We start from the raw sequence: 230686 nt of genomic DNA, 5'->3' as shown, positions 1-230686 counted from the left end.
GGTCCGTTGTCGGAGCAGTTTGACGTTGAGCAGGGCTTGTTGGCCGAGGCGCCGGGCGTGGAACCAGAATGCGCCCACGAGGGCGGCTCCCACACCCAGCATCACCGGTGCCGGTGCGGGTGCCGTCGTCTGCTCGGTGATCGCCGTGCACCCCCACAGGATGGCCACGGTGGCCGGGAACAGGAGTATCAGCCCGCCGCGGTCCAGCCGGGCCGGTGTGCGCGGGTCGTCATCGGTGAGGTGGCGGTGGGCGGCGACGAGAGCCAGCAGGCATATCGGGATGTTGACGAGGAAGATCCACCGCCACCCCGCGGTTGCCAGTAGCATCCCCCCGAGGACCGGCCCGAGGATCGGCGCCAGTTGGCCGGGGATTCCGACATAGCCCATGACGCGGCCAACCCGGTGGGGACCTGCCGCACGGGCGAGGATCGCCTGTACGAGCGGCAGAATCAGGCCTCCACCGAGCCCCTGCACGATCCGGAACGCGATGAGCGTCCCGATCGACCATGCCACCGAACACAGAACCGAGCCGAGTAGGAAGACCCCCACCGCGCCCAGCCAGACCCGTCGGCACCCCCATCGGTCGGTCAACCAGCCCATCGTCGTGATCACCGCGACCATCGCCAACACGTAACCGGTGGTGACCCATTGGGTCGTGGCTACCGAGGTGTCGAAGTCCTGGGAGAGACCGTCGATGGCGACGCCGATGATGGTGGTGTCCAGTAGCGCCACACTCGCGCCCACGAGGAGCACGCCCATGATCCGTCGCAGTTGCGGGTCGATCCCCTCCGAGTTCGGAGGGCCGGGCGCGAGCCGAAAAGTTGGCATGCCAACGATCGTAGTTAATTGCTGGCGTGCCAACAAACCCAATAGGCTGTCCCAGTGGTGCACTCCTCCCAGCAGCGGTCCGCTCCGGAAGCCGAACCTCGACGTCACGTCGGTACCAGCATCGACGGCGCGCCCGTTGGTTCACTGCTCCTTCAGGTCACCCGCGCACACGCCCGGGTCGGCACCGCGCTCCTTCAGGAAGCAGGCGTGGCCTCGCCGCACGAAATCGTCCTGCTGTACCTCGATGAGCATGGTCCGGTTCCACAGACAGAACTCGTCCACTACCTGGGGCGGGATCGCTCGACCGTCACGGCCACGTTGCAGGCGATGGAACGGGCCGACCTGGTGACCCGCACCTCCTCCCCAACCGACAAGCGGGCGACGACCGTCGTGCTGACGGACCACGGCCGTGAAACCGTTCCCAGGGCGCGCGCCGCCTGGGCCGAACTTGAACGACGCACCACCAGTCCACTGAGCGCCGACCAGAAGAACGCGCTGCTGGAGGCGATGACTCTGATTCGCGACGCCCTCAACCAGAGCTAGCGACAGGTGAACAGACCGGCGGTGCCTACTACGCCGCGACGCCTATCCGATCCTGGGTGAACAACAACTCGTCAGTAGCACGACGTGCATGCTGTGTCCGCCCCCCACTCGGCCGCGCCGGGCAATTCCAACAGTTGCGCCCTCTCTCGTTAGCGACGTACAATTTTTTGTACGTAAGGAGGTGGGTTATGAAGACCATGTCGTACTCGGAATCGCGGGCGCGCTATGCCGAGACGCTCGACAGCGTCACCGATGACCGGGAGGAGGTGGTCATCACTCGGGCCGGCCACGAACCGGTGGTCATGGTCGCTCTCGACGACTACGAATCGCTGCGCGAGACCGCGTACCTGCTCAAGAGCCCCGAGAACGCCCGCCGGCTGTTGGGGTCCATCGACCGGCTGGAAAGCGGTAACGGCATCGTGCGGGACTTGGACGAGTGAAGCTTGTCTGGGACGAGGCTGCCTGGGACGACTATGTCTGGTGGCAGACTCAGGACCGCAAGATCCTCAAACGCATCAACACACTGATCAAGGACATCCAGCGCAACGGGAACGAAGGCATCGGCAAGCCCGAACCCCTCAAGTACGGATTCCAGGGGTACTGGTCCCGGCGGATCACCGACGAGCATCGGCTCGTGTACAAAATCAGCGACGACGAGCTTCGCATCGCCGCCTGCCGATACCACTACGGCAGCTGAGACCTGTCCGTGACCCGTGAAGACGGAGCAAGAGGCGGTTTCTTCGTTTCCGACCGCGGTCGGGCCACTGTGCTCGATATTCGCCTACAGGGAAGGCGCCCGGAATTCATGCCATCGAACAGTTGGTGAACACGCGCCGGGCTCCCGCACGACCGGTGCTGGCGCGAGATCAGCCCGTTCGGGACGGTATCGTGGGTAGTTCCCGGTAGTGGTAGCTGGACCTAGTAACGAAACCCAACCGCTCGTAGAGCCCAAGCGCGGCGGTGTTGTCGGCAGTGACCTGCAGCCAGGTGTACTTCACCCCGCGCTCGGCGGCCCGTTCCAGCAGGCCGCGAAGGATCGCGCTCGCGTGGCCGCGACGTCGCGCGTCGGGCCGGGTGGCCAGGCAGTACACCCCTGCCCAGGAACCGACCAGGGCCAGTCGTCCCACCGCCGAGATACCGTCTCCGTCGTGGCTCGCCGCGTACAGTCCCGCGACGCCGGTCAGGATGTCGTGGGCGACCGCTCGCGACTCGGGACCACCCCGGCCGTCCACTTCCCACCACAGATCCATCCAGGCCGTGTCCGGCCAGTGCCGCACGCGGATGTCGGCCTCGGACTCGGGAAGTCGGTGCAGCACGTCCTCGATCGTCGCGACCTGAACGGCCGTGGGAGTTCGGAGCTCGTATCCCCGCCGAGCCAGCACCGAGTCCAGCTCGGATGGTCGTGCGGCGGGGCCGATCTGGAAGGCGACCGGGAGTCCGCGCGAGCGGTAGAACTCCTCGACTCGCGCGACCGCCCGCTCCGTATCGGATGGTGCCCGGAGCGGCAGGATCGAGTTGGCCCGCCGTGTCACTCCGCCGGAGAGCCGCGCGAGCCAACCGCCGACCGTTGCCTCCCAACTCGCGGGCCATCCCCGTCGCATGAGTTCGTCCAACTGGTCGGCTGAGATCACGGCTCAAGCATAGCGATGCAGCGTGGTGCATATCCACATGTTTCGCTGTGCTCAGTCCTGCATTCGGCGGATCGTTTCCCGAGGGTCCGAATCGGATGGTTCGTCGACTGCCCAGGGAGGTGGCTCCTGCTGGACGTCGCGCTCGTGGTCTCCCCACTCGTTGTCCCGTTTTTCCCACCCATCCGGCCGGCTTAGCCTGCCGGCGCGCGGAGCCCCACCGCCTTGCCGCGGAGTATCCCTCACCGAGGGGGCGTAACCGGGTTGCGCGTAGCCGGGCAGTGGTGGAGCTCCGGGGCCCTGCTGATGAGCCCACCTGGGAGGCGGTGGCGGAGCTCCCTGCGGCGGTTGCGGGTCCCACTGCGGCGGCCGCGGAGCCGACATTCCGTAGGTCTTCCCCTGCACCCGAGTGCCGCTGAACGAACGGCTTCCCCGGAACACGCCACCCGCCAGACTCAGCCACTCGTGGAACACCGCCCGGTCGAAGTCGGCCGCCGCGTGGAACTCCGTGCGATCCAGCCGCACGAACTGCCGGAATGTGGCATCGGCGAACCATGCCTCGTGCTGGAACACCGTCTCTCTGGCGCGAACCTGCCCGGTGAACTCGGCCCGGTCGAAGGTCGCGGGACCCAGAAACCGCGCGCGATCCAGCCGCACGTGGCGCACCCGGCAGTCCACCATGTTCCAGTCCTGCAGCGTCGCGGTCGTCAGATCGAGGTCGATCTCGGGCCAGAACTTCGGATCGCGCGGCTCCCGGTTCGCATCCGGATCCGGTCGGAGATGCGACCAGATCAGCCGCTGCGCGGTACGCCTGACCTGCTCCTCCTGCTGCTGCTGTTCCTGTTCGTCGACCGCCTCGAACCCGTCGATCGGCACGAGCAGTGAGGGCTGCGCGCTGCTCAGCCGCCTCGTGGGTGGGCGCAACCCCAGCCGTTGGGCCCGGTTCGTTCGCGATGTCCCGCCCGTCGTCCCGGCCTCCTCGGCCTCGACGGGTGTGAACGGCATCCGCAGGTAGGCGCAGAACAGGTCGACCACCGTCTGGCGGTGCGCGGGATTGTGCTGTCCCAGGCGTTCCAGTGCGTAGAGCGCCGCCAGCCGTACCGGTGCCTTGTCCGAGCCGAGCTGTTCCGCCGCCGTCGCGTACAGCTCGGTGACCCGCCGCTCGGTGGCGTCGTGTCTGGCGTCGGCCGCCGCCCGCTCCTTCTGATCGAGCGAGAGCTCCGTGGCCCGCTGCCTGCGTGCGGCCAGCAGCAGCGCCACGCCACCGCCGGTGCCCAGCACGATGCTGCCCGCGACCTTGACGGCCTCCAGCCTGGCCTTGTCCCGGTCGGTGCCGCCGCCGAACGACTCCAGCAGCAGCCACATCGACAGGCCCGCCACCAGCAGCAGCACGAGCGCGCCCACCCAGATCGTCCAGCCGGGCATGACCGGAGTGCGAGGTGCCCTCGTATCTGTCTCGCCGGACATTGTGATCGGGGACTCCCTTGCTGGTGTTTTCCGAAGCCCGGAACAGCCGGGTGGTGGGATCGGCCCGAGGTATCCGCAGACTAGCACCGGGCTTCCACGGCGGGTGCCGAATCGAAAGCGTCGCGTGAATACCATTCTCGGGGGCAGCGGAGCGGATCGGTTTCGTGGACGCCGTCACGAACCCGGTTGTAGCGTCACCGCATGCGTGTACTGAGCACGCCCGAAGAGCACTTCGAGGCGATACCCGGGTTCCGGCACTCCCCGCACCACGTCGAGCTGTCCGATCAGGACGGCGGGACGCTCCGCATGGCCTACGTCGCGGTCGGTCCGGAGGACGGTCCGACGGTGCTGCTGCTGCACGGGGAACCGAGCTGGTCCTTCCTCTACCGCGACGTCATGTCGGTACTGGCGGAGGCGGGCATCAGGGCCGTAGCACCCGACCTCGTCGGTTTCGGACGTTCGGACAAGCCGTCCGAGATCACTGATCACAGCTACGCGCGGCACGTCGAGTGGGTGCGCCAGTTCGCCTTCGACGCGCTCGACCTGCGAGAGATCACCCTGGTGGGGCAGGACTGGGGCGGTCTGCTGGGGCTGCGGCTGCTCGCGGAGCACCCGGAGAGGTTCTCGGGCGCCGTCGCGGCCAACACCGGCATGCCCACCGGCGATCACGACATGCCCGAGGTGTGGTGGCGGTTCCGCAGGACCGTGGAGCGGGCGGAAACCCTCGACGTCGGGCGACTGGTCGCGGGCGGATGTGCCCGGCCGATGTCGCCGGAAGTACGCGCCGCCTATGACGCGCCGTTCCCCGACGAGTCCTACAAGGCCGGACCGCGTGCCATGCCGGGCCTGGTGCCGACTTCCCCGGACGATCCGGCCACCGAGGCGAACCGTGCCGCGTGGCGAGCGCTGGCCGCGAACGAGACGCCCGTGCTGACCGCGTTCGGCGACAGTGATCCGATCACCGCGTCCATGGGGCCGGTGCTGCGTAAACTGCTGCCGGGTGCGGCCGGACAGCGGCACGCGACCATCGTCGAGGCCGGTCACTTCCTTCAGGAGGACGCGGGGGCCGAACTGGGCCGCGTGGTGGCTGAGTTCGTGCGCCGTCCGAACCGAACGTAGGCGGGGCCGAAAGACTCGGAACCGAGGGAACCGGAACCGAGAGAACCGGAACCGAACGCGAGCGCTGCGGTTGCGGCGCCTGTGCTCTCGTGCGGACGGCCCGGCGGGGGACGCGGATCGCTGTCCGATGTCGGGCCGTCCGGAAGCGGGAGCGGCCGGGAGGTTCCGCCGAGCGACCCCCGCGGAAACCGCGTCGACGAGATCCCGCCGACCACGACTCGTCAGTACACCACGTCCCGCGAACCGATACCGGTCAGCGACCGCACCTTCATCGCCTCGAAGTCCTCCGGATCGGCGGAACGCGGCCGTACGAGGGTGCCGATGACGCCGCACAGGAACGACATCGGGATGGAGACGAGCCCGGGGTTGTTCAGCGGGAAGAAACTGAAGTCCACCGAGGGGAAGATGGAGTCGGCGGATCCGGAGAACACGGGAGAGAACAGCATGAGCAGCAGGCAGGAGCCGAGCCCGCCGTACATCCCCCACAGGGTTCCGCTGGTGTTGAACCGTTTCCAGAACAGCGTGAACACCAGAGTGGACAGGTTCGCGGAGGCGGCGATCGCGAAGGCCAGTCCCACCAGGAAGGCGATGTTCTGCCCGTTGACGAGGATGCCACCCAGGATGGCCGCGAAGCCTATGACCATCGCGGTGATGCGAGCCACTCTGACCTCGGAGTCCGGATCGGCCTTACCGCCGCGCATCACGTTGGCGTAGAAGTCGTGCGCGAACGAGGCCGAGGCCGTCAGGGTCAGGCCCGCGACCACGGCGAGGATGGTCGCGAAGGCGACCGCGGAGATCACACCGAGCAGTACGGTCCCGCCGATCTCGTAGGCGAGTAACGGAGCGGCGGAGTTCTCGCCGCCCGGCGCGTTGTTGATGGTCTCGGTGCCCACCAGTGCCGCGGCGCCGAACCCGATCACCAGCGTGCAGAGGTAGAACAGCGACATCAACCAGGTGGCCCACACGACCGATCGACGTGCTTCCCGCGAGTTCGGCACCGTGTAGAACCGCATCAGCACGTGGGGTAGTCCGGCCACACCGAGCACCAGGGCCATCGACAGCGATACGAAGTCCAGCTTCGTCAGCGTGCTTTCACCGTACTGGGCACCCGGGGCGAACATGCCTTCACCGAGCGGGTTGTTCGCCGCGGCGCTCTGCATCAGGCTGCTGAAGTTGAAACCGAACTTACCCAGCAGGAAAAGTGTTATCAGTGAGACCGAGAGCAGCAGCATGACCGCTTTCAGTATCTGCACCCAGGTGGTGCCCTTCATGCCGCCGATGAGCACGTAGAAGACCATGACCATGCCGACCACGGCGATCACCAGGGCCTGGCCCGTACCGCTGCGTATGTCCAGCAGCAGGGCCACCAGATCGCCCGCGCCCGCCATCTGCGCGACCATGTAGGCGATCGTGATGAACAGGGTGGACACGGCGGCCGCGGCGCGTACCGGACGTCGGCGCATCCGGAAACTGAGCACGTCGCCCATGGTGAACCGACCGGTGTTGCGCAGTCGCTCGGCGACCAGCAGCAAATTCACCAGCCAGGCCACGAGAAAGCCGATCGAGTAGAGGAAGCCGTCGTAGCCGTGTACCGCGATGGCGCCCGCGATGCCGAGGAACGAGGCAGCGGACAGGAAGTCGCCGGAAAGCGCGATTCCGTTCTGCGCACCGGAGAAGGTGCCGCCCGCCGCGAAGTAGTCGCTGGTGTTCCTGCTGCTGCTGGCCCGGTAGGCGATCAGCAGCGTGAGCAGAATCAACCCGGCGAACACGCTGATGTTGACGACGGGACTGGTGTCATCGAGCGGGGACTGCTGTTGCGCCAGTGTGTTCACCGCTGACCACCACCGGCGGTCTCGCGCAGCTTGTCCACCTCGGGATCCACCCGCCGCTCCGCGAACTTGACGTAGAGCGTGGTGATCAGGAGCGTGGAAACGAACTGCCCGACTCCGAACAGCAGGCCGGCATTGATGTTGCCGAAGACCGGTTCGGCCATGAAGTCCGGTGCGTAGGCAGCCAGTAGTACGTACCCGAGATACAGGGCGAGAAACAACACGGTCATCGGCAGCACGAAGCGCTTCAGCCGTGCACGCAGTTCACCGAATTCCGCCGATCCCGCAATTCCGGCGAAATCGGGGCCGGTTTTTCCGCCGAGTGCCGCGCTTTTCTCGATACCGCCGAAGGAAGCGTGTGTTTTCTCGCTTCGCTCCCCGTACCGAGCGCGCAGTGGTGGTGGCGTCGTGTTGCTCATGCGCCCTTCTTCCGAAGTCGGTGAACTGTGTCGGTGGGGTTGTGCCGATTCGGTGTGTTCGGCGCGACCACGTCGACAGTCGACGCGAATCGCGACGCCTCCCGGCCGTGGTGTCGGCCCGCCGGAGCCTGTCCGGTCAGCGCAACATACTACGTCCTCGTTCCCGCTATCGGGGGAATCCTGTTGCTTCCCCGGTCGTAGTCGGACGCATGTACAGTCCGGACTTCGGGGCATGGCCGAGGGGATGTCGCTCTGGCGTGCCGCAGCTCATGGGCCATTACCGATGAGTACCACAGTGGCTCGTCCGCGTTGCGCCTGTCCCGGTTTTCACAGTCGCTCGAACAGGCTAGGGTATTAAGGTTCGACACCTTGTGCGAACTTTCTCCGTCCTTCGTGTGTCACGCTGTGGGGCAAGCCTAAAACATGATCTTGTATGTACCCGGATGGCCTGTTCAGGTGGGTGGGGTGGAAAACTCGCCCCGCGATCGGTACCTTGTCCGCTATCTTTACAATCCGAGATGGCCACAAGCCGCGCGTCACCCGTTCGAAAAGGCTGGTGAAGTGACCCTCGCGGTACGCGACTATTGGTGACGGAGCGTATTGTGGGATCGCGTCCGCCCAGAATGTCGCGTATCGAAGAGATCCGGGATGTGCTCGGAGTGACTCGGGGAACACGGGGATATGCCTTCACTCGGCCGGGTGGCACAGGCGCCGTTCTCCTACGATTTGTTCGTTCGGAAGGGACCGCACCGTGACAGAGCAGGACGAACGACAGCTTGACTTTCGGGAGCTTTCGTGAGTGCGGCGGCACGACGGGCGAACCGGGAACAGGTCCGAGACACCCGAGCCGCGCGGAACAGGCCCGGTGGTGCGCGGCGCGCCTCACTGCGCGACTGGCGGAACTGGCGGATTCCGGTCAAGCTCGGCGCGGTCGTACTCGTTCCCGTCGTTTTCGTGCTCGCGCTCGGTGTCTTCCAGATCAACGACGAGGTTTCCCAGGCGAATCGCTATCAGGAGATCAGCAGGCTGGCCGAGGCGCGGGACAGCGTCCAGCCGCTGCTGACCGGACTGCAGACCGAGCGCACCAAGGCCGCCGAGCTGCTCGGTGAGGCCCCCGGCGCGCGTCAGGAGTACCAGAAGCAGTACAAGAAGGTCACCAAATTCGTGAAGCAGGCGCCGCGGGTGCTGGACAACGTGCAGAAGTTCAGCCCGGTGACCTCGGCGCAGTTCGACCAGCTCCGGCAGCAACTCGCGAAACTGCGCGAACTCCGCAAAGGAGTGATGACCGGCTCGCTGCGGCCCGTCGAAGCGATCGGCACCTACAACGAGATCATCGGTTCGCTGCTGTCGCTGGAGCGCGCGGTCATCAACACCATCGATGACTCGAGGCTCTACAGCATGATCAGCGCGCTGCACGAGCTCTCCAGGGCCGAGGACGAGATCCGGACCCAGCGTGCCCTGGTGGACGCCGCGCTGCCCCGGAGCGATTTCACCCCCGCGTTGACCGACGCGCTCAACGACTCCAGAGCCCGGCTGGACTCGCGGATAACCAGTTTCGAGTCCGTTGCCAACGCTGAGCCGAGGCAGGCCAGGCAGGTTGTCAACAGCGACGTCATGCAGCGGTGGCTGGAGACCGAGGATCAGCTCATGCGGGCGATCCGGGTCGACGAAGTGCGCTCCTCCCTGACCTTGGAGCAGTGGAACCAGCTTTCCGACAAGCTGATCAACAGCACCACCCAGGTGCGTTACGAGCTGTCGGGGCAGTTCAACCAGCGCGCCTACTCGTTGTACGAGGAAGCCAGCGACCGGGCCGGAGTGGCCACCGTGATCATGGTCGCGGGGTTGATCGTGGCCGCGGCCATCATCATCGTGATGGGGCGCAATCTGCTCAGGTCACTTGACCAGCTTCGTCGCGGTGCGCTGCACGCCGCCGACGAACAGTTGCCACATGCCGTCGACCGCATCCGGCACGGTTCCTCCGAGTCCGATGTGGAGGTCGACGCGGTACCGGTGCAGACCACCGAGGAAGTCGGTCAGGTGGCCCGGGCCTTCGACGAGGTCAACCGCCAGGCCCTTTATCTGGCCTCGGAGCAGGCGAACCTGCGGCGCGGCTACAGCGACTCCTTCGTCAACGTCTCCCGGCGCAGTCAGAGTCTGCTGGAGCGGCAGCTGCGGCTGTTCGAGCAACTCGAGCACGACGAGGACGACCCGGACCAGCTGGCGACACTGTTCCGGCTCGACCACCTCGCCACCAGGATGCGGCGCAACAACGAGAACCTCATGGTGTTGTCCGGCAGCGACATGGCACGCCGGTTCACCCAGCCGGTGCAGCTGTCCGACGTGCTACGCGCCGGGATCTCCGAGATCGAGCACTATCCCCGTGTGGTGGTGCAGTCGCCCCCGGCGGCACGACTGGTCGGTTACGCGGGCAGCGACCTGGTGCGGCTGATGGCCGAGTTGCTCGACAACGCCGCGAACTTCTCCTCGCCCGAGACCTCGGTCACCGTCTCCAGCCATCAGTCCGAGGACTCCTCGTTGACCATCGACGTGCTCGACCACGGGATCGGCATGGGGGAGCAGGAACTCGCCGAGGCCAACGACCGGCTGGCCTCCTTCGACGAGTACGACCTGTCCACCTCCCGCAGAATGGGGCTGCTGGTCATCGCTCGGCTGGCAGGCAGGCACGGCATCACGGTGCGGTTGCACGGTGGGGACGACGTCGACGGAGTTCGCGCCACGGTCCGGATCCCGCCCGACCTGGTCATTCCCGACGGTTCCACGCAGTCCGCCGTGCGGTCCACCCCCGAGCCGAGCCCTTCCACCATCGAACAGCGACTGGCCGCTCCCGGCCAGGACAGTCCCGGCAGCACCGCCGCTGAACACTCGGGCCAGGCCAAACAATCGGGCCAGGCCAACGAACAGAGCCGCAACGGCAACGAACAGACTCCGGCTCCCCGTGCGAACGGGGCCAACCGGCATCAGATCCTGGAAGGTGGGCTGCCCCGCTTCGATCTGGGAGAACCTCCCTCGCTGCCGACCCAGCAGCGTGGTGGTTCCCAGTCAGCTCCCACCCAGCCCCCGTCTCACCCCGGTGACCGTTCCCGACCTTCGGAGCAGGGAAACTCACGGCCACAGGCGCCCACACCGCCTCCCGCACCGGTTTCCCAGCCGGAACCCCCGGCCGCTGCCGAACCCGCCCGTGTCGCGAGCCAGCAGCGGGATCCCCAACAACGGGATCCGGAGCCGTCGGACAGGTTCCGCGGTCTCTTCGAACCTCCGGAGGGACAGGAGTACGTGGAAAGCACCGAGGAGGACGAGTCGGTCGGGGAATCGCTGCACTTCGACGACTTCGCCTCCAAGGAAGGGCCGGAACAGCGTTACTCGGACAGCGCGCCGACCGTTGTGCACGCGATAGCCCCCCAAAACGATTCACCCGGGATGTTCACCGAATCCGCGCCACAGTGGTTCCACCCCTCTCCCGAGGACGCCTATCACCAGAGCTCCTCGGGGCAGTCCGGCACCGGTGAGTGGTCCTGGCCCACCGGTGAGGACACCCACGACCGGCGAGTCCCGCACGGGCGGGGGACCCCCGGCGCCCGGGGAGCCCCCGCGGGGCCACCGGCTCCGCCGGGCAGCACGGAGGAGACCACGCAACATCCCCGGGTGGAGGAACCCGTCTCCGAATCGCGCGCCGAGCCGAGTGGTTTCACCTCCTCCGGACTGCCGCGCCGCACGCCGCGTGGGCAGTCGAACGACTCCGGTGGTCGGTCCGGGGCCGCTCCCAGTGGTCCGCAGGCAGGTGGGAACGCCGGTTCCGCCACCGGCCGCAGCGGGCTCAGCTGGATGGAAGAGGCCGAGCTCGAAAAGTCCTCCAACAGTGCCGCCTCCGGGACCCCCGGCGGCGGTTCCCCCGGCCAGGGGCCGCGGCACGACCAGTCGCCCGCGACGGCACAGCAGGCCGGTGCCCCCGGATCCGAAGCCAACCATCAGCTCGACGGACGAGCTCGACAGCAGCGGAATTCGTCGAGTTGGATCACTCGATCGGAGCCTCCGGTGAACGAGCCCTCCGCGTGGAACTTCGAAACCGACCAGGCACAGCAGGAAGCGGACGCGGCCGCGGATCCACAGCCCTCGGACTACACCTCGGCGGGCTTACCCAGGCGAGTGCCCAAACAGCATCTCGCCCCGGGAAGCGCCCCACCACCGAGTGAGCAGAGTTCCGGGCCTCAGAACACACCGGCGCCGGACGAGACCCGTGGCCGGTTGTCGAGTTTCCAGCAGGGTGTGCGTCGGGGCAGGCACAGCGCTGGGGAATAGATAGGTGGGGCCGAGTTCCGCCCGCTCAGCCACCGCCGAACCAAGCAAAAGGAGGCGACATGTCATCTCAGCAGGCGAAGATCGACCAGTTCAATTGGTTGGTCACCGATTTCACGGAGCGCGTAAGCGGAGTAGCTCACGCGATCGTGGTCTCGGCGGACGGACTGCTGTTGACGTCTTCGGACAAGTTGCCGCGGGACCGGGCCGAACAGCTCGCCGCGGTGGCTTCGGGCTTGTTAAGCCTCACCCAGGGCGCCGCTCGATGCTTCGAAGCGGGGAAGGTCAAGGAGACCATAGTCGAGATGGATCGCGGCATGATGCTGCAGATGTCCATCAGTGACGGCTCCTGCCTGACCGTACTGGCGGCACCGCAGTGCGACATGGGCCTGATCGCCTACGAGATGGCGATGCTGGTCGAACGAGTCGGTCGAATTCTCACGCCCGAGCTGCGTTCGCAGTTGCAGGGTGCTGACAACTCCGTTTCAGAGCAATTGGTGTGAGGCCACCATGAGCAGGGATTCCGACTACAACGAGCGTCGTTCCGACGAGGTCGGGCGGTGGTACGGGCGGGATGAGGAGCAGGACGTCGAGGAGGCGACCTTCGCCGACGTCTACAACGGGCTCAATTTCGGAAGTGGGCGCGGCCGGAACAAACGGAAATCGGAGGGCCAGGAGGGCGCATCGCGTCCCCGGCGCTCCGAGCGCACGCGTTCCGACGGCGCCCGGCCCGAGGAGTCGGTCGGTCGGGAGAACGAACCGATGAACCGGGCCGAAGAGGGGGAGGACACTCCAGCGGCCAGCATCCGTTCCTACGCGTGGACGGGGGGACGTACCAAATCCAATGTGGAACTGGAGCTGGAGACACTTATTTCCACCAGCGCGCAGTACCGTCCGGGCACACCCTTGCGGCAGGAGTACCAGTCAGTGGTACAGCTGTGCGGTCAGCCCCGGTCGGTTGCCGAGATCGGGGCGCTGCTTGGTGTGCCGTTCGGTGTGGCCAAGGTCCTGCTGGCGGATATGGCCGAACAGGGTCTGGTCGATATCCACCAGACCGTGACCGACAGCGGCAGTGAACCGCACATGATGTTGATGGAAAGGGTGTTGAGTGGACTCCGCCGGCTTTAAGGCGCCCCAGCAGACCGAAAAATCCTCCACCAGCTCGGCCAAGATCGTGGTGGCCGGTGGTTTCGGCGTGGGTAAGACGACCTTCGTCGGTTCGGTCTCCGAAATCGTTCCGCTCACCACGGAAGCGGTCATGACGGAGGCCAGCCAAGGGATCGACGACCTGGCCGCCACCCCGGGCAAGAACTCCACGACCGTGGCGATGGACTTCGGCCGGTTGTCGCTGGATGCCGATCTGATTCTCTATCTGTTCGGCACGCCGGGACAGCAACGGTTCTGGTTCATGTGGGACGACCTGGTGCGCGGTGCTATCGGCGCCGTCGTGCTGGTGGACACCCGCAGGCTGGCCGACTGTTTCTCGGCGATCGACTTCTTCGAGGACCGAGGTACTCCTTATGTCATCGGAGTGAACTGTTTCGACGGCAAGCTGCAGCACAGCATCGAGGAAGTGCGTGAGGCACTGGCGGTCGGCTCGGACGTTCCGTTGCTGAGTTGCGACGCTCGCGATCAGGCCTCCACCAAGGAGGCCCTGATCGCGCTGGTCCAGTACGCGATGAGCAAGTGGGTGGCCTCGGGCCGCAGCGCTTGAGCGACTTCCGGCGCCGTGGCCGGTCCCGGAGGACCAGCCGCTGTGTCGCGGGCCGCCGACTCGTTCGGTGGCCCGCGACGTGACTACCCGATCTCGGGTCTCCCGCGGCGAGAGCCGTGCGGGAGGTTCCGCCGAGCGAGCGACCCGACAACCCCAGTCGGAAGACTCCGATCAGTCCTGCCCGGTGCTGTCGCCGTACACCAGGTCGTCGGCCTGGCGCAGCCCCGCGTCCAACAAGTGTCGCTGTTCCGGGGAAAGCCGCTCCCTGAAGTCCGAGCCCGCTGCCCGCACCAGCACCATGAGCTTCTTGCCCATTCCTCTCGCCTGGGTGAGTCGCACATCCGTGGCCGCCAGCATCTCTCGTGAGTCGTGGATCAGCTTGCGGTAGCGATGATTGATCTCGGCGTGCCGATCCACGACCTCGAACGCCTCGGCCAGCGGGGACAACCGTGCTGTCCGCACGCGGAGTTGATACGGATCCTGCTGCACACCGGAAACCCTATTGAAGTTCTTCGACCGAGGCGCGGGGTGCCTCCGCACTCGGAGCCGAACGGTGGTGTTCGTCACGCTCACTGTTTCCGGTGGCGCGACGGAGTACTGTGGCCCGTCTCTCACTGTTCCGGGCAAGCGCGGCACGCGCCGTTAGCGTGGCGGTGTGAGCATAGATCGGGTGCGTCGCGCCAGGCGGCGACAGGCGCGTCGCGACTCCTACGCGCGACGCTTCGACGGCTCGGGACAAACCGTCACCGGCGTGGACGGCTTGTTCGAGGCGGGCAGCAAGTACCGCCTGGAGCGAGCCGAGTGGGTGGCCGTGGCCAAGGAGGACGACCGGGAGAGCGGTGCGGGACCGTTGGATCTTCACTCCGGACGTGTCCGGATGCATCGCAGGTCCGAACCCGCGGGTTCGGAATCGGAAAAGTGAGTGACCCGCCCCATCGGTGGCTCGACAGCGGGCACGCCCGATCAGTAGTGTCGATTACGCGTCCCGCGCTCCCGGTGACCCCCAGGCCGGTTGAGCGCGGGACGCCTTCGAATCCGCGGCAGTGCTCGGCTTCGCAGGTGGTGCTGTCGCGGAACCTCTCGCACGGCTCTCGCCGCGGGTCCGGCGACATCGGGTAGCGACCTACACAACGTCTCCGGCGTCCTCGCGAGAGCCGCACGGGAGAACCCGCGGCGGTGCCGACTGCCAGGGTGGTCGGAGTGCGGCACCGTGCCACCCCAGCGGCGCGGCGATTTCGCTAGAAATTGACGGCAGCCCGGGCCGCACCGCCCAGAGGGGTGTCAATTTCGTGGGAAATTGACGCCGCCGTTGCTACTGTGCCGGCACGGCTGTTCGTGCTTCACCGCGAGCGCGGTTCTGCCGCTCACAGTGTTCGTGTGGTGCGATACTTCGCGCGATCGTGACTACACGGGACGTGAAGATCGGTGGGTGGCTCGCTCACCGGCTGTCGGTTTGGGGGAGAGCGGCCTTGCTCGATCTGGATTCGCTGGAGTTCGCCGTGCTCGCGGAAGGTGCGGGGATCGCGCGCGTTCCCACCGTCGCGGCTTACCGGAACTACGGAACCCTGGTCGATGACGTCGATGCCGAGTTCGACGCGGCGGAGCGAAGATGTCGTCAGCGTGGGTTGCTAGATCGTTCGGGCAGACCCGAGGACGGTGTCGCGGAACTGCTGGCACTGTACGAGCGGGCTTCGGTGGAGTACGACCTGCGCTTCTCCGCACAGCGGGAGACCGAACTGCGTGCGGCGGTGTGCGGGGCGGGGCGTGCCGCGCTGCGGACCGTCGTCTCCGGTGACCGGGTTCGACTGGACCGGATCTCGGTCGATCAACCGATTCCCGCGATCCTCGCGGTCTTGCCGGAGCACGAGCCGCTGCGGATGCGGCCGTTGAGCGTGGAGTTGTCCGCGCTGCGATCGGTGTACGCGGAGGCGGACGAGGGCTCCGAGCCGGATCAGCGTGAGGTGGAGCCCCGATTGCGTGCGCTGGGGGTGGACACGCGCGAGTTCCGGCGGATCACGGAGCTGCTGGCGGAGCCGAGGCTCGGTGTCGGTGAGCTCGGTGTGACTGTCTGGGAGAAGGGCGGAGCCGAGTCGCGCGGTGAGCAGACCGTGAAGTTGATCGACATCGGGCGGGGAAGGATGGCCGTTTACAACGGTGCCGGGCGTCGGATGCTCTGTGGTGCCGACCCGGCGACGATCGGCAGGGTGCTCGGGGAGGTGGCCGAGCTCGCCCGGCGGCGACTGCGTGAGTGAGCTTCGTCGCCGATTTCGTTGCCGTCGCGGGTGCCGTGCCGGTGCCGCTTCGGTGCTGTGACCGGACCGGTGTCCGGGGGCGGTTCGTGGGTTTTCGCGTATGGCCGCGTTCGGGTGCCGTGTTGTGCCATCGTGTGTCGTGGTGGTGATCGTGTTTTCGAGGAGGTCAGGATGACGCTGGGTGTAGGTGGTTGGCTCGCGGGGCAGGCGGCCGCTTTCCAGCAGCGAACGGGTAGGGCGTTGGTGGCGACCCACGTGAACTCCGGGGGGCGGGCGGAGTCGGCCGCGTATTCGGTGGACCTGGAACGGATTCCGGGGCTGATCGAGAAGTACGAGCAGGCGCGGGAGAAGCTGCGGGATATCGATGCGAAAGCTGATGATCTGGGGCGGCTCATGTACACGGGACATCCCGGCAACGACGAGGTGAGTCGGCGAGCGGCCAGGGATTTCGCGGCCAAGGCCGGTGATGATCCGGGGGCGTTGAAGTGGGCGGTCCGGGACGGGATCGAGCGGTTGACCGAGCAGATCGAACAGCTCAAGGCGGCCAAGCGCGGTTACGAGGTCAGCGAGGAGCAGGCGACACCACGGAGTGTGGAGATATGAGGTTCCGGGGGTTATACGTAGGCGGTGTGCTGGCTGTCGTGCTGTGCGTGGGTGTGTTGGCCGGGTGCGCGCCGGGCGGTTCGGGTGGTGGGGGAGGTGCTTCGACGAGTGGTGCTTCCCTGACCGAGAGCGTCACTCCTTCGGCGGATTCCGGTGTCGCGATCGAGGATCCCAGGGACCTGCGGGCGGTCTCCGATGCCTGCACGCTGCTGAGCGAGCGGCAGTTGGGCGAGCTCGGGATGAACGCCGAACCGACCTACAAGGAAGGGCTGCTCGGGATCAGGCCCTGCGACTGGAGTGGCGACGAGTTCGCGTTCTCCGTCAGGGTGGACACCAAGAGCGGTGGGATCGACGAGCTCTACGAAACCGACAACTACGGCAGGGGGCTTGAGCGAACGGAGGTCGCGGGCTATCCGGCGGCCTGGGTTCGTCGGACCGATCTGACTTGTCGTGCCGAGGTGGGGGTTTCGGCGGATGCCAGCGTCGGCGTCCATTACACGAGCTACCGGGAACCGCAGCGAAGCCGGCCGTGCCAGAGCGCGAGCGAGATCGCCGCGATGGTCCTCGAGAACATTCCCGACGCGTGACCGCGTCGGTGGTTGCCGCAGGGAGGTATTGCCATGGTGCTGGTGACGGGTGCGGTCGTCGTGGGTGGTTACCTGCTGACCCGTGAGTCGGACAGCCACGAAGCGGGGGAGACCGCTCGCCAGGTCGGCTTCCACCATCAACAGAAGTACCAGGAGATCCACGGTGGTTCCGGTACCGGGACGATGAGCGAGTCCGTGGACCTCTGGCGACGGAAAATCGCCGGTGATTTCGAGGAGGTCGAGGGGCTGCTCGATGACGCTGCCCGCCAGGCCGGGGTCGCCTGGGAGGGGAGAGCCGCCGATGCGCACGGGGACTCGCTGGGTCCGCTGACCCAGTTCGTGCGGGACGCCAACGAGGTTTCCCAGCGGGTCGGCGGGTCGACCGAGGACCAAGTGAGCAACTTCGCCAGGGTGCGCGACACGATGCCCGAGCCGAAGAAGGTGACGGCGACGGACAGTTGGTTGGAGAAGGGTGGGGCTGCTCTTTTCGGCACCGAGACCGATCTGCAGCGTCAGGAGCAGGAGGCGGCCGAACGCGCGCAGGAGGCCAAACGCGTCTACGACGGTTACCAGGCCGAGAGCAGGACCACCACCGCTTCGCTTCCGAAGTATCCCGACGCGCCGAAGTTGAACGTCAGCTCGGACAGCGGGAACGCACCCATGCGGGGTGGCACCACTGTGGACATGAGCGGTACCGATCCGGGCGGATCCGGCTCGGGTGGTCTCGCGGGTGGCGGGGAATCGGCTGGTTCGGGACATCCCGGTGTCCCCGCTGGGAGCATCTCCGGCGCCGGGAACTCGGTGGGAGATGGTGGCTCGCGTTCCGATCCGGGTGGTTCAGCTGCGGGTGATTACTACTCGCCCGGCGGCAGTGAATCGGCGTGGGTTCCGGGCTCGGGTGGTTCCGCTGCCGTTCCCGGCGTGGGCGGAAGCGGTGTTTCCGGCGGTGCTGGTGGTCCCGGTGCCGGATCGGGTGGCGGTGTCGGCGCGATTGGCGGTGTCGGATCCGGGGCGGGCTACGGCTCCGGTGGTCGAGGCGCGGGCGGCTATCGCGGTGGCTACGGCTCCGGCGGTTACGGGTCGGGAGGTTACGGCTCGGGCGGCTATGGATCAGGTGGTTCCGGCAGCGGATCCGGCAGCGGATCCGGCCAGGCACCCGGCGGACGTTCGGGAGTCGGAGCGGGTCCGGGATCGCGGAGTCCGGTTTCCACTGGTGGGACGGTTGGTGGTTCCGGTGCGGCCGGTGGTCGTGGCGCGATGCCGATGGGCGGCGCTCGTGGTGCCCAGAACGGCGAGGATGACGAGGAGCACGAGAACAAGTACACGGTTCCGACCGACGAGGCGTGGGAGGGGCTGGACCTGCCGCGTACCGCTCCCCCGGTGATCGGTGCGGACCTGGAACCGCCGCGTGAGTGAACGGACCGGTTGGAGGGGCGGCCGGACGGGAGGGAACCTCCGGCCGCCTGCCGGTCCCAGCGGGTCGGGGTCACCGCTCGGGACCGGGGTCGGGTGGTGGCGCTGGGCGTAGGTGGCGGTGTTCGTGCTGTTCGGACAGTGGTCTGCGGTAGGGGCTGGGGCCGTGCTGCTGGCGGTCGAGGAGCGTGTACCAGCAGTCGGTGCAGGTGGGTTGCCAGACCCAGTCGTAGTCCTCGGCTGTCACCTGGAGTTCGTCGGTGCTGATCTCGGCGCCGCACACGGCGTGGGCGAGTTCGCCCGGCTCGGTCCTGCGGGCGGGCGGGTCGAAGGCGTGCCGTCCACTGGAGACCGGTTGCCACAGGCCGATCTTCGAACCGTCGCTTTGCATGGCGTCTCCAAAAGTAATGTCGAATAGTTCGCATACATGCTTGCATCGCATTTATGCTCTGAACTAGATCTCGTTCAGGTGATATGCTGGATATAGGTCGTTCGAGTGATTGAAACTTGAGGACATGACGATCAGCCCCACCGTTCGAGGCCGAGTACTGGCAAGAAGGTTGCGTGAGCTGCGTGCGGATGCGGGACACACTCAATCGAGCGCGGCCGAAGGCTTGGAGTGGAGACAGTCCAAGGTCAGCAGGATCGAGGCTCGCCAGCAGTTCGTGAGTGTGACCGACGCGCATGCTTTGTCTTCGCTCTACGGGGTGGCTCCCGGAGAACGGGATTTGCTGGTTCAGCTCGCCAAGGACTCCAAGAAGCGGGGATGGTGGCAGTCCTATGGCGATCTCATACCTGAATGGTTTGACACTTTCGTCGGTATGGAAGCGGAATCGAACTCCGTGTTCACGTACGAGTCCGAGTTCGTCCCGGGGTTGTTGCAGACGGAAGAGTACGCGCGGGCAACTACGAGAGCGACTGTTCTCGACGCGACGAAGGAAGACGTAGAGCGGAGTGTGCAGCTGCGTATGCAGCGGCAAGTGCGACTGGATGATCCGAACGACCTGCGTCTGTGGGCTGTCATGAGTGAAGCGACGATGTTGCGACCGGTTGGTGGAGAGGATGTGCTGCGTGACCAACTCGAGCGGCTGACCGCTGTACTTCAGCGCCCGAACATCACTGTTCAAGTCATGCCGTTCCAAGCAGGAGGGCATCCCGCCATCGGGCCGTTCGTACAGCTGAACTATCCGGAGGAGTGGCACCCGAGTGTGATCTACCTGGAGACCCAGGCTGGTGCGCAGTGGGTGGAAGAAGTACAGCAAGTCCGTAAGTTCGGAACGGTCATCGAGCACCTTCGCGCGTACGCGCTCGACCCCGATGACTCAGAGACAGCTATCAGGAAGCGAATAAATGAGCTGGACGAACGGACCAGGTGACTGGCGAACATCGACTCGGAGCGCGGGACAGGGCAACTGTGTCGAGGTCGCTGTCGGGTCGTTGGTCGGTGTGCGTGACACGAAGGATCGGGGCGGCGGGATGCTGACCTTCACGGCGGAGCACTGGTCGGAGTTCCTGGACGAGCTCAAGCACGGCGGGTTCGGTCGAATGGGTGAGTGATCACCGTCGATCACTCATGTGCGGCCCAGCCGGTTATCCGTTGCATCTCGATGAGTATCAGGCTCGCGGCTGGCGGCCGCCGTCGGTACTGCTCGTACTTGTCACGCAGCGCTCGTACGGCCTCCGGAACGGTTTCGGCCGAGTGGACCGAAGCAGTGCCGTCCACGCGTACCCACCAGAGTTCGTCCCAGTTCTCCGAGTAGTGATCGGCCAGCACCGAGACCAACGGATTCCGCTCGATGTTGCGCAGCCTTCGCAGCGAAGTGGTCGTTTTGGGCTTGTGATCCACGGCCGTGGCGAGCCGCTCGCCGTCGCCGAGCAACGCGAATGTCACGGGAACCAGATGTGGCTGCTCGTCACGGCCCACGGTACCCAGCCGGGCGACGCGCGCCCGGTCGAACAGTCGGATTGCCTGCTCCCGGTCGATGCGCATGGGGCGATTCGCTCCGTATGTTCGTAATGTGTTCTCGGGTTCGCGAGCCAGGTCTCCCATCGGTTCGGCCGAAGCCGTCCCGGGCTATCTGGAACATACGCACTGGCTGCGCTACCAGGAATTCTTCCCCGGGGCGCTGCGCAGCACCACCACGGACTCGCCGACCGAACACTGGTGGTCCTGGCGCGGTGCTCCGCTGCATCTGGACGTCGTTCGGCGGGACGACGCGGCGGCCAAACTCCTGATGCTGCACGGTATCGGCGGTTACGGCAGGATGCTGGCGCCCTACGCCAGGTTGCCCTCGCTGAGTGGGTTGGAATACCTGGCACCGGATCTTCCGGGGCACGGGTTGAGTCCCGCCGTCGGTTCCCGCCTCACCTATCGGCACTGGGTGGACTGCGTGATCGACCTGATCGCGGCCGAGCGCGTCGCGGACCGTCGGCCGGTGGTGCTGTTCGGGGTAGGACTGGGCGGCTGGTTGGCCTATCAGGTCGCCGCCAGGGTGCCGGACCGGTTGGCGGCGTTGGTGGTCACCAGCCTGGCCGATCCGCGTAGCCCGGACGTGCGGGACGGGCTGGTTGCCAATCCCGGCGCGGGGCTGTTGTCCGAGGGGCTGGCACGCGCGCCGATGCTGCCCGTGTCGCACCGTGTTCCGTTGCACTGGTTGCTCGACATCACCGCGATTTCCGGCAACGCGCGGCTCGCCGCCGCCTACGCCGCGGACGAACTCGGCGGTGCCGCCACGATCCCGCTGCGGCTGTTCCGGAGTTACCTACGGCTGCCGCCCGCGGTTTCGCCCGCGAACTTCACCGCGCCACCGCTGCTGCTGGCCTCTCCCGAGGCCGACCGATGGACCCCGGACGTGCATTCCGAACGCTTCCTGGGTCGGTTGAACGCGCCGAAACGCTCGGCACCCCTGCCCGGATCCGGCCATATGCCCAGAGCCGAACCCGCACTGGCCGAACTGGACCGAGCGGTGCGGTACTTCTTCGAGGAATTCCGGATACCACACTGAGGAGCCCCGTCCGGAGCCGACAGCACACGGGAACGGGCCGGTGCGCTCCGGGGGCGCCGGACGGAGGCAACACCGGCTTCGAGTGCGGGGAGCGGCGATTGTTACCGAAAGTCTCGTCTCGACACGTACCGTGCCTGTTCCGCTGGGTTGCTGCGGCAAGGTTCACAGCGGTTTTCGGTTGCTGTGCGTGATCTCTTCCTGGTTCCGTTTCCCGGTGCGCCGTGTGTCCCTCGCTGATCTCTCCGTGCGCTTCGGAGGGTGAATCGGCCACATTCAGTGGTGGGATTTAGTAATCTGTTCGATGGTCCATCCACGATGGCACCAATCGAAGGCTGGTCAAGCAGGGTTGTCGTGCGTCACGATCGACGCTGAGTAACGCGACCACGAAACGGGTCGCTTGGCGGGAGGAGCGTGGATGATCGAGCATCACCGCTCTTCGGAGCCGGGGTTGACCGCCGATGTTCCCCGCCCTCCGGTTCGGTCCGAAGTGTCGCCGCGAAGGCGACGCATCTTCCTGGGATTCTCGCTTTCCGTACTGCTGAGCGGGATGCTCGTCTCGCTGCTGGTCGCACTGTGGTTGCCGTTCCCGCGGGACCCCGATCTGCTGTTCATCGGCCCGCTGCTGGCGGTCGGGTTCCTGCTGGCCGAGCAACTCACGATCGACGTGGATGCCAAGCGGGTCGGCTGGACCATCTCCTTCACCGAGATCCCGCTCATTCTCGGCCTGCTGACCGCCCCGTTCGAAGTGGTACTGGCGGCCAACCTCGTCGCGGGACTGGCGATACAGGTACGCAAACGCGCGGCCAGTCATGTGGCCTACAACGCAGGCGTGCTGTGCTGGGAGATCGCTGTCCCGTTCCTGATCGCGGGCGCGTGTCGCGGTGCGCTCGGTGGTGTGGTGCCGCTCTGGTTCTGCGCCGGGATCGGTGCCGTCAGCTCCTCGCTGATCAGTTGTGGTTGCGCCGTGGCCGCGCTGTACGCGCTGGGCAACGGAATGCGCGTCTCCGCGGGGCTGTTGCTCGGCGGTCGCACCCTCGTCGTCGGGCTGCTGAACACCTCCATCGGACTTGTGGGATACGAACTCGCGGTCAACACCCGGTGGGGTTGGGCGCTGGTGACGGTGCTCCTGGTCGGTGTGCTGGCGCTCTACCGTGCCTATTCCGGGCTGCTGCGCGAACAGCGTGACCTGGAGGCGCTCAGCGACGTGAGTCTGCGAGTCGCGCGTTCCGGACAGCACGCGTCGCGGGTTCTGTCCGATTCGGATGCTCCAGCCGTGAGTGCCATCGGTGAGCAGGTCTCGGTGGACGAGTGGGAACCGGTGGCCGAACGGATCAGGGAACAGCTCAACGCCACTCGTGTGGTGCTGCGCCTCGCGTTGGATCCCAGGGGAGAGGTCAGCACCCTGGTGGCGGGCAGCCCGCAGCCGGAGGAGATGAACACCGAGGGAGCGACGCTGCTGCGCGAGTGCTCGTTGCTGCAACTGCCGGGGACCCACGTTCGTTCCTTCCGCAGCGTCGACGCCCCGGAGGAGATCCGCGCGGCGCTGAACCGTAGGGCGGCGCACGAGGCTCTGGTCGTGCCGCTGCGCGGTACGAACCAGCTGCTGGGCGCCATCGAGGTACACGACAGGGTGAGTCGGTGGCGCGGATTCGGTCGCGCCGACATCAGGCTGCTGCACACCCTGGCGAGTCATCTGGCCACCGCGATGGACAACCGCAGGCTGTTGGCCCGGTTGCGCCACGATGCCTACCACGATCCGCTCACCGGGCTGCTCAACCGCACCGGTTTCCGCGAGATGTCCGCGGAGGCGTTGCAGGAGAACACCGCCGTGGTGCTGCGTGTCGATCTGGAACTGCTCACCACGGTCAGCGAGGCGCTCGGTTACGCCTGGGGCGACCGCATGATCGTCGCGGCGGGCAGGCGGATGCGCGAGTACCTCGGGGCGCACGTGCCGGTCGCACGCTTGGAGGCGAACTCCTTCGCGGTGCTGCTGCAGGGGCACACCGAGGCGCAGGCCGCGGAGATCGCCGGCGCGCTGCGCGAGTTGATCGCCGAGCCCTACCCACTCGACAAGCTGGTGGTGGAGGCAACGGCCGTGGCCGGGTACGTCTCCTCCGTCCCCGCGGAGGAGGACACCGAGGGCGATGTGGACGTGCTGCTGCAGCGTGCCGACGTGGCGGTGCGCGCCGCGCGCACCGGTGAGGACGGCGTGCGGGGCTACGTCCCGAGCATGGGACAGATCTTCCTGCGGCGCTTCCAGCTGGTGACGCAGTTCCGGCAGGCGTTGGAGAGCGGTCAGATCGAGGTGCACTACCAGCCCAAGGTCGCGCTGCCCGGTAAGCGCATCGTCGGCGCCGAGGCGCTGGTGCGTTGGTCACATCCGGAGTACGGGCGCCTCTCACCGGACGAGTTCGTGCCGGTCGTGGAGGCCACCGGGCTGGTGGACGCGCTCACCGAGTTCGTGCTGGAACGCGCGTTGATCCGCATCCGGGACTGGCTCGACCGGGGGCTGCGGCTTTCGGTGGCGGTCAACCTCTCGGTGCGCAACCTCGCCGACGAGACGTTTCCCGAGCGGGTGCGGGAGGCGTTCGACCGGCACGATGTGCCGCCGGAGTTGTTGACCTTCGAGTTGACCGAGTCCAGCGTGATGGCCGATCCGGACCGCTCGTTGCCGGTGCTGCGCAGACTGCGGGCGCTGGGCGTGGTGCTGGCGGTCGACGACTTCGGAACCGGCTACTCCTCGCTGGCGTACCTCCGGCAGCTTCCGGTCGACGAGGTCAAGATCGACAAGAGTTTCGTGCTCGGCATGGGGACCGATCTCAGCGATATGGCGGTGGTGCGTTCCATCGTCGAGCTGGGGCACTCGCTGGAGCTGAGTGTGGTAGCGGAGGGAGTCGAGGACGACGCCGCCCGGGACCAGCTCGTGCGGATGGGGTGCGACACCGCGCAGGGCTACCTCATATCCCGCCCGCTCTCCGAGGAGCGCTTCGAGTCGTGGCTGTGGGCCCGGACCACGCGGGAATACCCGAAGGGGGCTCCGGAGTTGGGTGAGACGGTGCTCCGGGTCAACTGATCGGGGTCCTCCGAAAGAGCTGTCCGAACGTTCGGCCGGTGTGTTCCCAGTCGTGGGAGGAACCCGTTCCGGGGTATCAAGAGCGTTGTTGACCTGCGGATATACCAAAAACTACCCCCGGTGCGGCGGCGGTGCGGATATTGTGTAGAGTAGTAATCGCTCCGCGAGGGCACGCCCCAATAGCTCAGTCGGCAGAGCGTCGCCATGGTAAGGCGAAGGTCTACGGTTCGAGTCCGTATTGGGGCTCTGTAGGACGGCCGCGGCACTCGGTAAACTGGGTGCTGCGGCTGTCTTGTGAAGGTACTGTGTACCAGCGGATGTCCGCGAGGCGGTGTAGCTCAGGGGCAGAGCAAACGGCTCATAATCGTTGTGTCGCCGGTTCGAATCCGGCCACCGCTACTCCTGCGGCTGAGATGCCGCCCGGCCCGGGGCGGTATACACGTGGAGTGAACCGGACGGCAGCCTCGTCCGGTTCCAGACACGAGAGAGAGGTCTCCCCGTGGCTAAGACGCCCACCGATATTCGTCCCAAGATCACTCTTGCGTGTGAAGAGTGCAAGGAACGCAACTACATCACCAAGAAGAACCGTCGCAACGACCCGGATCGCATGTCGATGAAGAAGCACTGCCCGCGTTGCAATGCTCACCGCGAGCACAAGGAGACCCGCTGAGTTCTCGCCGAACCCCTCGGGGTTCGAGTCGGGATCACTCGCGGAACGGTGTCCCCGGAACCACTCGGCCGCACAAGGACGAGCGGTACCAGGGTCGACAAACCTTTCGGGAAGTCTCCTGACCGCTTCGGTGATTGGGCGTCTCGACCAGGGTCGAGAGGACTTGAGGAACCCGCTCCGGCTCCGGCCGGGGCGGGTTCCTTTTCGTGCTGCGGTAACCTGCGGGTTGTGCCGCTCGACGAAGGATTCATCGGACGTGAGTACCCGCCCAGCGACCCCTACGAGGTCGGGCGGGAGAAGATTCGCGAATTCGCGGAGGCGATCAAGGACGAGTCGCCGCTCTACCGCGACACCGAGGCCGCCAAGGCCGCCGGTTACCCGGACGTGATCGCTCCGCCCACGTTCGCGATGCGGCTGTCCGTGCTGGCGCAGGAAGCCGTGGTCGAGGACGAACAGCTGGGGCTGGACTACAGCCGCGTCGTGCACGGGCACCAGGCGTTCCGGCACCACCGGCCGATTCGCGCCGGGGACGTGCTGGTGGCCGTGGCCCATGTGGACGACATCAAGGCGCGGGCAGGCAACGACTTCCTCACCGTGCGTGCCGAGATCGGTACGGCCGAGGGGGAGCCGGTGTGTACCGCCACATCCACGCTGGTGGCTCGTGGCACGGCCGAGGAGGGAGAGCAGGCGTGACGTCGACACTGTCGTCGGTCGCGAAGGGCGACCGGTTGCCCGAGTCCAGCGTTTCGATCACCAGGACGGATCTGGTGCGGTACGCGGGGGCCTCGGGGGACTTCAACCCGATTCACCACAGCGACTCGTTCGCCCGTGAAGTAGGGCTTCCGGAGGTGATCGCGCACGGCATGCTCACCATGGCGTTGGCCACGAAGCTGGTCACCGACTGGTTGGGCGACCCCGGGCGGATCATCGAACACGGGGTTCGATTCACTCGCCCGGTGGAGGTTCCCGACGACGGAAACGGCGCCACGGTGGAGCTCTCCGGCAAGGTCGCCGACGTCGGCGAGGACGGCACCGCGAAGATCAACATCACCGCCAAGTGCGCCAACCAGGGCGTACTCGGCGGCGCCTACGCCTTGGTCCGTATTTCCTGAGCCGCTCGGGCTGCACAGCGGTGTGGGTGGCGGAACCTCGCGCACGGCTCTCGCTGCGGGTGCCCCGACATCGGGTAGCGACCTACACAACGTCGGGGCCGTCCTCGCGAGAGCCGCACGGGAGAACCCGCGGCGGTGCCGACCGCGAGGGTGGTGGGGGTTCGGCCTGCGGGAGTGGTGGGAGCGCGGCTATTCCTCGGCGCTGGGGGACCGGCGATTTCGTGGGAATTTGACGCCCCAATACGCCGGTGTGGCCCCAGCTCCGTCAATTTCTCGCGAAATCTCCGCCTCGCTCCGCTCCTCGGGACACGACCATGCGGGTAAGCAGCGGGGGTGTCACCGGTGCGTGAGTCGGATGCATTGCGAGGCCGGGCCGCTCGCCGCGTAGGTCGCTACTCAAGAGCCGGCCCAACGCCGCAAGGCGCCGACTCACGTGCCGGCTAACCGACCACCGCGCCAGGGCACCCCGCCCTCCAATGTCACTTGGCTTCCGAGAGGAGCGCGGCCATCCGGCGCACACCTTCGGCGAGGTCCTCGTCGCCGAGCGCGTAGGACATCCGGAAGTAGCCGGGGGTTCCGAACGCCTCGCCAGGGACCACGGCCACCTCGGCCTGTTCCAGGACGAGCTCGGCGAGTTCGGTGCTGGTCCGCGGCCGTACTCCGCGAATCTCCTTGCCGAGCAGCTCCTTCACGGAGGGGTAGGCGTAGAACGCCCCCTTGGGCTCCGGGCAGCTCACACCGGGGATCGAGCCGAGCATCTCCACGATGGTGCGCCTGCGCCGGTCGAATGCCTGGCGCATCTCGGCCACCGCGTCCAGCGGTCCGCTAACGGCCTGCAGCGCCGCCCGCTGCGAGACGTTGGACACATTGGACGTCAGGTGGGATTGCAGGTTCGCCGCGGCCTTGATCACGTCGGTCGGGCCGATCATCCAGCCGACGCGCCAGCCGGTCATCGCGTAGGTCTTGGCCACCCCGTTGAGCACCACGCACCTGTCGGCCAGCTCCGGGACCTCCACCGGCATGGAGACGTGCCTGGCGTCGCCGTAGACCAGGTGCTCGTAGATCTCGTCGGTGACGACCCAGAGCTCGTGCTCCACCGCCCACCGGCCGATCTCGGCGACCCGCTCGGGCGGATAGACCGCCCCGGTCGGGTTGGAGGGCGAGTTGAACAGCAGCATTTTGGTGCGCGGGGTGCGGGCGGCTTCGAGCTGTTCCAGCGTCGCGAGATAACCGGTGGACTCGTCCGTGGGGACCTCGACGGGGATCCCGCCCGCCAGCCTGATGGCCTCCGGGTAGGTGGTCCAGTACGGCGCGGGGAGCAGCACCTCGTCGCCGGGATCGAGCAGGGTGGCGAAGGTCTGGTAGACGGCCTGCTTGCCGCCGTTGGTCACCAGCACCTGGTTCGGCTGGATCACGTGGTTCGAGTCGCGTGCGGTCTTGGTGACAATCGCCTCACGCAGTTCGGGCAGACCGGACGCCGGGCTGTAGCGGTGGTTGCGCGGATCGGAGCACGCCTCCGCCGCGGCACGCACGATCGGCTCCGGGGTGGGGAAGTCCGGTTCACCGGCGCCGAATCCGATGACCGGGCGTCCCTCGGCCTTGAGTGCTTTGGCTTTCGCATCCACGGCGAGGGTGGCCGATTCGGCGATCGCGCCGACTCGGGCCGAGACGCGGGATTCGGTGGTCGAGCTTGCCTGTGTTCCGGGTGCGGCCATGTCCGCATCGTCGCAGACGCGTGTCGTGTCGCACGAACCGTGCCCACCGAGGATGTCGGAATCGGGGGCGGGGTTGGAAATCCACTTCGGTGATGTCGTACACTCTCGTACTCGGGAAGCCCGCACGGCTCGATCGTGCCGGACCCGCTCGCGGTGCGGTGCCGGTCGGGACGTAGGGTGTACCGATGTGGTCGGGACGACCGATCGCGGAGGGGTGTAGCTCAAGTGGCAGAGCAGCGGTCTCCAAAACCGCAGGTTGCGGGTTCAAGTCCTGTCACCCCTGCGTCGATGTTGACGGTGAGCGGAGGAAGTGGACGGTGTCGGCCGTGCGAGTCTCGGTGACCACCACTGACGAGTTCACGCGTCCGACGAGCGCCATCTAGGAGGAGGCGTGAGCGAGGACCGCGAGCAGGACCAGGATGGTAACCGGGACGAGGAGTCCCGCCCTTCCAGTGCCGCCGCACGCCGTAGCCGCCGGGCCTCCGGGCGCTCCAGCGCCCGGAAGGGCACGGGTGGTGATTCGAAGGACGCGACCGCTCCCAAGGGCAGGCCGACTCCCGCCAGGGACGGCCGCGGAGAACGGGTTTCGCTGTTCCGCAGGATCGGCCGCTTCTTCCGAGAGGTGGTCGCGGAGCTCCGCAAGGTCATCTGGCCGACGCGCAAGCAGCTATTGACTTATACTGCGGTGGTGCTGGTGTTCGTCAGCATCATGGTCGCGTTCATAGCCGGTCTGGATCTGCTCTTCGCGCAGGGTGTGCTCCAGTTGTTCGGCAACTGAATGCCGACCGTGGGCAGCTAGACGCCCGCACGGACTTCGTGCGGTGGCGGATGCCATCCACCGGGCACGCAACGCACGAGAGGAAGCGAGACCCACTGTGACCTCCTACGACGGCCAGGAGTTGACCGGCCTGTCCGATGAGCAGGACGCCGTGACGGCGGAGGACTCCGCGACGGGGTCGTCGGACCCGGCCGAGGAGCGTCCCGAGGTGGACTCCGGCGGAGACGCCGATGCGGGCGACGCCGCGGCCACCGCCGACTCCGGGGACAGTGCATCGGCTTCCGAGGCCAGTGACGACGAGGAAGCCGAAGCGGACCCGGTCGAGGAGCTGCGCGCCATGCTCAAGCGCGCGCCGGGCGACTGGTACGTGGTGCACTCCTACGCCGGTTACGAGAACAAGGTCAAGAACAATCTCGAACACCGCGCGCAGACGCTGGATGTCGAAGACTACATCTTCCAGGTCGAGGTGCCCACCGAAGAGGTCACCGAGATCAAGAACAACCAGCGCAAGTTCGTACAGCGCAAGGTGCTTCCCAGCTACGTTCTCGTCCGGATGGAGCTCAACGACGCCTCGTGGTCGGCCGTCCGCAACACGCCGGGTGTCACCGGCTTCGTCGGGGCCACCTCGCAGCCTTCGCCGTTGAGTACCGAGGAAGTCCTCAAGTTCCTCGCGCCGCAGGCCGAGCGCGAGGCGAAGGAGACCGCCGCCAAGAAGGCCGCGGCCAAGCCGGAACAGGGCAAGAGCGCCGCGGTCGAGGTGGACTTCGAGGAGGGCGAGTCGGTTACCGTCATGGACGGGCCGTTCGCGACGCTGCCCGCCACCATCAGCGAGGTCAACGGCGAGGCCCAGAAACTGAAGGTACTGGTGTCGATCTTCGGCCGCGAGACGCCGGTCGAGTTGTCCTTCGACCAGGTATCCAAGATCTGACCCGCTCCCGGCTTTTCCGGGAGTGTGGTTGCCGCGGTGGCTGGCAGGGGCGCGCCGCGGCTCTTCGGCGGGCGGTTCGGTGTTCCCGACCGCCCGTGCGCGTGTCGGTGTGCGTCGCGCGCCCGGCACGGACCACAGTAACGAGGACAGGAAGAACGAAATGCCGCCCAAGAAGAAGCGACTCGCAGCGATCGTCAAGCTGCAGATCTCGGCCGGTCAGGCCAACCCCGCGCCGCCGGTCGGCCCGGCGCTGGGTCAGCACGGCGTCAACATCATGGAGTTCTGCAAGGCCTACAACGCCGCGACGGAGAACCAGCGCGGTGATGTGGTGCCGGTCGAGATCTCCGTGTACGAGGACCGGTCGTTCACCTTCCAGCTCAAGACTCCGCCCGCCGCGAAGCTGCTGATGAAGGCAGCCAACGTGCAGAAGGGCAGTGGCGAGCCGCACAAGACCAAGGTGGGTTCGGTCACCCGCGAGCAGGTCCGCGAGATCGCCCAGACCAAGTGGGTCGACCTCAACTCCAACTCGATGGACGAGGCCGAGAAGATCATCGCCGGTACCGCCCGCTCCATGGGCCTTCGCGTCCAGGACTGACAGCGGTCCGTGCGGCCCGGCCCCGCCGAGGTCGTACCCCTTGATCCACCGAAAGTGTGGGAGGGCTCGCAGCGCGGCCCCGACCACAACTGATCCGTTGAACAGGAACAGACATGGCAAAGCGCAGCAAGGCATACCAGCAGGCAGCCGAACTGGTTGACCGCAACCGGATCTACTCCCCGAAGGAAGCTGTCGAGCTGGCGAAGAAGACCGCCAAGACCAAGATGGACCCCACCGTCGAGGTGGCCCTGCGGCTCGGCGTCGATCCGCGCAAGGCGGACCAGATGGTCCGCGGGACCGTGAACCTGCCGCACGGTACCGGCAAGACGGCCCGCGTCGTCGTCTTCACCTCCGGCGACAAGGCCGCTGAGGCCGAGTCCGCCGGTGCCGACGCTGTCGGCTCCGACGACCTGATCGAGCGTATCCAGGGCGGCTGGCTCGATTTCGACGCGGCCGTGGCCACCCCGGACCAGATGGCCAAGGTCGGCAAGATCGCCCGCGTGCTGGGCCCGCGTGGCCTGATGCCCAACCCGAAGACCGGCACGGTGACGCCGAACATCGCCAAGGCCGTGCAGGACATCAAGGGCGGCAAGATCAGCTTCCGCGTTGACAAGCAGGCCAACCTGCACTTCGTCATCGGCAAGGCCTCGTTCTCCACGGAGGCGCTGTTGGAGAACTACGCCACCGCGCTGGACGAGGTGCTGCGTTCCAAGCCCGCCACCTCCAAGGGCCGCTACCTCAAGAAGGTCAGCTTCACCACCACGATGGGCCCGGGTATCGCGGTGGACGCGAACCGGACCCGCAACATGCTCGAGACAGCGGCGGCATGACCGCCCGTTCCCGCGGCTCTTCGGGCCGCGGGAACTCCCGCGTGTGCTCCGCGACCGGGCCATCCCTCGCCGAGGGGTGGCCCGGTTCTTTTTTCGGATGGGGCGGTTCGTTCTTCCGGAGAGCCGGGTTTTACTCGTGCCCGGGTTCCACTCGTGCGCCGTTCGGACCGGAATCGGGCCGGCCCCGCTCCGAACGGCCCCGCTCCGAACGGCCCCGCTCCGAACGGCCCTGCTGAACGGTTCTGCTCCGACCGGCCCCGAGTCCACCGGGCCCGAATTAGCGGGCTCGTGGTGTCACTGGCTGAACCAGTAGCCGTAGGACGTGTAGTCCGGATAGGGACCGAGGTAACCGGCGTGGGGACGGAACTCGATCCGCAGCGTCGAGTCGGTCACCAACTCCCCCGGAACGGTGAAAGTGGCCTCGCGCCAACCGTCGCCACCCGAGCGCAGGGTCCGGTCGCGCAACTTCCTGTCGTTCGCACGGACGGACATCTTCATCGGGTCGGGTGATTCTTCGTTGGCGGTGTAGCGGGTGGTGACCGTGACCGGTTCCCCGGGAGTCAGGTTCCGGGCGGTGAGTGCCTCCCCGCCGATCACGTGCCTGCCGCTGTCGACCACCTCGCCGCGCGGGGAGTTCACCGTGCGCAGGTCGGTGTAGGGCTGGAACTCCCGGTGTGCGGGCAGCACCCGGTAGTCGTGCCGCTGTTCGCTCCGTAGATCGGCCACGTTGAGGTGGTCGCGGATCCGCCCCGGCGCGTCGCTCTCCACCGGCCGGTCCCCGGAACCCAGCGAACCCCAGTCGGCCTTGTGGATGGCCACCTCGTCACAGAGCTTCGCGGCCTGGCACGCTCCCGCCGACCCCGCCGTTCGATACGAGAAGGTCGGCGACTTGGAGTGGAACGTGGCCAGCGGTTCCTCCGCGAACACGTCACCGTGGTCGAGGTCGTGCACCTTCCATTCGGTGAACACCGCGAAGTAGTCGGGACGCCGCTCGGCGGGCATGTCGCGCAGCACCTCGTAGATGCTTCCCGCCCCGTGGTTGTTGGCGCGAGTGAACCGGTTCGAGGTCAGTCCGACCAGGTCGACGATCCGGTGACTGCCGAGATAGGCGGGCGCCCCCACGTCGTTGACCGCGAGCACGGCGCCGGGTGGCAGCTCCCGCTCCAGGAAATCGGTGAACGAGACCTGCTGGTCGCGGATGCCCGCCGACTGCTGTCCCAGCCGGATGGCCCAGGACGGCATTTCCGCCACGGTGAACAGCAACGCGATGACCAGGCCGGTGTGCAGCACGATCCGTCGGCTGCGCCGGTGACGCAGCAGTCGGCTCACTCCGTGGATCCCGATCACGGCCAGCAGCAGCAGTATCGGCAGGAAGGGCTGGTGGTAACGCAGGTGGTGAATAGTGGCGGCGTGCAGCGTCGAGATCGCCAGCAGCACGAGCAGGTAACCGACCGCCAGCGCCCATGCCAGCGGTGTCCATCGCGTTTTCCGCACCAGCAGAGCGATCGTGCCCGCCACGGCCAGCAGCAGCGCACCGGGGAACACGAAGTCGAAGGTGTTGAGCCCGTTGAACACGCGCAGCAGCAGGTGGAACTGCTTCAGCACCTCGTCCAGGAAACCCATCGGGTAGAAGATCGGCTCGTACAGCAGCGATTTCGCCCGCATCCCGTTCGCCGAAGTGTGTCCGGTGGTGATCACGTAGAGCAGTACCTGGCCGAGATAGGCCACCAGCGGTAACAGCAGCGGAGCGAGGCGGGCGAGCAGTCCCACGCGGGAGACGCCGGAAGCACGCGCCCCGCGCACCGTCGTCCACGCCATCGCCACGCTGAGCACCAGCACGAACAGGAACGCCTCCGGACGGCTCAGCGCCGCGAGCGAGGCGATGATCGGTGTCCACACGAACCGGTTTCGCGGGGCCTCGACGGTGTAGGAGAGCACCGATCCCGAGACCAGCAGCGCCACGAGACCGATCTCCATCCCGCTGACCGAGCCCCACAGCAGCACCCCGTTGGTCGCCACGAGCAGACCCGCCCAGCCGCCGACCCGTCGGTCGACCAGCGTGCTGCCGATCCGGTACACGCACACCGCCGTCAGCGCCATGCACAGCGCGCCGAGGCCCATCGCGGCCGGTAGCAGCGCTCCACCCTGGAATCCGAGCGTGTACAGCCCGCCGAGAACCAGCATGTACAGCAGGCTGCTCGCCCCCGTGCTCACCGGGTCGCCGGTGTTGTAGCGCAGGAAGTGGCCTTCGGCGAACTGCTTCGCGTACTGCAGGTGGATGTAGGAGTCGTCCAGCGGCGGGATGAAGTGCCACTCGTTGTAGGACAGGTTGACGATCACGAACAGCGCCGACAGCAGCAGTGACAGTCCCCCGACCAACCAGGCGGGATCACGTCGTGCGAACCAACCGCGTAAGCGTCCGACCGGTGTGCGCCCTTCGTGGTCGGAAACGTGCCCGCCCCGCTCCGTGGCTTCCCCGGAATCGTGATTCGCGGGTTCGGGCTCGTCACCTTGCTCGGTTCGGTTCATCGGTCGGGGACTCCTGCGGCGGCTGCGCTGCTGATGGGGGAACGCTGTGGATGGGAACGCTGTTGATGGGAACGCTGTTGATGGGAACGCTGTTGATGGGAACGCTGGGCTGCTGACGGGGAAACCTCACGTCGCCAGGAAAGTCGCGACGTGTCGTTATCCTAAGGAGATCCCGGTGTCGCCCACGAGCAGGCCGACCGCGTCGCCCCTCGCAGCGTCCCGGATGTGCTCACTCCCCGCAGTTGGCGGCCTGGTAACCGTCGATCCGCCAGCCGCCGGAGGACTCCTGCCGCAGCCGGAACACGCCGAGCCGGGGTCCGCCACTCACACCGAGGTCGCAGGAGGAGATCCGAGCCCAGCTCCCACCCGATTCCGACTCGAACTCCCGCACCGCGTTCCGGTCGATGTCCGGGTTCTTGTATTCGATCCGCTCGCTCACCCGTTCGTTGAGCCGCTGCGCTACGGCCTCGCAGTTCGCGGCGTCGTGCACGTCCGCGAAGCTGCTCCTCGCGTCCTCGTCGAACAGCAGGCAGACGGTGTCGGGACGGTTGGCGAGCTCGTCGTAAACCGCTCGGACCGCGGCGGTCGGGGAGCGCTGCAGCATCGCCGATCTGCTCTCCTCACCCCCCGGCGCGGCGCCGTTCGATCCCTGCCCGCTGCCACCGCCGAACATGCTGTTGTACAGATACATCAGCACCAGCAGCAGCACCAACAGGTACAGCAGCCGCCGCACGAACTTGAACCGCAGCAGCCGAAGTGCGCGGCGGTACCAGGGGCGCTTGCCGCCACCCGTGGCCACGGGCTCCGAGCCCGGCGGTGTGTCGCCGTACTGCCGCCGCATCTCCCGGAATCGCTGGAACTCCAGGAACTGCTGGTACTCGCGGTGGGCGTCCTCCTCACCGGGCCGGGTGGTTCCGGCGGTACCCGCGTTACCGGCCGCTCCGGCCGTGTCGTTCGCCCCGCTCGTCCCGAAAGCCTCGGTCGCCCCGGAAGCCTCATCAGCTCGCGCCGGAGCGCGGTCGGACTGGTGCTCGTCGACCACCTCGGCGTCGATCGGCTCCTCGACGTTCGCCCCACCGGTTCGTTCCGGCGGGTACTGCTGGGAGTGTTCGGAGGGCTCACGGTGATCGACCACGACAATCATGATGCCCGGGGGCGCAAGTCTTCCCGCTCCGCCGGGGTGCGGCGGGGGTGGTTGGTCCGCCGAGGAATCCGTGGCGTACGCTGGAGCAGGTTCCACCAGAGACCGCTGGTCTTTTCCCTCGGTGTGGTTTCCGGCACCTCCCGGACCCCCGGTGGAGAACGAAGGTCCCGTAGAGACGGGCGACCCGCGCAGGAGGACGAGGCCCAGCAGCGCGAGATCACTGTCGCGCGGTGGATGATCTTCCACGCCCCGTGCCGAATGCGCCGGGGCGTTTTTGTCGTCTCAGGGCACTTGGCGACCGGCACACAGTCGCGAGGCACTAGAGAGGAGGCGACATGGCGAGGCCCGAAAAGGTTGACGCGGTCAATGAGCTCTCGGAGAACTTCAGCAACGCGACCGCGACCGTCGTGACCGAGTACCGCGGACTGACCACGGCCCAGCTCAAGGAGCTGCGCCGTAACCTCGGTGAGGACGCGACCTACCGCGTCGCGAAGAACACGCTGGTCCGGCGCGCCACCCAGGAGGCGGGCGTCGAGGGCATCGACGATCTCATCCAGGGTCCGACCGCGCTCACCTTCATCAGGGGTGAGCCGGTGGACGCGGCGAAGACGCTGCGCGACTTCGCCAAGGACCACAAGGCCCTGGAGATCAAGGGCGGCTACATGGACGGCCGCCCGATCTCGGCCGGTGAGGTCGAGCGCATCGCCGATCTGGATTCGCGCGAGGTCACGCTGAGCAAGCTGGCCGGTGCGATGAAGGCGAAGCTCAACGAGACGGCGGCCCTGTTCGCCGCGCCCGCTTCGCAGGTCGCGCGCATGACAGAGGCTCTGAAGGGCAAGAAGGAGGAATGAGCCGTTACCGCCGTTCTCGGCGGTCGGCCCGGTTCTCCCACGAACACCATCCGTGCGCCGCGCGCAGGCGCTGCTGATCCGAAAGGAACATCATCATGGCCAAGATGAGCAACGAAGAGCTGCTGGACGTCTTCAAGGAAATGACCCTGCTGGAGCTCTCCGAGTTCGTCAAGCAGTTCGAGGACACCTTCGACGTCACGGCCGCCGCCCCGGCCGCCGTCGCCGCCCCGGCCGCGGGTGCCGCCGCTGCCGAGGAGGAGGAAGAGCAGGACGAGTTCGACGTCATGCTCGACGACGCCGGTGACGAGAAGATCAAGGTCATCAAGGCGGTCCGCGAGATCGTCTCCGGCCTTGGCCTCAAGGAGGCCAAGGAGATGGTCGAGAACGCGCCGAAGCCGGTCGTCGAGAAGGTCGACAAGGAGCGTGCCAACGAGGTCAAGGGCAAGCTCGAGGAGGTCGGCGCCAAGATCACCCTCAAGTGATCCAGCCGGTGCTTCACGGGGCGGTCGCCTGCGGGCGGCCGCCCCGTTTTCGTCTTGGCCTCCTTCACCCGGCCCGCCCCCGGCGGTGGCTCGGGGGCCGTCAGGCGCGTGCGCTGATCGAACACGAACTCTTGTCGGGAATCCGGCGCGAGCATGCACGGTGTGTTCTCACCAGGGGCTTTAGTCCCCGATCGGGTGATTTATTTTTGGCCGGAAAGTAATAAGAATCCAAGTATTTCGCTGAGTCCCGTCTGAAGAATTCCTGAGAGATTAATACCGCCCGAGCACGTTCGGTGTTCGGTTCGTGGGGCGAGCTTCCCGTGGTCGGCCCGAACGATGATCAACACTCTGACCAGGTATGACGCTGTGTGTGCACGCCGGTTTTGTCCCATTGTGCTGTGAGCTGTTTCTCTTGGCGTCCCATACGGGGGCTGGCTACAGTCGGCGGTGACGTCGGGTCATGCGAAAGGGACTCTGACGGTCGTATTCGCCGAATGCGATACGTCGTGGCGCAATTTTCGGATCAAGAGCGAGACGTCGGCTCTGCGCCACCTTTGGAGACCAAAAGGTGGATCATATGACTGAATCATCGGTTCGGGGAACCTCCTCCGTCGCGGACTACGTACGTGCCGTCGAGGAGAGCTACGAGAACGTGGCGTTCCGGATGACTACGGAGCGACCGCGGCGCGGTGTGATGGTCGTCAACGTGTCCGGCGAGCTGGACATGGTGACGGTTCCCCGGTTCGCGGAACTGGTCCAGCAGCGGTTGGAGTCCTCGGCATCGGTGGTGGTGCTGGACCTGACCGGTGTGACCTTCCTCGGTGTCGAGGCGATCAAGGTACTGGCGCAGCTGGATCTGCGAGCGCATATCACCGGGAAACGCCTGTCCCTGGTCACCGGTGTCCGGGCGGTGGACCGCCCGCTGGAAGCACTGGGCCTGGCGGGCCGCTTCACCTACGGCAGCAGGCCGGTGTTCGAATCCGCCGAGCGTGACCCGGGCGCCGCTTCACGGCGTGCTCCGATGCCCCCTGAGCCGAGAACGGGCAGCCACGAGGCCGCGATGAGTCGTTGAGCGCGGTGTGGGCCCACTGTGTGAATGGCAGTGCGGTCGCGGGGGCGGGCTCCGTAGCGTGTGAGCCCGCCCCCGACTCGTGTTCGGGAGCGGATCGAAACGGGAAGCCGTGACCTGGATGGCGCCAGCGGAGCCCTGGAGCGGTCGAACGGGTGGACACGCGGTACTCGTCCGACCCGCGCGGGAACTGCTGCTCTTCGTGGGTCCACGTAACCGAGGAGCACCGGTTCGGGTGCCGCACGACGGCACCGCCGCGCTGGGGCATCTGGTGCAGTCCACTGGGGTGCCGCTGACCGAGGTCGGCGGGCTGTGGTTGGACGGCGTGCCCGCGGAAGCGGGGGACCGACCGTCCGACGGCGGCATCGTGGACGTCGCACCCGTGCGTTACCCGGAGCGAATCAGAGATCGCTTCGTGCTGGATGTGCACCTCGGCAAGTTGGCGCGCCGGATGCGGCTGCTGGGGATCGACACCGCCTATCGCAACGACGCCACCGACGACGAGCTGCTGGACCGGGCCACGCGGCAGCGAAGGGTGCTGCTGACCAGGGATCGTGGTCTGCTCCGGCGCCGCGCGCTGCCGGAAGGCGCTTACGTCTACGCCTCCGATCCTGCCCGGCAGCAGAACGAGGTGCTCGCGCGGTTCGAGCCGACGCCGCGGCCCTGGACCCGCTGCGTCTCCTGCAACGGGCGGCTGGTTGAAGTGCCGAAGGCCGAGATCGCGGCCAGGCTGGAGCCCGGCACCCGCAGGTGCTATGACGAGTTCGCCCGCTGTGTGGCATGCGGCAGGATCTACTGGCCCGGCGCGCACAGCCCTCGGCTGCGCGCCATCGTCGAATCGGCGCTGCCTCGGGCCGCGCGAGACGATCATCGTGCCAAGGGACGGCACTGAAGGCCGGGTCGGGGCGAGTCGCTCCGGAGCGCGGAGCCGGACCGGGCCCGCGCCGCTGTTTCGGGGAGGGCGCGCGGCAGTGGTCGGCGGTCGATGCCGACGATCGCCGCCGGAACCGGTCACGCATGGCATGTCGCTCGTCGACACTGGGTAACGAGCCCGGTTAATATGCCGAGTATGCCGATCTCGTCGAAGTTCCGGGAGCGTATTCAGCGGTTTCTGGAGACCGGTGAACGGATCCGCTACGTCTTCCCCGCCGAGATCCTGGGCAGCATCTCGCCCGGTGTGGTCGTGGTGGTCAGTCAGCAGTCGATCACCGTGCTGTCGACCGGCATCTTCAACCGGAACAAGCCGAAGGGCGTGCTCTCCAAGAGCCCGCGCGGTGTCCGACTCGGGCCGGTGGACACCAACGCGGCGGCCTGGTTCATGTTCAACGGGGTGCACTACGAAGTGGACGACGAGTACGTGCCGGTGGTCAACGCCGCCGACGCCGAGCTCGGCTCGCCCGACCAGGTCCCGCAGGACCCGCTGCCCGAGCTGTGAGGTGCGACCCGAATCGTGATCCCCTTTCCTGGGTGAGTCGCGCTGGGCTGTTCCCCGGGCACGCTGTCGCTCGGTTCGTGCTTCGTCAGTCCACAGTGCTGATACCGATGCCGTATCGACGGTAGACATCCTTCGCGAACTCGCGGGTGCCGTACCTCGGCACGTAACACTCCCACCACGGGTGTTTCGCCGGATCCTTCACCGGTTGGTCGTGCAGAATCGAGCGGAGTCCGGCGTCGATCTCGTGCACCCGTGCGCGGAGAGCTTCGATCTCCTCGTGCTCGTTGAGTACCGGGTCGTTCAGCGCGAGTTCGAGCGAGTCCCTGGCCTGCAGGTCGAAATCGTACTCGTCGGTGTTCCAGTCGTAGCCCTCCTCGCACGTTTCGACGTGGTCCCGCCACATTTTCAGGCAATTATCGGTACTGCTGGTTCTCCAGCTCCCCGCTTCGAGCTGCGCCGCACGAAACCGTGCCTCGAAGGCGTTCTCTTCGAGCATTGTTTCTCGTCTCTCCTTGTTCAGTGCGTCCGGTATTCGGTGGTATCCGTCGAACGGGTTTGTCCGCAAGCAAATTAACCACGGGCAACACTGCTTGTGGCGTAATTCGTTAGTTCTTTCAGGGTATCGATGGTCGGGCTCGACAGCAGATCGGGAGGTGTCAAATTTTTATGCGAAACACCACATCGGATTGCGTGTGCCTGTCAGTGATTTTATTGAATCGTGATAAAATCATTTTTCGTTCCGAAGTGTTGCCCGCGTGATCTTGACGTGCGAATGTTTACTGTCGCGTGTTTCGCGATGATCAGGGAGAACCCACGTGTCAGGACACGACAGGAACAGACGTGTCGCCAAGCGCGGCACCCGATACCGTGCGGGATTGTCAGTCGGTATCGCGGTCACCACGGTTACCGCCATAATGGGCAGTGCACCGCTCGCGTCGGCGGAAGCGAGCACCGTCTCGCCGAGTGAGCGCGCGCAAGTTGTGCAGCTGTGGCAGGACGGTGGGCCGGCCACGCGTGATGCCGCCGCCGAGGCGCTGGCGAACGGCGACGACGCGATGCTGGATTTCCTCAACGGTGGGCAGGAAACCGCCGCGCACCAGGATCTGCGGCTTCGCACGGTGCGAATCATGAACAAGGGCGGTCCCGCCACGAAGCAGGCCGCCAACCAGGCACTCGAAGCCGACACCGACGCGGCGTTGCGGGAATTCCTGGATACCGGTTGGAAGCAGCCCTACCACACCGATCTGCGGTTGTGGGTGGTGCGGACCAAGGCAGCCGGTGGTCCCAGCGTGTCCAGCGCGGCCGAAACAGCGCTGGACACCGATACCAATACCGCGCTGGAGGAGTTCCTTTCCACCGGTTGGAAGGAGCCTCACCACACCGACCTGCGAGTGCGTGTCGTACAGGCCCTAGCCGCGGGCGGACCGCATGTGAAGGAAGCAGCCGAGCGCGCGTTGGAGGCCGACACCGACGTCGCGCTGCGGAACTTCCTCGAGTACGAGCGGGAGGCGGCGCGAGCACGCGACGCGGAGAAGGCGACGGTCACCGAGTTGGTGGAGCGCGCCGAGAAGGCGGGCGAGAAAGCCCGTGACCGAGCTGACGCCGCGAAGCAGGCGGGCGAAAAGGCCGCGCAAGCGGCGGAGAAAGCCAAGCAGGGTGCCCAGCGGGCGAAGGAGGAAACCGAGGCGGCTCAGGGAAACACCGCGAGAGCCAGCGCTGCCGCACGGGAAGCGGCCAGGTTGGCGGACGAAGCGGCCCGGGCCGCGGGAACCGCGATTTCGGCGGCGGCAGCGGCGGATCGTGCTGCCGCGACGGTGGCCGATGCCACTTCGCGTTCGGCATCCGCGGCGAGTCTGGCGGGAAGGGCGGCTTCACGTGCGTATTCTGCGGCCTCGGTTGCCGCGCGTGATGCGAGTGGAGAACAGGCTGCTCGCGATGCCGCCGCGACGGCACGGGACGCGGCGGCGGGAGCCGAACGGGCCGCCGAGGCTGCTCGCGGTGCGGGCAACGTCGCCGACCAGGCGACCAGTGCGGCTCAGGCGGCGGCCAGTGCTTCCGACGAGGCGGCAGCGGCCGGTGTGGCGGCCGAAGAGGCGGCGCAACAGGCCGGGGTGTCCGAGGATGCGGCCGTGACCGCGGAACAGGCGGGTGCGGTGGCACGGGCTCGGGCGCAGCGTGCGCGACAGGCCGCCGAGGCCGCGACCTCTCTCGCCAACCGTTCGGGAGACGCCGCGGACGATGCGGCGGTCGTTGCGGACTCCGCTACGCAGCGGGCCACCAGCGCCGCCGACGCGGCGGAGCAAGCAGGCGAGGCCGACGATGCGGTGGCCGAGGCCACCCGGCACGCCAACGCAGCGATCGAAGCCGCGAACGCCTCCACAGCGGCGGCCGAACAGGCGCGCGAGGTCGTGAAACTGGCGCGTGAGGCCGATGCCGAGCGACTCGCGCAGCAGAAGCAGCGCACCATCGGGCGGGCCGAGGAAGCGGAGCAGGCGCGGCAGGAGAAACCGCAAGAAACACAGTGGGACGCTCTCGAAGAGGAGCGTATCGACTCGAAGACCCAGCAGCTCCTCGCTGCTGCGAGCGCGCCCGATGCCTCACCCGAGACGGTGCTGAGCAAGGGCAGGCAGGCAGCGGTCAACATCATGCGGACCGGAGGTCCTTGGAGCAAGCAGGCAGCGCAACACGCGTTGTCCGGCACCGAGGCCGATGTGCGGCAGTGGGTCGAGTCGGGACGCGAGGCGGCGATGAACTCGGACAACCGCTCTCGGGTCGCTCGCATCTCGGAGGTGGGCGACTCCCTCGACCTGCGGCAGGCAGCCGAGCAGGCATTGCAGGGGGCGGCTGCCGAGATCAATGAATTCCTGGCCAATCAGGATTACCCGAACCGTGCTACCGACGAGCGGGTTCGCGCGGTCCAGATCCTGTCCGGCGCTATCGGGCCAACCGTCGAGGAAGCGGCCCAGGCGGCGCTGAACGGTACCGAGGCCGATGTTCACCAGTTCCTCGTCGAGGGACAGTACAGTGCTCGTGCCACCGATCATCGTGTCAGAACGGCCCAGCTCAAGGATGGTGGTGGTCCGCACGTGCGGGCTGCCGCCGAAGCGGCTCTGCGGGGAACGGCTGCCTGGACCAGTTCGTTCGTGGGGTACGGGCAGTACGTCGCCGAGCAGCGTGATCACAGGGCTGCTGTCCACAACGCGGAGATGAACAGGCTCGTCGAGCGAGGCCTGCAGGCGACCGCGGACGCGCGGCGGCAGGCCTATGAGGTGGCCCAGGCGGCAGCCGAAGCACGTGGCGCGACCGCGGAGGCGGACGAGTACGCGCAGCAGGCGGCCGATTCCGCGAGCCAGGCGACCGAGTACTCCGGCCAGGCGCAGGCATCGGCCGACGAAGCGCAGGCGGCCGCACAGCGGGCGATTGCTTCGGCGAGTGCGGTCAGGGAAGCGGCCGATTCGGCGAAACAGTCCTCCGAAGAGGCTGCGAATTATGCCGTCAGTGCACAGCGTTCCGTATCCGACGCTCACGATTACGCCTCGGAAGTCTATTCCGCCGCGGACGAGGCACGTGAGGCCGCGCTGCAAGCGGATGAGGACGCCGCCGCTGCCGCGGCAGCGGCTGAGCAGGCCCGAGTGGACAAGAGGGAACAAGAACGAGCGAAGTACACGGAGAAACGGAAGAACCGGCCGGAGGTTACCGAGCGAGAGATCGAGTTGGCTTCGTCCGAGACCGACGAATGCGTGGCGATTCACCCCTCTGGTAGTCCGGAAATGGCGGGGTGTCTGCAGCGGATTCTTACCGGAGTGGAGGTTACGGAAAAACCGTCGGGTGAGGAATTCGACCGCGGAGAGTGCTTCGGCTCGGGTATGCTCGTTTCCGGGGAAGTGATGGAGCTCGCCGGAACGATGTCGACTGTTCCTGGGTCCTTCGGAAGTGGTTCGGAAACAGCAGTGGCCGAGGTGATATCCACAGCGTCCGGTATCTCCGCGCTGAAAGCTTGTTCCTGAATCGAAGAGCTGGAGTGACGGGTTCCGCGAGTAGGGCGGTTCGAGCATTCACGAATGCATTCCGACGCCGATTGTGCTGTTTCTGTGACTCCGCGGGCCGAGTGTGCGTAACCGTGGCCGGTGCTCCACCGTGGGGCACCGGCCACGGTGCGTTTTCGTCCCTCGATGAATACCCCTACCGCATCCCGACGACTGAAATCCGTTCGCGACTCCGGAGTAACCCAGCCGCGCCGGGCTCGTTGACCGCTGTGACGCGTTCAACGCTCGTTAAGCGTGTCACAACTGTCAGGTTTTCCGCCTGACCAGCGACCCGGGCCGCGTGCAGGCGTGGGTGTCGATGAGCGACGTGGAGGTGCGGATGGGTGTCGAAGTGGCCGTCGAGGGACTTTCCAAGTCCTTCGGGTCGCAGAACATCTGGTCCGACGTCACGCTGACGCTGCCCACCGGTGAGATCAGCGTGCTGCTCGGTCCTTCCGGGACCGGCAAGTCGGTGTTTCTGAAGGCCCTGGTCGGTCTGCTCAACCCGGAGCACGGCAAGGTCGTCATCAACGGAGTGGACGTCTGCGACTGCTCGGAGAGCCAGCTCTACGAGGTGCGCAAACTCTTCGGCGTGCTGTTCCAGGACGGCGCGCTGTTCGGCTCGATGAACCTCTACGACAACATCGCCTTCCCGCTGCGGGAGCACACGAGGAAGGGCGAGACCGAGGTCCGCGACATCGTGGGCGAGAAGATGGAGATGGTCGGGCTCGTCGGCTCCGAGGAAAAACTGCCGGGCGAGATCTCCGGCGGTATGAAGAAACGTGCCGGACTGGCCCGCGCCCTGGTGCTCGAACCGGAGATCGTCCTGTTCGACGAGCCGGACTCCGGGCTCGACCCGGTGCGCACGGCCTACCTCAACCAGCTGATCGTCGATCTCAACGCGCAGACCGACGCGACGTTCCTGATCGTCACCCACGACATCAACACCGCCCGCACGGTCCCGGACAACATCGGGATGCTCTACCGGCGTCACCTCGCCATGTTCGGGCCGAGGGAGCTGCTGCTGACCTCCACCGAACCCGCGGTGGAGCAGTTCCTCAACGGCCGCAGGGCTGGTCCAATCGGGATGAGTGAGGAGAAGGACTCCGGGCAGACCGCGGCGGAACTCGCCGAACTCGGCGACGACCAGGGCGTTCCCGAGATCATTCCGCAGCTGGGCATCTCGCCGGGAGTTCCCGAGCGGGTCGCGGTACGCCGCAGGCAGGACCGGGTCATGGCGGATCTCGACTCGCTCGAACCGGGAGCTCGCCAAGCCGTGGTCAACAGCCTGTCCGACTCCGAGCGCGCCCGCTACGGCCTGGTCGGGGACGCCGCCCCCACCGGGCCGATCGACCTCGGCGCCGAGCGGTGGAACGCCGACAGCGGTGACACCACGCGGATCGCCGGAGAACCGGGATTCGCCGAGGAACTCCCCGCCGAGCGGGTGGCGCAACTGCCACCGGAACAACACGCGGCGAACCGGGGCGGTGAGCTCGCACCGGACACCCCAGAGGGGACGGGCCCCGGACAGGACGCGCCGCGGCGGGACGCTCCCGGGCAGGAGGAACCGTTCGACGCCGACACGACCCAGCCGGTTTCCGGGTCCCCGAAGCCGCGTCCCACCCCGCACCCGCGCCGGGCTCCGGAACAGCCAGGTCCCGAACAGCCGGTACCCGAACAGCAAGCCACGCAGCAGCCGCAACCGGTCGGTTCCGGCGAACCCGCCGCCTCCGGTGGCCGCAAGCGCCGCCGGTTCTGGCGTAAGCGGGGTGAGCGGTGAGCGCTCCGACCCGAACCAACATTCCGGGCACCGGGGCACTGCGCGAGACCGGCAGGCTGTTCGCGCTCGGTCTCGACGTGCTCCGCCTGCTGCCCAAACGCCCGTTCCAGCTGCGCGAGTTCATCCAGCAGTGCTGGTTCATCGCCGGTGTCACGATCATGCCCACCGCGATGGTGGCGATCCCGTTCGGCGCCGTGATCGCGCTGCAGCTCGGATCGCTGACCCAGCAGCTCGGCGCGCAGGCCTTCACCGGCGCCGCGAGCGTGCTGGCCATCATCCAGCAGGCCAGCCCCATCGTCACCGCGCTGCTCATCTCGGGCGCGGGAGGCTCGGCGATCTGCGCCGACCTCGGTTCCCGCAAGATCCGCGATGAGATCGACGCGATGGAGGTGCTCGGCGTCTCGCCGGTGCAGCGGCTGGTGGTGCCGAGGGTGCTCTCGGCGATGCTGGTGGCCGTGCTGCTCAACGGCATGGTCAGCGTGGTCGGCGTGCTCGGGGGCTACTTCTTCAACGTGATCATGCAGGGCGGCACGCCCGGCGCCTACATGGCGAGCTTCGGCTCGCTGGCGCGGCTGTCCGACATCTGGGTGGGCGAGTTCAAGGCACTGATCTTCGGGTTCATCGCGGGCGTGGTCGCCGCCTACCGCGGTCTCAACCCGCCACCGGGACCGAAGGGGGTCGGCGAGGCCGTCAACCAGTCGGTGGTCGTGACGTTCCTGCTGCTGTTCGCGGTGAACTTCATCATCACGCTGCTCTACCTGCAGATCTTCCCGGCACAGAGGTTGTGAGGGAATGACCACTATCTCCCGACGCGCGCGCGAAGTGGCGCGGCGTCCACTCCGGACCCTGGACGGGCTGGGCGACCAGATGTCGTTCTACCTGCGGGTGCTGGTGTGGCTGCCCAAGGCGATCGTTCGCTACTCCAGGGAAGTCCTGCGGCTGCTGGCCGAGGTCAGCTTCGGCAGCGGTGCGCTCGCGGTGATCGGCGGCACGGTCGGCGTGATGATCGGCCTGACCATGTTCACCGGTGTCGTGGTCGGGCTGCAGGGCTACGCCGCGCTGAACCAGCTCGGCACCGCCGCGTTCTCCGGCTTCGTCTCGGCCTACTTCAACACCCGTGAGATCGCGCCGCTGGTCGCGGGGCTGGCGCTGTCGGCCACCGTCGGCTCCGGTTTCACCGCCCAGCTCGGTGCCATGCGCATCTCCGACGAGATCGACGCGCTGGAGGTCATGGGCATCCCCAGCCTGCCCTACCTGGTCAGCACGCGGGTGACCGCCGGTTTCGTGGCGGTGATCCCGCTCTACGTGCTGGGGCTGCTGACTTCCTATCTCGCGTCCCGCGCGGTCACGATCTTCGTCTACGGCCAACCGCCCGGTACCTACGACAAGTACTTCAACCTTTTCCTGCCGCCGCAGGACGTGCTGTGGTCCTTCGGCAAAGTGCTCGTATTCAGCGTGGTGGTGATCATGACGCACTGCTACTTCGGTTACCGCGCCAGCGGCGGCCCCGCCGGGGTGGGGATCGCCGTCGGCCGCGCCGTGCGCACCGCGATCGTGTCCACGGCGGTGCTCGACCTGCTGCTCAGCCTCGCCATCTGGGGCTCGACGACCACGGTTCGGATCGCCGGATGAGCAGGCGCGGACCCGGACCGGTCAAGCGGCGCCTGATGGGCCTGGCGCTGCTGATGAGCATGGTGCTGTTCGTCAGCCTGACCGTGGCGATCTACCAGAAGGCCTTCAAACCCGTGGTCGAGGTGCAGCTGCGCGCCGCGTCCGCGGGCAACCAGCTGCGTCCCCGCTCCGATGTGAAGGTGCGCGGCATGCTGGTCGGCAAGGTGCGCGAGGTGCGTGCGGCGGGTGACGGTGCGACGCTGCGGCTGGCCCTGGAGCCGGACAAGGTCGACAGCATCCCGTCCAACGTCACCGCCCGGCTGCTGCCGAAGTCGCTGTTCGGCTCTCGCTACGTCTCGTTGCGGATCCCCGACCGGCCCGCGGACACGCGGCTGTCCGAAGGGGACGTGATCACCCAGGACCGCACCGAGACCTCGGTCGAGCTGCAGAACGTGCTCTCCGACACGCTGGAGGTGCTGCGCGCGGTGCGGCCCTCCGAGCTGTCGGCCACCCTCAACGCGCTGAGTACCGCGTTGGAAGGCAGAGGTGAGGACATCGGCCGTACCCTCACCCGGCTGAACACCTACCTGGAGGGGCTCAACCCGTCGGTGCCCGATCTCAAGCGCAACCTCCGCGAGGTCGTCGGTTTCGCCCGAACCTACGAACAGGCGGCACCGGACGTGCTCAACGCGCTGGACAACCTGACCACCACATCGAGGACGTTGGTGGAGCAGCGGGAGCAGCTGCGCGTGCTGACGCGGCAGACCACCAGGACCTCCGACGACCTGCGGGGCTTTTTGGCGGAGAACCGCGACAACCTGATCCGGCTCAACTCCTCGGCGCGGCCCACCATGGACGTGCTGGCCAAGTACGCGCCGGAGTACCGATGCTTCCTCGACGACCTGGCCGAGTTCATCCCCCGCATCGACCGGGCATTCGGCAAGGGAACCGACGAGCCGGGGCTGCACATCACGCTGGAGATCACCTCCGATCGGGGCAAGTACGTCCCCGGCAGGGACGAGCCGGAATTCCGGGACAAGCGCGGTCCCCGCTGCTACAACTTCGAGAACGCGCCCACCCCCTTCCCGCAGTACCCGCCGGACGGCCCCGTCAAGGACGGCTCCCACAAACCACCGCCGGCCCGGAGCTCCAACGGCGGCCTCAACCCGCCCTCGGGTATCGAGGACTACCTGCCCACCAGCGGTGAGAGCGCCGATGCCACGACGAGTGATTCCTCGGCGAGTGGCTCCTCGGGCGGTCAGGGCACCGACTCGGCGGCGAGCACCTCGCCGCAGTCGGTCACCACCGGCAGCGAGCTGGTGAACTCCTCGGCCGAACGCGAGTTCGTCTCCACCGTGCTCGCCCCGACGATGAACGTGTCCCCCGAGCGGGTTCCCGGGTGGAGTTCGCTGCTCGTGGGTCCGCTGCTGCGCGGAAGCGAGGTGAGCTACGAATGAGCGGACGTTCCATCACCGGCCCGCTGGTCAAATTCACGATTTTCGTGCTGGTCACCGTGCTCGCCACCGGAGTGCTGATCCTGACCATCGCCAATCAGGGGCTGCGCGACTCGAAGTCCTACACCGCGCTGTTCACCGACGTCACCGGGCTGAAAGCGGGCGACGACGTGCGCATCTCCGGGGTGAAGGTCGGCCAGGTGGAAAGCATCGGGTTGGTCGACCACGGCACGGCCAAGGTGGACTTCACCGTCGCCGAACAGCGGCTGCCGAAGTCGACCCGTGCCGCGGTGAAGTGGCGCAACCTGATCGGGGAGCGCTACGTGTCGCTGCGGCAGGGAGCCGGCGAGGTGGACGACTACCTGTCCGCGGGCTCGACCATCCCGTTGGAACGCACCCAGCCACCGCTGGACCTCAACGCGCTGCTCGGCGGTTTCCAGCCGCTGTTCCAGGCGCTGTCACCGAAGCAGGTCAACAAGCTCTCCTTCGAGATCATCCAGGTGCTGCAGGGCGAGGCGGGCACCGTGCAGAGCCTGCTCACCCACACCGCCTCGTTGACCAAGACCATCGCCGAGAAGGACAAGGTCATCGGCCAGGTCATCGACAACCTCAACAAGGTGCTGACCACGGTCAACGACCGTCGTGACCAGCTTTCCGGGTTGGTTTCCCAATTGCAGGAGTTCGTCTCCGGTCTGGCCGCCGACCGCGGCTCCGTGGGCAGCGCCATCACGGCCATGGACGAACTGACCAACACCACCGCCGGGCTGGTCGAACAGGCCAGACCCCCGTTGCAGCAGGACATCGCCGGGCTCCGGGAACTCTCGGCCAACCTCAACGAGAACAAGACGGACGTGCGCGATTTCCTGCGCAAGATGCCCGACAAGCTCAACACCATCAGCAGGACCGCGAGCTACGGCTCCTGGTTCAACTTCTACGTCTGCGAGGTCTCCGGCACGGTCGGTGTGGGCGAGACCGACATCCCGCTGCCGTTGATGCCGGTTACCCAGCCGAGGTGTCGCCCATGAAGTCCTTCCGGAAACGCGACCCGGTCAAGATCGGCATCGCCGGACTGCTGGTGCTGGCACTGGGATTCCTGCTGGCGATGAACTACAAGAGCCTGCCGTTCGTCTCCGGCACCACCTACACCGCCAACTTCAGCGAGGCGGGCGGTCTCGCCGAGGGCGACACCGTGCGCGTGGCAGGGGTGAAGGTCGGCTCGGTCACCGGGGTCGAACTGGACAACGCCCACGTCAAGGTCACCTTCGACGTGCAGGACGCGTGGGTGGGCGACGGAACCGTGGCCGCCATCAAGGTCGGCACCCTGCTCGGCAAGAAGTACCTCGCCCTCGACACCAAGGGCGAGAACCGCCAGTCCACTTCCGAACCGATCCCGCTGCGGCGCACCATGTCGCCCTACGACGTCATCGAGACCTTCAGCCAGTTGTCCGAAACCGTCGACAAGGTCGACACCGCGCAGCTGGCCAAGAGCTTCCGCACCCTGTCGAACACCCTCTCCGGCACCTCGGAGGAGATGCGCGGCACGCTGCAGGGGCTGTCCCGGTTGTCCAACACGATCTCCGAACGGGACCGTCAGCTCAAGGAGCTGCTGGACAAGACGAACAAGGTGGCCACCACCGTCGCCGAGCGCAACACCGAGATCGAGAAGCTGCTGCGAGACGGCAACCGGCTGCTCGCGGAACTGCGGCAGCGCAGGGACGCGATCAAGTCACTGCTCGACGGGGTGACGAAACTGTCCCGCCAGCTCACCGGGCTGGTCGAGGACAACTCGGCGCAGCTGGGACCGGCGCTGCGGCAGCTGGACGAGGTGACCAAGCTGCTGCAACGCAACCAGGAGAACCTCGGCAAGAGCATCGAGCGCATGGCGCCGTTCACCCGGCTGTTCTCCAACGTGCTCGGCAACGGCCGCTGGTTCGACGTCTACCTCTGCGGGTTGTTGCCACCCGCGGTCGGCCCGATCAACCAGGAGGGCTGTCTGCCATGAACCGACTCGGCAAACCTCCCCTGACCAGGTCGTTGGCACTGGGAAGCGTGCTCGCGCTGTTGGTCACCGCGACCGTGTGGTGGGTGTTCTACGGGGTGGACCAGCGCCGCGTCGTCGCCTACTTCGACAACGCGGTCGGCCTCTACGAGGGCGGTGAGGTGCGTGTGCTCGGTGTCCAGGTGGGAAGCATCGACACCGTGACACCGCAACCGAACCGGGTCCGGGTGGAGCTGAGCGTGCGCCGCTCGTTGGAGATCCCCGCCGACGCGGGAGCCGCCGTGATCTCGCCCAGCGTGGTGAGCGGCAGGTTCGTGCAGCTGACCCCGGTGTACGACGGTGGTCCGAAGCTGGCAGCCGGGGCGACCATCCCCAACGAGCGCACCGTGACTCCGGTGGAGATCGACGAGGTCTACCGGAGTCTCGACGAACTCTCCACCGCGCTCGGCCCGGAGGGCGCCAACTCCAACGGTGAACTGAGCAGGCTGCTGCGCACCAGCGCGAAAACCCTGCGGGGCAACGGTGAGCTGATCTCCCGCACGCTGCGCGACCTCGGTGAAGCGGGCAGCACGCTGTCCGGCAGCAGCGAGGACCTGTTCTCCACCGTGGACCAGCTGCAGCGGATCACCTCCAACCTCGCTGAGAACGACGAGCAGGTGCGCAGGTTCAACAGCCAGATGAGCGACATCAACCAGCTGCTCGCGTCGCAGCGCGACGACCTCGACACGGCACTGTCCGAACTGGCCCTGGCACTGGACAGGATCGAGAAGTTCGTCCGGGAGCACCGCGGGAAGCTGCGCAGCAACGTCGAGCAGCTCAACTCGGTGGCCAAGGTGCTGGCGGACCAGAACAAGGCGCTGCGCGAGACGCTGACCGACGCGCCACTGGCGCTGGGCAACCTGCAGAACTCCTACAACGCAGCTTCCGGGACGCTGGACACCAGGGCCAACCTCAACGAGCTGCGACAGCCCCCGCTGGTGCTGCTGTGCAAGCTGTTCAAGCAGATCAGGCCGGAGAGCCAGCAGGGCTCGCTGGCGAACGTGCCGTCGGGACTGCGTGACGGCTGCGAGTCGGTGAGTTCCTTCCTGGGCAACGGCGGTGAGCTGCTCGACCCGACGGAGACCATCGCCAAGCTGCAGCAGGGCAGCAAGCCAGACCTGCCGTTGCCGCTGCGGCGCAGCAGCGACGAGCTCTTCCAGGGCTCGCAAGGGTCCGGACCGAAAGGACAGTGATGGCCACGCCGCACACACCGTCCGACCCCAGCACCACTCGAACCGCCGCGGTTCGAACCGCCACCACGCGGTTCCGGCCGCTGCGTCGCGTCTCGCTGGCGCTGCTGACCACCCTGCTGGTCACCAGCGGCTGCGGACTCGGCGACTTCAACGGGGTGCACAGCCTGCCGCTGCCCGGCGGGGCCGACGTGGGTGACGATCCCTACACCGTCAAGGCGCGGTTCGACGACGTCACCGACCTGGTGCCCAACGCCGGTGTCCGGGTCAACGACGTGCCGGTCGGCAGGGTCTCGGACGTCGAACTCGTCGCGGACTCCTGGCGAGCCGAGGTGACCATGACGGTCCACGACAAGGTCGACCTGCCGGGCAACGCGCTCGCCAAGATCGAACAGTCCAGCCTGCTGGGCGAGAAGTACGTGGAGCTGTACCCGCCGCCGGACTCCGAGCAACCGAAGGGCGAACTCGGTGAGGGGGACGTGATCCCCAACGGCCGGACCGGGCGCGGCCCCGAGGTGGAGGAAGTGCTCGGCGCGCTCGCCATGCTGCTCAACGGTGGCGGCATCGCCCAGATCCAGAACATCGCCGAGGAGCTCAACAAGGCCCTGGACGGTCGTGAGGCCCAGGTCCGCGACCTGCTGTCCAACATGGATCAACTTGTCGGCGAGCTGGACGAGAGCAAGGACGACATCACCGCCGCGTTGGACAGCGTCAACCGGCTCAGCGCCACGCTCCGCGAACAGCGCGGCAACATCGAATCAGCCCTGCGGGATCTCGAACCCGGCCTGAAGGTGCTGAACCGGCAGCGGCAGCAACTGGTGACCATGCTGGAGTCGCTGGACAAGCTCTCCGGAGTCGCCACCGATGTGATCGACAAAACCAGGCAGGACATCCTGCACAACCTGCGCAAGCTGCAACCGGTGTTGCGCAATCTCGCCGCCGCCGGTTCGGACCTGCCGAAATCGCTGCAGATCCTGTTCACCTACCCCTTCACCGACGCGGCCGTGCAGGGAATCAAGGGTGACTACACCAACCTGTACATGGACGTCGACCTCAACCTCTCGCGCATCACCGAGAACCTCGGACGCAGCAGACAGCCGTTGCTCGACCTGCCCGGTGAGTCGAGCGGTTCCCAACTGCCCGACATGCCGCTGCCGCTGTCCTCCGGCTCCCCGGGGCGGTCCTCCGGTTCCTCCGGCCAGTCCGCGGGCTCCGCCGAGCAGGGCAACGGGCAGGGCGGGCAGCCGAGCACGGCCGACTCGCCCGAACCGACGGAACCCTCCACCGAGCGGGACGACTCCTCGGGAGAGGACGGCGGCGGCTTCCTCGACTTCCTGTTCGGAGGTGACTGATGCTCACCCGCAAGGTACGTGTGCAGATCGCGGCCTTCCTCGTCGTGGCGCTGGTCGGGGTCAGCTACGCCGGAGCCAGATACGCGGGACTGGATCGGCTGTTCGGACCGCGGGGTTACGTGGTGACCGTCCAGCTGGCCGACTCCGGCGGCATCTTCCCCAACGCCGAGGTCACCTATCGGGGCGTGCAGGTGGGGCGAGTGGGCGAACTCGAACTCACCCCGGATGGAGTGCGGGTTCCCCTGGACATCGAGTCCGCCGCGCCGCGGATCCCCACCGACGTGCGGGCCATCGTGGCGAACCGCTCGGTGGTCGGTGAGCAGTACGTGGACCTGCGGCCGAAGAACTCCGACGGCCCCTACCTGCACGACGGCTCGGTGATCCGCGAACGGAACACCGAAACCCCGCTGCCGGTCGAGGACCTGCTCGCCAATCTGGACTCCTTCGTCGAGTCGGTGCCCGAGGAGTCGCTGCGCACCGTGGTCGACGAACTGGGAACCGCTTTCGAGGGCAACGGCGGGAACCTGCAACGCATCCTGGACACCACAGACGAGTTCACCGCCGAGGCCCAACGCCACCTGCCCCAGACCAAGAAGCTGCTCTCCGACTCGGCCACGGTGCTGGAGACGCAGAACGACCAGTCCTCGGCCATCAGGTCGTTCAGCGAGGACCTGCGGCTGGTGTCGCGGCAGCTGGAGAAGTCCGACGGTGACATCCGCGCGGTGCTGGATCGCGCACCGGAGGCCGCCCAGCAGGTCAGCGGAGTACTGCGCACCACCGGCCCCGCCCTCTCCGGGCTGCTCGCCAACGGTATCCCCACCGCCAGGGCACTCTCGGACAACAGCGCGGGGCTGGAGCAGCTATTCGTCACCTATCCGGCGGTCAGCGCCGGTGGCTTCACCGTCGCCCCCGGGGACGGGTCCGCGCACTTCGGGTTGGCGCTCAACGTCTTCGACCCGGTGCCGTGCGTGTACGAGAGCACCGAGCGCCGCGCGGGCAACGAGCTGGGCGCGGTGCCGCTGAACACCGACGCGCGTTGCGAGGTTCCCGAGGGAAGCCCCACCGCTGTACGCGGAGCTCACAACGCGCCTGGTAACTGACGACGACAGCCCTGGTAACTGACGACTACACCGGAGCGACAGCGCGAAACAGTGGACGGGCGCGGTGTCCCGGTCGCAGATCGGGACACCGCGCCGGTTCATCACTCGTTCGGGAAGGGACTCTTATGAAATCGGCGGTCTCGGCACTGCTGCGGCCCCGCCGCTGGCGGATGGTGCCGGTGGCGGTGGTGCTGCTCGTCGCGAGCGTGCTCTCGGCGGGTGGGTTCGGGGTTTCCTGGGCGCTCGCGGCCAACGACTCCGACGTGGAGCTGGCGGGCACCCGGGATCGTGTGTTGCGCGCCGGAAGACAGGCGGTGATCAATTTCAACTCGATCGACCACCGCAGGGTGAAGCAGGACATGCGGCGTGCGATCGACGGCACCACCGGGCCGCTGCGTGAGGTGCTCAAGGGCAGCCGGGAGCAGCGTGTCGAGCAGGTGACCAAGGCCAAGTCGGTCACCGAGGCCGAGATCCTGGCCTCGGCCCTGACCGAGTTGAACACGCGGCAGGGCAAGGCCCGGATGATCGCCAGCTACAAGATCACCAAGACCGAGGACGGTGGTAAGCCGACCACCAGCCGTTGGCGGGTCAGGGCCGAACTCACCAGGACCGACGGGCAGTGGAAGCTGAATCGGATGACCCCGAGCGCGGGGTGAGCGGTGCCGCCCGGCACCGCTCGGCATCGATCCGGCACGGCCGCCACCAGACCGGCCGGTAACGCAGTTTTCGTGCAAGGAGAACACCCGTGAGCAACTCTCGCCGTCCCGCAGGCCGAGGCCGAGGCGGTTCCGCCGCGCGCAAACCGCGCGTGGCCGGTGCGCGCAACCGTGCCGCGAGCAGTGGCGACACCCGAACGTCCGATGTCGTCGGTGACGCCGCTGCCGAAGCACCCGGTGAGGTGTCGACCGAGGAGCCCGTCACCGCCGGTGCGGTGGATGCGGCTCCCACCGAGACCGTGTCACCGGTGACTTCCTCCGGGGCGAGTGTGTCGGAGGCCACCACGGAGTTACCCGCAAAGGAGACGGAGTTACCCGCGGCGGCAGGGGGAGCGGACGCCGTGCCCGGATCGGCCCCGGATGACCTCACCACCCGGGACGAGCTCGCCACGCGGGACGAGCCCGCCACGCGGGACGCTCCCGCCACACCGGAGGGTTCCACGAGTCCGGAGGGCGCCACGAGCCCGGAGGACGAGGCCGCCGAACAGCATCACGATGCACTCTCCGCCCACGAGGGGGAGGCCCTCGACTCGGACGGCAGCGGTTCGGACGCTCCGGACACGGATGGCAGTGATCCGAAGGAGCCCGCCAGTGGTGCCGGGGCAGCCACCGGGAGCGGTTCGGTACGGAGCAGCCGGAAGGTGCTCACGGCCGTGCTGCTGGCGCTGACCGTGGGCTTCGCCGGGCTGGCCTGCTGGTTCCAGTACTCCGCTCACTCGTTGCGGCACGGTGGCGCGGCAGCCAATCGGGCCCTGGTGGACGAGTCGGCTACCAGCGAAGTGAAGGGCCAGGTCGGCAAGGCCGTGGAGAAGATCTTCTCCTTCGACTACTCCAACATGGACAAGACCGAGCAGGCGGCGGGCAATGTGCTGGTCGGCGATTCGGTCGAGCAGTACGACAAGATGTTCGAAACGGTGCGCGAGCAGGCGCCGAAACAGAAGATGGTGCTGACCACCACCGTCGCCGAGTCCGGGGTGACGATGTTGCAGGACGGGCGTGCCGAGGTCCTGCTTTTCGTCAACCAGAACGCCACCCGCACCGGGAGCGGGGAGGGCGGTGTCTACCCGGCGCAGCTCAGCGTGGTCGCGGTGAAACGCGATGGCCAGTGGAAGATCAGTAGCATGACCCAGCTCTGACAACCCGTTACGGGGGCGGTTGGTAGGGATACCGCGCCGAAGCCCGGCGGCAGCGGGTCCGCACTTCCGGTGATTACGTGCCCGGACCCGCACAGTAGCCGGTTACGCGTCGATTTCGCGCGAAATCGACGCCCACGCCAGCTCAGCCGAACCGGCGCTCAGACCCCCACGTGGGTGTAGCCGGCCCAGAGCGTCGGTGCTTCCGGATAACGCCGCCGCAGTCGCCGTGTGGTCGCGTGCAGCACTTCCGCCGAGAACTCGGCCCGGAACTCGCCGTCGCGCGCCAGCTCCGCGTACAGCGCCGCCAGCACGTCCTCCGCCGGACCCCGGTGCATCGCCCACAGCGTGCTGATCACGTGCGCGAATCCGATGAAGGCGAAGGCCCCCGCCATCGTCAGCGCGGCAGCCGACGGGGTGTCCTTCGTTCTGCACCTGGCCAGGCAGAGGAACTTCGCGCCCCCGAAGTCGCGCTGCCCGATGTCGAGCAGATTCAGCGACCTGGCGCGGTCCTCCCGGTCCAGCACCAGCCCGGCGGCGGGCTGGGCGGCGTGCTGCGTGCTCGGTTCGCAGACGTGGATCAGTTGGTGATGGCCGAACGCGGCGAATACGTCGTCGGCGCTGTGGTCGGGTTCCGACATCACGGTCGCCGACGACCAGTGCCGTGCCGGGATCCTGCCCGGCTGCTCGGGGGTCCGCTCGTCGGAGGGCCCCGCGATCAGCGCCGTGTCGGCACCCGTCCGCTCCCGCCGCCGTTTGGTCGTCAGCAACACGCGCAGTCCCGGCGCGTGCGAGGAGACCACGCGGTCCAACGCGCTGTCTCCGGCGGTCGATGTCGCCGCGTGCAGCGGGAGAAAAGCCGCCGCGCCCTGCGTGCTCCACCACAGCCTGGGCCACCGCGCTCCCTGGGGCGGCGTGCGGGTGTATCCCATCCGTTCCAGCACCGGGCGCGTGACGTGCTGCCACAGCCAGTCCAGCGTTATACCGAGGGTTCGTTCGGTGTCGGCCGTGCGCTGTGCCTGCTGCGCCGCGTGCAGCATGGAGGCCGCGTGCTCCTCGGCCAGCTCCGGTGTCACACCGGGCAGCCTCACCACCAGAGCACGACCGCCGAAGACGATCACCGCGTCCGAACGGAACTCGCTCAGGTTGATCAGCACCACCGCGCCCTCGTCGGCGGCCGAGGCCAGGGTGGCGAACGGCCACGGCCGCATCCGATCATCGCCGGACTCGTTCCGGATCTCGCCGAGCAGCTCGTCCCAGGTGTCCGCCAGCCAGCGCCTGCGCCGCACATCGTCGATGACGTCCACCCCGCCGAGGATCGGTTCCTCCGGGTGCCGGTCCATCAGCCTGCGCAGCCGCACCGCGTCGGTGGCCAGATCCGGATGGGTCAGGTTGAGTTGCCCGAGCTCGCTTCCGGCGGGCATCAGCTCGGACAGCAGCGCCGCACGCCCGTGCTCCAGCAGCTCCACGGCCCGCTCCGGTTTGCCCACCTCGATCGCGCAGGCCGCCGCGTCGGCGGTCACATGAGCCCAGCGGCGTTGCACCGTCGGGGTCGCCACCGCGCGTTTACCCTGAGTGACCAGCGGAAGCAGCTCCACGGCCAGCGTGAACGATTCGAGGGCCTCGGACCAGCGGTGCGCCTGTGCCGCGAGCCTGCCGCACAGGTTGGCGGCCTTGAGTCGTTGATCGGCCGGGCCGGTCGGTAGCGTCGCCGCCTCGGTCAGCGTCTTGCGAGCCCACCGGTACAGCTTCCGCCTGCCCGTGCGGCGGTGCAGGGTTTGCAGTGCGCGGCCCAGATGGGTGGCGACCGTGACGCGCTCCGGCGCCGAGTCCGGCATGGCGATCAGTGCCCTGTCGAACATCTCGATCGCCGTTTCCAGCTCCTCGTTGCGCGAGTTCAGTCGGTGCTGGTGCGTGGCCACCACGCCGAGTTGCGCGTAGGCGGTGTACTGCGGCGCGGTGCGCTGCTCGGAGTCCTGCAGCGCCTCGCTGGCGGCGGCGTGCGCGCGATCCAGGTCGGACTGCTGGCCCGCCCGTTCGAACCGCGTGATCAGTGTGGAGGCCAGCGAGTTGAGGACCGCACAGCGCTTGGGCGCCGTGGTCTCGGCATCCAGCGCCGCCTCGCCCGCCGCCACGGCGGTGTCCAGCGCCGCGGTGTTGCCCGCGTGCAGGTAGTGCCTGCGGGCCAGCGCCCCGTAGCTCGCCAGCGCCACGGCACGGTTCGGGTCGTCGGTGGCCAGGTTGCGCATCACCGGGCTGATCGTCTTCAGCGCGCGGTAGAGATTGCCGGACTCGCCGCTGCTGTCCAGGTGCTCCACCGTGGCCGAGGTGAGGTTCCAGATCAGTTTGCCCAGCACCGGGTTGCCGGACTCCAGGTCGTCGAGCACCCCGAACAGCTCGTTGATCGCCGATTGCAGGTCGGTCAGGTCGCCCCGCTGGCGGTAGCGCAACCGCAGCGCCTCCGCGAACCGCAGCAGCATCCAACGGCGGTGCTGGCCGTCCGGAAGCATTCCCACGCCGGTGCGCAGGTACTTGATCCCCTCGTCGAGGTCGTTCGGATCGGTGGTCCGCTCGTGTCTGCGCAGCAGGGCCGAGCCGAGGCTGATCATCAGGTCCGGTCCGTCGGGGCGCTGCGCCCCGTCCTGGCCGCTCGATTCCCGTAGCGCGGCTTGGAAGACCTCGATCGACTCGTCGTCCGACTCGTTGTCGGCCGCGAGTCTGGCGTGCAGTTTCAGCGCGTTGCCCAGCCGGATCAGCGCGGTGTCCCGATGGCGCGGCACATCCGCCGCGTCGGCGTCCGTGCCCCCCGCCCTGGCCGTCCCGGTGCGTTCGACTCCGAGCCGCGCGACGTCGACCGCTTCGGCGGCCTGCTCGATCGATCCCTTGCGGCTGGCGCAGTCGGTCAGTGCGAGTGCAAGGTTGCTCAGGTAGAGGACCACGTCCGGGTCCTCCCCGCTCGCCGCCTCCGCGGCGGAGCGGTAGTAGGTAACCGCGTCCTCCAGGTGCGCGAGGTCACCGGAGGCGAGGTGCGCGAGCTGGGCGGCGCTTCCCAGGTTGTTGAGCACCCCGGGACGAGAGGGATCCTGTTCCGGCAGCGCTCCGGCCGTGGCGCGCAGCACCTCGGTGACCCAGGACAGTTCCTTGAAGTCGAAGGTGCTCATCATCCTGTTGAGCGCGGCCAACGCGTCCGCGTATCGCTGTTCGGCGTCCTGCTCCGCCGAGCGGGGAGCGGCGGAACGGGCGGCCGCCGAACGAGCGGCGGCCGTGCCCTGTGCGGGGGCTTGCTGTTGCGGCTGCTGGTGCCGCCTGCCCGGCTGTTCCGCCGCGGGGGGGTCCTCCGTTTCGTTGGTGAACCAGCTGTTGCCGGTGCCGCTCGCCCCCCGTTCCGGTGTCGGACGTTCGGTCCGGTCGTCTCGGGGCGTTCGGTCCTGCTGGTTCACCTGGTGGTCCATCCTGTTCTCCCGTGTCACCGCCGGTGCGAAACCGGGGCCGGCTCCTGGGTGCCGGCAGCGTCCATAGAGTAGGATCACGATTCCGCACGGTCACGTGTCGATCGTGCCATGCCCGCTGCTCGGTGCAGACGATACGAGCGCCCCGTGCGGCTCCGTCGGGGTATCGGTCAAAAATTCGCATCGATCGTCCGCACTGTGGGAACAGGCCACGTTTTTCCGGGGTTCGATTGCGGCCGGGAGCTCGGCCCGGTAGGGCAGCGGGCCGTATGTCGGGTAGCGGGTCGTGGGTGGGGCAGCGGAGCTGGTGGCCCGGGCAACGGGTGTGGTCTTGTCGGTGGCGGCGAAGGACTCGGGTACGTCGGGTGTGGATCCCGCTGCTGCCGCTCGCCGGAGGAGTGGTGTGCGGATGTTGTGACCCTGATCGCGGCGTAGAGTGACAGTAGCAGCGCACGGCGTGGTTCCTAACCACATCGAGTGATCCTGTTTTCCGTCGGGAGAGTGATGCGGCGTGGAGCTCTTGACTCACGGGCGCCGGGAGGTCACGCTTGTTCCCGGCAGACGCCGGAGCGGATGAGTCAGGGGATGACCCAGCGGGTGATGTGTTGATCATCAGGGAGGTCAGTGTTGGCCCCCTCTCGACAGCGGGCGAGACGCGCGCTAGACTGCTACGTTGCGCTGCCCGCATTTTCCGTTCCCTGGCCTGAGGACCCGATGATGCACCCCTGAGCTGGGGTTTTCCGGATTGCGGGCGCCATTGCACCCTTGACAGCCGTGCTATCCGGACACTTACATCCAACGCTCCGGAAGCGGTTGCAGCCAGTTCAGAGTCCCGGAAGGACGCATCTTGGCAGTCTCCCGCGCGACCAAGGTCTCTGCAGCTTCCAACTTCACGAGGGGGATCCCTGGGGCCCCCAGGCGGGTCTCATTCGAGAAGATCCGTGAGCCGCTGGAAGTACCAGACCTGCTCGATCTGCAGGTCCAATCCTTCGAATGGCTCGTCGGTGACGAGGCCTGGTTCCAGCGCCGGGTCGATGCCGGCGAGGAAATGCCCGTTGGTGGTTTGGGAGAGGTCCTCAACGAGATCTCCCCGATCGAGGACTTCTCGGGCTCCATGTCGCTGTCCTTTTCCGACCCGCGGTTCGACGAGGTCAAGGCCTCCATCGAGGAGTGCAAGGACAAGGACATGACCTACGCGGCTCCGCTGTTCGTCACGGCGGAGTTCATAAACCAGACTACGGGCGAGATCAAGAGCCAGACGGTCTTCATGGGGGACTTCCCCGTGATGAGCGACAAGGGCACCTTCATCATCAACGGCACCGAGCGTGTCGTGGTTTCGCAGCTGGTCCGTTCGCCCGGCGTTTATTTCGACCAGACCGTCGACAAGTCGACGGACAAGGACGTCTACAGCGCGAAGATCATCCCGAGTAGGGGTGCCTGGCTGGAGTTCGACGTCGACAAGCGCGACACCGTCGGTGTGCGGATCGATCGCAAGCGCAGGCAGCCGGTCACCGTCCTGCTCAAGGCGCTGGGATGGACCGCCGAGGGTATCCGCGAGCGGTTCGGCTTCTCCGAGACGATGCTGTCGACCCTGGAGAAGGACCACACCTCCGGCCAGGACGAGGCCCTGCTGGACATCTACCGCAAGCTTCGCCCCGGCGAGCCGCCGACGAAGGAGAGCGCGCAGACGCTGCTGGAGAACCTCTTCTTCAAGGAGAAGCGTTACGACCTCGCCCGCGTCGGCCGCTACAAGGTCAATAAGAAGCTCGGCATCGACCTGCCGTTCACCTCGGGCGTGCTCACGCACGACGACATCGCCACCACCATCGAGTACCTGGTTCGGCTGCACGCGGGCGAGAACTCGATGGGCTCGGAGGACAACGACGTCCCGGTCGAGCTCGACGACATCGACCACTTCGGTAACCGCAGGCTCCGCACCGTGGGTGAGCTGATCCAGAACCAGGTGCGGGTCGGCCTCTCCCGGATGGAGCGCGTCGTCCGCGAGCGCATGACGACCCAGGACGTCGAGGCGATCACCCCGCAGACGCTGATCAACATTCGCCCGGTCGTCGCCGCGATCAAGGAGTTCTTCGGCACCTCGCAGCTCTCCCAGTTCATGGACCAGACCAACCCGCTGGCCGGTCTGACGCACAAGCGCAGGCTCTCGGCACTGGGTCCGGGAGGTCTCTCCAGGGAGCGTGCGGGTGTCGAGGTTCGTGACGTCCACCCCTCGCACTACGGCCGGATGTGCCCGATCGAGACACCGGAAGGACCGAACATCGGTCTGATCGGTTCGCTGGCCACCTTCGGCCGGGTCAACCCGTTCGGGTTCATCGAGACGCCGTACCGCAAGGTCGTCGACGGTGTGGCCACCGACCAGGTGGACTACCTCACCGCCGACGAGGAGGACCGCTACACCAAGGCGCAGGCCAACACGCCGATCGACGACGACGGCAACTTCCTCGAGGACCGCGTGCTCGGTAGGCGCAAGGGCGGCGAGGTCGAGCTGCTCGCCCCCACCGAGATCGAGTACATGGACGTCTCGCCGCGTCAGATGGTCTCGGCGGCCACCGCGATGCTGCCGTTCCTGGAGCACGACGACGCCAACCGCGCCCTGATGGGTGCCAACATGCAGCGGCAGGCGGTTCCGCTGCTGCGCAGCGAGTCCCCGCTCGTCGGTACCGGCATGGAGCTCCGTGCCGCCGTCGACGCGGGCAACGTCATCACCGCCGAGAAGGCGGGTGTCGTCGAGGACCTGTGCGCCGACTACCTCACGGTCATGGACGACGACGGCAACCGGCGTACCTACCGGTTGCAGAAGTTCGCCCGCTCCAACCACGGGACCTGCATCAACCAGAAGCCCATCGTCAACGAGGGCGACCGGGTCGAGGCGGGTCAGGTCGTCGCCGACGGTCCCTCGACCGAGGACGGCGAGATGGCGCTGGGCAAGAACCTGCTCGTCGGCATCATGCCGTGGGAGGGGCACAACTACGAGGACGCGATCATCCTCTCCCAGCGGCTGGTGCAGGACGACGTGCTCACCTCGATCCACATCGAGGAGCACGAGGTCGACGCCCGCGACACCAAGCTGGGCTCCGAGGAGATCACCAGGGACATCCCGAACGTCTCCGAGGACGTGCTCTCCGACCTCGACGAGCGCGGCATCGTCCGCATCGGCGCCGAGGTCCAGGGCGGCGACATCCTCGTCGGCAAGGTCACTCCCAAGGGCGAGACCGAGCTGACCCCGGAGGAGCGGCTGCTCCGCGCGATCTTCGGTGAGAAGGCCAGGGAGGTCAGGGACACCTCGCTGAAGGTGCCGCACGGTGAGACCGGCAAGGTCATCGGCGTCCGCGTGTTCAACCGCGAGGAGGACGACGAACTCCCGCCCGGGGTCAACGAGCTCGTCCGGGTCTACGTGGCCCAGAAGAGCAAGATCCAGGACGGTGACAAGCTCGCCGGTAGGCACGGCAACAAGGGTGTTATCGGCAAGATCCTGCCGATCGAGGACATGCCGTTCACCAAGGACGGCACCCCGATGGACATCATCCTCAACACCCACGGTGTGCCGCGGCGTATGAACATCGGGCAGGTCCTGGAGACCCATCTCGGCTGGATCGCCTCGCAGGGGTGGTCGATCGACGGGGATCCGGACTGGGCGAACAAGATTCCCGAGGAGCTCTACGACGTCGAGCCGGGTACCAAGACGGCCAGCCCGGTCTTCGACGGTGCTCGCGAGGAGGAGATCACCGGTCTGCTGTCGTCGACGAGGCCGAACCGCGACGGGGAGCGTGTCGTGGACGGCGACGGCAAGGCGATGCTGATCGACGGGCGCAGTGGGGAGCCGTACCCGCACCGCGTGGCGGTCGGCTACATGTACATCCTCAAGCTGCTGCACCTGGTGGATGACAAGATCCACGCACGGTCGACCGGGCCGTACTCGATGATCACCCAGCAGCCGCTGGGCGGTAAGGCCCAGTTCGGTGGCCAGCGCTTCGGTGAGATGGAGTGCTGGGCGATGCAGGCCTACGGTGCCGCCTACACGTTGCAGGAACTGCTGACGATCAAGTCCGACGACGTGCTCGGTCGCGTCAAGGTCTACGAAGCGGTCGTCAAGGGTGAGAACATCCCCGAACCGGGTATTCCGGAGTCGTTCAAGGTGCTGCTCAAGGAGTTGCAGTCGCTGTGCCTGAACGTCGAGGTGCTCTCCAGCGACGGTGCCGCCATCGAGATGCGGGACGGTGACGACGAGGATCTCGAACGCGCGGCGGCCAACCTCGGCATCAACCTGTCCAAGAACGAGGCCCCCTCGGTCGACGACGTCGTCAACTGACCTCGTCGCCGGTTCGCGGAAGCCCGTCGCGGCCTCCGCGAACCGGCCCCACGTCCACCCGGCTACACACCCAACAAAGGGAGAAGATCCGACGTGCTTGACGTCAACTTCTTCGACGAACTCCGTATCGGACTGGCGACCGCCGATGAGATCCGCCAGTGGTCGTACGGCGAGGTCAAAAAACCCGAGACCATCAACTACCGCACCCTCAAGCCGGAAAAAGACGGCCTGTTCTGCGAGAAGATCTTCGGTCCCACCCGGGACTGGGAGTGCTACTGCGGCAAGTACAAGCGAGTCCGGTTCAAGGGCATCATCTGTGAACGCTGCGGTGTCGAGGTAACTCGTGCCAAGGTGCGGCGTGAGCGCATGGGCCACATCGAGCTCGCCGCCTCGGTTACGCACATCTGGTACTTCAAGGGTGTGCCGAGCAGGCTCGGTTACCTGCTCGACCTGGCCCCCAAGGATCTCGAGAAGATCATCTACTTCGCGTCGTACGTGATCACCTCGGTCAACACCGAGATGCGGCACAACGACATGCCGACGCTGGAGAGCGAGATCGGCGTCGAGCGCAAGAACATCGCCGACCAGCGTGACTCCGATCTGGAGGCGCGGGCCCAGAAGCTCGAGTCGGATCTCGCCGAGCTCGAGACCGAGGGCGCCAAGAGCGACGTCCGCCGCAGGGTCAAGGAGAGCGGCGAGCGCGAGATGCGCCAGATTCGCGAGCGGGCGCAGAAGGAGATCGACCGGCTCGACGAGATCTGGGAAACCTTCACCAAGATGGAGCCTCGCCAGCTGATCTCGGACGAGTCGCTCTACCGCGAGCTCTACGACCGCTACGGCGAGTACTTCACCGGCGGCATGGGTGCCGAGTCGATCGAGGCCCTGCTCGCCAACTTCGACATCGACGCCGAGGCGGAGGGACTGCGCGAGGTCATCCGCAACGGCAAGGGACAGAAGAAGCTGCGTGCCCTCAAGCGGCTGAAGGTCGTCGCCGCGTTCCAGACGACCAAGAACAACCCGCAGGGCATGGTGCTGGGCGCGATCCCGGTGATTCCGCCGGACCTGCGCCCCATGGTGCAGCTCGACGGTGGGCGCTTCGCGACCTCCGATCTCAACGACCTCTACCGCAGGGTCATCAACCGCAACAACCGCCTCAAGCGTCTGATCGACCTCGGCGCTCCCGAGATCATCATCAACAACGAGAAGCGGATGCTGCAGGAGTCGGTGGACGCGCTGTTCGACAACGGCAGGCGCGGCCGTCCGGTCAGCGGCCCGGGCAACCGGCCGTTGAAGTCGCTGTCCGACCTGCTCAAGGGTAAGCAGGGCCGTTTCCGGCAGAACCTGCTCGGTAAGCGTGTGGACTACTCCGGCCGTTCGGTGATCATCGTCGGTCCGCAGCTGAAGCTGCACCAGTGTGGTCTGCCGAAGGAAATGGCGGTCGAGCTGTTCAAACCGTTCGTCATGAAACGGCTGGTCGACCTCAACCACGCGCAGAACATCAAGTCCGCCAAGCGGATGGTCGAGCGACAGCGACCGCAGGTCTGGGACGTGCTCGAGGAGGTCATTTCCGAGCACCCGGTGTTGCTCAACCGTGCGCCCACGCTGCACCGGCTGGGTATCCAGGCGTTCGAGCCGCAGCTGGTGGAGGGCAAGGCGGTGCAGCTGCACCCCTTGGTCTGCGAGGCGTTCAACGCCGACTTCGACGGTGACCAGATGGCGGTTCACCTGCCACTGTCCGCCGAGGCCCAGGCCGAGGCCAGGGTGCTGATGCTGTCCAGCAACAACATCCTCTCGCCCGCTTCGGGACGTCCGCTGGCCATGCCGCGACTGGACATGGTCACCGGGCTGTACTACCTGACCCGCCAGATCGACGGTGCCACCGGTGAGGGGCACGCCTTCTCCTCGTACGACGAGGCGTTGATGGCCCACGACCGGGGATCGCTCGATCTGCAGGCGATGGTCCGGATCCGGATGAACGACATCGTCCCGACCAAGGAGGACACGCCCGAGGACTGGGAGCCCGGCAGCTCGATGACGCTGCGGACCACCCTCGGCCGCGTGATGTTCAACGAGCTGCTGCCCGCGGACTATCCGTTCGTGAACCGGCTGCTACCGAAGAAGGCCCAGGGTGCGATCGTCAACGATCTCGCCGAGCGCTACCCGATGGTCTCGGTCGCCCAAACGCTGGACAAGCTCAAGGACGCGGGCTTCTACTGGGCCACCCGGTCCGGTGTCACCACCGCGATCTCCGACGTGATCGTTCCGCCGAACAAGAAGGAGATCCTCGACTCCTACGAGGAGAAGGCGGACCAGGTGGAGAAGCGCTACCGGCGCGGTGCGCTCTCCCACGAGGAGCGCAACGCCGAGCTGGTCAAGGTCTGGAACGCGGCCAAGGACGACGTCTCCGAGGCGATGGAGAACAACTTCCCGGACGACAACTCGATCAACATGATCGTGAAGTCCGGCGCCGCCGGGAACATGTCCCAGGTGGTACAGCTCGCCGGTATGCGTGGGCTGGTCTCCAACCCCAAGGGTGAGTACATCCCGCGCCCGATCAAGACCAACTTCCGGGAAGGCCTGTCGGTGCTGGAGTACTTCATCTCCAACCACGGTGCCCGCAAGGGTCTGGCCGACACCGCGCTGCGTACCGCCGACTCGGGGTACCTGACCCGTCGTCTGGTCGACGTCTCGCAGGACGTGATCGTGCGCGAGAACGACTGCGGCACCGACCGCGGTATCCGGATGCCGATCGGCGAGACCACGCCGGACGGCAAGCTGGTCCGCGAGCAGCACGTCGAGACCAGCGTGTACGCCCGGATGACCGCCGAGGACGTCACCGACTCCGACGGCAACATCCTGCTCACCAGGGGCTCGGACCTGGGTGATCCCGCCATCGAGACGCTGATCTCGGCCGGCGTGAGCACCGTGCGGGTCCGCAGCGTGCTGACCTGCGAATCCGGTTCGGGAGTCTGCTCCTACTGCTACGGCCGGTCCATGGCCACCGGCAAGCTCGTCGACGTCGGCGAGGCGGTCGGCATCGTGGCCGCCCAGTCCATCGGTGAGCCGGGTACGCAGCTGACCATGCGTACCTTCCACCAGGGCGGTGTCGGTGGCGACGACATCACGGCCGGTCTGCCGCGTGTGCAGGAGCTGTTCGAGGCCAGGCTGCCGAAGGGCAAGGCGCCGATCGCCGACGCCTCCGGACGGGTCCGGTTGGAGGACAACGACCGCTACTGGAAGATGACGCTCACCCCGGACGACGGCGGTGAGGACATCGTCTACGACAAGCTGTCCAAGCGGCAGCGGCTCGCGGTGCTCAACGTGGGCGGCACGGAACGCCAGCTTGAGGACGGTGACCACGTCGAGGTCGGGCAGCGGCTCATGGAGGGTGCGGTCGATCCGCACGAGATCCTGCGTGTGCTCGGCCCGCGGGAGGCACAGCTGCACCTGGTCCGCGAGGTGCAGGAGGTCTACCGCTCGCAGGGTGTGGGCATCCACGACAAGCACGTGGAGGTCATCGTCCGGCAGATGCTGCGTCGTGTGATCATCATCGACTCCGGCGCCACCGAGTTCCTGCCCGGTTCGCCGGTCGAGCGGGCGCAGTTCGAGTCGGAGAACCGTCGCGTGGTCTCCGAGGGCGGCGACCCCGCCTCCGGCCGTCCGGTGCTGATGGGTATCACCAAGGCATCGCTGGCCACCGAGTCGTGGCTGTCGGCGGCATCCTTCCAGGAGACCACCAGGATCCTGACCAACGCCGCGATCGAGGGCGCCAGCGACAAGCTGATCGGTCTGAAGGAGAACGTCATCATCGGTAAGTTGATCCCGGCCGGTACCGGTATCAACAAGTACCGCAACATCCAGGTGCAGCCGACCGAGGAGGCACGGGCCGCGGCCTACGCGATCCCGTCCTATGACGACGGCTACTACGCGCCGGACGTGTTCGGCCCGGGTACCGGTGCCGCGGTGCCGCTGGACGACTTCGACTTCGGTCGCGACTACCGCTGACGCGAAACGGTGCGTCGAGCCGGAAGTGTTCGGCGCACCGTCCGGTCAGGCTCCCTGCTCGTCTCCTCCGAGCAGGGAGCTTTTTTTCGAAAGGGTGGCGACTTGCGTGGCCGGCCGGTGCCGGTGGCGGAACCTCACGGGCCGTCTCGCTGCGGGATCCTCGACATCGAGTAGTTACTACGCCACGTCGAGGCTGTCCTCGCGAGACGACCCGTGAGAACCCGCGGCGGTGCAAGCCGTGTACTCGTAAGTGGTCGGCGTCGCTCGATCCGTCAATTTCTCGCGAAATCGCCGTGCCCTCGACGCAGTGCCGAACTCCCACCACTTCCGCGGGCCGCACTCCGACCACCCTCGCGGTCGGCGCCGCCGCGGGTTCTCCGGTGCGGCTCTCGCGAGGAAGGCCCGACGTTGTGTAGTCAACTACCCGATGTCGGGCCTCCCCGGAGCGAGAGCCGTGCCAGAGGTTCCGCCAGGCGAGCCCCTCCGCAACTGAGCCGGAAACGCTCGAACCGGAGGTCAGCCCTCCAGCTCCTCCAGGGTCTTGCGCACCCGCTGCAGCTCCGCCTCCAGCTCTGCCAGCCTGGCCTCGTGCTGCTGGCGGGCCTCGGAAAGCACCGACTCGATCGCTTCCGAGATGTCGTCGTGCAGTTCACCGGCCGCCTTGGAAACGGATGAGGCGGCGATCGGGAGTCCCTGCACGATCTTCTTGCCCGCGTGCGTCAGATCGGCCTGCCACTCGCCCTCGGCGGTTCCGCTGACCGTCAGGGTCAGTTCCACCTGACGTGTCTTGCGCGCACCGGTCTGCTTGCGCCCCTTGGTCTTTTTCTGGGTGCCCTGTTCCGCGTTGCCGTTGCTCGCCTCGGCGTTCTCGGCTCCCCGTTCAGTGTCACCTTGTTCAGTGTCACCCCGCTCCGTATCGCCCTGTTCAGCGGCGCCCTGGGTGGTGACGTTCGGTTCGCTGGTGGGCTGTTCCTGCTCCGGAGCGTCCTGCCCGGTGGTGGGCTGCTCGGCGGTCACGTCTTGCTGTTCGGTCACGTTTCCTCTCTCGGTCACACCGGCGAAAAAGATCAGGATAGAACGTCTGTTCGATACTGCTTCGTGCGGTACTGCCGCAGTCACGGCGGGAACCGGCTACCACAGCCAATGCCCCCGAGTCCCTCGTCGTGCCTCCGAACTTCCGGTTCAGCTCTCCGACAAGGCACGTAACAACGTTCGCAGCGCAGGCCCGAACGCGTGTCCCGGGGGAGCGGCGTAGCCGATCACCAGACCCTCCTGCTGCCGCCGCCCGTCCATCCAGTGTTCGGCCAGCCCCTCAACCGCCACGGAATGCCGACGCAGTCGTCGCAGCACCCGTTGTTCGGAAAGCCCTTCCGGATCCAGTCGCAGCGTCAGGTGCAGGCCTGCCGCGATCCCCGCGGGATACAGCTCGTGGCGCACCTTCGATTCGGTGAGCGCGGCCACGATCCGCCGTCGACGTCGTTCGTAACCGGCCCGGCAGCGCCGCACGTGTTGATCGTAGCTTCCGGAACGCAGCATCTCGGCCAGGGTGAGTTGTTCCGTCACCGGGGGCGTCCTGTCTCCGTCCGCCTTGCGTTCGCGCACCGGCTCCACCAGACGCTCCGGCAGTGCCAGCCAGGCGAGCCGAAGTCCCGGTGCCAGGGTTTTGCTCGCCGTTCCGGCGTAGATCACCTGACGTGGTGCCGATCGTTGCAGCGCCCCGACCGGTTCGCGGTCGAACCGGAACTCCCCGTCGTAATCGTCCTCGACGATCAGCCTGTCCTCGGCTCGCGCGAGCCTGCTCAGCTCGGCGCGCCGTGCCGCGGACATGGTCATGCCCAGGGGGTACTGGTGTGCCGGTGTGACCACCACGACCGGACTGTGCGAACCACGCGGATCGAAGCCGGCTCCGTCCAGCGGAATTCCGTTCACCCGCAGACCCGCCTCTCCCACGATCCCGCGCAGCTTCGGCAGCGACGGGTCCTCGAAATCCACCGAGGACGTTCCGTGTCGCAGCAGCACCTCCGCGAGTACCCGCAGCGCCTGGCCGTAACCGCCGAACACGGCGATCCGTTCCGGTGAGGTGCGGACTCCTCGAACCCTCCCCAGGTACTCGGCCAACGCCTCGCGCAGCAGCGGATGGCCCGCCGGGTGGCCGTAGTCGAGCTCGGCGGCGGGGACGTGGCGGAGCGCGCGTTGCTGGGCGGTCAGCCAGTCGGCACGCGGGAACATGCTCAGGTCCGGTTTCCCGGGGCGCAGGTCCCAGCGGAGTTCGGTGGGGCGTCGGACAGGTGACTCCCCGGTGTGCCTGCGTATCGGGGACTCGGTGGTGGCGACGACGGTCGAGGCCCCCTGTCGGGTGAGGAGCAGCCCTTCGGCCACGAGCAGTTCGTAGGCACGAGTGACGGTGCCCCGGGACACTCCGAGGTCGGTGGCCAGGTGCCGGGTGGAGGGAACTCTGCTTCCGGGAGGGAGTCTGTCCTCCCGGATAGCTGTTCGCAGCGATGCGGCCAGCTCGCTGCTGCCCACTCTCGCCTCCGGGGCCAGGTGTAGGTCGATGCTGCCCGGGCCGGAGCGCTCCGAACTGGACCTGTCGTCACGCATCGAACTGGACCATATCCGCGTCCCGCGAGTACATAGATTCGCACCATGACCGAACAACGCATGAACCTCGCCGAATCCACCCCCGAGGTCTACCGAGCGATGCGCGACCTGGAGCAGTCGATCCAGCAGGAGCTGAAGCGAGCGGGGGTGGAGAAGGAGATCTACGAACTGGTCAAGATTCGGGCGTCGCAGCTCAACGGCTGCGCGTTCTGTCTGGACATGCACCTGTCGGACTCGCGTGAGCTCGGCATCGCCCAACAGCGGCTCGACGTGCTGCCCGCTTGGCGGGAGGTGGGGCTGTATTCCGAGCGGGAACGCGCCGCGCTGGAGCTGGCCGAGGCGATCACCCTCGTGAGCGAGAGCCACGTCGACGACGAGGTGTGGCAGCGGGTGCGTGGCACATTCTCCGAGGCGGAGGCGGCCGTGTTGATATGGGCCGCCACGGGCATCAACGTCTGGAACCGGCTGGCGATAGCCTCGCGCGCGCAGCCGCCGCGACGGGGGTCGAAAACCGTTCGGGCGTCTGAGTAATTACGTGTCACTCTGCGCTAAACTGTTCCCATGAAGCTGAAGGAGTGGGCGCGGGAACAGGGTGTTTCCTACCGGACCGCGTTGAACTGGTTCCACGCGGGAACTCTGCCCGCGCCCGCTCGTCAGCTGTCCACCGGCACGATCCTGGTCGAACCGCCCACGGTTGAGACCGGGCGGACGGTGGCGTACTGCCGGGTTTCCAGCGCGGATTAGCGCGACGACCTGGACCGGCAAGCTGGACGAGTAGCCCAAGAGTGCGCTCGCCGTGGTCTCGCACTAGATTCCACGGTCACCGAGATCGGGTCCGGGTTGAACGGCAACCGGCAGAAACTGCGGAAGCTGCTCGCTACCCCCGAGGCAACCACCATCGTGGTGGAACACCGCGACCGGCTGGCCCGATTCGGTGTCGAACACATCGAAGCCGCCCTGTCCGCCCAGTCCCGCCGAATCGTCGTACTCAACGACGCCGACGTGGAAGACGACCTGGTGGGCGACATGACCGAAGTACTCACGTCGATGTGCGCCCGCTTGTACGGGCGCTGGTCGGCGGCCAAGCGGGCGAAAGCAGCACTGAAGGCGGCGGAGGTGCCGCCGCGATGACCACGGTGTTGCAGGTGTACCAATTCGCGCTCGACCCGACCGGGCAGCAGCAGGCCATGTTGTCGTCGCACTGCGGCGCGGCACGGTTCGCCCACAACTGGGGCCTGGCCCAGGTCAGGGCCGTGCTGAACCAGCGGGAAGCCGAACGCTCCTACGGCGTGCCCGAATCCGAGTTGACGCCGAGCCTGAACTGGTCGGCCTATTCCCTGCGCAAAGCCTGGAACGCCGCGAAGGACGAGGTGGCCCCGTGGTGGGGCGAGAACTCGAAAGAGACCTACGCCTCCGGGCTGGCGAACCTCGCGACCGCGCTGGACAACTGGAACAAGTCACGGACGGGCACGCGCGCCGGGGCCAAGATGGGGTTTCCCCGGTTCACGTCCAAACGTCACCGCTTGTCGTGCCGGTTCTCCACCGGTTCGTTCGGGCTGTCCGAGTCGGATCGGCGGCATGTGCAGCTGCCCCGCATTGGGCTCGTGCGCACGCACGAATCCACCCGCAAACTCGCCCGGCACGTCGAGCGCGGCACCGCCCACATCCGCTCGGCCAGGGTGAGCTTTCATCGGGGCCGGTGGCACGTGTCGTTCTCCGTCGAGATCACCAAGACCGAACCTGAGCCCGCGGTCAAGGGCGGGACGGTCGGCGTTGACCTCGGGGTGAAGTCCCTGGCGGTGCTGTCCACCGGGGAAATCATCGCCAACCCGAAGCACCTCGACGTAGCGCAGCGGGAGTTGCGCCGGTTGCAGCGTCGGGCCGCCCGCCAGCAGGGCCCGGACAAGCGCACCAAGCGCACACCGTCGAACCGGTGGCGCAAGACCCAAGCGCGCATCGCCAAGCTGCACACCGCCGTGGCGAACGCGCGCCGCGACGGGCTGCACAAGCTCTCCACCCGACTCGTGGCCGAGTTCGACACCGTCGTGGTGGAAGACCTCCACGTGGCCGGGATGGTGCGCAACCGCCGGTTGGCTCGCGCCCTCTCCGGTGTCGGCATGGGCGAGCTGCGTCGCCAGCTCGACTACAAAACCAGCTGGTCAGGCCGCGATCTGGTGGTGGCCGACCGGTGGTATCCCAGCTCGAAGACCTGCAACGACTGTGGTGCGGTGAAAGCCAAACTGCGCCTGTCCGAGCGGACATTCACCTGCGATCACTGCGGCTACACCGCTGATCGCGATCTCAACGCGGCCCGCAACCTCGCAGGCCTGGCCTCCTCCCCGAGTTGCGGGGCGACGAAAAACGAGCCCACTGGAAACCCACGTAAGACCAGCCCCGCCGGCCACGGGTACCGCCACGGGAAGACCCCGCCCCAACGGGCCGGGGCCAACGCCGCGTAGCAATACGACGGCTCAGGAACGTTTCCACACCTTTCCTGAACGGTGAGTAGAGGAGCCCGACCGATCGGTTCAGTGTGGGAGCGGGCTCCCGCTCGGTTGGTACTCTTTCGGTCGTGGCGGTGATCCGGATTTTCCGGTACTTCGGATCCCTCCGGCCACGACCCGATGGAGCTGAGGTATTCGTCCATCGGGTCGTTCGCGGTGGAACGCGAGAACGGGTGAACTTCCTGGAGCCGCTCGACGTGATCGTGCGACTGTCGGAACGGGACACCCGGTGAGTGTCCGGACGCCGTCGTTATCGGCCACGTCGAGCGTTTCCGGGTTCACGGCCCGGAAAGACCGAACCGAGCAGGAGCAGTCCCCCATGACCGACAGGCAGTCCGGACCCGCCCAGGCCGGCGGCCACCCCGGTGCGCTCCGGCAGTTGAGCTGGTCGGACCGACTGCGTGGCGCGTTGCTCGGCGGAGCGGTCGGCGACGCGTTGGGTGCCGGGGTGCGGGGTTGGAACTCGTCCGCCATCCGGCAGTGGCTCGGGCCGCGCGGCGTCGTGGACAACCTGCCCGTCTTCGGTAACCGCGGTGGTGTCACCGATCTGACCCAGCTGACGGTGTTCACCATGGACGCCCTGCTGCGTGCCCGGGCCACCGGGGAACAGGATCCGCTTCAGGTGATCCGTGCCAACCACCTGGCCTGGTTGTACACCCAGGGGGTTCCCTGGCCCTATGCCATGTCCGGCTACTGGCGCAGTCATCCCGAACCCACGGGTTGGCTGCTCGGCAGATCGGAGCTTTTCTCCACCCGCAACCCGGGTGGTCCCGCCCTTCGCACGCTGTCGGCGCTGACCGACCGAATACCGGCCGAGCAGCTCACCCCCGGCCAGCCCTCGGCCGTTCCGCCCGAGGAACAGCCCTTCGCCGACTGTCTGGTGTGGACCGCTCCGGTGATGGTCTGGAGCGGCGAGGCCCGGACCGTCAACGCGGTGGCCGCGCGCGTTCCGTGGCTGCTGACCTCGAACTACGAGACCCGTGCTGCCTGCGCGTTGCACTCGGACGTGCTCGGCGCGCTCATCAACGGCCTCCCGCTGTGGGACGCGGTGCGCTCCTGGGAACTCCACCGTTCGCAGCTGGAACAGGGTGTGCCGCCCGCGGGTGTGCTGCGGACGTTGCACGCGGCCGTGTTCACCGCTCGACAGGGCGGACCGGTCGATCCGCGTGTGTTGGACATCGAATTCTGTCCGTCCCACGGGCTGGGCGAGCTGGGGATCGCCTTCGCCTCGGTGGCCTCGGCGGCCACGTTCACCGACGCGGTCACCACCGCGGTCAACCATTCCGCGGACAGCAGCATCGCGGGGGCGCTGGCCGGACAGCTGGCCGGGGCGATACACGGTGCCGCGGCCGTACCCGAACGGTGGGCGGCGGAACTGGAGGTTCGCGAGGTCGTCGAGACGTTGTCCGCCGACGCGGCGGAGGCGTTCGCCCCGCCACCACCCACCCCGAAGTGGGCGCAACGCTACGTCGGTGCCAACGCCGAGCGGGCACGCGGGCTGGACTCCGCCGCCTGGACGGTGGACGCGGCCGCCCCTCCCACCCAGGTGCTGCCCGCGATCGGGAAGGAGGACCAGCCGCCCCCGGAGCCGCCCGCCGGGCCGGAACCCCCCGCCGGGCCGGAACCCCCCGCCGGGCCGGAACCGCCCGCCGGGCCGGAACCGCCCATCGATGCCGAGGACGAGGTGGGCGAGACCACCGCGGAGAGCACCGCGGCTCGGCCACCCACGCCGAGGAACGGTCCGGGAACCGACCGGATCGTGTTGCGCGAGACCTCCGAACATTCCCAGGAGTACGGGGCGACCGCGAGTTCCGAGCGGGGACCCGAGTCCCCGTGGCAGGAGCCGCCCGGGGTGAGCGCGGGCAGTGGTGGCCCCGGGCCGGTGGGGGACATCGCGGACATCGACCACCCGGAGAGCACACCCGTTCCCAGCGTGGACGAGGGGGTCGTCGATTCGGCCGATCCGCTGGCGCGGGGATATCTCGCTCCTTCGCGGGAAGAGGGCTCCGCCGCTCCGGAGACCTCGCACGACGAGACCGCTTCCCCCGGCGAACCCGGGGAGGGGGGCGGCGAGCGTGCGGATCCGCTTCTCCCGCCGGAGGAGGCCGAAACATCGAGCGCGCCGCGGATCCGGTTGCCCGGCGTCGACCAGCTGCCGCCGTTACCGGGCAGCAGAACCACCGGAGCCCCGCCCACCGAGACGGCTTCACCGGAGCTCTCCTCGGTGCTCGACTCCTCCCCCGATGTGCCGTGGCCCCCGGAAGCCGAACGATCGGTTCGGCGGTCCACGTCGGGATCGGTGGAGGAGGTGGCGACGACTCCGGAAGGCGCTTCGCGAGTCCCCGAATCCGGTGATGTGCCGTTCGCGACACCGCGCACCACCGCTCGGGACGGCTCCTTCACTGAGGAGAGTGTTCGGCAGTCTCCCCCCGAGCGGCAAATTCCCGGAGAGGCCGAACCGCTCGTCGAAGCGGAGCCCGAGCACTCGTGGCCCGAGCCGATCCAGGGGAGGGGCGACACACCAACAGCCGTTCGGGATCGGATGGTCGGGGATGGTTCCGGTGAGCAACCCGCCGTGCACCCTGCCGAACACCCTGCCGAGTCCCCCGCTGGAAACCCTGCCGGGCCTCCCGCTGAGCATGTCGAGCACACAGCCGAGCATTCGAGGGAGCGGGACGACTCGTCGATCGACTCCACCGACCGCGCATCCGGTGGTGACTCCGGCAGCGAGACGCCGCCCAGCGGCACGCATGTCGGAGGAGGGCACGCGATCGCCGAGGAGGCCGAGGCGGCTCCTCACTCACTGACCGAACGAATCCTGGGATGCCTGCTGGGTGGCGCGTTGGGGGATGCCCTGGGCGCGGGTCTCACCCCACTGAGCGCCGAGGAGATCGCCGAGCGTCACGGCGCGGCGGGTCCCGTCGAGCTTCCGGAGTACGCGGGGGCACCCGGCTCGGTGACCGCGGCCACGCAGACCGTGCTGTTCAGTACCGAGGGATTGATTCGTGCCTGTACCGGGCACTCGGACTCACCGGATGCCGTGGACCCGCTGCCGGAGCTGCGACTCGCGGCCCAGCGTTGGCTGTACAGCCAGGGTGTTTCCTGGCGGTGGGCACTCGGCGACCTGATCGGCGAGCATCCGGAGCCGGACGGTTGGCTGGTCGAGGTGTCCGAACTGTTCGCCGTGCGTTCACCGGGCTCATCCGTGTACAGCGAGTTGGAGGCGTTCGGGGAGCGTTCCGCGCACGGTGAGCAGACGGCACCCGTGGACAACTCCACCGGTTGTGGCGCACTCGTACGGGCCTCCCCGGCGGCGTTCTGGTCCGCCGAGCCCGTCGAGGTCTTCGAGGTCGGGGTGCGGCTGGCCTCGCTGACCCACGGCCACCCGAGCGGTTATCTGCCCGCCGGGGCGTTCGCGGTGATCGTGCAGCAGGCAGTGCTGGGCAAGGGACTCGACGAGGGGGTCTGGCTGGCGCTGCAGGTGCTGGAGACCTGGCAGGGACACGAGGACACCAGCGCGGCGCTCGCCACCGCGGTGGATGTCGCCGCCGAGGGCACGCCGGATCCCGAGCGGCTCGCGCGACGGTTGGGCGGTGGCCGAAGCGCGGCCGAGGTACTCGCCATAGCCGTGTGCGCGACGTTGGTCTCGGAGGACGTGCGTGGCGCGCTGCGGATCGCCGTCCGGCACTCGGGGAACAGCAGTGCGAGTGGAGCGGTCTGCGGCTCCGTCGTCGGGGCGTTGCTGGGTGTGGGATCGCTGCCGATGGACTGGTTGGCCGAGCTCGAACTCCGCGAGGTCGTGCAACGGATGGCGATGGACTGTGTCGCGGCCTTCGACGCTCGGCTATGGCCGGAGGAGAACTCCGATGCGAGCTCTCCTGCCTCGGACGGTGAATGGCGCCGCCGGTATCCCTCCCGGAACCTCGTGGCGGACGAGGTGGGCTCGGCTCGGCCCGGCCAACAACCGTCGATCGACGAGTCGCCGGAGCCGTTCGCCGCTTCGGAGGTCGTTGGGGAACCTGCTGTCCCGGAAGCGGGATGGCGCGACGGGAGTGACGAGCGCGTCGCCTTCGACACCTCGATTCCGACCGAGCCCTCGGACTCGTGGTTCGGCGCCGGGCGGGTGCCGAACGCCGGAATCGGTTCCGGCGGGGGCACCGGATGGACCGAACCCGGCGAGCCGGAAGTTGGGTTCGATGCCGCCGCGTTCGGTTCGAACGCTCCAGTAGGTGGGGAAGTCGTGGATTCCTTCCCCGAATCGGATGATGCTCGACGAACCCACGTGATACCAACCGTCTCCGAGGAAGCCGCTCGGCCCGATTCCTCCGGGCACTCTGATTCCCCCGGGCACACCGAGAATCCCGGACACACCGAGAATCCCGGACACTCCGAGGTTCCCGGATACTCCGGGCCCACCGGGTCTCCCGAGGTCACCGGTAACCCCACGGTCCCTGACCATCCTGCCGAGGCCGACCACTCGACCGAGATCGCTCACGAGAGCTACGAGAGCACGGCCCCGGACAACGGCGCCCCCGAATTCGCAGCGGCCCCCGAGGGAGGAGTGGCCCCCGAGGGAGGAAGCGCGGATGCGAGGGGTTGGCCCGATCGGGGCGTCGACTTCGGCTCCGAGCTCCGGCCGGAGGCCGGAGGGCGGTCCGACGGTTCCGGCGAGGCGGAACCGCGTCCGCAAGTGGGGCGCGGTGATCCGGGAACGGACAACGATCAGTCGCATCGCCCCAAACCGGCTCCTCGCCGCATCAACAGCGTCAGCTCCGGACAGCTCGATGTACTGGACGACTCGTGAGACAACCGTTCCCTCCCGGTATCCGGTGCGGAGCCGCCCGAGTATGAGCGGTTCGGAGAGGTGCTCGGGCATCCACAGTGCGGGAGCCGGGACGTCGGGTGCTCGCGCTCTCTTGTCTTCCGCAGTAGAGTCGGGTGCGGACGTTGGCGAGTCGGGCACGCACCCCCGTTTTGACCCTCTGCAAACGGGGCGGGTATCTTTATGACTTGGACCCGAAACCCCTCGGGTCACTCCGCATGTCCGTGCGCGAGAACCACCCGCGTGGTCGGCGGGGGAGCGCCCGTGGATGGTGCGGAACTCTCCTGACGGCCCACCGGGGCACTGCCCGCTGGGACGCCGCCCCGCCGAACGGCTGAGGAACGGGCGACACGCCCGACCTCGTGTCGCGGGTGAGGGCGCGGGAGAGACCCAAGTACAGAGAGACCTACGTACGCGGTGCTCGGCGCCAGGGGTGCGAACGGTGCTCGAACGAGCGCTGCTGTTAACGAGTACCACCAAGACGCGAACGCTCGAGAAGAAAGCCGGTCCATGCCCACCATCCAGCAGCTGGTCCGAAAGGGCCGCCACGACAAGGCCGCGAAGGTGACGACCGCGGCGCTCAAGGGAAGCCCTCAGCGCCGTGGTGTGTGCACCCGCGTGTACACCACGACTCCGAAGAAGCCGAACTCGTCACTGCGCAAGGTCGCTCGTGTCAAGCTCACCAGCGGCGTCGAGATCACGGCCTACATCCCCGGCGAGGGGCACAACCTGCAGGAGCACTCGATCGTGCTCGTCCGCGGTGGCCGTGTGAAGGACCTCCCAGGTGTCCGCTACAAGATCATTCGCGGTTCGCTCGACACGCAGGGCGTGAAGAATCGTAAGCAGGCTCGCAGCCGGTACGGAGCGAAGAAGGAGAAGAGCTGATGCCCCGGAAGGGTCCTGCCCCGAAGCGGCAGCTGAACGCCGATCCCGTGTACAGCTCGCCGCTGGTCACTCAGCTGGTGAACAAGGTCCTGGTGGACGGCAAGCGCTCGCTCGCCGAGCGCATCGTCTACTCCGCGCTCGAGGGGTGCCGCGAGAAGACCGGCACCGATCCGATCGTGACGCTCAAGCGCGCGCTGGACAACATCAAGCCCTCGCTGGAGGTACGCAGCCGCCGTGTCGGTGGCGCGACCTACCAGGTCCCGGTCGAGGTGCGCGCGGGCCGCTCCACCACGCTGGCCCTGCGCTGGGTCGTTCGTTTCTCCCGGCAGCGTCGTGAGAAGACGATGACCGAGCGCCTGACCAACGAGCTGCTCGATGCCAGCAACGGGCTCGGTGCGAGTGTCAAGAAGCGCGAGGACACGCACAAGATGGCGGAATCCAACAAGGCTTTCGCGCATTACCGGTGGTGAGGCCGGGCACGGCTGTATTGCCCGCCTCGGCTCACCGATTCGACGGCTCCAGGCTTGCTGTAGGAACGGGGACTAACTCGTGGCACGCGACGTGCTGACCGACCTGACCAAGGTCCGCAACATCGGCATCATGGCCCACATCGACGCGGGCAAGACCACCACGACCGAACGGGTTCTGTACTACACCGGGATCAACTACAAGCTCGGTGAGGTACACGACGGCGCCGCGACGATGGATTGGATGTCGGAGGAGCAGAAACGGGGTATCACGATTACCTCGGCTGCTACCACGACGTTCTGGCAGGAACATCAGATCAACCTCATCGACACCCCCGGGCACGTCGACTTCACCGCCGAGGTGGAGCGTTCGCTGCGCGTGCTCGACGGCGCCGTCGCCGTGTTCGACGGTAAGGAAGGGGTCGAGCCCCAGTCCGAGCAGGTCTGGCGCCAGGCGGACAAGTACGGCGTCCCGCGCATCTGTTTCGTCAACAAGATGGACAAGATGGGCGCCGACTTCTACTTCACCCTCGGCACCATCCGGGAACGACTCAACGCCAAGCCGCTGGTGCTGCAACTGCCCATCGGCAGCGAGTCCGACTTCGAGGGTGTTGTCGACCTGGTCAGCATGAAGGCGCTGACCTGGCGCGGTGACGTGGCCAAGGGCGCGCAGTACGAGCTGGAGGACATCCCGGCCGATCTGGTCGAGACCGCCAACGAGTACCGCAACGAGTTGCTCGAGTCGGTCGCCGAGTCCAGTGAAGAGCTCATGGAGGCCTACTTCGGCGGTGAGGAACTGACCGTCGAGCAGATCAAGCAGGGCATCCGTGCGCTCACGCTGAGCCAGGAGGCCTTCCCCGTGCTGTGCGGGACCGCCTTCAAGAACAAGGGCGTGCAGCCGATGCTGGACGCGGTCGTGGAGTACCTCCCCTCGCCGCTGGACATTCCCGCGGTGCAGGGTGTGCTGCCCGGCTCCGGCGACGCCGCCGAGCGGCAGGCCAGCACCGAGGAGCCCTTCTCGGCCCTGGCGTTCAAGGTCGCCGTGCACCCGTTCTACGGCAAGCTCACCTACGTCCGGGTCTACTCGGGCAAGATCGAGCAGGGTGCCCAGGTGATGAACTCCATCCGGGATCGCAAGGAGCGCATCGGCAAGCTGTTCCAGATGCACTCCAACAAGGAGAACCCGGTTGATGAGGGACAGGCCGGGCACATCTACGCGGTCGTCGGGCTGAAGGACACCAGCACCGGTGACACCCTCTGCGACCCGCAGAACCAGATCGTTCTGGAATCGATGAGCTTCCCGGACCCGGTTATCGAGGTCGCGATCGAGCCCAAGACCAAGGTCGATCAGGAGAAGCTGTCCACCTCGATCCAGAAACTCGCCGAAGAGGACCCGACCTTCCAGGTCAAGTTCGACGAGGAGACCGGGCAGACCATCGTCAAGGGCATGGGTGAGCTCCACCTCGAGGTCCTGGTCAACCGGATGAAGACCGACTTCAAGGTCGAGGCCAACATCGGCAAGCCGCAGGTCGCCTATCGCGAGACGATCCGCAAGTCGGTCCAGAAGCACGAGTTCACGCACAAGAAGCAGACCGGTGGTTCCGGTCAGTTCGCGCGTGTGGTCGTCAACCTGGATCCGATCGAGCAGAGCTCGGAGAGCGCGACCTACGAGTTCGACAACCAGATCACCGGTGGGCGTATCCCCCGCGAGTACATTCCGTCGGTGGACGAGGGTGCGCAGGACGCCATGCAGGTCGGTGTGCTGGCGGGCTATCCGATGGTCGGTGTCAAGATGACCTTGGTGGACGGCCAGTACCACGAGGTGGACTCGTCGGAAATGGCGTTCAAGGTCGCCGGTTCGATGGCGATGAAGGAGGCCTGCTCCAAGGCCAGTCCCGCGCTGCTCGAACCGTTGATGGCGGTCGAGACGACGACACCCGAGGAATACATGGGTGAAGTCATCGGCGACCTCAACTCCCGCCGTGGTCACGTTCAGGCCATGGAGGAGCGTGGCGGTTCCCGCGTTGTCAAGGCGCTGGTTCCGCTGTCCGAAATGTTCGGGTACGTGGGCGATCTGCGTTCCAAGACGCAGGGTCGCGCGAACTACTCGATGGTGTTCGACTCCTACGGCGAAGTTCCGGCGAACGTGGCCAAGGAGATCATCGCGAAGGCCACGGGGGAGTAACTCCGCTGTGGCCCGGCATCGGCCCGTTTCCGCGCTCGGGACAACGGGCCGATGGCATAACCCGACAGGACTCCGCCCGGAGCTGGCTCCCACGCGAGAGGGCGCGTGACCCGAGCCCGTGGCGGGGCGGAAATCATGACGAGTCCAGGAGGACATTCCAGTGGCGAAGGCGAAGTTCGAGAGGGACAAGCCGCACGTCAACATCGGGACCATCGGTCACGTTGACCACGGCAAGACCACGCTGACCGCGGCTATCACCAAGGTCCTGCACGACAACCACCCGGACCTGAACCCCTACACGCCTTTCGAGGACATCGACAAGGCGCCGGAGGAGAAGGACCGCGGGATCACGATTCAGATCGCGCACGTCGAGTACCAGACCGAGGCGCGGCACTACGCCCACGTGGACGCTCCGGGCCACGCGGACTACGTGAAGAACATGATCACCGGTGCCGCCCAGATGGACGGTGCGATCCTGGTCGTGGCCGCCACCGACGGCCCGATGCCGCAGACCCGCGAGCACGTGCTGCTGGCGAAGCAGGTCGGCGTCCCCTACATCCTCGTCGCGCTGAACAAGGCCGACATGGTCGACGACGAGGAGATCATGGATCTGGTCGAGATGGAGGTCCGTGAGCTGCTCAGCGAGCAGGACTTCCCGGGCGACGACGTCCCGATCGTCCGTGTCTCGGCGCTGAAGGCCCTGGAGGGCGACGCCGAGTGGGGTCAGAAGATCATGGAGCTGCTCAACGCGGTGGACTCCAGCGTTCCGGACCCGCAGCGTGCCACCGACCAGCCGTTCCTGATGCCGGTGGAGGACGTCTTCTCCATCACCGGTCGCGGGACCGTGGTCACCGGCCGTGTCGAGCGCGGTGTCATCAAGGTGAACGAGAACGTCGAGATGGTCGGCATCAAGGAGAAGCCGATCAACACGACCGTCACCGGTGTCGAGATGTTCCGCAAGCTGCTCGACAGCGGTGAGGCCGGCGACAACGTCGGTCTGCTGCTGCGTGGTGTCAAGCGTGAGGACGTCGAGCGGGGCATGGTCGTCATCAAGCCCGGCTCCACCACTCCGCACACCGAGTTCGAGGCGCAGGTCTACATCCTGTCCAAGGACGAGGGCGGCAGGCACACGCCGTTCTTCAACAACTACCGCCCGCAGTTCTACTTCCGTACCACCGACGTGACCGGTGTGGTGACCCTTCCCGAGGGCACCGAGATGGTCATGCCCGGTGACAACACGGAAATGTCTGTGCAGCTCATCCAGCCCATCGCCATGGAGGAAGGGCTGCGCTTCGCGATCCGTGAGGGTGGCCGTACGGTCGGCGCGGGTCGCGTCATCAAGGTCAACAAGTGATGGCAGGGTTCCGGACCCGGTGGTGACCGGACCCGGAACCCACCCCGATTCAGGGTCGACGCACTCGGTGTGTCACCCTGGACGGGTTGCCTGTTGAGGCGGCCGAACTTCCTGACCCGTGTGAATCACGGTTCGTGATCGGTTCGGCCGCTTCGACATGGGCACGCCGTTGCCGTGAATTTCCTTCGCGGGACGGCGTTCCGGTTGCGCGGGTGCCGCCGGACAGACGTTCCGGCCGGGGCCGATTAGGTGGCAACCCGAGGTGTACGGATCCATGTGGATCCATCTCATCGGCGTGGATCGATGGGACCGGTTACGTCGCGCGGGCGACACGCCCGACCGCGTGTACCGGGCACCCAGACACCTGAACAGGGGCGGGCTGCGAAACCGTGGTGTCGCGTTCGCGAGATCGGGTGGGTACGTGTGTCACACGTGACCGCCGGGTCGCCGCGAGGTCGGCGCCGGGTCTGCGCACCGCGCTAGGTACTAGCGGCACGAGACTAGAGGAACGGCAAGCCACTATGGCGGGACAGAAGATCCGCATCCGGCTCAAGGCCTACGACCACGAGGCGATCGACGCGTCCGCGCGCAAGATCGTCGAGACCGTGACGCGCACCGGCGCTTCGGTCGTCGGGCCGGTGCCGCTGCCTACCGAGAAGAACGTCTACTGCGTCATCCGCTCCCCGCACAAGTACAAGGACTCGCGGGAGCACTTCGAGATGCGGACGCACAAGCGACTCATCGACATCGTCGAGCCGACGCCCAAGACGGTGGATGCGCTCATGCGCATCGACCTGCCGGCCAGTGTCGATGTGAATATTCAGTGAGCGGTCGACGCGCATTCGTTTCAGTGACAGGCGGCGGAGAGAACGAGACCCATGTCTGAAAGGCAGATGAAGGGGATTCTGGGCACCAAGCTCGGGATGACCCAGGTCTTCGACGACAACAACCGGGTGGTCCCGGTGACGGTCGTGCAGGCCGGGCCCAACCTGGTGACCCAGATCCGTACCAACGAGAACGACGGCTACCAGGCCGTGCAGCTGGCGTTCGGCGCCATCGATCCGCGCAAGGTGAGCAAGCCCCGTGGTGGGCAGTTCGCCCGCGCCGGAGTGACGCCGCGTCGTCACCTGGTCGAGCTGCGCACCTCGGACGCCAACGACTACGAACTCGGCCAGGAGCTGAAGGCCGACGTGTTCGAGTCGGGCGCCCAGGTCGACGTGGTCGGCACCAGCAAGGGCAAGGGCTTCGCGGGCACGATCAAGCGGTACAACTTCGGCAGGCAGCCGATGAGTCACGGTACCCAGGCCGTGCACCGCAAACCGGGCTCCATCGGTGGCTGCGCTTACCCCGCCAGGGTGTTCAAGGGCAAGAAGATGCCCGGCCGTATGGGCGGTAACCGCGTGACCACCCAGAACCTCAAGGTGCACCGGGTCGACGACGAGTCCGGGCTGCTGCTGATCAAGGGGGCCATTCCCGGCCCGAACGGTGGCCTCGTGCTGGTCAAGAGCTCTACGAAGGGTGGTGCGTGATGGCCGCGAAGCTCGACGTCCGTACCCCGGAAGGCAAGACCGACGGGCAGGTCGATCTGCCCGCGGAGCTGTTCGACGCGCAGGCGAACGTGCCGCTGATGCACCAGGTCGTGACCGCCCAGCTCGCGGCGGCCCGGCAGGGCACGCACTCGGTCAAGACCCGCGGCGAGGTCTCCGGCGGTAGCAAGAAGCCGTACCGCCAGAAGGGGACCGGTAACGCCCGGCAGGGTTCGATCCGCGCCCCGCAGTTCGTCGGCGGTGGCACGGTGCACGGCCCGACCCCGCGTGACTACTCGCAGCGCACGCCCAAGAAGATGAAGGCGGCCGCCCTGCGCGGTGCCCTCTCCGATCGGGCGCGTTCCGAGCAGCTGCACGTCATCAACCAGGTGACGACCGGCGACAAGCCTTCCACCAAGGAGGCCAAGGCCGCGCTGCGCAACGTCACCGACGCCCGGCGCGTGCTGGTGGTACTCAACCGCACCGAGGAGAACGCGTGGCTGAGCCTGCGCAATCTTCCCCACGTGCACATCATCGACCCCGGTCAGCTGAACACCTACGACGTTCTGGTCAACGACGACGTCGTGTTCAGCAAGGAAGCCTTCGAGCGTTTCGTCGCGGAACGGTCTCCGGGTCGTTCGGCCAAGACCGCGGTCACTTCCGACGCGACTTCGAGTCAGGCTGAGGAGGCAGACCAGTGATCCCCGATCCGCGAGACATCATCATCGCGCCGGTGATCTCCGAGAAGAGTTACGCCCTCATCTCGGAGAACCAGTACACGTTCCTGGTACGCCCGACCTCCAACAAGACCGAGATCAAGATCGCGGTCGAGAAGATCTTCGGCGTGCAGGTCAAGAGTGTCAACACGATCAACCGCGAGGGCAAGCGCAAGCGGACCCGTACCGGTTTCGGCAAACGCAAGGACACCAAGCGGGCGATCGTGACGCTGTCCCCCGATAGCAAGCCGATTGAGATCTTCGGCGGTTCGGCCGCCTGAAGCGGGCGTTCGTAACCGACCGAAGGAGACTGAGGACTGCGATAGAGATGGGCATTCGCAAGTACAAGCCGACGACGGCGGGCCGTCGCGGTTCGAGCGTGGCCGATTTCTCCGAGATCACCCGATCCCACCCGGAGAAGTCGTTGGTCCGGCCGCTGCACGGTAAGGGCGGCCGGAACGGGCACGGCAGGATCACCACCCGGCACCAGGGTGGCGGTCACAAGCGTGCTTACCGCGTGATCGACTTCCGCCGCAACGACAAGGACGGTGTGCCGGCCAAGGTCGCGCACATCGAGTACGACCCCAACCGGAGCGCACGCATCGCGCTGCTGCACTACCGGGACGGCGAGAAGCGTTACATCATCGCGCCGAACAAGGTCCAGCAGGGCCACATGGTGGAGAGCGGTCCGCGGGCCGACATCAAGCCGGGCAACAACCTGCCGATGCGCAACATCCCCACCGGTACGGTGATCCACGCCATCGAGCTGCGCCCCGGCGGTGGAGCGAAGATCGCTCGTTCGGCGGGCACCAGGGTTCAGCTGGTGGCCAAGGAAGGGCCTTACGCCCAGTTGCGGATGCCCTCGGGCGAGATCCGCAACGTCGATGTCCGCTGCCGGGCCACGGTTGGCGAGGTCGGTAACTCCGAGCACTCCAACATCAACTGGGGCAAGGCGGGTCGTAACCGCTGGAAGGGCAAGCGCCCGACCGTCCGCGGTGTCGTCATGAACCCGATCGACCACCCGCACGGCGGTGGTGAGGGCCGCACCTCCGGCGGTCGTCACCCGGTCAACCCGAAGGGTAAGCCCGAGGGTCGCAGCCGCCGCAGCAAACCCAGTGACAAGCTCATCGTTCGGCGCCGTCGCACCGGCAAGAAGAAGCGGCGCTGAGCAGGGAGGTAACGACCGATGCCACGTAGCCTGAAGAAGGGCCCGTTCGTGGACGACCACCTGCTCAAGAAGGTGGACGCCCTGAACGAGTCCAACAAGAAGACGGTGATCAAGACCTGGTCGCGCCGGTCCACGGTCATTCCGGACATGGTGGGGCACACGATTGCGGTGCATGACGGCCGTAAGCACGTGCCGGTGTTCATCAGCGAGAACATGGTCGGGCACAAGCTCGGCGAGTTCGCCCCGACCCGCACTTTCAAGGGTCACGTCAAGGATGACCGTAAGTCTCGCCGCCGCTGAGCGGGTTTGTGACACGAACGAGCCGGGTCGTCGCACGGATTCGACGACCCGGGGCAAAGGGGTAGCAGGATGAATGCCCGTACCGACGACAGTGCCGCGGTTGAGAATCCGCGTGCAGTGGCGCGGGCCCGCTTCGTCCGCGTGTCGCCCATGAAGGCGCGGCGCGTGGTCGATCTCATCAGGGGTCGAAGCGCCAGCGAAGCCCTGGACGTGCTCAAGTTCGCGCCGCAGACCGCCAGCGGTCAGGTGTCGAAGGTGCTCGCCAGTGCGATGGCCAACGCGGAGAACAACAACGCGCTCGATCCGAGCACGCTGTGGGTACACCGCGCGTATGTGGACGAGGGGCCGACGCTGAAGCGGTTCCGCCCGCGTGCTCAGGGCCGGGCCTTCCGGATCCGCAAGCGGACCAGCCACATCACGGTCGAGGTCGAGTCGCGCCAGCCGAAGGGCCAGGGCAAGTCTCGTAAGCGCAGCCAGAAGGGGAGTGCCCGGTAGTGGGTCAGAAAATCAACCCGCACGGCTTCCGGCTCGGCATCACCACGGACTGGAAGTCGCGTTGGTACGCCGACAAGCAATACGCGGAGTACGTCGCGGAAGACGTCAAGATCCGCCGTCATCTCTCCCGCGGGATGGAGCGCGCCGGGATCTCCAAGGTGGAGATCGAGCGCACTCGCGAGCGGGTGAGGGTGGACATTCACACCGCACGGCCGGGAATCGTCATCGGTCGGCGGGGTGCCGAGGCGGACCGCATCCGCGGTTCGCTGGAGAAGCTGACCGGCAAGCAGGTTCAGCTCAACATCCTCGAGGTCAAGAACTCCGAGGCCGACGCGCAGTTGGTCGCCCAGGGGATCGCCGAGCAGCTGTCGAATCGGGTGTCCTTCCGCAGGGCCATGCGCAAGGGCATCCAGTCGGCCATGCGCTCCTCCCAGGTCAAGGGGATCCGGGTGCAGTGCAGTGGCAGGCTCGGCGGCGCCGAGATGTCCCGCTCGGAGTTCTACCGTGAGGGCCAGGTGCCGCTGCACACGCTGCGTGCGGACATGGACTACGGGTTCTTCGAGGCTCGTACGACCTTCGGCCGGATCGGTGTGAAGGTCTGGATCTACAAGGGCGAGCTCATCGGCGGCCTGAAGCAGAAGCAGCAGGAGTCCGAGGTGCGCCCGCCGCGTGGCGAGGGCGGCGGCGGTGGCGGCGGTCGCGAGGGCGGCCGTGGTGGCCGTTCCGAGCGTGGCGGTCGTCGTCGTTCGGGTGCCTCCGGCACCACGAACGTGGGCACCGAGGGCGGCCGTGCCGCAGCCAAGGGCGGTAAGTCCGGTGGCTCCGCGGAGAGCCCGCAGCAGGAGCAGACGGCGACGGACGCCGCCGCCGCGAACGCTCCGGCTGTCAGCGAGCCGCACGCTGATGAGAAGACGGAGGACTGACAAGTGCTCGTCCCACGCAAGGTCAGGTGGCGCAAGAGCCACGCGCCGAAGCGTAAGGGCTTCGCCAAGGGCGGCACCCGGATCAACTTCGGCGAGTACGGCATCCAGGCGCTGGAACACGCCTACGTGACCAACCGGCAGATCGAGTCGGCCCGTATCGCGATCACCCGGCACGTCAAGCGTGGCGGCAAGGTGTGGATCAACATCTTCCCGGACCGCCCGCTGACCAAGAAGCCCGCCGAGACCCGCATGGGTTCCGGTAAGGGTTCGCCGGAGTACTGGATCGCCAACGTCAAGCCGGGCCGGGTGGTTTTCGAGCTGAACTACCCGAACGAAAAGATCGCTTACGAGGCATTGAGGCGCGCGGTCCACAAGCTTCCGATGAAGTGCAAGATCGTGTCCCGCGAGGGTGGTGACTTCTGATGGCGGCTGGCGTCACCGCTACCGAGCTCCGGGAACTCAACGACGAGGAGCTCGTCTCCCGGCTGCGTGAATCGAAGGAGGAGCTGTTCAACCTTCGGTTCCAGATGGCTACCGGGCAATTGCAGAACAACCGAAGGTTGCGCGTCGTTCGTCGGGACATCGCTCGGATCTACACGATCATGCGTGAACGTGAGCTGGGCCTCTCCGTGTCTCCCGAGGGCGCCGAGGAGGGCGCGGCATGAGCGAAACAGTCACGCAAGAGCAGCAGCGCAGCCAGCGCAAGACCCGTGAGGGCTACGTCGTCTCGGACAAGATGGACAAGACGGTGGTCGTGGCTCTCGAGGACCGTAAGAAGCATCCGCTCTACGGCAAGATCATGCGTAAGACCACCAAGGTCAAGGCGCATGACGAGAACAACGAGGCGGGCATCGGCGACCGGGTGTCGCTGATGGAGACTCGTCCGCTGTCGGCCTCGAAGCGCTGGCGGTTGGTCGAGATCCAGGAGAAGGCCAAGTAACGCCATCCGCGGGGGGCAGCGGCAAGCCCCCCGCGGGTTGTTGTGACCGCGCATGCCGGGTCGGAAATCGGGCGTGCCAAAGTGTCTCCGCACAGCGTGTGCGGAAACTTAGGGTCAGGAGTAAAGGTGATCCAGCAGGAGTCGCGACTGCGAGTCGCCGACAACACCGGGGCCAAGGAGATCCTCACGATCAGGGTGCTCGGTGGTTCCGGTCGGCGCTACGCGGGTATCGGCGACGTGGTGGTGGCTACCGTCAAGGAGGCCATTCCCGCCGCCGGTGTCAAGCGTGGTGATGTGGTCAAGGCGGTAATCGTCCGCCAGAAGAAGGAGAAGCGTCGTCCGGACGGTTCCTACATCCGGTTCGACGAGAACGCCGCCGTCCTGGTCAGGCCGGGTGGTGACCCGCGCGGTACCCGTATCTTCGGCCCCGTCGGGCGTGAGCTGCGTGAGAAGAAGTTCATGAAGATCATCTCACTCGCGCCGGAGGTGCTGTGATGAAGGTGAAGAAGGGCGACACGGTCGTCGTCACCGCCGGTAAGGACAAGGGTGCCCGGGGCAAGGTCATCCAGGCCTTCCCGAGCCGGGAGCGCGTGCTGGTCGAGGGTGTTAACCAGATCAAGAAGCACACGCGCGTCTCGCGTACCGAGCGTGGTGCGCAGTCCGGCGGCATCGTGACGCAGGAAGCCGCGATCCACGTCAGCAACGTCATGGTCGTGGACTCGGACGGTAAGCCCACCCGCGTCGGCTACCGCACCGGTGAAGACGGCAAGAAGGTTCGGATCTCTCGCCGCAACGGTAAGGACATCTAACTCGTGACTACCACTGAGAAGAACACCGAGAGGATTGTCCCGCGGCTGAAGGCCCGCTACCGCGACGAGATCGTACCGGCGCTCAAGGAGGAGTTCCAGTACTCCAATCCGATGCTGGTGCCGGGCATGGTCAAGGTCGTCGTCAACATGGGTGTGGGCGATGCCGCGCGGGACAGCAAACTGATCGAGGGCGCGGTTCGCGACCTCGCGACCATCACCGGCCAGCGCGCCGAGGTGCGCAAGGCACGCAAGTCCATCGCGCAGTTCAAGGTCCGCGAGGGTATGCCGATCGGCGCCAGGGCGACGCTGCGTGGCGCACGGATGTGGGAGTTCGTGGACCGGTTGGTCTCCATCTCCCTGCCGCGGATCCGGGACTTCCGGGGTCTGTCGCCGAAGCAGTTCGACGGTAACGGCAACTACACGTTCGGTCTCAACGACCAGTCGATGTTCCACGAGATCGACCAGGACTCGATCGACCGTTCGCGCGGTATGGACATCACGGTAGTGACAACGGCCACCACCGACGAAGAAGGCAGGTCGCTGCTGCGGCAGCTGGGATTCCCGTTCCGGGAACAGTGACTCGTGGCCGTCGCTGCGGATCGAGACTAGGAGAACTGGGCCGATGGCCAAGAAAGCACTGATCAACAAGGCGGCACGCAAGCCGAAGTTCCGGGTGCGTACCTACACTCGTTGCCAGCGTTGCGGAAGGTCCCGGGCGGTCCTGCGGAAGTTCGGACTCTGCCGGATCTGCTTCCGCGAGATGGCCCACGCGGGCGAGCTTCCCGGGGTTAGCAAGTCCTCCTGGTGAGGTCGTGAGACGGGACGACTCCACCGACGGCGGAGTGTCTCGTCACCGGTACCGAAACCAGTGGCTGCAGCCCGGCAACGGCTCGCGACGACAACGGACTGACCGCTGCGAAGGTTCTTCGGGAGCGGGCAGCCAGTACCCCGACTTCGTTCAGGCCAGGGCCCAGACCTGCGAACCGCGGTTCGCGGTATCCGGGCCCGGGGAACCGAACGAGAAAGGTTGACAGGGTCACCATGACGATGACCGATCCGATCGCAGACATGCTGACACGTCTGCGTAACGGGAGTCGCGCATACCACGACGAGATCGTGATGCCGCACTCCAAGATCAAGGCGAACATCGCCGACATTCTTCAGCGCGAGGGCTACGTGGCCGGCTCTCGTGAACAGCAGGGCGCCAAGACCAAGGAACTGGTCGTGGAGCTCAAGTTCGGGCCCAACCGCGAGAAGTCCATCACCGGGCTGCGCCGGGTTTCCAAGCCCGGTCTGCGGGTGTATGCCAAGTCCACGAATCTTCCCAAGGTTCTGGGGGGACTGGGCATCGCCATCATCTCGACGTCGAGCGGTCTGCAGACGGACCGCCAAGCGATGCGGAACGGTGTGGGCGGGGAAGTCCTCGCCTACGTCTGGTGAAGGAGGAATTTACGGTATGTCGCGCATCGGGAAGTTGCCGATCACCGTTCCCTCCGGTGTCGATGTGAGCATCGACGGCCAGACGGTTACGGTGAACGGCCCCAAGGGCAAGCTGCAACAGAACATTTCCGAACCGATCAGGGTCGAGCAGGACTCGGACGGCTCGCTGCTGGTGAAACGTCCGGACGACGAGCGGGCGAACCGCTCGCTGCACGGTCTCTCCCGCAGCCTGATCAACAACATGGTTGTCGGCGTGAGCCAGGGTTTCCAGAAGGATCTCGAAATCCAGGGCGTGGGCTACCGCGTGGTGCAGAAGGGGCAGAACCTCGAGTTCTCCCTCGGCTACAGCCACCCCGTGGTCATGGAACCCCCGGAAGGCATCGAGTTCGCCACGGACGGCCCGGCCAAACTTTCGGTCAAGGGCGTCGACAAGCAGCTCGTCGGCGAGGTAGCCGCCAGGATCCGCAAGCTGCGTCTGCCCGAGCCGTACAACGGCAAGGGCGTGCGCTACGCGGGCGAGAAGATCCGCCGCAAGGTCGGGAAGACGGGTAAGTGACCATGAGCGAGAGCACCACAGCCACCAGGAAGAAGCCGGTGGGCAAGAGCGTCGCGGGCGAGCGTCGCCGTGCCCGGGACCAGCGGCACGTTCGACTCCGCAAGAAGATCAGCGGCACCCCGCAGCGGCCGCGTCTGGTTGTCAGCCGATCCACCAAGCACATCGTCGCGCAGGTCATCGACGACACGATCGGTCACACCCTGGCTGCCGCTTCCACTCACGAGCCCGACATGCGCTCGTTCGAGGGTGACAAGTCGGCTCAGTCCACCCGCGTGGGTGAGCTGGTCGCGCAGCGGGCCACCGAGGCGGGAGTCGAGAAGGTCGTGTTCGACCGTGGCGGCAACGCCTACCACGGCCGGGTCGCGGCTCTCGCGGATGCTGCGCGTGGCGGCGGTCTGGAGTTCTGAGAAGTGCGCAATAACCACATCGTCGTCGTACGAAGGATGACAGCACGTAACGGAAGGGACGCCTGATGCCTGGACGCACTCGGCGTGAAGGCGGTTCGGAATCCGGCGGCAAGGACCGCAAGGACCGCCGCGACGGCGGCCGTGGCGGGGCGGCCCAGGAAAAATCCCCGCAGTTCGAGCGTGTAGTGACCATCAACCGGGTCGCGAAGGTCGTCAAGGGTGGCCGGCGGTTCAGTTTCACCGCGCTGGTCGTCTGCGGTGACGGCGACGGCCTCGTCGGCGTTGGTTACGGCAAGGCCAAGGAAGTGCCTTCCGCCATCGCCAAGGGGGTCGAGGAAGCCAAGAAGAACTACTTCCGCGTACCGCGGGTGGCGGGCACCATCACTCACCCGGTGCAGGGTGAGGACGCCGCGGGCAAGGTGCTGCTGCGCCCGGCTAGCCCGGGTACCGGTGTCATCGCTGGTGGCCCGGTCCGTGCGGTGCTGGAGTGTGCCGGTGTGCACGACGTGCTGAGCAAGTCGCTGGGCAGCGGCAACGCGCTCAACATCGTGCAGGCCACCGTCACGGCGCTGAAGGAGCTGCAGCGTCCCGAGGAGGTCGCGGCCCGCCGTGGTCTCCCGATGGAGGACGTGGCTCCCGCCCGGATGCTGCGCCAGCGCGCGGGTCAGGAGGTCTGAGCCGATGAACAAACTCAAGATCACCCAGACGCGTGGTCTGGTCGGCACCAAGCCCAACCAGCGTGACGCCATGCGCACCCTCGGGCTGCGTAAGATCGGCCAGACGGTCGTTCGGCCGAACAGTCCCACGGTTCGTGGTCAGGTCGACACCGTCGGCCACCTTGTTTCGGTCGAGGAGGTCGTCGAGTAATGGCCATCAAGATTCACGATCTGCGGCCCGCTCCCGGTTCCAAGCGGAGCAGGATCCGGGTCGGCCGTGGTGAAGCCTCCAAGGGCAAGACGGCGGGTCGCGGTACCAAGGGAACCAAGGCACGCAAGACAGTGGCGCCCGGGTTCGAGGGCGGCCAGATGCCGCTGCAGATCCGGCTGCCCAAGCTGCGTGGCTTCAAGAACCCGAACCGCGTCGAGTACCAGGGCATCAACATCGGCAAGCTGGCCGAGCGCTTCCCGCAGGGCGGCAAGGTCGGTATCGACGAGCTGATCGCCTCCGGACTGCTCAAGAAGGGCGAACTCGTCAAGATCCTCGGCGGTGGGGATCTCGATGGGGTGAAACTGGACGTGACCGCGCACGCGTTCACTGGCAGTGCCAAGGACAAGATCGCGGCCGCGGGCGGCAGCGCCACCAAGCAGGAGCGCTGAGCCCGGACGAGCCGCCCCGCCACGGGGTGATGTTCCGGTGCGATCGAACCAGCGCCGCGTCGCGCGGTTCACGGCTTCGGGCCGGTCGACTTCGTTGTCGACCGGCCCGTTCTTTTTCTCCAGCGGCGTTCCCGCCGGCGGTGAGCAGTGATTTCGCCTTGGATCACGGGGCATCGACAGCGACACGCGGGGTTCACCGATCGCGAACAGTGTCCGAAGTGGCCGCTCACTGATCACCGCGTGTGTCATTCGGGCGCCGTTTCGTTGCCATTGTCCGCAGGTGGCTACTGCGGGCGGGGTGAATGCTGTTAGAGTCCGTGCGGCGGTTCCGTGCCGCGCCGTGGTACGGAATCGTTGACGGAATCCAGCCGTGGGCGACTCGTGAGTCGGCCACCGACATCGGCCGGTGACTACCGGCTCGCGCACAGGAGGTCTGCGTGCTCGGCGCCTTCCGCTCGGCTCTGACGACGCCGGACCTGCGCCGTAAGATCCTGTTCACACTGGGAATGGTCGTGCTGTACCGACTGGGTGCCACGATTCCGTCTCCAGGGGTGTCGTATCCGAACATCCAGCAGTGTGTGCAGGCTCTACAAGGCGAGAGTCAGAGCGTCTATTCGTTGCTGAACCTCTTCAGTGGCGGAGCCCTGCTTCAACTGTCGGTGCTTTCCCTCGGGATCATGCCCTACATCACCGCCAGCATCATCGTTCAGCTGCTGCAGGTGGTGATCCCGCGGTTCGAGCAGTTGAAGAAGGAAGGCCAGTCCGGCCAGGCCAAGCTCACGCAGTACACCCGCTACCTCACGGTGGCGCTGGCAGTGCTGCAGGCGACGGGCATCGTCGCACTGGCCGTGCGCGGGCAGCTCTTCCCGGGGTGTCAGCAAGAGGTCATCCCGGACAACTCGGTGCTGAACATGGTGGTCATCGTCGTCACCATGACCGCCGGTGCGGCACTGCTGATGTGGATGGGCGAGCTGATCACCGAACGTGGGGTCGGCAACGGCATGTCGCTGTTGATCTTCACCTCGATCGCTTCCCGCATCCCGGCCGAGGGTGGCAACATCCTGAACAACAGCGGCGGCTTCGTCTTCGCCGTGATCTGTTGCTTCGGTCTGGTCATCATCGCCAGCGTGGTGTTCGTCGAGCAGGCTCAGCGCCGCATCCCGGTGCAGTACGCCAAGCGCATGATCGGGCGTCGGATGTACGGCGGCACCTCCACCTATCTGCCGCTGAAGGTCAACCAGGCCGGTGTCATCCCGGTGATCTTCGGTTCCTCGCTGCTGTACCTTCCGCAGCTGCTGGGGCAACTCGCGGGCAACCAGAACACCTGGTGGTCGCGTTTCATTCAGACCTACATCGTCGACCCGTCCAGCTGGGTACACATCCTGCTGTACATGACGATGATCATCTTTTTCGCCTACTTCTACGTCTCGATCACGTTCAATCCGGAAGAGCGTGCCGACGAGATGAAGAAGTTCGGCGGTTTCATCCCGGGTATTCGTCCGGGCAGGCCCACTGCCGAGTACCTGAGTTTCGTGCTCTCGCGCATCACGTTGCCCGGTGCGCTCTACCTGGGCATCATCGCGGTACTCCCGAACTTCTTCCTCGGTGTGACCGGCGGCCAGGGCGGTGCGCAGAACTTCCCGTTCGGCGGCACCGCTGTGCTGATCATGGTCAACGTGGGGCTGGACACCGTCAAACAGGTCGAGAGCCAACTCACGCAGCGCAGTTACGAGGGCTTCCTCCGGTAGGCTCGAAGAGTCCTGGCGATGACGCCGTGGCCGCTGCCCGCTCGGTGGTTCTCGACCCCGAGCGGCGCGGTTCCGCTCCGAGTGGTTTCCCACAGTTCGGGCGGTAAACATGGCGAAATCGGCCACGTCGGTTACGGTGTCGATCGCTCGATGTCCGTCTCGGCGGGATCGCCGCCGGGAGCACTTCCCGGTGGCGCCCCGGTGCGGACGTGCGATGACAGACGGGACGAAAGTGCCCGCCAAACGGTGGCGTGAGCCATCATCACGGATTCGGAGGCAGACCCTTGGTGCGATTGGTTCTGGTTGGCCCGCCAGGTGCGGGCAAAGGCACCCAAGCGGCCGTGCTGAGTGAACATCTCGCGGTCCCCCACATCTCCAGTGGCGATTTGTTCAGGGAGAACATCGACAACGTCACGCCGCTGGGCAAGGAGGCCAAGAGCTACCTCGACGCCGGTGAGCTGGTACCGGACGAGGTCACCAACGAGATGGTGCGTCAGCGACTTGCCGCCAGTGACGCGGCCGAGGGCTTTCTGCTCGACGGATTCCCGCGCACTACGCCGCAGGCCGACGTGCTCAGCAACATCCTCTCCGAGAACGGGATGGAACTCACCGCGGTGGTGCAGTTCGAGGTTCCCAGGGAGGAGCTGGTCCGGCGCCTGCTGGACCGCGGTCGTTCGGACGACACCGAGGAACTCATCCGGCGCAGGCTGGACGTGTACGACTCGGAGACGGCGCCGCTGTTGGACTACTATCGGAACAAGCTGATCACGATCGACGCGTTCGGGCCGGTCGAGGAAGTCACCTCGCGAGCTCTGGAGGCCCTGCGCGCTCGTGCCTGAGTGTTCTACCCCCGGTTCGATCCGTTGCCCGTAGCCGGGCGACCGGCCCCGGGGGAGATGACTCGTGGCCGGACCTCGCGTGAACTCGTTCCGCGAACGGCGGTGTTCGGCGTGACGGTACTCGAACCGCGGGAGTCGGGGACGTGTGACGGAGCCGGAGAGGTCTTCGGCGCTCCCGGAGCGCCCGACTCCCGCGGTTGCCGGGCCGCGCCGGGGGAGTGGCCCGGAAGTGGGACCGGGGCGAGAATCGTTCTTGTAAGGCCGTTGAGTTGACGAGAGGGGCAGCTGGTGCTGCGTCGCGGTAAGGGCATCGAGCTCAAGAGCAGTGGTGAGATTCAGGCGATGCGCGCGGCGGGAATCGTCGTCGCGCGCGCCCTCGCGGCGGTGACCGAGCAGGCGAAACCGGGGGTCAGCACCGCCGAGCTCGACTCGGTCGCCGAGGAGGTGATCCGAGGTGCGGGTGCGACCCCCTCCTTCAAGGGCTACCACGGTTTCCCCGGTTCGATCTGCGCCTCGATCAACGAGAAGATCGTGCACGGCATCCCTTCGACCACGGAGGTACTCGCCGACGGTGACCTGATCTCGGTCGACTGCGGAGCGATTCTGGAGGGGTGGCACGGGGACTCCGCCGTGACCATCCCGGTCGGTTCGGTCGGCCAACGTGACCTGGCGTTGTCGGCGGCCACCGAGCGAGCGATGTGGGCGGGCGTCGACAAGGTCGCGGCCGGTAACAGGCTGACCGACATCTCGCACGCGGTGGAGTCCGCGGCCAGGTCGGCCGCCACCTCGGACGGAATCGACTACGGGATCATCGCCGAGTACGGCGGGCACGGTATCGGAACCCGCATGCACATGGAGCCCTTCCTCCCCAACCTCGGCAGGCCGGGTAAAGGGCCCAAGCTCCGGGAGGGTATGGCACTGGCCGTCGAGCCAATGCTGACCCTCGGACCGCCGGACAGCGAGGAACTCTCCGACGAGTGGACCGTGGTGACCGTCGACGGCTCCCGGGCCGCTCACTGGGAGCACACCGTGGCCATCACCTCCGAGGGCCCCTGGGTGCTCACCGCCGCCGATGAACAGTAACGCCTCGCGGCTTGCGTGCGTGGCCGGGTAGCCGTCACGTGAGTCGGCGCCTTGCTGTGTTGGGCCGGCTCTTGAGTAGCGACCTACGCGGCGAGCGGCCCCCCGGCCTTGCAATGCATCCGACTCACGCACCGGGGACACGTGCGCTGCGTGGCCTCGGGTGAGGGATTCCGTGGCCCGGTGTTCGTGGTTCCTCGCTTGGCGGAACCTCTCGCACGGCTCTCGCTGCGGGGCCGGCGACCTCGGGTAGCGGCCTACACAACGTCTCCGGCGTCCTCGCGAGAGCCGCACGGGAGAACCCGCGGGTGGTCAGGCTGCGAGGGTGGTTGGGGCTCGGCCTGCGTCGCTCGGGCGCGGCGATTTCGTGGGAAATTGACGCTGCCAGGGCCGACGGCTCACTCGATCGGGTGGCGGCAGGTGTAGTGCAGCATCGGCGGGACACTTCGCCACGTGGTGTGCGTCAGTACCTCGCCGAAACCGGCCTCCAGGCGAGCGCGGAAACGGCGCCCCCCGGCGCTGTGGCGCATCGGCAGGTAGGTCATGGCGGTGAACACCCCGCCGGGGGCCAGGCTCCGGCGACACTGCCGAAGGACCTCGTACTGCTCGTTCACGTCCAGCAGGGACCAGGGAATGCTGGTCACGATCACGTCCGCGCTGTCGATCCCGAGACCGGGCAATGTCGATCGCAGTTCCCGAGCGTCCCCGTGCACCGTTTCCATCTCGGGGATCCGGCCGCGCAGGTGGCGCACCATGCGCTCGTCGAGTTCTATCCCCACGTGTCTGCCCGCGGCGGGAAGTCTTTTCCTTATCTCGACGCTGAGTGAGCCGGTTCCCGGACCGAGTTCGACGACCACCGGCTCGCCGTGCTCCGGCACGACGCGCCCCACGCTGTCCGCCACAGCGTTCGAGGTGGGAGTTGCCGCGCCCACAGTTCCCGGATGGCGGATCGCCGCCGTGAAGAACCGTCGGTAATCAACGACAGGCGCGTTTCGCAGCCAATGCCTCGGTGAGAAACGGCCGTGGTGCTGGGTCGTCACCTTGTGTCTCCTCGGTGTGCCTGACCGGGGTGTCGCGCCGGACGACCCTCGATCATACCGCCACTTTTCCCGGAAGCGCTTCCTCCGGAGCGGTTGCTCTCGGTCCGCTCGTCCCGAGCGTCCCCTGCGAGCGGGGGTGAGACGGGTGGCTGTGGGACTCCTCTCCTTCGTGGAGCGGCCAACGAACAACGACCAGTAATCACACAGTGTGTTTTTTATGGTACACAGCGTTACTGTCGGCTCGTTGTCCAGCCCCGATTTGGGTGGCATTCGCGCGTGCGCGTACAGTGGAGTATCGGCGCACTCGTGGCGCCGGTTCGTCATGCCGTTCTGTTCGCAGGGGGCGTGGTCCGCTGGGGCGGGCAGCAGCGCGGTTTCCCGATCGCGGGGGCCGTGATTCCTGTGTATGTCCTCCGGGCCAGCTTGTCCGTGGGTGGTTGGGCTGCCGGACCGCGTCGGAGTGGGTCTGCCTTTGGTGCCGGCTCCGGCGTCAGCGGTAATAACGGTACGAGCTACCGAGAAGATGAACTGTCACCGTCACGAAACGCGGAGGACATGGGCAAAAAGGACGGGGCCATTGAGGTCGAGGGTCGGGTGATCGAGCCGCTCCCCAACGCGACCTTCCGCGTCGAGTTGGAGAACGGCCACAAGGTCCTCGCGCACATCAGTGGCAAGATGCGCCAGCACTATATCCGCATCCTGCCCGAGGACAAGGTCGTCGTGGAGCTGTCTCCCTACGACCTCTCCCGTGGGCGCATTGTCTACCGCTACAAGTGACCTCCACGGTGTCCGGGGTTACGGACACGCGTCGCGATCAGGAGAGCACGGCCGTGAAGGTCAAACCGAGTGTCAAGAAGATCTGCGATAACTGCCAGGTGATCCGTCGTCACGGACGGGTTCTTGTGATCTGCAACAACGGGCGTCACAAGCAGCGTCAGGGCTGACCGGCAGCGAAGCGGTCTCTACCGAGACAAACAAACCAGGCGATACAAGGGACCTCCCTGTGACCTGCCGACTCGGGAGTTGGGTCGGTTCACCCCCGGAACCAGGCCGGGGCTTCGTGTGGTTACGGGTCCCGGACGGGTCTTCGGTTTCGAAGCGACTCCGCCCGGGCGAGCCCCGTGCACGAGGACGGTCGGGGAGTAGACCTGGAATGAAGAGTGAGGAGCACCTGCCAGATGGCAAGGATTGCCGGCGTTGACCTCCCGCGCGAGAAGCGCATCGAGGTCGCGCTGACCTACATCTACGGCATCGGCCGCAGCAGCTCGCAGGAGATTCTGCGCAACGCGGACATTTCGATGGACACCCGCGCCAAGAATCTCGACGACGAGCAGCTCGCCAAGCTGCGTGAACACGTCGAGAACAACTACCGGGTCGAGGGTGACCTCCGTCGTGAGGTGCAGGCCGACATTCGCCGGAAGATCGAGATCGGCTCCTACGCCGGGACGCGGCACCGTCGTCACCTGCCGTTGAACGGGCAGCGGACCAAGACCAACGCCCGTACCCGCAAGGGGCCGAAGAAGACGGTCGCAGGCAAGAAGAAGGCCAGGAAGTAAGCCTCGCGAGGAGATAAGCAGTAATGCCACCGAAGGGTCGCGCCGGGACCGTCAAGAAGGTCCGGCGCAAGGAAAAAAAGAATGTAGCGCACGGACAGGCGCACATCAAGAGCACTTTCAACAACACGATCGTCTCGATCACCGACACCGTCGGTTCGGTGATCAGCTGGGCCTCCGCCGGTCACGTCGGCTTCAAGGGCTCCCGCAAGTCCACGCCGTTCGCCGCGCAGATGGCGGCCGAGAACGCCGCCCGCAAGGCTGCCGAGCACGGCATGAAGAAGGTCGACGTGTTCGTCAAGGGGCCCGGTTCCGGACGTGAGACGGCTATCCGTTCGCTGCAGGCCGCAGGCCTCGAAGTGGGAACCATCCAGGACGTGACCCCGCAGCCCCACAACGGCTGCCGCCCGCCGAAGCGTCGTCGGGTCTGAGAAGCGGGAGAGGAGTAGAAACGCAATGGCCCGTTACACCGGTCCCGCGACCCGTAAGTCCCGTCGGTTGAAGGTTGACCTCGTCGGCGGCGACCAGTCGTTCGAGCGTCGTCCGTACCCGCCGGGTCAGCACGGCCGTGGGCGCATCAAGGAAACCGAGTACCTGCAGCAGCTGCAGGAGAAGCAGAAGGCCCGCTTCACGTACGGGGTGCTGGAACGTCAGTTCCGCTCCTACTACGAGGAGGCCAACCGCAGGCCCGGCAAGACCGGCGACAACCTGCTGCAGATGTTGGAGAGCCGGTTGGACAACGTGGTCTACCGTGCGGGTATCGCTCGTACCCGCAGGCAGGCCCGTCAGCTGGTCAACCACGGTCACTTCCTGGTCAACGGCAGGAAGGTCGACATTCCGAGCTACCAGGTCGCCAAGTTCGACATCATCGACGTCAAGCCGAAGTCGTTGAACACGACGCCGTTCATCATCGCCAAGGAAACCCTGGGCGAGCGGCCCTGCCCGGCCTGGCTGCAAGTGGTGCCCTCGTCGCTGCGCGTGCTGGTGCACCAGCTGCCCGAGCGTGCGCAGATCGATACACCGGTCACCGAGCAGCTCATCGTCGAGCTCTACTCGAAGTGATACCGGGCGGAGCGGCTACCGCATCGATGGCTGCTCCGCGGCCCGGTACGGGTGGGGACGCGACGCGTCCCCACCTCGCCCACTGTTCGCAGCGGGCACGCCATCCCTTCGGCGTAAAATGGCGGGCGCCGTGTGGAAAGGAAAAACGACAGTGCTCATCTCCCAGCGACCCTCACTGTCCGAGGAGCCTATTTCGGAGACGCGCTCCCGGTTCACCTTCGAGCCGCTGGAGCCCGGCTTCGGTTACACCCTCGGCAATTCGCTCCGCCGTGCCCTGCTGTCCTCGATCCCGGGTGCGGCCGTGACCAGCCTGCGTATCGACGGTGTGCTGCATGAATTCACCACGATTCCGGGGGTCAAGGAAGACGTTACAGACGTCATCCTGAATATCAAAGAACTCGTGGTCAGTTCCGAGGACGACGAGCCCGTCACCATGTATCTGCGCAAGCAGGGTCCGGGTGACGTCACCGCCGCCGACATCGTTCCACCCGCCGGTGTGACGGTACACAATCCCGATCTCCACATCGCGACCCTGAACTCCAAGGGCAAGCTGGAGATCGAGCTCGTGGTCGAGCGGGGGCGCGGCTACGTCCCGGCGGCACAGAACAAGGAGTCCGGTGCCGAGATCGGCCGGATTCCGGTGGACTCGATCTACTCGCCGGTGCGGAACGTTTCGTTCGACGTCACCGCGACTCGTGTCGAACAGCGCACGGACTTCAACCGACTCGTTCTCGATGTCGAGACCAAGCCGTCGATGACCGCGCGGGACGCGGTCGCCTCGGCAGGCCGCACCCTGGTCGAACTGTTCGGCCTGGCCCGTGAGCTCAACGTCGACGCAGAGGGCATCGAGATCGGTCCGTCGCCGGCCGAGGCGGACACCATCGCAGCGTACTCCATGCCGATCGAGGATCTCGATCTCACGGTACGCTCGTACAACTGCCTCAAGCGCGAGGGTATCCACACCGTCGGCGAGCTGGTCTCGCGCAGCGAGGCCGACCTGCTCGACATTCGCAACTTCGGTGCGAAGTCGATCGACGAGGTCAAGATGAAGCTGGTCGGTCTGGGTCTGACCCTCAAGGACAGCCCTCCGGGATTCGATCCCTCCGCCGCTGCCGCCGAGTACCCCTCGGAAGGCTGGTCGGAGGAGCCGAGCATCTCCCAGGGGATGTCCACCGGCGGTTTCGACACCGGTCTCGACAGCGGTTACGACACCGGCTTCGACAACGGTTATGACGACGACGGTCAGGACTACGCGGAGACTGAGCAGCTCTGACGGCTGCGCTTCGCGGACTGGTTTCCGGCCGCACCTTGAGAGGAGCAACCGATGCCCAGCCCAACGAAGGGTCCGCGTCTTGGCGGGTCGCCGTCGCATCAGCGGCTGATCCTGGCGAACCTGGCCACCGCGCTTTTCGAGCACGGGCGGATCACCACGACCGAGGCGAAGGCCAAGCGGGTCCAGCCCTTGGCGGAGCGTCTCATCACCAAGGCCACCAGGGGTGACCTGCACAATCGTCGCGAAGTGCTGAAGACGATCCGGGACAAGGACGTCGTGCACAAGCTCTTCGCGGAGATCGGACCGTTCTTCTCCGACCGTCCCGGTGGCTACACCAGGGTGGTCAAGACCATGCCCCGTAAGGGCGACAACGCTCCGATGGCCATCATCGAGCTGGTCAACGAGAAGACGGCCACATCCGAGGCCGAAGCCGCCCGCGGTACCAAGTTCGCGAAGGACCAGCAGGCCACGGCGGAGCCCGCCCAGCAGGGCGAGGAGACCTCCGAGGCCGACGAGTCCGCGGACGTCGATGTCGCGGAGTCCGCTTCCGACGCCTCCGAAGCCGAGGGCACCAGCGACGAGGACACCGAGAACAAGGACCAGTCCTGATTTCGTCGCGTGCCGAGGTTGCCGACGAACCCGCCGCTCCCGAACGGGAGGGCGGGTTCGTTCGCGTTCGTGTCGAACTCGCCTACGACGGCACCGATTTCTCCGGTTGGGCGCGCCAGCCCGGCTTGCGGACCGTGCAGGGACTGCTGGAGGACGCGCTGTGGAAGCAGCCGCCCGGCAGGGAGCTCGTGGGGTCTGTGGTGGTGGCCGGGCGAACCGATGCCGGGGTGCACGCCGATCGTCAGGTGGTCCACGTGGACGCGGTGCCGCTGGCGGCCGAGGATCGGCACCGGTTGGAGGTCGACGAGCACGGGGTGCCCGATCTGACGCGGCTGTGTGGTCGCTGGAACCGGATTCTGCCCGGTGACGTGCGGGTGCTGCGGGCCGACGTCGCCCCGAGCGGTTTCGACGCACGGTTCGCCGCGATGCGGCGGCACTACCGCTACCTGGTTTCAGACGCGCCGTGGGGGGTCGACCCGTTGCGGCGCCGCGACACCCTGGCCTGGAACAGGCCGCTGGACGTGCGGCGGCTGAAACTGGCTTCGAACGACCTGGTGGGGCTGCACGACTTCGCGGCCTTCTGCAAACAACGCGAGGGCGCGACCACCGTCCGACAGTTGCAGTCGTTCGAGTGGGAGCGGGTCGACCGGCACCTGTTGGCGGCGACCCTCACCGCCGACGCCTTCTGCCACTCCATGGTTCGTAGTCTGGTGGGGTCGGTACTGATGTCCGGTGATTCCAGACGTGGTACCGAGTGGCCCGCGGAGATGCTGCGAGAGGGAACCAAGACCAGTGCGGTCGCCCCCGCACACGGCCTGACGCTCACCGGCGTCGAGTACCCACCCGACGACCAACTGGCCGAGCGGGTCAGGACCACCCGGGCACGGCGCTCGCTGTGACCGGCGATTTCGCGGGAAATTGACGCCGCTGGGGTGGTGATTTCGTGGGAAATTGACGCTCACGCCCTCCCCAAAGCCGTCCCGACCCGTCGCACGAGTTCGTTCGGCGTCTCGAACAACTCCCGCGCGGTGACCACCAGCACCTGCCAGCCGCACTCCGCTATGCGTTGCCTGCGCATCCGGTCGCGGCGATGCTGTTCCGCGTCAGCGTGCCAGGCCCCTTCGTACTCCACGGCCACCTTGGCGTCCTCGTATGCGAGATCCACTCGGGCCACGAACCTCCCTCGGTGAACGATGTTCAGTTGTGGGGTCGGCGGCAGGCCCCGCTGCACCAGGAGCACGCGCAGCATCGACTCCGGAAGGGACTCCGCTCTGCTGTCCAGCAATTCGAAAGCCGTTCGGGCCTGGCGAATTCCGTAGTGGTTTCGCTCGCCGAGGAAGCGGCGGAGTTCTCTCGCCTCGACCAAACCCTCGTGCAGCATCCGGTCGCAGTTGGCCACCGCCCACCTGAGCGGATAGCGGGCGAGCATCTCGAAGGAACTCCGGCAGGGGGAGGCCAGCCTGATTCCGTTCCAGGCGGAGTGCTCATCAGTCGAGACGCTCCGAGCCCAACACTTCAAGCCCGACCTTCGATTCATGTACTTGTCGTTGACGAGTACTTCGACCGCGTCGTTGTGGTCGGCGAGCCGTGCCCCGTGCAGCGTCGCGGCCGACCTCCCCGTGATCACCGCGTCGGGAGACAGGAACCGTGCCGCTGCCTGGCACCTCAGTTCGTGGCTCAGCGGAACGTCGGCCGGTGTGTACAGACCGTGGAGTACTCGGCGGTACGCCCCGGACTCACGTAGCCCGCGGTCCGTTATTCCGGCTTCCAGTGCTTCGGCGCGGGTGAAAAGTACCGACTCCCGCGGTACCCCTTCCGGGGACGTTGTCGATGCGATGTCTGTCATACCTGCCAGTATCGGAGCGACGACCGGCAGGTACCCCAGTGTTTTCCACGGGATGTGGACAGTTGAAGTGCGGTGTGGACACACGCGCCGCGATTTCGCGGGAAATTGACACCCCAGCGGCGTCAATTTCCCGCGAAATCGCCAAAGGAGTGGGCTCAGTCGCCACGCCGGATGGGGCCCAGGAGCTCACGTTCCGCGTGGTTGGTCACGAGCCGGATCGGGCTCCAGAGCATGTTGCCCAAAGCGATGATTCCGTCGTCCTGCAGCGTGGTCAGCTGCTGCACCTGCGGTGGGTGCAGATGCCAGATCCGTCCCGCCAGCTGGGCCTGGTTCATCGGGATTCGCTGTAACAACACCAGATCAGCCGTGTTCGCGGCGGTACCGTTACCCACTTGCGGGTGCAGGTACGGCAGCACGTACATGGTGGTCTGCCACGCCGAACGCGGCGGGAACAGTTCCTGGGGCACGGCTCCGCCGTCGTGAATCACCAGCAGCGGGGCGTCCTCGCTGGAACGTGGCAGGTCGAACGGGGTGAGCCGTCGGATCTGCACCAGCGGCACCGGGCTGCCGTCGGGGGTGTGGCCGGCGGCGGTCGCCAGGTTTTCCCAGGAGTCCGGTCGCCCGGTCGCGATGATCACCCAGGCGCCGGTGGCCATGGCGCGCAGCGCGATCTGACGAGCCAGGTAGAGCCCGCCCACCGTGACCATCCTGGTGGGCTGCGGACGGAGGATCGAGGTGGAGATGGGTTCGCCGTGCGGCCCCGAACCGATGATCATCCCGCCGCGGTCGCCGGAGGGGCTGACCGCGTCCAGCGTCTCCGGGGGTACCAGGAACTCCGGAACCCTGTCGCGCAGGTCGTCGGGTGTGTCTATGGTCCTGCTGCGGCTCATATCGAGCCTCCCAACGGCAGAGTCGCGTTGAATCCGGCCAGTTGCACGCCACCCAGGGGGGTCAGCGTGACCCCGAGTCGATTGCTGATACCGCGCAGCTGCTCGTCCGCGGTGTCCAGCTCGTCGGGAGTTCGGGCGCTGACCCTGACCAGGCTGCGCAGCCCGACCTCACTGTTCTCACCGGTGGGGGATATGGACATCGTCACGGTGGAGGACAGCGCACGAACCCCGGTGAGCGCGTTCAGGTTGTTGCTCATCTGCGAGGGCCAGCCGGTGATCGCGTAGCTGGAGTGCCCCACTCCGCCTGCCGTGACCCCGTCCCAGCGTTCCTTGAGGCCGACCGAGCGCTGCGAACCCAGCACCGACTGCATCTCGGCCGAGGCGATTCCCGCCTGCAGCAGTTCGTCCGGATCCAACGGCCGGGTCGGTACCGATTCCCGTTCCAGGGCGCTTCGTACTCGGGAGAGCGCACCGATCAGCGCGCGGTGTGCACCCACTATGCCGCCGCCTCGTTCTCCCACGGCCTTGGCGCATCGTTTCGGATCCAACCGCACCGTCACCCATGTGGTACGGCGAGCCGCCGCCGGTAATGGCCCCAGCACCTCCATGTAGGAGTTCAGCGCGGGCGATTTCGACGGCAGCGCGGCACTTCCGGGGTAGCAGTGCCAGATCACCCGGATCGCGTCGAGGACCACGCCGCGGTCCTCCAGGCAGTGGGTCAGCGAGCCGAGCGGGAGGTTCGGTGCCTTACCGATCTCGGTGACCAACGACGGTGTGGGTTCCACCATGAGCACGGCGGTCCACTTGCCGTCGTTGAACGCCATCCCGACGTGGTTGCGGTCGTGGTCCTGCCCGTGTGCCACGACCAGGTCGGGAACGACCAGCCGCAGCAGGGATACCCGATGGTTCTCCTCCGGGCCGATCACCCCGTCGCCGTTCTCGTCCCCACCGTCCGTCAGACCGGGTGTGACGGGTGTGACCACGCTGGTGTGGTTGCGGAACTTGTAGCCCAGCACGAGGCCGAACATCTGGGTGAACCATCGGCCGCGCCTGCGCAACAGGGCGATGATCACGGCCAATCCGGCTACTCCCGCCGCGAACGGCCACAGTGTCCGATCGATGCCGACGGTGACCAAACCGGCCGCGATACCGATCTCCATGACGACGAGGTTGGATACCGGCAGTGCCCCCAGGCTGGCACCACTGGTCCGTCGCCTTGCCTGAATTCGTGCCCGCGTCGCGTTGGTGGGCCCGGTACCGGACGATCCCGATGCTTTCGGTGGGGCCGAATGCTGTGTGGTCACGGACATCCGTTGGGTCTCTCCCCCTCGCAGGTAGATGCGTCTGCCCACTGTGGGTGCGGGCGAGTGTAGGTATCGGTAACCGATCGAAGAGAATACTGCGGTGAGTCGGTCGAACCGGACCCACGCGGCAACCTTTCCCGGCTACCCTGCTGAACGGTACCTCGCACGGGAGAGCTTTAGGCGAAGAATGGCATCAACACCCACCACCAAATCACAAGTCCAGGCGTACAGGTTCGTCATACGTCGTATGGAATCGGCACTAGCCCGCAGAGACGCGGTGATGCTGCACGATCCGCTCGGTTCGCACAAACGCGCCACCATCGCCGGTGCGATCATCGCCTGTGTCGGGATGATCGGATTCCTGGTGTGGGGGTTGTTCGGCGGCCAGGGCACCGTCCCGAAACCGGGATCGGTGGTCATCGCGAAAGGTAGCGGCAGCGTCTACGTCGTCACTTCCGACGATCAGGCGGACAAGCGGCTGATTCCGATGCTCAACATGGCCTCGGCGAAGTTGCTCGTCATGGCCAAGGGCAACGCTCAGGGGCAGGCGATCGAGCCGACCAAGGTCGAGCAGTCGGCCCTGGCTGAATTACCTCGTGGGCCGAAGACGGGAATGCCCAACGCGCCGGACTTCCTGCCCGAGCCGGGACAAGCGGCCACTCCGGCATGGGCGATCTGCGACGTGGCCGAGCTGAACAAGGCGTTGGACACCGAGGACATGCTCGCCTCCGCTGAGGTGGAGACCACCGTGTTGGGCGGGGTGACCGGGCACGGTCGGGAAATCGGGCGTGACGAGGCGCTCTACGTGCGGGACTCCTCCTCGGAACGGACGTATCTGATCTATCGCGTGCGATCCGACAACAGCACCGGATCCAGGGTGGTCAAAGCCGCCCTCCCGGACGAGGAGCCCGCGGTGACGGAGATGTTCGGTCTCGGTGCCGCGGTTCCGCGCATCGTCAGCACCAACATGCTCAACGCGATTCCCGAGGTGGACTCGCTCGACGTGCCGGAACTCTCGGAAACCACCCCGGCGTACGACAGTGGCGGCTACGGGGTCGGTGACGTTCTCGAACGCAGTGTGCCGGGGGAGACCCCGCAGTTCTTCGTGCTGCGGCAGAGCGGAAAACAGCGGATCACTCGCGGCGCGGCCGCCGTGCTGCACGCTTCCAGGTACAGCTCCAAGGAGATCCCCAACGCCACGGGGATGCTCACCGAGATCGGCAGTGCCGACGCGGCCGACGAACTCGACGTGGACCACTTCCCGGTAGGGGTTCCGCAACCGCTCTCGTTCGCGGATGCCAACCGCTCCTGCCTGAGCTGGTCCGACGAGTCCGGGAAGCAGCGGGTCACGGTCACCGTCGGATCGGGTACGCCCGCGCCCAAGGCGCCGGTGAAACTGGCCCAGTTCGACGGGACGGGGCCGCGCGTGGACTACTTCTACATGCCCCCGGGCAAGGCGGCCGTGGTGCGCGGGAGCACCGGGCCCGAGACGGCCGAGGGCGGTCCCATCTACCTGGTCTCCAACCGAGGGGTCACTTACGGGATCAAGGACGTCGCCACCGCCAAGGGGCTCGGCGTGGTCAACGGCACCGGGGACATCGGAGCGGCCCCCGCCTCGATTTTGGGGACACTGCCCTCCGGTGACTTCCTGGATCCGGCACAGGCCGGTTTCGTCTACGACTCCATCCCCGTCGAATCGGAGGCCGGGGTCAACCGGGCTCCGGAGGAGGAACAGCAGCAGGCCAACACCGGAGCGGCCGCCGACTAGGTGCTGTTCAGGAATTGCCCGATCGCCGGCAGCCACTTCCTCGGGTGGCCGTTTCCTCGGGTAGCAACGCGGCCCGGAACCGAGTTGGTTCCGGGCCGCGAGTTCGTTCGGACTCGTCGTCGGGAGGTTCCACCGAGCGAGCAACCCGGCGACCCGACCGGAAAACCTCGTTCAGGAGGTTTCCGGTCCCACCGGTGAGTCGCCCCGGTTCCGTGCCCGGACCCGTCGTACCGCGTTGAGCAGGAACGCCGTGAACAGCACGGTGGCCAGTCCGCCGATGGTCCCTCCCATCGCCACCGCGATGGCGGCCCAGTTCCGCTGCGGGAAGACGTGTGCCTCCAGGCGTCGCGGCTCGACCGGGGCGGCAGCCGCGTCGTGCTCGGCGGGGATGACGTCGTTGAGCGCGGCCATCGGGTTGATCATGCCGTAGCCGATGATGTCGTTACCGCCCTCGTTGCCACCGTGGTGCTGGGCGGTTTCGGTGATCCGGTGCATCACCTGGGCCGCGGACAGTTCCGGGTTCTTCTCCTTGATCAGCGCTGCCAGGCCGGAAACGTACGGTGCGGCGAAACTCGTGCCCTGCAAGGGCTGTGGCTGGCTGTTCGAGTCACGGGCGACGCGGTTCACCAGCCCCTTGCCGTCGATCCCCGGATCGAGCGAGATCAGGTCCTCACCGGGCGCGGCGACGTCCACCCACGGCCCGGGGATGGTGAATTCGGACGGTGCGCCCTGCCGGTTCACCGAGGCCACGGTCAGCACGTAATCGTCGAACCAGGCGGGTAGCACCGCGGTGCTCGGATCCCCGGGCTCGTTCTTCTCGCACTTGCCGCCGACGTTGCCCGCCGCGGCGACCAGGACCACATCCTGCTCGTAGGCCTGCCTGACGGCTTCGCGCAGTTTCCAGTTGGGTTCGTTGGGCGACAGGGCGCGGGAGAGCGTCTGACAGGAGGCCTGCGAGATGTTGATCACATCGGCGTCCTGTGCCACGGCGCTGGCGACGGCTTGGGCCATGGTCGCCGTGTTGCCGACCGTTTGGCCGGACTGCTCTTTCTGGTAGATCGAGGACGACTGGCGGATGGACAGGATCCTGCTCTCCGGTGCGACACCGACGAAGCCCGTCTCCTCCGAGTCGCTAGCGGCGATGATGCCCGCCACCACCGTGCCGTGTCCGTCGCAGTCCCGCAGCGCACCGCCCGTTATCTTGGAACCGCCCGCTTGGAGCCGTGATTCGAGCCGGGGGTGTTTGTTCACCCCGGTGTCGATCACGGCGACCGTCTGTCCCGCTCCGGTGAGCCCCTGTTCGTGGGCGCGGCCGAAACCGAGCACCCGTTGGCTCCAGGGCTGTCGTCTGAGTCGTGAGCCGTTCTCACTGGCTGCGAGACATGCCTGCTGCCGGGTGAAGCTGTTGTCCGGCGAGAGGTTGGCGGAGGAGACCGTCAGATCCTTCCCCTCCGGGACCGGGGGCAGCCGCAGTTCCTGCTCGCTTTCGGTTCCGGTTTCCTCCTCGTCCTGGGCGGTGGCCGGTGGTATCGGGCCACACACCAGGAGAGTGGCGGTCGCTGCCGAGATCGCCAGCGCACGCCGAAGGTTGCCACGGTGCACGGTTGTGGTTGAACGCATCACGCTTCCTTCGCAGCGGCTGTTCGGCGAATCGACGGAAGCTCCATCAGAACAGGCTGATGTTGAGATCGCGGATCGTCATGTACACGTCCATGACGCCCAGTGCCAGTGGAAGTACCAGTGCGATCAGCACCGCCTCGATGATGTCCACACTGCGACGCTGCACCGGTGAGAACCGCCGGTTGGGAAAGACGACGCCGAACACGATCGCCGCGACGCCGAGCAGCAGCAACGGCCAGAACACCCAGGTGAGCTTCTGCTGCGAGGTGGTCACCGCGGGAAGAAGTAGCCAGACGGTCGTGCCCAGTGCGGCGATCAGTCCGCTGAGCAGCAACGCGATCGCCTGGCTCCCGTTGGCGTAGTTGCGCCCCCGCAGCATCAGCACGGCCGATACCACCCCGGCCAGCAGCAGGCCCCAGATGTTCGGTGCCGTGGCGGCGATCACCGCTCCGAGCGCGGCCGTGCCGCCACATCCCACGATCAGGCCGGTCATGTACTTGTGCGCCAGACCGGACTGCCGTTGGATCTGGTGGTAGTCCGGAAAGCCGCCGTCCTCCTTGAGGTCCTCAGCGCTGCCGGGAACGTGCGGCAGCGGCAGCTTGGCCAGCTGGATCGTGATTCGGGGGAGCATCGATATCCCCGCCAGCCCCACCGCCGCGGCGCCCGAGGCCACGCCCGCGACGGTCGCGGCTGGAACCAGGGTGGCGACGAGGAATCCGATCACGGCGAACAGCGAGATCGTCGCGGCGGCGATGAAGTGGATGATGCCCGCGCCGATCACCATGAGCGAGACCGAGGCGAATATCAGTACCAGCGCGCTGGCCAGCAGCAGTTTCGGCCGCATGTCCTGGCCGGGCACGATGTTGAGCCCCGCCACAAAGGCCATCGGCAGTCCGCCCGCCGCGGCCAGTACCGTCCCGGTGGTCGCGGCGCCGTAGGCGCGGGCGACTATCGCGCCTATGCCGGTGGCGAAGATCGCGACCGCGAGTCCGACCACGGCGGCGATGATGTGGAAGATGATCCCTTGTGGAAGGGCGGCCATTCCCAGGGCCACGGCCGAGGCGATCATCGCCAGCGCGCCCGCGGCGTGTCCGGTTCTGGCGGCGGTCTCCTTGGTCCAGGGGCGGTAACTTCCCGGTTCCGCCTCGGCGAGCGCGTCCACCACGTCGTCGTACAGCGGCGGTGGTGGATCGTCCGACTTGCGTCGCAGCTGGAGCATGTCGCCGTCCACGATGCCGAGTGCCGCGAGAGTCTGACTGGTGTCCAGCGGTGCGTCACCCAGCTTCGCCAGGCACCAGCCGCCGTGACGTGCTCCGCCGTCCGGGGTGGCCTCGTGCGCCATGTCCAGCAACATCGGCAGCAGGTCCGCCACCGAGACGTCCGCGGGTAACGCGAGGTCTATGCGCGTCTTCGGCGCGACCACCGTCACGCGGCTGAATACCGTGGTCCCGGTCGCCACTTGGGCCCCCTAATCCCTAGTCTTTCGATGTCGATCCGTGTGTGTGCTCTACGCGCTCGGTTCGATCCAACCAAGCGGGATGTAATTCCGCGAAATCACCCCACTCGGACGCGTGGTCCTCTTAGTATGGCTGTACGAACCGGTTCGCGGGTTCGGTTTGTCAGAACCGTTCCGCACCGGTTCCCCGAGGATCACCGTGAGCGGGCTGTCCTGTGGCTACGCCGTCGTTTTCCGCCCCCGCGGTGGGGTGCGGTCCGGCCGGTTACAGAATGCTGCTTGCGCAGTTGACGACAGATCGCCGACAACATGGAAGGGTGCTGCTGTCCGGTGAGCACGCTGCAGTTCAAGCGACCGCCACGCATGGCCGCTCCAAAGCCGCCGGGTGGCGAGGTTCATCTCGAGTCTCCTCCCGAGATTCCGCGAGCGGTCCCCGGAAACATCGTGCAGAAGCTCCTTCCGGCCGTCATGATCGTGGCATCTCTCGGAATGATGGTCTTCATGCTTCAACGGGCCAGAAGCAACCCGATGATGATGATGATGCCGATGATGATGCTGGTTTCCACTGTGGGCATGATGGCCGGTGGTAACCAGGGCGGTGGGCAGAGCAAGGCCGAGATGAACGAGGACCGCAAGGACTACCTGCGGTATCTCGGACAGATGCGGGAACGGGCCAGACAGGCCGCGGACGAGCAGCGGCTGGCTCGTACCTGGGTTCATCCCGAACCGTCGACGTTGTGGTCGATCGCCACCAGTCGCCGGATGTGGGAGCGTCGTGCGGGCGACAGCGACTTCTGTCAGATCCGGGTCGGGCTCGGCTCCCAGCGGTTGGAGACCCGACTCGTGCCGCCGCAGACCGGTCCGGTCGACGAGCTGGAGCCGATAACCACCCTTGCGTTGCGCCGGTTCGTCCGCGCGCACTCGTTGGTCTCGGAGCTTCCCGTCGCGACCTCGCTGCGCGGTTTCGCCGCCATCGGCCTGCAGGGCGACCGCGAGACCACGCGCGCGCTGACCCGGGCGCTGCTGGCGCAGTTGGCGACTTTTCACACCCCGGACGACGTGGTCATCGCCGTCGCCAGCGGGGGGCGCTCCAGGGTCGAGTGGGACTGGGTCAAATGGTTGCCGCATTCCCAGCACCCCGAGCTCACGGACGGAATCGGCCAGCAGCGACTGATGGCGGGTTCGTTACGTGCCGTCGAGGAGATGCTCGCCGACCAGCTGGACGGCAGGCCTCGCTTCAACCGCAACAACGCACCGCCGGACGGTCCGCACGTCGTGATCGTGCTCGACGACGCCGAGATCAGCCGTGAGGAGCAGATTCTGCTCGAGGGCGGCATGACCGGAGTCACGCTGATCGATCTGTCCGATGTGCTCGGTGCGCTGACCACCAAGCGCGGGATGCGCATGGTCGTCGAGTCCGAGCGGGTCGGTGCTCGGAGCGGCAACAACGTCGAGTGGTTCGGTGTGCCGGACTCCATGACCAAGGAGGAAGCCACCGCGCTGGCCCGGCAGCTGTCCCCCTACCGCATGATGTCGGCCCGTACCGGCCAGACCGAGACCGAGAGCAGCGGGCAGGAGCCGCTCACCACGCCGCTCAACTACATCGAGCAGCTCGGCCTCAGCGGTGACCCGATCTCGTTCGACCTCAACGAGGCGTGGCGGCCCCGGCCGATACCGGAGCGCTACAAGGTCGCCATCGGTCCGGGCGAGGACGGTCAGGTCGTTTCGCTGGACATCAAGGAGACCGCGTCCGGCGGTATGGGACCGCACGGCCTGTGCATCGGCGCCACCGGTTCCGGTAAGTCCGAGTTCCTGCGCACGATCGTGCTCGGCCTGATGGCCACGCACTCCTCGACCGCGTTGAACTTCGTGCTGGTCGACTTCAAGGGTGGTGCGACGTTCAACGGGTTCGAGGCGGCTCCGCACGTCTCGGCGACCATCACCAACCTCGCCGACGACCTCACGCAGGTCGATCGGATGCAGGACGCGTTGGCGGGCGAGCTCAACCGGCGCCAGGAGGAACTGAACAAGGCGAAGGTCAAAAACGTCTGGGACTACGAGGAGGCCCGGCAGGCCGGTTCGGACCTGGCGCCGATGCCCGCCCTGTTCGTGGTCATCGACGAGTTCTCCGAGCTGCTGTCCACCAAGCCCGAGTTCGCCGAGCTGTTCAACATGATCGGGCGGTTGGGGCGTTCGCTGCAGGTGCACCTGCTGCTCGCCTCGCAGCGTCTCGAGGAGGGCAAGCTGCGGGGGCTGGACTCGCACCTCTCCTACCGGATCGGGCTCAAGACCTTCAATCAGGCCGAGTCGCGTGCCGCCATCGGTGTTCCCGACGCCGGTGACCTGCCCGCCACCGGTGGCCACGGTTACCTGAAGCATCCGGGCGGCATGGAGCGCTTCCGCGCGGCCTACGTCTCCGGCCACATGCACCAGGGCGGAGGCAAGCGCCGTACGGTCGCGGCTTCGCCGGTCACGGGGGAGAAGCGTCCCAGGTTCTTCGTGCCGGACTACATCGAACCGCCCGCGGAGCCGGAGCAGTCCGCGCAACCGGAGCCGGAACCAGAGGCGGAGCAGTCGGGCATCGTCGACAACGACGGCGACGGTCTGCCGGACAGCGACTTCCAACTCGTGATCAACAAGGTGCAGGGGCAGGGGCCACCCGCGCACCAGGTCTGGCTTCCCCCGCTGGACGCTCCGCCCACCCTGGACTCGGTGCTGCCGCCGCTCTCGGCGAGCGAGGACCGGGGCTACACCCCGGTCGGCAACGTCGGTAACGGAAAACTGCAGATTCCGGTCGGCATCATCGACATGCCCTATCAGCAGCGCCAGGACCACATGGTGGTCGATCTCGGCGGTGCCAACGGGCACGGGGCCGTGGTCGGCGGGCCGCAGTCGGGTAAGTCCAACCTGATGCGGACCCTGATCTGCTCGATGGCGCTGACCCACACCCCGCGGGAAGTGCAGTTCTACTGCGTGGATCTGGGTGGCGGTTCGATGGCCGCGCTGCAGAGCCTGCCGCACATCGGCGGTTTCGGCGGGCGTCGTGACCAGGACGTGGTGCGCAGGACCATCGCCGAGATCAAGCAGCTGGTCGCCGAGCGCGAAGCGAGGTTCCAGCAGCTCGGTGTGGACTCGATGTCCGACTTTCGCAAGCGCAAGGCGGAAGGCAGGATAACCGACGATCCCTACGGGGACGTTTTCCTGGTCATCGACGGTTGGGGCGCGTTCCGCAACGACTTCGAGACGTTGGAGCAGGACGTGCTCGACCTGGCCGCGCAGGGGCTGACCTTCGGGGTGCACGTGGTCGTCTCGGCCAATCGCTGGGCCGAGATCCGCCCCGCCCTCAAGGACCTGATCGGCACACGCTTCGAACTCAGGCTGGGTGACCCCAGCGAGTCCGAAGTGGACCGAAAGGTGGCCGTCAACGTCCCCTCCGGAAGGCCGGGACGCGGCCTGCACCCGAGCAAACTGCACTTCCTCACCGCCATTCCCAGGGTCGACAGCGAGAACCTCGGTGACCGGGCCGGCTGGGAGGCCTACAACCAGGATCTCTCCGACGGTGTCGCGGACCTGGTGACCAGGGTGCGCGATTCCTGGCAGGGCAAGCCCGCGCCGAAGGTGCGGTTGCTGCCCGACGTGCTTCCGCACGAACAGCTGCCGACGCCGGAGCAGCAGCCCAAACAGCGGTTGGTGCCGATCGGTATCAACGAGGACGGGCTGCAGCCGGTCTACCTGGACTTCGACGCGGAGCCGCACTTCTACGCCTTCGCCGAACGGGAAGCGGGCAAGACCGCACTGCTGCGCACCATCGTGCGCGGTATCACCACCCGCTACAGCCCCAAGGAAGCGCTGATCCTGCTGGTGGACTACCGGCGAACCATGCTCGGTTTCCTGGACACCGGACACCTGATGGAGTACGCCGTCTCCGCCGACCAGCTGCGCGGCAACATCAACGACGTCTGCAACGCGCTGAAGAATCGGCTGCCGGGGCCGGACGTCACCCAGGAGCAGCTCAAGAACCGCTCCTGGTGGTCCGGTCCGGAACTGTTCGTGGTCGCCGACGACTACGACCTGGTGGCCCCGCAGGGCAACAACCCGATGCAGCAGCTCGCCGAGTTCGTCCCGCAGGCCAGCGACGTCGGTCTGCACGTGGTGCTGGCGCGCAACTCCGGTGGCGCCAGCAGGGCGTTGTTCGAGCCGATCATCGGCAAGATGCGCGAGTCCTCGGCGCCGGGACTTGCCATGAGCGCCAACAAGGACGACGGTCAGCTCATCGGCAACATCAAGTCGCGGCAGCTGCCGCCCGGTAGGGGAACTCTGGTCAGCCGGAGTCTCAAGGGAGGTCCGCAGTTGATCCAGACCGCCTACATCCAGCCGGAGTGAACCCCTCCCGGCTACCTCGGGGTGGGCCCGTTCCCGAACGCGGGCCACCCCGAGGTCCGGTGGGGAGCTCGGCCGGTCGGGAACACCGTCGGACCGTTCGTGAACACCGTCGGCGAAGAGCGGAGAACTTCAATAGAGTGCTGATCGTAACCGGCGGCCGAGCGGCTCCGGTGTTCGACAACCGGCGGCACCAAAGGAGTTGTGCGTGACCCTGCACGTCGCGGTGGACTTCGGTACTTCCAGTACCTGCACCGTCGCCTCACTCGACGGTGCCGAACCACACGTGGTGGTCATCGACGGTCAGCCGTTGCTTTCCTCGGCGCTGTTCGCCTCGGCCGACGGCACGCTGTTCGTCGGCCAGGAGGCGGAGCGGCAGGCCGCCGTCGATCCGGCCCGCTTCGAACCGCATCCCAAACGCCGCATCGACGAGGGCGAGTTGCTGCTGGGCGGTACCGTGCTCGCCGTGGGCGACGCCATCCGCGCGGTGCTGACCCGGGCGCTCGACGAGGCCAGGCGCTACGCGGGCGGAGTGGCCGTCGATCTGCTGGTGCTGACCCACCCCGCCGACTGGGGGACGGTGCGCACCGGCAGGCTGCGCCACGCGGCGGCCGGGCTGGCCGCCGAAGTCGTGCTGCTGCCGGAGCCGGTCGGAGCGGCGGTCTTCCACGCCGCGGGCAACGGTCTGCCCGACGGCGCCGCGCTGGCCGTGCTCGATCTCGGCGGTGGAACGGTCGACGCGAGTCTGGTGCGCCGGGCCGACGAGTCCTTCCGGGTGCTGGCGACCCGTGGCAAACCCGATTTCGGTGGGGCGGACATCGACCAGGCGCTGCTGGAACACGTCGGCAGCACGGTCGAACCGGTCGATCCGGCGGCCTGGCGACAGCTCGTCGAGGGGCGCGAGATAGTCGACAGGCGGCGCAGAAGAGTGCTTCGGCAGGACGTGCGCGGCGCGAAGGAAACACTGTCCAGACACAGCTACACCGATGTTCCGTTGCCACCGCCGTTCTCGGACGCCCTCGTCACCAGGTCCGACCTGGAGTCGCTGATGGTGGCGTCGCTGAGCAACGTGGCCGATCTCGTCCCCGGTGTGCTGGCGGACGGTGGGGCGACGGAACAGGAACTCGCCGCGGTCTTCCTCGTCGGTGGTTCCAGCAGGGTGCCGATGGTCGCGCGGTTGATCCACGAACGAACCGGAATCGTGCCGACCACACTGGACCAGCCCGAGACCGTGGTGGCCCGCGGCGCGCTGCGGGCCGTGCGGGAGGACCCGACGCGTGAAGTCACGCGTGCGCTGCGCGTTCCTCCCGGATCCTGGCAGCCTACGAGTGGCCCTTCCGGCCGGGGTGGCGCACCGGCCCCGCCACCGTACGCCGGCGGTCCGCCCGCCCCCGGGGTTCAGGCGGGGGGCGGAACCGGGCACCGACCCACCGGTTCCACGGCGGGAGCGTGGTCGACCGGAAGCACGACACCGGTTTCCGGTGCGACCGCCTCCGGCGCGCCGAATCCCGGCGGCACCGGTTTTCCGGGGACCGCCGATTTTTCGGGTGTCCCCGGCGGGAAGGCGTCGCCGTGGCACACCGAACCGGCACGACGTGGGGGTTCCTCCCGGCGAAAACGGCTCTTCGTGGGCGCGGCGGTACTCCTCGCGCTGGGGGCGGTGGTCACGCTGTCGGTGGTGTGGTTCCTGCCTTCGGTGCGCGGTGGCAGCGTGACCCGTTACGGCTACGAGTTCGAGTACCCGGCGGGGTGGGAACAGGGCGGCGGTGCTCCCGAGCTGTGGGAGACGCGCATCCGACCCCCCGACTCCGGTGGTGACGAGGTGATCTCGGTGCGGGCGGGCAGACCGGGCTACGACGTGTCGGCGAACCGCCGACGATCCGTGCGTGAGTTGCGGGAGAAGTTCGAGAGTTCCGACAGCGAACTGTCCGGTTTCGAGTCGGACACCCGATTCGCGGGTGAACGGGTGGTTCACTATCGCGAAGGATTGTCCGGATCCGTTGTGGACTGGTACGTGCTGCACCGTTCGAAAACCAGAATCAGCATCGGCTGTCAGTACGATCCCGAGGGCAAACGACGTGTGACGGTGGGTTGTGAACGGGTCGTGCGCAGCATCTCGGTGGGGTGACCCCGTTCCGCCGGGTTCTGGCCTCCCCCGGTGACCTCCGGAGCGGGTTCGTGCGGAAGCGGTCTCCCCGGCGCGTTTACATGAGCAACGTGATCCGCGAAAAACCACGACACGGATGGAACCGTTCTGGCAATGTCTGCGTCGGAAGTTCGATCGATCTTTCAGCGACGGATTGAAGGGGGATTCCCAAATGGGTCAGGGATTCGGGACCGATGTAGAGCTGATGCAGCGCTCCGCTGCTCAGGTCGAGGAGGTCCGCAACAACGTCGATCAGGCGATCTCCAAGCTGCAGGGCGAGATCGACCCGGTCATCGCCTCCTGGGAGGGCACCGCGAGCCGGACCTTCCAGAAGCTGATGGACCAGTTCCGTCAGAACGCCGACGTCATCACCACGCGGCTGCAGGAGATCAGCGAGAACATCAAGTCCTCGGGTCAGGACTACGCGCAGCGCGACGAGGAGCAGGCCGCCGAGGTCTCCAAGATCGAGGGCATGCTCAACGGCTGAGCCGGTTGCCGGGTTTTCGAGTCCGATAATCTTCACAGAGGGGAACAAGTCTCATGAGTTCGATCAAGGTTGACTTCGGCCAGCTCAGTGCCGGTGCCGAGAGCCTGAACCAGGCCGCGACCAAGATCCAGGCGGAGCTCGACGAGCTGGAGCAGATGCTCAAGCCGCTGATCAGCACCTGGGAGGGCGCCGCGCAGGAGCAGTACTACGCCGCGCAGAAGGACTGGGACAACGCCGCGCAGAACATGCGTGAGATCACGGCCAAGATGGGCATGGCCATCAACGCGGCCAACGAGTCCTACCAGGCCGGTGAGCGTGCCAACGCCGCCAAGTTCGGCGGCTGAACCACGCCCTCCCGGCCACGTGCCCCCTGGATCGCAACGGGTCCAGGGGGCACGTGTTCGTCATGCCGCCCGTCCGATACCATGGCGCTGGTGCTGAGATAGGCCGAAGTTGGTCCTCGTCGCCGCCGTGGCTCCCGCGCGGGTCGTGGTTGGGAAACGGGGACCCGTTTCGACCCGCTTGTCAGCCACCGAGTACTCTCATCCGTTGTTGTGCGGTGGGTGTGTACGACCGCGAGATGACTCGGTGACCGGCCGAGGTGGAAAGCCCCGGGGGCGGCTCGCACGAGGTGACGGTCTCGATCGCTCGTGGGACGTACCGGTTCCCACGGGGTGAATCGGATCGCGATACGCCCCGACGTGATGGGCGACGGGACACGACTGCCGCACCGAGACTCCAACGCGAACGACGACGAGGTAGACCCGTGCGCACGTACAGCCCGAAGGCCGGCGAGGTGACCCACGCCTGGCATGTGATCGACGCCGAGGACGTAGTGCTCGGCCGGCTGGCCACCCAGGCCGCCACGCTGCTGCGTGGCAAGCACAAGCCGACCTATGCTCCGCACATGGACACCGGCGACTTCGTCGTCATCGTCAATGCCGAGAAGGTCGTCCTCACCGGTAAGAAGCGCGACCAGGCCTTCGTCTACCGGCACAGCGGTTATCCCGGCGGCCTGAAGAAGAACTCCTTCGGCGAGATGCTCGACAACAAGCCCGAGCGTCTGCTGGAGCAGACGATCAAGGGCATGCTGCCCAAGGGGAAGCTCGGTCGCGCGATGGCCAAGAAGCTCAGGGTCTACGCCGGGCCGGATCACCCGCACCACTCGCAGCAGCCGCAGCCCTTCGAGATCGAAACGAAGGCCAAGAAGTGACCGAGGGATACGAGGAAGAGCACGTGAGCACTCCAGAGACCGACGAAGCCCCGGCTCCCGAGGTCCTCGATTCAGAGGTCCCGGCCGACGAGCCGGCCCCTGAGCCTGAGGCTTTCGCTCAGGGCGTGGCGCCGTTTCCGTCCAGCAGGCCGATCCAGACCGTCGGGCGTCGCAAGAAGGCGATCGTTCGGGTTCGGTTGGTTCCCGGCACCGGCCGTTTCATCCTCAACGGCAAGTCGATGGACGACTACATGCCCAACCGGGTGCACCAGAACATCGCCCGTGAGCCGATGGAGCTGGTGGAGCGCACCGAGGGCTTCGACGTTTTCGTGAACCTCAGGGGCGGTGGCCCCTCCGGTCAGGCCGGTGCGCTGCGCATGGCGCTCGCCCGTGCCCTGGTGGCCTACCAGCCGGAGGACCGGCCCACCCTGAAGAAGGCAGGCATGCTCACGCGTGACCCGAGGGCCAAGGAACGCAAGAAGTACGGCCTCAAGAAGGCCAGGAAGTCCCCGCAGTACAGCAAGCGGTGACTTTTTCCGGGTTCGCCCGATCCGGCGAACCCGGTTCGCCCCGCCCGCCCCTCGCGTTGGCAGGAGCGGGGCGGTGTCGACATCCTGTGGGAGCAGTCTCGGTCGTCCGTCGGGCGCCGGGGCTGCTCCCGTGGTGTTTGGTCGGCGGAGTTCGGTGTTCGAGTGCGCGGTCGCGCCGGGCCGATAGGTTCCGGACGAGCCGAGTCGGACGTCGTAGCGAGACACCGGTCGGGTGACGCGGTTGGCCGCGCCACGCGTTCCGTGGTTTCGAGGGGCGCCGCACCGGTTCGGTCGCCCACCCCACCAAGTCTCAAACAGGCCCACGTGTGCCGTGAGCATCAGGAGGAAGCGGTTGTCCCGTCTGTTCGGCACCGACGGGGTGCGCGGTCTGGCCAATTCCGATCTCGGTCCGGAGCTGGCGATGTCCCTGGCGAGCACCGCTGCTCGGGTGCTCTACGACCGGGACGACTCACGTCGGCGCATCGCCCTGGTGGGGCGGGACCCCAGGGCCAGCGGTGAGATGCTCGAGGCCGCGGTGACGGCGGGGCTGACTTCCGCCGGGGCCGATGTGGTGCGCGTCGGGGTCCTACCGACACCCGCGGTCGCGCGGCTGGTGGCCGATACCGGGGCCGACCTGGGCGTGATGATCTCGGCCTCGCACAACCCGATGCCGGACAACGGGATCAAGCTGTTCGCGGCGGGCGGGCACAAGCTCGCCGATGCCCTCGAGGACGAGATCGCGGAACGGATGGCGGAGAACCCGGTCCGTCCGGTGGGGGAGCACGTCGGTCGCGTGCGGGACATGCCCGAGGCGCTGGACCGCTATGTGGACTACCTGCTCGACTCGACTCCCGGCTCGCTGCACGGGTTGCGGGTGGTGGTCGACTGTGCCCACGGTGCGGCCTTCCGGGCCGCGCCCGAGGCGTACCGGCGTGCCGGGGCGGAGGTTGTCGCGCTGCACGCCGAGCCGGACGGGCTCAACATCAACGCCGACGTCGGCTCGACCCGACCGGACCGGTTGCGCGCCGCGGTGGTGGAGCACGGCGCCGATCTGGGGATCGCCCACGACGGGGACGCGGACCGCTGCGTGGCGGTCGACGCCGCGGGTGAACTGGTCGACGGGGACCAGCTGCTGGCGATACTCGCCGTGGCGATGCGGGACTCCGGGGAGCTGACGGGGCGGACCGTCGTGGCCACGGTCATGAGCAACCTCGGGCTGCATCTGGCGATGCGCGAGCACGGTGTGGAACTCCGTACCACCGCGGTCGGGGACCGCTACGTGCTGGAGGAACTCCGCGACGGTGGGTTCTCCCTCGGCGGGGAGCAGTCCGGGCACATCGTGCTGCCGGACCACGCCACCACCGGTGACGGCCTGCTGACCGCGCTGCGGTTGATGTCGCGGATGGTGGCCGCCGGGGCTCCGTTGGCCGAGCTCGCGGACACCATGACCAGGCTGCCGCAGAGTTTGGTGAACGTTTCCGTGTCGGACAAGAGCACCGCGGTCAACGCTCCCGCGGTCTCCGCCGCGGTCGCCGACGCCGAATCGGAGCTGGGCGAGCACGGCAGGGTACTGCTGCGTCCCTCCGGAACCGAGCAGCTCGTACGGGTGATGGTGGAGGCCCCCACGGCTGAGTGCGCCAAGCGAACCGCGGAGCGACTGGCCGAGGTCGTTGGCTCGATCAGATGAATATGTGATCAAAGTCTCGCATTCGGCGCCCAGTTGTGAGAGCCTCGTCACATGGGTGCCATCGTTGTCACCATGTTGGTCGCGCTTTTCGCGATCAGCCTGGTCGCAGGTCTTGTCGTGTTGTCCGCTCTCGCCGTAGCGGGTGCCAAGGCAGCCACCTTGGCGCACGACGGCAGTAACTGGCTGGTGGAGCACTGGCCACGCCGTGCCAGGCCCTGACTGGCCGTTTCGACTCCCGACTCGCCGCGTGGAGTCCTGACCCGCCGCGTGGAGTCCTGGCCTTCACCGTTTCGAGCCCGGACTCGTGGCGCGGTGACTCGAATCCCGTGTCCGACCACTCGGTAGCCGGTGGGCGTGATCCGTCATGCGTTATTTCGTCGGCGATCTGCTCTACGTCCTGTTCCTACCTCTCCTCGTGATAGCCCTCGGGGCTATCGCCGTAGTGGTGCTCGTGTCCCCGCCGACTTGAGCAACAGCTCCGTTGGCGCGCGTACTGCCCGCTCCGGCGTGGCCGTTTCGCGGCAGCCGGTGGGCTTATCCGCGTGCCGTGGCTCGTTGAGCTGCTTCCGTCCCCCGTTCCTGATCGGGGCTCTTACGAGCGGCCGCGGAGTTGTCGTACCCGTCCGCTCGTGCCCGTGACGTCGGCTTTGCGTGTGCAATGACGTCGTCGAACCCTCACGGCGGCATCGCACGGTCTGGGATGATCCACGGTGCGCCGTACGGTCACCTTCCCGTGTCCGCGTTACGGGCGCTGGTCGGAACGAGCGGTTTAGGGGGACGACGTCATGAGCCGGTCGAACGGCTCCGTTGATTACGACGGCGAGGCGATGAAGCGGGTCGCCAACAGCACGCGGAACCTGGCGGACGCCTTCAACGCGGGAACGAACCTCGCGGAGTCGATCGAGTCGGGAGAGGGCACTTTCGGTCAGGTGGGCAGGGACATCGGCGTCGGCGCCGTTTTCGAGACCGCCTGCCAGGGCTTCGCCGGTTCACTCGGCAAGGCGCGGAACCATCTGACCGGGCTGGCCGAGAATGTCGAGTCCGCCTTCAGCGACATGGAATCGCGGGATCGGGCCCAGGCCGAGAACGTTTCCAAGGCCGGGGAGGGGGCGTAAACAGTGAGTGGTGCTGGCAAGTCGAACTTGAGCAGGCCTCCGTCGCCGGACGACAGTTCTTCGAACGACGCCCGGACCGGCAACGGTTCCCCCTCCGACCCCGGAAACTCGGATTTCCACCTGGACAAGCTGAACGAGCTCGAAAAGGTCATGCGCGACGGCGTGTGGGGCAGGGTCTTTCGGAGATGGCGTGCCCACGAGGGTGCGGCCAAAAAGTATCCCGGCGACGAGTACGCGGTTTACGGCACCGGAGCCACCGAGACGCACGACTTGCCGAAGTTGCGCGGCATCAACTGGGGGATGCTGGAGTCCGCTTCGGACAAGCTCTCCGAACTCGCCAGTAACCGGGAAGCCTGGCTGAACCACCTCGACTCGCTGGAGAAGGGGATAGACCAGGCCTGGCAGGGCTCGGCGGCCGACGCCGCGCGGCAGCGGTACACGGGTGTCAAAGGCCCGCTGAACAAGTACTGCGACGACCTGAACGCCACCAGCAGAGCGCTGCGCGAGGCGGCGAAGGTCCCCAAGAACCGCATCGGCCCCGGCGGGCTGTCCGACTTCCAGGACAAGAGCAGCTTCTACAAGCACTACGGCGAGGACGACCAGTCCGAGGAGATGATCCAGGACCTCGACGGCATGGAGAAGAAGGTCCGCGAGGGCTTCGAAGCGAGCAAGGACGAGCTGGACAAGATGGGCGAGTTCGGCAAAGCGCTCATTCCGCGGCTCAGACAGAAAGTCGATCTCAGCCAGGAGGGAGCTCCCGGGGACAACAAGGCGGACAAGCAGGTCATGGTCGAGGTGACCTGGGACGACCTCCGACTCCCTGGTGCGCCGGGGTGTAGGGACGGCGGCGGCGGTACCGTCGCCAACAAACGCATCAAGTGGCTCGACGACTTCTGCGGCTGGTACGCCCACGATGTCAAGGCGCTGCGCAGGGAGACCCACGACGCCTACAAGCACACCGAGAAGGCGTTCTCCGCGCTGCGGGACCAGCTGAGCAAGCTGGACGACGGCACCTTCGACAAGCTCGGTGAGCAAGGATCGCAGCAGGGCAGCGGGCAGCAGGGTAGCGGGCAGCAGGGCCACGGGCGGCAGGACGAACAGCGGGCTCCCTCGAACGCCGGAGTCACCGGTCGGCCCCAGGGCGGCGGCGGTGGTGCCGGAGGTGTTCCCGGTGGAGGTGGGGCTCCCGTCACCGCCACAACAGGCGGGTCTGGTGCGCCGGGTGGACAGCAGGGCGGAATGCCCGAGCGGCCGGAAACCCCCTCGGCGGAGGAGATTCGTTCCCAGCTGTCCGAGCAGGGCAGTGGGGCCGCTTCGGCGGCTCCGAATGGAACCGGCGGTGCCGGGGGCGAACGGAACCTGGATCAGGTGACCATCGGGGAGGGTTCCGAACGGATCGCCGTTCGCGAGGCGGACTCGCAGGGCCTTACCCGGCTGACGCTGTTGGACGAGCAGGGCCGGCCTCGGAGTTACCAGATCCCGTTCGGTGAGTCGGCTGGTGCACCGGGTTCGGAGACCGCCGCACCGGGGGTGGCGGAATCCCCCCGTGGCTCCGGTCAGCAGGGTGCCCCGGCGACCGGGGGCGAGTCCACGCACGCTGCCGATGGTTCGCGCGAGCCGACTCTGGTCCGGCCGAACGAGGACGGTACCGCTGTCATCAGTGAGGGTGACCGCACCATAGGCGTGGCGCGCGATGCCGAAGGTGGGCTGCGCGTAACGGTCGACGACGGGAGTGGTCAGCCGAGAACCCAGACCATCGACTTCGGCCAGGAGCGAGCCGCGGCACCGGCCGATGCGGTGAGCGAGGCCGAGCATGCGGCGGAACAGGGCGCCGCCGGGCGGGAAACGTTCCAGCAGGCCACAACTCAGCAGCCGCCCCACGAACAGCCGACCACCCAGCAGCAGGCACCCCAACAGGACGGGGTGTCGGGTGAGGACGTCTCCCGGGAAGCGCTCCGGGGGGAGAACTCCGCCGAGACGGCCGGGACCCCGCGTTCGAGCGCGGCGAGCTTCTCCGGTGCTCCCGCCGAGGAGGGGCAGGGCTCCGACGGAGCTCGGCAGAGCGATCCGTACGAGGCAGCGGCACGGACCACTTCGCAGTGGGCGGGTGCCGGGATGTTCGGCGATTCCGAGCAGTTCTCGCCCCGTTCCACCTTCACCGCGTTCTCCGGCGACCTGTTCAGCTCTCCGGAGGACACCGGCGGAAGCATCTGGGGCAGCGATCGTTCCGGGAACCGGCTCGGTGACATAGCGGGTGAGGCGGGCCTGTCGACCATGGGCGGGAAATCGGACACGACGGATTCGCAGGGAGCCACCGGGCTGGCCTCCATGGGCGAGTCGAGCGGCACTTCCGGTCAGGGCGAACAGGGCGGTGCCCGGGGTGGAATGATGCCCATGGGCGGTATGGGCGGTGCGGGCCAGCAGGGTGGTGGCGACGAAGAGCGCAGCAACGACAGTCCCTGGCGCACCGAAGGTGACCTGTTCGACGACGGCCTCGACGCGGACACTTTCTGGCAGTATCAAGCCGTGCTGGGCGAACCGAACGAGAAATGACCGGCCCGACCGGTGAGTGGCTGAACGACCGGTGAGTGGCCGAACGAAAGATGATCGGTCGCCGATCGTCGGATTCCCCGGATGAGGGGAAGGCTTGGAAGAGGGGAATGTACGAGTCCGAGGTGTCGGTCGCCGAGATCGAGGCTGTGGTGGAGCAGTCCCGGCGCAGCAAGGACGAGTTGGACAGCGAGTACGAGCGGGAGACCGCGGCCGTGCAGGCCGAGGTGGACGAGCGGGAACGCGTCTTTCGGGAGCAGGAGGAGCAGGCCCGACGCGAGGAGGAACAGCGGCTGGAGGCCGAGCGAGCGGTGTTGCGGGAACGCGCTCGCAGGGAGCAGATCAGCATCGGCGAGCGGGAGGACGAGGATCCCTTCGCCCATCAGGTGAGTTCCAGTGGTTTCCCCGGGGGGCAGGCCGGTGGTCCGGCCGCGGGCCCGGGAGGGGGCGGAGCGCAACCGCCGGCCGCGCAACCACCGGCCACGCAGCCGCAGCCCGCGCGACCGGACGTGGGGTGGAACGTCGCGGCCGGGCGGTTCGGCAGGTCCGCGCCCGAGGAGCCCGCATCAGAGGAGCCCGCGATCGAGCAGCGGTCAGGTCGGGCACCGGACCGGCCGCCGGAGCAGCGTCCCGAGCCCGCGCCGCGGCCTCGTCGGCGGTCGGCCGCCGACGAGTGGGACGACGAGGAGGAGGACTTCTCGCAGCGCAGCTGGTTGCGCTAGTAGTCTCCTGTGGGAACGCCTCAGGTGGAATCCCACGATTGGAGGCCCCGCGGCTGCGACAAGTGCCGCGCTCGGCCCGTGAGAAGGTTCCGCTCACGGGCCGACGCCGCCCGCCGTGTCAGTGACCGGAGGTATCCGACGCACAGATCGAGCAGACGGGCCCGCGTGGCCACGTCACGATCCCGCCCGGTTCGTGCTGCAACCGCCCACCACATCTGACGGTCTCACGGTGCGGATCGGCCGAGCTGTTGGGCATGATGGCCAGCCCCAAACGGGTTTTCCCATGGTGTGCGAACGCTGCACGGGCGGATCCAGCAGAGGTAATCCCGTTCGGCACGTGCTGGCTACCCACCAGTCTGCGCTCCGGCCAGGAGACGCACAGCGTTACGAGAACGTGCAGGGACTGCGCGAACACGGTTCAGCACCAGGGACTGGTGCTGATGAGGAAGGAAACGAGGAACGCGCTTACCATGCTGGATCATCTAGTTTCTTCGCTGACCTGCTCGTTGTCCCTTCGGGTCTACTTGATCCGCTCCCGGACTGCTCCGGCCCGGAACTGGTCGGTCGCAATCGGAGGGCGATCGTCGCCGCGAGCGCGAAGACCGCGGCCTCATAGGACATGGCGTGGCCGAACGCCGCGCTGGCACTGTCCGCCGGCGCGAAATAGGCCATCCCGGCCGCCGTCACCCCGATCGTGCCGCCGAGCTGCTGAGCCGTTGGCAGCAGCCCGGACACCGAACTCGCCGCTGCGCTCCGCACACTCGCCAGTACCAGTGCGAACACCGAGGCTGTGAACAGGCCGAACGCCGTGCCACCGGCCGCCAGCACCGGCAGCACCGGCAGGGTTGCCAAGCGCCCGGACCCGGTGTCGATGAGCAGTGCGAGCGTCAGGGCCATGCCCGTCAGGACCAGCGCTGCGACTGTCAGTGCCGCCGGACCCAGGTGACGGGAGAGGGACGGGGCTGCCCGGCTGCCCGGAATGGCTGCGGCGGCGAACGGCGCCGCCACCAGTGCGGCGGACAGCGCCGAATACCCGAGGGCGGACTGCAGGTGCAGGAACAGCAGATACGTGAACGACGGCACCCCGGCGTTGAAGACGAACACCAGCAGCACGCCCCGCCGCGCGGTCCCGTCCCGCAGAACCGACGGGTGAATCAGGGGGTTCTGCCGATTCCGGAGGGTACGGACGAAGCAGCTGAGAACCACCGCGGCCACGGCGAAGGATGCCCACGTCCACCAGGGCCAGCCTGCCTCCCTGCCCAACGCGCACGGCAGAATCAGCGCACCGAAGCCAGCGGTGGCCAGCGTCGCCCCGACCCAGTCCACGCGCTGCTCGCCCGTACCGCGCGTACGAGGTAGCAGGGTCGCCCCCGTCAGAGAGACGAGCGTTACCGGCAGCGTGACGAGGAAGACCGCGCGCCAGCCGAGGCCGAAGAGGTCGGCGCCGATCAGCAGCCCACCGACGAGCGGACCGGCCAGCGAGGCCACGCCCATCGTGGCGCCGTACAGGGCGAGGGCTCGTGGCCGACGTTCCGGGGAAACGCCGGTGTGGATGAGTGAGAGCACCTGCGGGGCGACCAGGCCACTGCCCGCGCCCTGAATCAGGCGGGCCGCGATCAGCCATCCGGCGCCGGGCGCGGCGGCGCAAGTCATCGATCCGACCGTGAACACCACTGTGCCCAGTACGAACAGTCGCCGGTAGCCGTATCTGTCGCCCAATCGTGCGGCGGTGACGAGCAGACACGCGTATGCCAGGGTGTATCCGACCAGCACGAGCTGCACCGCACCGGGGCCCGTGCCCAGGCCGGACCGAATGGCCGGAGCGGCGATCTGCGCGATCGTGACGTTGAGCAGCTGCACGAAGGTCGTACTCAGCACCACCGGCAGCAGGAATCGCCGGTCGTTCATCGGACCAGGGCCTCGGCGAGTTCCCGCGGCCGGGCGGCGAACGGGCTGTGGCTGCCCGGCAGGGTGCGGATGGTGAACGGCTCGTCCGGCATGGCCCTGTCGGCCTCCGCGATCATCAGGTCCTGTGTGGCCGTCGGTTGCGCCCGATCTTCCGCGCAGCGCAGGAAGGTACGCGGGATACGGCCCCACTGCGCCGCGGTCAGCGTGATCGGGGTCGCCGGGATGGCCAGCGGCAGGTCGGGGATCAGCGCGGAGCGCCAGCGGTCGAAGCGGTCGGTGGGCGTGTCGTGGTAATGGGTCTGCCGCAGCTCCTCGACGTAGGAGGGGTTCGGTGAGAGCGGGTCGATCCGTACGGCGCCCAGTGCCTCGGGGTCACCGAGGTTGAGGTCCTGCCCCCGTGCGGTGGCGTTCTCGGGGGCGCCGAGGTAGTCGAAAAACCGAGGGCGGCCTGCGGGGACGAACGCGGAGACGTAGATGATGCGGTCGACCAGCTCGGACGCGCGTTCCGCGGCCAGCGATGCGGGACCGCCGCCCGCGCTGTGAGCGACGAGCACAACACGGCGGTAGCGGCGGACTTTGCGCAGCGTGTCCAGGACGGCCTCGGCGCAGTCGTCCATCGTCACGTCGGCGAGCGGCGACCTCTCGGTCAGCAGACCGGGTCGATCGGGCAGCAGGTGCCCGCTGGGCAGGGCAGCGTCGAAGCCGTGTCCAGGCAGGTCAACGGCCACGCTCGCGGCACCGAGACCGGCGAGTATCCGCTGCGTTGCCGCCCACTGCCACGAGCCGTGCCAGGCGCCGTGCACGAGAACGAAGACGGTGCTGTTCAGATCGGTGCACGTGGTGTTCGAGGATGGCGTCATGAATCCCATCCCAGTGGGTGGCGACAGCATCATCAAGCGGAAGATATGGAATGCTGACTGATGATACTTTTGATATATGGACTGAATGATCATGGAAACGCGGCATCTCCGGTATGCGCTTGCCCTTGCCGAGCACGGACACTTCGGTCGGGCGGCCCGCGCGCTGGGCATCGCACAGCCCCCGCTGTCCAAACAGATCGCCGACCTGGAGCGGGAAGTCGGGGTCCGGCTGTTCGACCGCACGCGCCAGGGCGTGCTCCCGACCGGCGCGGGTGAGGCGTTCCTCGTCCGAGCGCGGCAGGCACTGGAGGAGATGACGGCTGCCGGTGTCGACGCTGACCGGGCGGCGCGCGGCGAGACGGGTCGACTGCGCCTGGGGTTCATCGCCTCCGCACTGCTCGAGCCGCTGCCGGATGTCCTGGGCCGGTTCGGCCGCGAGCGGCCCGACGTACGGCTGGAGCTACACGAGATGGCATCCGGCCGCAGCACCGCCGCTCTCATCGCCGGAGAACTGGACGTGGCCATCACCCTCGGACCACCGCGGGGCGCCGGGGCCGAACATCTGGTGTCCGTCCCGGTCGGGCACGCCCATCTGACCGCCGTCGTCGGCAGCGCGCACCCCTACGCCGGCCAGGAGTCGGTGAGCGTGGACCAGCTGCGGCGGCAGCCGCTGATCGTGTCCGCCGGGGAGGACGAGCCCGCGATCGCCACCGGGCTGCGCACCCTGCTGGGCGAGGACGCCGCCGCGCTGGACGGTGCGACCGTGGCCAGGGACGTGCACACGATCATCGGCCTGGCCGCCTGCGGGGTCGGCGTAGGCCTCGGACCCTCCCGCATGCTGTCGGCCCCGCGCCCGGGGGTCCGGTTCTGCGAAGTGACCCCACGCACGGCGCTGCCCGACCTCGTCCTGTCCTTCGCCGACCGGGGCCGCTCCCCAGTGCTGGGCGCCTTCCTCGACATCGTTCGCGGTAACTGCCCCGAAGTCGGCGCCGCGCTCGACCGGCGGTCGGGCCGCGCATAACTATCGGATTCGGTTCCACCACAGGGATGGGACAGTCGGGGCTACCGCTTCAGTTCAGGCCCGACTCCAGGCGGATGTACGGCACTGGCGAGTACACCATTGCCGACCGCCGAGGTCTTCACCGTCTCCCGCACCACCTCCCGCACCACCTCCCGCACCACGGTCTACCGCACCCTGCAACGGGACCAGAGCTCCACCAAGGCCCGATGAGCACTGCTTTCCCGTTACTTTGCGGCTCGGGGCAGCTTCAGGGGTTTGCGACTGGTACAGGGCCTAGTAGTACTGCTGCTGCGGCTGCTGGACCGGTTTCCGCCGCAACGAGTGCAGCACGGAGGGCAGGAAAACCAGCATCGTCACCAGGATCGAGAGGTAGAACATGATTCCGTCCGTGGTTTCCATGTCGTAACCGATGTCCAACGGTGTCCGCCACTCGAAGGAGCTGATCCCGAGATCGAATACTCGCAAGCAGACTGCGATAGCGGATACTGCCATACCGCCCACGGCGATTCCCTTCACGAGGTGCGTGCGCGTCAGCAGCATTATTCCCAGTACGAGCAGTACGACTCCGTCGAGGATCCATATGACTGTGACCGTTTCGACTATCTCCCACGTTATTATCAGGCTTACCAACTGTGTGACAGAAATAGCCAGGACGATACCGGCGATGACAATTGTCGCTGTTCCCAGGATTGTGGGAGCCGGAGATCTCCCGCTTTGCCGGGGAGTGGATGGAGGGGATCCCGGTTGTTGCGCCTGTCCGGGGTGAGCTCCCGGATAGGGCGGTTGTTGCGGTGGCATCGCTCCTGGCTGCGGCTGCTGTGTGCCGTGGAACGGCTGTGGTGCGTTCATGATGCTGTCCCCTGTGTTTCCCCGGTGGTCGAAACCGCCGCACGATCTTCGGTATTGCTTCAGTATCCCGGCTGTTGGCCGTACACCGGTTGCCGTGGTGGCTGTTGCCGCTTCGGTTTCGTGCGCAGCGTACGGGATATCCCCGGGAGTAGCGCGAGAACGGCGGGAATCAGGTAGAAAACGTTTCCGGAAAACTGGATCCAGCTGTAGAAGTACTCGTAAAAGGAATCCAAGTAATCAGGCGTCCAGATGAAATCGAAAACAACGCTCATGACGTACAGCGTCACCGTCAGTGCTATTACCGCTGTGGCGAAGAAACGCGCCTTGGGTCGCCTGGCGAACAGTAGTATGCCGACTGTGACCAGCGCCGCCGCGTCGAGCAGGGACAGGAAGTTCCACGATTCCGCGGCGATGGTCATCGGCACGGTGGAGTAGGTGCCGTACTCCATCCAGAACTGAACCATGTCGATGGGGTAGTCGATCAGCGTCCGCAGCCCCGCGATGATCGCCCAGACGGCGATGATGATCGCCAGCGGCCTGCCGGTGTCGTCGACCGGGCCCGCTGCCTGTCGCTGGACGGCTGGCTGCTGGACTGGTGGCTGCGGGTGGGCGGCGCCGTACTGCCATCCGTATCCCGCGTTGGGCGCCGGGTAGCCGTAGGCCCCGGCTTGGCCCGCTCCGGCGGGCTGCTGTCCCCAGTTCTGTTGTCCCCCTGGCTGCGCCCCTGTCTGTGCGCCGGGCTGCGGGTAGCCCCAATACTGCGGCACCTGCTGCCCCTGTTGCGGCATCGGTGGCGGTTGCTGCGCCGGGGGCTGTTGCGGGTAGGGGGCGCCGCCCGGTTGGGGCTGCTGCGGTACGCCGTGCGGCGGCTGTGGCGTGCTCATCATCCGTCATTCTGGTGGATCACGCCGCTGCCGTGTTCCGTCCGGAGTTTTCCGTCACGCGGCGGCCAGCGCCCCCTTGCTGTGCTCGCCGTCGATCTCGGTTCCGGAGACGTCGTTGGTCAGCAGTTCCTGTCCCCGCTTGTCGCCGGTCAGGGTGCGGAGGAAGAAGGCAGTGAGCAGGGCGCGTGAGAGTCGTTGCGAACCGTAGTGCGACTTGCCCTGCAGCAGCAGCTCGCTCCAGTGCCTGCCCTCGGTGAACGCGAGGTGGCCCGCCTTGCGCACGGTTCGCAGCTGTGCCGGACCGCCCCAGGCGCGGGTGATCGGTTCCGCGTTGGAGCGTGCGGTGGCCAGCAGGTCATGTTCCCCGGTCAGTTGCAACCCCGGCATGCTCACTCGCCCGGCGGCCGCGATCGCCGAGGGCATGGTCTCGGAGGTGCCCAGCCCCGCCACCGCCCGGATCCGGCTGTCCTCGGCGGCGGCCAGTACGGCACAGCCACCGCCCATGCCGTGCCCCGCCACCCCCATCCGATTTTCATCGACGCTGATGTCGCCCTCACCGAGTCGCACGTTGACGCAGATGTCCAGCGCGGTTCGCAGGTCGGCCGCGAACATCCGGTGCGAGGCGAACGGCCCGGTATGGGTGTTCGGCGCGGCCACCACGAATCCCCACGAGGCCAGGTGGCGCAGCAGCCCGGTGTAACGCCGTGCGGGCTGCAGCCAGCCGTGCCCGAACGCGATGGCCGCCAATCCTCGCCCGCCGCGCGGTGCGCAGACGATGCCGGGCAGGCCGACGAGCGCGAGGTCACCGTGCAGCACGTCGTGGGGTCCCCGTCGCGTGAGCTCCTGGAGCGCCTTCTTGGCGTTGTGGGCCATGACTCGTCACGGTAGCGGATACTTCCCCTCACCCGTGGCAGTGACCGGCCGGACGATCGGGCGACACCCGGGTGGAGGACAGGTATCAGGTTCAGACCATCTCCGCTGGCTATGCTGGGTCGAGTGTGCGGCATTGTGGGTTATCTAGGACATCGCCCGGCCCTCGACGTGGTGCTTCAGGGCCTGGGGCGATTGGAGTACCGGGGCTACGACTCGGCGGGCATCGCCCTGCTGGACGGCGGCGGGTCGCTGGCCGTGCAGCGTTCGGCCGGTGCGCTGTCGAACCTCGAACAGCGGGTCGCCGAGGACGGGCGCGAACACTTCGTCGGTACGGCGGGTATGGGACACACCCGGTGGGCCACCCACGGCGCTCCCACCGACCGCAACGCCCATCCCCACCGTGACTCCACCGGCAAGGTGGCGGTGGTCCACAACGGGATCATCGAGAACTTCTCGGAGCTCCGCGCCGAGCTCGAGACCGACGGCATCGAACTGAGCAGCGACACCGACAGCGAGGTGGTCGCACACCTGGTGGGCAGGGCGTACGCCGCCGGTCCGGCCGCCGGTGATCTCACCGCGGCGCTCGGGGAGGTGGCCGCCCGGCTGTCCGGCGCGTTCACGCTGGTGGTCACGCACGCCGACCAGCACGACACGATCGTCGCCGCCCGGCGCTCCTCGCCGCTGGTCGTCGGCGTCGGCGAGGGCGAGACCTTCCTCGCCTCGGACGTGGCGGCCTTCATCGAGCACACCAGGAACGCCGTGGAGCTGGGGCAGGACCAGCTGGTCACCATCACCCGCGCTGGCTACCGGGTCACCGATTTCGCCGGTACCGAGGTCGAGACCAGGCCGTTCAGCGTCGACTGGGACCTGTCCGCCGCCGAGAAGGGCGGGCACGACTACTTCATGCTCAAGGAGATCGAGGAGCAGCCCGAGGCGCTGAGCAACACGCTGCGCGGCCACTTCGCCGACGGCGGTGTGGTGCTGGACGAACAGCGCATCAGCGAGCAGGACCTCCGGGACATCAACAAGGTCTTCGTGGTCGCCTGCGGCACCGCGTACCACTCCGGGCTGCTGGCCAAGTACGCCATCGAGCACTGGTGCCGCATCCCGGTGGAGGTGGAACTCGCCAGCGAGTTCCGCTACCGCGACCCGGTGCTGGGCAGGGACACGCTGGTGGTGGCGATCTCGCAGTCCGGCGAGACCGCCGACACGCTGGAGGCGGTGCGGCACGCCCGCACCCAGCACGCCAGGGTGCTGGCGATCAGCAACACCAACGGTTCGCAGATCCCGCGCGAGTCCGACGCGGTGCTCTACACCCACGCCGGACCCGAGATCGGTGTGGCCGCCACCAAGACCTTCCTCGCCCAGATCGCGGCGAACTACCTGGTTGGACTCGCCCTGGCGCAGGCGCGCGGCACCAAGTACGCCGACGAGCTGGAGCACGAGTTCTCCGAGCTGGCCGCTATGCCCGAGGCGGTGCGTTCCGTGCTCGACACCGTCCCCCAGGTTCGGGAGCTGGCCACCCGGATGTGCGATGCCAAGGCGGTGCTGTTCCTGGGCAGGCACGTGGGATACCCGGTGGCGCTGGAGGGTGCGCTCAAGCTCAAGGAGCTCGCCTACATGCACGCGGAGGGCTTCGCCGCGGGCGAGCTCAAGCACGGCCCGATCGCGCTGATCGAGGACGGTCTGCCGGTCGTGGTGCAGATGCCCTCGCTCAAGGGGCACTCCCAGCTGCACGCCAAACTGCTGTCCAACATCCGCGAGATCCAGGCTCGGGGCGCGCGCACCGTCGTCATCGCCGAGGAGGGTGACGAGGCGGTTCGACCGTTCGCCGACGAGCTGATCGAGGTCCCCGCCGTGCCGACCCTGCTGCAGCCGCTGGTCTCCACCGTTCCGCTGCAGGTGCTCGCGGCCGAGATCGCCCGCCACCGTGGCTACGACGTGGACAAGCCGCGTAATCTCGCCAAATCGGTCACCGTGGAGTGATCCGGACCGTTCGCCACGCCGAGCGGACACCCGGCGTGGCGGAATGGAAACGTCGACAGTCGAACCGCCAGGAGGCTCCGACTTGCACGGTGTGTGGACGCCCGAACAGGTGCGTGCGGCGGAACAGCGGTTGTTCCGAACGGTGCCGGAACCCGCGGTCATGCGGCGCGCCGCCAACGGGGTGGCGCTCTGGGTGCGCCGGTTGCTCACCGAGCGGGCGGGCCGCGTGGCGGGCCGACGGGTCGCACTGCTCGTCGGCGCGGGCAACAACGGCGGTGACGCGCTCTGGGCGGGTGCCCTGCTGCGCGACAGGGGTGTCGGGGTCACGGCGGTACTGCTCGCCCCCGACAAGACCCACCCCGAAGGGTTGCGTGCGCTGCGTGCCGCTGGTGGCCGTGTCGTCGAGGCGGCGGATGCCGCCGACGAGTCCGGGGTGGCCGATGCGGCCGCCGACGCGTTGCGACGCGCCGATGTGGTGGTCGACGGGATAGTCGGGCTCGCCGCGCACGGCCCGCTGCGTCCGCTCGCCGCGGCCGCCGTGGCCCGGGTGACTGCCCCGATGGTCGCGGTCGACCTTCCCAGCGGGGTGGATCCGATGACCGGTGCCGTGGACGGCCCGGCCGTTCGAGCCACCCTGACCGTGACGTTCGGCGGACGCAAACCGTGCCACGTGCTCGGTGCGGGACTGGTGCGTTCCGGTGAAATGGTGGTGGTCGACATCGGGCTCGACCCGTACCTGGACGAGCCGGACTGCTCGGTTCCGGAAGCCGGTGATGTCGGGCGGGCCTGGCCGGTTCCGCATCCGGCGGACGACAAGTACAGCCAGGGGGTGCTCGGGGTCGCGGCGGGGTCGGCGAACTTTCCGGGCGCGGCGATGCTCGCGGCAGGCGGGGCGGTGCACACCGCCTCGGGGATGGTGCGTTACGCGGGTCCCGCCGCCGATGTGGTGCGGCAGCGTTGGCCCGAGGTGGTCGCGGTCGGTTCGGTCGGCGACGCCGGGCGGGTGCAGGCGTGGTCGGTGGGGCCGGGGATCGGCACCGGGGCCGCCGGTCGTGAGGTACTCGCGGCGGTGCTCGACGACGGTAAGCCGGTGATGGCTGACGCGGACGCGATCACACTGTTCGCCAATGACGAGACGTTGTGGGATGCCCGGGATCCGGACGTCCCGCTGGTACTCACCCCGCACGAGGGCGAGTTCTCCCGGCTGGCCGGGCAGCGCCCAACGGATCGGGTCGCGGCGGTGCGCGAGGTCGCCCGGCGCTGTTCGGCCGTGGTGCTGTTGAAGGGAAACACCACGGTGATCGCCGACCCGGACGGGCGTGTCCTGGTGCATCCCTGCGAACACGCCTGGCCCGCCACGGCCGGTTCCGGTGACGTGCTCACCGGCATGATCGGGAAGCTGCTCGCCACCGGGATGGACCCGCTGTGGGCGTGCGGCAGCGCCGCGCACGTGCACGCACGGGCCGCCGAGATCGCCGCCACGGGCGGTGCGGCCGCGGCGGCTTCCCGCGAGCCCGGCGACGCCGAACCGGTGGGGGCACCGATCGGCGCTTCCGCCCTGCTGGACGCGGTTCCCGGCGCCGTCCGCGAGGTCCGCTCCGTGGCCGCCACGCCCCCCTGAACCGAACCCCGACCACTCCCGCGGGCCGAACCCCGACCTACCTACCCGATGTCGGGCCTCCCCACAGCGAGAGTCGTGCGAGAGGTTCCGCCACGTAACCACTTCCGCCGACCGGGCGGGGCTAACCTTGACCGTCCCTCGGGCGACGCGGTGGTTCAGGGGAGTTCCTGTGCGATTATGAGCGGGATGAACGAACCTCCCGCGTGCCGTGCCGATCTGCGCATCGATCTCGCGGCCATCCGGCACAACGTGGCCGTGCTCGCCGGACACGCGAGCGAGTCCGGCGCGCGGACCATGGTCGTGGTCAAGTCCGACGGCTACGGCCACGGTGCTTCGGCCGTGGCCGAGGCCGCGCTGCGCTCCGGGGCCGACTGGCTGGGCGTCGCCTCGATCCCGGAAGCGCTCGGGCTGCGGGAGCGGGGCATCTCCGCCCCGCTGCTGTGCTGGCTGTACCAGCGCGGTGACGACGTGACCGGCGCGGTGCGCGCCGGGGTGGACCTCTCGGTCTCCTCCGAGGCGCGGCTGCACGACGTGGTGACCGCCGCCGAGTCCACCGGACACACCGCCCGGATCCACCTCAAGATCGACACCGGCCTGCACCGCAACGGCGCGACCGCCGAGTCGTGGGAACGGCTGGTGGCGCTGGCCGCGAAGGCCGAGGCCGACGGCGCGGTGGAGGTGTTCGCCGTGTGGTCGCACCTGGCCTGTGCCGACGAGCCGGGCCATCCCTCGATCGACAGGCAGGCCGAGCGGTTCCGGCTCGCCCACGAGCAAGCCCTGGCGGCCGGGCTGCGCCCGCTGCGTCACCTTGCCAACTCGGCCGCGTTGTTGACCCGCCCCGATCTGCGGTTCGACATGGTTCGCCCGGGTATCGCGGTGTACGGGCTCGACCCGGTCCCGCGGGAGGGCGACCACGGACTGCGCCCCGCGATGACCTTCCGCTCCTCGGTGGCGCTGACCAAGCGGATCGAGGCGGGGGAGAGCGTCTCCTACGGACACAACTGGACTGCCCCCACCGCCACCAATCTGGCGCTGGTCCCGGTCGGCTACGCCGACGGGGTGCCGCGTTCGCTGTCCGACCGGTTCTCGGTGCTGCTCGGCGGCAGGCGCCGCCCCGTGGTGGGGCGGGTGTGCATGGACCAGATCGTTGTCCGCTGCGATGACGACGAAGTGGCGGAGGGGGACGAGGTGGTGCTGTTCGGGCCGGGTGATCACGGTGAGCCCACCGCCGCCGAGTGGGCCGATGAACTGGGCACCATCCACTACGAGATCGTGACCGGTATGTATCGTCCGCGCGTGACCCGAACCGTGGTGGCGGAGGACACGCGATGAGGCCGTGGCAGGCGATCGCCTGGTCGGCGGGGATGGTGGGTGCCGTCGTCACCGGCACCGCGGTGAGTCTCGCCTCGCACAGCTCGCGGATCGCGACGCAGCGCAGGAACGGGGCCGAAACCGACCCTTACCAGGGCGAGGCGTTGGGCAGGCTCGAACCCCACCGCAGGTCCACCGTCGCCGCCGACGACGGGGTGCCGCTGGCGGTACAGGAGGTTCGCCCTGCCGACGGCGGTGCGGCCGAGCTGACCGTGGTGCTCGTGCACGGCTACTCGCTGGACTCGCGGTGCTGGCACTTTCAGCGCAGGGATCTGCCGCCGCTGGGCGACCCGAACGTGCGGCTGGTGCTCTACGACCAGCGCAGCCACGGGCGTTCCGGCCACTCCAGGCGCGCCAACTGCACCATCGAGCAGTTGGGCAGGGATCTGGACGCGGTGCTGCGGGCGACCGCGCGGCGCGGGCCGGTGGTGCTGGCCGGGCACTCCATGGGCGGTATGGCCATCATGGCGCTGGCCGAACAGCGGCCCGAACTCTTCCGCGACCGGATCGCGGGGGTGGCGCTGCTGTCGACCTCGGCCGGGCAGGTGGGCGCGCGGGGGCTGCCGAAGCCGTGGTTGTCGAAGAACAACCCGCTGACCAGGACGATGGGGCTGCTGGCCCAGTGGCAGCCCAAGCTGGTGGAAAGTGCCCGCCGGAGCGGGTCGCACGTGGCCTGGAGCGCGGTTCGTGGTCTGGCCTTCGGCGATCGCGACGTCGAGACCGCGCTGGTCGACCTCACCGACGACATGATCGCCTCCACCACCGTGGAGACCGTGACCGACTTCCTGGAAACCCTCGGTTCGCACGACCGCACGGCGGCGCTGGCCGGATTACGGCACTCCGAGGTGCTGGTCATGGGTGGTGACACCGACCGGCTCATCCCGTTCTCACACTCGGAGACGATCGCGGCGCGCGTGCCCGGCGCCGAGCTCGTGCGGGTCGAGGGTGCCGGTCACATGGCGATTCTGGAACGGGCCGAACTGGTGACGGAGCGGTTGAGCGAGCTGGTTCGGCGAGTGGCACGGAACATGCGGGCCGAGGGGAACGCGGAGAAGGTGAGCGGCAGTTGAGTTCCGACGTGGTGAGCTGGACCTACGAGCTGGCGACCGTGGACGACACGTACCGGTTCGGTGCCGCGCTCGGTGCCGTGCTCGGTGCCGGGGACCTGGTGCTGTTGGACGGTCCGCTCGGCGCGGGCAAGACCGCGCTCACACGCGGCATCGCTCAGGGGATGGGGGTGAGTGGCCGGGTCACCTCGCCCACCTTCGTGCTGGCTCGGGAGCACTACGCCTCGGACTGGCGTCGTCCGGCGCTGGTGCACGTGGACGCCTACCGACTCACCTCGCTGGCCGAGCTCGACGATCTGGACCTGGACACCGAGCTGACCGAGGCCGCCGTGGTGGTGGAGTGGGGTGGTGGTTTCGCCGAGCGGCTCGCCGAGGATAACCTGCTGGTGCGCATCGAGCGCCGCGCCGACGAGACCCGCGAGATCACGCTGTACCCGCAGGGGCAGCGTTGGCAGGAGCGCCTGCCGCCCGACTTCGAGTGAGGGCGTTGCCGGGACCTGTGTGCCCGCCCGTCGGTTCCTCGGTCGATTCGAGGGGGTCGCGGCGGGCCGGGATGCTGTCGGTGCGGGTGATGGTTCGTCCGGACGGCTGTGCGGGGAGTGAGGGATCACGATGAGCGGTGGGAACCGTCCGAACCCGGTGCTGTGGCTCTGGTACGTCTACGGTGGACGCCTACCCGAGCGCTACCGGGAGTGGGTGCTGCACGACGTCACCTGCCGGACCTGGGCGCTGCGGCACATCGCCCGGGTGTTCGTGCAGGTCTCGCCCGGGCTGCTCGTGCTGCTGCTGCCCGGGCCGCTGTGGATCACCGCGATGTGCGTGGTCGGCGGGCTGTTGATGTCACTGCTTTACTCCACGTCGTCCATGGTGGAGAGCTGCGAGACCCGGCTCGTCAAGCACGGCTACCCGCTCGGGACCGGACGGGAGAAGCGTGCCGAGCGTCAGGCCGAGAACGATTCCGAGGCGTGGCAGCGCTACGTCGAGCGGTACCGCTCCTGAGCGCGTCGGGCGGTTCCGCCGCACGCATCGGGCCGGTGCGTTCCGTCGGTTGCCCGCCCCGGATGCTGTAGCTACCGATCCGCGTGGCGGTTCACTTCCACGTGCGTGGAGAGCACGACGCGCAGGTCAACACCCAGGACGACATCGATGGGTCCACCTCCACGCCCGTGGAGAGCACCCTCTGCGACCTGCGATGTTATAACCGCCGTTGCACGTTTTCGCGCCACCGCGACATCGCACCTCGGATGTGGTCTGAGTACTTCTCGATCGGTTTCGATCAGGAGTCATCGTAGCGTCGGCAACCGAACGTCTCGATCCCGGCACACCACGACCAGCCCTCGTGGCCGTAGACGCGAAAAGTCCTGATCGGCGTACATCATCGACTCCGGGTGGGAAGGTGCGATCAAGTGTGGCGGTAATCCATCCAGTCCTCGTGCTGCGTTCGTTGTTGTAGAAGCAGCACGTCACTCGGCCACTTTGCGGTCGATTGTGGCGAGGATGGTTTCCCAAGGATAGGGAGGCTGTGGTTCGGTTCCGGTGGGGTGGATTGGCCAGATGTCCTCGCCGTAGAGGAGTTCGACATCGCCGTCGCGGAGTGTGGCGAGGTGACCGGGCCAGGCGGGATGGTTGGTGTGGGCAGCGGTGATTTTGGGGAAGACGACCACTGCGGTGCCGGGATCGCCGATGGCTTCACAGACCGGGGTCAGGGCTTGATTGTCACCGAGCCCCAGAGCCAGCTTGGCCACGCTGGTGGCGGTGGCTGGGACGACGGCGTAGCAGTTGACTGGCGGGTGTGGTTTGGGTTCGGTGGGCAGCCGGGCTGACCAACGCACGGGTAAGCCGGTCAGGTGTTCCAGCTGGTCGGCTTCGCCGGAGGCCGACAGCCACCGCCCCGCACTGGGAGTCAGAGTCACCGCGACCCGGTAACCGCGTTCCAGCAGCGGTGTGACCAGGTGCTCGCGAAGATGGTTGACGCCGCCTGCGGCACAGCCCACCACGCCGATCACCGGTGCCGACTGACGGATGTCGTGATTCTGGGTTGCTGGGTGCACGAGTCGTGACGGTAGCTGTTCGATTCCTACCGACCGCACCCTGTCGGACAACCTTACCTGCGAAACAGACTGCTACAGCGTGAGACCGAGCCAGTGAGCGAAGTGAGCGGTACTGTCGGTTTTGCGGCGCTCAGCGGTTGCGATCGCACGCGCTGTCTCATGAACCTGCGGGTGGTAGCGGGTTTGCTGCGGTGCTGCTCGCCGTGCCTTGTTCAGCGCCGTCAGAGCCTGGGCAGGTTCGCCGGCCAGGACCCAGGCACGGGCGACGTCCTGCCAATGGTGACCGACGCGAGTGGCGGGTATGTTACTGGAAAACCGCAGAGCCGAACCGGTACGGGCGGCTTGATCAGGGTCTCCGGTTTCCAGAGATACGGCGGTGTCGTGGATGGCGACGTTCTCGGGGCCGAAATTGGTGTCGTAGGCACCGGATTGATGTCCGATCCGCAGCCCGATTTCTTGGGCTTCTGCGATGTGGTCTCGCGCTCGGTCGGCATTGGCGTCGCGGGCCTGGATGATGGCTCCACGCAGATGTGCGGCTCCGTATAGAGCCAGGGTCGTTTCTGACTCGTTGGTTCCGGACAGCAGGTTCAGTGAGTGATCGACCAACTGAGCTGCTGTGTCGTAAGCAGCGTGGGACAGCAGCAGCAGAGCACGCTGTTGGGAGGCGTGTGCTGGCAGCAACGGATCATCGGATTGCTCGGCGGCGGATTCGGCACGATCGAGTGCCTGAGTCGCCAACGTGAACCATCCGAACCGGTACACGAGTTGGCCGACATTGGCATAACACCGCGCCAGGAGGCTCTGCGAGCGGGCTCGCTCGGTGTCGGTACTTGCCTGTTGACTCGCCCCGTGGAGTTGACGAAGCAGCACCGGGCTGATCGCGATGGCTTGGTGGGCACGGTCGCTGTGGCGCATCGTGCGGGCCCGTTCGAGTTCCGCAGCCAGTTCTGTGAGAGGTGCTGGTTCGACAGGTAGGACGTGGCGTCCTTCGGCGAAAAGGGTTCGCAACTCCCCGAGGCCGGGCAGGCCACCTTCTTCGTCGATTAGGTCTCGGTAGGGCCTGCCGTAGAGTTCCTCGGTTTCCATTCCAAGAGCACGGGCCATACAAGACACGAATGCCGGGGAGGCCGGTTCGCGCCCCTGCTCGACCGCGCGAACCATGCTGGTGCTGTAGTTAGCTCTCCCGGCGAGCGCGTGCTGGTTCAGCCCTACCACTTTGCGAGCCGCCGCGATGCGCTCACCGATCGTTGGATCAGAGTCGTTAGTGGACAGCACGAGACCTCCTCGGTGCGGGACGGAGCCAAGATAGCGCCATCGTGTCGATCGGTGGTACACGAACTGTCAATTTACTGTCACTCCACGCGTTCTTGGGTGTTTTAGCGTGATTCTCGTTCGGAGGAAGGCTCCATAGATCGCCTTTCGTTTCGGCGAAAGGACGATCGTGGAGTCCCGCGCGATGCAGTCTTCCCAGGGCTGTGTCGCAGCGTGCCCGGTCGGAGAAAGCGCCAGTACCCCGAACTGACAGCCGACTCGTCGTGGCCGGGCACTCCGGTATCCAAGCACGTTCAGCCCGTTTCGGAGGTCATCAGTGCTTAATAAGTCCGAACCGAACCGTACCGTGTTGGTCACGGGGGCAGCAGGTTTTCTCGGTGCGCCGGTAGTACGGCGCCTGCGTCGCGCCGGGCACCGGGTACTGGCTCTCGACGACGGCAGCGTCGACACGTTGAACAGACTTCGCGCGCTGTCACCGGATCCGGATCTTTACGTACGGCAACTCGACATTCGCGAACGCGTATCGCTGATGCGCGTGATGGCCGAGTTCCGTCCGTGGGCGGTGATCCATCTGGCAGCCCGTCACTTCATCCCTGTCTGCGAAGCCTTTCCTGCTGAGTGCCTGGAGGTGAACGTGCTGGGCACGCAGCACTTGCTCGATGCGTGTGTCGAATACCCACCCCGTCGTTTCCTGTTTGCCTCCACCGCTGATGTCTACGAGCCGAGCTGTAGGAAACACACCGAAGACGACCCATTGAAGCCTCGTGGTGTTTACGGAAATTCCAAGCTGCTCGGAGAGTCCCTCCTGCGCGATCAGGCTGGCCGCATCACCGGATGCGAGATCGTTGTCGCACGACTGTTCAATCTCTACGGCCCTCACGATCCGCACCCTCATCTCATTCCAGAGATCATTAGACAAGCCCGTGAAGGCAACATGCTGCATCTCGGGGAGCTCGATGCGAAGCGGGACTTCGTACACATCGAGGACGCAGCTGAGGCAATGCAGGCTCTACTGGAAAACTCGGTTACCACCGTGGTCAACATTGGTACCGGTCACACCACGTCAGTGCTGGACCTCGTCGACACCCTCGCCGAGTTGACAGGACGTCGATTCGAAGTTCGCACCGATCAGACCCGGAAACGTCGCACTCCTCGCCAGACCTGCCTGGCGGCACCGGACAAACTCCGCGAGCTTTTGCCCTGGTGGCCCCGTATCCCCGTGCTAGAAGGACTCCGACGAACAGTAGCGACGCACGATGACGGACTCGGTCTCGTGCGAGGGGCATCATGAACAGACTCAATCTGATTTTCCTGCTGGACAGCCCCAATATCTGGCGTGGCCGTGCCCTGGCTGGCACGCCCGCCCGAGTGCTGGCGTTGGCAGAGTCCGCTGCCCATGGTGGTGCCGAGGTGACACTGCTGCTGTGCGATCGCGGCGCGGACTACGGGCGAGCAGCGGACTGGACGATAACAACAGCGCTGGTACATCCCGCGGACTTCTACAAGCCTGCTCTTCTGGCAGACGTTGTGTCCACGAACCCCGACTTTCTCGTGATTTGTGAGGCCGAAGCGATTCTGACGTTCGGTGATGAGCTCGCCCAACTCCTCAGAGCTCAACTGGTCTACGACGTCCATGATGACGATGCCGAGGTCGCCGCCTCGCTGGGAGAGCCTGCGGAGATCGTCAGGCGACACGCATCCGCCCAACAAGGTGCCTTGCAAGCCAGTGACCGCGTTCTGGTTTCGACCCACAACGAGGCGAAGTTGGTCCACCGGCACGGAATCGCTTCCGGGAAAACCGCATTGGTCCCCAATGGTGCCCACGCGGAGCACCATATCCGGTGGGGTCCGACTTCTGAGCCCACGACACTGACCTTCGTCGGTAATCTGCACTACGCCCCGAACGGGCGGGCAGTCACCTTCATCAGGGACCATCTCACCCCTGCGCTGCGCGAGTTCGGCACACCGATACGCACACGCATCATCGGGAACGGGCCGAGCGAGTTGGATCACGGCGCGAGCGACATCGTCCACCTCGGCCGAGTACCCTCAGTCAACACCGCGCTACGGGGAACCACATTGGCGCTGGCACCGTTGAGCGCTGGCTCGGGCGCCAAGATGAAGGTTCTCGACTACCTGGCAGCCGGACTTCCGGTACTCGGCACGAGTGAGGCCGTCACCGGGCTACCCCCCGATCGACCGGGTGTGATTGTCAATGACGACCTGCCGACATGGCCCCAACGGATACACGAACTTGTCAGCCAGCCGAGCTCGTTGCGTCTTGTCGGCGAACAGGGGCGCCGATGTGCCGAGAACGAACTGTCTTGGCAGCGCATCGGGGCCAAACTGGTCGAGAAAATGCGAACCTGGCACGACTACGACACTCGCGAAAGCGACATTCCCCTTCGAAACAACTCACCGCATTTGCCCAGGTGGATGTCCGAACACGCCGCTCACAACGCCCTCCCTGAACCGAGTTGGACCGCTCCTGGCGAGCCTTACTGGTTGTTGCGGATGAGCCGCTTTCCGAGAAAGACGAACAACTGATGAGTTCTACCGTATTCGATCTCGGTACGTGCACGTGTGTGGTGGATGCTCCCGGCGACGTTCTGAAGATCATGAACCTGTACCTGACCCCGTACCGTGTTGCACCAGTCCGGCCCTTCGAGTTCCGTATCCGTGCTCGTCGGGACAGAACCCACATGGCATTCGTTCAACGAAACCATCGTGGAACCGCGCCCCATCAGGAACAGGCCAGCCATCCGGAACAGCGTTACTGCCTCTGGACGGAACCGGGTCATAAGCTGCTGATTCCACGGGGCGACGAGTCACACGTCATCGAGATCAACAATCGTCACATTGACATCACCGCCGAGACTCACGAAGTGGCTGCCACTATCGCCATTCGCGTCGTTCGCCAACTCATGATGCGCGGCGGCGAAGCACGCGGTGGACATGTAGCTCATGCTGGCGCGGTACAGCTCCACGGAGAGACGATCCTCATCGGTGGCCATGCCGGGGCGGGCAAAACCACCGTTTTGACCCATCTCGTCGAGCACCACGATGCTCGTCCACTGGCCAACGATCGGACCGTTCTCGTTCCCCAAGGGGTCGGTGAGTGGGCAGTTACCGGCATACCCTTGGCCTGGCGTATCACTCCCCAGGGAATGCGTGATTCCCTAGCGCTTTCCGCTGTGAATCTCAGTCGGCTCTCCCGAGGGGCGGCACAGGTGAACGGCAAGATCGAGCTCACTCCCTCGGAAATCGACAACGTCATGGGGTGCTCGACGGTTTCGAGCGCTCCGCTCGCACGGATCGTGTTGCTTCGTCGTTCTCATGAGTGCGTGAGCGTCCCGGATTCGACGACGCTGGCTAGCCAGCTCGATCTCGGAAAAGACGATCCCTTCGCCCACGACTGGTTGGAGCTTCGACCGCAGCTCGGACATGGTGTGTACGGCGCATCGCACCGGTGTATCTGGCACCACCTCCGCGCAGAGGTCCCAACGCGCTCGCTCTCGTGGAAGGATCCCGCAGAACTCCGTGAACTCGCTACGGCGATCGCGGAAGGAGTACCCGCATGAGGGGTTGCGTGCTCGCCGGAATCTGGGGAGCGGGCAAAACATCGATATTCCAGCGTGTGCTGAACCGCCTCGACCATGATGGATGCCACACGCTCGTGACCATGCCTCAGGCCGCGACGATCACCACCCACACGTACCGAGTCGGAAACAGACACGATCAGACCGCGGAATTGCTGCGATGGCTCGATGTGCTCACCTGTTTTCTGGAGGATCTGGACCAGCGCTTCCAGGCGAGCACGTTGCCCACGCACCGGTTCGCATTTCAGTGGACACCCATCTGCCTGCTCGAAGGAGTGGGCTTCGATCTCCCCCTCTACGAACTGCCTGTCGACCGTGATCAGCTCTGGAGCCACGAACAGCGACTGGCCGACCTCGGAGTGCGACTCGTGGTGCTGCGGGTGCCGACCACCGCGATTCTCAACCAGTGCCTGGTCTCCACCCGAGCTTATCGAGGTACCAAGTGGGGCGACTATCTCCAGCGGTTCGGCACCGACGACCGGGAACGTGCTCTATGCCTCGATCGCCTGCAGCGACGACTTCTGGAGTGGGCGTACTCCTCGCCATTGCCGTGTCACATCATCGACAGTGACGACAAAGACTGGGACACCCATGCCAGACGGGTGTGTGAGCTGATCAGCACTCCGCCATAGCCCACGCACCTTACGTCCCTACCTCACGAACCCAATTCTTCAATCGTTGTAGGTAGTCCGCACGCATACCGGCTGCTCGCGCTCTGGTCCAGTACTCAACGCCGGTGAGCAATTCTAGTCCAGTGGCTACCGAAAGCCGCTGTTCCCAGCGGGGAGGTCGGCCTGCCACGGACCCGTACCCTGCCAGAAACGGCTCCGCCAGGTGCGGCAGCTCATCGAAGATCCACATGCGGGGTTTTACGAAATCCATCGCGGGGTCCACCCACCGCACGTGCTCGAGATCGAGCAATGCCCGAAACCTACCCAGCTCATCGAGAAGCAGGTTCGGAAGGTAGACATCGAGGTGCGCCACACACGGCCACACGGCGGGGGAGACGTCCTCGGAAAGCCGCCTTACCAGATCCAGTCCAGCTCGTATCAGTTCATCGACACCGCCAGTGTGTTGATAGGCCCGTTCCAGGATCTCGGTCTGTGCGGATACGTAGTCACCCCAGTTCGACACACCGGTCGTTGTCCCCGGGACACCGAACGCGTTGGCAGGAATCTGGTGCAGTTGTGCGACCGCTCGTCCTGCGTCCTCGATCGCTTCGAGTGCACGATCGTTCGTCAGGTTCGGCAGTGCTTCTTCCGCGTCCCAACCGGGCAGATAGTCCACAACCACGACAAGTCGTCCTCCCAGCTTCCGGCTGGTGTCGAACGCCCGCAACCGAGGGACCGCAGCACCACAGGCGTGGAGACGCTGCTGTTCGGTGAGCTGCTGCATGGTTTCCGCATCAACCGGATACCGTGCGACCTTGCCTATAAACCGGGCGTTCCCGGACGAGAGTACCCAGGACAGATGGCGGTGACCTTTGTGGAAGGCAGCCACAGGTTGGACCGGAGCGTCCTCCGGTAGAAGCTGCTCCACCGCCGCCGCGACTTCTTCTGCGGAAACGTCCTCGACCGACATGCCAGCGACACTACGGTCCTCCACTGACACGAAGGATTACCATGGACATTCCCGCCACCGAACTCATCGCCCGAGCTGTCATCCGTCGGGACGAGCACCTCCTGCTGGCGCGTCAGATCGGGAAGGCGTGGTCGTTTCTGCCCGGTGGCCATGTGGAACCCGGCGAGCACATCGAGGCCGCGCTGCGCCGCGAGATCACCGAGGAGCTCGGGACGACAGCCGAGATCACCGGATTCGTCGGTGCCGTCGAGCACGGCTACACCGAGAACGAGATCGCACACCACGAACTCAACCTGCTGTTCGGCGTGACCCTCGATGTTCCGGAACCGACAAGCCAGGAGGAACATCTCGAATTCCACTGGGTGCCGTTGGGCCAGCTAGCCGAGACGAATGTTCGTCCGGCCAGCCTCAAAGACGCCCTGGTGACCGCTGAGGAGTCAGTTCCCTTCTGGCGCGGCCTCCCCACTCCTTCTCGGGCTCGGTGAGTTGCGAACAGCACTGCGGCACGCATCGACTGGATCTTGCCCATGGCGGTTCTACCGAGACGGTGACTGCGGCGAACCAGTCGCGCTGTAGCCGGTCGTGGACATGGTGGAAGAGCAGAAGGAAAGGTACGACGTGACACAGTGACCGCGACAGTCAGTGCCGTTACCTAGCTTTGGGCAAACTGTATCAGTCGTTGCCAGTAGCAACTCAACCTCACGAGTTAGAACAGTTAGGCTCGGTCACGAATTCGATCGTCACCGTATGAAGGAGTCACTAGGGATGGAGTCGAACGCTGGGCCGACTTGGTTGGCGGACATAGTTGCTACGTTTGGCTCAGCGTGCAAAGACAAACTTGCGGGTCCCGGTGATCGCGAGGCCGCCATCCGCGCGCCTATAGAGTCTTTTCTTGCTGGCTTCGGTGGTCAGCTCGGCCTGACTGTGGTCCCTTACGACGAGGTCCGCGACGCGGACCGTAGTGTACGTCCGGACTATGCGATCAGCGTCGATGGTGTGATTACCGGATACATTGAGGTTAAAAAGCCTGGGTGCTCCATCGACCCAGAGGCGTTCCGCGGCCATGACCTGCAGCAATGGCGGCGTCAGCAGGATCTTCCCAACCTGCTCTACACCAATGGCACCGAGTGGCGGCTCTGGCGCGACGGACAACAACAGGGAGAGCCAGCCTTCTTGCAAGGTGGGCCGTTGAAGTCAGCTGGTACTTCTCTCGCACCTGATGGGGCTATCGAACACCTGCTGACGCAGTTCCTTCGGTGGCGACCAGCACCAGTAACCAGTGTGCAATCACTGGTGCGAGCTGTTGCCCCACTCACGCGCCTGCTGCGTTCAGAAGTTCAGGACCAGCTCTCCATCGAACGTCGGCGGATCAAGGAAGGTGCTGACAAAGACCAGCAGCTTTTCTTGGGGCTCGCCCGCGACTGGCGTGAGCTCCTGTTCCCACAGGCCAATGACAGGACTTTCGCCGACGGCTACGCACAGACCGTTACTTTCGCCCTGCTACTCGCACGGACAGAAGGCATCTCGCTCACAGATGGATCACTGCACGACGTGGGACAGCGTCTTGGCGAAGAGCACTCCCTCATGGGGAGATCTTTGCAGTTGCTGACTCAGAATATTGCGAGTGATTTTAAAGTTACGCTCAATCTGCTCGTGCGGGTGATCGACGCGGTCCGCTGGGAGTCAGTGCGGAGTGGGGAGTTCGACACTTATCTTTACCTGTATGAATACTTCCTGGATGCCTACGATCCGGAGCTTCGGAAAGAGTCGGGTGTTTATTACACGCCCCGTGAGGTAGTCGAGGAAATGATTCGTCTCACTGAGGACGTACTCATCACGCGGCTCGACAAAACTAGGGCTTTCGCTGACCCTGATGTGATGACCGTGGATCCAGCGATGGGGACCGGAACGTACCTGCACACGATCATCGAGAAGGTGGCACGCGCGGCAGTAGCTGAAAACGGACCGGGGTGGCGCGCGGCATTATCGAGGAATTTGCGGGACGTGTGGCAGGTTTTGAACTCCAGATGGGGCCGTACGCTGTTGCGGAGCTGCGTACGACAGATCTGCTACGCAAGTACGAGGCGAATTCGCCCCCGAACGGGATGCGTACGTACGTCACGAACACGCTGGACGATCCCTACGCGGATATCGCTGAACTGGGTTCTGCGTTCAGGGTCATCTCGGCTTCGCGTCGCAGGGCCAACGAGGTCAAGGCCCGCACGCCGGTCACCGTTGTCATCGGAAACCCACCCTATCGAGAGCGGGCTGAAGGAAGCGGCGGTTGGGTGGAATCAGGTCAAGAAAGTACGCGTCACTCCAAGCAGAATCCGTGGGTACCGCTCGACGACTTCAAGGCGCCCAGCGCTAGCGCGCATTCCCACAATCTCAAAAACCTCTACGTGTACTTCTGGCGCTGGGCAACTTGGAAGGTGTTCGATGCTCACGAGGACGACAGCTCCGGAGTCGTCTGTTTCATCACACTCAATGGCTTCCTCCGTGGCCCAGGATTTACTGGGATGCGGGAGTACCTTCGTCGCACAGCCTCCGAAGGCTGGATCATCAATGTCACGCCAGAAGGGCATCGCCCTGATGTCCCAACCCGTCTCTTTCCCGGTGTGCAGCAGCCGATCGCTATCGCACTTTTCGTCCGCCAGCCTGACGCCGACCCATCAGTCCCGGCAACTATTCGCTACACCGAGCTGCATGGTCACCGCAATGAGAAGCGCGAAGCGCTGGCCTCCTTGGATCTGGACAGCTCGAACTGGCGAGAAGTCCGCACCTCGTGGCAAGCCCCACTGACGCCAGCCGCCGACTCGAATTGGGATGATTATCCAGCCCTGTCCGATATTTTTCCCTGGACATCGCCAGGTGTGACAGGCAACAGGGGGTGGCCCTACGCTCCCTCTCGAGAAGTGCTGCGTCAGCGCTGGCGCACCCTGATAGCCGAAGATGACCAAGAGACGAAGGAAAACTTCTTCAAGGAGACCCGAGACAGGAAAACGAGCTCAGTAAAGCCGCCACTTCCCGGTAGCGACACGACAGACTCAAGCATTCCTGTCGACGATGAGAAATCAGATAAAGATGTAACCCCCATACGAGTCGGTTACCGTTCCTTTGATCGGCAATGGTTGATCCCTGACAATCGAATTCTTGACATGCCACGTCGAGATCTCTGGGCCAGTCGAATGGCCGGACAAGTTTTTGTGGTGGAACAGCACTCTCATGAGATCAGTGATGGACCTGGCCTCGTGTTCACTTCTCTATTGCCAGATTTGCATCACTTCAACAATCGTGGTGGCCGCGCCCTTCCTCTGTTTCATCCAGATGGTTCAGCTAACCTGGCTCCGAAATTCAAGGAGGCTCTGGCCGAGATTCTGGACCTCAATCAGATAGAGTCGGAAGACGTCATAGCTTACGTTGCCGCTGTCGTAGCCCATCCTGATTTTACCACGCGTTTTTCTGATGAATTGACTACACCCGGAATTCGAATACCGATCACTCTGGATGCGGATCTGTGGCAGGAGGCCGTCACACTAGGGCGTCAAATTGTGTGGCTGCACACCTACGGCGAGATATTTGACGATACAACAGCGGGACGGCCCAAGGGGAAAGTCAAAGCTGGCCTCGATGAAAACCGGATTCCCAAGGAACTGGTAGCGGTCTCGGCCATGCCGAATACCCTGCATTACACAGAGGAGCGACGGACACTCCACCTCGGAGAAGGTGTTTGGGGGCCAGTGGAGCCAGGGGTGTGGGAATACAGTGTCGGCGGCAAGAACGTTATTCGATCCTGGTTCAATTACCGGAAATCCACACCGGGAGGTAAGAAAACGAGTCCTCTAGATAATATAAACCAGGAATCCTGGCCACACGAGTGGACCATCGAACTGATCGAGCTACTTGCTGTGCTTACCCAACTGGTAGATCTGGAAACTCACCAAAGTGACCTACTTGACCGTATCCTGATGGGCAAGGTTGCTCGCTCACAGTACCTTCGCGACATCGGCATCCGATGGCCAGCGCAGAAAAAGGACCGAAAGGTTCGCTATCCTCGGACCCTCTCGCGCGATAGCCGCGAAGATGATCAAGGTGGCCAACAAACGTTTCTTTGAAACTGTTTAAAGTACTTTTGTGGCGAGGATGTGCACTGCTTGAATCCACGTTAGGATCCAGGCGTACGTGAGAGCTTCGTCGTCGAGTTGTTCGATCTTAGCGAAGCGGCATCCGCTGCATCATAAAGAGAGGCATGAAAAGTCCCGCCCGATGGCGCATCGGGCGGGACTTCACGGCGGTGTTTCAGCCGTCGAGGCGGTCGCTTTTGATCGCATCGAGGAAGGCGGTGAAGCGGTGCGGGGAGACCGCGAGGACGGGGCTGTCGGTGCCGAGCTTGCTGTCCCGGAGGAGAGCTGTCCCCGGTAGGTTCTGGGCGACCTCGACGCAGTTGCCTCCTCCAGTACCGCTTTGACTGGATCTACGCCAGTTGGCGAACTCGCTCACTGGTTCTCCTGTTTATCGTGTTGCGCTGCGTACTCCGCGATGACCTGCATCGAGTCCGTAGGGCTCAATGCCTGTGGGTCTAACCTGCCGAGCAACGCTCGAAAGGGTGACACGTCTTCAGCCGAGTCCAGGATAAACCCGGCGTTGATGGCTTCGGCGTGGACGTTGACATCGCCGTTCGACAGTTCCAGGACCGTGAACTGCCCATCCACACCGCCGTGGATTCCCAGAGACAGCGGGAGAACGCGGATAGTGATATTGGATCGCTTCGCCGCGTGTTCGAGATAGCGGAGTTGCTCCGACATCACCCCGTGGCCTCCCACGGGGCGCATGAGCACGGTCTCGTCCAGATACACAATCAGTTCGACCGGATGGTCCTGCTCCAGGATCTCCTGCCTGGTCAGCCGAACCGCGATTCCCTCACCGATGCGATCTGTTTGGCTTGTTTCCAGCGCTGCTCGCGTGTAGGCACGCGTCTGCAACAGGCCGGGAACCAACTGCGGAGCGACCTCGGTGATCCTCGTCGCGCGTTGTTCCGCGTCGATCAACCCGGTCAGAACATTGGGAAGTCCTCGGTTCGCTTCCCACCAAGCCGGCTGATCGAGTTCTCTCGCCATCTTGAGCAGCTGCTCACGCTCGTCCCCTGTGACACCGAGCGCGACAAGAAGCGCTGATACGTCCGCTTCGGTAATGCCGGTTTCAGCACGTTCAACGCGGCTGACCTTCGCTTTGGACCAGCCGACAGCGGCACCCGTACTTACCAAGGACAACCCGCGCTGTTCCCGACGCTCTCGCAGCTCTTTGCCCAGCGTTCGCGCCCTCGGTGTGTTGGCCATGTGAACAGCCTACGAGTCCGACAGTCATTCAGGAGATCCCCCGAACGAGGCATTGAGAAGTTTCACTTCCTCTTGAGAAGGTGCAACACGTGAGAAGTTGCAGACAGATAAGAGAAGTACGCTTTAGCGGCATGAGGCACGTGCAAGCACCAAGGAACTCGTTCGTGCTGCATACCGAGCTCCTTCCTCATTCGCTCCAAATTAACGAGGTGGTGTGAGGTGGGTTCGTTGTTTCCGCGCAGCCTGGTGTTTGTGGTGTTGGCCGCGACCGAGGCCGACCACCGGTCTGGCCAGCTGCCTCGGTTGCATGCGATCGAGTATCACCCGGACGAGTACACGGCCTCGTGGGTGCTGTCGCTGTGTCAGGTTTATCTGGGGTTGGGCGAGATCACGCCGTTCGCCGAGCCCGAAGCCGATCCCGAGCTGTGTGCGCAGTGCTGCTGGGCGATGGCGGGGTCGGGTCGGCGGGGGCGGGTGGTGCGTCATGCCGTCGCTGGTTGAGTCGTCCGTGCCGCCGCCTCGGTTCGTGACCGGCACGGAGTCCGGGACGATTCATGCCACCGCGCCTTCCATAAGCGAGGCCAGCGCTCGTGCGGGTCAAGGGTTCGTGGCGTGTTTCTGCGGGCAGGCGGTCGAACTCGCCCCGCACCCGCCGGAGCGGGTGTTGGGCGGGTGGCACCACTACTGCCGGGTGTGCACCGAGTATCTGCTCGCCGCCAGTGATCCCTATCCGCCGAGTCCGACGAATCTTTACGAGCCGTGGCTTCGCGAGCTGGCCGAGCTCGATGTTTCGGCCGCTGTGGACGGTGTGTCGGAGTGGTCGGTGGTTCCGTGCCGTCAGCAGCGTCACGGCCGAACCGTGCTGCGGCTCAAACCCACCGCTCAGGGCATCGCGATCCTCGCGCCTGCCCCGGCCGCTGCCTCGCTGTTCACGCTCGCCGAGGCGCGGCAGTTGCGGGACGCGCTGGAGGAGGCCATCGGTGCCAGAGCGGGGTGGTCCTCGTGACGCTGACCCTGCTGCTGCTCGCCCTACGCCACCTGCTCACCAAACGCCGTGTTCCCGGGAGGGGCCGTGTCCGAGTTCGAGATCGCGGTGCTGCTGCTGGCGCTGCTCGTGCTGCTGTTGGCGCGGCTGGCGTGGGGACCGAACCACTGAACACCAGTAGTGGGCACGCCTGGTTCTCCAGCGTGTTCGAGTCCCGCTGGCACGCCTGCCCCGCCAACACCGAAGCCCACGCCCACGGGGTGCGGGCGCTGTGCGGGCACCTGTCCCGCCGCGGCCCCTACCGCAGCCGGGCCACCAACAGTCCGCCCGACGAGGACGACCGGTCGGTCTGCGACGCCTGCCTGCACACCATCGGGCACCTGCCGCCGTACCTGCCTCGGCTGCGTTCACTGCGGATCATCCACAGCGACACCGAACCGGGCTGGCCCGTCACCGAGCAGGACTGGCCGACGACCGAGCCGGGCCGGCCTGTCGCTGATCCCGACGAGCCTGCCGAGGACACCACCGCCAGTCCTTGTCCAGTGAGGACTTTCAACGACGGTCTCCGCCAAGCGGCCTGACCCCTGACCCGGGCGCGTGCCGTGAAACCCCCGACACTCCGGCACGCGCCCGCCTCGGCCCCGCACACCGCCGTGCGGGGCCACCCACACCGTCAATTTCGTGGGAAATTGACACCCCCACCCCGTCAATTTCCCGCGAAATCGCCGCTGCCGGGGTGTCAATTTCTCGCGAAATTGACACCGCCCAACGGTGCACACCCCAGGCCGGTGCCGCGCCGGCCGCTCCCTTCTCCGGGCCGGCGCGGCACCACCCCGGCCGGGAAAGGGCCGCTCCCACCCCCGGCCGGGGGTTCAAACACCACACCACCGAAATACCGAACCATCGAACCGAGCAGGACCCACCGCCATGCCCCGACTCTGCCCGACCACCACGATCCTGCTGCGCGAATGCACCGGAACCGGGCTGGCCGTAGCGGATTTCGCCTACAGCGGCTGGATCACCGTCGTCCTGAACCTGTCCCTCGTCTCGACGATCACCCACCCCGACGAACCAAACATCGAACTCCACGCTTTCTTCGCCACACTGGCCTGCCTGCTGTGGTGGACAGGCGTGGGAGGACTCCACCTCGCCGGATGGCGACCAACCTGGCCCATCCTCGTCGGTCTGCTCCTCACCGGAGTTCACACGATCGAGCTCACTGTCGCGGCGGTGGTGGCTCACCACCTCGGCTGACACCGAGCCTCGTCACGAATACCACTGCGAACCAGCTCTCGCGTCCCGGACGCTCGCTATCGTGCCACCCGCGAGCGCGTTCCCGCCGGGAGCACCGATCGCGTCCGCACCCACCCCGCGACCCCGAAGGACCACGATGCGACCGCTACCGGCCGAAGCGAGGCTCGCCGAGATCCAGTGCTACGTCACCGAGATGGAAACCGAACGCGGTTTCGCCGACAGCACCGTGCTGGAGCAGTCCCTCAAACTCGGCGAGGAGTACGGCGAGCTGTGCAAGGCCATCCGCGAGCGCTCCGGCCTCGCGATCGATCCCGGATCGGCAACGGGCAGCGTCGGCGGTGAACTCGCCGACGTCCTCATCTATCTCTGCGCCATCGCCAACCGTTTCGACATCGACCTCGACGAAGCCCTGCGCGGCAAGGAACGCCGCAATGAGGCACGAACCTGGCTCCCGACCACACCAGAACCAGCCGGCACCGAGCACCCCGTCGATTTCTCGCGAGATTCGCGGGCGGCAGCGACGACCTCTTCCGCCCCAGAACCGACGAGGGAGGACAACTGAACGACGGCAGCTGTCCCGTACCGCACCCCGACTCGGGTTTCACCGCTCCGTCTTCAGCGGCGGTATCGGGTGGTTGGTGTGCAGCAGAGCGTCCGGATCGTAGTAGGCCTTCAGCTCCGCGAGCCGCCGGTACGTGGCCGGGTCGAAGGCGGTGCGTACCCGTTCCGGTTCGAGGGAGCCGTAGCTGAAGTTGAGCGAGTGCCCGAGTGCCCGCGCCTCGAAGGGCGCCAGCACCTCGTCGTGCGGCTTCCGGACCTCTTCCTCACCCGAACCGGGTTCGAGCGGCGACAGCACCCCCAGCGAGAACCCGGCAGTACGGTGTCCGACCGAGTCGGGAACCTCCGACTCCCGGGCCAGCGCGCCGCCGAGGTGCCGGATGCCGGTCACGCACATCACCGGTTCCTCCGGGCCGGTGCGTTCGACCAGATCGGACAGCTCCCGGTCGCCGAGATTGTCGAGCAGCAGGTTCCTGCCCCGGTAGCCGTGTGGCTGCTCCGGTTCGTCGAACACCGCACCGGACTCGGAGTACGGCAGTTCGCGCAACGTGTCACCCAGCGGTTCCCCCAGGCCACGCAACGGCTCGACCAGTCGTTCGCCCTCCTCGGCGGCCCCGAGGTAGCTGAACTGTAGTTGTGCCACGTGCCGCCCGCGCAGCGACTCCGGAACTCCAGGAACGTCCGGGTAGGGCAGCATCGTCACCGCCGAGGTCATCTCCTCCGGAACGGTGCCGGTCCAGTCCCGCCAGGCGCGCAACACCTCGGGTACCCGTGCGAGGTCGAAGAACAGCCCACCGCCGTAGATCCGCTCCACCGGCAGCAGCCCGATCTCCACACCGGTGACCACTCCGAAGTCGCCACCGCCGCCACGGAGCGCCCGGAACAGCTCCGGCTCATCGGAAGCCGTCACCCGGCGGTGCGCCCCGTCCGGGGTGACCACGTCGAGGCGGTGCACGTGGTCGGCGGCGAAGCCGTGGCGGCGGGCGAGCAGCCCCACCCCGCCACCGAGGGTGTAGGAGATCGCGCCCACCCCGGGAAAACTGCCCGAGGGCGGTGCCAAGCCGTGCGGCGCCGCAGTCTCGATCACCCGTTGCCAGTCGGCGCCCGCCTCGATCCACGCCGTGCGCGCTCGCGGATCGACTCGGACTCCCGACATCCGCCGCGTGTCGAGCAGCACCCCACCGCGCAGCGCGGTGCCGCGCCCATGGCCGGTGGCCTGCACGGCCAATCGTTTTCCGGAGTGGGCGGCGAACTCGACCGCGGTGCGCACATCGCGTTCGTCGGTGGTCTCGACGACCACATCGGGGCGGTGCGGATCGAGTAGTTGGAAGCCGGTCGTGGAACGGTCGTAACCGCTGTCCGTCGGTGTGGTTACCGGCCCATGGAGGTGGTGGCGCAGTGCGTCAACGGTCGGTTTCGGGTTCGTCATGTCGGTCATGTCGGCACGCTACGAACCGTCGCGGACAGCTGGTGTCCGCGAACGACGGCAGACTGGAAAACGTGGAACCGGAACAGGTGCGCGGTGACATGCCCGCGCGCATACTGCGATTGCTCGCGCTGCTGCAGAGCAGGCGGGAGTGGTCCAGTGCCGAGCTCGCGGAGCGGCTCGGAGTCACCCGGCGGACCGTGCGCCGTGACATCGACCGGCTGCGCGCCCTCGACTACCCGGTTGTCGGCACGACCGGCACCGCCGGTGGTTACCGGCTCGCCTCCGGTGAGCGGCTGCCACCGCTGGTGCTGACCGACGACGAGGCCGTCGCCGTCGCGGTGGGACTCGTGCGGGCAAGTGGCAGCGCCGTCACGGGTATCTCGGAGAGCTCGATGCGTGCGCTGGCCAAACTCGAACGGATGCTGCCCACCAGGTTGCGCCCCCGGTTGGCTGCGCTGGCCGAAACGAGCACCGCGGTCGAACGCGGCGAGCAGACTTCGGTGGATGCGGGCGTGATGGCGGTGTTGGCCGGTTGCGCTCGGGACCGGGAGATCGTCTCCTTCGACTACCGGGACCGCCACGACACGCCGAGCGCTCGACGCGTCGAGCCGCACAGCCTGGTCACCGTGCACGAGCTCTGGTACCTGCTCGCCTTCGACCCCGACCGCGCCGACTGGCGCACCTTCCGGGTGGACCGCATCGAGCGACCCACCCGCACGCATCGGTCCTGTCCCTCGCGCCGCCTACCAGCGCCGGACGCGGCGAGCTACCTGAAGAGCTCGTTCGCGACCGCCTCCTACCGCTACACCGCGCGGATGGTCGTGCGACTACCAGCCGAGACCGTGCGCGCCGGAGTCTTCGGACCGATCCCCGGTGAGATCAGGGAGGACGGCGCGGAGCGGTGCGTGGTGCGGCTCAGCGCCGAGTCGCCGGAGCTGGTCACGCAGTACGTCGCCGTGGTGGCGGCGTTGGGCGGTGAGTTCACGCTGGACACCTGCGAGGAGATCGCGAGTCGGCTGCGCAGGCTGGGGAACCGGTTCGCCGGTTAGTCGTGCTGTCCCCGCGGTTTCCGTCGGCCGGTGCTACGTAGGCGTCGCCGGGCCAGCTCGACCAGACAAATGAGCAGCAGAACGGTCGAAACGAGTACCAGGGCCCAAGTCACCGGAGCGGGCAACAAGGAGTCCGACGGCGAGGTAGCGGCAAGGAGCAGCGTCAGGGTGGTCAGCGTGATCGTCGCCGATAAAGCCATGAGCAAACCGGTCGGTGTTTGTCCATTGGGGGTCCTCTCGCCGTGCTCGGTTAGGATGAAACCGGTTGAGCAGTCAGCCGGCACGGCATCCGGACAGGATGCCGCGTTCCGAGCCGTCCACGGCGCTCGGCTGTTCTCTCGACCGATTCGTGCTCAACTCGGGTTCGCGTGGTCCTGTCCGACTTCGGAAAGGACACGACCACGTTGGTCAGACCCGACAGTGACTTATCCCCGAGTTCGCAGACACCGTACGTATCCGGGCGGTTCACCAGCGCCGGAAACGGCCCGGTACCGCGCCCGGTGGACCGACATTGGAACTGGCAGCTCCATGCCTCCTGCCGTGGGGCGGATCCGAACATCTTCTTCGCTCCGGATGGCGAGACCCGCAGCGACCGGGAGCGGCGCCAGCGCATCGCCAAGTCGATCTGCCAGGACTGCCCGGTACGACAGCTGTGTCTGAACCACGCGCAAGCGGTCGGCGAGACCTACGGCGTCTGGGGCGGACGCACCGAACTCGAGCGCAATCCGAGCAACCGCCGAAGCGGCTCAGCACGAGTGGGAGCGGACGTTTCCAGGGGGATCGAACGGTGAGCTTCACCGCACCGGGCCGGGCCTCGGGGCGAAGAGCTCGATGAGCTTCCGGAACTCGACGGGATCACTCTCACCGAACGGACTCGGCTGCCGCGAGCCGATCCGACCTTTCCCGGAGACGAAGCGGACCGAATCCCGATCCGCCACGCCCGAGCTTCATCCGGCTCGCTTCCCCAGCGGGCGCAACGCGCCTCGGTCACCGCAGTATGCCGACCCCGGCGTAGGCGTTGCTGCGTGCCGCGTACTCCTCGGACACCGGTTCGTCCGGGCGCCACTGCGCGCTGGGGACCACACCGGGGTCGAGCAGTCCGTACCCCGCGAACATCTCCAGGACCTCCTCGTGGGTCCGGGTCCGCAGCGTGGGGGTGGTGGTGGTCTCGAAAACCTCCTGCGCCCCGTCGATCTCCTCCTCCGAGATGTCCAGCATCGCGGAGTTCGAGATCGCGAGCGCGCTGCCCGGCACGCAGGCATCCCGGTACCGCGCCATCAGCGCAGCCGGATCATCGAGGTCGAGGATGTCCAGGATCGCCACGGCGAGCACGGCCACGGGACGGTCGAAGTTCAGCAGCTCGGTCACGCCGGGAGCGTTCAGCACGGCCTGAGGGTCGGTGATGTCGGCCTGGGTCATGGTGCAGAGCGGATCGTCGGCCAGCAGCTGCCGGGCGTGGTTGGCCGCGATGGTCTCGATGTCGACGTAGGCCACCCGAGCGGCCGGGTTCACCTGCTGGGCGATCTCGTGCACGTTCCCCTTGGTGGGGATCCCGGAACCCAGATCGAGGAACTGGTCGATTCCCGCCTCGGCACAGACGCGGACGGCGCGGCCCAGGAAGGCCCGGTTGATGTGGGTCCACTCCACGTTTCCTGGAAACGCCCGCAGCAGTTGTTCGGCCGCCTCGCGGTCGGCGACGAAGTTCGCCGAGCCGCCCAGGAAGTAGTCGTACATGCGGGCGATGTTCGGGGTGTACGGGTCGAGCCCACCCGCTTCCGAGTCCGCGGCCGCACCCGTTTCGTCGTGTTCGCGCATTGGAAACAGCCTGCCACGCCGTGAAGCCGTTCGGCTATTCGGATGTGGAGTTTTCCGTAGTTGTCGGGTTTCCCCGCACGATCGTCTTTTCGACGACGGCGGAAAGACGGTGCAGCACCCGTTCCAGCGGGCCGCGCCCCAGGAACCGGCGCCAGAGCGCGGCGCACAGCAGCGCACCCACGGCCAGCACCAGCCACAGTGTGTAGGGGCTTTCGCCTCTCAGCTCCGCGAGCACCTCGGATCCGAACGCCCCCAGCACCAGCAGGTGCCCCGCGTAGGAGGTCAGCGCCAGCGCGCCGACCGCGGCGATCGGGAAGAGCAGGGTGCGCGGCCGCTCCACGAACAGACACAGCCCGATCACGGTGAGAGCGACACCGGTGGCGCCGATGATCTCGAAGGTAGTTCCGCTGTGCGCCCCGGCGGTGAGCAGATAGACCGGATCCCGCGTGGGAACCGTTCCCCGGTAGACCCCCACGAACCGCTCGAAATCGCCGAAGACGTGCAGGGCCAGCCATGAGACACCGTAGCCGAGCAGGGCCAGCCCGATCCCGAACGCCACCGTCGGCCCTCCGCGCCCGCGTGGCCCGAGACGGCCAAGCGCCATACCAGCCAGCAGGAACGGAATCCAGGTCAAGACGGGATAAGCGCCGGTGAGCACGATGATCCGAAAGGCGTCCGCCACCCCTTCGAGCGAGGTGAAGTCGGCGAGCTCCGGTGTGTATCGGAGCCGGTTCGGGGTGGCCATGCCGCTCCGGGCCAGGAAGGAGACCAGCGGGGCCACCGCGGCGAGTGCCGCTGCCAGCACCGCCAGCCAGGTGGCCCGCAGCGGCAGCAGCGGGATGGCGAGCAGGAACAGCACACCGTAGAAGCTCAGGATGACCAGGGCTGGCACCTGCATGCCGGCCAGCACCAGGCCGAGCACGAACAGCACCGCGGCCCGCACCGCGATCCGCACGGCCGAGGCCGTTCCGCTCCGCCCACCGTGTGGTTCGGTGCCGCCGCCGAGCAGCGTGATCGACACACCCGCCAGCACGGCGAACAGCGCCGCGGAACGCCCCGAGACCAGCGTGTACAGCCAACCTGACGGCACGGTGTGCGCGGCGAACATTCCCAGCACGGCCAGGCCACGAGCGATGTCGATGCCCACCAGGCGTCCGGCTCGCGAGGTGGACGAGGCGGTGTGTGGGGGAGTGGTGGTCGATGCCCCCGTCCTGGAGGGTGCGGTTGAATCGGTCACCCCTCGATGATGAGGGCCGGCCCGTCATCGCCGGATCGGCCGAACGACCATGTTCCTCCACCACCCTCCTCCGAGCCGCCCACGACCCCGGTTCCGGAGGGGAAGCCCGAGGTCGTGAGGCGGTTCCCGAGCCGCGCGCGGCGATTTCTCGCGAAATCGCCGCGCATTCGGGGCCGGGAAAGGTTCCGCCGAGCGAGCACTTCCCCAACCCGAGCGGGAAACTTCGATCAGGAGACGCTGACGACCGGTTCGCCAGACTCCTCGCTGCTGTCCGAGAGCCGCAGGGCCTCCTCGATCAGGGTCTCCACGATCTGGCTCTCGGGCACGGTCTTGATGACCTCGCCCTTGACGAAGATCTGTCCCTTGCCGTTGCCCGAGGCGACCCCGAGGTCGGCCTCCCGGGCTTCGCCGGGGCCGTTGACCACGCAACCCATCACCGCCACCCGCAGCGGCATCTCGATGCCGTCCAGACCGGCCTTGACCTCGTCGGCGAGCTTGTAGACGTCCACCTGCGCTCGGCCGCAGGACGGGCAGGAGACGATCTCCAGCTTGCGCGGCCGCAGGTTCAGCGACTCCAGGATCTGGGTACCGACCTTGACCTCCTCCACCGGCGGGGCCGACAGCGAGACGCGGATCGTGTCGCCGATGCCCTGCCGCAACAGCGAACCGAAGGCCACGGCCGACTTGACCGTGCCCTGCATGGCGGGACCGGCCTCGGTCACACCGAGGTGCAGCGGGTAGTCGCACTGCTCGGCCAGCAGTTCGTAGGCCCGCACCATCACCACGGGATCGTTGTGCTTGACCGAGATCTTGACGTCGTGAAAATCGTGCTCGGCGAACAGCGAGGCCTCCCACAACGCGGATTCGACGAGCGCCTCCGGCACGGCCTTGCCGTACTTCTCCATCAGACGTTTGTCCAGCGAGCCCGCGTTGACACCGATGCGGATCGGGGTGCCGTGGTCCTTGGCCGCCTTGGAGATCTCCTTGACCTGATCGTCGAACTTGCGGATGTTGCCCGGATTGACCCGCACGGCGGCGCATCCGGCCTCGATGGCCGCGAAGACGTACTTCGGCTGGAAGTGGATGTCGGCGATCACCGGGATCTGCGACTTCTGGGCGATCGCCGGCAGCGCCGCTGCGTCGTCGGCGGTCGGGCACGCGACGCGCACGATGTCGCAGCCCGAGGCGGTCAACTCCGCGATCTGCTGCAGGGTTCCGTTGATGTCGGTGGTGTTCGTCGTCGTCATCGACTGCACCGAGACCGGGTGGTCACTGCCGACTCCGACGGGACCCAGCCGCAGCTGGCGGGTCCTGCGACGTTCGGAAAGCACGGGCGGGGGAGTTGTCGGCATGCCGAGCGCCACCTGTGTCAATGGGGGGTTCCTTCCAAGTGAGTCTGGTTCCGGTTCCCGAGTTCGTCGTGCAGCGTTCGGGCGCGTTCGGCGACGGCATCGGCGCTGAGACCGTTCTCGGCCAGCAGTCCGCCGCGATCGCCCTGGTCCACGAAGGAACGCGGCAGTCCGAGGTTGTGTACCGGCGTGGCCACGCGCTCCTCGGTGCAGGACTGTGCGAGTGCCGCGCCCACGCCCCCGCTGCGCACCCCGTCCTCGACGGTGATGACCAGCCGGTGCCGGGAGCTGAGGTGTACCAGGGTGGGAGACACCGGCAACAGCCAGCGCGGGTCCACGACCGTCACACCGATCCCCTGCTCCGAGAGGGTGTTCGCCGCCTCGACGGCGGTTCCCGCCAGCGTTCCGGTGGCGACGAGCAGCACGTCCAGCGGCTGGGACCTGCTGCGGAACAGGATGTCCAACCCGTCCATGCGGTTGAGGGCGGGAATGTCGGCACCCACGCTCCCCTTCGGGAAGCGCAACGCGCTCGGGCCGTCCTGGATCGAGACCGCCTCGCGCAGCAGCTCGCTCAGCCGGGTGGCGTCCCGCGGCGCCGCCACCCGGACCTCCGGGACCGTGCCCAGCAGCGCCAGGTCCCACATGCCGTGGTGGCTGGGGCCGTCCGGTCCGGTGATTCCGGCGCGGTCCAGCACGAACGTGACCGGCAGCCGATGCAACGCCACGTCCATCATGATCTGGTCGACCGCACGGTTGAGGAACGTGGCGTACAGCGAGACCACGGGGTGCAGCCCACCCATGGCGAGCCCGGCCGCGCTGGTGACGGCGTGCTGTTCGGCGATGCCCACGTCGAACACCCGCTCCGGGAACCGCTCGGCGAACTCGAGCAGCCCCACCGGGCGCAGCATCGCCGCCGTCACCGCCACGAGATCGGGGCGTTCCTCGGCGAGTTTCGTCAGCTCCGCGCCGTACGTCTTGGTCCAGTTCGGTGCCGAGGCGGCGAGTGGGGTTCCCGCCTCGGGGTCTATGGGCCCGATGCCGTGCATCCGGTCGGCCACGTCGTTCTCCGCGTGGGAGTAACCCCGCCCCTTCTCGGTGACACAGTGCACCACCGCGGGGCTGTTCAGCTCCGCCGCGTGTCGCAGTGCCCGTTCGGTGGCGGCGATGTCGTGCCCGTCCACCGGTCCGCTGTAGGCGAAGCCGAGAACCTCGAACAGATTCGGTCCGTGCTGCGTGCCCGCACGCAGCTCGGCCAGATGCTCGGCGATCCCGCCCACCGTGGGGCCGTACGAACGGCAGTTGTCGTTGAGCACGACCACCACTCGTCCGGCGCCGTTGCCCAGGTTGTTCATCGACTCCCAGGCCAATCCGCCGGTCAACGCACCGTCGCCGATCACGGCGACCACCGGGTCGTCGGTCTCTCCCAGTACACGACGTGCCTTGTCCAGACCGTCCGCGTAGGACAGCGCGGTGGAGGCGTGCGAGTTCTCCACGTGATCGTGCTCGGACTCCGTGCGGAGTGGATAACCGGACAGCCCGCTCGCCTTGCGCAGCGAGCCGAAGGCCTCCTGCCTGCCTGTGAAGAGTTTGTGGACGTATGCCTGGTGACCGATGTCGAACACGATCGGGGTCTCGGGCGAGTCGAAGACCCGGTGCAGCGCTATGGTCAGCTCGACGACGCCCAGGTTCGGGCCGAGGTGCCCGCCGAGGCGAGCGACCCTGTCGATGAGGAATTCCCTGATCTCGGTGGCCAGTCCGTCCAGCTGCTCCGGTTTCAGTTCCTTGAGTCGCTGGGGACTGGTGATAGTGCTCAGTAAGCTGGCCGTCATATCGTGCCGCCCGTTCCTGCGTGAAGAGTGTTCGATTCCCGCGGCCGGCGGGGTGCCGCCCGGTGTAGCCTCCCGCGTCGAGCTCCGGCGAGGGGTCCGCGACCGAGCGCCCCGTTTGAGCGGAGAGGCCCGGTCGGAGAGGCCCGGTCAGCTGCCGCCGTTACCGGCGGGCCGTTCCGCCGCGCCTTCCCTGCCGCCGCGCAGCACCGACGGGAGCTCGAAGTGCATCGTCTCGTGGGTGAACTCGCGTTCCGCGACAGTCGCGGGTCCGAAACCACGCAGCGCCTCGACGACCTCGTCGACCAGCTTCGGCGGTGCCGAGGCACCCGCTGTGACACCGATGGTTCCCACACCGTCGAGCCAGTCGGCGGTGATGTCGCTCGCGTCGTCGATGAGCTGCGCGGGTGTCCCCTGCCGGCGGGATATCTCAACCAGCCGTACCGAGTTGGACGAGTTCGTCGAGCCGACCACCAGAACCAGGTCGGACTCCGCGATCACGTCGTCGAGGGCGTGCTGGCGGTTGGTGGTGGCGTAGCAGATGTCCTCCGAGGCCGGTTCGCTCACGTTCGGATACTTCTCGCGCAGTGCCCGCACGAAATCGTTGGTCTCGTCCACGGCGAGCGTGGTCTGGGTCAGATAGGAAACCCGCTCCGGGTCGGGAACGGAAAGGTCGGCGACCTCGTCCGCGTTCTCGACGAGCACAGTGGACTCGGGGGCCTCGCCGAAGGTTCCCTCGATCTCCTCGTGCCCGGAGTGCCCGAAGAGAACGACGGTGTCACCGCGGGCGGCGAAGCGGCGCGCTTTCGCGTGGACCTTGCTGACCAGGGGACATGTGCCGTCGATGACGTCCAGATTCTTGCGCTCCGCCTCTTCCCGCACGGCGGGAGAGACCCCGTGCGCGGAGAAAACCAGGGTCGCTCCGTCGGGCACCTCGTCGAGCTCCTCGACGAATATCGCGCCCTTGCTCGCGAGGTCGTCGACGACGTAGGAATTGTGCACGATCTCTTTACGGACGTAGATCGGGGGAGTGTATGACCGCAGAGCTCGTTCGACGATCTCGATGGCTCGTTCGACTCCGGCGCAAAAGGACCTTGGACTGGCGAGCAGGATCCGACGCGTGTCGGCGTCCGGGGTGTGCTCGCCCGAACTCTTGGGTGCCATGATTCCGGACGCTAGGTAACGCCGAACCGCTCCTCAACGGCCCGTTCCGTTTTTCAGAACTCCGCTGCTCTTCGCCGTGCTGCCCTTCGACGATGTGAAGCCGGTTACGGAACGGAGTCGTTACGTGCCAGGCTCGGTGAATACAGGGGACAATCGTTTCACACGGTCTTTTTCCGGTTCCGTCGGCACGGTAGAAAGAGTGCGGCGGGAAGGGGAGGAAAGCAGTGGAGGTATCGCGTTGAAACTCGCGCACGCTGTCCGGAGCCCGTCCGTGTCACCCGGATTCTCGGGACGATCGAGACGATGCGCAGGGATATGACAGAGAGCCCGGGCGAACCCCTCAGGAAGGCTTTCGTCGTTCTCGAGGAAATATCGGGTTCCTCGAAGCCGTTGACCCTGTCCGAGATTTCGCAACGAGTCGATTTCCCGAAGTCGACGCTGCATCGACTGATGCGAGTTCTGACGGAGATCGGTGCGGTGGTGCGTCTGGAGACCAAGGCGTACGAGCTCGGTGACTATTTTTCCCGGTTGTCAGCCGTCCGTGGCAAATCCAGGGTGGAGGAATTCAGTGAGGTGATCACTCCCCACCTGATCGACCTGTTCCGGCAAGTCCACTGCGTGGTGAGCGTCGGGATGCTCTCCGCGGCGCGTGTGCGATACGCGGGAACCCTCTACCACCGGGAGGACGCCCGGATCGCCCGCACGTTCCGACACCCCGTGCCGGTCCACCGTTCCGCCGTGGGCAGGTTGTTGCTCGCCGGGAGTTCGCGCGACTGGGTGGAGTTCCACGAGGCCGCCTCAGCCGTGTATGCGCCCGGGGCGATGACCAATCCGAGTCGGCTCAAGCGGGAGTTCGAACTGATCGGACGTACCGGTGTGTCCTGTCTCAGGAGCGAACACAACCCTGAACTGGTGGAGGTCGCCGCCCCGGTGTTTCTCGGCGGTGAGGGGCCGTCGGCCGCCGTCGCCGTCGCAGGGACCGTGAGCCGGACGAACCTCCGGACGGTGACACGTACGCTGCTCGAAACGGCCGGGGCCATAACCGACAATCTCGCCGAAGCCGGATAACCGTGCTGCGTAGTCCCGGTTCGCCTGGCGGTGCTGGTGGCGGAACCTCCGGCACGGCTCTCGCTGCGGGGAGGCCCGACCTCGGGTAGCGACCTACACAACGTCGGGCCTTCCTCGCGAGAGCCGCACGGGAGAACCCGCGGTCGGTCCTGTCGCGAGAGTGGTCGGGGCTCGGCCCGCGAGGGCGGTCGGAGTGCGGCCCGCGAGGGGGTCGGTGCGCGGCTCGAGTGCCCCACGGGCGCGGCGATTTCGTGGGAAATTGACGGCGCCTTGGAGTGGTTCCGGGCACTCTTGCCCTGCGGTGATTTCGTTCGGGCATCGATCGATGCGAAACGGGTGTTTGAACGGCATCAGCACCGGCGCCATGGTGGATTCCGGGGAGGGGGTCGGTGTGTGTGGTGGTGATACCGACACCACCGCGACGGAAAGGCGACACCGATGCCCGGGACCACGAGGAGTTCGGCGAACCACGTTTCCCACCACGGACGAACTCCGCGGGTATCCACTCGTCTCCTCGTGCTCGGACTGCTGTTCGTCATCACCGCGGTCATCTACGCCGGACGTGGCAGCCTGTCGATCACCGGTGACCACATGGCCGCCGACCTGGGATTCTCCACGGTTCAACTGGGCTACGTCTTCTCCGCGTTCGGTTGGTCCTACGTGCTCGGGCAGCTGCCCGGCGGTATTCTGCTGGATCGGTTCGGCGCCCGCGGGGTCTACACCGCGAGCATCGTGCTGTGGACGTTCGCCACCGCGGCGATCAGTCTCGTGGGGCTGCTGACCACACCGGTGCTGGTGGCGTTGGCCGCGGTCTTCCTGCTGCGCTTGCTGCTCGGTGCGTTCGAGACCCCCGCACTGCCCGCCAACGCCCGCGTGGTGACGATGTGGTTTCCCACCGCCGAGCGCGGTTGGGCCACCGCGGTGTTCACCTCGGCGCAGTACCTGGCCACCGCGATGTTCGCGCCCCTCATGGGGTGGATCACCCACGAGTTCGGCTGGCGCTGGGTGTTCGTGCTGCTCGGTGCTTGCGGGGCCGTGTTGGCGGCGATCTGGACCCGCTGGATGCGGAGTCCCACGCGACACCCCCGCGTGTCACCCGGCGAACTGGCCCGCATGGAATCCGGCGGCGCCCTGACCGGACTCGACGACCCGCTTACCCGGCTCGGCGAGACAGCCGAGCGATCTCGAACCACCGAGGAGAGCGTTCCGGCAGCAGCGGACTCTGCGGGACGGTCGTCCACGAGCACCGGTGGAACGGAACCGCGACCGGCACGGTTGGATCGGTGGACCGTCCGGCTGATCCTGTCGGCCCGTCCGCTGTGGGGCGTGTACGTCACGCAGTACGCGATCAACGCACTGACCTATTTCTTCATCACCTGGCTGCCCGTCTACCTGGTGCGGGCACGCGGGCTGTCCCTGCTGGAGACCGGGTTCACCGCCGCGATCCCCGCGTTGTCTGGCCTGCTCGGCGGCCTGCTCGGCGGTTGGGTCTCCGACCTGTTGATTCGTCGGGGGTACTCGCTGACCGTCGCACGCAAGACGCCCTCGATCATCGGCATGTCACTGGTGCTACTGCTGGTGACCTGCACTCTCACCGACAGCACCGGGCTGATTCTGGTCATTCTGGCGATCGCGTTCTTCGGCAAGGGGCTCGGAGCGCTCGGCTGGGCCATCACCACCGACATCGCACCCCCGCGGGCCGCGAGCTTCGTCGGCGGCACGATGAACGCCGTGGGCAACGCGGCAGGCATCGTCACCCCTGTCGTCATCGGCTACACCCTCTCGGTGACCGGTTCCTTCGACGCGGCCCTGTGGTTCGTCGGTGCCCACGGGCTGTTGGCGTTGTGCGGGTTCGGAATCATGGGTGAGATTCGCAGGATCCGATTGGAAGCTCGCTGAGGATTCCGCTCAGTGGCCACGGTCACCATTGTGTTCGTTCCGGACGAACCGGCGTGGAACCGTCGAACGTGTATTCGGAAAGACATCACACGGTCGAGTGATTCGGGGCTTGTCGAGGTCGTTGTCGCCGGTGCCGGATCGAAAAGTCCGTCGGGCGTTCCCCTTCGGGCCAGTATTCACTCTTCCTGGCGACACGGAAGGATAGTCCTCATACAGTCGGCGACATGACGGAGATCGATGTCCCACAGGTTGCCGATCCCGAAATAGCCAGACTGGTCCGTGCCGAGGTCGAGTACCGGTGGCCCGCGGACGTGTCCGATCTCGACGAAGTGGTGCGCTACGGACTGGTGCCGTTCGGCAAGATGATGGGGCCCTGGCTCCTGATCCGGTCGGCTCTCGCCGTGGGTGGCGAGCTGGAGCCGGTGCTTCCCGCGGCGGTAGCCGTGGAATGTGTGCAGGTCGGGGCCATGATGCACGACGACATCGTGGACGAGGACCCCGAACGCCGCAGCAAATCCGCCGCCTACGAGACGTTCGGTCATCCCACCGCGATCGTCGGTGGCGACGGGCTGTTCTTCCAGGGATTCGCCGCGCTGTCGGATTGCGGGCGCGCGGGAGTTCCCCAACCACGTGTGGCGCGGGGACTGGACGTTCTGGCACGAACCGGACTTCGTATCGGTGACGCCGCCGTCAAGGAAATCAGAATGGGACGCACCGTTTGTTCCACCGCCACTTATCGAGAGATGATCAAGGACAAGAGTGGCGCACTGCTTTGGATGGCTTGCGGTCTCGGCGCGACGTTGAGCGGTGCGGACGAGGAATCCCTGGAAGCGTTGCACAATTACAGTAATTTTCTGGGGGTCGGTTATCAGATTCGGGACGATCTGATGGCCTACGACGGCACCAGAGCGGGAAAACCCAACACCTCGGACATCCGCAACGGCAGACCAACGCTTCCGGTGCTGCTCGCGCATCGTCGAGCCCCCCGGAACGAGAAGCTACTCATCGAGGAAATCCTCGCCGACACCACTTCACCGGTCGAACAGCGCTACGAGGCCATGCGGGACCTGGTGCGGGCCCACGGCGCGGTGGACTCGGCCCGCGAGATGTCGCGCAGGTACGCCCGGATGGCGGCGCGGGCACTGGAGTCGCTACCTCCCGGCGAACACCGCGACGCGCTGGAGGAACTCACCACCACGGGTCGTTTGGTGTAGCGCTCCGACACGCAGAGGAGATGGTTCGGGTGTCCACCGTGACTTATTCCCAGTACCTGCGACTGAAGCAGTTGTTGTCACTACAGCAACCACTCACTCCCGATGACGACCGCGAGATCCACGACGGCGAACGGTTCTTCATCGTCGTGCACCAGGCGTCCGAGACGCTGCTCAGTCAGGCGTTGACCGATCTGCGGCACATCGAGGCCGGACGCTGCGACAGTGAGTGTTCCGAGCATCGGGCCAACCGCGCGGCACGTGTGATCGAGACACTGGAAAGCCATCTGGTGCTGCTGCGGAACTCCCTGAAGCCCGAACACTTCCAGCTGTTCCGGGACAGGTTCGGAACGGCCAGCGGTCTGCAGTCCAAGCAGTTCCACGAGTTGTTCGAGATCACCCACCGGCTGGCCCACCGGCACGCCACGGGTGGGATCGAGCTCGCGGAAGGCGAACTCGTCCGGCTCCGCGCGGCGACCCGGAGCTGGCGGTACACCCACCTCAAGCTCGTGGAGCACATGCTCGGTGATCTGGAAGGCACCGGGGAGACTTCCGGGGTCGACTACCTGCGGCGTCGGATCGACGAAGCGGCCACGGCAATCGCCGTGGGCGACGACGGCAGCACCACGGAGTCACCCGGGTGTTGAGCAGAAACGGACAGTCGCGCGCACCAGCCACGAACCGTTCGCTCGGGCACGTCGCGGTGCTCGGTGGAAGCGTGGCCGGACTGCTGATCGCCCACGCTCTCGCGGGGCACGCCGAACGGGTCACCGTCCTGGAACGTGATCACTACCCGGACGACCCCGTCGCCCGGGGTGGCGTCCCGCAGTCCCCGCACACCCACGTGCTGCTCACCAGTGGTATCAGGGCACTGGACGAGCTGCTTCCCGAACTGGCGCCGCTGCTGCGCCGGGAAGGCGCCCCGACGCTGTCGGTCCCGGCCGACCTCGGGGTGTGGCAGGCCGGGCAGTGGGTCTCACGGCAACATCCCTCGGAGCAGGTGGTCACCGCCTCACGACCGCTGTTGGAGCAGTTGATCCGCCGCTGCGTGCTGGAGAGCCACCCCCGCATCGAGGTCAGGACCTCGGCCCGGGTGACCGGCCTGCTCGGCGACTCCGAACACGTCGCGGGAGCCGTGTTCCGCGAACGAGGATCCGAACTCGGCGAACAGCGGGAAATCAGTGCCGACCTGGTGGTCGACGCCACCGGTCGGGCGAGCAAAACCCCGGAGTGGCTGGACGCTCTCGGTGTCGCCGTCCCCCAGGAGGAGTTACTGGCTACCGGACGGGCCTACGCCACCTGCTCCTTCCGCACCGACAGCAGCGAGCCGCTCGAGCGGGTCAGCGGCTTCTACCTCGTCCCCGACGCGACGCAGCCGCTGGGAGCCATCATGTTGCCCGCGGAGGACGACCGCATGATGGTGACGCTGTCCGGCCCCCACACGAACCCACCTCCCACCGATCCGGACGGTTTCGTGGAGTTCGCCCGCGGGCTTCCCCATCCGGCGCCCCACCGATGGCTGCGACAGGCCGAGCCGCTCACCCGCCCCGTCGGGTACCGGCACACCGCGAACAGGCGTCGCCGCTACGACCGCGCCTCCGGACTTCCGAGCGGTTTCCTCGTCGTCGGTGACGCCCTCTGCGCGTTCAACCCCGTCTACGGCCAGGGGATCTCGGTCGCGGCCATGAACGCCGTCGCCCTGTCCCGGGAACTGGCCGCGAGTGGGAGCCGAGTCACCACGCGGCGGGCGCAGCGGGCGGTGCTGGCCTCGGCACGCGGTGCCTGGGAGGTCGCCACCGGCGCGGACGGGCCCATGCCCGGGGCCGAGGGCAACGCGCTGCGCGACGGGCCCGTCGACGGGATCCGCGACTGGTACCTCGAACGGGTCCGGGAGCGTGTGCCCGGCGATCCGGTGGTGTGCCGCGCGTTCCGCGACGTCCTTTTCCTGCTGGCACCGCCCAGCAGTCTGTTGACCTCCCGGCGGGTACTGCGTCGTTCGCTGTTCCGCTCGCCGATCCCGACCTCCGATGAGCTACCGACCCGCGATTGACGATCGTCGTAGAGAGCGAGGGCGCAACGCCATGTCACGCGACAGGTCACCGGCCCGCCCCGGCCCCGGGTGGTACCGGACGAGCCACGTGGACCATCCGGCCGTTCCGTTCCGAGCGCGGTGCGGCAGAACCCCGGCACATGCCGAGACGGTGGTGGTCCCATGAGTACGACACACGCGGAACGCTCCCCCTCGGAACGAGCCCCCGAGTCGCTCGACGCGGGCATCGCGCTGGTGCGCCCCGCGCTGCGTGCGGCGGTGCGTGACTACCTCTCCCACGACACGGAACTGGTGGTCGGCTACCACCACGGATGGTCCGACGAGCAGGGCAGACCCACCGAGGAGTGGAGCGGCAAACTAGTGCGCCCGTCCCTGGCCCTGCTGTCGGCACGAAGCACGGGCGCCGACCCGGCGGACGGGGTGGCCGCGGCGGTGGCCGTGGAGCTGGTGCACAACTTCTCGCTGCTGCACGACGACATCATGGACAACGACTCGGCTCGTCGTGGCAGGGCGACCGCGTGGACGCTGTTCGGGGTGCCGCGGGCCATCCTGGCCGGTGACGCGCTGCTGGCGGCGGCGACCGGAGTGCTGCTCGACAGCGGGAAACCGAGCGCCGGAACCGCGGCCAACTCCCTGACCACGGCGACACGGCGCATGATCAGCGGTCAGGCCGCCGACGTCGAGTTCGAGCGGCGTGACGACGTGACACTGGACGAGTGCCTGCGCATGGCGGGCGACAAGACCGGTGCGCTGCTTTCCTGCGCGTGTTCGATCGGTGCCGAGCTTCTCGGCGCGGACGCGGAACCGGTGCACCGCCTCGCCCGGTTCGGTGAACACATCGGAGTCGCTTTCCAACTGGTCGACGATCTGCTCGGGATCTGGGGCGATCCGGAACGCACCGGCAAGCAGGTGCTGGCCGACATCAGGGTGCGCAAGAAGTCACTGCCGCTGGTGGTCGCGCTGAACGAGAGCGATTCGGACGAGCTCTCGGCGCTGTACCACGGTTCCGAGCCGCTGGACGAGAAGCAGGTGCACCGCGTCGCCGAACTGGTGGAACGCGCCGGTGGTCGCGAGTGGGTCCACGACGAGCTGGCGCGCCGGGTGGCGGCCGCGCGCGAATGCCTGGAACACGACGGCCTGCCGCGGTCCGTACGGGAGGAACTGCTGGAAATGGCCGCCTTCCTCACCGACCGGAGGTTCTGATCGAGCCCTTTCGGGGCGAGACCCCACCCGACACGGGAACTCACCCCGGAGCGGGAACTCGCCGGGCCGGGGCCCCGCGCTGACTTCCCCGGGTCCCGAACCCGGTGGAGACGTCCGTTGCTCACCACTTCACCAAGAGGGGAAAACCCCATGAACGAGCCCAAACCACTACCCATCGCCGCGCGCGCGGAAGGGTGCCCCTTCACACCCGCCGACGAGCTGTACGAGATGCAGCGATCGGAGGAACTGCCGCGGATCATGGTGCCCAGCCCGCTGCTGGACGAGTTCGAGGCGGCCACGATCACTCGCTACGAGGACGCCAAGAACGCGCTCAGCGACACCAGGCTGCGGATGGGATTCGTCTTCGATCCCGAGGCGCCGCGAACCATGCTCAACCAGCCGGGCAACCTGCTCAACTACAACGGCGCTGACCATTCCCGGCTGCGGCGCATGCTCACGGGAGCCTTCACCGTCAAGCGGGTGCGCTCGCTGCGGCCGATGATCGAGCGGATCGTCTCGGACCGGCTGGACGCGGTGGAACAGGCGGGTGCCGGTGCAGACCTCGTGCGGCTGTTCAGCACTCCCATCCCCACGCTGGTGATCTGCGAACTGCTGGGAGTGCCCTACGCGGACCGCGCGGACTTCCAGCATCGCGCTCAGGTCGGTCTGGACGTCAACACCAGCCGCGAGACGCAGATCCGGAACCTGGCCGAGATGGACGAGTACATGGCCACGCTCATCGCGTCCCACCGCGAGAGTCCCGGAGACAACCTGCTGGGGAGCGTGGTGCGGGACCACGGCGACGAACTGAGCGACGACGAGCTGGTCGGGATCGGCAACATGCTGCTGATCGCCGGGCACGAGACCACGGCCAGCATGCTCTCCGCGAGCACCACCCTGCTGCTGCGCAATCCGGACCAGCTCGCGGTGGTGCGCGACGAGCCCGACGCTGTCGACGGAGCCGTCGAGGAGCTGTTGCGCTACTGCTCCCCGGCCACCGCGATGCCGCGCCAGGCGGCGGCGGACATGTCCGTACGTGACCAGGAGATCGGGGAAGGCGAACGCGTCGTGGTCTCGGTGCTGGCCGCCAACCGCGATCTGCCGGAGGCCGCGGAGCGGGACCTGGACGAGCTGGACGTGCGCAATCCCCCCAAGCACCACGTCACCTTCGGCTACGGCGCCCACCAGTGTCTCGGCCAGCAGCTGGCGCGCATGGAGCTGCGCATCGCGCTGCCCGCGCTGTTCAACAGGTTCCCCGAGCTGCGGTTCGCCTGTTCCGAGGAGGACATCGAGTACCGGACCAAGGCGCTGGTCTTCGGTGTGCGCAACCTGCCGGTCACCTGGTGAGTCTCGCCCCCGATGTCACAGCCCCCGGAACGAGAGTCGGCGGGGGTTTCGCCGAGCCGGCGATCGGACAACCCGACCGGAAAACTTCGACGAGGAGGTCGCGAGAGTGAACATCGACGTGGACCAACCCCGCTGCGTGGCGGCGGGTCACTGCGTCTCGGCCGCTCCCGAGGTGTTCGACCAGCGTGACGAGGACGGGGTGGTGGTGCTGCTGGACGAGCACCCCGACGAGCACGAACACGAGCGGGTCCGCGAGGCCGCGCTGCTGTGTCCCTCGGCCGCCATCACTGTGCGGGAGGGTGAGCGGCGGTCATGAGCGATGTGCCCGTGCTCGGGGGCTCGGTGGCCGGGCTGCTCACCACGGCGGGTCGCCTTTCCCGCGGCGGGCCCGCGAGTCGTTTTTCCCGAGTCCGATCCTTGCTGGAGTAACCGATGACCGACCACGAAATCCCGGTACTCGTCGTAGGGGGAGGTGGCTGTGGTCTGTCCACATCGATCTTCCTGTCCGATCTCGGTGTCGAGCACCTGCTCGTGGAACGCCGCGAGACGCCCTCGGCGTTGCCACGAGCCCACTACCTGAACCAGCGAACGATGGAGATCTTCCGCCAGCACGGTCTCGCGGCGGAGATCTACCGCGACAGCGCACCGCTGGAGAACATGAGCGAGGTCGTCTGGCGCACCTCGCTGGCGGGCGACGGAGAACTGGACGCGCTGGATCTGCACCGCATGGACGCGTTCGGCGGTGGCTCGACGGCGGGGCCGTACCTGGCCGACAGCCCCTGCCCCTCGACCAACTTCCCGCAGCACCGGCTCGAACCGCTGCTGCACCGGCACGCCGTGGAGCGGGCACCCGAGAGCGTGCTGTTCGGCCACGTGATGGAGGAGTTCACCGGAGACGAGTCCGGCGTGACCGCCGTGGTGACCGAGAGTTCCACCGGACACCGCTTCACCGTGCGTGCCCGCTGTCTCGTAGCGGCCGACGGCGGTCGCGGCATCGGTGACGAGCTCGGTGTCGAGATGACGGGTGAGGGCGGCGCACTCGATGTGGTTTCCGTCCACTTCAGCGCGGACCTCGCCGAGTGGTGGCCCGGCGATTCGGTGCTTATGACCAATTTCGTCGGTATGGACGGCGGTCCCGTCTCCCGCTACGGAATGGTCGCCCTGGGGCCGGAGTGGGGACTGAAGTGCCGGGAGTGGGCGTTGCATTTCCACCCGGCTCCCGACAGCGGGTTGGACCTCGGCGAGGAGGCCATGGTCGACAGGGTTCGGCAGCTGCTCAAGTTGCCCGACCTGGACCTGGAGATACACCGGGTGAGCAACTATCGGCCCGAGGGCGTCGTTGCGAGCACCTTCCGCGTCGGCAACGTCTTCCTGGCGGGAGACGCGGCCCACCGCCAGCCACCGGCCACCGGTCTCGGGCTGAACTCCGCGATCCAGGACGGGCACAACCTCGCCTGGAAACTCGGCGCGGTGCTCGACGGCACCGCCGATCGTCGACTGCTGGACACCTATGAGGCGGAGCGGCTTCCGGTTGCCCGCCGCAACGTGAGCTGGGCGATGTACGCCTTCCGCAACCACGCGGTGGCCCACGCGGGACTCGGGCTGCTGCCGGGCCAGCCGCTGGAATCAGCCCGCGCCACCATCCGCACGTTGTTCTCCGACACCCCGATGGGGCGGACACGGCGAGCGAGGGCCGAGGAGGTCTTCGCCACGCAGCGGGTGGAGTACCAGGCGCACGACATCGAGATCGGATTCGCCTACGAGAAGGGTGCGCTGGTTCCCGACGGGACACCCCCGCCGGACAGGGACCCCATGGGGTGTGGGCACCAGCCGACCACCAGGCCGGGACACCGGCTGCCGCACGCCCGACTCGCCCGGGACGGGGAGGTGTCCACGCACGACCTCGTCGGAGCCCGTGGCGGATTCGTGCTGTTCACCGGTGAACAGGGCGGTTCCTGGAGGGCGGCGGCCGAGCGCGTGGCCGAGGACTACGGCGTGTCCCTGGCCGTCGTGTCCATCGGGGAGCACGAGGGAGCCATCGGGCACGACGGGGCCACTGGGCACGTCGACGTCGACGGCACCTGGCGGGAGGCAGGGGGCATCGGTGCCGGGGGCGCGGTGCTGGTGCGTCCCGACAACCACATCGCCTGGCGCGCCACCGAGGACGACGCCGACATCGAGGCGCGGCTGCACGACGCACTCGGACGAGTCCTCGGCCTCACAGCTACGAGCGGGGCGGGGAGCTGATCGTGTCAGCCACAGCACACCGAAGTCTGGTTCGTGAGTTCCTGGGCCGAATGGGGCCGTCCCCAGCCGATGTCCGTTCGGCGGTGGAGAGCTTCCTGACCGAGGACTGCGTCTGGGAGAACCCCGGTTCCCCGGTCTGTCACGGAAAACGGCGAATCCTGGAGATGATGCCCGCCGACTTCGCGCAGCTGAAGGTGCGATTCCGACACATCGTCGCCACGGGCGAGACCGTGCTGGTCGAACGGGTCGAGGACATGCTCCGTGCGGACGGCAGTCCCATCGCGCTGAACCTGAAGGTAATGGCCGCGTTCGAGATCAGGAACGGTCGCATCAGCGCGTGGCGCGACTACTTCGACATCACCAACCTGATATCCGATCCGCCCGACTGGTGACCCCCGGAGGGTGGCCATTCCTCGTCGCGAGCACGCCACGCAGGGCCCGCCGAGCGGCTCCGAGGTGTGCGGGTACGGCGCGAATCGACAACGACACACTCCAGGAGGCAGCCGTATGACGAGTCCGAGCGAGGACACCAAGGAGCTGCGCGACGAGCTGCTGGAACGGGTCCGATCGATCGGGCCGGTACTGGCGGACGGCGTTCCCGAGGGCGACCGCGAGCGCAGGCTTCCGGACGACACCGTTCGGGCGATCGAGGAGTCCCGGGTGGACAGACTCTGGACGGCCCGCCGCTACGGCGGGCTGGAGACGGGGGTGCGCACCCTGAGCGAGGTGACCAAGGCACTCTCGCACTACTGTCCCTCCACCTCGTGGGTCGTCAACAACATCAACGGATCCAACCTGTTCGCGAGCAGGTTCCCCCTACGGGCCCAGGACGAGGTGTTCTGTGACAACCCCGGCGCGAAGCTCGCCTCCATCTTCGTCGCCGCCGGTGAGCTGGTTCCGTCCGAAGGGGGGTACTCGCTGACCGGCAAGTGGCCCTACGCCTCGGGCATCCTGCACGACGACTGGGCGATCCTGAGCGCGAAGGAACTCGACAGCGGCGGCGAGACCGTGCGTCCGGTGGCCGTGCTCGTTCCCGTGGAGGCTCTCGGTATCGAGGACACCTGGTTCACCGTCGGCATGCGGGCGACCGGGAGCCACACCGTCGTGGCCGAGAACGCCCCCGTCCCCGAGCACCGGGTGATTCCCGCAGAGATACAGCTGGGGCGGCAGCACTGCACCGACCTCGAGCTGAACCCGCTGTTCCGCTCCCCGGCTGTGGCGGCGATGGCGGTCATCTGCGCCTCCGTCGTGCTCGGTGCCGGACAGGCCGCGCTGTCCTGCGTGGTCGAGAAGGCGCCGTCGCGCAAGATCCCGCCGAGTACCTACGCGAGCCAGCCCGAATCCCCGACGTTCGTCTCCGAACTGGGACGTACGGCGCTGAACATCGACGCCGCGGAGATGCACGTGCGCCGGTCGGCCGACGCGATCGACACTGCCGCCGAGCGGGCTGTATCGCTCCCCGAGAACGAACTGCGCAGGATTCGCGGCGACGCGGCGCACGCGGTGAAGCTGATAACCGGTGCGCTGGACGAGTTGATGTGGGCCTACGGCGCCTCGGCCTTCGCCGAGGCGAGCCCGATGCAGCAGTACTGGCGCGATGCCAACACCGCGGCCAGACACGCCATGCTCAACGTGCAGGTGGGCCACGAGCTCTACGGTGGTTCGTTCTTCGGGCTGGATTCGATAGTTCCCGGGCTGTAGCGCTGTCCGCTCCAGCCGGGCGAGCGACCCGACAACCCGATCGGACAACTCCAATGAGAGTCCTGGTAGAGCGAGGTGCGGAACTCCGATGAACTGGCTGCCGCCGTTCCTGGTCCCGATGTCGGACGTCGCTCCGGTCACGATCGAGGCCGTCGACATCCCCCGCTGGCTCTTCTGGTCGGTCGCGGGGCCGACAGTGGTGGGCTGGCTGCTGACCTATCTGCTGTCCATCCGGCAGACGATGCTGGACGGCCGGATCGCCATTCCGGCCTACATGGTGGCGGTGAACTTCTCCTGGGAGTTCAGCCTCGGGTTCGTCCTGGAGCAGACACCGAGCCAGCGGCAGATCAACACGGTCTGGGCGGTGATCAACGTGTTCCTGGTCTACCAGGCGTTCCGTTACGGTCCGCGGGACTATCCTCACCTGCCGCGGTTCACGTTCCGAGTGTTGCTCGGCGGGTTCGCGGTGTGGTCCTCGCTGGTGGTGATGGCCGGTGCCAACGAGTTCCACGACCGGGACGGCATGTACATCGGCATGATCATCAACGTGTTCCTCAGCGCCGCGTTCATCCTGATGCTGCGTAGTCGGAACTCCTCGGTGGGGCAGTCCCTCCACATCGCCGTGGCGAAGTTCCTCGGTACGTTCTCCGCCGGTCTGACCGGATTCCTGCTCTACCCATCCCGGACGCTTTTCCTGGTGCTGATACCGACGATGGTGGTGCTCGACATCGTTTACATCGTGCTGCTGTACCGCAGGATGCGACTGGAGGGCAGAAACCCGTGGAGTTTGCGCGGGTACCGGAGCCCGGTGCCCGAGTGAACCGCTGCCGGCTCACAGAAGTACTTCGAAGCCGCGGTGACGGCTCTCGCGCGAAGGTCGCCGCGTCGCCGGGAACCGTCGCGGCGGTAGACGTCTTCGGGAGCGCTGCCGAGCACGTCGAGCGATCGCCGGAACCGAGCGACTGAGACACAGGTTGCCCCGTTGTTAATCTCCGGTCAACCATTGGGGCGTCTCGAACCCCGGCCGTTTTCGGCCCTTATCGGTGAGGCACGGAGTGCCGGACGGCGACTGTCACGCTTCGTGGTCGAGCCGGTTCGCGGCATGTCTCCGGAAAGCACAGTTCAGCGGCTTTTCGAAGTATTGATTAGAATTATATTCACATTTTGATCGCGTTCCGTTGTTGTTCGCGGTGGCGGACGCGCGTGTCGAGATTTTTCTTTCTCGTCGATTCGGCTTTACCGGTGGAGCTGGGTGAGAAGTTGTCATCCGTGGGTCGAGGCGCCGTGAGCGTGTCGTATGTCGATATTCTGATGTCTTTATGCGTGTCGCGCCGTGATTTATCACAGATCGTCCGGAGTGAGGCTTTTTTAACACCTCGGTGTGGTCGTGCCGAGGGTTTTCCCTATGGTTCCTTCCGTGCTTCGGGTCGATGCGTGTCGAGTGTCCACCCCCTTTGAGGTGCCAGCTTTCCACCCCGTGTCCTGCGTATATGTGGATTCCTGAGGGGTGCGGCGCTCTTCCCGTGGGGGGAGTTACTCGCGTTTACCTTGACCGGTAACGAAATCGGTGTATACCTTTACGTCGGTGCCGCAGAACTGGTTGACCGTATCGGTCGAAACGCGATCGATACGGGCACGACCGACGAAACCGCTGCTCGATCGGAGGATCCCGGAACAGGAGTAGAGATTGTGATTCCGCAGGCGAAGATTCATTGTTGTTTGTTTCACATTTCGCTTGCTTTCGCCTGGTTCTGGCGGAGGTTCCGGTTCGAGTCGCTGTCCGCGCCCGTACTGACGGTCCGTGCTGAGCACTGCTGAATTTACCGTTCACACACTTCATCCCAGACGATTGCTCGCGGTGCTAGGAGGCTCCGGTGAAGTCGATTCGAGTATTCGTGCGGACCGTGGACCCGTTGACCAGTATGGCTGTCAGCCACTACCTGGACAGTCGGCCGAACATCGAGGTGGTGCCCGCCGAGGAGCACACCCCGGTGGACGTCGTCGTCATGGTGGCCGAGCGACTGACCGTCGACGTGGCCTCGACGCTGCGCAAGATCAAGGCGACCCTGAACGCGCCCGTCATCATGATTCTCTGCGAGATCACGCGCAATGACCTGGTTCCCGCCGTCGAGTGCAACGTGGCCGCGGTGCTGCCGAGGGAGGCCGCTTCTCGAGAGCGAATCGAGGAGGCCGTTCGCACCGCCTCGGCAGGGGGCGGACTGCTGCCCTCGTCGATGCTCGGCGAGCTGTTGCGGAACTTCGAACAGCTGCAGCGCGAGGTTCTCGCGCCGAACGGGCTGCACGCCTCCGGGCTCACTCCCAGGGAAATCGATGTGCTGCGGCTGATGTCGCACGGTTTCGACACTTCCGAGATCGCCGAGGAGCTGAACTTCTCCGAACGGGCGGTCAAACGCGTGGTTTCCGAGCTCACCGGTCGTCTTCAGCTGCGGAACAGACCGCACGCGGTGGCCTACGCGTTACGGATGGGGGTGATCTGACAGCGGGTGCGATCGAGCGACCAGCCGTCACAACGCGATCCGGAGTTACGCACGGCTCGCACGTGCCGGTTCGGAAGTGGTGTTCAGTAGCGATCGTGCTCGTATCGGATGGCATCGTATCGAATGTTTCCCTCCTGCCACTCGTGCCGGACTGCTGGAACCTCGCACGGTCGAGCTGCTCGCCGAGAACGGACTCGCGGACGGACCGCGCGCGGCGAGCGGGGTGCACCGCAGTTCGGAGCCATGCGGGTAATCATGATCTTGTTTAAGAAACCGGTTTCCGAGTAAGTCCACTCGCCGCGGTGCTGTCGATAACCACCCCCGGGTCTCATGCGTTCGGGGAGCGAGGACCACGACGGTCCCCGGAGTCGAGCATCGCGTCGAGCAGCGATTCCGCCGCGGCAGGGGAGTGGCGGCCCTCCGCCGGGAAACGGGATAGTATGGACCGCGACTCGCGGACGATGCGGAGCGAGAGTGTAGGAAACCGGTTTCTAGGCCGAGTTTCCCCGCTGCGCGGGAACGATCCGCACCGAGAACGACCGACCGAGGAAGCGGAGGACGGTCTCATGGGATCAGGGGACCGCCCCGAAACCGTGACGATTCACCAGGTGGCCAAGGCCGCGGAGGTCTCCGCCGCCACCGTTTCCCGGGTCATGAATCGCAGGCAGTCCGTGGATCCGGTGCTCGCGCGACGGGTGCAACAGGTGGCCGCCTCGTTGGGGTATCAGCCGAACGAGGTGGCCAGGGGGCTGGCGCGGGGGCGCACCGGCCTCGTCGCCGTCATCGTTCCGGATCTGGGCAACCCGATGTTCCAGTCCGTGCTGCGCGGCGTGAGCAGGGCAGCGGCATCCGAGGACTACCGCGTGCTGGTGACCGACAGTCACGAGCTTCCGATGGAGGAGACCCTGCTCGCCAGGGAGACCCGGCTGCGGGTGGACGGACTGGTGCTGTGCTCACCGCGCACCCACGATCAGGAGTTGCTCGACATCGCGACGAGGCTGGAACCTTTCGTCCTGGTCAACCGACATGTGATCGGGACCGATGCCCCCGCCGTCAGCGTGGACTACGCCTCCGGGGTGCGTGCCGTGATGGCACATCTGGGGTGGTTGGGGCACACCAGGATCGCCTACCTGTCCGGGCCGGTGGCCAGTGTGTCCAACCAGGAACGACTGGAGGCGCTGCGCGCCGCCACCACCGAGGCCATGACGTTGGACGTGGTCGAGTGCGGCTCGATGCACGAGGACGGTTACCAGGCCGCCGATCGAGCACTGGCCACCGGTGCCACGGCCGTCGTGGGTTACAACGACGTGGTCGCGCTGGGGGCGTTGGGGAAGTTCCACGAGATCGGTGTGTCGGTACCCGGTCACGTGAGCGTGGTCGGTTTCGACGACATCGCCTTCGCCCGCTACTCGGCTCCCAGGCTGACCACGGTTTCGGTGCCCCAGGAGGAGCTGGGGGTACAGGCCTGGCACCGGCTCTCCGCGATGCTGCACGAACGGGAGTTGCCCGCGGACGTGAGCTTCACTCCCCGCCTGGAGGTGCGGGGCAGCACCGGGCCGGTCGCGAGCTGACTCACCAGTTCCGCGCGTTACTGGACATGTTTCCGGGTCAGTGCGCGCACTCTTCGTGTTCAAAAAGGGCTTCGTTAGTTCTTCCGAGTGAAAAAACCTCGCCGAGTTCAGTTCGCTGAACACACTAAGGGGTTGACACCGAGCTCGGTCCGGCTAGCCTAGAAACCGGTTTCTGAGTTGTGTTGTCCACCACACGGACAACGCCGCGAAGCACTGATCGGAGAAACGATGTCGCAGCCGGCCTCGCCTCACCCCGTGGCCGCCCGGGTCCGCCGCCTGGCACTGCGGACGCTGGACCTGGTCACCGACGTGCTGACCACGACGGCCCTGGCGGCGATGGTGGTGGTCGTGTCCTGGCAGGTGTTCTGCCGCTTCGTGCTGCAGTTCACCCCGGCATGGGCCTCCGAGACGGCCCTGCTGCTGTTGGCGTGGATGGCCCTGCTCGGCATAGCCCGCGGCATCCGCGACCGAGGCCACATCGCACTCGGAGTGCTGGTCGACCGGCTTCCCGGCGCCGCGCGGGCGGTGATCGCGAGGCTGGCACCGGCGCTGATGGCGCTGTTCGGGATCTACCTGGTGGTGCAGGGCAGTGAGTTCACCCGTCTGATGGCGAGCTCCACGCTGCCCGCCACGGGCCTGCCCACCTCGGTTCGCTACGCCGCCATGCCCGTGGCCGGAGTACTGATCACCTGCTACAGCGGCCTGCAGCTGTTCGGCCTGCTCCCAGGGGAGAACACCTCCGCCGGCCCCGGCGACGACGCGGCGGGCGATTCCGGCGACCACCGTGACGACGAGGAACACACATGAGTATTGACCCCATCGCGGTCAGCATCCTCTTCGGCGGATTCGTCGTACTGCTGCTGCTGCGCGTGCCGATCGCCCTGGCCCTGGCCACCTCCTCGGTGGGGGCTGCGTTGTGGGTGGGACTGCCGTTGCCGGTCATCGGGCAGAAACTGGTCCAGTCGCTGAACTCCTTCCCGCTGCTGTCGATCCCGTTCTTCATCCTCGCGGGTGAAGTGATGTCCAGCGGTGGAGTGGCCCGGAGACTCATCGACCTCGCCAACGTCATCGTCGGCCGGTTCCGGGGTGGGCTGGCCATGCTGAACGTGGTCGCCAGCACCTTTTTCGGTGGTATCTCCGGATCCGCGGTGGCAGACACCTCCTCGGTCGGCTCGGTGATGCTGCCGATGATGCGCAAGCAGGGCTACTCCGTTCCCTACTCCGTGGGGGTCACGGTTTCCAGCGCCGCGCAGGGCGTGCTCATCCCACCGAGCCACAACATGATCATTTTCGCGCTCGCCGCGGGCGGCAGCGTCTCGATCGGTGGGGTGTTCGTGGCGGGGCTGCTGCCCGGTATCGCAGTGGGGCTGCTGTTGCTGGTCATCTGTGCGCTGCTGGCCAAGCGCAACGGCCACCCCAAGGGAGATCCGATCTCCGTGGCGGGCATCCCCCGAGTGGTTTGGCAGGGCTCACTCGGACTGCTCACCCCCGTCATCGTGATCGGCGGCATCCTCACCGGCGTGTTCACCGCCACCGAGTCGGCGGCAATCGCCTGCGTCTGGTCCATCCTGATCACGTTCGGGGTCTACCGGGAGGTCCCGCTGCGGGAGCTGCCGAGGATGCTGCGTCGTGCCATGAGCACGCTGTCCACGGTGCTGTTCCTCATCGCAGCGGCGGGGGCCTACGGCTACCTGCTCACCGTGATGGGAGTGCCGGAAGCCCTGACCCAACTGATCCTGTCCGTCTCGGACAACACCGTGGTCGTGCTGCTGTTGTGCAACGTGTTGCTGCTGGCGCTCGGCTCGGTGATGGACATGGCACCGCTCATCCTGATCACCACACCGGTGTTGCTCCCGGTGGTCACCTCGGTGGGCATGGATCCGATGCAGTTCGGCGTCATGCTGATACTCAACCTCGCGATCGGGCTGATCACCCCACCCGTCGGCAGCGTGCTCTTCGTCGGCTCCGCCCTCGGAGGAATCCGAGTGGAAAGCGCGATCAAGGGTGTTCTGCCGTTCTACATTCCGCTCCTGATCGCGTTGCTGCTGGTCACCTTCGTGCCGCAGCTCTCGCTGTTCGTGCCCGGATTACTGGGCTTCTGATCGCCGGACCCGTCGATTACCCGGTTAGCCGATTACCCGGGCCTGTCGATCGACGGGGCGAAACCCTTCGCCCCATCGAGAATCCCGCTGTGGAAGGAGTACGTCGTGTCCCTGCGAAAGACCCTGTTCACGAGATCCCGTTCCCGCATCGTCGTTTTACTGGCCACGGCCGCGATGCTGACCCTGGCGATGGCGGGGTGCGGAGGTTCGTCGGCGGCGGGGGGATCCGTCAGCTGGCGACTCGCCGAGACCCATCCGCGCGACTTCCCCACGACCCAGGCAGACATATGGTTCGCCGACCAGCTGCGCGAGCGCAGCAACGGCCGCATCGACATCGAGGTCTTCCCGGATGCCCAGCTCGGTGAGGAACGCGACGTGATGGAGCAGGTCCAACTCGGCTCCGTCGAGATGACCAGGACCAACGCCAACCTCGTCACCGAGTTCGTCGACTCCTGGGAAGCCTTCGGCATCCCGTACGTGTTCGACGACGAGCAGCACTTCTGGAACTACCTCAACGGCCCCGGTGGTAAGAGCAAGCTCGCCGAACTCGACCAGGCCGGTTACGTCGGCCTGACCTACTACGACTCGGGAGCGCGCAACTTCTACACCGCGGGCGAACCCATCGAGAAACCCGCCGACCTCCAGGGGCAGAACATTCGCGTGCAGCCCGGGTCGTTGACCGCGGAGATGGTCGACGCCATGGGCGGATCTTCCACCACCATGAACTTCAGCGAGGTCTACAGCGGGCTCGAGACCGGCGTGATCGAGGGTGCGGAGAACAACCTCCCCAGTTACGTCTCCACCGGGCACTACGAGGTCGCCGATGACATCACCCTGGACAGGCACCAGCGGGTCCCCGAGGTGCTGATGGTGGGCGAACAGGCCTGGAACCAACTCGGCGAACAGGACAAGAAGTTGGTCCGCCAGGTCGCCGAGGAATCCACCGAGGTGCAGCGCGAGCTCTGGCGGAAAGAGGTCGAGAAAGCTCGTAAGACCCTCGAGGACTCGGGCGTGAACATCCACGAGGTGGACACGGCGAAGTTCCGGGAATCGGTCAGCGGAATGATCGACAAGTACGACGAGAAGTTCGCTGATTTCGTCTCGGCCGTGGACGAGGCACGGCAGTAGGAACGATCGACCCGCACGATTCACGAAAACGGTCCCCCGATCCCGATTCGTGACGGATCACAGTAACTAGGAGTCCAGTCATGCGTGTGTTGGTGACCGGAGGCTCGGGCAGGCTCGGAAACAGCGTGCTCGACGAACTGGCCGATGCCGGCAACGAGACCGTTTGTGTCGATACCGCGTTTCCCAAGGACACGTCCCGGCACCGTTTCTTTCCCGCGGATTTCGCCGACCCCGGCGAGTGCTACTCCACGATCGCGCACTTCCGACCGGAGGCGATCGTGCATCTCGCCGCGATACCCGCTCCGTTCATGCGCAGCGAGATCGAAACCTTCCGCACGAACACCGCCCTCGCCCACAACGTGTGCCAGGCGGCGCTCGATCTGGGCGTCGGAAGTGTGCTGGTGGCCAGCAGTCCAACGGTTATGGGCTACGGCAACCCGGGTGGATGGTGTCCGGAGTACCTACCGTTGGACGAGGAGCACCCCGTCGCACCGTGGAACTCCTACACCTTCTCCAAAACCACGGCGGAACAACTCGTGCGCGGCTTCGCCACCCTCGGTCGCGGGGCGTTCCACGCGTTCCGCCCCTGCTTCGTCGTGGCACCGGAGGATTGGCGCGGAGCCCCCACACAGGACGGCGGGACGGTTCACCGAAGGCTGGAAAACCCGGAACTGGCCGCGGGCTCGCTGTTCAACTACGTCGACGCCAGGGATGCGGCCGTGTTCGTGCGGATGCTGCTGGAGCAGTCCGAGCGGATACCCAACGGGGAGAACTTCTTCGTCGCCGGGCCCGACGCGCTGGCGCGGGAGCCGCTGAGCGAGCTGTTGCCCCGCTACACCCCGGTGCCCGCCGAACTCGCGTCCGGGCTCACCGGCACGGAGCCCGCCTTCGACCACGGCAAGGCACGACGCCTGCTGGGCTGGTCACCCCGCTACAGCTGGCACACCGAGCTGTCCTGACCATTTCTGCCGAGTCCCGGGAACCGTGGCAGGCCGGGGGAGCCCCGCTTCCCCGGCACTCCCGGGTACCCGGTCAACGAACCTCCTACCGGGAGACGAAGCGGTATGCGAATCACCGACATCGAGTGCACGACTCGTCGGTTACCACTGCACGAGACCTGGGACGGCGGGCTGGACCACCACGACGTCCTCGTCACCCGGGTGCACACCGAAACCGGAGTCGTGGGAACCGGCCTCGGCTGGACTCCCCGCGTCGGGATCGCCGCGATGCGGGCGATCGTGACCGAGGACTGCTCCCCTCTGCTGGTCGGGCGCGCTCCCGATCCGGTTCCTCGCTGGCGTGAGCTCTACGAGCGGCTGCACGAGGCCGGTCCGGAAGGGATCAGCGCGATGGCGCTGGCCTCGATCGACATCGCGCTGTGGGACGTGCGGGCCCAGGTCGCGGGCAGCAGCCTGGTGGACCTGCTCGGCAGACACCGGGACGTAGCACCCGCCTACGGAAGCGGGGTCAACCTGGACAAGTCCCTACCGGAACTGCTGGCGCAGGTACGTCACATGCTGGAATCGGGGCACACCGCGCTGAAGCTCAAGGTCGGATCGGCGGATACCGAGCGCGACGTCGAACGCGTGGCCAGAGTACGCGAACTGCTCGGTCCCGGCGGAAAGCTGATGCTGGACGCCAACCAGCGGTGGGACCTGCCCACCGCCAGGCGAGCGATCGACACCTTGGCACGGTTCGATCCGCACTGGATCGAGGAGCCACTGCCCGCCGACGACTTTCCGGCTCACGAGCGGCTGCGCGCGAGCACGGCCGTACCGTTCGCGATCGGTGAGAACCTGCGCAGCGTGCGCCGGTTCCGGGACGCGTTGGTACGCGGGATCTGCGACGTGGCCCAGCCCAACGTGGTCCGGGTCGGTGGCATAACCCCGTTCCTGCGGATCGCGGAGCTGGCCGCGACGTACGACGTCCCGGTGGCGCCGCACCTCCTGCCGGAACTGTCCGCGCAGCTGGCCCTGTGCGTGCCGCTGGTGTCGATGGTCGAGGACATCGACCGCGCCGGTCTGGAGGACCTCGGGGCGTTGAGCCGCCCGAGTGGGGTGCTGGTGGACGCTTCCGGAGCTCGTGCCGATACCGGTCCGGGGCACGGCCTGGAGTTCGCCGCTTCCTGACATCGGAACTCCGTGCCCCGATGCTTCGGCCTTGCCAGGCGGAAAGTACTCGCCGGCCACCGAGCTCGGACGGGGTGCCGAGCCGACAGGGCTCTGCCGCCACCCGGCTCCGGGCAGGAGGCTCCCGGAAACGGCCGGGATTGTTTGGAAATGTCCGAAAATTTCCCCATGTCGTTCGGGCGGTTTTCGTCGTTTCCTGGTTGCTCTTTTTGGGGGTGATTTTGTGACGCCGGTTGTTCGTTTTCGATGATCCGTGGATTCACGCCGATCGCTCGGGTTGTTTTCGTGTGACGTGGTTCATTTCTGGTGAACCATTTTCGGGAATGGGCGTCCTGCGGGGTGAAAGTCGATCGGATCGATCGTTTTCCAGTATGCCGCGAGGAGAATTCCGTCATGAAGCGTTCGACGCTTGCCACCAGCATCGCCGCCACTTTTCTCGCCACCGGAACCGTGGTGGGCACGGCTCTCGGCGCCACCTCCGGGGCTCAGCAGGAGCAGTCAGCCGCGACGGACAGGGCCGCTTCGCGGGTTTCCTCCTGCACCGCCAACGACCTCTCGATCAACATCACCAAGGATCCGCACGGGGGAGCCGGGCAACAGGCTTTCGCGGTGCACTACACCGCCGCCGATGCCGACACCCACTGCCTGATGCAGGGCTTTCCCACTCAGCTGAGGTTCTTCCAGCCCGACGGTGAGACCGCGCCGGGTATCTCCGCCCACGCGGAGCACACCGTGGCGGAGCCCGTCACCATCGACGCCGACCACTCGGGGGTGTCCTACTTCATCCAGCCGACCATCGGGCAGCGCAACGAGCTCGGTTCGGTCTCGTTCCAGGCCCCCACCGGTGTGCAGCGCAAGCAGATCGAGGTTGCCTGGCCCGAGGAACCCGTCATCGGTGCCGAACTGAAGGTCACCCCGGTCAGCCAGGCTTGACACCCCCGCGGTCACCCGCCGACCGCGCCGATCGCGGTACCACCGCAGCGCCCCGAGGCCCGGTTTCCGGGTTCCGGGGCGCTGTGTGCGTCCCGTCCGAAACCGAGTGGTGTGCGCCGCCCGTGCCCCGGCGCGGCGATTTCGCGAGAAATTTACGCCGTGCCGCCGCCGTTCCCGGGCGCCTCTCGCCCCGTCTCAGCTGGGTTCGCCCGCCGCGCTGAGTTCGTTGCCGAGGTCGGTGGCCAGCCGCCGCATCAGCGGTACCACGTCCTCTACGGCGATTCGCTTCATCCTCGCCTCGGGGCCACTGATCGAGATCGCCGAAGCCGCGGGCGCGTCCGGGACGGCCACCGCGTAGCAGCGCACCCCCACCTCCTGCTCCCCGTCGTCGAGCGCGTAGCCGAGCTCTCGAATGCGGGCGAGTTCCTCGCGCATGCCGTCGACGCTGGTGATGGTCCGCTCGGTCTGCGGGTGCATTCCGGTGCGGTTGAGCACCTGGGTGACGCTCTCCTCGGGCATGGTGGCCATCACGGCCTTGCCCACGGCCGTGGCGTGCGCGTCCACGCGCCTGCCCACCTCGGTGAACATTCGCATCGAGTGCTGCGAGGGGACCTGCGAGACGTAGACGATCTGCGCCCCGTCCAGCACCGCCATGTTCGAGGTCTCCCCGGTGGCCTCGGTCAGTTCGGCCAGATAGGGCCGGGCCCAGGAACCCAGGGTGCGGCTGGCGGTCTCGCCGAGCCGGATCAGGCTCGGCCCCAACGCGTACCGGCGGGACGGCTGTTGCCGGGCATAGCCCGTGCGGACGAGCGTGCGCATGATGCGGTGAATGGTCGGCAGCGGCAGCGCCGAAGCCTCCGCCAGGTCGCTGAGGGCCACTTCGCCTCCCGCGTCGGCCATCAGCTCCAGCAACTCGAAGGTGCGTTCGACCGACTGAACGCCGCCCTGCGTGGGTTTGGCGCGATCGGATCCGTTCCCGCTCGCGTCCTGTCCAGCCGCCATCCAGTGTTCCTCTTCCCGTGTGTTGCTCGACCCCGTCAGCGGTCGGTTTCCGCCTCCACCGTACGGCGATGGGCCAGTGTATCCGCCCGATCAGCCGAGAGCTCCCGATGTGGGCGAACTCGCCACTCCTGCCCGGTACGCCCCGCCCCGGAGCGGGATGGGTGGTCCACTTCATCTTGCCTCTAACGGTATGCGGAAACTAACCTCCACGATGCAAAAAACATAACGGGCGTACCGCGAGCCGGTGACGGGCTCGATCGAATCTTTCGACTTTCGAACCCGTCCTTGTCGTTCGACCGCCCGGCCGAACGAACACGGCGGGCGGGTTCAGAAGTGGTGCGAGGACGCCACCGGCGCGGCAAGCTGTGTCACCAGCCACCGTCTGTAACCCGGCATCAGAAAGAGGTGGACTCATGTCCCGATCGACCCCGGCACAGGGCGTTGAGGTCCTCGGAGCTCCCGTGGAGCGCGGCGACGAGATCCTCACCCCCGAGGCACTGGACTTCGTCGCCCGGCTGCAGCGCGCCTTCGGCGCGCGACGTGACGAGCTGCTCGCCCGCAGGCAGCAGCGCCGCGACGAGGCAGCCAGGACCGGCAAGCTGGACTTCCTGGAGGAGACCCGCCACGTCCGCGAGTCCGACTGGCAGGTGGCCGAGGCCCCGCCCGCGCTGCGCGACCGGCGCGTCGAGATCACCGGCCCGACCGACCGCAAGATGGCCATCAACGCGCTCAACTCCGGCGCCAAGGTCTGGCTGGCCGATCTGGAGGACGCCAACACGCCGCACTGGAGCAACGTCGTCTCCGGCCAGGTCAACCTCTACGACGCGATCCGCAAGCAGGTCGAGCTGCACTCCAACGGCAAGGAGTACAAGCTGCGCGACGACGTCGAGCACGCCGTGCCGCTGGTCCGCCCCCGTGGCTGGCACTTCGACGAGTCGCACCTCCTCGTCGACGGTCACCCGGTCGTGGGCGCGCTGGTGGACTTCGGGCTGTACTTCTTCCACAACGCGCAGGAGGGGTTGCGCCGCGGCACCGGGCCGTACTTCTACCTCCCCAAGATGGAGAGCCACCTCGAGGCCAGGCTGTGGAACGATGTCTTCGTGCAGGCCCAGCAGGAGCTCGGCGTGCCGCAGGGCTCGGTGCGCGCCACCGTGCTCATCGAGACGATCCCCGCCGCCTTCGAGATGGAGGAGATCCTCTACGAGCTGCGCGAGCACAGCGCCGGTCTCAACGCCGGGCGCTGGGACTACCTGTTCAGCGTGATCAAGACGTTCCGCTCGGCCGGGTCGGACTTCGTGCTGCCCGACCGCAACAGCGTGACCATGACCGCCCCCTTCATGCGCGCCTACACCGAACTGCTGGTGCGCACCTGCCACAAGCGGGGTGCCTTCGCCATCGGCGGCATGGCCGCGTTCATCCCGAACCGGCGCGACCCGGAGGTCACCGAGCGGGCACTGGCCAAGATCCACGACGACAAGCGCCGAGAGGCCAACGACGGGTTCGACGGTTCCTGGGTGGCCCATCCGGACACCGTGTCGGTGTGCAAGGAGGAGTTCGACGCTGTGCTGGGCGACAAGCCCAACCAGCTGGACCGCAAGCGCGAGGACGTCTCCGTCGCCGCGACCGACCTGCTCAACACCGCCGAGACGCCCGGTGACAAGACCCTCGCGGGGCTGCGCTCGGCGGTGGACGTCGGGGTGCGCTACATCGTCTCCTGGCTCGGCGGTAACGGTGCGGCCGGTATCCACAACATGATGGAGGACGCCGCCACCGCCGAGATCTCGCGGTCGCAGATCTGGCAGTGGTTGCACAACGGCATCGTGCTCAACGACGGGCAGCAGGTCACCAAGGATCTGGTTCGCCAGGTGCTCGCCGACACCGAGAAGGAACTTCGCGCCGAGGAGGGCTTCCCGGTCGAGAACCTGGACCGGGCCGTGGAGCTGTTCGAGCGGGTCGCGGTGGCCGACGAGTTCGTCGACTTCCTGACACTGCCCGCCTACGAGCAGATCGACTGATCGAGCGCGACGGTGGCCGTCCGGAAGCGTTCGGGCGGCCACCGAGCGGGTTGCCCCGAGATCGAAACAGAACCAACGTGGTGTCCGAGTCCGGTTGATGTTTTCCCGGCCGGGTTATTGATCGACTCGGGGTTTCATCCGGCACCGGCCGGGCCGAAACCGTAGCCCGCGCAACCAACCACGCGACAGCCCCGGAACTTCCCGATCGGGGGCTCCGTTCGACACGAGCGCTTCAGCCCGGGCAGGACGAGAAGCTCCGGTGCGTGAGTCGGATGCATTGCAAGGCCGGGCCGCTCGCCGCGTAGGTGGCTACTCAAGAGCGGCCCAACGCGGCAAGGCGCCGACTCACGTGCCGGCTACCCGACCACTCACGCAGAGCTCCGTTGCGGGGCCGAGAACTCGGAGGAGGACAAGTGCCCAATACTTCGTTGAACCGGGCCGATGTGGACGTTCGGCTGGCTCCGCTGGCCGATGTCGACGCGCGGATCGCCGCCAGATTCCGCAGGACCGCGACCGCGCGTCAGCCGGTGCACACCTGCTACGTCCCGGCGGGCAGGGTGGACGCCGGGACCCTTCGGAACTGGGGAGACGAGGCGCTGGCCGTGCTCGACGAGCACGCCCCGAGCGCGGCTGACCTCGCCGGGATCGTCGATGTCTCCGAGCGTCGCGCCACCGAGGTGCTGCCGCGAGTGCGGGCCAAGCTCCAGCGGTCACCCGTGGAGGATCTGCGCATCGACTTCGAGGACGGCTACGGTGCGCCCGGCGACGAGGTGGAGGACGCCGACGCCGAGCGCACCGCCGGTGTGGTGGCCGAGTGGTTGCGGGAGGGCACAGCCCCCGGCAACTTCGGGCTGCGCGTGAAGTCCTTCGACGATCCCGAGCTGCGTGCCCGTTCGGTGCGCACGTTGGACGTCTTCCTCACCGAGCTGCTCGCCAGGCACGGTGAGCTGCCCGAGGGATTCCTGCTGACCTTTCCGAAGGTCGTCGACGTGCGGCAGGTCGAGGCGTTCGTCGAGGTCCTGGAGCTGGTGGAGCGCACCCTGGGGCTCGCCTCCGGTTCGCTGCGGTTCGAGATCCAGGTGGAAACCACCCAGTCCATCGTGGACCCCGAGGGCCGGTTGGCGCTGCCGAGGTTCATCGGAGCGGGGCGCGACCGGATCAGCGGGCTGCACTTCGGCACCTACGACTACACGGCAGGGTGTGGCCTCACCGCCGCGCACCAGCACCTGGCGCACCGTGCCTGTGACTTCGCCAGGCACGTCATGCAGGTGTCGGCGGCGGGAACCGGGATCTTCCTGTCCGACGGGTCGACCAACGTGCTGCCGGTGGGCGAGGCCGAACAGGTTCGGCGCGGTTGGCGGACCCACTACGGGCTGGTGCGGCGTTCGCTGGAACACGGTTTCTACCAGGGGTGGGATCTGCATCCCGCGCAGCTGGTCACGCGCTACGCGGCGGTGTTCGCCGAGTTCCGGGACTCCGCCGAGTCCGAGGCGAAACGCCTGGCCGCCTACGTCTCGGCCACCGAGGGAGCGGTGCTGGACGAACCCGCCACGGCCAGAGCGTTGGCGGCGTCGTTCGTGCGGGCGCTGGACAACGGCGCCACCGACGCCGATGAGGTGTCCCGGATGACCGGCGTTTCCGAGCCCGAGCTGCGCGAGCTGGGGCGGCTCTAGTTTTCTCCGGAATCGCCGCAGCCGGGCGGGAGCGGCGATTTCGCGGGAAATTGACGGCCCTTCCGGGGTTTTCGTGGTTCCCCGGAAGGGCCGTTGTCCTCGGTGGTCTTCTCGCCGGTTTCGGGCCAATCTCTCAAGTCCAACCACCCGGATCAACGCCGAGCGCTGTTGCCCGGTACCCGCGTTCTCAGGGGACGTCCTCGGCGCCCCGCGCCGGGTGGATGGTGTGCACGTGGCAAACGGCGTCGAACGCCTCACGCGGAGCGAGCTCCATCGACAAGGTCTGCTGCGGCGTTTGCGCTCTGGTCGTGGTGACCGCCGCCAGCACTCGTTCCGGTACGCGGTGCAGGTCGGCGAGGTGTACCGAATGACCGGCCGTGTCGAGTACGGCTTCCAGAGTGTCCCTCGGCGGTGGAGGTGGTTCCGGACCCGCCGCGACGTAACGCTGGTTCGGGGGAGCGGTCGGATCCAGATCCGGGAGGTGGCCGAAGGCGTGCGTACCGCCGATGACCACCAGATCGTCGTTCAGCGAGGGAGCCAGCAGGCCGCCGATGGATACCGTGCCGTCGAACGAGGGCGCACGTTGCAGATGGACGTTGTGCCCCGCCACCAGGATACGTTGCTCGCCTTCGAGGATCCGCTCCAGGTTCTCGGCCATCACCTCGTTGCGCAGGTTGCGTCCAGTACCGGGATAGAGCCCGTGCTCCAGGAACTCCACCACCCGCGACGCGCCACGGGCACATTGCCCGGCCAAGGCGTCTCCCGCGGCATCGGCGCGACCGACCAGTTCGGTGATCGCGTCCGCCAGCCCGGCGGGCACGCTCGGCGCGCCGACCGCCTCAGGAGGAAGCGCGGTCCTGCTCCCCAGATCGGCCGCCAGCAGCAGTTCGCGGTCTCCTGGCTCGGTGGGCAGCCGCTCCAGACACGCAGCGACTCCGGGCCCCGGTGAAGCGCACCACCCGGGAACGTCCATGCCGTGGAAGCCCACCTGCCGCTCGTGCTCGGCGTTCCATCGCCGCATCCAGCTCAGCTGCTCGTGCATTTCGACGCAGCGGCCGAAGTCGTAGGTGATGCCCTCGCGGGCGATATCGGCGAGACGACCCGGTCCACCTCGGACCCACCGGTCCACCGTGATTCCCTCGGGCAGCCCCGATTCCAGCACGAATGCCGAGAATCCGAGCTCTCTGACCAGGAAACGCAACACCCGATCCCGTACGCGGTTGAATTCGTAGGTGAAATGCGCGCTTTCCCCCAGAAAGACGACTCTGGCCTGCCCTATGATGTCCCGCAGTACTTCCAGATCGGCGTCACCCTCCTCGGGATCGAGAGTTCGCAGCGGAAAGACGGCATCGGCGATCGAGTTCGTTGACACGGGCATTGCTCCGGTATCGATTTCGTCGCTCTGTCGGAACCGTTACTCGTCGAAGACAGTGATCAGGAGGAATGCGGTGGTTCCGGAGGCACATGCGGTTCTCGCCGCTCCCCATCGCGAATTTACCCTCGCTTCGACGAAGAGTCCGGCTGTCGCGTGGACCGCCCTCCCAACAGGAAGCGGCTGCGGTTCCGTAGTACCTCGGTGATCTCGGTGGATGCCTTGGCCGGGGAACCCGAGTCGTACGGCGGTCGCGGGTCGTACTCGATGCCGAGCTGAATACGGCGCGCGGTGTCCTCGTCCGCCAGTTCCCCGGCGAGTCCCAGTCCCATGTCGATACCGGCGGAAACCCCGGCCGCCGTGACGTACTTGCCGTCGCGGACCACTCGTTCACCGCTCGCGGTCACCCCCAGCGGAGGCAGTTGTTCCAGGGCGAGCCAGTGCGAGGTGGCGGTGCGACCGGCGAGAAGCCCCGCCGAGGCGAGAAGCAGCGAACCGGTACACACCGAAGTCGTACGGGTGGTGCTCTCGTCGATGGTGCGCAACCACTCGTGGACGGGGCCGTCGGACATGTGGTCCGTCTGCCCTGGGCCGCCCGGCACGAGCACGATGTCCGGCCGGGACACTTCGTGAAGAGCGGCATCGGCGACCAGGCTGAGACTTCCCACCTCGTTGCGCACCGCTCCGCGGTCCTCGCCGACGAACACGACCTCGGTATCGGGTAGCTGGCTGAGAACTTCGTAGGGCCCGACCGCGTCGAGCGCGGTGAACCGGTCGAACAGCAGGATGGCGATTAGCATTATTCTCCTAACCTGGGATTGATTCGCAGCGCAGGCGGTCGCGGTACTCCGAAGGACTGACACCGAGAGCCCGCAGAAAGACGCGTCGCATCGTCTCCGTCGTGCCGAATCCGCAGTGCCGCGCGATCTCAGCTATTTCCGCACCGGTGTCGCCCAGCGCGCGTCGTGCGGCATCCAGCCGTACGTGATCGACATAACGCCCGGGCGGGATTCCCACCTCGTTACTGAACGAGCGTGCGAACTGGCGTGGCGAGAGGTTGGCCCGCCGGGCGAGTGCTTCCACCGACAGGTCCGCGGCGGGGTGCTCGACGATCCACCGCTGCACGTCCCGCAGTGGCTCGCGCCGTGCCGTCTGGTTGGCCAGGGGTGCGCTCAGCTGCGGTTGATTGCCGGGACGTCGTAGGAAGACCACCAGGTGTCGCGCGATCAGCAGTGCGGTATCGCGGTTCAGGTCCTCCTCGACCAGTGCCAGGGCGAGGTCGATTCCCGTCGTTACCCCCGCCGAGGTGGCTACTTCGCCGTCCCGAACGAAGATCGGCTCCGCCACCACCTCGACATCGGGGAAACGGTTCGCGAGGGCTTCGCAGTGGGCCCAGTGCGTAGTGGCTCTGCGTCCGGACAGCACGCCTGCTTCCGCGAGCAGGAAGGCTCCCGTGCAAACCGATACGATCCGCTCGGTTCTCGGAGCCGTTCGGCGGATCCAATCCACGAGCTCGGGGTCTGGGGTGCGGGTACCCACACCGCCCGGAACGAGCAGCAAATCCGGTGCCGACACCTCGCGAAGGTCCCGGTCGGGAGTTAGCAGCAGGCCGCTGGAAGTTCGAACTGATCGAGCGTCGTGCGCGGCGGTCCGCACGGTGTATTCCGGTTCACCCCCGCGGGAGGTCTGCCGGTTGTTGGCGCCGGTGAACACCTCCAGCGGACCGGTGACGTCGAGACTCTGTACTCCCTCGAAGAGAACCACGAGTACGGTGCGAGGCCGCATGGGAATCATGTTGGCCGTCGCGCACGGGCGGCCACAATGTCGATTCTCCCAATTTTTCTGCCATCACCGACCGAGGGCGGGCTGGTTCCACATGGCGCGGCGTCAATTTCGCGCGAAATCGCCGGGCGGGTGGAGCAGAGCCTCAGAACATCCGTTTCCCGGTAGCCGAGGTCCGGGTATCGCGGGGCTCGCCGGAGCGCAGCGCGGTGATCAGCAGCAGCACTCCACCCAGGACCCAGTAGGGATCCCAGAGCAGTACGTAGTACCAGTACCAGTGGCTGACGCCGCCCTCGACCGGAACGACTCCGGCCAGCACCAGGCTGTTGCCCACCACTCCGAATAGGCCGTAGACCGCGCAGACGGCCCCGGAGATCCAGAGCACCAGCACGAGCAGTCCGCGCACCGCCCGGCTTCGCCACTGCCGGGTGGCCAGCCAGGCGGCGAGGCCGATACCGGCCTTGAGCAGGGCCGCCCCGAGGTTCAGCAGCGTGAACAGTGGAGTCGGCTCGTCGGTTTCCAGCGGATGCGTACCGGTGCGGCCGCCGAACGCCCAGAACACGCTGAGCGCGGCGAACAACAGCGCCCACACGATGCTCGCGTAGTGCGGCAGGTACCGGCCGTGCCATTCGGTGCGCGTCACCTTCCGGACACTATCGGTGTTCCGGCGGTATGACGAGCGTGGCCGAGCCGTCCGGCGGCTCGGCCACGCTCCCCGCGTGATGGAGACGAACCGACCCGGACACCGTGTGGTGCGCACGGCAGCGAGTTGTGACCGTGTCGGGAAGAGAATCGTCCGGAGTTTCTTCGCGGCCGGGGAATTCGGTTCCTCAGTACCAGCCGGTGCAGTACCACCTGGTCCAGCCGGCGGGTGCGCTCACGTGGACCTTGCCGCAAGCGCGGGTGGCGTCCAGTCCGGCCCCCATGGCGGTCCACGACTTCTCGAAACCGAACTCGGCATCCGACCAGGATACCGGCAGGAAATACGCCGAGAAGGTATACGAAGGATAGTCCGGGTTCGGTGGGTTCCCGTCCAGATTGACCTGTGCTTCTACCATCGGTCCCTGTTCCGAGATGCGTGCCCAGTGCGCGTCACATGCCGCAGAGTAACGTATCTCGAAGACGGTGCCCTCGATGTAGAGTTGTTTGAGTGTTTGCGCATCCGCGCCGCAGCCCATGGCTTCTGGATTCTTGCCGGTGCAGCCGGCGTTGTAGCAGCCTGCCGTCACTCCTTGTGGTGCGGAGGTGGTGGCCGAGGATGTGCTGGGAGCCAGTAAGGCCAGCGTGCTGACCAGCACCACCGCGGCGCCCAGCGCGAGAGTGTGCAGAATTCTTCGTGTCATCGTCGAATCGTCTTTCGGTGCGGATGTTCGTCATGGTTCTGATTCTTCGAACGTTCGTGTTCGAGGATTGAACAAATTTCTCGATCGCACGGGTAATGGTCAACAGCGATATGAGACATCACTGTTTTTCGGATTCCGGTTGCCCGCCCGTGGTTCGTCCGGTATCGGATTGATTCCGTCCGGGCGGAGGGCAGTGGTGGAACCACCGCCGCCCCGCCGGTCCGTGTGGCATCCGGACAGGGCAGCGGTGACTCGGTTGTCCCCGGGCATTCCGGATATTCCACGCTCGAACGGTACGAGTGCTGTCGCCGGAGCCGTCCGTGGCCTTGGGAGCAGGCCGAACTCAGAAGCAGTTCGGCGCGTTCCAGTACCTGCCCGAGCGGGTGTCGAGGTGGGTGTGGTCGTTGTGCCCGGCCGCGCCTGGGCCGATGATGCCGTTGAAGCCGGAACTCCTGGCCGCACGGGCGAGGTCGCACAGCGAGTGAGCACCGGTCAGGTCCGCCGCGAGGCCGTAGGTGTGCTTGCTGTTCGGGGCGCCGCCCACGGCGTCGTTGTGCGAGACGCTGCGGAACCCGGAGCTGACGTAGAGCGGGCTGTCGCCCATCTTGTGCCGCATCGCCTCCAGCTTCCACATGTTGCGCAGCACGTTGGTGCGCACGTTCGAGGTGCTGGTGTTTCCGCCGGAGAAGCCGCTGCCGTCACCGGAGGTGAACTCGGAGTACGCGAAGTGCGCCGGGGTGCAGTCGGCGTCCTGCAGCGAGTAGATCTGGCTGTAGGTCTCCGGTCCGGCGATTCCGTCCACGGTCAGACCGTAGCCGCTCTGGAACCGTTCCACCGCGTTCGCGGTCTCCGGGCCGTAGACACCGTCGATGTTGACCGGGTCGCCGTAGGCAGCCCAGCCCGCCACGCGAACCTGCAGCCTGCGGACCTCGCTGCCGCTGTCGCCCTGGGACAGGGTCTCTCCCCACGTGTAGCAGGAGTCCGCGGCGGCGGGCGTCGGGTCGAGCACGCTCGCTCCGCCCAACAGGCCCAGACTCAGCGTGAACGCGCCGAGCAGACCCAGCGTCGAACGGCCTTTTCGTCTCATTCCTACCTCCCTTGTAGGGGTTCCGGTGGCGCGCTCGGGTGGTGCGCACCGCCGTAGGGGAAAACCAATGTGCTCGGAGGATCAGCCGAGCAGCTCGTCCCAGGTGCGGGCGTCGACCACCCCGTCGACACGCAACCCCCGCCCGTTCTGGAAGTTCCGCACCGCCGACTCGGTGACCGGGCCGAAGATGCCGTCCACCGTCGTGCCGAGCCGGTGCTGCACCGCCCGCACAGCCGAGCCGCTGTCGCCGTTCTCACGGTTACGGACCGCCTGGTTCCACGTCTGGTTGCCCGCCAGGCCGTCCACAATGGCGCCGGTGGAACGCTGGAAGTCGCTCACCGCGCTCTCGGTGGCGGGACCGTAGATCCCGTCGGTGGTCAACGCCGCGCCGTGCTCGTTGAGCAGGTGCTGCAGCATCCGTACCCGCTCGTTCTCGTCACCGGGGCGCAGCAGCGGCCAGCTCACCCCGGTGGGATCACCGCCGACCGAAGCGGCCACGTCGGCGCGCAGCTCTCCCAGCAGGGCGTAGAGCCTGTCGCCGGGGCAAGCGGTGGCGTTGAAGTCGCGGTGCCCGTAGATCTCGTAGGGATCGATGCCGTAGGACGCGCACAGCGCCACGCAGAGTTCGACCAGCTTGTCGTACTGGGTGCTCGGGAACGCCACGCTGTCGTAGGTGCCCTCGTTCTCGATCCCTATGGCCAACCTGTTCTGACCGCTGGTGTGCGCGCTGACCACGTGGCTGTTCCCACCGTCGAATGCGGCGAGGCTGTGGTGCCTGCCTTCGGTGATGTGGCCGCCCCGGCTGAGGGTGAAGTGCTGGCCGGTGTCGATCCAGCCGTTGTGGTCCATGTGGTAGTCCTGAATGGACCGCGCCAGTTCGAAGGCGTGCGCACGGGAGTAATCCCTGCTGTTGGTGGTAGCGGTGTGATGCACGATTATCTTGTCGGAAGGCTGTGCCAGCACCACCGGCTCGCTCCGGGGTGGGCGTGCTCCCCAGGCGTCGGTACTCGCGACGGTTGGTGCGAGTGCGCTCGGTAATGAGGTCGTGGCCGCTGCCGTTCCGCCCAGTAACAGGCCGGTTGTTCCCAACAGTGTGCCGCCGAGCAGCGCTCTTCGGGTGGTCTCGTTCGGTTTCGCGTACCGTCGTCCGTAGGGCATCTGCTCGCTCCCGCGTGGGAATCGTTGGTCGATGATTTTCGGTTCGCGAACGGGCGGAGCGAATTTTTCCCACCGAGGGGGGAGGTGGCAAGAAGCTGTTCGGAGTTTCGGCGAGATTGCCGCCTTACAGTCGAGTTTCCTGCTCCGGACGGGTGAAAGCGGTGTGCCGAAACGGGCGTATTCCGCGTCTCGTCCTTTCCGGCAGGATTTACGCGGCATTCACGTTTTTCCCCGATTGTTCACTCGATTGGTTTCCTTAGCGACACGACCGGTCGCGAACCATCCGCTCAGTCGGAAAGGGACTTCCTTCGAACGTACTCACCCAGCTGTCCGCCGAGTTCCGCCTTCCGCGTATCGCGGTGCCGCGCTGGGCGCGTTGCCGGCACATCGCGACCGGGACGCGGCCTTCAGGAGGCACCGATCATGCCGGAGCGAGGCGACGCACCCGGGCAAATCGGTGAAAACCTATCGCTGTCCCAGCAGCGAAGCCCCACTTCGCACCCTGGGCCCGTGCGGGAACACCCTCTTCTGCCCCGTGTCGTTATGCCGCCGGCGTTGAATCGATACTGTGTTTCCATGGTCACTTGGGGTGATGTCGAATCGTATGCCTGGATCGCGGCGCTCGGGCTCGCTGCGGTCACAGGAATGCTTTCCCCTAGCTGGGGGGCGAAGAAGCGTATAACCATCATTGTCTGCACCCTGGTGGCCACACTGCTTTTGTGGGGAACCTTCCGAGTTCTCCACGGTCCTCACGGCCAAGCCACCCCCACGCCCCCACCCGCGCCGACTGGCACGTCAATGTCGTCCTTCCCGAAATCACGGGTCGAAGAAGCACCACCGCAGTGCCGGAGTCCACATCGGGCAGGCCCCGTGATGATCGATACGTGCATCGACCCCGGACCGAAAAACGTGCGGATCTGGGTCGACGTGAAGGCGTTGGAGCCGGTGGACCAACTAGCCATGGATGTATGGCTCTACGACGGAACAACCGAGGAAACCCTGCGGGCAACAGCACAGCACTGCCAGAAATCGGCGGCCGTGGGAGAGACCGTGCGCTGTGAGGCAACACTGACTCCGCCCACTCCAGGGCATCGCTACGCCGCTGGTGGTGATGCGGAGCAAGGTACGGGCTCCACTCTGCCCCCACCGGGCTATGTCGGACTGCAGAGCGGCCCTGCCCTGTGGCCGCCTGCATCCAACACCGGCTAACAGCTGGAGCAACCCGCACCGGCCGACGGCGGCCCTGCTGTCCTACCGCGTGTAAAGGTATCGGGCTCTGACCGGCCAACTGAGGCATGGTCCGGATTCGGATGGGAAACGGTGCGAACACGGAAACGGGAAGCACGATCGCTTCCGGGGCGCCGGAGGCGTTCCGATGAGTGTCGCGGCCGGAACACGTGAAGCGGGGGAGCCGGCCAGGGCGGCCGACTCCCCCGCTTCACGGGAGGATCGCTCTTCGGGTGTCCTCGGGTCGGCGGTGTTCCGTAGCGGCACCGGTAACCCGGCGGGGGAGGCCACCTGATCGAGCGGTGGCGAACCGCTGTCAGTTGGTGCGCTCGGTGTCCTGCGCGACGCTGTTCGGCCTGGGGGTCGGAACCGGCCCTGCCTGCGTTCCGCCCGCACCCACCTCCTCGGGCTCGGCGGTGTCCGCCGAGACCACCGCGGCTGCCGCGTCTTCCGGGGGCTCGTCCACTCCGGAAGCCGGGTGCTCGCCCTGTCCAGAGCCTCGCACCCCGTTGAACAGCAGGTTCAGCGCCAGCGCGGCCAGGCAGCCGGTGCTGATGCCGGAGTCCAGCACGGTACGCAGCGCGGCGGGGAAGTGCTCGTAGAAGTTCGGTGACACGATCGGGATCATGCCGACCCCCACCGCTCCCGCGACCACCAGCGAGTTCAGCGGGTCACCGAGATCGGCTTTGCCCAGCGTGCGCATCCCGCTGGAGGCGACCGAGCCGAACAGCACCAGCGCCGCACCGCCCAGCACCGGCTGCGGTACCAGCGAGACCACGGCGCCGACGATCGGGAACAACCCGAGCATGATCAGCACGCCACCCGCGGCCGCCACGACGAACCTGCTCTTGACCCTGGTCAGCGCGACCAGTCCGACGTTCTGCGCGAACGCACTGCAGGTGAATCCGCCGAACACCGCGCTCAGCGCGCTGCCCGCGCCGTCAGCACGCAGCCCGGCCGCGATCGTCTGCTCGTCGGCGGGGCGGTCCACGATCTCGCCCAGCGCGATCATGTCCGCGGTGCTTTCCATCATCGCGACGAGCATCACGATGCAGATGGAGATCGTCGCTGTGAGGCTGAACGCCGGAGTGGCGAGTTCGAACGGCATGGGGACGTCGAAGATCGGAGCCTGCTCGAAGGTAGAGCTGTCCACCGCGCCCAGCGGCCATGCCACGAGGGTTCCGATGACCAGGCCGATCAGCAGTGCGATCCGGTTCCAGAAGCCCTTGAGGAACCTGTTGAGCAGCAGTACCAGTACGAACGTTCCCGCGCCGAGGCCGATCCGCAGTGGGGACGCGAAGTCGGCGGCCTCGCTGTCGTTACCGGCTATCCAACCGATCGCCACGGGGAACAGTGACAGTCCGATCAGCGTGATCACGGTGCCGTTGACCAGCGGCGGGAAGAAGCGCACCAGCCGGGAGAAGTATGGTGCGGCGATAAAGGCGAGGATCCCGGCGATCAACACCGATCCGTACACTATGGATAGTGCTTGTTGCTGGTCGTGCTGCGCGACGATCGCCAGGATGGGCGCCACGGAGCCGAAGGTGACGCCGTTGACGAACGGCATGCGCGCACCGACCCGCCAAACGCCGACCGCCTGCAGCAGGGTCGCGATTCCCGCCGTCAGCAGGCTCGCGCCGATCAGCAGTGTCATCCTGAGCGGGTCCAGCCCCAACGCCTGGCCGATGATCAGTGGGGGCGCCACCACACCCGCGTACATCGCGGCGATGTGCTGCACACCGTAGGCCAGCAGTTTGCCCGGCGGAAGCACCTCGTCCACCGGATGGGAGTCCTGTCTTCCGTTTCTCGTGCCGCGATTGCGCCTACTGATGAACAGGGGCATTGGGTACTCCTGGGCCGCGGAGGAAATATGGGTCGGCTAAATCAATTCTCTGCGAAATCTCGAATCAGGCGTTGCCGTCGAGTAACGGTGCGGTTTCCGAAGAAAAAGATGAAAGGTGAGACAACGGGGTCGCCGGTTGTGCTTCCGGCGACCCCGGAGGGAATTAGAATTCCGGAAGGCTGTACCAGGCTCGCGGTGCCTCGTCGACGTCGTCGCGGGTCACGGTGCCCTCGATGAGTCCGTATGGCCGGTCGGCGGCGAAGAAAACCTCGTTCTCGTTCTCCATGCCGAACGGTTCCATGTCCACCAGGAAGTGATGTTTGTTGGGCAGCGACATCCGCACTTCGGCGACCTCGGGATGCTTTTCCAGTACCGCTTTGCCCATTTCGTGCAGACTCTGCTGCAACGCGTAGCTGTGGGTGGTGGCGAATGTTTCGAGCATGGTTTCCCGAATCGAGCCGAAGCTCTTCGCCCAGTCCACATCGGTGTGCAGATAACGCCACCGTGCCGTGACCGCCGTGGCGAGAATCCGGTCCTCGGTCTCACCCAGCGTGGTGAACCGGTCCTTGGGGTATCCCCAGAACTCCGAACCCGTGGACTTCAGCACGACCAGGTCCTTGAGTCCGGAGACCACGTGCGTCTCCGAACCGTCGATGGTCACCGCTGTGGTGCGCTTCTCGTCGCTGGACCTGGCGAACGAGTGGTCGTGCCCGGTGCCCGCCACCGGGATGCGTTCCCAGGCGTACTCCTCGATGAGGACGCGCGCGCCCTTGACCGGCTCCTGGGTGTCGATGAAGTGCCTTCCGAGCCGTACCGCGAAGTCCTCGATCTCACCGACCGGCTGCTCCTTCGCCAGGCCGTAGACCGTGTTCTTCTGGGTGTCGGTCGGCAGCACCTTGGCGTTGTCGCCGGTGTAGTGCGTGTCGTCGAAGTCGCCGCGCAGCGCGGTGCTGACGTTGAGGTCCTTGATGGTGTGCCTGCTGCTGCCCCGGTTGATCGTGACGATGCGGCACTCGGACTTGCCGTACTGGTTGGGGCCCATGACGATGCCCATGAGCTGATCAGCTCCCTCGGTATGTGGAATATGCGAACGGGCTCAACAACAGCGGAACGTGGTAGTGCTGCTCCGCGTCCGCGAGGCGGAAGGTGATCTGCACCTGCGGATAGAAGGAGTCGACGCCCAGGCGTTGGAAATACGCTCCTGTTTCGAAGGTCAGCCGGTAGGTGCCTTCGGCCAGTTGGCTCGGTCCGAGCTGTTTGACCCTGCCGTCGTCGTTGGTCACGGCTTCGCCGAGTGAGGTCCACCCGTCCCGCGTGGCCTGCTCCAGCGCGACCTCGATCCCCGCGGCGGGCAGCCCCCGGGAGGAGTCCAGGACGTGTGTGGTGACGGCACTCGTGGTTGTATCGCTCACGCTTCTATCACTCTCGCCAGCCGTAGTCTCGCGATCTTGCGCAGTTCGTCGGCGACGACGCGCAGCTCGGTCTCGGTGTCGTTGTCCAGTCGGGAACGCAGGATCTCCAGCAGCTCCGGGCCGCTGCGTCCGCTCGCGCACACCAGGTAGACGTGCCCGAAGCGGCGTTCGTACTCCTCGTTGGCCTCCGCCAGCTCCACGGCCAGCTTGGTGTCGTCCGCGTCGACGCCGGACTGCTCCCGGCGGGACCACGAGGCCGAGGTGTCGTTGCCCGTGGATCGCTGGCCGATCCTCGGATGAGCGGCCAGCGCGGAGTGGATCTCCGACTCGGTGAGCTCGTTCGCCGCGCGGTCGGCCGTTTCGTAGAGCTGGTTGTCGGACTCGTAAGGCCGGTTGTCGGCGAGCTCGTTCGCCCAGCGCTGCACATCGAGGCAGGCCAGCAGTTTCTTGACGAGCTCGGGCCGGGGCAGGCTGTTGAGCCTGGTCAGTCCCGGGCCGGTGCCGGTGGAAGATGGTGCTGACATCGGTGTTCCCCACGGATTCGCGTGGTCGTTCTCCTCGGGTTCACCCGCATGTTCCCTTGGAGCGGTTGGTGGCAAAAGTTAAGACCGCCCAACCGAGGGTGTCAACACTTTGTTGAAAGTTGCTGGTCCACGCTGTGCGTTCGCACAATGATCGCGGTTTCGGGGAGTGGTGTTCGGCCGAATCGCCCCATTCGGGACAGCTGCGCGTGACGGCGTCGCTCTACCGCGTTCGGAGTAGCGCGGTGATCGGTGCTGTGCGGCGTGTGCCGGTTCGGCGTAAGGCCGGCGGGAGCGGCGGCGATTTCTCGCGAAATCGCCGCGCCCGGCCGGAGATGCGGGCGCGGTGTAGATGTGAGCGCGGCGGTGGAGTTCGGTCCGGCGGGGCTGGTGAGGGGTCGTCGACGAGGTGGACGGTGGCCGCTCAGGAGCGTTCGCGGTTGAGGTAGTTGTACACGGTGAAGCGGCTGACCCCGAGTTTCTTGGCCACGGATTCCACCGACTTGCGGAGCGTGAAGGCGCCGCGTTCCTCGAGCAGGCGCACGGCACGCTGCTTGTCGGCTCGGGACAGGTCGGTCAGGCCCGCGCCCAGCTCGGTCTCGACCTGCGCTATCAATCGATCCAGTGCGCTGGTGAGCTCCTCGTTCGGCATCCGTACCGCGACGGCGGGAACGCCGTCCCAGTAGAGCAGCACGTCATCGGATTTCCGTTCCTCGACCGGCACCGTTCTGGCGCCGATCCGGCTGAGCAGCGGCTCGATCGCGGAAGTCAGCGGATGCACGTGAAACCTCAACCGTCCCGGGGTGTGTCGTCGATGCTGACCTGCAGGGTGATCCGGTCCGCCCCCGCGTCCAGGGTTCGCTCCAGCACCGCCGACAGCGCCGGAAGTAACACCGCCCGGTCCCCGCTGATGGCCGTCCCCAGCGGCCCGAACTCCGGTTCCAGGCCGGATTCGCGCAGCGCTTCCCGAGCCACGACCGCGTGTGCCGGGGGGTCGGGGTCGCCCTCGCCTTCGAACGGTTCCGTCGTGAACTCGGCTCTGAGTCGCATCGAGCACCTCCGCTTCCGTCCGGCCCCTCCGTACGTCTCATCACGGTAGCCCGCCGGTGCGACGGGTGTTGACCCTGTGGTGGACACTCAGTATTCTATCGCTGTACGAAATAATAATTTCACTTTGTGAAATACAGGTGAATCAAGGGGGCACACGGATGCATCGCTTCCCGTACGCAGTCAACACGTCGATCCTGTTCACCGAGCTCGACGTGTTGTCCCGGCCCGCGGCCGCCAAGGCAGCCGGTTTCGACGCCATCGAGTTCTGGTGGCCGTTCTCCGAGGCCGTCCCGGGGGACGGCGAGGTCGACAAGTTCGTCCGTGCCATCGAGGACGCCGGTGTCTCCCTGGTCGGGTTGAACTTCTTCGCCGGGGACATGCCCGCCGGGGATCGTGGTGTGCTCTCGCACCCCGCCAGGTCCACCGAGTTCCGCGACAACGTCGACGTGGCGGTGGGAATCGGCGCACGCCTGGGCTGCACCGCCTTCAACGCGCTCTACGGCAACCGGATCGAGGGTGTGCAGCCCGCCGAGCAGGACGCCGCCGCCGTGGAGAACCTCACCGCGGCGGCGAAGGGGGCCGCGCGCATCGACGGCACCGTGCTGATCGAGCCGGTCAGCGGCACCCCCAGCTATCCGCTCAAGAAGGCCGACGACGCGGTCGCCGTCATCGACCGGGTACGTGAGTCGGGCGGCGTGAACAATCTGCGACTGCTGTTCGACCTGTATCACCTGATCGCCAACGGCGACGATCCGGCAGCCGCCATCGACAATCACGCCGCTCGGATCGGGCACGTCCAGATCGCCGACGCTCCCGGACGCAACGAGCCCGGTACCGGCCAGGTGGACTTCGACCACTACTTCGCCAAGCTGCAGCGGGACGGCTATCGCGGGCACGTGGCGCTGGAGTACAAGCCCAGCGGCACCAGTGCCGACAGCTTCGGCTGGATTTATTGAGTGTCAGCGAGGCGGCTTGTCCGGGTGGCCGGGTAGCCGTCACGTGAGTCGGCGCCTTGCCGCGTTGGGCCGGCTCTTGAGTAGCGACCTACGCGGCGAGCGGCCCGGCCTTGCAATGCATCCGACTCACGCACCGGGGACACCCGAGCCGCGACCCGCACGGTCGCTTCTCGACGGACGGTCCCGGTGCAGCGGCGTCAATTTCGCGAGAAATTGACGCCGCACGGGAGAACCCGCTGCGGTGCGGGCTGCGAGGGTGGTCGGAGTTCGGCAAATCGACGCCACCGCGGGGAGCCCGCAGCTCCCGCCGAACATCGTCTCCGTAGTCGAATCCCGACGGTCGGCCGGAGAAAGTGAACTCGAAGACTTCAGTGATGAGAGGGGAAACGCGATGACCAAGGTAGGGTTCGTCGGACTCGGCATCATGGGTGGCCCGATGGCCGCCAACCTCGTCGAGGCCGGGTACGAGGTAACCGGTTACAACCGCAGTAGCGCCAAGGTCGAGAAACTGGTCGCCGCGGGCGGCAAGGGAGCGAGCACCATCGCCGAGGCCGTGTCCGACGCCGAGGTGATCGTGACCATGCTGCCCGACTCCCCGGACGTCGAGACGGCGGTGCTCGGCGACGACGGCGTGCTGGCGCACGCCCCGGACGGTGCGCTGCTGATCGACTGCAGCACCATCCGCCCCGAGGTTTCGCGCAAGGTCGCCGAACAGGCGGACAAGCAGGGTGTCCGCGCGCTGGACGCCCCCGTCAGCGGTGGGGAGCAGGGCGCCATCGACGGCGCGCTGTCCATCATGGTCGGAGGCGACACCGAGACGTTCCGGGGGGCGTCCGAGGTGTTCGACGTGGTCGGCAAAACCGTGGTGCACGTCGGACCGGCCGGGTCCGGCCAGACGGTCAAGGCCGCCAACCAGCTCATCGTGGCGGGCAACATCGCGCTGGTCGGCGAGGCCCTGACCTTCCTGGAGGCGCAGGGCGTCGACACCGAGTCGGCGTTCCAGGTGCTCGGCGGCGGCTTGGCGGGTAGCAAGGTGCTCGACGCCAAGAACAAGGGAATGCGCGAACGCAGCTTCAAGCCGGGATTCCGCATCGAACTACACCACAAGGACCTGGGCATTCTGCAGAGCGCGGCCCGCGAGTCGGGCGTCGCCACCCCGGTGGGCAGCCTCGTCGCGCAACTCATGGCCGCGGCCGTGGCCCAGGGGGACGGCTCGCTGGATCACTCCGGGCTGTTCCGGCAGATCGCCCGCCTCAGCGGCAGGGAGTGACCGGAGGGCGAACCACTGTCACACGATTTCCGAGGGAAGGGTGGCACCAACGCCGCCAAGCATCCGGGCCACCCACCCGTCGGAACACCCCAGGTGCGTGTGGACGGACTCCGGACCGTCGCCGCGTACCGCGCGGAGCGGAGACTTCCGCATCCCACACGGCTCGGACGACCGCTGTCGTCCCGGCCCCACACCGAGTGTCACCACGGCAGGTTCGCACCCCGCGGCACCGTCGAGCAACCAAGCCGCCGCGAACCCGCCGCATCGGAGAGGTCGTGCATACCATGCCGAAGGTTCCCGTCATGCAGGCTGTCGTCGACGTCCTCGAATCCGAGGGAGTCGACGTCGCGTTCGGCTGCCCCGGGGCGGCCATCCTGCCGTTGTACGCGGCGCTGGAGCACCGCGACATCGAGCACCTGACCGTGCGCCACGAGGAGGGCGCCACCCACATGGCCGACGGGTGGTCCCGCACCAACGGCAACGTGGGTGTTGCCATCGGGACCTCCGGTCCCGCGGGCACAAACATGATCACCGGTCTCTACACCGCCCAGGCCGATTCCGTGCCGATCCTGTGCATCACCGGGCAGGCCGTTTCCGACAAGCTGCACCAGGAAGCCTTCCAGGCGGTCGACATCGTCGACATCGCCAAACCCGTCACCAAGTGGGCGGTGCAGGTCAAGGAAGCCGCCCAGGCGCCGTGGATCTTCCGGGAGGCTTTCCGCGTCGCCCGCTCCGGCAGGCAGGGGCCGGTGCTGATCGACCTGCCGCTCGACGTGCAGCGGCAGGAGATCGAATGGGACCCGAGCATCGACGCGCCGCTGCCGGTTCACCGGGTGGAGCCGCACCAGCCCAGGGTGGAACGCGCGCTGGACATGCTGCAGCGGGCCGAACGTCCGCTGATCCTCTCCGGTGGCGGCGTGGTGCTGGGCGAGGCGCACGAGCGGTTGCGCGAACTCGCCGAACTGCTGGGAATCCCGGTGCAGGTCACCCTGATGGGCAAGGGTTCCTTCCCCGAGGACCACGAGCTCTGGGCGGGGATGACCGGTATCCAGACCAGCCAGCGCTACGGGAATCAGTCCTTCATGGAGTCCGACCTGGTGCTGGCGCTGGGTGCGCGTTTCGGGGACCGGCACACCGGAGCGTTGGACGTCTACCGGGGGCAGCGTCAGTTCATCCACGTCGACATCGAGCCCACTCAACTGGGCAAGGTGTTCGGCCCCGATCTGGGCATCGTCTCCGACACCGGGCCGTTCCTGGACGCACTGTTGGAAACCGCCCGCCGCCGTTCGGCCGCACCCCGGTTCCACTCCTGGGTCGACCGGGTCAACGAGCTCAAGAAGACCCACACCAGGCCGGACGACTACGACAGCGTGCCGATCAAGGCGCCCAGGGTGTTCCGGGAGATCAACGAGATCTTCGGGCCCGATACCTACTTCACCACCGCGATCGGGCTGTACCAGATCTGGTCCGGGCAGTTCCAACGCACCCACAAGCCCAGGCACTACCAGGTGTGTGGCCAGGCCGGTCCGCTCGGCTGGGAGATTCCAGCCGCGATCGGGGTCAAGTCGGCCGAGCCCTCGGCCGAGGTCGTCTCGGTGGTCGGGGACTATTCCTTCCAGTTCCTCGTGGAGGAGCTGGCCGTGGCCGCGCAGTACGACGTCGGTTTCGTGATCATCATGCTCAACAACGAGTACCTCGGGCTGATTCGCATGGCCGAACAGGGTTACGGCATGAACACCGAGGTCGACCTGCACTACGACGAGCACGGCACGGACAACGTGAAGGTGATGGAGGCCTACGGCTGTTCCGGGCGCCGGGTGCTCGATCCCGCCGAACTGGGCGAGACCATCGAGTGGGCGCGCAAGGAGGCGGTGGCCACCAGCAGGCCGGTGCTGGTCGAGGTGATGATCGAGCGTGAGGCCAACACCGCCAACGGGATCCGTATCGACGCGATGAACGAGCCGGAGCCGGTCGGCTGACCGGTTCCCCGCTTCGGGGCGGGCCACTCCGCCCGGCCGTGGCCACCCGTGCTGCCCGCCGCCCCGGCACCCTCGTCCGACCGGTCCGTGGGGGCAGCACGGGTTCCGAGACCGGTGTCGACCGAACGGTCGGCACCCGGGGTGCCCTCTGCCTCGGTGCCGGGCTTAACTGGCAGAGGGCACCCTCTTTTCGAAGATGCGGAGCGTGTTGTGACTGGTCATGTTCTCGTCGCACCGGACAAGTTCAAGGGGTCGCTGGCCGCGGCCGAGGTCGCCGAGGCGGTCACCGCGGGCTTGCGCGGCAGAATGCCCGCGCTCGCGGTCCGCGGCAGCCCGGTCGCCGACGGGGGCGACGGCACCGTGCGGGCCGCGCTGGCCACCGGGAGGTTCGAACGCTCCCTCGTGCGGGTGACCGGGCCGACCGGCAGGAGAGTGGACGCGGAGATCGCGGTCGGCGAGACGACCGCGGTCGTGGAACTCGCCTCGGCTTCCGGGCTCGCGCTGCTCGCGCCCGGCGAGTTCGATCCGCTGCGGGCCTCCAGCCACGGGACCGGGGAGCTGATCGCCGCCGCCCTGGACGCCGGAGTGAGCGGGATCGTGCTCGGTGTGGGCGGCAGTGCCTGCACCGACGGTGGAGCGGGGATGCTCACCGCGTTGGGAGCCCGGCTCGGCGATGCCGCCGGGAATCCGCTGTCGTCCGGAGGCGGGGGGCTCGAACGGATCGCCGAGGCCGATCTGTCCGGTTTGGATCCGCGCCTGGCAAGTGTGGACCTGGTGTTGGCATCCGATGTGGACAACCCACTGTGCGGTACCTCCGGCGCCGCGCACGTCTACGGCCCCCAGAAAGGCGCGACCGCGGAGCAGGTGCGGCGGCTCGACGCCGCACTGGAGCGCTTCGCCGAGGTGATCGGCCGCGCCACCGGGGAGTCGGCCGCCGACCGTCCCGGTGCCGGTGCGGCGGGTGGCGTGGGGTACGGCGCCATGACCGCGCTGTCCGCGAGATTCCGTTCCGGTAGCGACGTGGTGCTCGAACTGGTCGACTTCGACCGCGACCTGGCGGGTGCGGCACTGGTGGTGACCGGGGAAGGCGCGCTGGACGAACAGACGTTGCACGGCAAGATCCCCGCGGCCGTGGCCGCGCGCGCCGCCAAGGCGGGCGTGCCCACGGTGGCCGTGGCGGGCAAGTGCTCGCTGTCCCGCCAACGCCTGCGGGACGGCGGGTTCGCGGCGGTCTACGCACTGGCGCACCTGCAGCCCGACCCCGCGCGCTCCATCGAAGGTGCCGACTCCCTCCTGCGCCGAGTCGGCGAGCACATCGCCGAGGATTGGTTCTGAGGTCCGAGCGTGCGACGCGTTGTCAACTCCGGCGGAGGTGTGACCGGCTCTCGCGCGCTCGCCCGGGTGCGCTCGCAGGAGAGGGCCTTCTTGTGCCTCGTGCGGTCTCTAGGCTTGGGGTGCGAGGCAAGGAGGGACTGTGTCAGCAAGCGATGGTGCCGCTGAACCCGAACGCGTGCCGTTGCGCACGTGGGTGCGGGACGAGTTGAGAGAACGCATCGGCGATGGTCGGCTGCGGCCGGGAGACCGGATCTTCGAGCAGGACGTGGCCGCGGAGTACGGCGTCTCGCGGGTTCCGGTCCGGGAGGCCATCCGGATGCTGCAGAGCGAGGGATTGGTGGAGGTGCTTCCCCGTCGCCGCGGGGTGTTCGTGCGCACGCTCGATCGTCGCGAACTCGTCGATCTCTTCGACGTCCGGGAGGCGCTCGAGGTGCTGGCGGCCCGGCTGGCCGCCAGCCACGGGGATCCGGCGGAGGTACGGGAACTCGGCGTGCTGGCCGCGGAGGCCGAGAGGGCGTGGAGCGGCGAGGACGTGGAGGCGATGACCAGGAACAACGCCGAGTTCCACGAGAAGCTCGTCTCGTTGTCCGGCAACGAGCTGCTCGGTTCGATGCTCGAGCCGCTGCACGGTCGGCTGGCCTGGTTGTTCAGGTTGAACAGGGAGCCCGAGCGGGTGTGTGCCGAGCACGCGGAGCTGCACACCGCCATCGCGGCGGGGGACCCTGAGCGGGCCGCCGAGGTGGCGGCCCGACACGTGAGGTCGAGCAGGATCATGGTGCTCGACCGGATGCTGTACTGATCGCAGCGCCGAGGAGCACAGCGCCGGGAAGCCGCTGCCGTTCGGCGCCTTTCCGGTGTTGTCGTGCGGTCGCCGCGTGTGGGGGTCCACGTGGCCGGGCCGGCGGGACCGTTCCGCCCTCTTGATCCTTCCGGAACGGGGTACCCACCCAACTGGTGTTGACTTCGGGGACACGACTCCCTAGATTACGTATACTTTTATGTATACATAGTTTGACCAGGGAGCGGCCATGTCCACCGAGCAAGCCGATCCTTCCGCCGCCCACGCTGATCCACTCGGGGCTCCGGAACGAGCGATCAGCCCGCGGCTGTACAACGCCGACCTGGCTCCGCCGACGCGGCGCCGTTGGAAGACCTACAGCATCTTCGCGCTGTGGATGAACGATGTGCACAACATCGGCAACTACACTTTCGCCGCCGGACTGTTCGCCATCGGGCTGGGAGCGATTCCCTCCTTCTTCGCTCTGCTGATCGGAATACTCGTCGTCTTCTGGGGCATGAACCTGATGGGCTACATGGGACAGAAGACGGGAGTGCCCTTCCCCGTCATGTCGCGCATCAGCTTCGGTGTCCACGGTGCACAGCTTCCGGCCCTGCTCCGGGCGATCATCGCGATCGCCTGGTACGGCATCCAGACCTACCTCGCCTCACTGGCGGTGGTCGTGCTGACCCTGCGAATAGCCCCCTCGCTGGAGCCGATGACGCGGGTGGACTTCCTCGGGCTGTCCCAGCTCGGGTGGATCTGCTTCCTGGTGCTGTGGGCGGTCCAGCTCGTCATCCTGAGCTTCGGCATGGAGATGGTGCGCAAGTTCCAGGATTGGGCAGGCCCAATCGTGTGGCTGGTGATGCTGGCAATGGCCGTCTGGATACTCGTGCTCGCGTGGGACCGGATCAGCTGGAGCCCGCCGAACGCTCTCTCGGGGGGGGGGGCGCTATGTGGCGCGAGATGCTCGGCGCCGCCGGACTCACCATCTCGATCTACGGCACCCTGATGCTCAACTTCTGCGACTTCTCCCGTTTCGCCCCCGACCGTGCGAGCATCCGAAGGGGTAACTTCTGGGGACTGCCGGTCAACTTCACCGCTTTCGCGATGGTCTCGATCGTCGTGACAGCCGGGTCCTACGCGTTGTTCGGTGAGGTCATCACCGATCCGGCGCGAATCATCGCCAAGGTTCCGAATACCTTCGTGCTGGTCGTCGGAGCGTTGATGTTCGCCGTGGCCACGATAGGGGTCAATATCGTGGCCAACTTCGTCTCGCCCGCCTATGATCTGGCCAACCTGGCGCCGAAGTACATCGGTTTCCGCACGGGCGGCATCATCAGCGCGGTGGCAGCAGTGATGGTGCTGCCGTGGAACCTCTACTCCAGTCCCGCAGTGGTGAACTACTTCCTCGGTAGTCTCGGGGCGCTGCTGGGCCCGCTGTTCGGCGTCATGGTTGTGGACTACTGGTTGCTGCGCCGCGCACGGATCAACGTTCCGGACCTGTACACGGAAGCGCCGGAGGGCGAGTACGCCTACCGACGCGGCTTCAACCCGAGGGCGTTCATCGCGTTCGGCCTGGCCTCGGTGCTCAGTGTGACCGTGGCCCTGGTTCCCACCTTCGAGAGCTTCGCCCCCTTCTCCTGGTTCTTCGGCGCCCTCGGGACGGGATTGCTCTACTACCCGATCGCGGGTCGCAACGGGAGCTTCCACGACGTTTCCGGGGAACACCTGGCCGAGGAAACCGACGCCGAAGGAATTCACTGAGCGCTTCCGTGGGAAGAACCGCTGGGCCCGGAGAACTGCGCGTTGTCCGGACCGGTCCCGTACCAGTCGACACGTTTTCCGGAGCGGAAATATGCGTATCGCGGTCGTCAACGTCAACACCACCGACAGCGTCACCGATGCCATACGTGCGCAGGCCGAGGAAGTGGCAGGCGCCGAGACCGAAATAGCGGCGCTGACCCCCTTCTTCGGAAGTCCCTCGGTCGAGGGCAACTTCGACAGCTACCTGTCCGCCGTTGCGGTCATGGACAGGCTGTATCGCTACGAGCGAGCGTTCGACGGAGCCGTGCTGGCCGGTTTCGGAGAGCACGGCAAGGAGGGGTTGGCCGAGCTGTTCGATGTGCCGGTGGTCGACATCACCGAAGCCGCGGCCCACGCCGCGTGCCTGCTGGGCAGGAAGTTCGGCGTGGTCACCTCACTGCCACGAACCTCGGGTCTGATCGAGGACCGGTTGAGACTGAGTGGATTCGAGGGACGGTGTGCCGCGATCCGTGCGGCAGGTACCGCCGTGCTGGACCTGGAGGCGGGCGATTCGTTCGAAAAGCTGGTCGAGCAGGCACGAGCCCTTGTCGAACAGGATGGTGCCGAGGTCGTCTGCCTCGGTTGCGCGGGGATGTCCGGACTGGCCGAACGCGTGTCCGAACGAGTGTGGGGAGTTCCGGTGGTGGACGGGGTTTCGTCCGCCGTGGTCCTGGTCGAGTCGTTGGTGCGGATGGGGTTGCGCACCTCGAAGGTGAACAGTTGGGCGGCGCCACTTCCGAAGGAGCGCAGCGGTTGGCCGGTGCGCTCCTCGGGTGTCCGCGAGTGAGCCGTCCGCGTGTCTTCTGGGATTCCGAGTCCGGCGGAAGAGAACGGAAACAGGGGGTTGACCGGACACCACCCCCGGGTTCAACATTTTGTTGAAAATTTAGTTGGGAGGTAGTCGCGGTGGTCGAACCCGTCAACTCCTCGGCTCCGGAATTCGACGTCGTGTTCCGTGCGCGGAGGTTGATCGGTCCTAACGGTGAGGTATCCGGCAGTGTAGGCGTCCGGGAGGGACGCATCGCGGCCGTCGAAGCCCTCGACGCTCCGATGCGGGGTGCCCGCACCGTCGAACTCGCCGAGGACGAGGTGCTGCTGCCCGGGATGGTCGACAGCCACGTGCACGTCAACGATCCCGGTCGCTCCGAGTGGGAGGGGTTCCCCACCGCGACCCGCGCGGCGGCCGAGGGCGGCATCACCACGATCGTCGACATGCCGCTGAACTGCCTGCCGCCGACCATCGACGCGGGATCGCTGGAGGTCAAGCGCAAGGTCGCCGAGAACAACACGCACGTCGACGTCGGCTTCTGGGGCGGCGCCGTGCACGGCAACCTCGACGAGCTGCGCGGGCTGCACGAGAGCGGTGTCTACGGGTTCAAGTGCTTCCTACTCCACTCGGGGGTGGACGAGTTCCCACCGCTGGACTCCGCGGAACTGGAGCGGGCGCTGCGCATCGTCGCTGAACTGGACGCGATGATGATCGTGCACGCGGAGGACTCCGACGCCATCGAGCACGCCCCGAGCGCGCACGGTGAGAACTACCGCGACTTCCTGCACTCCCGCCCGCGCGGCGCCGAGAACATGGCCATCGCCCAGGTACTCGAACTCGCCCGGCGGACCGGCGCCCGCGTGCACATCCTGCACCTGTCCTCGTCCGACGCGCTCCCGATGATCGCCTCGGCACGTGCCGACGGGGTCCGGGTGACAGTGGAGACCTGCCCGCACTACCTGTCCTTCACCTCCGAGGAGATCCCGGACGGCGCCACCCAGTTCAAGTGCTGCCCGCCGGTGCGCGAGGCCGCCAACCGCGAGCTGCTGTGGCAAGGACTGGCCGACGGGCTCATCGACTGCGTGGTCAGTGACCACTCGCCGTGCACTCCGGAGCTCAAGCGGCTGGACATCGGCGACTTCGGCGTTGCCTGGGGAGGTGTCTCCAGCCTGCAACTCGGACTGTCAGCGGTGTGGAGCCAGGCCAGGATCCGGGGCTTCGAGCTGTCCGACGTCGTGTCCTGGATGTCGTCCGGACCTGCCCGTGTCTCCGGGCTGCGCGACAAGGGCGCCCTGGCGGTCGGTTCCGACGCCGACCTGTGCGTGTTCGCGCCGGACGAGGCCTACGTGGTCGACGCGGAGAAGCTCCACCACCGCAACGCGGTGAGCGCCTACCACGGTCGAGCCCTGGCCGGGGTGGTGCGCTCGACCTGGCTACGCGGCACGCCGATCGCCGGTCCGCAAGCCGGGAGCGCCCCCGCGGGCAAGTTGCTCAAGCGAGGAGAAGCATGAGCCGGAACCAGGACACCACGAACGATGATTCGTACCGCTCGTCGTTGCCCGACCTCGCCTCCCGGGTTTACGGCGGCTCGGCCGAGTACGCCAACGACGAGTTCTTCGCCGAGCGGGAGAACCTCCTCAAACCCGAGGAGCCCACATACCAGCCCTACAGCTTCGGCCACAAGGGACAGATCTATGACGGCTGGGAGACCCGCAGGCGCCGTGAGCCCGGTTTCGACCAAGCGCTCGTTCGGCTCGGCCTGCCCGGCCTGATCCGCAGGATCGTCGTCGACACCTCGTTCTTCAAGGGCAACTATCCGCCGGAGGTCTCGGTGCAGGCCTGCGCGGTGGAGGGCTACCCCGCCCCGGTGGAGCTCGAACACGCGGAGTGGGAGGAGATCCTGCCGCCCAGCCCGGTCGAGGGTCACACCCGCAACGTCTTCGACGTGGACCCGCCGCACCGCTACACCCACGTTCGGTTGTGCATGCATCCGGACGGCGGTATCGCTCGGCTGCGGGTGCACGGTGAGCCGGTGGCGGATCCGCGCTGGGTCTCCGACCGCTTCGACCTGGGCGCGTTGGAGAACGGTGGTCGGGTCACCGGTTGCAGCAACATGTTCTTCTCCTCGCCGTCGAACCTGTTCGCCCCCGGGCTGGCCCGCGTGATGGGTGAGGGCTGGGAGACCGCGCGCCGCAGGGACGACGGCAACGACTGGGTCTCGGTGCGGCTGGCGGCGGCCGGAACCGTGGAGCGAGCCGAGGTGGACACCAGCCACTTCAAGGGCAACGCGCCGGGCTGGGCCTCGCTCTCCGGTTGCGACGCCCGTGAGGCCGACCCGGAGGATCCCGCCTCCTGGAGCGAGTTGCTGCCGCGCACCAGGCTGCGACCGGACACCTGCCACCGGTTCCGGTTGCCGGTGCGTGCCGAGGTCACCCACGTGCGGCTGGACGTGTTTCCGGACGGTGGGATGGCTCGGTTGCGGCTGCACGGCCGGGCGGCCGAGGACGGGATGCGGCACCTGGTGGCTCGGTGGTTCAACCACCTGCCTCCCAGGCAGGCCCGGGAGGTGTTGACCGAGACGGCCGGGTTGGACGAAGCCGCCGCGGCGGCACTGCTCGCGCGTGGGTCGATCTCCGGGGACGCGGCCCTCCCGCCCGAGCTCACGGGCCTGCTCTGAACCCGTTCGAGTAGCAGACCCACGGAAGCCGCGGGCGCCGGGTACGGATGTCAATTTCTCGCGAAATCGCTGTGCCGCCGGTGTCCGTGTCCCGCCGGTACTGCCCAGTTCGGGCGGTATCGGCGGGATGAACCTTGACCCCGTCCGACGAATCGGACAAGATCCCTCAGCAACAACACAGTGACAAACACGAAAAAACAAGATTACACACTGTGTTGTTGCTGAGGGAGGTGCTCATGAGCGCGAGACGTGGATTACGTCCCGCGGGCTGGTTGGCCTCGGTAACGGCGATGGCCGTCATGGTCGTGTTGGCGCCCGCCACGGCGCAGGCACGGCAGCCGGACGGTCCCACCGATCCCGCCGCGATCGAGTCCTATTTGGAGGACCCGAGCAGGGTCGGGGAGAACCAGCAACCACACCACGCTTACCTACGCCCCTACGACAACGCGGAACAGGCGTTGCGCGCCGCACGCCAGGACACCGCGGCGAAACAGGACCGCCCCACCCGTTGGACCAAGTCGTTGGACGGTCAGTGGCGGTTCCGCTACACCGACCACTACCGCGAACTCCCCGAAGGCTGGCAGCGCGGCAGTCGCACCAGGCAGTGGGACGACATCTCGGTGCCGGGAGTCTGGCAACAGCAGGGATACGGTCATCCCGTCTACCGCAACGTCTCCTCCGAGGTGTCCCCGTACGATCCGCCGAAGGTTCCCGACGACGTGAACCCCACCGGTGCCTACGTCCGGGAGTTCCACCTCCCGAAGGACTGGGACGGCAGGCGCCAGATGCTTCGGTTCGAGGGCGCCACCAGCGGCAACTTCGTGTGGATCAACGGCAACTACGTCGGTTACGACCAGGGTGGCTACACCCCGGCGGAGTACGACATCAGCCAGTACCTGCATCCGGGCAAGAACACCATCGCCGTGCGGGTCCACCGCTGGAGCGCTGGCAGCTACCTGGAGAACATGGACTTCTGGCACTTCTCCGGGATCTTCCGCAGCGTCCGGCTCTACAGCGTGCCGCGCACCCACATGTCCGATGTCACCGTCCGTACCGATCTGGACGACTCCTACACCGACGCGACGCTCGGCATCGGCGTCGACCTGAGTTCGGTCCGGGGCGGCACCACCGGACGGCATCGCGTGCGGGCCGAGCTCCACGGTCCCGGCGGCGACCGGGTGGCCGAGCTCGACGGGACCACGAAGGTCGAGGGTGGCAGTGCCCGGATCGATCTCAGCCGTGAGATCGAGGACCCCGAGCTGTGGAGTGACGAGAATCCCGCGCTCTACACCGTGGTACTGCGACTGCTCGGCCCCGACGGTGAGGTCGTGCAGACCACCCAGCAGCCGGTCGGTTTCCGTGAGGTCACCACGAAGGACAGGCAGATCCTGCTCAATGGCAAACCGGTGAACCTGCGCGGCGTCAACCGGCACGAGCACGATCCCGACACCGGACGCACCGTCAGCCGCGCGCGGCAGCGGCAGGACGTCGCGCTGATGCGGCGCAACAACATCAACGCGGTACGGACCTCGCACTACCCGAACGATCCGTACTGGTACCGGTTGGCCGACCGCAACGGTCTGCTGCTGGCCGACGAGGTCGACACCGAGACCCACTACCGGGAGAACTGTTCCGCGGCTCCCGAACGGGACTGCCTCGCCGACCGCCCGGCATGGCAGGCCGCCTTCGCGGATCGGTTCGACGCGATGATGGAGCGCGACAAGAACCATCCCAGCGTGATCATCTGGGACACCGGGAACGAGGCGGGACTCGGCAAGGCCCACTACGACATGGCCGAGCACGCCCGGGCTGTCGATCCGACCAGGTTGCTCTACCACCAGGCCAACAACCACGGCGGCGACGCGCCCTACGCGGACGTGGCCGGGCCGCGCTATCCCTCGCCCGGTGCGCTGAAGGAGATCGCCCGCACCGAGACCAAACCGGTCGTCATGGGCGAGTGGTTGCACGCCATGGGCAACAGCCTCGGGCACTACGAGGACATGTGGAAAACCATCCGCAGCGAGCCCGCCCTGCAGGGCGGATTCGTGTGGGACTGGGTCGACCAGGGTCTCTCCCGGCAACGCCGGATGTTGCCCGATTCCTCGGGCAACGACATCCCGGTACACGTCAACGGCAACCCCTCGCTGGTGAGAGGTGTGGAAGGCAAGGCGCTGAAACTGTCCGGAATGGACGACTGGGCGCAGGCCTACCGTGATCCGAAGCTCGGCATAACGGGCAAGGAGGTCACGCTCGACGTCCGCGTCAAGCCGTTGTCCTGGGACGGTTCCAACACCTTCCTGGCCAAGGGCGACAAGCAGTGGGCACTGCAGATGCCCGATCGCGACCAAATCGAGTTCTTCGTCTACGGCGAGGGCGGCTGGCACACCGCCAGGGTGGAGGTCCCCGACGACTGGTGGGGCAACTGGCACCGCATCACCGGCACCTACGACGGTTCCCAGGTGCGGCTCTTCCTCGACGGTGAACAGGTGGCGGCCGAAGCCTACGACGGCAGGATCGCGCACAACACCATGTACACGGTCACCGTCGGCCGCAACCAGGAGAAACACCGGGACAGCTTCGCCGGGCGGACCGCGCACGCCGTGGTCGACAACGCCCGCGTCTACGACAGTGCGCTGTCCTCGGGCGACATCTCCTCCGGTGCCGATCCGGCACAGCGGGCGGTTCTCGCGCTGAACTTCGACGAGCAGCGGCGCGCGGGAGAGTACGACACGTACGGGTCCTCGCAGTTCGTGGTGAACGGCCTGATCAACGCCGACCGCACTCCGCAGCCGGAGCTCAAGCAACTGGCCTACAGCCACGCGCCGATCCGGTTCGACACGGTCGACGGGGCCACCGATGCCGCCGACGGCCGGTTCGTGGTGCGCAATCTCAACCACACCCTGAGTACCGACGCCTATGACCTGCGGTGGAAGCTGGTGTCCAACGGCCGTGAGGTGGCCGACGGGCCGGTGAACGTGACCGTGGGGCCGGGCGAGAGCCGACAGGTCGACCTGGACCTCCCGAAGGCGGGCGAAACGGAACGCTTCCTGGTGCTCACCGCCAAGCTGCGGGAGGCCTCCCGCAGCATCCCGGCGGGCCACACCATCGCCTCCGAACAGCTCGCGGCGGGCGGTGAGCGGCCCCCGGCCGCCCCCGGCACCGACGAGCGGAAGCGGAACCGGAGCGCGAACTCGCTCTCGGTGCAGCGCGGCGCCGACGACGTCCGGGTCCGAGGTGCCGGTTTCCGGTACACCTTCGACCGCGATCAGGGGACGTTGAGCTCGCTGTCCACCGACGGAACCGAACGGTTGCTCGGCGGCCCCGAGCTCGACGTGTTCCGGCCGCCGACAGGTAACGAGTGGAGCAACTGGAGCGGGGTCAACCCCGAGGCGCAGTTCCGGGAACTGGGACTGGACCGGCTGGAGACCGAGGTTCGCTCGGTTCGGGTGAGCCGTTCCGACTCCGGGAAGGCGAAGGTGGTCGTGCGCACTCGCTCGTCGGCCCCCGACGTTTCCGGTAACGGGTTCGACAGCCGCTGGACGTACCAAATCGGCTCCTCCGGAGGCATCGAACTCCAGCACCGGGTCGAGGCCTACGGCGAACGGATGCGTTCGTTGCCGTGGCTGCCCAAGGTCGGGATGTCGCTGCGGGTGCCCGAGTCGTTCGGCGACATGACCTGGTACGGCCGCGGGCCCGGCGAGTCCTATCCCGATCGCAAGGACTCGCAGCACATCGGTCGCTGGTCCTCGACGGTCGACGAGCAGTGGTTCGACTTCCTGCCGCCGCAGGACAACGGCGTCAAGGTCGACACCGAGTGGGTGAAGCTCTCCGGGCGGAACGGGGGGTTGTCGGTCTCCGGGGACTCGCTGGCGGTCTCCGCCGACCGGTACTCCAACGCCGAGCGCACGGATTTCGCCCACCAGCTGCGTGAGGACCCGTTCATCACGCTGCACGTCTCCGATGCCGTCACCGGGCTCGGCGACACACCGAACCCGGTGCGGGACAAGTACCGAGTGCGTGCCGATCGTCCGCACACCTACTCGGTGGTGCTGCGTCCCACCGGAAGGTGAGGCGCGTGGGCGCTGCTTTCCCGACGGGGCCGTCGGGCCGGAATCCACCCGGCCCGGCGGCCCCGCCGCACGTCGGGGCGCTGTACGCGAGCCACGACCCGTTGAGGGCGATGACCTGGGGTTGAAGTATTCTGAGCTATTGTGCTCGTCATCGCGTTGGATACCTCGACTCCTGCGGTAACCGCGGGGCTGGTCGAGCTCGCGGAGTCTCGGCCGCATTCGCTGGCCGAGCGCGTAACGGTCAATCCTCGCGCCCACGGTGAACTACTCACACCGCAGTTGCTCGACGTCCTCGCGGAAGGCGGCCATCAGCTGGGTGAAGTGGACGCGATCGTCGTCGGAGCCGGTCCGGGGCCGTTCACCGGACTGCGGGTGGGGATGGTCACGGCCGCGGCACTCGGTCACGCCTCCGGAACCCGGGTATACCCCGTCAGCAGTCTGGACGCCATAGCGGCGCGGACCGAGGGGAACTCGCCGCTATTGGTGCTCACCGACGCCCGCCGCAGCGAGGTGTACTGGGCCGCCTACGGCTCCAGGCAGCCGTACGGCGTGCGCGAGCGGCTGACCGAACCCGCCGTGGACCGCCCCGAGGAACTTCCCGCGCGCCTGGAGGGGCTGCACGTCCGGGCCGCCGCGGGCGAGTCGGCCGCGCGGCACGCCCCTGAGCTGGGACTTGAGGTGGTCGATCCCGCCTACCCGAGCCCCGAGGGCATCGTGGCGGTGGCAGGCGCGGAGGTGGCCGCCGGAGCCGACCCCCGCCCCCTGGTGCCGATGTACTTGCGCAGGCCGGACGCTGCCGCGCCTGGACCACCGAAGTCGGTGACGGCCGAGCGGGGGAGGACGTGACCGAGAACCAGTGCCCCGGGAGCCGGCACCCCGGGGGCCGGCATCCCGGTGAGGCCGATACGACGACGGGGAAGTCCGAACCGTTCGTCGCCAAGCTTCGCAGCCGCGATCTCCCGCGCTGTGCCGAGCTGGAGGAACTGCTGTTCCCCGACGACGATCCGTGGTCGGAGCGTGCTTTCGCCGCCGCGCTGGACGGTGGGGACTACTACGTGGGTGCCTACGACGCCGCGGACCGGTTGATCGGATACGCCGGACTGGCTCTCGTGGCTCGGCCGCCGCGTGCCGAGGCGGAGGTGCACACCATCGCCGTGGACCCGGATTACCAGCGGAAGGGAGTCGGCAGGACACTGTTGCGCAAGCTGCTGGTTCGCGCGGACGAGCAGCGGGCTCAGGTGTTCCTGGAAGTGCGGACCGACAACGATTCCGCGATCGCGCTCTACCGTGAGCACGGCTTCGAGGTGGTCGGCAAGCGCGAGCGCTACTACCAGCCGTCCGGCGCCGACGCCTACACCATGTGGCGCGGGGCGCGCACGGCCGAGCAGGAAGGTGGAGCGGTATGAGTACCGATGGTGGCCCCGGCCGGATCGTGCTCGGTATCGAGACCTCGTGTGACGAGACCGGTGTCGGCCTGGTTCGACTCGAACCGGACGGCTCGGTGCGGTTGCTTGCCGACGCGGTGGCTTCCAGCGTGGAGCAGCACGCGCGGTTCGGCGGTGTGGTGCCCGAGATCGCCAGCAGGGCCCATCTGGAGGCGATGGAACCCACGGCGCGTCGGGCGCTGGACGAAGCGGGCATCAAGTTGTCCGATGTGGACGCGATCGCGGTGACGGCGGGGCCGGGCCTGGCCGGCGCGTTGATGGTCGGGGTGTCCGCGGCCAAGGCGTACGCGGCGGCGCTGGGGGTTCCGCTCTACGGCGTCAACCACCTCCTCGGCCACGTCGCGGTGGACACCCTGGAGCACGGGCCACTGCCGTCCCGCTGCCTGGCGATGCTCGTCTCCGGCGGGCACACCCAGTTGTTGTCGGTGGCCGGTGTCGCCGACGAGGTGACCGAGATCGGCTCGACCATCGACGACGCCGCGGGGGAGGCCTACGACAAGGTGGCACGCATCCTGGAACTGCCCTACCCCGGCGGCCCGCCGATCGACCGGATGGCCCGGGAGGGCGACCCGAACGCGATCGCCTTCCCGCGCGGCCTGACCGGGCCGCGGGACGCGAGGTTCGACTTCTCGTTCTCCGGGTTGAAAACCGCTGTCGCGCGTTGGGTGGAGCAGGCACGCGAAGCCGGCAAGCAGTTGCCGATAGCCGACATCGCCGCGTCGTTCCAGGAAGCGGTGGCCGATGTGCTCACCGAGAAAGCGGTGCGAGCCGCGGTGGAGCTGGGACTGGACACCATGGTGCTCTCCGGCGGGGTGGCGGCGAACTCACGACTCTCCGGGCTGGCGCGGGAGCGCTGCGCCGAGGCCGGGATCACGCTGCGGGTGCCGCGTCCCCGGCTGTGCACCGACAACGGTGCGATGATCGCCGCCGTGGGCGCGCACGTGCTGGCCAACCGCGCCGAACCCTCCCCGCTGGGGCTGTCGGCCGACCCGGGAATGTCGGTGGACACCGTGGTGCTGCGCTGAGCGGGGCTTCCCGTTCGGTTGACACGGTTGCCCGCGTGGTGGAAATCTCGCTGTTGCGGGTATGGGGGCGACATCGGGTGGCGGTTTCACGACGAGCCTGCCGGAGGACTTCGATCGTTCGAGGAGACAGTTCATGAGTCAGCGTCGGCGACTTTCCACTTTCGCGCGCCGGCTCTGCCTGGTCGGGGCGTGCCTGTTCATGCTTCTCGCCGTGGTGACCAACCGCTTGGCGGTGGCCGACAGCTTCACCGGGCAGATTCCCTGGGCCGGGCACTGGCTCACTTCCGTCGTGCTCGGAGTGGCCTCGTTCGCGCTCGGGTTCGGCTACTTCGGTCCTCGGGACAACGACACCGGGTAGTTCGTTCCGGCCGGGCAAGCGGCGCGGTCGATGTTCGACTCCGGTGACCACCGGCGATGCCTCGCGTACGAACGGGACCTCCGTCCGAAGAGCACGGACGACCCGTGGCGGGTGTTTCCGGCGCGGCCCGGCACCGGAAACACCCGCGACGTACGACCGGCCGCGTCACTTCCGCCGGTGCAGCCTCGGCTCCCCGTCGTTGACGACGAAGGTCGCCGCGGTTCGTGCGGGCGCGCCGCGTTCGGTGACGTAGTCCAGCGTGCGATAGTCCACCCGCAGCTCGTCCGCGCTGAACCTGGTGCGGACGTAGCCACGCCGGTCCTTGTAGAACTTCACGTGCGGGTTGTCGTCGAGTACGCCCTGCTGGGTGTCCTCGCTGCCGTCACCGCCACTGGTGACCGAGGTGGTGATGAACTCGGTACCGGCGGGCGGCGAGTCCGGGTGCTCGTGCGAGTCACGGATCTCGGCGGCCCAGTGCCGGTGCACATCGCCGGTGAACACCACACCGTTGCGCACGTTGCTGTTGGCCATCCCGTGCGCGATCCGGTCCCGGTTGGCGACGTAGCCGTCCCAGGCGTCCATGTTGTATCCCTCGCCGGGCCCGCTGTCGAGGTCCAACTTGGAGAAGAACACCTGCTGCCCCAGCACGTCCCAACGCGCACGGGTGTTCCGGAAACCGTTCATGATCCAGCGTTCCTGCTGTTCGCCGGTGATGCTCCGGTTCGGGTCGAAGCGGTCCTCGCAACCGATGCCGTACCCGTCACCACAGGCCTGGTCGTCGCGGTACTGCCTGGTGTCGAGCATGTGGAAGTTGGCGAGCCCGCCCCACCGGATGCGTCGGTAGAGCCGCATGTCGATCCCCCGCGGCCGGGAGCTCCGCCGCAGCGGCATGTTCTCGTAGTAGGCCTGGAACGCCGCCGCGCGCCGATCGAGGAAGTCGGGGTCCGGTTGTTCCGGCACCTCGTCGGCCCAGTTGTTCTCGGTCTCGTGGTCGTCCCAGACCACCAGCCACGGTGCCACCGAGTGGGCCCGTTGCAGGTCCTCGTCGGTCTTGTACTGCGCGTGCCGCTGCCGGTAGTTGGCCAGTGTTCGGGTCTCCGGGCCGAACACCTTGCGCACGTCCTGGTCCGAGGCGGGGTACTCGTACTGGTAATCACCCAGGTGCAGGATCAGTCCCGGCTCTTCCTCGGCCATCCTGCGATAGGCGGTGAAGTATCCGTCACCGAAGTGCGAACAGGATGCGAAGCACAGCGTCAGATCGCCCATGTCCCCTGGAGGGGGTGCGGTGCGGGTACGTCCGGCGGGGGAGACGTCGTCGCCCACGCGGAAGCGGTAGAAGTACTCGGCGCCGGGGCGCAGTCCGTCGACCTCCACGTGGACGCTGTGGGCTTCCTCCGGCCTGGCCCAGGCCCAGCCGCGTTGCACCGGTCGAGCGAACCGCTCGTCCTCGGAGATCTCCCACCGCACCGGGTAGGGTCGGTTCGGCATTCCGCCCTTGCCGTCCGCCGCGGTCGGTTTCGGGGCCAGCCGGGTCCACAGCACGACACCGGTCGGGAGTGGATCCCCGGAAGCCACCCCGAGGCTGAAGGGGTCGCGCAGCCTGCCGATGCCGACACCGGGCAGGCTCCGGCCGTCGGCGTAGGCGGATCCCGCGACCGTGCCCGCCAGCGCGGCACCGCCGACCGCGGCGGCTCCTCCCAGCAGCACCGAGCGGCGGCCGACCGAGTTGTCGGGGCCGGACGTAGTGGAGTCGGACATCCCGCTCCTCCAGACAGTTGTTCGAGGACTATCCGAGAAACCACCATCACCCGTGATCGTTGTTCGAGCCACCCGTGTTCGGTTGGAATCGGGTGAACTCTCGGCCACGAGATCCCTACGCTCCGGTTTTTTCGCACCTCAGCGAGGTTTCTCATCGAGTGGGAGTCTCGCGGTCGCTCGACGAACGGTGCGCGGAGTTCCACTCGGCCGGGTGCGAAGCTCGATGCCCGGAGGCGTTCGGTCGGGCGTGAAGCCGCGAACCGGGGATCCGCTGTGGAGCGTGGAAATCTTTCGAGGAAGCTTTTTCGGAGAACTGTCGCCCGTGCTCTTCGGTGGGTATCGTCGAAACCTCGCCTGCTCGGGGCGCGGCCGAGAATTCGGTTCAGTTTCGTCGGTTCGTCGGACGCCGGGGTGGGCCGAGCGGTCCGGGTGGCCGGGACGGGCGGGGACGACGTTTCCAGGGCTGGTTCGTCGGCCTGCTCGGTGCTGGCATACCCGGCAACCTAGAGCACACAGTCGATCACGGTGCACGCACCCACCTCTTCGATGGCATCTCTCTCATGTCGATCTGGTTGACCGCGATCCACTTCGTACCGCGCAACCGCCGGAAGGGTGATGGGATGCCTACGATGTGTACAGTCGATCAAGCGGCAGCCGCGCGACACTCCACCACGGTGCTTCGAGCGCTTGCTCGACCGGACGATTTCCATTCCACGGGACACTGCCGCGTCATCGAGGTCGGTTCCCGGTCGAAGGGTGAGCCCGGGCTCGAGTGCCACCGAAACCCGTACGGCCGAGCGACCGTGTCCGGTTCAGCTCGGTGTGATCTCGCGTGGTCCGGCCACACCGTCGGTTATCTCGAAGGACGCCTTGGTCGAGACAGCCGCACCGCGCCGCGAGACGTAGGGCAGCACCCGGAAGTCGGCCCGCAGTCGTTCGGTGTCGATTCTGGTGCGCAGGTAACCGCGCATCCCGCTGTGGAACCGGATGTGCGGGTTGTCCGGATCACCGGGGAACTCGTCTTCCTCGGCGTCGCCGCCCGAGGTGACCGAGGTGGTGACCAGCTCCGAACCGATCACCGGCGAGTCCGGATCGGAGTAGTCGCGTTTGAGGTCGGCAGCGTAGTGCTCGTGGATGTCACCGGTCAGCACCACCGGGTTGCGCACTCCTGCCGCCAGCCAACCCTCGGTGATCCGCCCACGTGAGGCGGTGTAACCGTCCCAGGTGTCCATATTGGTCATGGTCAACGGGCCGTCCAGCGTGTCGTGGTGGGCGAACATCACCTGCTGTCCCAGCAGGTCCCATCTTGCTCGGGAGTCGCGCAGTCCGGCGAGCAGCCACTTCTCCTGCCGCTCGCCGGTGATGCTGCGTTCCGGGGCGGACTCGGTCCCGCAGGGGCCGACCAGTCCGCCGCACGCCTGGTCGTCGCGGTACTGCCTGGTGTCGAGCATGTGGAAGGCGGCCAGCCCGCCCCAGCCGATCCTGCGGTAGAGCCGCATGTCCGTGCCACGCGGTCTGCTGCTCGCGCGCAGCGGCATGTTCTCGTAGTAGGCCCGGAACGAGTCGGCTCGCCGTCGCTCGAAATCCACCTGGGGCAGCTCCGGGTCGTCGCCCGCCCAGTTGTTGTCCAGTTCGTGGTCGTCCCAGATCACCACCCACGGCGCCGTTCGGTGTGCGAGTCGCAGGTCCGGGTCGGTCTTGTACTCCGCGTATCGCCTGCGGTACTCGGCCAGGTTGTCGGCCTGGAATCCGGTGACCGAGCGGGCTATGCCGGAAAGCAGCGGGTACTGCAGGTGTCCCAGCTCGTAGATGTAGTCCCCCAGATGCAGCACGAGGTCCGGTTCGTCCTCGGCGATCCCGCGGTAGGCGGTGAAGTAGCCGTGTTCCCAGGCAGCGCAGGAAGCGGTGCACACGGTCAGCGGTCGGCCGAGCGCTCCCTCGGCCGGTGCGGTGCGGGTGCGGCCGGTGGGAGTCAGGTGTCCGCCGGTGCGGAACCGGTAGAAGTATTCCCGCCCCGGACGTAGTCCGTCGAGTTCCACGTGGACCGAATGGCCCCACTCCGGCATGGCACGCGCGGTGCCGCGTCGCACGATGCGGTGAAATCGTTCGTCCTCGGCGAGCTCCCACTCCACCTCGATCGTCCGGTCGGGCATCCCGCCGCGCCCGTCGTCGGCGAGTGGGTCGTAGGCGAGACGGGTCCACAGCACGAAGCCCTGCGGGTCGGGATCCCCGGAGGCGATGCCGAGGGTGAAGGGGTCACCTCGGTTCCGGGGCGCGCTCGGGCGTGCCGTGGCCGCGCCACTTCCCAGCCCCAGCGCCGTGGCGGCGGTGGCCGATGCGAGCAGCAGTTTCCGACGATTCCAGTTCGGTGGTCCGGCCGGTCGGTGCATGTGGTCCTCTCGTCGAACGGATTCGTGTCGGGAGAGCGTGCCGTACAGAAATGAGAAATATTCGTATATTGCGTCAGCAAAGGTTGAACGGCGCGTGAGCCGATGTCGACCGGCATCCGGGTGAGAGGGTTGTTCTCCGGCTGCTCCGGGCCGGGTCCGCGAGGTTTTGGGAGGGTCGTGTTGAAGGTTGGCACTCGTCCCGGTAGAGTGCTAGAAGAACGGCGCCGGAGCGCCCCGGCACCCGCGACGGCGGGGAGTCACGGAGCCGTCAGGAATCCAGCCAACGCTTCGAAGACCCCAGAAGGCGGAGGTCACACCGTGGCGAGCATCAAGCCGCTTGAGGACAAGCTTGTTGTCCAGGCAAGTGAGGCCGAGACGACGACGGCGTCCGGCATCGTGATCCCGGACACTGCCAAGGAAAAGCCGCAGGAGGGCAAGGTCCTCGCTGTGGGACCCGGCCGTGTGGACGACAAGGGCAACCGCATCCCGCTCGACGTCAACGAAGGCGACGTCGTCATCTACTCCAAGTACGGCGGTACCGAGGTCAAGTACAACGGCGAGGAGTACCTGGTGCTCTCCGCCCGCGACGTGCTGGCCGTCGTCAACTGACGACTGGCTCGTCCCGCTGGCGAGTGAGTCTCGTCAACCGACTGGGGACAAGAACGTCCCCGTGGGCGGTAAACCGCCCCGGCGGTCCCTGAGGTGGACTTCCGGGGCGGTTCGCCTGCGAGCGCTGTCTCGCCGGACGCAGGCAGGCGGCCGCGGGAACGGCCGCGCGCTCGGACACGACTGCGCGCCCGTTCGGCGAACAAGGACATCCCGGCACGCACGCTGAAGGGCTGTTGAAACATGGCTAAGCAAATCAGCTTCGAGGAGGAGGCGCGCCGCTCGCTTGAACGCGGCGTGAACCAGCTCGCCGACTCCGTGAAGGTCACCCTCGGACCGCGCGGTCGGCACGTCGTACTGGACAAGCAGTTCGGCGGGCCGCAGATCACCAACGACGGTGTGACGATCGCCCGTGAGATCGATCTGGAGGACCCGTACGAGAACCTGGGTGCCCAGCTCGTCAAGAACGTCGCCACCAAGACCAACGACGTCGCGGGCGACGGCACCACCACCGCGACCGTGCTGGCGCAGGCGCTGGTCAGCGGCGGGCTGCGCAACCTCGCCGCGGGTGCCAACCCCTCCTCGCTGGGCAACGGCATCCAGCAGGCTTCCGAAGCGGTGATCGAGTCCCTCAAGGAGCAGTCGACTCCGGTCAAGGGCCGCGACAACATCGCCCAGATCGCGACCGTCTCCTCGCGTGACGAGAACATCGGCTCGCTGGTCGGCGAGGCGATGGAGCGGGTCGGCGACGACGGTGTGATCACGGTCGAGGAGTCCTCGACACTGGCCACCGAACTGGAGGTCACCGAGGGCGTCCAGTTCGACAAGGGCTACGTCTCGCCGTACTTCGTCACCGACTCCGAGCGGCAGGAAGCCGTGCTGGAGGACGCCCAGGTCCTGCTGCACCAGGACAAGATCTCCAACATGCAGGAGCTGCTGCCCCTGCTGGAGCGGGTGGCCAACGACGGCAAGCCGCTGCTGATCGTCGCCGAGGACGTCGAGGGCGAGGCGCTGTCCACGCTGGTGGTCAACGCCGTCCGCAAGACGTTCAAGGTCGTCGCGGTCAAGGCGCCCTACTTCGGTGACCGCCGCAAGGCGTTCCTGCAGGACCTGGCCGCCGTGACCGGTGCGCAGCTGATCTCGCCGGACGTCGGCCTCAAGCTCTCCGAGGTCGGTCCCGAGGTCCTGGGCTCCGTGCGCCGCGTGACCGTCACCAAGGACAACACCACGGTGGTCGACGGTGGCGGCAGCAAGGACGATGTGCAGGCCCGGGTCAAGCAGATCCGCAACGAGATCGAGGCCAGCGACTCGGACTGGGACCGCGAGAAGCTGCAGGAGCGGCTGGCCAAGCTCGCGGGCGGTGTGGCCGTCCTCAAGGTCGGTGCGGCCACCGAGACCGAGATGAAGGAACGCAAGTCCCGCATCGAGGACGCCGTCGCCGCGGCCAAGGCCGCCGCCGAGGAGGGCAGCATCCCGGGCGGTGGCTCCAGCCTGGTGCACGCCACCAAGTCGCTGCAGAACAACCTCGGCCTCTCGGGTGACGAGGCCACCGGTGTCCAGCTGGTGCGCAGTTCCCTCGAGGCCCCGCTGTTCTGGATCGCCAACAACGCGGGCGAGGAAGGCGCGGTCGTGGTCTCCAAGGTTCGCGACATGAAGTGGGGCGAGGGCTTCAACGCCGCCGACCTCACCTTCGGCGACCTCACCGGCCCCGGCGTGGTCGACCCGCTGAAGGTGACCCGTTCCGCGGTCTTCAACGCGGCGTCCATCGCGCGCATGGTCCTCACGACCGAGAGTGCCGTGGTCGACAAGCCCGAGGAGGAGGAAGACTCCTCCGGCGGGCACAGCCACTGACGCTCAACGGCACTGCCCCACCGCCTCGGTGGGGCCACAGCCGATGGAATCGGGGCGGCACCGGACGGTGCCGCCCCGATTTCGTGTCGCGGTCCCACGAGCCGTCGCCGTGCTCCCCCCGGTGGCTCCGACACGTCGACGGTCTCCCACTCACCGCGACACGGGCTTTGTCGCATCGGACGGGTACCCCGGTGCCGCTGTGCTCCGGTTCGGGGCCCCTACGAACCGGAGGCCCGCTCCGTACCCGGTTCCCCGGCCGAGTACCCCGCTGGTGTCCGGTCGCCGTGCGATGCGACCGAGCCACCTCGTTGTTCGGGGCCGCCCGAGACCCCCGGGGCGGCCGGCCCGCGCGGGGTCGGATACCCGTCCGCACGAGCGGGGTCCGTCGTGGCTTCCGGGCCGGTCACTCGCAGGTCTCGAATTCGGGTGCCCGGCCGTTCTCGTGATGTCCTTTCCCGCTCCTCCCGGGACCTCTCGGTTCGGTTCGACCGTCGCCCGGTACGCAGCTTTCCGGGCGCTCTGCCGCCGGTGTCTCACACCGCCAGCGGTTCGTCCGTCTTTCGACTGTTCTTGATCATTACCTCACGCTCCGACTCCGAGAGCCCGCCCCAGATGCCGTAGGGCTCCTGCACGGTCAGTGCGTGTTTCC

General features: G+C 66.9%; 207 protein-coding genes, 3 tRNA genes and 4 pseudogenes (2 of these 214 cut by a window edge). 158 read left to right on the top strand and 56 right to left on the bottom strand.

Annotation, left to right across the window (positions count from 1 at the left end):
- On the bottom strand, positions 1-828 hold the 5' portion of the coding sequence (locus ACOQFL_RS04095; protein ID WP_435542724.1) for a DHA2 family efflux MFS transporter permease subunit. 729 nt of this gene lie to the left of the window's left edge; the window shows 828 of its 1557 coding nt (coding positions 1-828); it begins with the start codon at positions 826-828; its stop codon lies beyond the left edge, outside the window.
- 54 nt (positions 829-882) lie between these two features.
- Between ACOQFL_RS04095 and ACOQFL_RS04090 the strand changes: the two genes are divergently transcribed.
- The 3 genes from ACOQFL_RS04090 to ACOQFL_RS04080 all read left to right on the top strand — a co-directional run bounded on the left by ACOQFL_RS04090 (position 883) and on the right by ACOQFL_RS04080 (position 2068).
- Positions 883-1371 (top strand): MarR family winged helix-turn-helix transcriptional regulator, encoded by a 489-nt coding sequence (locus tag ACOQFL_RS04090; protein ID WP_435542723.1) that lies wholly within the window; start codon positions 883-885, stop codon positions 1369-1371.
- A gap of 188 nt (positions 1372-1559) precedes the next feature.
- Entirely contained in the window at positions 1560-1811 is a 252-nt protein-coding gene (locus ACOQFL_RS04085) for a type II toxin-antitoxin system Phd/YefM family antitoxin (protein WP_435542722.1), read from the top strand.
- Positions 1808-2068: a Txe/YoeB family addiction module toxin gene (locus ACOQFL_RS04080; protein WP_435542721.1), complete on the top strand. Its 261-nt coding sequence runs from the start codon at positions 1808-1810 to the stop codon at positions 2066-2068. Before ACOQFL_RS04085 ends, ACOQFL_RS04080 begins: the two co-directional genes overlap by 4 nt.
- Before the next feature lie 169 nt (positions 2069-2237).
- Here ACOQFL_RS04080 and ACOQFL_RS04075 read toward each other — a convergent pair whose 3' ends face one another.
- A complete protein-coding gene (locus ACOQFL_RS04075; RefSeq protein WP_435542720.1) occupies positions 2238-3002 on the bottom strand; it encodes a GNAT family N-acetyltransferase in 765 nt (254 codons plus the stop codon).
- A gap of 51 nt (positions 3003-3053) precedes the next feature.
- A complete protein-coding gene (locus ACOQFL_RS04070) occupies positions 3054-4466 on the bottom strand; it encodes a pentapeptide repeat-containing protein (protein ID WP_435542719.1) in 1413 nt (470 codons plus the stop codon).
- Between the two features lie 201 nt (positions 4467-4667).
- Here ACOQFL_RS04070 and ACOQFL_RS04065 point away from each other — a divergent pair, with 201 nt between their 5' ends.
- Positions 4668-5585 carry a haloalkane dehalogenase gene (locus ACOQFL_RS04065; RefSeq protein ID WP_435542718.1) on the top strand — a complete coding sequence of 306 codons (918 nt, stop codon included), beginning with the start codon at positions 4668-4670 and terminating at the stop codon, positions 5583-5585.
- 221 nt (positions 5586-5806) lie between these two features.
- Here ACOQFL_RS04065 and ACOQFL_RS04060 read toward each other — a convergent pair whose 3' ends face one another.
- Together ACOQFL_RS04060 and ACOQFL_RS04055 are read right to left on the bottom strand one after the other, a co-directional pair.
- A complete protein-coding gene (locus tag ACOQFL_RS04060) occupies positions 5807-7417 on the bottom strand; it encodes a monocarboxylic acid transporter (RefSeq protein ID WP_435542717.1) in 1611 nt (536 codons plus the stop codon).
- Positions 7414-7833, bottom strand: a complete 420-nt coding sequence (locus tag ACOQFL_RS04055; RefSeq protein ID WP_435542716.1) for a DUF485 domain-containing protein — start codon at positions 7831-7833, stop codon at positions 7414-7416. The genes ACOQFL_RS04060 and ACOQFL_RS04055 overlap by 4 nt, the downstream gene beginning before the upstream one ends.
- 795 nt (positions 7834-8628) lie before the next feature.
- On the opposite strand from ACOQFL_RS04055, the gene ACOQFL_RS04050 reads away from it, so the two are divergent.
- The 4 genes from ACOQFL_RS04050 to ACOQFL_RS04035 are packed head-to-tail and all read left to right on the top strand — an operon-like array spanning position 8629 to position 13861.
- Positions 8629-12150 carry a sensor histidine kinase gene (locus tag ACOQFL_RS04050; protein WP_435542715.1) on the top strand — a complete coding sequence of 1174 codons (3522 nt, stop codon included), beginning with the start codon at positions 8629-8631 and terminating at the stop codon, positions 12148-12150.
- 59 nt (positions 12151-12209) lie between these two features.
- On the top strand, positions 12210-12650 hold the full coding sequence (locus ACOQFL_RS04045; RefSeq protein ID WP_435542714.1) for a roadblock/LC7 domain-containing protein: 441 nt from the start codon (positions 12210-12212) through the stop codon (positions 12648-12650).
- 7 nt (positions 12651-12657) lie between these two features.
- Positions 12658-13275, top strand: a complete 618-nt coding sequence (locus ACOQFL_RS04040) for a DUF742 domain-containing protein (RefSeq protein WP_435542713.1) — start codon at positions 12658-12660, stop codon at positions 13273-13275.
- Entirely contained in the window at positions 13256-13861 is a 606-nt protein-coding gene (locus ACOQFL_RS04035) for a GTP-binding protein (RefSeq protein ID WP_435542712.1), read from the top strand. Before ACOQFL_RS04040 ends, ACOQFL_RS04035 begins: the two co-directional genes overlap by 20 nt.
- A gap of 171 nt (positions 13862-14032) precedes the next feature.
- On the opposite strand, the gene ACOQFL_RS04030 is transcribed toward ACOQFL_RS04035, so the two are convergent.
- Positions 14033-14350, bottom strand: coding sequence for a hypothetical protein (locus tag ACOQFL_RS04030; protein ID WP_435542711.1), 318 nt, complete (start codon positions 14348-14350; stop codon positions 14033-14035).
- Between the two features lie 166 nt (positions 14351-14516).
- Between ACOQFL_RS04030 and ACOQFL_RS04025 the strand changes: the two genes are divergently transcribed.
- The 5 genes from ACOQFL_RS04025 (at position 14517) to ACOQFL_RS04005 (ending at position 18719) form a co-directional block, all read left to right on the top strand.
- Positions 14517-14783 carry a hypothetical protein gene (locus ACOQFL_RS04025; RefSeq protein ID WP_092626315.1) on the top strand — a complete coding sequence of 89 codons (267 nt, stop codon included), beginning with the start codon at positions 14517-14519 and terminating at the stop codon, positions 14781-14783.
- 547 nt (positions 14784-15330) lie between these two features.
- The gene (locus tag ACOQFL_RS04020; RefSeq protein WP_435542710.1) at positions 15331-16113 is read left to right on the top strand and encodes an ESX secretion-associated protein EspG; all 783 of its coding nucleotides are present in this window, start codon (positions 15331-15333) and stop codon (positions 16111-16113) included.
- Between the two features lie 171 nt (positions 16114-16284).
- The gene (locus tag ACOQFL_RS04015; protein WP_435542709.1) at positions 16285-16716 is read left to right on the top strand and encodes a hypothetical protein; all 432 of its coding nucleotides are present in this window, start codon (positions 16285-16287) and stop codon (positions 16714-16716) included.
- Between the two features lie 26 nt (positions 16717-16742).
- Positions 16743-17303: a DUF3558 family protein gene (locus ACOQFL_RS04010; protein WP_435542708.1), complete on the top strand. Its 561-nt coding sequence runs from the start codon at positions 16743-16745 to the stop codon at positions 17301-17303.
- Positions 17304-17336: 33 nt separating this feature from the next.
- Positions 17337-18719, top strand: coding sequence for a hypothetical protein (locus tag ACOQFL_RS04005; RefSeq protein WP_435542707.1), 1383 nt, complete (start codon positions 17337-17339; stop codon positions 18717-18719).
- 70 nt (positions 18720-18789) lie between these two features.
- Here ACOQFL_RS04005 and ACOQFL_RS04000 read toward each other — a convergent pair whose 3' ends face one another.
- A complete protein-coding gene (locus ACOQFL_RS04000) occupies positions 18790-19107 on the bottom strand; it encodes an HC3 family zinc finger protein (protein WP_435542706.1) in 318 nt (105 codons plus the stop codon).
- A gap of 124 nt (positions 19108-19231) precedes the next feature.
- Here ACOQFL_RS04000 and ACOQFL_RS03995 point away from each other — a divergent pair, with 124 nt between their 5' ends.
- Entirely contained in the window at positions 19232-20092 is an 861-nt protein-coding gene (locus tag ACOQFL_RS03995) for a helix-turn-helix domain-containing protein (protein ID WP_435542705.1), read from the top strand.
- On the top strand, positions 20067-20273 hold the full coding sequence (locus ACOQFL_RS03990; RefSeq protein ID WP_435542704.1) for a DUF397 domain-containing protein: 207 nt from the start codon (positions 20067-20069) through the stop codon (positions 20271-20273). The genes ACOQFL_RS03995 and ACOQFL_RS03990 overlap by 26 nt, the downstream gene beginning before the upstream one ends.
- Positions 20274-20283: 10 nt before the next feature.
- Here the strand turns inward: ACOQFL_RS03990 and ACOQFL_RS03985 are convergent, their stop codons facing one another.
- Positions 20284-20706: a TIGR03668 family PPOX class F420-dependent oxidoreductase gene (locus ACOQFL_RS03985; RefSeq protein ID WP_435542703.1), complete on the bottom strand. Its 423-nt coding sequence runs from the start codon at positions 20704-20706 to the stop codon at positions 20284-20286.
- A gap of 28 nt (positions 20707-20734) precedes the next feature.
- Between ACOQFL_RS03985 and ACOQFL_RS03980 the strand changes: the two genes are divergently transcribed.
- From ACOQFL_RS03980 to ACOQFL_RS03950, 7 genes are all read left to right on the top strand, one after another.
- Positions 20735-21721 carry an alpha/beta fold hydrolase gene (locus ACOQFL_RS03980; protein WP_435542702.1) on the top strand — a complete coding sequence of 329 codons (987 nt, stop codon included), beginning with the start codon at positions 20735-20737 and terminating at the stop codon, positions 21719-21721.
- Between the two features lie 415 nt (positions 21722-22136).
- Positions 22137-24794, top strand: a complete 2658-nt coding sequence (locus ACOQFL_RS03975; protein WP_435542701.1) for a putative bifunctional diguanylate cyclase/phosphodiesterase — start codon at positions 22137-22139, stop codon at positions 24792-24794.
- 173 nt (positions 24795-24967) lie between these two features.
- Positions 24968-25040, top strand: a tRNA-Thr gene (locus ACOQFL_RS03970).
- An 81-nt stretch (positions 25041-25121) separates the two neighbouring features.
- Positions 25122-25193 (top strand) — tRNA-Met (locus ACOQFL_RS03965).
- Positions 25194-25293: 100 nt separating this feature from the next.
- Positions 25294-25464, top strand: coding sequence for a 50S ribosomal protein L33 (rpmG, locus tag ACOQFL_RS03960; RefSeq protein WP_435542700.1), 171 nt, complete (start codon positions 25294-25296; stop codon positions 25462-25464).
- 228 nt (positions 25465-25692) lie between these two features.
- Entirely contained in the window at positions 25693-26157 is a 465-nt protein-coding gene (locus ACOQFL_RS03955) for an FAS1-like dehydratase domain-containing protein (RefSeq protein WP_435542699.1), read from the top strand.
- Complete coding sequence (locus ACOQFL_RS03950; protein ID WP_435542698.1) at positions 26154-26576, top strand: MaoC/PaaZ C-terminal domain-containing protein; 423 nt, start codon at positions 26154-26156, stop codon at positions 26574-26576. Before ACOQFL_RS03955 ends, ACOQFL_RS03950 begins: the two co-directional genes overlap by 4 nt.
- Positions 26577-27055: 479 nt before the next feature.
- On the opposite strand, the gene ACOQFL_RS03945 is transcribed toward ACOQFL_RS03950, so the two are convergent.
- Complete coding sequence (locus tag ACOQFL_RS03945) at positions 27056-28291, bottom strand: pyridoxal phosphate-dependent aminotransferase (RefSeq protein WP_435542697.1); 1236 nt, start codon at positions 28289-28291, stop codon at positions 27056-27058.
- Positions 28292-28501: 210 nt separating this feature from the next.
- Here ACOQFL_RS03945 and ACOQFL_RS03940 point away from each other — a divergent pair.
- From ACOQFL_RS03940 to rplA, 5 genes are all read left to right on the top strand, one after another.
- Positions 28502-28574 (top strand) — tRNA-Trp (locus ACOQFL_RS03940).
- Positions 28575-28682: 108 nt separating this feature from the next.
- Positions 28683-29069 carry a preprotein translocase subunit SecE gene (gene secE / locus ACOQFL_RS03935; protein ID WP_435542696.1) on the top strand — a complete coding sequence of 129 codons (387 nt, stop codon included), beginning with the start codon at positions 28683-28685 and terminating at the stop codon, positions 29067-29069.
- 97 nt (positions 29070-29166) lie between these two features.
- Entirely contained in the window at positions 29167-29997 is an 831-nt protein-coding gene (gene nusG / locus ACOQFL_RS03930; protein ID WP_435542921.1) for a transcription termination/antitermination protein NusG, read from the top strand.
- A 160-nt stretch (positions 29998-30157) separates the two neighbouring features.
- Positions 30158-30592, top strand: a complete 435-nt coding sequence (gene rplK, locus ACOQFL_RS03925) for a 50S ribosomal protein L11 (RefSeq protein WP_092626298.1) — start codon at positions 30158-30160, stop codon at positions 30590-30592.
- 113 nt (positions 30593-30705) lie between these two features.
- Complete coding sequence (gene rplA / locus ACOQFL_RS03920) at positions 30706-31422, top strand: 50S ribosomal protein L1 (protein ID WP_092925908.1); 717 nt, start codon at positions 30706-30708, stop codon at positions 31420-31422.
- Positions 31423-31716: 294 nt separating this feature from the next.
- Here the strand turns inward: rplA and ACOQFL_RS03915 are convergent, their stop codons facing one another.
- Together ACOQFL_RS03915 and ACOQFL_RS03910 are read right to left on the bottom strand one after the other, a co-directional pair.
- Positions 31717-33951: a DUF8728 domain-containing protein gene (locus ACOQFL_RS03915; protein WP_435542695.1), complete on the bottom strand. Its 2235-nt coding sequence runs from the start codon at positions 33949-33951 to the stop codon at positions 31717-31719.
- A 229-nt stretch (positions 33952-34180) separates the two neighbouring features.
- Positions 34181-35095, bottom strand: coding sequence for a hypothetical protein (locus tag ACOQFL_RS03910; protein WP_435542694.1), 915 nt, complete (start codon positions 35093-35095; stop codon positions 34181-34183).
- A gap of 335 nt (positions 35096-35430) precedes the next feature.
- Between ACOQFL_RS03910 and rplJ the strand changes: the two genes are divergently transcribed.
- The 5 genes from rplJ (at position 35431) to ACOQFL_RS03885 (ending at position 38932) form a co-directional block, all read left to right on the top strand.
- The gene (gene rplJ, locus ACOQFL_RS03905; protein ID WP_435542693.1) at positions 35431-35946 is read left to right on the top strand and encodes a 50S ribosomal protein L10; all 516 of its coding nucleotides are present in this window, start codon (positions 35431-35433) and stop codon (positions 35944-35946) included.
- A gap of 95 nt (positions 35947-36041) precedes the next feature.
- A complete protein-coding gene (rplL, locus tag ACOQFL_RS03900) occupies positions 36042-36428 on the top strand; it encodes a 50S ribosomal protein L7/L12 (protein WP_435542692.1) in 387 nt (128 codons plus the stop codon).
- Between the two features lie 577 nt (positions 36429-37005).
- Positions 37006-37500, top strand: a complete 495-nt coding sequence (locus ACOQFL_RS03895; protein ID WP_435542691.1) for an STAS domain-containing protein — start codon at positions 37006-37008, stop codon at positions 37498-37500.
- 118 nt (positions 37501-37618) lie between these two features.
- Complete coding sequence (locus tag ACOQFL_RS03890) at positions 37619-38389, top strand: Mut7-C RNAse domain-containing protein (RefSeq protein ID WP_435542690.1); 771 nt, start codon at positions 37619-37621, stop codon at positions 38387-38389.
- A gap of 177 nt (positions 38390-38566) precedes the next feature.
- On the top strand, positions 38567-38932 hold the full coding sequence (locus ACOQFL_RS03885; protein ID WP_435542689.1) for a hypothetical protein: 366 nt from the start codon (positions 38567-38569) through the stop codon (positions 38930-38932).
- Positions 38933-39017: 85 nt separating this feature from the next.
- On the opposite strand, the gene ACOQFL_RS03880 is transcribed toward ACOQFL_RS03885, so the two are convergent.
- The gene (locus ACOQFL_RS03880; protein ID WP_435542688.1) at positions 39018-39428 is read right to left on the bottom strand and encodes a hypothetical protein; all 411 of its coding nucleotides are present in this window, start codon (positions 39426-39428) and stop codon (positions 39018-39020) included.
- 379 nt (positions 39429-39807) lie between these two features.
- Between ACOQFL_RS03880 and ACOQFL_RS03875 the strand changes: the two genes are divergently transcribed.
- The 12 genes and pseudogenes from ACOQFL_RS03875 (at position 39808) to ACOQFL_RS03820 (ending at position 55334) form a co-directional block, all read left to right on the top strand.
- Positions 39808-42939 (top strand): ALF repeat-containing protein, encoded by a 3132-nt coding sequence (locus ACOQFL_RS03875; RefSeq protein WP_435542687.1) that lies wholly within the window; start codon positions 39808-39810, stop codon positions 42937-42939.
- Between the two features lie 358 nt (positions 42940-43297).
- Positions 43298-44449 (top strand): annotated as a pseudogene (locus tag ACOQFL_RS03870) (ABC transporter ATP-binding protein); the annotation flags it as partial.
- 284 nt (positions 44450-44733) lie between these two features.
- Positions 44734-45525: an MlaE family ABC transporter permease gene (locus tag ACOQFL_RS03865; RefSeq protein WP_435542686.1), complete on the top strand. Its 792-nt coding sequence runs from the start codon at positions 44734-44736 to the stop codon at positions 45523-45525.
- A 4-nt stretch (positions 45526-45529) separates the two neighbouring features.
- Complete coding sequence (locus ACOQFL_RS03860) at positions 45530-46369, top strand: MlaE family ABC transporter permease (RefSeq protein WP_435542685.1); 840 nt, start codon at positions 45530-45532, stop codon at positions 46367-46369.
- Positions 46366-47805 carry an MCE family protein gene (locus tag ACOQFL_RS03855; protein ID WP_435542684.1) on the top strand — a complete coding sequence of 480 codons (1440 nt, stop codon included), beginning with the start codon at positions 46366-46368 and terminating at the stop codon, positions 47803-47805. The genes ACOQFL_RS03860 and ACOQFL_RS03855 overlap by 4 nt, the downstream gene beginning before the upstream one ends.
- On the top strand, positions 47802-48827 hold the full coding sequence (locus tag ACOQFL_RS03850; RefSeq protein ID WP_435542683.1) for an MCE family protein: 1026 nt from the start codon (positions 47802-47804) through the stop codon (positions 48825-48827). The genes ACOQFL_RS03855 and ACOQFL_RS03850 overlap by 4 nt, the downstream gene beginning before the upstream one ends.
- Positions 48824-49804: an MCE family protein gene (locus tag ACOQFL_RS03845; protein ID WP_435542682.1), complete on the top strand. Its 981-nt coding sequence runs from the start codon at positions 48824-48826 to the stop codon at positions 49802-49804. Before ACOQFL_RS03850 ends, ACOQFL_RS03845 begins: the two co-directional genes overlap by 4 nt.
- Positions 49801-51033, top strand: coding sequence for an MCE family protein (locus ACOQFL_RS03840; RefSeq protein WP_435542681.1), 1233 nt, complete (start codon positions 49801-49803; stop codon positions 51031-51033). Before ACOQFL_RS03845 ends, ACOQFL_RS03840 begins: the two co-directional genes overlap by 4 nt.
- Positions 51033-52382 carry an MCE family protein gene (locus ACOQFL_RS03835; protein WP_435542680.1) on the top strand — a complete coding sequence of 450 codons (1350 nt, stop codon included), beginning with the start codon at positions 51033-51035 and terminating at the stop codon, positions 52380-52382. Before ACOQFL_RS03840 ends, ACOQFL_RS03835 begins: the two co-directional genes overlap by 1 nt.
- A complete protein-coding gene (locus ACOQFL_RS03830; protein ID WP_435542679.1) occupies positions 52382-53482 on the top strand; it encodes an MlaD family protein in 1101 nt (366 codons plus the stop codon). Before ACOQFL_RS03835 ends, ACOQFL_RS03830 begins: the two co-directional genes overlap by 1 nt.
- 125 nt (positions 53483-53607) lie before the next feature.
- The gene (locus ACOQFL_RS03825) at positions 53608-54138 is read left to right on the top strand and encodes an Rv1363c family protein (RefSeq protein WP_435542678.1); all 531 of its coding nucleotides are present in this window, start codon (positions 53608-53610) and stop codon (positions 54136-54138) included.
- An 89-nt stretch (positions 54139-54227) separates the two neighbouring features.
- Positions 54228-55334 carry a hypothetical protein gene (locus ACOQFL_RS03820; RefSeq protein WP_435542677.1) on the top strand — a complete coding sequence of 369 codons (1107 nt, stop codon included), beginning with the start codon at positions 54228-54230 and terminating at the stop codon, positions 55332-55334.
- Between the two features lie 158 nt (positions 55335-55492).
- Here the strand turns inward: ACOQFL_RS03820 and ACOQFL_RS03815 are convergent, their stop codons facing one another.
- Positions 55493-58783, bottom strand: a complete 3291-nt coding sequence (locus tag ACOQFL_RS03815) for a CHAT domain-containing protein (protein WP_435542676.1) — start codon at positions 58781-58783, stop codon at positions 55493-55495.
- 844 nt (positions 58784-59627) lie between these two features.
- On the opposite strand from ACOQFL_RS03815, the gene rpoB reads away from it, so the two are divergent.
- Together rpoB and ACOQFL_RS03805 are read left to right on the top strand one after the other, a co-directional pair.
- The gene (rpoB, locus tag ACOQFL_RS03810) at positions 59628-63110 is read left to right on the top strand and encodes a DNA-directed RNA polymerase subunit beta (RefSeq protein ID WP_435542675.1); all 3483 of its coding nucleotides are present in this window, start codon (positions 59628-59630) and stop codon (positions 63108-63110) included.
- A 93-nt stretch (positions 63111-63203) separates the two neighbouring features.
- Entirely contained in the window at positions 63204-67115 is a 3912-nt protein-coding gene (locus ACOQFL_RS03805; protein WP_435542674.1) for a DNA-directed RNA polymerase subunit beta', read from the top strand.
- A gap of 516 nt (positions 67116-67631) precedes the next feature.
- Here the strand turns inward: ACOQFL_RS03805 and ACOQFL_RS03800 are convergent.
- Both ACOQFL_RS03800 and pdxR read right to left on the bottom strand, forming a co-directional pair.
- The gene (locus ACOQFL_RS03800; RefSeq protein ID WP_435542673.1) at positions 67632-68150 is read right to left on the bottom strand and encodes a DUF6319 family protein; all 519 of its coding nucleotides are present in this window, start codon (positions 68148-68150) and stop codon (positions 67632-67634) included.
- 147 nt (positions 68151-68297) lie between these two features.
- Positions 68298-69716, bottom strand: a complete 1419-nt coding sequence (gene pdxR / locus ACOQFL_RS03795) for a MocR-like pyridoxine biosynthesis transcription factor PdxR (protein WP_435542672.1) — start codon at positions 69714-69716, stop codon at positions 68298-68300.
- 45 nt (positions 69717-69761) lie between these two features.
- Here pdxR and ACOQFL_RS03790 point away from each other — a divergent pair, with 45 nt between their 5' ends.
- The 32 genes and pseudogenes from ACOQFL_RS03790 to map all read left to right on the top strand — a co-directional run bounded on the left by ACOQFL_RS03790 (position 69762) and on the right by map (position 96199).
- Positions 69762-70247, top strand: coding sequence for a carboxymuconolactone decarboxylase family protein (locus tag ACOQFL_RS03790; protein ID WP_435542671.1), 486 nt, complete (start codon positions 69762-69764; stop codon positions 70245-70247).
- A gap of 30 nt (positions 70248-70277) precedes the next feature.
- A pseudogene (locus tag ACOQFL_RS03785) lies at positions 70278-70847 on the top strand (IS607 family transposase).
- Entirely contained in the window at positions 70844-72175 is a 1332-nt protein-coding gene (gene tnpB, locus ACOQFL_RS03780) for an IS607 family element RNA-guided endonuclease TnpB (protein ID WP_435542670.1), read from the top strand. Before ACOQFL_RS03785 ends, tnpB begins: the two are co-directional and overlap by 4 nt.
- A gap of 364 nt (positions 72176-72539) precedes the next feature.
- Complete coding sequence (locus ACOQFL_RS03775) at positions 72540-77024, top strand: ADP-ribosylglycohydrolase family protein (protein WP_435542669.1); 4485 nt, start codon at positions 72540-72542, stop codon at positions 77022-77024.
- A 528-nt stretch (positions 77025-77552) separates the two neighbouring features.
- On the top strand, positions 77553-77927 hold the full coding sequence (gene rpsL / locus ACOQFL_RS03770; protein ID WP_043570381.1) for a 30S ribosomal protein S12: 375 nt from the start codon (positions 77553-77555) through the stop codon (positions 77925-77927).
- Positions 77927-78397, top strand: coding sequence for a 30S ribosomal protein S7 (gene rpsG / locus ACOQFL_RS03765; RefSeq protein ID WP_092626238.1), 471 nt, complete (start codon positions 77927-77929; stop codon positions 78395-78397). The genes rpsL and rpsG overlap by 1 nt, the downstream gene beginning before the upstream one ends.
- Positions 78398-78476: 79 nt before the next feature.
- On the top strand, positions 78477-80579 hold the full coding sequence (gene fusA / locus ACOQFL_RS03760; protein WP_435542668.1) for an elongation factor G: 2103 nt from the start codon (positions 78477-78479) through the stop codon (positions 80577-80579).
- Between the two features lie 160 nt (positions 80580-80739).
- Positions 80740-81933, top strand: a complete 1194-nt coding sequence (gene tuf, locus ACOQFL_RS03755; protein ID WP_092626234.1) for an elongation factor Tu — start codon at positions 80740-80742, stop codon at positions 81931-81933.
- A 521-nt stretch (positions 81934-82454) separates the two neighbouring features.
- Positions 82455-82760, top strand: coding sequence for a 30S ribosomal protein S10 (rpsJ, locus tag ACOQFL_RS03750; protein WP_017976809.1), 306 nt, complete (start codon positions 82455-82457; stop codon positions 82758-82760).
- 51 nt (positions 82761-82811) lie between these two features.
- Entirely contained in the window at positions 82812-83462 is a 651-nt protein-coding gene (rplC, locus tag ACOQFL_RS03745; protein WP_092626232.1) for a 50S ribosomal protein L3, read from the top strand.
- A complete protein-coding gene (gene rplD / locus ACOQFL_RS03740) occupies positions 83462-84160 on the top strand; it encodes a 50S ribosomal protein L4 (protein ID WP_092925854.1) in 699 nt (232 codons plus the stop codon). Before rplC ends, rplD begins: the two co-directional genes overlap by 1 nt.
- On the top strand, positions 84157-84456 hold the full coding sequence (gene rplW / locus ACOQFL_RS03735; RefSeq protein ID WP_435542667.1) for a 50S ribosomal protein L23: 300 nt from the start codon (positions 84157-84159) through the stop codon (positions 84454-84456). The genes rplD and rplW overlap by 4 nt, the downstream gene beginning before the upstream one ends.
- 47 nt (positions 84457-84503) lie before the next feature.
- The gene (rplB, locus tag ACOQFL_RS03730) at positions 84504-85343 is read left to right on the top strand and encodes a 50S ribosomal protein L2 (RefSeq protein ID WP_092626226.1); all 840 of its coding nucleotides are present in this window, start codon (positions 84504-84506) and stop codon (positions 85341-85343) included.
- Positions 85344-85361: 18 nt separating this feature from the next.
- Positions 85362-85643, top strand: a complete 282-nt coding sequence (gene rpsS / locus ACOQFL_RS03725; protein ID WP_017976804.1) for a 30S ribosomal protein S19 — start codon at positions 85362-85364, stop codon at positions 85641-85643.
- 69 nt (positions 85644-85712) lie between these two features.
- Positions 85713-86138 carry a 50S ribosomal protein L22 gene (rplV, locus tag ACOQFL_RS03720; RefSeq protein ID WP_170837289.1) on the top strand — a complete coding sequence of 142 codons (426 nt, stop codon included), beginning with the start codon at positions 85713-85715 and terminating at the stop codon, positions 86136-86138.
- On the top strand, positions 86138-87061 hold the full coding sequence (rpsC, locus tag ACOQFL_RS03715) for a 30S ribosomal protein S3 (RefSeq protein ID WP_092925850.1): 924 nt from the start codon (positions 86138-86140) through the stop codon (positions 87059-87061). Before rplV ends, rpsC begins: the two co-directional genes overlap by 1 nt.
- Positions 87062-87064: 3 nt before the next feature.
- Entirely contained in the window at positions 87065-87484 is a 420-nt protein-coding gene (gene rplP / locus ACOQFL_RS03710) for a 50S ribosomal protein L16 (RefSeq protein ID WP_019852823.1), read from the top strand.
- On the top strand, positions 87484-87726 hold the full coding sequence (gene rpmC / locus ACOQFL_RS03705) for a 50S ribosomal protein L29 (protein WP_017976800.1): 243 nt from the start codon (positions 87484-87486) through the stop codon (positions 87724-87726). The genes rplP and rpmC overlap by 1 nt, the downstream gene beginning before the upstream one ends.
- A complete protein-coding gene (gene rpsQ, locus ACOQFL_RS03700) occupies positions 87723-88001 on the top strand; it encodes a 30S ribosomal protein S17 (RefSeq protein ID WP_435542666.1) in 279 nt (92 codons plus the stop codon). Before rpmC ends, rpsQ begins: the two co-directional genes overlap by 4 nt.
- 126 nt (positions 88002-88127) lie before the next feature.
- A complete protein-coding gene (gene rplN / locus ACOQFL_RS03695) occupies positions 88128-88496 on the top strand; it encodes a 50S ribosomal protein L14 (RefSeq protein WP_092626220.1) in 369 nt (122 codons plus the stop codon).
- Positions 88496-88810, top strand: a complete 315-nt coding sequence (rplX, locus tag ACOQFL_RS03690; protein WP_435542665.1) for a 50S ribosomal protein L24 — start codon at positions 88496-88498, stop codon at positions 88808-88810. The genes rplN and rplX overlap by 1 nt, the downstream gene beginning before the upstream one ends.
- A 3-nt stretch (positions 88811-88813) precedes the next feature.
- Positions 88814-89389 carry a 50S ribosomal protein L5 gene (gene rplE, locus ACOQFL_RS03685; protein WP_092626216.1) on the top strand — a complete coding sequence of 192 codons (576 nt, stop codon included), beginning with the start codon at positions 88814-88816 and terminating at the stop codon, positions 89387-89389.
- 43 nt (positions 89390-89432) lie between these two features.
- Positions 89433-89618: a type Z 30S ribosomal protein S14 gene (locus ACOQFL_RS03680; protein ID WP_092626214.1), complete on the top strand. Its 186-nt coding sequence runs from the start codon at positions 89433-89435 to the stop codon at positions 89616-89618.
- Between the two features lie 233 nt (positions 89619-89851).
- Positions 89852-90250: a 30S ribosomal protein S8 gene (gene rpsH, locus ACOQFL_RS03675; protein ID WP_092925846.1), complete on the top strand. Its 399-nt coding sequence runs from the start codon at positions 89852-89854 to the stop codon at positions 90248-90250.
- Positions 90251-90266: 16 nt separating this feature from the next.
- Positions 90267-90806 (top strand): 50S ribosomal protein L6, encoded by a 540-nt coding sequence (gene rplF / locus ACOQFL_RS03670; RefSeq protein WP_092925844.1) that lies wholly within the window; start codon positions 90267-90269, stop codon positions 90804-90806.
- A gap of 2 nt (positions 90807-90808) precedes the next feature.
- A complete protein-coding gene (gene rplR / locus ACOQFL_RS03665; protein ID WP_435542664.1) occupies positions 90809-91213 on the top strand; it encodes a 50S ribosomal protein L18 in 405 nt (134 codons plus the stop codon).
- A gap of 65 nt (positions 91214-91278) precedes the next feature.
- The gene (gene rpsE / locus ACOQFL_RS03660; RefSeq protein ID WP_092626206.1) at positions 91279-91890 is read left to right on the top strand and encodes a 30S ribosomal protein S5; all 612 of its coding nucleotides are present in this window, start codon (positions 91279-91281) and stop codon (positions 91888-91890) included.
- A 4-nt stretch (positions 91891-91894) separates the two neighbouring features.
- The gene (gene rpmD, locus ACOQFL_RS03655) at positions 91895-92080 is read left to right on the top strand and encodes a 50S ribosomal protein L30 (RefSeq protein ID WP_092626204.1); all 186 of its coding nucleotides are present in this window, start codon (positions 91895-91897) and stop codon (positions 92078-92080) included.
- Positions 92080-92529 carry a 50S ribosomal protein L15 gene (gene rplO, locus ACOQFL_RS03650; protein ID WP_092626202.1) on the top strand — a complete coding sequence of 150 codons (450 nt, stop codon included), beginning with the start codon at positions 92080-92082 and terminating at the stop codon, positions 92527-92529. Before rpmD ends, rplO begins: the two co-directional genes overlap by 1 nt.
- A 437-nt stretch (positions 92530-92966) precedes the next feature.
- Positions 92967-94277, top strand: a complete 1311-nt coding sequence (gene secY, locus ACOQFL_RS03645) for a preprotein translocase subunit SecY (RefSeq protein ID WP_435542663.1) — start codon at positions 92967-92969, stop codon at positions 94275-94277.
- 284 nt (positions 94278-94561) lie between these two features.
- Positions 94562-95116: an adenylate kinase gene (locus ACOQFL_RS03640; protein ID WP_092626198.1), complete on the top strand. Its 555-nt coding sequence runs from the start codon at positions 94562-94564 to the stop codon at positions 95114-95116.
- Between the two features lie 288 nt (positions 95117-95404).
- The gene (gene map, locus ACOQFL_RS03635) at positions 95405-96199 is read left to right on the top strand and encodes a type I methionyl aminopeptidase (RefSeq protein WP_435542662.1); all 795 of its coding nucleotides are present in this window, start codon (positions 95405-95407) and stop codon (positions 96197-96199) included.
- A gap of 395 nt (positions 96200-96594) precedes the next feature.
- Here the strand turns inward: map and ACOQFL_RS03630 are convergent, their stop codons facing one another.
- Positions 96595-97236 (bottom strand): class I SAM-dependent methyltransferase, encoded by a 642-nt coding sequence (locus tag ACOQFL_RS03630; RefSeq protein ID WP_435542661.1) that lies wholly within the window; start codon positions 97234-97236, stop codon positions 96595-96597.
- Between the two features lie 555 nt (positions 97237-97791).
- Between ACOQFL_RS03630 and infA the strand changes: the two genes are divergently transcribed.
- The 8 genes from infA to ACOQFL_RS03590 all read left to right on the top strand — a co-directional run bounded on the left by infA (position 97792) and on the right by ACOQFL_RS03590 (position 102632).
- On the top strand, positions 97792-98013 hold the full coding sequence (gene infA / locus ACOQFL_RS03625; protein WP_017976785.1) for a translation initiation factor IF-1: 222 nt from the start codon (positions 97792-97794) through the stop codon (positions 98011-98013).
- Positions 98014-98066: 53 nt separating this feature from the next.
- The gene (rpmJ, locus tag ACOQFL_RS03620; RefSeq protein ID WP_092626791.1) at positions 98067-98180 is read left to right on the top strand and encodes a 50S ribosomal protein L36; all 114 of its coding nucleotides are present in this window, start codon (positions 98067-98069) and stop codon (positions 98178-98180) included.
- A gap of 234 nt (positions 98181-98414) precedes the next feature.
- Entirely contained in the window at positions 98415-98792 is a 378-nt protein-coding gene (rpsM, locus tag ACOQFL_RS03615) for a 30S ribosomal protein S13 (protein ID WP_435542660.1), read from the top strand.
- 23 nt (positions 98793-98815) lie between these two features.
- Complete coding sequence (gene rpsK / locus ACOQFL_RS03610) at positions 98816-99220, top strand: 30S ribosomal protein S11 (RefSeq protein ID WP_092626192.1); 405 nt, start codon at positions 98816-98818, stop codon at positions 99218-99220.
- Positions 99221-99245: 25 nt separating this feature from the next.
- A complete protein-coding gene (gene rpsD / locus ACOQFL_RS03605) occupies positions 99246-99851 on the top strand; it encodes a 30S ribosomal protein S4 (RefSeq protein WP_435542659.1) in 606 nt (201 codons plus the stop codon).
- 151 nt (positions 99852-100002) lie between these two features.
- Entirely contained in the window at positions 100003-101124 is a 1122-nt protein-coding gene (locus ACOQFL_RS03600; RefSeq protein ID WP_435542658.1) for a DNA-directed RNA polymerase subunit alpha, read from the top strand.
- Positions 101125-101175: 51 nt separating this feature from the next.
- A complete protein-coding gene (gene rplQ, locus ACOQFL_RS03595; protein ID WP_435542657.1) occupies positions 101176-101733 on the top strand; it encodes a 50S ribosomal protein L17 in 558 nt (185 codons plus the stop codon).
- Positions 101730-102632, top strand: coding sequence for a tRNA pseudouridine synthase A (locus tag ACOQFL_RS03590; protein WP_435542920.1), 903 nt, complete (start codon positions 101730-101732; stop codon positions 102630-102632). Before rplQ ends, ACOQFL_RS03590 begins: the two co-directional genes overlap by 4 nt.
- Before the next feature lie 59 nt (positions 102633-102691).
- Here ACOQFL_RS03590 and ACOQFL_RS03585 read toward each other — a convergent pair whose 3' ends face one another.
- From ACOQFL_RS03585 to eccE, 3 genes are all read right to left on the bottom strand, one after another.
- Entirely contained in the window at positions 102692-103579 is an 888-nt protein-coding gene (locus tag ACOQFL_RS03585; protein ID WP_435542656.1) for an endonuclease domain-containing protein, read from the bottom strand.
- Positions 103580-103734: 155 nt separating this feature from the next.
- A complete protein-coding gene (locus ACOQFL_RS03580; protein ID WP_435542655.1) occupies positions 103735-104469 on the bottom strand; it encodes a hypothetical protein in 735 nt (244 codons plus the stop codon).
- Positions 104466-105779, bottom strand: a complete 1314-nt coding sequence (gene eccE / locus ACOQFL_RS03575; protein ID WP_435542654.1) for a type VII secretion protein EccE — start codon at positions 105777-105779, stop codon at positions 104466-104468. The genes ACOQFL_RS03580 and eccE overlap by 4 nt, the downstream gene beginning before the upstream one ends.
- 181 nt (positions 105780-105960) lie before the next feature.
- Between eccE and eccB the strand changes: the two genes are divergently transcribed.
- Positions 105961-107541 (top strand): type VII secretion protein EccB, encoded by a 1581-nt coding sequence (eccB, locus tag ACOQFL_RS03570; protein ID WP_435542653.1) that lies wholly within the window; start codon positions 105961-105963, stop codon positions 107539-107541.
- A gap of 171 nt (positions 107542-107712) precedes the next feature.
- On the opposite strand, the gene mycP is transcribed toward eccB, so the two are convergent.
- Positions 107713-109161, bottom strand: a complete 1449-nt coding sequence (gene mycP, locus ACOQFL_RS03565; RefSeq protein WP_435542652.1) for a type VII secretion-associated serine protease mycosin — start codon at positions 109159-109161, stop codon at positions 107713-107715.
- Between the two features lie 46 nt (positions 109162-109207).
- Complete coding sequence (gene eccD, locus ACOQFL_RS03560; protein ID WP_435542651.1) at positions 109208-110620, bottom strand: type VII secretion integral membrane protein EccD; 1413 nt, start codon at positions 110618-110620, stop codon at positions 109208-109210.
- A gap of 327 nt (positions 110621-110947) precedes the next feature.
- Between eccD and eccCa the strand changes: the two genes are divergently transcribed.
- From eccCa to ACOQFL_RS03505, 11 genes are all read left to right on the top strand, one after another.
- Positions 110948-115000: a type VII secretion protein EccCa gene (eccCa, locus tag ACOQFL_RS03555; RefSeq protein ID WP_435542650.1), complete on the top strand. Its 4053-nt coding sequence runs from the start codon at positions 110948-110950 to the stop codon at positions 114998-115000.
- A 205-nt stretch (positions 115001-115205) separates the two neighbouring features.
- Positions 115206-117125: a type VII secretion-associated protein gene (locus ACOQFL_RS03550; RefSeq protein WP_435542649.1), complete on the top strand. Its 1920-nt coding sequence runs from the start codon at positions 115206-115208 to the stop codon at positions 117123-117125.
- Between the two features lie 190 nt (positions 117126-117315).
- The gene (locus tag ACOQFL_RS03545) at positions 117316-117630 is read left to right on the top strand and encodes a WXG100 family type VII secretion target (RefSeq protein ID WP_092626790.1); all 315 of its coding nucleotides are present in this window, start codon (positions 117316-117318) and stop codon (positions 117628-117630) included.
- Between the two features lie 53 nt (positions 117631-117683).
- The gene (locus ACOQFL_RS03540) at positions 117684-117974 is read left to right on the top strand and encodes a WXG100 family type VII secretion target (RefSeq protein ID WP_092626167.1); all 291 of its coding nucleotides are present in this window, start codon (positions 117684-117686) and stop codon (positions 117972-117974) included.
- Positions 117975-118396: 422 nt separating this feature from the next.
- Complete coding sequence (rplM, locus tag ACOQFL_RS03535) at positions 118397-118843, top strand: 50S ribosomal protein L13 (protein ID WP_092626165.1); 447 nt, start codon at positions 118397-118399, stop codon at positions 118841-118843.
- Positions 118840-119373, top strand: a complete 534-nt coding sequence (gene rpsI, locus ACOQFL_RS03530; RefSeq protein ID WP_435542648.1) for a 30S ribosomal protein S9 — start codon at positions 118840-118842, stop codon at positions 119371-119373. Before rplM ends, rpsI begins: the two co-directional genes overlap by 4 nt.
- A 352-nt stretch (positions 119374-119725) precedes the next feature.
- Positions 119726-121060 carry a phosphoglucosamine mutase gene (gene glmM / locus ACOQFL_RS03525; RefSeq protein ID WP_435542647.1) on the top strand — a complete coding sequence of 445 codons (1335 nt, stop codon included), beginning with the start codon at positions 119726-119728 and terminating at the stop codon, positions 121058-121060.
- Between the two features lie 51 nt (positions 121061-121111).
- Positions 121112-121279 carry a hypothetical protein gene (locus ACOQFL_RS03520; RefSeq protein ID WP_165400703.1) on the top strand — a complete coding sequence of 56 codons (168 nt, stop codon included), beginning with the start codon at positions 121112-121114 and terminating at the stop codon, positions 121277-121279.
- A 566-nt stretch (positions 121280-121845) separates the two neighbouring features.
- Positions 121846-122175, top strand: coding sequence for a hypothetical protein (locus tag ACOQFL_RS03515; RefSeq protein ID WP_435542646.1), 330 nt, complete (start codon positions 121846-121848; stop codon positions 122173-122175).
- A gap of 27 nt (positions 122176-122202) precedes the next feature.
- Entirely contained in the window at positions 122203-124728 is a 2526-nt protein-coding gene (locus ACOQFL_RS03510; protein ID WP_435542645.1) for a WXG100 family type VII secretion target, read from the top strand.
- A gap of 107 nt (positions 124729-124835) precedes the next feature.
- Positions 124836-125447 (top strand): hypothetical protein, encoded by a 612-nt coding sequence (locus ACOQFL_RS03505; protein ID WP_435542644.1) that lies wholly within the window; start codon positions 124836-124838, stop codon positions 125445-125447.
- 465 nt (positions 125448-125912) lie between these two features.
- Here ACOQFL_RS03505 and ACOQFL_RS03500 read toward each other — a convergent pair whose 3' ends face one another.
- Together ACOQFL_RS03500 and ACOQFL_RS03495 are read right to left on the bottom strand one after the other, a co-directional pair.
- Positions 125913-127355: an MFS transporter gene (locus tag ACOQFL_RS03500; RefSeq protein WP_435542643.1), complete on the bottom strand. Its 1443-nt coding sequence runs from the start codon at positions 127353-127355 to the stop codon at positions 125913-125915.
- Entirely contained in the window at positions 127352-128215 is an 864-nt protein-coding gene (locus ACOQFL_RS03495; RefSeq protein ID WP_435542642.1) for an alpha/beta fold hydrolase, read from the bottom strand. The genes ACOQFL_RS03500 and ACOQFL_RS03495 overlap by 4 nt, the downstream gene beginning before the upstream one ends.
- Positions 128216-128306: 91 nt before the next feature.
- Here ACOQFL_RS03495 and ACOQFL_RS03490 point away from each other — a divergent pair, with 91 nt between their 5' ends.
- The gene (locus tag ACOQFL_RS03490; protein WP_435542919.1) at positions 128307-129236 is read left to right on the top strand and encodes a LysR family transcriptional regulator; all 930 of its coding nucleotides are present in this window, start codon (positions 128307-128309) and stop codon (positions 129234-129236) included.
- A gap of 273 nt (positions 129237-129509) precedes the next feature.
- On the opposite strand, the gene ACOQFL_RS03485 is transcribed toward ACOQFL_RS03490, so the two are convergent.
- The 3 genes from ACOQFL_RS03485 to ACOQFL_RS03475 all read right to left on the bottom strand — a co-directional run bounded on the left by ACOQFL_RS03485 (position 129510) and on the right by ACOQFL_RS03475 (position 131842).
- Positions 129510-129866, bottom strand: a complete 357-nt coding sequence (locus tag ACOQFL_RS03485) for a hypothetical protein (protein WP_435542641.1) — start codon at positions 129864-129866, stop codon at positions 129510-129512.
- A gap of 278 nt (positions 129867-130144) precedes the next feature.
- Entirely contained in the window at positions 130145-130969 is an 825-nt protein-coding gene (locus ACOQFL_RS03480) for a hypothetical protein (protein WP_435542640.1), read from the bottom strand.
- Positions 130970-131023: 54 nt separating this feature from the next.
- Positions 131024-131842: a poly(ethylene terephthalate) hydrolase family protein gene (locus ACOQFL_RS03475; RefSeq protein ID WP_435542639.1), complete on the bottom strand. Its 819-nt coding sequence runs from the start codon at positions 131840-131842 to the stop codon at positions 131024-131026.
- A gap of 123 nt (positions 131843-131965) precedes the next feature.
- Between ACOQFL_RS03475 and glmS the strand changes: the two genes are divergently transcribed.
- The 6 genes from glmS to ACOQFL_RS03445 all read left to right on the top strand — a co-directional run bounded on the left by glmS (position 131966) and on the right by ACOQFL_RS03445 (position 138886).
- Entirely contained in the window at positions 131966-133828 is a 1863-nt protein-coding gene (gene glmS, locus ACOQFL_RS03470; protein WP_435542638.1) for a glutamine--fructose-6-phosphate transaminase (isomerizing), read from the top strand.
- Positions 133829-133910: 82 nt separating this feature from the next.
- Entirely contained in the window at positions 133911-135449 is a 1539-nt protein-coding gene (locus tag ACOQFL_RS03465; RefSeq protein ID WP_435542637.1) for an NAD(P)H-hydrate dehydratase, read from the top strand.
- Positions 135450-135635: 186 nt separating this feature from the next.
- Positions 135636-136781 carry an alanine racemase gene (gene alr / locus ACOQFL_RS03460; protein ID WP_435542636.1) on the top strand — a complete coding sequence of 382 codons (1146 nt, stop codon included), beginning with the start codon at positions 135636-135638 and terminating at the stop codon, positions 136779-136781.
- Positions 136778-137890 (top strand): alpha/beta fold hydrolase, encoded by a 1113-nt coding sequence (locus tag ACOQFL_RS03455; RefSeq protein WP_435542635.1) that lies wholly within the window; start codon positions 136778-136780, stop codon positions 137888-137890. The genes alr and ACOQFL_RS03455 overlap by 4 nt, the downstream gene beginning before the upstream one ends.
- Positions 137887-138369 carry a tRNA (adenosine(37)-N6)-threonylcarbamoyltransferase complex ATPase subunit type 1 TsaE gene (gene tsaE / locus ACOQFL_RS03450; RefSeq protein WP_435542634.1) on the top strand — a complete coding sequence of 161 codons (483 nt, stop codon included), beginning with the start codon at positions 137887-137889 and terminating at the stop codon, positions 138367-138369. Before ACOQFL_RS03455 ends, tsaE begins: the two co-directional genes overlap by 4 nt.
- Before the next feature lie 130 nt (positions 138370-138499).
- Positions 138500-138886 (top strand): DUF5313 family protein, encoded by a 387-nt coding sequence (locus ACOQFL_RS03445; RefSeq protein ID WP_435542633.1) that lies wholly within the window; start codon positions 138500-138502, stop codon positions 138884-138886.
- A gap of 464 nt (positions 138887-139350) precedes the next feature.
- Here the strand turns inward: ACOQFL_RS03445 and ACOQFL_RS03440 are convergent, their stop codons facing one another.
- Both ACOQFL_RS03440 and ACOQFL_RS03435 read right to left on the bottom strand, forming a co-directional pair.
- Positions 139351-139938, bottom strand: coding sequence for a flavoprotein (locus ACOQFL_RS03440; RefSeq protein ID WP_207227438.1), 588 nt, complete (start codon positions 139936-139938; stop codon positions 139351-139353).
- Positions 139939-140010: 72 nt separating this feature from the next.
- Entirely contained in the window at positions 140011-141213 is a 1203-nt protein-coding gene (locus ACOQFL_RS03435; protein WP_435542632.1) for a helix-turn-helix domain-containing protein, read from the bottom strand.
- A gap of 313 nt (positions 141214-141526) precedes the next feature.
- On the opposite strand from ACOQFL_RS03435, the gene ACOQFL_RS03430 reads away from it, so the two are divergent.
- The 4 genes from ACOQFL_RS03430 (at position 141527) to ACOQFL_RS03415 (ending at position 145441) form a co-directional block, all read left to right on the top strand.
- A complete protein-coding gene (locus tag ACOQFL_RS03430; protein ID WP_435542631.1) occupies positions 141527-142501 on the top strand; it encodes an NAD-dependent epimerase/dehydratase family protein in 975 nt (324 codons plus the stop codon).
- Entirely contained in the window at positions 142498-143757 is a 1260-nt protein-coding gene (locus tag ACOQFL_RS03425) for a glycosyltransferase (protein ID WP_435542630.1), read from the top strand. Before ACOQFL_RS03430 ends, ACOQFL_RS03425 begins: the two co-directional genes overlap by 4 nt.
- Positions 143757-144791: a hypothetical protein gene (locus ACOQFL_RS03420; RefSeq protein WP_130468333.1), complete on the top strand. Its 1035-nt coding sequence runs from the start codon at positions 143757-143759 to the stop codon at positions 144789-144791. The genes ACOQFL_RS03425 and ACOQFL_RS03420 overlap by 1 nt, the downstream gene beginning before the upstream one ends.
- A 101-nt stretch (positions 144792-144892) precedes the next feature.
- Positions 144893-145441 (top strand): hypothetical protein, encoded by a 549-nt coding sequence (locus ACOQFL_RS03415; protein WP_435542918.1) that lies wholly within the window; start codon positions 144893-144895, stop codon positions 145439-145441.
- 10 nt (positions 145442-145451) lie between these two features.
- Here ACOQFL_RS03415 and ACOQFL_RS03410 read toward each other — a convergent pair whose 3' ends face one another.
- Positions 145452-146390, bottom strand: coding sequence for a phosphotransferase family protein (locus ACOQFL_RS03410; protein ID WP_435542629.1), 939 nt, complete (start codon positions 146388-146390; stop codon positions 145452-145454).
- 41 nt (positions 146391-146431) lie between these two features.
- Here ACOQFL_RS03410 and ACOQFL_RS03405 point away from each other — a divergent pair, with 41 nt between their 5' ends.
- The gene (locus ACOQFL_RS03405; RefSeq protein ID WP_435542628.1) at positions 146432-146875 is read left to right on the top strand and encodes an NUDIX domain-containing protein; all 444 of its coding nucleotides are present in this window, start codon (positions 146432-146434) and stop codon (positions 146873-146875) included.
- Between the two features lie 334 nt (positions 146876-147209).
- Here the strand turns inward: ACOQFL_RS03405 and ACOQFL_RS03400 are convergent, their stop codons facing one another.
- Positions 147210-147545 carry a hypothetical protein gene (locus tag ACOQFL_RS03400; RefSeq protein ID WP_435542627.1) on the bottom strand — a complete coding sequence of 112 codons (336 nt, stop codon included), beginning with the start codon at positions 147543-147545 and terminating at the stop codon, positions 147210-147212.
- Positions 147546-147974: 429 nt separating this feature from the next.
- Here ACOQFL_RS03400 and ACOQFL_RS03395 point away from each other — a divergent pair.
- Positions 147975-148271: pseudogene (locus ACOQFL_RS03395) on the top strand (N-6 DNA methylase); the annotation flags it as partial.
- 89 nt (positions 148272-148360) lie between these two features.
- Positions 148361-150505: a type ISP restriction/modification enzyme gene (locus tag ACOQFL_RS03390; RefSeq protein ID WP_435542626.1), complete on the top strand. Its 2145-nt coding sequence runs from the start codon at positions 148361-148363 to the stop codon at positions 150503-150505.
- A gap of 184 nt (positions 150506-150689) precedes the next feature.
- Here the strand turns inward: ACOQFL_RS03390 and ACOQFL_RS03385 are convergent, their stop codons facing one another.
- Together ACOQFL_RS03385 and ACOQFL_RS03380 are read right to left on the bottom strand one after the other, a co-directional pair.
- Complete coding sequence (locus ACOQFL_RS03385) at positions 150690-150890, bottom strand: DUF397 domain-containing protein (RefSeq protein ID WP_435542625.1); 201 nt, start codon at positions 150888-150890, stop codon at positions 150690-150692.
- On the bottom strand, positions 150887-151726 hold the full coding sequence (locus tag ACOQFL_RS03380) for a helix-turn-helix domain-containing protein (protein ID WP_435542624.1): 840 nt from the start codon (positions 151724-151726) through the stop codon (positions 150887-150889). The genes ACOQFL_RS03385 and ACOQFL_RS03380 overlap by 4 nt, the downstream gene beginning before the upstream one ends.
- 219 nt (positions 151727-151945) lie before the next feature.
- On the opposite strand from ACOQFL_RS03380, the gene ACOQFL_RS03375 reads away from it, so the two are divergent.
- The 5 genes from ACOQFL_RS03375 to ACOQFL_RS03355 all read left to right on the top strand — a co-directional run bounded on the left by ACOQFL_RS03375 (position 151946) and on the right by ACOQFL_RS03355 (position 154527).
- The gene (locus ACOQFL_RS03375) at positions 151946-152227 is read left to right on the top strand and encodes a hypothetical protein (protein ID WP_435542623.1); all 282 of its coding nucleotides are present in this window, start codon (positions 151946-151948) and stop codon (positions 152225-152227) included.
- On the top strand, positions 152211-152732 hold the full coding sequence (locus ACOQFL_RS03370) for a hypothetical protein (RefSeq protein WP_435542622.1): 522 nt from the start codon (positions 152211-152213) through the stop codon (positions 152730-152732). Before ACOQFL_RS03375 ends, ACOQFL_RS03370 begins: the two co-directional genes overlap by 17 nt.
- A 131-nt stretch (positions 152733-152863) precedes the next feature.
- Positions 152864-153292 carry a hypothetical protein gene (locus tag ACOQFL_RS03365; RefSeq protein WP_435542621.1) on the top strand — a complete coding sequence of 143 codons (429 nt, stop codon included), beginning with the start codon at positions 152864-152866 and terminating at the stop codon, positions 153290-153292.
- Between the two features lie 346 nt (positions 153293-153638).
- A complete protein-coding gene (locus ACOQFL_RS03360; protein WP_435542620.1) occupies positions 153639-153965 on the top strand; it encodes a hypothetical protein in 327 nt (108 codons plus the stop codon).
- A 136-nt stretch (positions 153966-154101) separates the two neighbouring features.
- Positions 154102-154527 (top strand): MazG nucleotide pyrophosphohydrolase domain-containing protein, encoded by a 426-nt coding sequence (locus ACOQFL_RS03355; protein ID WP_435542619.1) that lies wholly within the window; start codon positions 154102-154104, stop codon positions 154525-154527.
- 39 nt (positions 154528-154566) lie between these two features.
- Here the strand turns inward: ACOQFL_RS03355 and ACOQFL_RS03350 are convergent, their stop codons facing one another.
- Positions 154567-155952, bottom strand: coding sequence for an FAD-binding oxidoreductase (locus tag ACOQFL_RS03350; protein WP_435542917.1), 1386 nt, complete (start codon positions 155950-155952; stop codon positions 154567-154569).
- A 98-nt stretch (positions 155953-156050) separates the two neighbouring features.
- Here ACOQFL_RS03350 and ACOQFL_RS03345 point away from each other — a divergent pair, with 98 nt between their 5' ends.
- Entirely contained in the window at positions 156051-157001 is a 951-nt protein-coding gene (locus ACOQFL_RS03345; RefSeq protein ID WP_435542916.1) for a helix-turn-helix transcriptional regulator, read from the top strand.
- Here the strand turns inward: ACOQFL_RS03345 and ACOQFL_RS03340 are convergent.
- Entirely contained in the window at positions 156998-157201 is a 204-nt protein-coding gene (locus ACOQFL_RS03340; protein WP_435542618.1) for a hypothetical protein, read from the bottom strand. The two genes, ACOQFL_RS03345 and ACOQFL_RS03340, sit on opposite strands and share 4 nt — an antisense overlap.
- Before the next feature lie 300 nt (positions 157202-157501).
- Between ACOQFL_RS03340 and ACOQFL_RS03335 the strand changes: the two genes are divergently transcribed.
- Complete coding sequence (locus ACOQFL_RS03335; protein WP_435542617.1) at positions 157502-157792, top strand: WhiB family transcriptional regulator; 291 nt, start codon at positions 157502-157504, stop codon at positions 157790-157792.
- Between the two features lie 196 nt (positions 157793-157988).
- Here ACOQFL_RS03335 and ACOQFL_RS03330 read toward each other — a convergent pair whose 3' ends face one another.
- The 5 genes from ACOQFL_RS03330 to ACOQFL_RS03310 all read right to left on the bottom strand — a co-directional run bounded on the left by ACOQFL_RS03330 (position 157989) and on the right by ACOQFL_RS03310 (position 164392).
- Positions 157989-158816 (bottom strand): SAM-dependent methyltransferase, encoded by an 828-nt coding sequence (locus tag ACOQFL_RS03330; protein ID WP_435542616.1) that lies wholly within the window; start codon positions 158814-158816, stop codon positions 157989-157991.
- Positions 158817-158850: 34 nt separating this feature from the next.
- Entirely contained in the window at positions 158851-160053 is a 1203-nt protein-coding gene (locus ACOQFL_RS03325; RefSeq protein ID WP_435542615.1) for a DUF418 domain-containing protein, read from the bottom strand.
- Positions 160054-160280: 227 nt separating this feature from the next.
- Positions 160281-161405, bottom strand: coding sequence for a flavodoxin-dependent (E)-4-hydroxy-3-methylbut-2-enyl-diphosphate synthase (gene ispG / locus ACOQFL_RS03320; protein ID WP_435542915.1), 1125 nt, complete (start codon positions 161403-161405; stop codon positions 160281-160283).
- 17 nt (positions 161406-161422) lie between these two features.
- The gene (locus tag ACOQFL_RS03315) at positions 161423-163231 is read right to left on the bottom strand and encodes a 1-deoxy-D-xylulose-5-phosphate synthase (protein ID WP_435542614.1); all 1809 of its coding nucleotides are present in this window, start codon (positions 163229-163231) and stop codon (positions 161423-161425) included.
- A gap of 147 nt (positions 163232-163378) precedes the next feature.
- Positions 163379-164392: a 4-hydroxy-3-methylbut-2-enyl diphosphate reductase gene (locus ACOQFL_RS03310; protein WP_435542613.1), complete on the bottom strand. Its 1014-nt coding sequence runs from the start codon at positions 164390-164392 to the stop codon at positions 163379-163381.
- A gap of 303 nt (positions 164393-164695) precedes the next feature.
- On the opposite strand from ACOQFL_RS03310, the gene ACOQFL_RS03305 reads away from it, so the two are divergent.
- The 20 genes from ACOQFL_RS03305 to ACOQFL_RS03210 all read left to right on the top strand — a co-directional run bounded on the left by ACOQFL_RS03305 (position 164696) and on the right by ACOQFL_RS03210 (position 187479).
- Positions 164696-165460 carry an IclR family transcriptional regulator gene (locus tag ACOQFL_RS03305; RefSeq protein ID WP_435542612.1) on the top strand — a complete coding sequence of 255 codons (765 nt, stop codon included), beginning with the start codon at positions 164696-164698 and terminating at the stop codon, positions 165458-165460.
- Positions 165461-165898: 438 nt separating this feature from the next.
- Positions 165899-167359 (top strand): MFS transporter, encoded by a 1461-nt coding sequence (locus tag ACOQFL_RS03300; RefSeq protein WP_435542611.1) that lies wholly within the window; start codon positions 165899-165901, stop codon positions 167357-167359.
- Positions 167360-167583: 224 nt separating this feature from the next.
- Positions 167584-168573 carry a polyprenyl synthetase family protein gene (locus ACOQFL_RS03295; protein WP_435542610.1) on the top strand — a complete coding sequence of 330 codons (990 nt, stop codon included), beginning with the start codon at positions 167584-167586 and terminating at the stop codon, positions 168571-168573.
- A 29-nt stretch (positions 168574-168602) separates the two neighbouring features.
- A complete protein-coding gene (locus tag ACOQFL_RS03290) occupies positions 168603-169217 on the top strand; it encodes a tryptophan 2,3-dioxygenase family protein (RefSeq protein ID WP_435542609.1) in 615 nt (204 codons plus the stop codon).
- Positions 169214-170620: an FAD-dependent oxidoreductase gene (locus tag ACOQFL_RS03285; RefSeq protein WP_435542608.1), complete on the top strand. Its 1407-nt coding sequence runs from the start codon at positions 169214-169216 to the stop codon at positions 170618-170620. The genes ACOQFL_RS03290 and ACOQFL_RS03285 overlap by 4 nt, the downstream gene beginning before the upstream one ends.
- 162 nt (positions 170621-170782) lie before the next feature.
- A complete protein-coding gene (locus ACOQFL_RS03280; protein WP_435542607.1) occupies positions 170783-171823 on the top strand; it encodes a polyprenyl synthetase family protein in 1041 nt (346 codons plus the stop codon).
- A 150-nt stretch (positions 171824-171973) separates the two neighbouring features.
- Positions 171974-173170, top strand: a complete 1197-nt coding sequence (locus ACOQFL_RS03275) for a cytochrome P450 (protein WP_435542606.1) — start codon at positions 171974-171976, stop codon at positions 173168-173170.
- A gap of 106 nt (positions 173171-173276) precedes the next feature.
- Positions 173277-173486, top strand: a complete 210-nt coding sequence (locus tag ACOQFL_RS03270) for a ferredoxin (RefSeq protein WP_435542605.1) — start codon at positions 173277-173279, stop codon at positions 173484-173486.
- A 116-nt stretch (positions 173487-173602) separates the two neighbouring features.
- Positions 173603-175417: an FAD-dependent monooxygenase gene (locus ACOQFL_RS03265; RefSeq protein ID WP_435542604.1), complete on the top strand. Its 1815-nt coding sequence runs from the start codon at positions 173603-173605 to the stop codon at positions 175415-175417.
- A 2-nt stretch (positions 175418-175419) separates the two neighbouring features.
- Complete coding sequence (locus tag ACOQFL_RS03260; protein ID WP_435542603.1) at positions 175420-175809, top strand: limonene-1,2-epoxide hydrolase family protein; 390 nt, start codon at positions 175420-175422, stop codon at positions 175807-175809.
- A gap of 115 nt (positions 175810-175924) precedes the next feature.
- Positions 175925-177118 (top strand): acyl-CoA dehydrogenase family protein, encoded by a 1194-nt coding sequence (locus ACOQFL_RS03255; protein ID WP_435542602.1) that lies wholly within the window; start codon positions 175925-175927, stop codon positions 177116-177118.
- A gap of 88 nt (positions 177119-177206) precedes the next feature.
- Positions 177207-177938 (top strand): transmembrane-type terpene cyclase, encoded by a 732-nt coding sequence (locus ACOQFL_RS03250; protein ID WP_435542601.1) that lies wholly within the window; start codon positions 177207-177209, stop codon positions 177936-177938.
- A 1054-nt stretch (positions 177939-178992) separates the two neighbouring features.
- Positions 178993-179616 (top strand): response regulator transcription factor, encoded by a 624-nt coding sequence (locus tag ACOQFL_RS03245; protein ID WP_435542600.1) that lies wholly within the window; start codon positions 178993-178995, stop codon positions 179614-179616.
- A 566-nt stretch (positions 179617-180182) separates the two neighbouring features.
- The gene (locus tag ACOQFL_RS03240) at positions 180183-181187 is read left to right on the top strand and encodes a LacI family DNA-binding transcriptional regulator (RefSeq protein WP_435542599.1); all 1005 of its coding nucleotides are present in this window, start codon (positions 180183-180185) and stop codon (positions 181185-181187) included.
- Positions 181188-181415: 228 nt separating this feature from the next.
- Positions 181416-181994, top strand: a complete 579-nt coding sequence (locus ACOQFL_RS03235; protein ID WP_435542598.1) for a TRAP transporter small permease — start codon at positions 181416-181418, stop codon at positions 181992-181994.
- Positions 181991-183289 carry a TRAP transporter large permease gene (locus tag ACOQFL_RS03230; RefSeq protein ID WP_435542597.1) on the top strand — a complete coding sequence of 433 codons (1299 nt, stop codon included), beginning with the start codon at positions 181991-181993 and terminating at the stop codon, positions 183287-183289. The genes ACOQFL_RS03235 and ACOQFL_RS03230 overlap by 4 nt, the downstream gene beginning before the upstream one ends.
- A gap of 105 nt (positions 183290-183394) precedes the next feature.
- Positions 183395-184417: a TRAP transporter substrate-binding protein gene (locus ACOQFL_RS03225; RefSeq protein WP_435542596.1), complete on the top strand. Its 1023-nt coding sequence runs from the start codon at positions 183395-183397 to the stop codon at positions 184415-184417.
- 80 nt (positions 184418-184497) lie between these two features.
- Positions 184498-185376 (top strand): NAD-dependent epimerase/dehydratase family protein, encoded by an 879-nt coding sequence (locus tag ACOQFL_RS03220; protein WP_435542595.1) that lies wholly within the window; start codon positions 184498-184500, stop codon positions 185374-185376.
- A gap of 105 nt (positions 185377-185481) precedes the next feature.
- Complete coding sequence (locus ACOQFL_RS03215; protein ID WP_435542594.1) at positions 185482-186546, top strand: mandelate racemase/muconate lactonizing enzyme family protein; 1065 nt, start codon at positions 185482-185484, stop codon at positions 186544-186546.
- Between the two features lie 393 nt (positions 186547-186939).
- Positions 186940-187479 carry a hypothetical protein gene (locus ACOQFL_RS03210; RefSeq protein ID WP_435542593.1) on the top strand — a complete coding sequence of 180 codons (540 nt, stop codon included), beginning with the start codon at positions 186940-186942 and terminating at the stop codon, positions 187477-187479.
- Between the two features lie 195 nt (positions 187480-187674).
- Here ACOQFL_RS03210 and ACOQFL_RS03205 read toward each other — a convergent pair whose 3' ends face one another.
- Positions 187675-188481, bottom strand: coding sequence for an IclR family transcriptional regulator (locus ACOQFL_RS03205; RefSeq protein ID WP_435542592.1), 807 nt, complete (start codon positions 188479-188481; stop codon positions 187675-187677).
- Positions 188482-188894: 413 nt separating this feature from the next.
- On the opposite strand from ACOQFL_RS03205, the gene aceB reads away from it, so the two are divergent.
- Both aceB and ACOQFL_RS03195 read left to right on the top strand, forming a co-directional pair.
- Positions 188895-190496 (top strand): malate synthase A, encoded by a 1602-nt coding sequence (gene aceB / locus ACOQFL_RS03200; RefSeq protein ID WP_435542591.1) that lies wholly within the window; start codon positions 188895-188897, stop codon positions 190494-190496.
- Between the two features lie 413 nt (positions 190497-190909).
- Entirely contained in the window at positions 190910-192169 is a 1260-nt protein-coding gene (locus tag ACOQFL_RS03195; protein WP_435542590.1) for a DUF6986 family protein, read from the top strand.
- 187 nt (positions 192170-192356) lie between these two features.
- Here ACOQFL_RS03195 and ACOQFL_RS03190 read toward each other — a convergent pair whose 3' ends face one another.
- The 7 genes from ACOQFL_RS03190 to ACOQFL_RS03160 all read right to left on the bottom strand — a co-directional run bounded on the left by ACOQFL_RS03190 (position 192357) and on the right by ACOQFL_RS03160 (position 198911).
- On the bottom strand, positions 192357-193547 hold the full coding sequence (locus tag ACOQFL_RS03190) for an erythromycin esterase family protein (protein WP_435542589.1): 1191 nt from the start codon (positions 193545-193547) through the stop codon (positions 192357-192359).
- Between the two features lie 116 nt (positions 193548-193663).
- Entirely contained in the window at positions 193664-194341 is a 678-nt protein-coding gene (locus ACOQFL_RS03185; protein WP_435542588.1) for a DJ-1/PfpI family protein, read from the bottom strand.
- Between the two features lie 7 nt (positions 194342-194348).
- Positions 194349-195326, bottom strand: coding sequence for a GlxA family transcriptional regulator (locus tag ACOQFL_RS03180; RefSeq protein WP_435542587.1), 978 nt, complete (start codon positions 195324-195326; stop codon positions 194349-194351).
- Between the two features lie 142 nt (positions 195327-195468).
- Complete coding sequence (locus ACOQFL_RS03175; protein ID WP_435542586.1) at positions 195469-195966, bottom strand: DUF3995 domain-containing protein; 498 nt, start codon at positions 195964-195966, stop codon at positions 195469-195471.
- Between the two features lie 187 nt (positions 195967-196153).
- Positions 196154-196666, bottom strand: coding sequence for a DUF2690 domain-containing protein (locus ACOQFL_RS03170; RefSeq protein ID WP_435542585.1), 513 nt, complete (start codon positions 196664-196666; stop codon positions 196154-196156).
- 343 nt (positions 196667-197009) lie between these two features.
- The gene (locus tag ACOQFL_RS03165; protein WP_435542584.1) at positions 197010-197753 is read right to left on the bottom strand and encodes a D-Ala-D-Ala carboxypeptidase family metallohydrolase; all 744 of its coding nucleotides are present in this window, start codon (positions 197751-197753) and stop codon (positions 197010-197012) included.
- A gap of 81 nt (positions 197754-197834) precedes the next feature.
- Positions 197835-198911 carry a peptidoglycan recognition protein family protein gene (locus ACOQFL_RS03160; RefSeq protein WP_435542583.1) on the bottom strand — a complete coding sequence of 359 codons (1077 nt, stop codon included), beginning with the start codon at positions 198909-198911 and terminating at the stop codon, positions 197835-197837.
- Positions 198912-199784: 873 nt separating this feature from the next.
- On the opposite strand from ACOQFL_RS03160, the gene ACOQFL_RS03155 reads away from it, so the two are divergent.
- Positions 199785-200120 carry a hypothetical protein gene (locus ACOQFL_RS03155; protein ID WP_435542582.1) on the top strand — a complete coding sequence of 112 codons (336 nt, stop codon included), beginning with the start codon at positions 199785-199787 and terminating at the stop codon, positions 200118-200120.
- A gap of 334 nt (positions 200121-200454) precedes the next feature.
- On the opposite strand, the gene ACOQFL_RS03150 is transcribed toward ACOQFL_RS03155, so the two are convergent.
- The 6 genes from ACOQFL_RS03150 to ACOQFL_RS03125 all read right to left on the bottom strand — a co-directional run bounded on the left by ACOQFL_RS03150 (position 200455) and on the right by ACOQFL_RS03125 (position 204964).
- A complete protein-coding gene (locus tag ACOQFL_RS03150; protein ID WP_435542581.1) occupies positions 200455-201981 on the bottom strand; it encodes a nucleobase:cation symporter-2 family protein in 1527 nt (508 codons plus the stop codon).
- 163 nt (positions 201982-202144) lie between these two features.
- On the bottom strand, positions 202145-203035 hold the full coding sequence (gene pucL, locus ACOQFL_RS03145) for a factor-independent urate hydroxylase (RefSeq protein WP_435542580.1): 891 nt from the start codon (positions 203033-203035) through the stop codon (positions 202145-202147).
- A 7-nt stretch (positions 203036-203042) separates the two neighbouring features.
- Entirely contained in the window at positions 203043-203393 is a 351-nt protein-coding gene (gene uraH / locus ACOQFL_RS03140) for a hydroxyisourate hydrolase (RefSeq protein ID WP_435542579.1), read from the bottom strand.
- Entirely contained in the window at positions 203390-203917 is a 528-nt protein-coding gene (gene uraD, locus ACOQFL_RS03135) for a 2-oxo-4-hydroxy-4-carboxy-5-ureidoimidazoline decarboxylase (RefSeq protein ID WP_435542578.1), read from the bottom strand. Before uraD ends, uraH begins: the two co-directional genes overlap by 4 nt.
- 421 nt (positions 203918-204338) lie before the next feature.
- Entirely contained in the window at positions 204339-204695 is a 357-nt protein-coding gene (locus tag ACOQFL_RS03130) for a helix-turn-helix domain-containing protein (protein ID WP_435542577.1), read from the bottom strand.
- A gap of 8 nt (positions 204696-204703) precedes the next feature.
- Entirely contained in the window at positions 204704-204964 is a 261-nt protein-coding gene (locus ACOQFL_RS03125; RefSeq protein ID WP_435542576.1) for a thiamine-binding protein, read from the bottom strand.
- A 158-nt stretch (positions 204965-205122) separates the two neighbouring features.
- Here ACOQFL_RS03125 and ACOQFL_RS03120 point away from each other — a divergent pair, with 158 nt between their 5' ends.
- From ACOQFL_RS03120 to ACOQFL_RS03055, 14 genes and pseudogenes are all read left to right on the top strand, one after another.
- Positions 205123-205920, top strand: coding sequence for a hydroxypyruvate isomerase family protein (locus ACOQFL_RS03120; RefSeq protein WP_435542575.1), 798 nt, complete (start codon positions 205123-205125; stop codon positions 205918-205920).
- A gap of 391 nt (positions 205921-206311) precedes the next feature.
- On the top strand, positions 206312-207190 hold the full coding sequence (locus ACOQFL_RS03115; RefSeq protein ID WP_435542574.1) for a 2-hydroxy-3-oxopropionate reductase: 879 nt from the start codon (positions 206312-206314) through the stop codon (positions 207188-207190).
- A 302-nt stretch (positions 207191-207492) separates the two neighbouring features.
- The gene (gcl, locus tag ACOQFL_RS03110) at positions 207493-209169 is read left to right on the top strand and encodes a glyoxylate carboligase (RefSeq protein WP_435542573.1); all 1677 of its coding nucleotides are present in this window, start codon (positions 207493-207495) and stop codon (positions 209167-209169) included.
- A 210-nt stretch (positions 209170-209379) separates the two neighbouring features.
- The gene (locus tag ACOQFL_RS03105; protein ID WP_435542572.1) at positions 209380-210504 is read left to right on the top strand and encodes a glycerate kinase; all 1125 of its coding nucleotides are present in this window, start codon (positions 209380-209382) and stop codon (positions 210502-210504) included.
- A 139-nt stretch (positions 210505-210643) separates the two neighbouring features.
- Positions 210644-211303, top strand: coding sequence for a GntR family transcriptional regulator (locus ACOQFL_RS03100; RefSeq protein ID WP_435542571.1), 660 nt, complete (start codon positions 210644-210646; stop codon positions 211301-211303).
- Between the two features lie 229 nt (positions 211304-211532).
- Positions 211533-213049 (top strand): annotated as a pseudogene (locus tag ACOQFL_RS03095) (NCS1 family nucleobase:cation symporter-1).
- A gap of 91 nt (positions 213050-213140) precedes the next feature.
- Positions 213141-213875, top strand: a complete 735-nt coding sequence (locus tag ACOQFL_RS03090) for an aspartate/glutamate racemase family protein (protein WP_435542570.1) — start codon at positions 213141-213143, stop codon at positions 213873-213875.
- Between the two features lie 119 nt (positions 213876-213994).
- Positions 213995-215368 carry an allantoinase AllB gene (gene allB / locus ACOQFL_RS03085; RefSeq protein WP_435542569.1) on the top strand — a complete coding sequence of 458 codons (1374 nt, stop codon included), beginning with the start codon at positions 213995-213997 and terminating at the stop codon, positions 215366-215368.
- On the top strand, positions 215365-216534 hold the full coding sequence (gene alc, locus ACOQFL_RS03080) for an allantoicase (protein ID WP_435542568.1): 1170 nt from the start codon (positions 215365-215367) through the stop codon (positions 216532-216534). The genes allB and alc overlap by 4 nt, the downstream gene beginning before the upstream one ends.
- Positions 216535-216770: 236 nt before the next feature.
- Positions 216771-220604: a glycoside hydrolase family 2 TIM barrel-domain containing protein gene (locus ACOQFL_RS03075; protein ID WP_435542567.1), complete on the top strand. Its 3834-nt coding sequence runs from the start codon at positions 216771-216773 to the stop codon at positions 220602-220604.
- 141 nt (positions 220605-220745) lie between these two features.
- Positions 220746-221450, top strand: a complete 705-nt coding sequence (gene tsaB / locus ACOQFL_RS03070) for a tRNA (adenosine(37)-N6)-threonylcarbamoyltransferase complex dimerization subunit type 1 TsaB (protein ID WP_435542566.1) — start codon at positions 220746-220748, stop codon at positions 221448-221450.
- The gene (gene rimI, locus ACOQFL_RS03065) at positions 221447-222010 is read left to right on the top strand and encodes a ribosomal protein S18-alanine N-acetyltransferase (protein WP_435542565.1); all 564 of its coding nucleotides are present in this window, start codon (positions 221447-221449) and stop codon (positions 222008-222010) included. Before tsaB ends, rimI begins: the two co-directional genes overlap by 4 nt.
- A complete protein-coding gene (gene tsaD / locus ACOQFL_RS03060) occupies positions 222007-223074 on the top strand; it encodes a tRNA (adenosine(37)-N6)-threonylcarbamoyltransferase complex transferase subunit TsaD (RefSeq protein ID WP_435542564.1) in 1068 nt (355 codons plus the stop codon). The genes rimI and tsaD overlap by 4 nt, the downstream gene beginning before the upstream one ends.
- A 133-nt stretch (positions 223075-223207) precedes the next feature.
- Positions 223208-223432 (top strand): hypothetical protein, encoded by a 225-nt coding sequence (locus ACOQFL_RS03055; protein ID WP_435542563.1) that lies wholly within the window; start codon positions 223208-223210, stop codon positions 223430-223432.
- A 165-nt stretch (positions 223433-223597) separates the two neighbouring features.
- Here ACOQFL_RS03055 and ACOQFL_RS03050 read toward each other — a convergent pair whose 3' ends face one another.
- The gene (locus ACOQFL_RS03050) at positions 223598-225190 is read right to left on the bottom strand and encodes an alkaline phosphatase D family protein (RefSeq protein ID WP_435542562.1); all 1593 of its coding nucleotides are present in this window, start codon (positions 225188-225190) and stop codon (positions 223598-223600) included.
- Between the two features lie 812 nt (positions 225191-226002).
- Positions 226003-227580 (bottom strand): alkaline phosphatase D family protein, encoded by a 1578-nt coding sequence (locus tag ACOQFL_RS03045; RefSeq protein ID WP_435542561.1) that lies wholly within the window; start codon positions 227578-227580, stop codon positions 226003-226005.
- A 318-nt stretch (positions 227581-227898) separates the two neighbouring features.
- On the opposite strand from ACOQFL_RS03045, the gene groES reads away from it, so the two are divergent.
- Together groES and groL are read left to right on the top strand one after the other, a co-directional pair.
- Complete coding sequence (groES, locus tag ACOQFL_RS03040) at positions 227899-228189, top strand: co-chaperone GroES (protein ID WP_092625188.1); 291 nt, start codon at positions 227899-227901, stop codon at positions 228187-228189.
- Between the two features lie 240 nt (positions 228190-228429).
- Complete coding sequence (groL, locus tag ACOQFL_RS03035; RefSeq protein WP_435542560.1) at positions 228430-230037, top strand: chaperonin GroEL; 1608 nt, start codon at positions 228430-228432, stop codon at positions 230035-230037.
- A 533-nt stretch (positions 230038-230570) separates the two neighbouring features.
- On the opposite strand, the gene ACOQFL_RS03030 is transcribed toward groL, so the two are convergent.
- Positions 230571-230686, bottom strand: partial view of a WhiB family transcriptional regulator gene (locus tag ACOQFL_RS03030; protein ID WP_092625944.1) — the final stretch only. The gene runs 187 nt beyond the window's last position; only the last 116 of its 303 coding nucleotides appear in the window; its start codon lies off the right edge, out of view; it ends in the stop codon at positions 230571-230573.

Origin of the sequence: Actinopolyspora sabaoui (assembly GCF_051225635.1) — a bacterium.
GTDB lineage: Bacteria > Actinomycetota > Actinomycetes > Mycobacteriales > Pseudonocardiaceae > Actinopolyspora.
Note: the sequence above shows the minus strand (reverse complement) of the source record. Positions and strands in the feature narration are given on the sequence as shown.

What these genes read in the sequence shown, in the direction of transcription:
- ACOQFL_RS04085 (WP_435542722.1), top strand. Translation starts at nt 1,560, where the DNA reads ATGAAGACCATGTCGTACTCGGAATCGCGGGCGCGCTATGCCGAGACG.
- ACOQFL_RS04070 (WP_435542719.1), bottom strand. Translation starts at nt 4,466, where the DNA reads ATGTCCGGCGAGACAGATACGAGGGCACCTCGCACTCCGGTCATGCCC.
- ACOQFL_RS04065 (WP_435542718.1), top strand. Translation starts at nt 4,668, where the DNA reads ATGCGTGTACTGAGCACGCCCGAAGAGCACTTCGAGGCGATACCCGGG.
- ACOQFL_RS04055 (WP_435542716.1), bottom strand. Translation starts at nt 7,833, where the DNA reads ATGAGCAACACGACGCCACCACCACTGCGCGCTCGGTACGGGGAGCGA.
- ACOQFL_RS04045 (WP_435542714.1), top strand. Translation starts at nt 12,210, where the DNA reads ATGTCATCTCAGCAGGCGAAGATCGACCAGTTCAATTGGTTGGTCACC.
- ACOQFL_RS04040 (WP_435542713.1), top strand. Translation starts at nt 12,658, where the DNA reads ATGAGCAGGGATTCCGACTACAACGAGCGTCGTTCCGACGAGGTCGGG.
- ACOQFL_RS04015 (WP_435542709.1), top strand. Translation starts at nt 16,285, where the DNA reads ATGACGCTGGGTGTAGGTGGTTGGCTCGCGGGGCAGGCGGCCGCTTTC.
- ACOQFL_RS04005 (WP_435542707.1), top strand. Translation starts at nt 17,337, where the DNA reads ATGGTGCTGGTGACGGGTGCGGTCGTCGTGGGTGGTTACCTGCTGACC.
- ACOQFL_RS04000 (WP_435542706.1), bottom strand. Translation starts at nt 19,107, where the DNA reads ATGCAAAGCGACGGTTCGAAGATCGGCCTGTGGCAACCGGTCTCCAGT.
- ACOQFL_RS03995 (WP_435542705.1), top strand. Translation starts at nt 19,232, where the DNA reads ATGACGATCAGCCCCACCGTTCGAGGCCGAGTACTGGCAAGAAGGTTG.
- ACOQFL_RS03990 (WP_435542704.1), top strand. Translation starts at nt 20,067, where the DNA reads ATGAGCTGGACGAACGGACCAGGTGACTGGCGAACATCGACTCGGAGC.
- ACOQFL_RS03985 (WP_435542703.1), bottom strand. Translation starts at nt 20,706, where the DNA reads ATGCGCATCGACCGGGAGCAGGCAATCCGACTGTTCGACCGGGCGCGC.
- ACOQFL_RS03975 (WP_435542701.1), top strand. Translation starts at nt 22,137, where the DNA reads ATGATCGAGCATCACCGCTCTTCGGAGCCGGGGTTGACCGCCGATGTT.
- ACOQFL_RS03945 (WP_435542697.1), bottom strand. Translation starts at nt 28,291, where the DNA reads ATGGCCGCACCCGGAACACAGGCAAGCTCGACCACCGAATCCCGCGTC.
- rplK (WP_092626298.1), top strand. Translation starts at nt 30,158, where the DNA reads ATGCCGCCCAAGAAGAAGCGACTCGCAGCGATCGTCAAGCTGCAGATC.
- rplA (WP_092925908.1), top strand. Translation starts at nt 30,706, where the DNA reads ATGGCAAAGCGCAGCAAGGCATACCAGCAGGCAGCCGAACTGGTTGAC.
- ACOQFL_RS03915 (WP_435542695.1), bottom strand. Translation starts at nt 33,951, where the DNA reads ATGAACCGAACCGAGCAAGGTGACGAGCCCGAACCCGCGAATCACGAT.
- ACOQFL_RS03910 (WP_435542694.1), bottom strand. Translation starts at nt 35,095, where the DNA reads ATGATTGTCGTGGTCGATCACCGTGAGCCCTCCGAACACTCCCAGCAG.
- rplJ (WP_435542693.1), top strand. Translation starts at nt 35,431, where the DNA reads ATGGCGAGGCCCGAAAAGGTTGACGCGGTCAATGAGCTCTCGGAGAAC.
- rplL (WP_435542692.1), top strand. Translation starts at nt 36,042, where the DNA reads ATGGCCAAGATGAGCAACGAAGAGCTGCTGGACGTCTTCAAGGAAATG.
- ACOQFL_RS03895 (WP_435542691.1), top strand. Translation starts at nt 37,006, where the DNA reads ATGACTGAATCATCGGTTCGGGGAACCTCCTCCGTCGCGGACTACGTA.
- ACOQFL_RS03890 (WP_435542690.1), top strand. Translation starts at nt 37,619, where the DNA reads ATGGCGCCAGCGGAGCCCTGGAGCGGTCGAACGGGTGGACACGCGGTA.
- ACOQFL_RS03885 (WP_435542689.1), top strand. Translation starts at nt 38,567, where the DNA reads ATGCCGATCTCGTCGAAGTTCCGGGAGCGTATTCAGCGGTTTCTGGAG.
- ACOQFL_RS03880 (WP_435542688.1), bottom strand. Translation starts at nt 39,428, where the DNA reads ATGCTCGAAGAGAACGCCTTCGAGGCACGGTTTCGTGCGGCGCAGCTC.
- ACOQFL_RS03860 (WP_435542685.1), top strand. Translation starts at nt 45,530, where the DNA reads ATGACCACTATCTCCCGACGCGCGCGCGAAGTGGCGCGGCGTCCACTC.
- ACOQFL_RS03855 (WP_435542684.1), top strand. Translation starts at nt 46,366, where the DNA reads ATGAGCAGGCGCGGACCCGGACCGGTCAAGCGGCGCCTGATGGGCCTG.
- ACOQFL_RS03850 (WP_435542683.1), top strand. Translation starts at nt 47,802, where the DNA reads ATGAGCGGACGTTCCATCACCGGCCCGCTGGTCAAATTCACGATTTTC.
- ACOQFL_RS03845 (WP_435542682.1), top strand. Translation starts at nt 48,824, where the DNA reads ATGAAGTCCTTCCGGAAACGCGACCCGGTCAAGATCGGCATCGCCGGA.
- ACOQFL_RS03840 (WP_435542681.1), top strand. Translation starts at nt 49,801, where the DNA reads ATGAACCGACTCGGCAAACCTCCCCTGACCAGGTCGTTGGCACTGGGA.
- ACOQFL_RS03835 (WP_435542680.1), top strand. Translation starts at nt 51,033, where the DNA reads ATGGCCACGCCGCACACACCGTCCGACCCCAGCACCACTCGAACCGCC.
- ACOQFL_RS03830 (WP_435542679.1), top strand. Translation starts at nt 52,382, where the DNA reads ATGCTCACCCGCAAGGTACGTGTGCAGATCGCGGCCTTCCTCGTCGTG.
- ACOQFL_RS03825 (WP_435542678.1), top strand. Translation starts at nt 53,608, where the DNA reads ATGAAATCGGCGGTCTCGGCACTGCTGCGGCCCCGCCGCTGGCGGATG.
- ACOQFL_RS03815 (WP_435542676.1), bottom strand. Translation starts at nt 58,783, where the DNA reads ATGGACCACCAGGTGAACCAGCAGGACCGAACGCCCCGAGACGACCGG.
- pdxR (WP_435542672.1), bottom strand. Translation starts at nt 69,716, where the DNA reads ATGCGTGACGACAGGTCCAGTTCGGAGCGCTCCGGCCCGGGCAGCATC.
- ACOQFL_RS03790 (WP_435542671.1), top strand. Translation starts at nt 69,762, where the DNA reads ATGACCGAACAACGCATGAACCTCGCCGAATCCACCCCCGAGGTCTAC.
- tnpB (WP_435542670.1), top strand. Translation starts at nt 70,844, where the DNA reads ATGACCACGGTGTTGCAGGTGTACCAATTCGCGCTCGACCCGACCGGG.
- ACOQFL_RS03775 (WP_435542669.1), top strand. Translation starts at nt 72,540, where the DNA reads ATGACCGACAGGCAGTCCGGACCCGCCCAGGCCGGCGGCCACCCCGGT.
- rpsL (WP_043570381.1), top strand. Translation starts at nt 77,553, where the DNA reads ATGCCCACCATCCAGCAGCTGGTCCGAAAGGGCCGCCACGACAAGGCC.
- rpsG (WP_092626238.1), top strand. Translation starts at nt 77,927, where the DNA reads ATGCCCCGGAAGGGTCCTGCCCCGAAGCGGCAGCTGAACGCCGATCCC.
- rpsJ (WP_017976809.1), top strand. Translation starts at nt 82,455, where the DNA reads ATGGCGGGACAGAAGATCCGCATCCGGCTCAAGGCCTACGACCACGAG.
- rplC (WP_092626232.1), top strand. Translation starts at nt 82,812, where the DNA reads ATGTCTGAAAGGCAGATGAAGGGGATTCTGGGCACCAAGCTCGGGATG.
- rplD (WP_092925854.1), top strand. Translation starts at nt 83,462, where the DNA reads ATGGCCGCGAAGCTCGACGTCCGTACCCCGGAAGGCAAGACCGACGGG.
- rplB (WP_092626226.1), top strand. Translation starts at nt 84,504, where the DNA reads ATGGGCATTCGCAAGTACAAGCCGACGACGGCGGGCCGTCGCGGTTCG.
- rpsS (WP_017976804.1), top strand. Translation starts at nt 85,362, where the DNA reads ATGCCACGTAGCCTGAAGAAGGGCCCGTTCGTGGACGACCACCTGCTC.
- rplV (WP_170837289.1), top strand. Translation starts at nt 85,713, where the DNA reads ATGAATGCCCGTACCGACGACAGTGCCGCGGTTGAGAATCCGCGTGCA.
- rpmC (WP_017976800.1), top strand. Translation starts at nt 87,484, where the DNA reads ATGGCGGCTGGCGTCACCGCTACCGAGCTCCGGGAACTCAACGACGAG.
- rpsQ (WP_435542666.1), top strand. Translation starts at nt 87,723, where the DNA reads ATGAGCGAAACAGTCACGCAAGAGCAGCAGCGCAGCCAGCGCAAGACC.
- rplX (WP_435542665.1), top strand. Translation starts at nt 88,496, where the DNA reads ATGAAGGTGAAGAAGGGCGACACGGTCGTCGTCACCGCCGGTAAGGAC.
- ACOQFL_RS03680 (WP_092626214.1), top strand. Translation starts at nt 89,433, where the DNA reads ATGGCCAAGAAAGCACTGATCAACAAGGCGGCACGCAAGCCGAAGTTC.
- rpsH (WP_092925846.1), top strand. Translation starts at nt 89,852, where the DNA reads ATGACGATGACCGATCCGATCGCAGACATGCTGACACGTCTGCGTAAC.
- rplF (WP_092925844.1), top strand. Translation starts at nt 90,267, where the DNA reads ATGTCGCGCATCGGGAAGTTGCCGATCACCGTTCCCTCCGGTGTCGAT.
- rplR (WP_435542664.1), top strand. Translation starts at nt 90,809, where the DNA reads ATGAGCGAGAGCACCACAGCCACCAGGAAGAAGCCGGTGGGCAAGAGC.
- rpsE (WP_092626206.1), top strand. Translation starts at nt 91,279, where the DNA reads ATGCCTGGACGCACTCGGCGTGAAGGCGGTTCGGAATCCGGCGGCAAG.
- rpmD (WP_092626204.1), top strand. Translation starts at nt 91,895, where the DNA reads ATGAACAAACTCAAGATCACCCAGACGCGTGGTCTGGTCGGCACCAAG.
- rplO (WP_092626202.1), top strand. Translation starts at nt 92,080, where the DNA reads ATGGCCATCAAGATTCACGATCTGCGGCCCGCTCCCGGTTCCAAGCGG.
- infA (WP_017976785.1), top strand. Translation starts at nt 97,792, where the DNA reads ATGGGCAAAAAGGACGGGGCCATTGAGGTCGAGGGTCGGGTGATCGAG.
- rpsM (WP_435542660.1), top strand. Translation starts at nt 98,415, where the DNA reads ATGGCAAGGATTGCCGGCGTTGACCTCCCGCGCGAGAAGCGCATCGAG.
- rpsK (WP_092626192.1), top strand. Translation starts at nt 98,816, where the DNA reads ATGCCACCGAAGGGTCGCGCCGGGACCGTCAAGAAGGTCCGGCGCAAG.
- rpsD (WP_435542659.1), top strand. Translation starts at nt 99,246, where the DNA reads ATGGCCCGTTACACCGGTCCCGCGACCCGTAAGTCCCGTCGGTTGAAG.
- rplQ (WP_435542657.1), top strand. Translation starts at nt 101,176, where the DNA reads ATGCCCAGCCCAACGAAGGGTCCGCGTCTTGGCGGGTCGCCGTCGCAT.
- ACOQFL_RS03585 (WP_435542656.1), bottom strand. Translation starts at nt 103,579, where the DNA reads ATGACAGACATCGCATCGACAACGTCCCCGGAAGGGGTACCGCGGGAG.
- ACOQFL_RS03580 (WP_435542655.1), bottom strand. Translation starts at nt 104,469, where the DNA reads ATGAGCCGCAGCAGGACCATAGACACACCCGACGACCTGCGCGACAGG.
- eccE (WP_435542654.1), bottom strand. Translation starts at nt 105,779, where the DNA reads ATGTCCGTGACCACACAGCATTCGGCCCCACCGAAAGCATCGGGATCG.
- eccB (WP_435542653.1), top strand. Translation starts at nt 105,961, where the DNA reads ATGGCATCAACACCCACCACCAAATCACAAGTCCAGGCGTACAGGTTC.
- mycP (WP_435542652.1), bottom strand. Translation starts at nt 109,161, where the DNA reads ATGCGTTCAACCACAACCGTGCACCGTGGCAACCTTCGGCGTGCGCTG.
- ACOQFL_RS03545 (WP_092626790.1), top strand. Translation starts at nt 117,316, where the DNA reads ATGGGTCAGGGATTCGGGACCGATGTAGAGCTGATGCAGCGCTCCGCT.
- ACOQFL_RS03540 (WP_092626167.1), top strand. Translation starts at nt 117,684, where the DNA reads ATGAGTTCGATCAAGGTTGACTTCGGCCAGCTCAGTGCCGGTGCCGAG.
- ACOQFL_RS03520 (WP_165400703.1), top strand. Translation starts at nt 121,112, where the DNA reads ATGGGTGCCATCGTTGTCACCATGTTGGTCGCGCTTTTCGCGATCAGC.
- ACOQFL_RS03515 (WP_435542646.1), top strand. Translation starts at nt 121,846, where the DNA reads ATGAGCCGGTCGAACGGCTCCGTTGATTACGACGGCGAGGCGATGAAG.
- ACOQFL_RS03505 (WP_435542644.1), top strand. Translation starts at nt 124,836, where the DNA reads ATGTACGAGTCCGAGGTGTCGGTCGCCGAGATCGAGGCTGTGGTGGAG.
- ACOQFL_RS03500 (WP_435542643.1), bottom strand. Translation starts at nt 127,355, where the DNA reads ATGAACGACCGGCGATTCCTGCTGCCGGTGGTGCTGAGTACGACCTTC.
- ACOQFL_RS03495 (WP_435542642.1), bottom strand. Translation starts at nt 128,215, where the DNA reads ATGACGCCATCCTCGAACACCACGTGCACCGATCTGAACAGCACCGTC.
- ACOQFL_RS03490 (WP_435542919.1), top strand. Translation starts at nt 128,307, where the DNA reads ATGGAAACGCGGCATCTCCGGTATGCGCTTGCCCTTGCCGAGCACGGA.
- ACOQFL_RS03480 (WP_435542640.1), bottom strand. Translation starts at nt 130,969, where the DNA reads ATGAGCACGCCACAGCCGCCGCACGGCGTACCGCAGCAGCCCCAACCG.
- ACOQFL_RS03475 (WP_435542639.1), bottom strand. Translation starts at nt 131,842, where the DNA reads ATGGCCCACAACGCCAAGAAGGCGCTCCAGGAGCTCACGCGACGGGGA.
- alr (WP_435542636.1), top strand. Translation starts at nt 135,636, where the DNA reads ATGAACGAACCTCCCGCGTGCCGTGCCGATCTGCGCATCGATCTCGCG.
- ACOQFL_RS03455 (WP_435542635.1), top strand. Translation starts at nt 136,778, where the DNA reads ATGAGGCCGTGGCAGGCGATCGCCTGGTCGGCGGGGATGGTGGGTGCC.
- ACOQFL_RS03445 (WP_435542633.1), top strand. Translation starts at nt 138,500, where the DNA reads ATGAGCGGTGGGAACCGTCCGAACCCGGTGCTGTGGCTCTGGTACGTC.
- ACOQFL_RS03425 (WP_435542630.1), top strand. Translation starts at nt 142,498, where the DNA reads ATGAACAGACTCAATCTGATTTTCCTGCTGGACAGCCCCAATATCTGG.
- ACOQFL_RS03420 (WP_130468333.1), top strand. Translation starts at nt 143,757, where the DNA reads ATGAGTTCTACCGTATTCGATCTCGGTACGTGCACGTGTGTGGTGGAT.
- ACOQFL_RS03415 (WP_435542918.1), top strand. Translation starts at nt 144,893, where the DNA reads ATGCCTCAGGCCGCGACGATCACCACCCACACGTACCGAGTCGGAAAC.
- ACOQFL_RS03410 (WP_435542629.1), bottom strand. Translation starts at nt 146,390, where the DNA reads ATGTCGGTCGAGGACGTTTCCGCAGAAGAAGTCGCGGCGGCGGTGGAG.
- ACOQFL_RS03405 (WP_435542628.1), top strand. Translation starts at nt 146,432, where the DNA reads ATGGACATTCCCGCCACCGAACTCATCGCCCGAGCTGTCATCCGTCGG.
- ACOQFL_RS03380 (WP_435542624.1), bottom strand. Translation starts at nt 151,726, where the DNA reads ATGGCCAACACACCGAGGGCGCGAACGCTGGGCAAAGAGCTGCGAGAG.
- ACOQFL_RS03370 (WP_435542622.1), top strand. Translation starts at nt 152,211, where the DNA reads ATGCCGTCGCTGGTTGAGTCGTCCGTGCCGCCGCCTCGGTTCGTGACC.
- ACOQFL_RS03360 (WP_435542620.1), top strand. Translation starts at nt 153,639, where the DNA reads ATGCCCCGACTCTGCCCGACCACCACGATCCTGCTGCGCGAATGCACC.
- ACOQFL_RS03355 (WP_435542619.1), top strand. Translation starts at nt 154,102, where the DNA reads ATGCGACCGCTACCGGCCGAAGCGAGGCTCGCCGAGATCCAGTGCTAC.
- ACOQFL_RS03350 (WP_435542917.1), bottom strand. Translation starts at nt 155,952, where the DNA reads ATGACGAACCCGAAACCGACCGTTGACGCACTGCGCCACCACCTCCAT.
- ACOQFL_RS03345 (WP_435542916.1), top strand. Translation starts at nt 156,051, where the DNA reads ATGCCCGCGCGCATACTGCGATTGCTCGCGCTGCTGCAGAGCAGGCGG.
- ACOQFL_RS03340 (WP_435542618.1), bottom strand. Translation starts at nt 157,201, where the DNA reads ATGGCTTTATCGGCGACGATCACGCTGACCACCCTGACGCTGCTCCTT.
- ACOQFL_RS03330 (WP_435542616.1), bottom strand. Translation starts at nt 158,816, where the DNA reads ATGCGCGAACACGACGAAACGGGTGCGGCCGCGGACTCGGAAGCGGGT.
- ispG (WP_435542915.1), bottom strand. Translation starts at nt 161,405, where the DNA reads ATGCCGACAACTCCCCCGCCCGTGCTTTCCGAACGTCGCAGGACCCGC.
- ACOQFL_RS03315 (WP_435542614.1), bottom strand. Translation starts at nt 163,231, where the DNA reads ATGACGGCCAGCTTACTGAGCACTATCACCAGTCCCCAGCGACTCAAG.
- ACOQFL_RS03310 (WP_435542613.1), bottom strand. Translation starts at nt 164,392, where the DNA reads ATGGCACCCAAGAGTTCGGGCGAGCACACCCCGGACGCCGACACGCGT.
- ACOQFL_RS03305 (WP_435542612.1), top strand. Translation starts at nt 164,696, where the DNA reads ATGCGCAGGGATATGACAGAGAGCCCGGGCGAACCCCTCAGGAAGGCT.
- ACOQFL_RS03300 (WP_435542611.1), top strand. Translation starts at nt 165,899, where the DNA reads ATGCCCGGGACCACGAGGAGTTCGGCGAACCACGTTTCCCACCACGGA.
- ACOQFL_RS03295 (WP_435542610.1), top strand. Translation starts at nt 167,584, where the DNA reads ATGACGGAGATCGATGTCCCACAGGTTGCCGATCCCGAAATAGCCAGA.
- ACOQFL_RS03280 (WP_435542607.1), top strand. Translation starts at nt 170,783, where the DNA reads ATGAGTACGACACACGCGGAACGCTCCCCCTCGGAACGAGCCCCCGAG.
- ACOQFL_RS03275 (WP_435542606.1), top strand. Translation starts at nt 171,974, where the DNA reads ATGAACGAGCCCAAACCACTACCCATCGCCGCGCGCGCGGAAGGGTGC.
- ACOQFL_RS03265 (WP_435542604.1), top strand. Translation starts at nt 173,603, where the DNA reads ATGACCGACCACGAAATCCCGGTACTCGTCGTAGGGGGAGGTGGCTGT.
- ACOQFL_RS03255 (WP_435542602.1), top strand. Translation starts at nt 175,925, where the DNA reads ATGACGAGTCCGAGCGAGGACACCAAGGAGCTGCGCGACGAGCTGCTG.
- ACOQFL_RS03250 (WP_435542601.1), top strand. Translation starts at nt 177,207, where the DNA reads ATGAACTGGCTGCCGCCGTTCCTGGTCCCGATGTCGGACGTCGCTCCG.
- ACOQFL_RS03240 (WP_435542599.1), top strand. Translation starts at nt 180,183, where the DNA reads ATGGGATCAGGGGACCGCCCCGAAACCGTGACGATTCACCAGGTGGCC.
- ACOQFL_RS03235 (WP_435542598.1), top strand. Translation starts at nt 181,416, where the DNA reads ATGTCGCAGCCGGCCTCGCCTCACCCCGTGGCCGCCCGGGTCCGCCGC.
- ACOQFL_RS03230 (WP_435542597.1), top strand. Translation starts at nt 181,991, where the DNA reads ATGAGTATTGACCCCATCGCGGTCAGCATCCTCTTCGGCGGATTCGTC.
- ACOQFL_RS03220 (WP_435542595.1), top strand. Translation starts at nt 184,498, where the DNA reads ATGCGTGTGTTGGTGACCGGAGGCTCGGGCAGGCTCGGAAACAGCGTG.
- ACOQFL_RS03215 (WP_435542594.1), top strand. Translation starts at nt 185,482, where the DNA reads ATGCGAATCACCGACATCGAGTGCACGACTCGTCGGTTACCACTGCAC.
- ACOQFL_RS03210 (WP_435542593.1), top strand. Translation starts at nt 186,940, where the DNA reads ATGAAGCGTTCGACGCTTGCCACCAGCATCGCCGCCACTTTTCTCGCC.
- ACOQFL_RS03205 (WP_435542592.1), bottom strand. Translation starts at nt 188,481, where the DNA reads ATGGCGGCTGGACAGGACGCGAGCGGGAACGGATCCGATCGCGCCAAA.
- aceB (WP_435542591.1), top strand. Translation starts at nt 188,895, where the DNA reads ATGTCCCGATCGACCCCGGCACAGGGCGTTGAGGTCCTCGGAGCTCCC.
- ACOQFL_RS03190 (WP_435542589.1), bottom strand. Translation starts at nt 193,547, where the DNA reads ATGCCCGTGTCAACGAACTCGATCGCCGATGCCGTCTTTCCGCTGCGA.
- ACOQFL_RS03185 (WP_435542588.1), bottom strand. Translation starts at nt 194,341, where the DNA reads ATGCTAATCGCCATCCTGCTGTTCGACCGGTTCACCGCGCTCGACGCG.
- ACOQFL_RS03180 (WP_435542587.1), bottom strand. Translation starts at nt 195,326, where the DNA reads ATGCGGCCTCGCACCGTACTCGTGGTTCTCTTCGAGGGAGTACAGAGT.
- ACOQFL_RS03170 (WP_435542585.1), bottom strand. Translation starts at nt 196,666, where the DNA reads ATGACACGAAGAATTCTGCACACTCTCGCGCTGGGCGCCGCGGTGGTG.
- ACOQFL_RS03165 (WP_435542584.1), bottom strand. Translation starts at nt 197,753, where the DNA reads ATGAGACGAAAAGGCCGTTCGACGCTGGGTCTGCTCGGCGCGTTCACG.
- ACOQFL_RS03160 (WP_435542583.1), bottom strand. Translation starts at nt 198,911, where the DNA reads ATGCCCTACGGACGACGGTACGCGAAACCGAACGAGACCACCCGAAGA.
- ACOQFL_RS03155 (WP_435542582.1), top strand. Translation starts at nt 199,785, where the DNA reads ATGATCGATACGTGCATCGACCCCGGACCGAAAAACGTGCGGATCTGG.
- ACOQFL_RS03150 (WP_435542581.1), bottom strand. Translation starts at nt 201,981, where the DNA reads ATGCCCCTGTTCATCAGTAGGCGCAATCGCGGCACGAGAAACGGAAGA.
- pucL (WP_435542580.1), bottom strand. Translation starts at nt 203,035, where the DNA reads ATGGGCATCGTCATGGGCCCCAACCAGTACGGCAAGTCCGAGTGCCGC.
- uraD (WP_435542578.1), bottom strand. Translation starts at nt 203,917, where the DNA reads ATGTCAGCACCATCTTCCACCGGCACCGGCCCGGGACTGACCAGGCTC.
- ACOQFL_RS03125 (WP_435542576.1), bottom strand. Translation starts at nt 204,964, where the DNA reads ATGCGACTCAGAGCCGAGTTCACGACGGAACCGTTCGAAGGCGAGGGC.
- ACOQFL_RS03120 (WP_435542575.1), top strand. Translation starts at nt 205,123, where the DNA reads ATGCATCGCTTCCCGTACGCAGTCAACACGTCGATCCTGTTCACCGAG.
- ACOQFL_RS03115 (WP_435542574.1), top strand. Translation starts at nt 206,312, where the DNA reads ATGACCAAGGTAGGGTTCGTCGGACTCGGCATCATGGGTGGCCCGATG.
- gcl (WP_435542573.1), top strand. Translation starts at nt 207,493, where the DNA reads ATGCAGGCTGTCGTCGACGTCCTCGAATCCGAGGGAGTCGACGTCGCG.
- ACOQFL_RS03090 (WP_435542570.1), top strand. Translation starts at nt 213,141, where the DNA reads ATGCGTATCGCGGTCGTCAACGTCAACACCACCGACAGCGTCACCGAT.
- alc (WP_435542568.1), top strand. Translation starts at nt 215,365, where the DNA reads ATGAGCCGGAACCAGGACACCACGAACGATGATTCGTACCGCTCGTCG.
- ACOQFL_RS03075 (WP_435542567.1), top strand. Translation starts at nt 216,771, where the DNA reads ATGAGCGCGAGACGTGGATTACGTCCCGCGGGCTGGTTGGCCTCGGTA.
- tsaD (WP_435542564.1), top strand. Translation starts at nt 222,007, where the DNA reads ATGAGTACCGATGGTGGCCCCGGCCGGATCGTGCTCGGTATCGAGACC.
- ACOQFL_RS03055 (WP_435542563.1), top strand. Translation starts at nt 223,208, where the DNA reads ATGAGTCAGCGTCGGCGACTTTCCACTTTCGCGCGCCGGCTCTGCCTG.
- ACOQFL_RS03050 (WP_435542562.1), bottom strand. Translation starts at nt 225,190, where the DNA reads ATGTCCGACTCCACTACGTCCGGCCCCGACAACTCGGTCGGCCGCCGC.
- ACOQFL_RS03045 (WP_435542561.1), bottom strand. Translation starts at nt 227,580, where the DNA reads ATGCACCGACCGGCCGGACCACCGAACTGGAATCGTCGGAAACTGCTG.
- groL (WP_435542560.1), top strand. Translation starts at nt 228,430, where the DNA reads ATGGCTAAGCAAATCAGCTTCGAGGAGGAGGCGCGCCGCTCGCTTGAA.